Below are 170,247 nucleotides of genomic sequence, written 5' to 3' on the forward strand. Positions count from 1 at the left end.
GTATCGTCCATGGTACAGGGCGAGGTGGCCGGTACGGTATAGGTATAGGTTCCCGCGCCAGCTAGGGCGGGGGACCATGTCCCGCCGGCATCATGGGCGCCCAGCTGTGCAAAAAGTTGTCCCTCCGTTACGGTTGTTCCCGCGCAAATGGTGAGTGTTCCATCGCTACCTGCATTGGGTGCCGCTTGTTCGGTCACTACCACTTCCGCCGTATCGTCCACGGTACAGGGCGAGGTGGCCGGTACGGTATAGGTGTAGGTTCCGGCACCAGCAAGGGCAGGGGACCATGTCCCCCCTGGATTCGCACTACCGCCGAGCTGGGCAAAAAGCTGTCCCTCGGTCACGGTTGTTCCCGCGCAAATGGTGAGTGTTCCATCGCTACCTGCATTGGGTGCCGCTTGATCGGTCACTACCACTTCCGCCGTATCGTCCAGGGTACAGGGCGAGGTGGCCGGTACGGTATAGGTGTAGGTTCCGGCACCTGCTAGGGCGGGGGACCATGTCCCCCCTGGATTCGGACTGCCGCCGAGCTGGGCAAAAAGTTGGCCCTCGGTCACGGTTGTTCCCGCGCAAATGGTGAGTGTTCCATCGCTTCCCGCATTGGGTGGTGCCTGATTGGTTACTACCACTTCCGCGGTATCGTCCACGGTACAGGGCGAGGTGGCCGGTACGGTATAGGTGTAGGTTCCCGCGCCTGCTAGGGCAGGGGACCATGTCCCTCCTAAATCCGGACTACCATCGAGCTGGGCGAATAGCTGAGCCTCCGTTACGGTGCTTCCCGCGCAAATGGTGAGAGTGCCATCGGCTCCCGCGTTGGGAGCTTTCTGCTCCGTAATCGTCACGGTGGCATGTTGGGCATATCCTTTGCTATCACTTATACCATAAACAAAACTATCCGAACCGGTGTAACCGGTAGACGAGGTATAGGTTATATAATCATCCGTCGGGTTAGCAGGGCTACCGTTGTCATTTACGACAGCTGTTCCCCCGCTAGCAGGGCTAATAATAAAGATGCTTCCGGATGAAGGCCCATTTCCCCCAAAATCATCGTTTGAGAGTACATCAATATCGATGCTACCTTCTTCACAGACCGAAGCGGTATCATCTGTGGTGGTGGGAAAATAACTTATCGTAGGGTCATCTTCCGTATTTCCATTACTATCGATACCATCATCCGACAGATCGCTTACATCATTGGTTCCGTAAGGGCTGTCGGCCAAAACGCTAATTTGGTTTACAACGCCTCCCACTTGCAATACCGGATCGGTAAGGGAAAAGCTCGCGGAATAGGTTGCCGTTTCACCGGCTTCGAGGCTGCCTTCGGCAGAGCCCCCGGAGGCACTGACGAACGTAGGTCCGCTTGTTAGGGTTAAAGGGTTTGTGTCTATATCGGAAAAAGTGTCCGTTAGACTTATATTGTCAAGGGTAGTATTTCCTGTGTTCTCTATCGTAATGGTATAATCTACGGTATCTCCGGTACTGACGGGGTCGCTAAAGTTTTCGACCACCGTTTTGGTGGCTTCGATTTTAGGGTCGGCAATGATCAGGTCGGTAAGAACAAACTCTACTTCATCGATGGCTGGAACCAACCCCAGGAGACTCAACAAACCTCCGGTCACGTCAACCTCCATTTCAAGGGAGTTGATAACCTTATCCACCCGTAAGCTGCCTCCGCCTGTTCCGTTATTTATTCCATCTTCGCATTCCCCTCCGATACTGGCCAAAAGGGCATCATCGTCGATATTAAAGCGGGTTGGGGTAGATTGAAAGATAGGCCCGTTGGATTCTAGTTCCGTCCAAGTGCCGTTGGTAATATTAAAATTTCCTGTGGCAGACCCTCCGCCAAGAATGGGAAGAACGGAATAGGTTCCTACTTTATCTACATGTAGGATGGGATTTACAATATAGACCGGGTCACCGGTACTCGCATCGAAGAAGTGGAAACTAATATTTCCAGTAGCAGATGAGCTAGCGGATATTTCCAACGATGGACTACCGAATACATTGGGGTCGCTATAGGTAGCGGCACTGGTACAGCCCATGGTTTCAAGACCGTCAATGGAAGCACCACCCGAAACCCGGGCTTCGACACGTACCCAACCATCATCGGTGACCGACTCCCAAACGGAAGATGATACCGGTGCCCAACCTGTTGTCTGCTGCGCTCTTGCCACTTGGACAAGCATTAATAGTAGTAATGCCCCGAAATGTGTTTTTAGACGATTTGCCAAATGATGACTTATTTTACGAAGCCTTTAAGGGTTAGGCCAACCACTGTAAATAAAGACTTACAACGTTCTGAGGTAAATTTAACAGGGGAGATAGGCTTGGCCAAAAATTATGTTGTATAGGTGGTCAAAGTAGATGTAAATATGCGTTAACATGTGGATTGGTCGATAAAAAATGTCATTTTAACCGAACCTTGGTAGTTGGGGTGCGTGAAAGAAAATAGAAGTCATTGGCCCCATCACCGGAATATCGAGGCGTTCGGGGGTACCTGTCCGGCCACCCCCTTTTAGAAGAAGCGAGGTTCGGACCTTCGTTGGTACCGGGTCAAAAATTCATACCGGAGCATAACTTCAAAAGAACCATCATTGAACCTCGTGCCCCCTAGTTCGGAAACCTCACGGTCGTAGGCAAGACCGATCATCAATTGCTCGTTCAGTTGAAATCCAATCAGGGCGCTTACCGCGGCATCCCAACGATATGCAAGCCCCATGGTAAACTTGTCGTTGTACAAAAAGTTCGCCGATAAATCGATTTGCAAAGGCGCCCCACCCACGGTCTTGACCAGTGCGGCGGGTTTGAATTTCCAAAGCGGATGTATGGGGTAGACATACCCGGCCATAAGGTAAATGTTCATGCGCTTTTCGGCCAAAAACGATGTGCTTGACGAAGCATCGTCAAAATGCTTGGTCTTTAAAAAGTTGGGAACCGAAAGTCCGATATAATAATCCTCGGAATAATAATAGACACCGGCACCGAAATTAGGGGAGAACTTATGGTCGATATTGTTGAGTCCGATATCGGCAGCTTCATTGTTGTAGTTGGCCAGCTTGTTGAAATCAAGGTTGAGTACATGGGCACTTGCCTTGACGCCGAAGGCCAGTCTGGCGGTTCGCGATACGGGAACGGTATAGGAGAAAACGCCATCGAAATAGGTTTCTTGGCTGGTACCGTTTCCTATTTCATCGTTTACAATCGAGAGACCTAAGCCTACCCGGTCCGAAACCGGGGTGTGAAAATTCAGGGTCTGGGTCTTGGGGGCGCCTTCCAACCCTACCCATTGCGAACGGTGAAGACCCGCGATACTGACCACACCCCTTGATCCGGCATAGGCCGGGTTCACCGCCATCGTATTGTACATGTATTGGGTGTATTGCGCATCTTGTTGGGCCATTATGCCCGAGAATATGGCAAGGGTAAAAACAAGGGTTATTACGCGTTTCTTCATTGTCGTTTTTTTACTGTAAGCAAACCGTATTGGGTTGTAACAAATGCTGTAAAGGTATCTATTTTTAACTTTGGGCCTATTATTTTTAAGTTGTGCGACCCGATTAAACCGATGTTTACATCGCCAGGTAGAATGCTTTTCGATTTTACGACGGTTTAATGTACCCGTTTAGTAGTCCTCCCATTGTTTTATTGGTCCACTTGTCTTTGTCGTTGAAAACCGAATTCCTTAAAACGATTTGATAGTATTGGTTTTGAAGATATAATCGCTGTTTTTTTGCGCTGTATTTTTTTAGGGTAGACCGAAATTCGCTAATCTCTTTTTTTTATAAATTTGAGTGTCAGTTGGTTTGCTTTATAATCTATTTATAAACTATAAATCAAAAAAATGAAGAACAATTCAGATTATTCACGTTCATCACCTAAGCGGCAACGCTATTTTTTGCCTCTTTCCAAAAAGGCGATTCCGGTACGGCCCCTGTTGTAGCTTCAGGGTATATCGATGGTAACTGGAATTGGGCTTAGGTTTCTACCCATAAAAAAGACCAACGACCTTCTACAGGCATTCTTGGGTGGGGTCGGTTCTTCTTTTTATGGATTTTTCTAAATACCGATATCGTGCTTGTAAATGGCAAATGGGGTGGGCCCTAGTTTTACCGGTTCGATTATGAAAGAGAAAATGCAGCTTATTCCTGGCGGTTCGATAGTTTTAGTTCTAAAAATATACCTTGAGGTTAAGGGTGTTGACGGTGGCCCATTAGGGGGGAGTTGAATATACCTCCATAAGGGGAAGTCAATTTTGCTTTCTCATTCTACTTGTAAGATTTTATCCGGCAGGTCTTCGGCCGAACTGGATATCGATAAGCACAAGGCTGTATGTGGGTTGTATGGACTCAAAGTATTACGAAGATCACTTAAGTTTAAAATATAACATATCGAATAATGGATTTGAAAAAAATAGGACTATTCCTGTTTGTCTTTGCCCTATGCTTGTTTAACTGTAGTAAAAGGGACGGCAATGATAATTCGGATATGGCGGCGGATTCCCTTACGGTATTTCCCCTTCGTTATTCCGATTTGAAGGGATTGGTGCCTTTGGGAAACCTAAATCCACCCGGGCATACCTTGCCAACGGGACACACCTATCTCTATTTTAAAGACCCTACTATCAAAGTTCCTTTGCTCTCCCCGGGCAATATTCAATTAATTGAGGTAGAGATAAATTTGCGTGAGGTGGGCGACTCCGTTGTCGGACAGGATTATTCCCTGAAATTTGATTTGGGGAAATATTATTTGAATTTTGGGCACGTTACCGACCTGGCCGATGACATTAAAGCTGCTATGGAATCGGCGAGCACTTCGGGAAACAAACGTTGTAAGGAGCCTTATGATCTCAACGGCACCACTTTTACGGACTGTGTGGTCAAAATAGACCATTTTAAGGTAACTGCCGGCCAAGAGATAGGTAAGGGAGGGGGGCAACCCGGGCAGTATGGTCTGGATATGGGTGCCCAAATCAAAGGAGAGGAGCCTCCATTTAACGCCGTGTGCCCCTTTATTTATTATAAAAGGACGGTTTATGAGGATATACGTCAAAAGTTTAGCAATTATGACGGAAGTATTCCCCGGACAACGGAACCTTTATGTGGTGAATATAATTATGAAATACCCAATACGGCAAGCGGTATTTGGAAAAAACAAGGCTTACCGCTTTATCCAGAGGATATGCAGGTAGCGCTGGTAAAGGATAATATTCAACCCGAGTTCCCCGTCTTCTCCATTAGCAATTCCCTTACGGGCTTGTCGAGTGGTGTATACTATTTTGATGTTCAAAATACGGGAGTCGTCAACCGGAAGTTTGAAGACGTTAAGTCGGACGGCAATACCTATTGTTATGACCTAAAATACAAAAATACGTCTACTATTTTGGGCTCTATGATTCTTAAAATGTCCGATGACACTACATTGGATTTAGAGTATCGGCCAGATTACGATTGCAGCGTTAATACGGATTATACCTTTAGCAACAAAAAAGTGAGGTATGTAAAACCGCAGGAAGTACTCGACTGGTTGAAACAATGATACCTTTTAAAGCGGAATTATGGTAAACGGGTTTTTATGCCAATAAAATCTGCACATACATAACTTCTGGTATTATCGTGTTCTTTGGGGGCCGTTGTAAGTTGCCAAAAAAACGGTTGCGGCACATCTTTCCTGCAACCGGCCCTTTACAGACCCTTCTATCTCCCACAAGAATCGTAAAGCGGGTACAATTTTACCTCGCGATAGCGGTATTTCCGGGATGGCCCCCGGACCACTATGGTTTACAGGTTTTTGCCGGTTTAGCGGCATGTATGGGTTGGCGGTATACACCGGATCCGCCCCTCGGGGCATCAAAGAAATAAAGATCAGCTTTGCTGAAGCCTTGGTGCTGGCGGCTATTTCTAATGAGGGGCTTTCGAAAACGTACGGGTCGCTATAAGTGGCAGCGCCGGTACGGCCCATTGTCTCTTTGCAACTTCCCTTTGTTGTTAAAAAAGGAACCCTTTAACAAAAATGGGTTCATATGGATTTTGACAAAATAACGCCGATTTTTTGCTACTGGATAAGGGCAAAGTTATTGGGTGGACTCATCGATGGAGCTTGCACTTTTTTTTTGGAAATCGGAGGGCCATTGGAGCCCGGTTGCCATCACCCTTGGTTGTGCGAGGCGATTGAATTGGCTTTCTAGGGACAGTTTTGAAGGGTAGTAAAAGAGTTCAAGAAAAGGCGAGGCTTTTGATCGGCAATTAGGCCTTGTTGAGTCCTAGTTCCTTCGCCTTTTCCAGCATGAATTTTTGGGCGGCCTCGTATTCGTTGGGTATTTCGCCTTCGAGGATGGCCTCTTTGATCGCGTCCTTTATGATGCCGATTTCCCTGGAAGGTCTTAGGTTAAAGGTCTTCATAATTTCCTCACCGCTGATGGGGGGCTGGAAATTCCGGATATGGTCGCGCTCCTCTACCTCCTTGATCTTTTGGCGCACCAGTTTGAAGTTATTCTTGTATTTTTTCTGTTTTTTGGCATTTTTGGTGGTAATGTCGGCCTCGCAAAGGGTCATAAGGTCGTCGACATGGTCGCCCGCCTCGTATACCAGACGGCGAACGGCCGAATCGGTAACGAAGTCTTCGGAAAGTATTTGGGGCCTTGAGCTCATCAATACCATTTTTTGAACGTATTTCATTTTATCGTTCAAAGGCATCCTGAGGCGTTTGAAAAGTTTGTATACCATTTTCGAGCCTACGAATTCATGACCGTGAAACGTCCATCCGATCCGCTTATGGAATTTTTTGGTCGGGGCCTTTCCGATATCGTGGAGCAAGGCGGCCCAGCGTAACCAAAGGTTATCGGTAGTCTGCGCTATGTTGTCGACTACCTCCAAGGTATGCCAAAAATTGTCCTTGTGGCGCTGCCCCTCGATTTCCTCGATGCCCTGCAGGGCGGTCAGCTCGGGGAGGATGTAGGACAACAGTTCCGTTTTATGGAGAAGGGCCAGGCCTTTTGAGGGTTGGGGACTGGCCAATATCTTATTAAGCTCGTCGACGATGCGTTCTTTTGATATGATCTTGATCCGGTCTTTGTTGGCCGTAATCGCCTGCAGCGATTTGAGTTCAATGGTAAAGTTCAGTTGCGTGGCGAAGCGTATGGCCCGCATCATTCTCAGGGGATCATCGGAATAGGTAATTCCGGGCTCCAAGGGAGTCCTGATTATTTTCCTTTCCAGATCGGAAATCCCGTCGAAGGGATCGAGAAGGTCGCCAAAACCATCCTTGTTCAGCGAAAGGGCCAGGGCGTTGATGGTAAAGTCCCTTCGGTTTTGGTCGTCCTGCAAGGTACCGTCCTCGACAATGGGTTTTCTGCTGTCCCTGTGGTAGCTTTCCTTTCGTGCGCCTACGAATTCGAGCTCGATGCCCTCGTTTTTTACCATGGCCGTACCATAATTCTTGAAAACGGATACCTGGGGTTTTCCGTCGAGCATTGAGGCCACCTTGTTCGCCAGTTCGATACCGCTTCCAACGGCCACGATATCGATATCCTTGGGTGTGTCACGTTTTAGGAGGTAATCCCTAACAAAGCCGCCAATCACATAACAGGAAACACCCAAGGTCTCAGCGGCATCGGAAACGAGTTTGAAAATCGGGTCTTTTAGGGCTTCTTTATAGTTCAAGAGATCGGATTTTGGTTTTGCTGCAATGTGCCATATGCTGAATTTGCATATGGTTTGGATGCGCTGTTGATATTGCTTATGAGTTTTACTCCCGAATGACTTTTACCGTGCCGTCATTGCCCAGTTTGATTATGGCCGAGGGCACTGGGTTTACATGTTCGGGCTGCAAATTTACCACATAGTCGACACCTTTTAAAATGCGATCGGAAATTTCGGCAAAAGTTTTGGGCGTCGGGTGGCCCGATATGTTGGCCGATGTCGAGACAATGGGCTTTTTGAATTTGTTGATCAAATACCTGCAGAATTTGTCGGAGGCCACCCTAATGGCAAGGGTATTGTCGGGGGCTATCAGGTTTTTGGCCACCCCTACGGGCGCGTCGTAAACGATGGTTGTGGGTTTGGTAGAGAGGTCTATAAGGTCAAAGGCCAGTTCGGGTACGTGTTCAACGTGTTTTTCGAGCATGGCATCGTTGGCTACCAAACATATCAGGGCCTTGCTGTCTTCCCTGTTTTTAAGGGCGAAGACCTTGCGAACCGCCGCTTCGTCGGTGGCGTCGCAGCCAATGCCCCAAACCGTATCGGTGGGGTAGAGAATAAGACCGCCTTGCTGTAAGGTTGTACAGGCCTCATTTATTTCTTTTACCATTTTCAATATATAAGCCTATATCATCAATCCGGTTTACGACCGGGATGGATGTGTAGTTTCCGCAAAAATAGCGAATTGTGGGTTAGGAAAAGGCTTGGGTTATAAATCGGTTTTCCGATGGAATTTTGGGAAGGCGGATCAACTTTCCCATATGCTCGTCAAATTCTGGCGGGGTAAAGGGTTGGCGCCCATCCCCGGGGTAAAAGGTCATTTCCCCAAAAATGGTCTTTCCTTCCACATTGTAGAGGTCGACCCGTACAAAGGGAAACCCGACCGATAGCTTGGTCGCAATTTCAATCATGGTGTTAAAATTGGCAGGTTTAGGGCAGATATCCTTCCACTTGTGAAAACATCCCTTGTTAAAAGGCTGTAGCTCCCAATCCATATTATAAAAACTTCGTAGATGTTCCTGTCCTCTGTCCATATCGACCTGAACGTAGGTAGGTGTACCGTTAAAACAATAGAATTTATAGTCGTTTAGTGAGCATTGGTTTTTTTGCTCTATGAACCTTTCGACAATCAATCTGGGTTGGATGTCTTTGTAGGCCCATTCAAGACCCCCGCGGTAGTACTGGTTTCTCGATAGCCATTTTTTGAACAGTAACTTGGCCTTTAGTACATTCAATGTCCGTTTATCGGTTACCACCAAATTTGAATTGCATCCATGGGTCGCCTTTACGACAAATTGATCGGGGAGTTTGTCGAAATCGATTTGGTCCGAACTTGAGGCCAAAGCCAACAGCTCGTTCAAGTATTCTTGCCCGACTTTTTCAGAGACGTAGGACCTAACCTCAAATTTGTCGACCAGCTGGTTTAAGATTTTGGGGCGGTAAAAAACCTTGAGCCATTGTATTTTTTCATTGAAGGTTATCGGGTTATGTAAATCCAATTTCTTGTTAAAGTAATATTCGTAATATATTTTTACATAGAGCTCTGGATCAATAAATTTCATCCTTTTTAAAATTCCAAGATATGCTTTTCTTATCATAGGTTATACTTAATGTAACAATATAGAAATATCTAACCAAACATTGTTATTTTTGCCGCATGAAAGTCAAATCAACTGAATCTCCCAGTATATCGGTAATAATTAGTACCTATAACTCCGAAGAGTGGCTCGAAAAAGTGCTTTATGGGTTCAATTGCCAAATTTTCAAGGATTTTGAAGTGATAATCGCCGATGATGGATCTGGGCCAAAGACCAAGAAGTTGATTGAAGATATCTCCGAGGTCGTGTTCTATAAGATCATACATGTCTGGCAGGAAGATGAGGGTTTTCAGAAATCACGGATTCTCAACAAATCGCTGTTGGCCTGCAGTGCCGAATACATAATAATGACCGATGGCGACTGTATACCGCGGGAAGATTTCGTCCAAGTACATTATATCAACAAAGAACCGGGTTACTTTATATCGGGAGGGTATTACATGCTGCCCATGAATATCTCCAAGGCCATTACCCGGGCGGATATCGAAAATCAGAATTGTTTCGATATCAATTGGCTAAAGGAAAAGGGCATACCAAAGACCTTTAAGAACAACAAGCTTACGGCAAGGGGCTTTGTATCTACCTTGTTCAATACGTTTACGCCGACCAACGCAAGTTGGAACGGGCATAATTCATCAGGTTGGAAAAAGGATATTCTGAACGTCAACGGATTTGATGAAAGAATGCAATATGGGGGACAGGACAGGGAACTCGGCGAACGGCTTTTCAATTACGGCATAAAATCAAAACAATTACGCTACAGTGCCGTATGTGTTCACCTCGACCATAAGCGGGGGTACAAGACACCGGAATCAATTGCCAAAAATGCGGCCATACGAAAGGAGACAAGAAAGAACAAGCATGTATGGACCTATTATGGCATTACCAAATAATAGGCCAATTCGTTTTTCTTTTCGAGTTTTTTGAGCTCACGGTACCTTTCAAAATCGCTTAAGGCATTTAGGTAACAGATGATTATTCCTTTTTTCCCGTCTAAAATACCCAGCCGAATCAAATAGTGGTTTACGAATTTCCAAAGCGGTTTGAATATTTGCGAAAGCACGTTGTACCGATTCTCCCTATAAAAGTCCTCCTTGGCTTTTAACCTGCCATACTTGAGCATTTTAGCCTTGTAGTCGTCGTAGTTCTTGTAGCAATAGTGGATCAGTTTTTCGTTAAGTATCCCTGAGGAGCCATCAACGACCAAGGTCTCGTGTACTATTTTCTTATCGGAGAACCGGGCCTTACTTTTTCTGAACAACCTATAGTTCTTATCGGTCTGCCAGCCACTAAAGTGAAGGGGGCGATCGGTAAACATAAACTTTCGGTAGAACCAAAATGCGGCCAAATCGGTATCGCTGTTCACCGTGTCGATAATTTCCTTCTTCAGTTGTTCGGGAACAACCTCGTCCGCATCCAAAAATAAAACCCAATCGTTCGACGCCTGTTTTAAGGTGAAAGACTTTTGATGGGTGAAGTTTGAGAACGGATGCTGGATCACCTTTACCTTAGGATGGTTTTCGAGGTATTCGTAGGTGCCATCGGTGCTGTACGAGTCGACCACGATTATCTCGTCCGCAAATTCAACGGACTCAATGCATCTTTCAATGTATCCCATTTCATTGTAGGTAATGATCAGGGCCGATAATTTTTGTCTTTCTTTTGGCATTATAATTATTTTGGATTGGTTCGGTCTTTTACTCTGTAGATTAAAAAGTCCAAAAAAGGTTGCGTTTCCGTTCCCAATTAAGATACTACCCTCTTAATAACAATTAAAAAACAAAAAAATTATACTAAACCAAAAAAAATTCCTACAAATTAGACAGCCACATCATATTCCCGTAGGGCATCGTTCAAAGATGTTTTCTTGTTGGTACTCTCTTTTCGGGTACCGATGATCAATGCACAGGGTACTTGAAATTCACCGGCCGCAAACTTTTTCGTGTAACTACCGGGTATAACAACTGAACGTGCCGGAACCCTACCTTTGATTTCTATCGGGCTATCACCGGTTACGTCAATAATTTTAGTAGATGCCGTTAATACGACGTTGGCGCCAAGAACGGCCTCCTTTTCGACCCGTACGCCCTCGACGACGATACAGCGCGAACCGATAAAGGCGTTGTCTTCGATGATAACTGGCGAAGCCTGCAAGGGCTCCAATACCCCGCCGATTCCCACACCCCCACTGAGGTGCACGTTCTTGCCGATCTGGGCACAACTGCCAACCGTTGCCCAAGTATCGACCATGGTGCCCTCATCGACGTAGGCTCCGATGTTCACATAACTTGGCATTAAAATGGTGCCCGATGAAATATAGGCTCCGTGTCTGGCCACGGCATGGGGCACGACGCGGATACCCTTTTCCTTATACCCTTTTTTCAATGGGATTTTATCGTGGTATTCAAAAATACCGGCCTCGAGCGTTTCCATTTTTTGAATGGGAAAGTAGAGAACAACACCTTTTTTGACCCACTCGTTGATCTGCCAGCCGTTCTCCGTGGGTTCGGCACAACGAAGCTCGCCGAGATCCAAAAGGTTGATTACTTGTCGAATGGCATCTTGGGTATCCTTTTCCTTTAACAGCTCCCTGTTGTCCCAGGCGTTTTCAATGGTCTTTCTTAACTCGGTCATAGTACACGTATTTTTTTGAAGTTATTATATTCCGGCCGTGTTGCTGCAATGGCACATTCGTGGTCTTCCGCAAGAGCCGTAAGGTATATCTGAATTTTTGTTCGCTTTTTTAGCTTTGCAAATATAATTGGTCATTTATGATTTTGGGCGGCAATTTTACTCTTATAACAATTTATGGGTTATTTTTGTCAAAAAATTTGAAGGAGTGGGAAGGTTGTTGGCATTGGATTTCGGACAGAAAAGAACGGGAATAGCCGTGACCGACGAATTGCAATTGATCGCTTCCGGGCTGACCACGGTGCCTACCTCCGAACTCTTCGATTTTCTTAAAAACTATATCGAGGCCGAAGATGTCGAGCGGTTTATCGTGGGAGAGCCCAAACAAATGGACAACACGCCCTCGCAATCGGAAGCTTTGATCGCGCCCTTCTTGGTGCAACTGCAAAAACGCTATCCGCAGATACCCATTGAACGCCAAGACGAAAGGTTTACTTCCAAAATGGCGGTGCAGAGCATGGTTGCAGGCGGACTAAAAAAGAAGAAGCGCAGAAATAAGGGTCTGGTCGACGAAATTAGCGCCACCATTATTTTGCAGGACTATTTAAACAAGATTAAATGATTTTACCTATTGTAGCCTACGGAGACCCTGTGCTTCGTAAAATGTGTAAAGACATACCACAGGATTACCCGAAACTGAAGGAACTGTTGAACAACATGTGGGAGACCATGTACAATGCCAGCGGCGTTGGTTTGGCCGCTCCGCAGGTGGGGCTGCCCATACGCATATTTGTTGTCGATACAACCCCTTTTGCCAATGATGAAGACCTGTCAGCAGAGGAAAAAGAGCGTTTGAACGGGTTTAAAAAGGTGTTTATCAATGCACATGTACAGGAAGAAACCGGTGATGAGTGGCCCTTTAACGAAGGATGTTTGAGCATCCCCGACATCAGGGAGGACGTAAAGCGCAAAGAGACCCTTACCCTCACGTATTTTGACGAGGATTTTAAGGAACACACCGAAACCTACGATGGCCTGTTGGCCCGTGTGATTCAGCACGAATACGACCATATCGAGGGCATTTTGTTTACCGATAAGCTTTCGGCGCTTAAGAAACGCATGCTCAAGGGTAGGTTGAACAACATTTCCAAAGGAAAGGTCAGTGTGGAGTACCGCATGCGTTTTCCCCTTATGAAAAAAGCGCGTTAATTTTTATCGTAATCCATCGAAAAGTATAATATTTGCCCTCCTAAAACGTAAATTTCCATATGAGTTTAGACAAAGTTTTATCTATAGGCGGCAAACCTGGCCTTTACAAATTGGTCACACAGACCCGCACAGGTTTTGTAGCCGAATCTTTATTGGACAAAAAACGCATCACGGTCGGTATGCGAAGCAACGTAAGCGTACTGTCGGAGATTGCCATTTATACCCTGGAGGAAGAACTGCCCCTGCGTGAAGTGTTCCAAAGGATCCAGGTCAAGGAAAAAGGGGGCAAGACATCCATTGGCCATAAAGAGGAAAAAATTAAACTGGAAGAGTATTTTTTTGAAGTACTGCCCAATTACGATGAAGACCGGGTGTACGCCAGCGATATCAAGAAGGTAATTCAGTGGTACAATATTCTGCACGATAACGGAATAACGGATTTTTCCGCCAAGGATGACGGAGCTTCCGAAGAAGAGTAAGATATAAGGCCCTCGATAAGAGGGCCTTCTTTTTTAGTTCACCTAATCGGTGACGGGCCCTTGTCCTTTTTCGACATGTGTTTCGGGTTGGCCGGTGGCCTCGAACCTGAATATATCGTTGCGTGCGTAATGCCCGACGACGTCAAAGTCGAGCTTGTTTCGGGCAATTTCGTCGAGATCCAGTTCTGCAATAAGCACACCGGAACGGTCGAATAGGGGGCCGGCCAGCACCTCGCCCCTTGGCGAAACGATTACGCTGCCCCCGCGACAGAGGTTCTCGGGTACTTCACCGAGCCATTTTCCGTACTTTTCGGGGTACATCCCCTTGGTGAAATATTGATTGCATCCCAGTACGAAACAACGTCCTTCGAGGGCGATGTGCCGCATGGTAGCCGTCCACCCGTCGCGGGAATCGGCGGTTGGGGCCAAATAAATTTCGACGCCCTTTTGGTACATGGCCGTTCTGGCCAAGGGCATATAGTTTTCCCAGCATATGAGTCCGCCCAACCTACCGATCTCGGTTTGAAAGGTGACCAGCGATTCCCCGTCGGCTTCGGCCCAAATAACGCGTTCGGCACCCGTAGGCTTAATTTTTCTATGGACGCCCAAAAGGCCTTCTACGGGCGAAATGTAGAGCATGGAGCAGTAAAGGCTGCCATGGTTGTCTTGTTTTTCGGTGATACCCACCACGAGGTAGATGTTCTTTTCGCGCGCCAGTTCTTCCAATCGTTTGACCTCAGGGCCCTTTAGGTCGATGCTGTTGTTGCGGTAATCGGAGTAAAGTTGACGCCCTTGGTCGGTCCTGCTTCCTACCCTTGTGCCGAACGAAAAGCCCCTGGGGTAGCCGGGGATAAACGATTCGGGAAACATGAGCAACCGGCAGCCTTCGTCGGCGTATCGGCGCACAAGAACCTCCATTTTTTCCAAGGTCTTTTCCTTGTCGAAAAATACGGGACTCTCTTGCACCAGGCCAACTTTCAGTTTCATGTAATTAATCTTTTTTGATCTCTTTGTAGGTGTATTTGCTTTTCTTCCAATCGATCAAAGGGGAAGGGTAGTACTTGACATCCATTCGGTCCAGGAACGGGGCTTGGTTGGCCAATCGTACTTTGTAACTTTCCCAATCTCGGTTCTCGGGAGTCGACCAACTCAGTTCGGAATAGCCGATGGCACGGGGAAAGGCGAGATACTCGACTTCATCGATATTGCTCACGGTCTCCGACCACAAAGGGGCCTCTATGCCCAAAATGTTTTCGACAGGGATACCTTCATATTCCTCGGGGGTCCAGATATAGGCCGAATCGGTGGGGATGTAGGCCGCCCAGTGCAAGCCGTGTTTTGATAGCGAATCGTACTGCATATCCAGGTAGGCTTTTTTAGCCGGCGACATTATTATTTTCATTCCCTTCTTAACGGCCAGGTCGGCGTTTTCCTTGCTGGCCCAAAATTGGGCTATCGATTCTGAATCGACATCGGCGGTAACGATCTCGTCCCACCCGATCATACGCTTGCCGTATTTCTTTACTATTTTCTCGACCCGTTCCACAAAATAGATGTAGTCTTCCTTCTTGGTTACATGGCTTTCGTCTCCACCGATATGAAAATAGGGCCCGGGAGTAATGGCCGAAATTTCCCTTACCACATCGTCGATAAAGGCGTAAACGCTATCTTTTCGGGTGTCGAAGGTGCTAAAGCCTACCTGGGTGCCCTCATATAGTTCGACCTTCTTTCCGTTTCCGTTCAAAAAGGGGTAAGAGACCGAGGCGGCATTGGTGTGGCCGGGCATATCGACCTCGGGAATAATGGTTATGTAGCGCTCCGCCGCATAATTGACTATATCGGTGTATTCTTCTTGGGTGAAAAACCCGCCCGATTCGCCGCCCACTTCGGTGCTTCCACCTATTTCGGTGAGTTTTGGCCACGATTTTATTTCTATGCGCCAACCTTGGTCGTCGGTCAAGTGCAAATGAAGCACGTTGTACTTGTAGTAGGCGAGCAGGTCTATATATTTTTTTACGTCCTCTACACTAAAAAAGTGGCGGGCAACATCGAGCATGCTCCCGCGATATTCAAAAACGGGGTTGTCGATGATCTTGCCCGTTGGTATGGGCCAAACCTTATATTCCGCTACGGTGTCAAGGCTTGTTTCGGGAATGATCTGCCTTAAGGTCTGTACCCCTCTAAAGGCACCTTCGGCCGTGTTCGAATTGAGAATGACGGAGTCCGGTGTTACGTACAACTGATAGGCTTCCGGGGCCTTAAGTTCTAAACTGTCCGATTGGCCGATGTAAATAACGCCTTCCATGTTGGGTACTTCGTCTACGTTTACCGGTATGTCCAAACCGGTTTTTCCTTTTAGCTTCTTGGCGAGAAACTGTCCTATTTCCTGAAAACCGTCGGCATTTTCAGAGGTGTAAATGGCCGTAAATTGGTCTAGGGCAAAAGCATTTTCGGTAGCGACTACCTTTTTGGGCATGGGAATCATATTCTCCATGGCCAGATTTGATTTTGGCAGGTTGAGGACGCGTTTCTTTTTTTCGGCTTCGCAAGACAAAAAGGCCACAAGGCCGAGGCAGATGAGAAGGCTTTTGAAAAGGTTTGATTTCATTTGGTCTTTGAATTAGATTTATATTGGGGTGTTGGATACATACGGGGGGCAGACCTTAGTTTTCAACAAACGCCTGCATTACCTTGAACCAGATATCGTAGCCTTTGGTGTTCATATGCAGGCCGTCCTCTATAAAGATATCGCGTTTTAATTTACGCCCGTCCAACATGGGTGTCCAAACATCGGCGTAGTCGAGCAAGCTGTCTTTTTTTGACAAGCGCTTGAATTTTCTATTGAGTCTTTTGTATTTGCCCTTCAATTTCCAACGGGCGATACTGGGCTTGGCCGAAATCAGGACGATTTGGGTCGAGGGATTTTGTGCCCTGACCAAGGCAATGATCTCTTGGGTCGTATCTATGATCTCGTTCGGTCTTTTCTTGGCCGAAATATCATTGTCGCCCTCATAGATAAAAACTTTTTTGGGCCCGTACCGTAAAACTAGGTTTTCTAAAAAATACAATAGGTCCGATGCCTGCGAACCTCCAAAACCCGAGTTGATGATCTGGTGGTTCGGAAAGCGCTCTTGCACGTCCTTCCACATGCGAATACTGGAACTTCCGGTAAATACGATGGTTTCCTTCGATGGGTCCCATAGGGCATCGTACTTCTTTTCAATGGCATCCACTTGTTCCTTAAACCGCAGTGGGTCTTGTGCCGTGCCTAAAAGGGAAACAAAAAAAAGAAGGAAGGGCAGAATGTATTTCATAGGGTATTTTTAAGTGACACAAGTTAGTTTTTATTTATCTGTGTTCAAAGTATTCTTAGGGTAGGGGCCTTGACTTACGTAATAAACTTACCAGTGCTTGATCGCTATGGATGGTAAGCCCAACGGTATATTTTCAACAAACCTAAACCACTTTATATGAAACTGCATTCTAAATTGGCGGTGCTTCTCGCTTTTATGCTGGGCTTTGCACTTGCTGCCACCGCACAACAGATTACCAAGGAAGAACTGATCTTTTTGACGCCCGAATGGAAGGGGGAACGCTTTGGGGACGGTCGCCCCAAGGTACCCGGTTCCATTTTGGAGCGAATGAAGGGCGTTACCCTCGAAGAGGCCTGGGCCGTACTCAAGGGAGAAAATTTCAAGTACCAATATGCCGAAAATTGGCAGACGATCAATCCGGACAGCGTACTGGTCGGTCGGGCGGTAACGGCCGTTTTTGTTCCGGGCAGGCCCGACATCCATCGCGTAATCGACGAAAGGGGGCACAAGGAAGACGGGCGCGTCAAATCGCAAAACGCATGGACGATAGATTTGTTGCAGAAGGGCGATGTGTACGTGGTCGATCAGTTCGGGGCCCATGTAGACGGACCCACTATCGGCGACAACCTTGGCAATTCGATCTACGCCAAGACCGGTAACGGAATAGTTTACGACGGTGCGATCAGGGATATTGACGGCCTTAAGGAAATAGGTGGTTTTACCTCCTTCTTCCGCAGCTATCACCCCTCGCACCACTTGAACGATCCGAATGGCGCGCTCAATACCACCTTGGTGGGGATAAATACACCCACAAGGATAGGAATGGCCACGGTTATGCCGGGCGATGTCGTCTTGGGCCGAGATGGGGGCGTTATCTTCATTCCCCCGCATTTGGCCGAAAAGGTGGTCAAGACCTCCGAAATTGTAAGGCTTCGCGATATGTTCGGGCATCAAAGGCTTCGCGAGCAAAAATATACGCCCGGCCAGATCGATTCGCGGTGGTCGGACGAAATAGAAAAAGACTTTTCAGAGTGGCTGAATGCCCATATCGATGCGTTGCCTGTACCCAAGGAACAAATTAAGGAACTGCTGAAAACCAGAACATGGTAGGTTTTTGGTTTTGATTTCTTAAAAAACAATCGTGTTTTTTAGGGTTATGTCATTTTTACTACGTAGTAAATGTGAACCATCCAAATAAACGTGTCGATTATGAAAAATTCAAGAAGAGCCTTTTTGTCCAAGGCGATGGCCACATCGGCCCTGACCGCCCTGCCTTTTGCCAACTATGGAAAAGCCTATGCCCATGCCATCGAACGGACCCCGAAAATGTCGGCCCCGTCCGATTTGAGGATAACCGACATCAAGTGCGGTTTTATCCGCGGCGGGCACAGTCTCTTTGTAAAAATCTACAGCAATCAAGATATTGTTGGCCACGGCGAAGGGGTAGATGCCACCCCAGGCACGTATCACTTGGTAAAAAAATTCGGGGAGCGGTTGAAGGGTAAAAACCCCCTTAATGTACATCGCCTTTTTGAGGATATCCGACGGAGCGGTTTCTTTGAAGGCGCCCAAGCGGGAATGTTCGTCGCGGTTTTGACGGCGGTCGAAACCGCTTTGTGGGATTTGGCCGGAAAGGCTTTAAACCTCCCCGTTTACCAGCTTTTGGGAGGGAAATTTAGGGATAGGATCAGGGTCTATATGGATACCGCCCTGTATCAAAACAAATTGCCCCAACCGGAAGATTTTGCCGCCAGTGCGAAGGAGGCCGTGGATATGGGGTTTACCGCCGTCAAGTTCGATCTCGACCAAGCCAACGACCCCAATAAGTACGATGCCTATAACTGGACGGCCAACCCAGCCGAGATCCAACGGATGTACGATCAGATGGCCGCTACAAGGGAGGCCATTGGCCCTAATATCGACATCTGTGCGGATATGCACGGTAAGTACGACGCCCCTACCGGGGAAAAGGTGGCAAAGATGCTCGAACCCTTGAATATGATGTGGCTCGAAGAACCCATCCCCGCTGAAAATGTGGACGCCTATAAAAAAATTACCGAGTCGACCAGTACACCGATATGTGCTGGGGAGAACCATTATTTGGCCCATGGCTTTAGGCCTTTGTTGGAAAACGGTGCCGTTGATATTATTATGCCCGATTTACAGAAAGCCGGTGGCCTGGGCGAGGCCCAGCGCATCGCCAACTTGGCCAATTTGTACTACGTGCCCTTTGCGCCCCATATGGTAGCCTCTTATTTAGGGGCGATGGCCTCGTGCCACGTATGTGCCTCGGTACCCAATTTTATGATACTGGAGTGGCAGATCTATTTCCACAAAAACCCCATGTACAAGGAAATCATAAGCTTCGATGGGGAAATGGTGGAAAACGGTTTTATCAAACTCTCCGAGAAACCGGGCATAGGGGTCGAGATCAACGAGGAGGGAATGAAAAAATACGCCGACAAAGACGTGCCTTTCTTCAAGTGACCTGGCTATGCCTTGACGAGAAGCCGGACTGTGCCCTAGTTGTTTACGGAAACGATTTTTTCGGTAAGGGCCCACTCATAAAACCTTTGGATCCAATTGTCTGAAGGTAGGCCTTGTGGCTTCATTCCGAATCCGTGTCCACCCTTCGAATACATGTGCAGTTCCGGTAGGTAACCTTTGCCAAGCCACGAATTGTAAAGTTCGATACTGCCCTTGGCGAGGCCCAAGGGGTCGTCACTGGCACAGATTACCAGCATTTTGGGTGCGTTGGTCGGGGCCTCCTGTACCGGTAATGCGGAAGTCCACGGGTAAACGGGCACTATAAAGTCGGGCTTATCGATGTTTTTTGCATAATAGGCCACGCCCATGGTCACGGCGCCGCCCGCTGAGAATCCCATAAAACCGATTTTGGAAGCATCTATTCCATACTTATCGGCGTTTTCCCTTACATAGGCAACGGCCGATAGTCCATCGGCGATGGATAAGGGTAAGACGGGTTTGATGCGCTGTCCTATTTTTGCCGGGTTGTTGGCGCCTTCGTCCGTTATTTCCTTTACGGCATCCTTTCCGGTAGGCACGAGGCGGTATTTTAGAACAAAGGCCGTAATGCCTCTTTGGGCTAGCCATTTGGCCACTAGGTTGCCTTCGCTTTCAATGCTCAGGGCATATAAGCCTCCCCCGGGTGCGATAATAAGGGCCGTACCATTGGGGGTTTTGGGCCTGAAGACTTCCATGGTCGGTGTTGCTACATTGGTTACCACCTCGGTATCCCAAATTTCGGAATGGTATTGCCGTTCGTCGGTTTCCCAGGTTAGGGTTTCCGCTTTCTTATAGGGAACCTCTACGATTTCTTGTGATAGGGCTGGCAGGATTGCGGCCATGGATATCAGTAATGTGGTTAAATATTTCATTTGCTCTATGGTTAAATTCCGATCAAAAGATAAGTGATCGCCGCCAAAAAACCTCCAAGAAAGGGGCCTATTATGGGTATCCAGGCATAGGACCAGTCGCTGCCACCCTTTCCTTTGAGCGGCAAGAGGGCATGCATTAACCTTGGGCCGAAATCACGGGCGGGGTTAATGGCATATCCGGTAGGGCCTCCAAGTCCGAAACCTATCCCCATTACCAACAAGGCCACGGGCAAGGCATCTATCGACCCCAGTGATATGGGTTGGTCGGAGACGGTTCCCCCGGCGATATAGAAAACTGCGAATACCAAGGTGAAAGTACCGATAACTTCGGTTGCCAGGTTCCAGAACGGACTTCGAATGGCGGGCGAGGTGCTAAAGGTGGCAAGGATGGCTGCCTGGTCTTGCGTGGCATCGTAGTGCTTTTTATAGTTAAGCCAAACTAAAAGGTTGCCCATCATAGCGCCCAGTATTTGGGCAACAATATAGCCGGGAACCAAATGCCATGCGAATTTTCCTGCGGTTGCCAAACCTACGGTCACGGCAGGGTTTAAATGGGCGCCGCTAATATCGGCACTAACGAAGACGCCGACAAAAACGGCTATGCCCCAGGCCAACGAAATGCCCACCCAGCCGGTACTGGATCCCTTGGTGTCTTTGAGAACAAGATTGGCGACAACGCCATTGCCCAAAAGGATCAGTAGGCAGGTTCCGATAAATTCAAAGATATAAACGGTCATAGTCGGGTTGGTTTAATTGATTAGTAATGATTATTGCCATTATGTTCGCTACAGGGTTCAAGAAGGTATGAACTCGGGTTTTACTGCGAAAGATACAATTTTAATGGACTTTTTTTGTGAATTGTTTAATATGATGGAATTGGGTGGTGATTGGATCATTTCTGATCGGCTAGGGAAAAATTAAGTGTCCAAGGCAGGGTTTAAGCTAAAGGATACTGCACGGCGGACGGTTGTGGTGGTCGGGAAAGCCCAGCGATTCCGAGGGCTAGGAAGCAAGGGAACATAAACGACCTAATCGATGAAGTCGAAAGCGGAACCGACCGGACAACGCTATGGCCCTAGCTACCAAACTGGCGTAAATGGTGGTCGAGATGCTTGTAAAAAAGAACGTTCCATTCGGAGGTCGTAAGGGGGCCGAAAGCGTGCGATTCTTTATTGTGAAAGTGTGTGGCCCCTAATTTTTGGGTTTTGTCGATATATTGGATCAGCCGTTGTTTTTCAGTTTCAAAGCTTCTTTCATCAGTGATTAAAAACAAGGGGGATGTGCGCATGTTTTTCTTGTATGGTTTTGGGCCGGTAACTACCTTCTTGGCCAATAGTTTTATCATAAATTTTTTAAAACCCTTGGGCTTGGGGTATTTATCGGTATATACCAGGTCGTAGGTCACGTTGCAATGGGCCAACATTTGGCCGACGTTCATCCGGCCCCATTGGTTGGAAGTGTCCGGGGTAAGGGAGTTTATCCGCGAAATGAGTTCTTTGGATACCTCGGGGTCAAATACATTTTTCATAGCCGGTCGGTTATAAACTGTTTACGATCAATAATTATTAATTCCTCTTAAAAATAGTGATAATACCTTGAATTGTATGCTTTTTCAAAGTAATCCAGTTTATGTTGACCGTGGCTCTCCCTTGATATTTGGCCTAAAGGAGGCTCTTTTGCAAAATGGGGCGGTCGGGTCGCTACAAGTGGCTGTAATCGAAGGGAGTAGTGTTATCGATAACACTGCAATTTTACTTAATGTTAACATTTGTTAGTAAGAAAAAGGTGTATTTTAGTTTAGGTATTCTATTATTTTAGTGTTTTGCCCCTCCATAAATAATAGGATTCCAACGTGTTTTTACCAGCCCAAAACTTTATGTGGAAAAAGTATTTCAACAACTTTTTATTGCTTTATATTCCTTTATTGCTCATTTCCCTATTAATGTTAATTGGGCAGCGAAGGGAGAGAATTGCCGATTTTGTAGCTAAGGAGGCCCTTGTTTCAATGCAGAAGACCACTTTTTTGAGCGATGTCTGCCATTATCTGATACATAACATCAACTATTGGTCGGGCATAGTTTATCCCGTGGGTTTCGAAACCAATGAAGGACATGCGGATTTTATTCATCCTTATATAGAGGTAATCAAAAATATCGGCTTTTACGATCAATTTCGGATCATAGACCTGAGTGGAGAAGAACGATTGAGGTATCAGAGCAATTTTGGGCGGAAGATGGAACTTTCTTCCTTGCAGAACAAGGTTGATAGTGATTATGTCCTCCGGGGCTTGAACCTTAAAAAAGGAGAGGTTTACCTGTCGCGCATCAACTTAAATCGCGAGAACAATGAAATAGAGAGACCGTTTAAACCTGTACTTCGCGCGGTGGCCCCTATTTACGATTCCTTGGATACCAAGGTGGGTTTGGTGGTCATCAATTTTAGGGTAAAGGATATACTTGACTATCTGACGAAGTTTCCGCAGTATGGTAAGACCTATTTGGTCGATTCTGAGTTAAACGTCGTTGCCTCGAGCATGGGCGGTGATTTACCGCCTTATGAGGTTAGGGACAACACGGAAGCCCTGCAAAACCTCTCGGATGTCGGGGTGGTCGGGATTCAAAATAGAAGGGATACCACTTTCTATGAAAACGGTAGTGTGTGGAGCTATTCGAATGTTCGAATGAACAACGGATACCTGATACAAAGCGGCCTGTATTCGAAGCCCGATCGTATTGTCAACGAAACCCAATGGGCCATTGTCAGGGAGTTGCCGGCAAATCAGATCCAGATGGGCCTATGGCCTTTGTATCAGAATTTTATCGTGCTTCAATTAATTTCCATTCTTACCCTGGCAGGCATCTCGTATGGCTATGTTAAGTATCAGACCCAGAAAAAAGACCTGTACGGGCAGTTAAAGGAAAAAAACAAGGCCCTGTTGCACAACCAAAAAAGTCTTAAAACCATAAATGAGCTCGTCAGGCGGACCAACCGGCGCCTAAATATCAGAAACGAGCAACTCGAACAATTTAGTTATCTCATCTCCCATAATCTTCGATCACCGGTAACCAGTATGTCGCTTATCGTAGATATCATAAAAAAGGAAAAAGATCCCGAAAACGTAAAAAGCCTCCTTCCCAAACTGCATAAACTCTCCGATAGCATTAGTTGCCTTACGGAAGACATTAAGGAATACATTGCCGTGGTAGACCAAAAAGAGCCCCATCTTCAAGAGGTGAACATCTATGCCCTGCTGCAAGGAATGAAAAACGAATTTCCGGAAATTATGTCGGGCAAGGAAAATTTTGAGATAGTTTACGAGCTGGAGGAATGGAAGACCATCACTTCATCGAGATATTGCCTGCAAAGTATTTTTCACAATTTGATTTCCAATGCCATACGTTTTAGAAGACCCGATGTGGCCTCCTACCTTATTTTTCGAAGCGGCTTCGAAAATGGCCGCAAGGTATTGTTTGTCGAGGACAATGGTTTGGGGATAGATATGGACCGTTATGGGGAAGATGTATTCAAGTTATATAAACGGTTTCATAGAAGTATTTCAGGAAAAGGGATGGGACTTTTTTTGGTAAAAACCCAGCTAGAAGCCATAAATGCTACCATTAGTATTAAAAGTATTGTAGGAAAAGGATCAATATTCCAGATTAATTTTTAACTTAATACTTAATATGTATTGTTTTCTGCTGGGCTAACGATCTGTTTTTTAAGTTATAGGATTATAATCAGCAATTAAAACCAATTAAATAATGAAAAAAGCTAGTATTCTACTTGTAGACGACGATGAGATATATCTCTACTTGACAGAACGTCTAATCGATGGGATATCGGATAATTTGACCGTTAAATCGTTTACCGATGGGGAGCAGGCTCTCAACTATATCGGTGAGTGTATCAAAGAACAGGTGGAAATGCCCGGGGTTATTCTTTTGGACGTAAACATGCCATTCTTGGACGGTTGGGGTTTTTTAAAGGAATTCAGGAAACTGAAGGGCAAGATAACCGACAAGGTGCATATTTACCTGGTTACCTCGTCGGAGCGGGAAAGGGACAAGGAGCGCGCCAAGGAATTTGAAGAACTGACCGGATATGTCGTCAAGCCGGTTTCCGAAGATAAATTGGTCGAAATACTCACGGCCGTCTATGAAAGTCACTGGTAATATGCGCGGAATTTTTACTTGAATACCCTTTTCTGTTTTAAAAGGCCTCGTCGACCTTTCGTGCCAAAATCCACCCAAGGAACGGAAATACCTTCTTGGGCAGGGCTTCTGAGGCCTGAAAAGGCACTGGTCGTACGGTTTTACCAACGGAGGGCTAGGCCCTATTTTCACTTCAGGGCATACGCTTGGTCGTTACCACCGTACTCCGTGCACGGCCATTTCCAAAGTATAGACCGAGTCCATGGCCGTAATGAACAAGATGTTCTGGTCGGGCCCCCCAAAGGTTACGTTGGCCGTCCATTTTTCGGGCACCGGGATATGTTTGACCTTTTCTCCTTTCGGGTTAAAGACGGTTACCCCGTCACCGGTAAGGTAGACATTGCCTAGGTGGTCCAGGGTCATACCGTCGCTTCCCATATCGGCAAATAGTTTTTTATTGCTGAGGTTGCCGTCTTTTTCTATGGTATAGACATAGACCTTTTTTTTGCCGTTATCGGATACGTAGAGGGTCTTGCCATCGGGCGATCCGATAATGCCGTTGGGTTGGTCGTAGTTGTCGTCGATTACAATTCTGGGGGTCGAACTGTTCGGGGCCAAATAGTATACCCGCCTTGCCGGTTGCTGTGGCTCGGTGTGTTCCCACCAAGGACGTTTGTAAAAGGGGTCGGTAAAATAGATTCCGCCCTTGCCGTCGACCCAAAGGTCGTTGGGCCCGTTCAGTTTTTTTTCTTCGAAGTTATCGAGTACCACGGTAACCGTTTTGTCGGGGGCAATGCGCCAAAGTTCATTTTTCTCGTCCGCAGCGGCCAATAGGTTGCCCTGGTGGTCGAAATAAAGTCCGTTAGATCGCCCCGAAGGTTTCATATAGTCGGAAACGGTATTGGTTTTGGCATCCCATTTGACGATTCGGTCGTTGGGCTGGTCGGTGAAATAAACGTCCCCGTTTTTATCGACGGCTGGGCCTTCGGTAAATTTATAGGTATCGGCCACCAAGGTAAGTTCGGCACCTTGGGCAACGATGTCGTCGGGCAATTGCTGGGCCTTGCATAAGGGGTTCGACAAGAGGCCGATGGCAAGTACCCCGGCCCATGTTTTTAAATTGTTTCTCATAGTTTAAGCTTTTCAGAAAATGGGTTATCGCCCTTCTCAAATTCCTTTGAGAAAGCGCATATTGTGTTGCATACTCTCGAGTGGTGTATTGGCATATTCCTCCTGCTCGATAAAAATATGCTCGACCCCCGATTCTTTGCGGTGGGCCAACATGTTTTTGATATCGAGCCCTCCCTTACCGAATTCGGTACTTTCTTTTTCGTGCATGTCCATATCCTTTAAATGCCAAAGCGGAAAGCGCCCGGGATACTTTTCGAAATAATCCAAGGGGTCCTTACCCGCCACGACGACCCAACCGAGGTCGAGCTCCATATGAACAAGTTCGGGGTCGGTTTCATCCATCAACACATCGTAAAGAACCTGCCCGTTTTGCGATTCGAACTCATATCCGTGATTGTGATATCCGAATTTGAGACCCAATTCCTTACAGGCCTTACCCGCTTTGTTAAAGGCTTCGGCCACTTTTTTATAGTTGTCTACGGTTTGGCCCTTACTGGGCAGGGACGAGCAGATAAGGTAGGGTTGCCCCGACGCCAAGGCCTGTTCCATGGTGGTTTCGAAGTCGTCGTCCAAGGCTACATGGCCACTGGTCAATTTCATGCCCAGGTCTTCGCATACCTTCTTCATTTCCTTTGGGGCAAGACCGTAGTAAAGTCCTTTTTTACTGCGTGCCGATTCTATCTTTTTAATGCCCAGGTCGGCGATTTGTTTCAAGGTGGTTCTGGCATCCTTTAGCATGGCGTCCCTAAAGGTGTACAGTTGCACCCCGTACTCGGGGCGGTCCACTTCCTTAAATGAAAAAGAAGGGAGCAGAAGGGTGCCGGTAAGGGCCATGGAACTTTGCCGAACAAATTGTCTTCGTGTGGTCATCCAGAATTCTTTTATGGGATTAAGATAGTGAAATTGAACGAATACCCTTAAGCTCATGGTTAAAGTCTGGTGCCAGTGGAACGGAAGCTCTGCTTTGTTGGTGCCCTTTTGCACGGCCCTCGATTATTTTATGGGGATCTGGTTAGAATAGCCTAGGGGAGATGCTTACTTTTGCACCAAAATTTAGGTAATGAATTCTAGGGAAAAGCAACTTCGGGCCTTCGATCGTCTACTGACCATAATGGACGAACTTCGAGAGCAATGTCCGTGGGATAAAAAACAGACCATGCAGACCTTGCGGCATTTGACCATAGAGGAAACCTATGAACTGGGCGACGCTATATTGGACAACGACCTCGAAGAGGTAAAAAAGGAATTGGGGGATGTGCTGTTACATATCGTTTTCTATTCGAAGATAGGGTCTGAGACCGAAGATTTCGACATTGCCGACGTCTGCAATTCCGTTTGCGAAAAGCTCATTAACCGTCACCCCCACATTTACGGCGATGTTAAGGTCGAAAATGAGGAGGATGTAAAAAGAAATTGGGAGAATATAAAGCTCAAGGAAGGCAAGAAGAGTGTTTTGGAAGGTGTGCCCAAGGGGCTGCCGTCGCTTGTCAAGGCCAACCGAATTCAAGACAAGGTGGCCGGGGTTGGTTTTGATTGGGAAAGGCCCGAGCAGGTTTGGGATAAGGTTCAGGAAGAACTGGCCGAGTTTAGGGATGAGGTAGCTGCGGGGGATAAGCCCAGAATGGAGGAGGAGTTTGGCGACGTGCTATTCGCCATGGTCAATTATGCCCGTTTTTTAAAGATCGACCCTGAAAATGCCTTGGAGCGTACCAATAAAAAATTCATGGCAAGGTTCGGTTACCTTGAAGGGAAAGCCAAGGAGATGGGCAAAAGCTTAAAGGAAATGACATTGGCCGAAATGGACGTGTTTTGGGAGGAGGCCAAAAAGGGACAAGCAAATATCTAGTGTGACCACCTGAAGAATTACTTACGATTTTAAACGACCAACCTTTAAACTTCCTTTTGCAGCCTTGTTAAAAAAATACACCAAAGAGTTCAAGTACAATATAAAACTTTCGGTTCCCGTAATCATGGGTATGCTGGGCCATACCTTTGTGCAGTTGGCCGATAATATCATGGTAGGCCAGTTGGGCACGGCGGAACTGGCCGCCGTATCATTGGGTAACAGTTTTGTCTTTATCGCCATGTCGATAGGTATCGGTTTTTCTACGGCCATCACGCCTTTGGTAGCGGAGGCCGATGGCGCCGGGAACAAAGCCGACGGAAAGAAGGCCCTAAAGCACGGATTGGCCTTGTGTACCGTATTGGGCCTATCGCTTTTCGGGGTCATTCTTTTGGCCAAGCCCTTGATGTATAAAATGGAACAGCCTATCGAAGTGGTGGAGCTGGCCATGCCTTACCTCGATCTGGTCGCCTTCTCCTTGGTGCCCTTGATTGTTTTTCAGGCCTTCAAACAATTTTCGGAAGGACTTTCCCAGACCAGGTATCCCATGTATGCCACGGTAATTGCCAATGTGGTCAACATTTCGTTGAACTACGTCTTTATTTTTGGGGCCTTGGGCTTTCCCAAAATGGGTGTTGTCGGTGCCGCCATCGGTACCTTGGTATCGCGCTTTGTCATGGTCGGCTACCTTTGGTTCCTGTTAAGGAGCAAGAAGAAGTTTCACGATTATGTTACCGGTTTCGATTTTGGCAACTTGGAGCGAAAGGTGGTTAAAAAGATCATAAACCTAGGGTTTCCGTCAGCGTTACAAATGCTCTTCGAAGTGGCTATCTTTACAGCGGCGGTCTGGCTTAGTGGCGTATTGGGAAAAAATGCCCAGGCCGCCAATCAAATTGCGCTCAACCTGAGCAGTATGACCTTTATGTTCGGTATGGGCCTGGGGGTCGCCGCCATGATCCGTGTCGGCAACCAAAAAGGGCTTCGTAATTTTACGGAACTTAGACGCATCGGCCAATCGATATTTTTATTGACCTTCTTGCTCGAAATCGTTTTTGCCCTCCTTTTTTTGGTGGGACGCCATTGGTTTCCGACCCTCTATCTCGATGTTGACGATGCGGCCCATATGGCCGATAACATGCAGGTGGTAGCCTTGGCGGCCCAGTTACTGCTGGTCGCCGCTTTTTTTCAAATATCCGACGGTCTTCAGGTGGTAGTGTTGGGGGCCTTGCGGGGCATGCAAGACGTGAAGATGCCGACCTTGATTACCTTTGTCGCCTATTGGGCTATCGGTTTTCCGATCTCTTTCTATCTGGGTTTGTATACCCGATTGGGAAGTACGGGCATATGGGTGGGTCTGTTGGTGGGGCTGACCGCATCGGGTATTATGTTGTATCTTCGGTTTAATTATCTGACAAAAAAATTGATTGATGGGGCATCGAAACAAACCATGCCCCGAGTACCCTAATTTTTATCAAAGACAAAATGGAGTTTCCAAAATTTTTATTAGGCGACAATACGGATTACCCAACCGCGATATTCATCATCCATACCGAATATCCCAGGTTTATCATTAACCTTGAAAACGATGAGGTAGAGTGGCTGGAAGACTTTTCCAAAGAGGATGAAAAAGAGTTGGAGGTCGAGGCCGAAAACCTTATTGAGCAGGCCAATGCCTTCTATGATAGGGAAATCGCAAGGTACGAAGAGTAAGGTATGTGGGAAGGCTTGATAGAATACGATAAGGAACTTTTTCTTTACCTGAACAACCTGGGTACGCCCGCATGGGACGATTTTTGGATGTTCGTAACGAACAAATTTACCGCCATACCCATCTACCTGACGCTTTTGGTATTGACGTACAGGTACTGGGGCTTTAAAAAGACCTTGCTCGTGGTGGTTACGGTAGCCCTTATGATTTTGGTTACCGACCAATTGTCAAACTTTTTTAAGTATGGGGTTCAGCGCCTCAGACCTTGTTACGATCCGGAGCTGGATGGCCTCGTAAGACTGGTCAAAAATTCGTGCGGAGGTAAATTCGGATATTTTTCGGCCCATGCGGCCAATAATTTTGCCGTAACCCTTTTCTTTACTTTTTTGTTGAAGCCAAAACTGCGTCATATAGGAATTTTCTTGGTATTTTGGGCGTTTTTGGTCTCATATAGCCGCATTTATATCGGCGTCCATTTTCCTCTGGACGTCGTTTCGGGGGCCTTAATTGGATTGGTTTTTAGCTGGTTATTTACAAAGTTGGCTATATTTGCAGTTGACAAAATACCTTTATGATATCTAACTCTAGATATTGGTCTTTAGTTTTTCTGGTTGTTCTGGTGTACCTCGCCGGTATGTTCGTGACCCTTTTTGAAAATGATTCCGCGCAGTTTGCCGTAATGGCCATGCGTATGGTTCAGGAAAATGATTTTTTGAATCTTTTTAAGGGTACCGAAGAATACCTGGATAAGCCACACCTCCACTATTGGTTGGCCGCATTTTCGTACCTGATTTTCGGAATCCAAGACTGGGCATACCGTATACCGGGTATCTTGGCCATCCTACTAGGGGCCTTCAGTACCTACGGCTTGGGGCAGTTGCTGTACAACAAAAATGTAGGCCGGATCGCCGCCCTGATTTTTATGACGGCCCAAACCATTGTTCTCGCGGCAATAGACGTCAGGACCGATGCCGTACTGACGGGCTTTGTCATCCTATCGATTTGGCAACTGGCCACCTATGCGAACACGGGTTCGTTAAAGGCCTTGCTATTGGGGTCCATGGGAGCGGGACTGGCTTTTTCGACCAAGGGACAATTGGCAATTTTGATTATCGGCCTGGCCCTGTTGAGCCATTTGGCCTATCAAAGACGATGGAGGGTATTGTTCAATTGGAAAGTGGTTTGGGGCCTGTTGGTTTTTGCCCTTACCATCGCACCCATGCTTTATGCCTATTACCACCAATTTGATCTTCATCCCGAAAAGGTCATACGGGGCAAGAGCGATAGAAGCGGTATATTCTTTATTTTCTGGGAACAAAGTTTCGAAAGGTTGAGCGGAGAGGGAATGGGCAGTAATAGCAGCGACTACTTTTTCTTTTTCCATACCTATTTATGGGTTTTCCTGCCGTGGACCTTTCTGGGGATAGGGGCCTATGCAAAGCATATCAAGGCCCTTTTCAAATCAAGGTTCAAGTACCAAAGGGGGTACGAGTTTTTAACCTTGGGGGGTATTACCTTCTTTTTTTTGATAGCCAGTTTCTCCCAGTTTAAATTGCCGCATTACTTAAATAGTATAATTCCGCTTTTTGCGGTGTTGACGGCCTCTTATATCTATAAGGTCAATCAAGATAAAACGGTAAAAATACTACTGGGAATCCAGTATTTTGTGTTGAGCGTCATTTTCATTGCTACCGTGCTCATTTGTTTTCTCGTTTTCGAGTTTAGGAACATTTATGGTCTTTTGGTGCTGTTACTCTTTCTATTGGTAATTGTTTATTACTGTTTAAAAAGAGAGGCTTATCAAAGAAAATTAATAACCATTTCGGTGTATAGTTCCCTTCTTTTGAACGGTATGCTCAATCTTCATTTTTATCCTAATCTCCTTACGTATCAGGCGGGATCGAGTATAGCCCAGGTAGTCGACGAAATGGGGATACCGGTAGACAAAATTTATAAATTGGGTGATTACCATACCTGGGCACTCGATTTCTATAACCGAAGGCCGGTGCAGATTACCTCTTACGAGGCCATAAAGAACAAGAGGGATATTTGGGTCTATGCTACCGATGACCAGATTCGCGAACTTCAAAACCGCGATTTTGATTGGGACATCCAGTATACCCGCGCGCAATTTCGAATAACACGTTTGAGCCTTAAGTTTTTAAACCCCACTACACGAAAAAAAACCTTGGGTAAAATGCATTTAGTGCATATCTATTAGGAGTTCTTTTTCAAATCAGGTTTTTTAAAGTGGTAGATGATTCCGCCCAAGGAGGTGAAGGCAGTTATCAAGAAAAAGACCATGCTTATGGTGATGGATATATCTTGTTCGAGTCCGAGCCAAAGTGAAAAGTAATAAAAGGTGACCTCCCTACTTCCGATACCACCTACCGTTAGGGGCAATATCGCTACGATGGAGGAAATCAAAAAAACAAAGAGGTAGGAGGCCCATTGGCCGGGTACGTCCAAGGCCATAAGTATGGACCAAGCACTGATCAATTGGGCCAGTTGTACACCGGCCGAGTACCCGACCGATGACCAGAACACCGGAAAAACAAATCCGAAAAACCGCTTGTTTATCAACCAAAAAACGAGAATGCCAAGCAAGACCAAAGGGGCGATCAACGCCTTGTAGGCATTGAAAACCGGTTGATCTAAGAAAAAGGCCAAAATACAGGCATAAACAAATAGGAGCAGCAATCCGCTCAATCGATCTAATAACAAGACCGATACTATTTTTTTGGTCTTTACTTCAAATTTTTTTTTGATGAGATAGCCCTTATAGGCATCACCCCCAATGCCCCCGGGCAGGAAAAGGTTGTAGAACATTCCCAAAAGGTACAGTCTTAGGTTGCTTCGGTGGCTGAGGAAAATGCCCAACTCATGAAAATAGAGATTCAGGCGATAGGCCGAAAGTATCTTGGAAACGACAAAGAACAGTAGGGCGCACAAAAGAAACAAGGGGTCGATGCCTTTTAAAATGCCCCACACTTCCTTAAAGTCTACCTTGGTGAAGACCAAGTAGACCAAAAGCGCACTAAAGGCGAATTTTAGTGCGGTGGTCCCCTGTTTACGCCGATTTGCCACCTACGGATACTTTTTTTATTCGATAGGGCCTTTTTTGCTGGGACTCATAATAGGTGCGGATTAGAAGCTCCATCACAATGCCGATCGTAAACAATTGTATGCCGGCAAGAATGAACATCAAACCGAAGATCAACAAAGGCCTTGTACCGATATCTTCACCGAACCCGAATTTGACGACTACCAGGTACATGTTGATCAATAGGCCCAAAAGAATCAACAATACCCCAAAAATACCGAACAGGTGAATGGGCCGTTGAAAATATTTCCTGATAAAAAGCAACAGCATCATATCGGCGATTACCTTAAAGACACGCTCCAACCCATACTTCGATACCCCGGCATGGCGGGCATGGTGCTTGACCGGAACCTGTTTGATCTGGGCGCCTTCCAAATAGGCAAGCAAGGTGATAAAGCGGTGCATTTCACCATAGAGGTTAAGGTCTTTGGCAATTTCCTTCGAGAAGACCTTAAGGGCGCATCCGTTGTCCTTTATATCGAGCTTGGTAACCCGTCTGACCAGAAAGTTCGCAATTTTCGAGGGAATCTTTTTTACCAGGGAATCCTTCCTCTTTTGGCGTATACCGGTGACCAGGTCATACTCACCACCAACGGCATATTCCAACATTTTCGGAATATCGCTAGGGTCGTTCTGTAGGTCTCCGTCCATCGTAATAATAAACTCCCCTTCGGCATAGTCGATGCCTGCCGCCAAGGCAAGGCTTTGTCCGTAATTTTTTTTGAGCGAAATCAAATGTACCTTGTCATCGGCCAATCGGTTGACGATTTGACGCGTGCCATCGGTAGAGAAATCGTCCACATAGATGATCTGATAGTTGTAGCCCACCAAGCTTTCATGGATTTTTTGTGTGAGCAATGCAACATTGTCCGCTTCATTGTAAAGGGGCACTACGATAGAGAGCAAGGAGTCGGTAACGGGATTCATGTATTCGTGATGATTTTGCGCAAATTTAGGGTTTTATTGCATAGTGGGGGATTTAAAGCGTAAAGAACGAACTATTGTGCATATCAATACGGTACATCGGAAAGGACCAAATCGGGCGGAGGGTATCGCTTCAGGTATTCTTTGACAGGGCGATAAGTTTTTCAGCGGCCCGATAGGGGGTGATTTCTTGGTTAATCACTTTCTCCGTGTAAAAATCCATCTTTTCAACTACCTTTTGATTATTGAAAAAAGCCGTTTTTAATAGTCCTTCAATACTCTCATAGAGCCAGTTTTTGTTTTGCTCCTTTCTTTTTTGGCTAAAATAGGATGTACGTCTTGCTTCTCCGATATAACTTTCAATGGTCTTCCAAACGCTAAGAACACTGTTGTCGTCAAAAGCGGAACAGATGAGCACCTTGGGTTTCCAGTCATTTTCCTTCGGCGGGTACAAGGCCAAGGCCCTTTTAAATTCGGTGGCCGCCGCTTTGGCGTTTTCCAGGTTGTTCCCATCCGCCTTGTTGATTGCAATGGCATCGGCCATTTCTATAATCCCCCGCTTTATGCCCTGTAGCTCGTCACCGGCTCCGGGTATCTTCAACAAAAGAAAGAAATCGACCATACCGTGTACGGCAACCTCGCTTTGGCCTACGCCCACAGTTTCGACCAGTATTACGTTGTATCCGGCCGCTTCGCAAAGTATGATGCTCTCCCGCGTTTTACGGGCGACCCCGCCCAAAGATTTGCTTGAGGGAGAGGGGCGAACAAAGGCGTTCGCCTCTTTGACAAGTCCCTGCATACGGGTCTTGTCCCCTAAAATACTTCCTTTGTTTCTGCTGCTTGTCGGGTCTATGGCCAAGACGGCCACCTTGTTCCCTTTTTGGGCAAGGAGTTTTCCCAGGGTTTCGATAAAGGTACTCTTTCCGACACCTGGCACCCCGGTAATTCCGATCCGCATGCTGTCGGTCTTTCGTTGCAGGCATTCTTCCAAAACGATGTTCGCTTTTTCAAAATCATCCTTCCGCGTACTTTCTATAAGGGTAATGGCCTTGGCGAGCATGGTCTTGTCGCCGTTGAAAATCCCTTTGAGCAGATCGTCTATACTGTGTTCGGTTTTTCTTCCTCTTCTGATTTTTGAGATGTTGGCGGGGTCGGTATGCTTCTCGATATCCACTTTTTTAATAGGTTGATGGAGGGTTTAACCTTAGCTTTTTTTCCAGGCGAAACATCGTTCCCATTTAAAATATCACCTTGATGCATGTCTTAAAATGTGTTCGACCAAAGGGTTTCGCCCCTTCCATCGAAAATACGAATAAAATTTGGGCCAATTGGGTTTCGAGGAGAGTGAAAAAACGGTGTAAGGCCGGTCGCATAATAGGGTTTGGACAAGAATATCGATGGATCCTCCGCGTTTTTCACACTAATTTAATACTTCGTTTTATGTAATTGAAAATTGCTGGTGTATCTTAATGGTATAATCATAAAAATAAGGAACATGAAGACTATTTTTCAAACCGCTGCCACCAATACCGGGGGTAGAAACGGGCATGTAAAAAGTGAGGACGGGACCATTGATCTCGATATTAAAATGCCGGATGCCGAAGGAAATACCGATGGCAAATCGACCAACCCCGAGCAATTGTTCGCGGCCGCTTATGCTACTTGTTTTGCTGGAGCGCTTCAGGCTGTGGCCCCGGAACACGGGGTAAAAGACCTGGGCGATTTCAACGTAACGGCCGTGGTGGGCTTCAATAAGGATGAAGATGGCTTTTTTATCGATGCCACTTTAGATTGTTGGTTGCCCACTGTCGACAAGCAGATGGGTGAAAAACTCATCAATTCGGCACACGAAATTTGCCCTTATAGCAAGGCTACCAGGGATAATATTACGGTGGAGCTTAATTTGATGATAGAGGCTTAGAGGCCTTCTTCGGTTTAAAGGCTGGTCAAGAGGTTCTGCAACAGAACCTCTTTTTAGTTTTGGCTGAACCGAAATTCGGATATGTTCCGGTATTTTTCCCTTGGCCTTAAGACACTGCTGGGAAAGTGTTCGTGGTTAGGGGCATCCGGTACGTTTTGGGTCTCGAAGCAAATGGCCGGGAAGTCCTTGGGCGTATAAACGACCATGGAAGGTTGGTTCGTGGCCACCTGGATCGAAATGCCCGAATTTGGCGAGTGGCATTCGGCGGCTACCGTAGAAGCAGGGTCGATAACAAATGGGGTATCCAAGCGTACACCGTTAATGGGCTTGACCGTAGTAAAATCGAAAGGCGAGCCTTTGGTCGCCAAGACCCTTCCGGTGGGCAAGAGGTTGGCTTTGGTCTCTAGGTAACGGGGGCAGTTGAGTTTGAGGCGATAGTTCTTTATCGAGTCTTCCGCATCCAATCGAAAATAAGAATGGTTGGTCAGGTTTACGACGGTGGTACGGTCGGTAACTGCTTCGTGTATGATTCTTAATGCCTTGCCCTTTAGCACATAGGTGACCGTTGTCTTAAGGTTACCGGGATAGCCCTCCTCTAAATGCGGGCTTTCGTATGAAAGTCTTACATAAGGGTTTTCACCGTGGTTCACCTCCTCAAATTTCCAATATTTCTTTCCGAAACCCTCTTTGCCACCATGAAGATGAACCCCATTTTCGTTATATAGCGGATAGGTTTCACGGTCTAGTGAAAAACCTTTTGAAATCCGACCGGCATATCGCCCGATACAGGCCCCAAGGGAATAGGTGTCATTTAGATATTGACTGGGGTAATCATAGCCTACTACGACATTGGTATAGCTGCCATCCTCGTTTTTGAGCATTAACTTTTGAATAATGGCACCATAATCCAGTACCATTAAAATAATGTTCCCGTTCTGAATCGTAATCTGTTTCAAGAGTGTTCTATTAAAAATTTGTTCAAAATTACTTGTTTTTTACAACATCTTACTATTTGATAGGGAATTGGAATGGGGAAGATTATCGTTAGGGAATAAAGCCGAAGACAAACGCGCCAAGGAGTCGAATCGATGTCATCGACAATGGGGACTTACAGTAGAAAACCTGTTGGCGACTTGGTAATCGGGCCGTTCAAGATGGTGCCCTTTCAGGTTTATTTTAAGGAAGAGCAATCCCTTGTTGATTGTTTTATGGAGTGGTTTATTTAAGAATCAATGCCTTGCGTCGTCTTTAAGGTAGTCCTTGAAGTTCTCCTTAAACCGGTTCAAACGTGGAATCGATACGGCCTTGATGTAAGGATTGTTCGGGTTTTTTCGTTCGAAATCCTGATGGTACTCCTCGGCTTTATAGAACGAAGCGAATTTTGTCACCTGGGTTGTAATGGTACGACCATTGAAAACATCGTGGTCTTCAAGGGCCTTGATGTAACTTTCAATTATTTTCTTTTCTTCCTCGGTCTTATAGAACGCGATAGACCGATATTGAGGGCCGTGATCGGGACCTTGGCGATTAAGGGTGGTCGGGTCGTGCGAGCCAAAAAATACCTGTACCAAAGCCGTAAAGGAAATTACCGAGGGGTCGTAATACACCTGAACCGTTTCCGCATGCTTGGTTTTTCCTGCGGCCACTTGTTCGTATTTTGGGTTTTTTTGGGTTCCACCGGAATATCCCGAAACCACTTCCTTGACTCCCTTTACACTTTCGAATATGGCCTCTACACACCAAAAACACCCACTGGCAAAATAGGCCGTTTCGTATTTTTGGAGCTCTTGCTCTTCCGGTTTGACAATTTCCTCTTTGTCCGGGGAGTTTCGGGCAGCACGCTCGTTTTTGGTATTCGATTGGCATGAGGTACCCAATAAAAGAGAAAGGATTATGAGAACGGTTTGATGCATAATAGATTTGATTTTCTTCGAATTAGTATGGCTTTTATGCCTTTCCTTACGCCAAAAAGAAAAAAGGCCTTCAGAGCATGCGCTTTGAAGGCCTAAAGTTAAGGGTTTACTAGTTTTATTCGGTAGGATCAATGGTCCCGTTTCCTAAAACCTCTATGGCAGAGACTTTGGGCTTGTTAACCGTGGCTTCGAAGGTAATGGTCAATTCACCATCGGTAACTTCGATATCGTACATACGGGTGCCGGCTTTTCCGGCTCCGAGTTCTTTGTAAAGGTCGTATCCTGTGAAAATTTGGGTGTCCTCCATGGAAACGTTAAAGATTCTGCTTCCTTCTCCACCTTCCAAGCCTTCAGGGTTGTCAACCCCCCAATAGATTTCGGCAAAGTGCAGTTTCACGGTGTAAGTACCGTTGGTAACAGGGATTTTGTACGAAAAAGGTCCTTTAACCTTGGTGTTGTCCGAAATTCTTTCGGTCAAATAGATTACACCAACGTCGGTATCATCTTCGGTAAAAAGAGGATTGGAATAGGATTCGGTAGGTCCATCAAAATATTGATCTTGCAAAAATGTAACCCCGTCAAATTCCACTTCACCACCACCGCAATTGATTCGAAGTAGGGTAGGGCCCACGGGCTCGGTCGATTGCTCGACCTCTTGGGCAGGGTTTGATTCATCCGGGTTAAAGGTAATATCGACAGTGCTGGTGATGGCCTCACCGTTCAAGGTGCCCGAAACCGTTACCGTTTCCTCTACCTCTCCGGTGACGGTCGCGGTATAGGTGCCGTCGCCGTTGTCCGTAACTTCGGAAATTTCAGCCGATCCGTTAACTTCCAAGACCACGGTTCCACCACTCGTACTTAACAAATTGCCATCGGCATCGGCCAATTGAACGGTTACCGTCGAAGTACTTACCCCTTCGGAGTGGGCGGCGGCGGTGGCACTTATGGTCGTGTTCTCATTGGTAGGGTCGGCGACGGGCGCTTCCTCTTCCTCTTCTTCCTCTTCTTGTTCCTCTTCCTGTTCGGTTTCAGGGGTGTCGCCACCATCATCGCTGCTGCACGCTACGGGCACCATAACAAACGATGCCAGAAGAAATGCAAGCAAAGCAAACTTTGTAATCCAATTGCGTTTCATAATTCAGAAGTTTTAAAATTAATTCATTTTCCTGTTCAAAGAATTTGTGCAAATTATTCAAAACGTACCCATAGTACAATAATTTCTTAGTTTTATCGATAAAATGCCCAAGTAATCGTTAGGTTTTATTTTATTAAAATAAAGTGTCGACACCATAGCGATCAAAGTGGGGCCCTTAAGGGAAGATCTCTTTTTGTAGTACGATATCGCTTGCAACCCTTTATCGACTTTCAAACATACGGCATAAGCCTATTTTCCTATTGGAAAGGGATATATAAGTATCCACTTATTGACTTTGTGATGTAAAATATCGATAAAGGGAAGCATTTCTACGACCAACTGTTCTTACAAAATGGGTTGTAGGACTACAAATAGGGTCATTTTGTCGAAGTATTTGTATTTCGTCGTGAATTAGGGGTGTTTTGACGATTTTTACTTCCTACAAGGACGCTTGCCAAGGTTTAATAGGGTGTAAATCTTGTGTGATGAAACTTATAGCCTTAGTGATCTTTCTTTTTTTTAATATTAATGTACAGGCAGGTACAGGTCTATCCGACTCCATTACTATAAAGGGGGAGCAAGGAATGGACCATGTCGATAAGGAGATAGTCCACGGGCCAACTGCCAAGGTCTATAAATTTAAGCGAAACAAGATAAAGGCAGCCTTGCGTTTCACGACAAAGGAAAAAACACCGAAGTACGCTTGATTATTGATCCAATTTAGGCGCCACGAGATGCTCTTCCAGAACCTGCCAAACGTTTTCCATAACAATTTTATGCCCCTCCGCGGTAGGATGTATGCCATCTTCTATGTTCAATTCGGCCCTACCGGCGACATTTTCCAAAAGGAAGGGAATTAAATCGACATTGTTGGCCTCTGCCAGTTCGGGAAACAATCTTCCGAACTCAATGGCATAGGCTTGCCCCATGTTGGGCGGTATTTGCATGCCCGCCAAGATTATTTTGATATCGGGACTTTTCGCCCTGACCAAGTCTATCATCGATTGAAGGTTTTTTTTGGTCTCGACCAAGGAGACTCCCCTGAGACCATCATTGGCTCCCAACTCCAAGACAAAAATGTCAACTTGTTGGTCGAGCACCCATTTTAGTCGGTTAAGGCCACTTGAAGTCGTCTCGCCACTTAATCCTGAATTGATCGCCTTATAATTTAGTCCCAATGAATCTAATCTGGCCTGTATCAGGGCAGGGAAAGCCTCTTCCATATCTATCCCATATCCGGCGGTAAGACTGTTGCCGAAAAATAAAATGACCTTGGCATTGTCCTTAACCTCGGTTTTTGGGTCGCGTGGGGCTTCTTCGGAGGCCTTTGACGCTTCCTTTTTTGAACCCTCACCGCATGAAACCAAGAGGATAACCCATAAAAAATAACTAAACTTTAAGATGTTTCGCATAGTCGAGAAGTCAAAAAATAGAAATCAATTGCTTATTTTTCCATTCGTTCCCTACTTCGATAGGGAATCCTATGAAAAGGAAAAATCCAATTAATGACAAAGATATTAAACGTTCGTCACCTAGGGAAAAGTTACCGTAGTGGAGCCAATAGGTTGAATATTCTGGATGATATATCATTTCAAGTAGACCAAGGCGATACCTTTGCGATCGTGGGCCCCTCGGGAAGTGGAAAAACGACGCTTTTGGGATTGGCAGCCGGTCTTGATTATCCCGATTCGGGTACAATAGAACTATGTGGGATGGACCTGAATACGCTCAATGAAGATCGGCGGGCCTTATTGCGCAACAGTGAAGTGGGCTTTATCTTTCAAAATTTTCAACTCTTGCCTACTTTAACGGCCCTTGAAAACGTAATTGTACCCCTCGAGCTGCAAGGAAGCCCAAATGCCCTTGAAATAGGCAAAGAACTGTTGCGAAAGGTAGGACTTTCGGATCGTATGGGGCATTACCCCTCACAGCTTTCGGGTGGGGAGCAACAACGTGTGGCCTTGGCCCGTGCTTTTTCGAACAAGCCCTCGATATTGTTTGCCGATGAGCCAACGGGAAATTTGGATGAGGAAACCGGGGAAAAGGTGATTCGGTTGTTATTCGATTTAAACAGGGAGGCAGGTACAACCTTGGTGATTGTAACCCATGATCTGGATTTGGCCAAAAAATGCAATCGGGTGTTGCGTTTAAAAGGAGGAAGGGTCATTGCCGATATACCTACTGAACAGTTACGGGTATGAACAAGGGAACTACCTCAAAAACGGGATTCGGTTGGTTGTTGAAAATGGCATGGCGAGATGGCAAGGCCAGTGGAAAAAGACTTCTTTTGTTTATGGCGTCCATTGTTTTGGGCATTGCCGCCGTAGTTGCCATACAGTCTTTCGGCGAAAACCTGAAAGACAATATCGGGCAACAGTCCAAAGCCTTAATGGGAGCCGACTTTATTATCGACAGCAACCGTCCGCCCAATGAACGGGTGGAGCGGATAATAGATTCTTTGGGCGGTGCCGATGCCAAGTCGATAAGTTTTCCCTCCATGGCCACACTGGGAAAAACAGGGGCCACCAAGCTGGTCAGTGTCAAAGGTGTTGAAGGACCCTTCCCTTTTTATGGCGAGTTGGAAACCGACCCCGCCAGGGCGGCCAAAACCTATCAGGCGGATGGGGGAACCTTGGTCGATGCTACCTTGATGCTTCAATACGGATTGGTCTTGGGCGATTCCATTTCCATAGGTAAACTAAGGTTGCCCATCGTCGGTTCATTGATTTCCGCTCCCGGTAACAACGGTCTTACGGCCTCAGTGGCGCCGGCCGTGCTCATGCCCTACAATTTGATCGAATCGACGGGACTGGTTCAGGTGGGCAGTAGAATTGACTATGACTATTATTTCGTGGCCCAACCGGGCCAAGACCTGGAGGATCTTGATGAAATTCTCGATCCCCAACTCGATGCGGAAAATGCCGATCTGGATACGCACCTATCCACAGGTAGGCAATTGGGAAGGCGTTATGACAATTTTGGGAAATTCCTGAACATTGTCGCCTTTATTGCCCTTCTTTTGGGATGTGTGGGGGTTGCCAGTTCGGTACATATATACATCAAGGAGAAGCTACGGTCGGTTGCCGTATTAAAATGTATCGGAGCGACCCGCAGACAGACTTTTTCTATCTTTTTGGTCCAGATCCTTGCCATGGGACTTTTCGGCGGATTGGTCGGTTCCTTGCTGGGGGTGCTGCTGCAACAAGTTTTTCCATTGATGTTAAAGGGCTTCCTCCCCTTTGAAATCGAAATTACCTTTTCTTTTGAACCGATAATTATGGGGCTTTTGCTCGGCGTTTTTATGTCGGGACTGTTTGCCTTATCGCCCCTGTTGACCACTTGGTACGTGTCGCCCTTGCAGGCCTTGCGTATCGGCGACAACGGTGGTAAAAAATCCAGGGGTACCGATCTTTTTGTCGTATTGGCCCTATTGGGCTTCATCTTTGTATTTGCCCAGTTTCTTTTGGATGATTGGAAATACGCCTTGTCGTTCGTTACCGGGGTTCTGGTCGTGTTTGCCATACTCTCGGGGATGGCCCTTTTGGTCATGAACATCGTCAAAAAAAAGTTCCCCCACGCTTGGGGCTTTACCGCCAGGCAAAGCTTGTTGAATCTTTTTAGGCCGAACAACCAGACCTTGGTGCTGGTACTGGCCATTGGTGTAGGCACGTTCTTGGTCAGTACCCTATATTTTACAAAAGATATATTACTGGACAAAACCCATTTGGAAAACAATGAAAAAGCGCCGAATCTTATATTGATGGATGTTCAGACGGACCAAAGGCAAGTAGTAGCCGAAAATATCGAGCAAATGGGACTTCCTGTCTTGAACAATATTCCTATTGTTACCATGCGCGTTCAAAAAATAAAGGACCGTGCCGTAAGTGAAATTCGAAAGGATTCGACATCGACGATCAATACGTGGGTCTTGAACCATGAGTTTCGGGTTACCTATCGCGATTCTCTGATCGCTTCCGAGACCTTGGGTTCGGGATCGTGGCCGGCGCAAGCCTCGGAGGAAGGAGTGGTGCCGATTTCCCTTTCCGATAACGTGGCGCGCGATGCTCAGGTCGATCTTGGGGATAGGCTTGTTTTCAACGTTCAGGGTGTTCCCATGGAAACGGAGGTCGTAGGTATAAGGACGGTAGACTGGGGGCGGATGCAACTGAATTTCAATATCCTTTTTCCTACCGGGGTATTGGAGAATGCGCCCCAATTTCATGTGCTGACGGCCCATGCACCGAACGAAGGGAAGTCGGCAGAGGTACAGCGCGCCTTGGTCTCCGAGTTTCCTACCATATCGATTATCGATTTACGGCAGGTATTGACCGTCGTTGAAGGTATTTTGGACAAAATTTCGTGGGTCATAAACTTTATGGCCTTTTTCAGTATCCTTACGGGCATTATCGTTTTAATAGGTGCGGTTCGCACCAGTAAGTATCAACGTATCAAGGAGAGTGTGCTCTTGCGTACCCTGGGGGCAAAGGGCAAGCAGATTACCCAAATAGCCGTATTTGAATATTTGTATTTGGGGCTCATTGGTACTTTGTCGGGCGTATTCTTGGCATTGTTGGGCAGTGGTTTATTGGCACTGTTCGTGTTTAAGGCCACCTTTGTGCCGTCGGTCGTGCCCTTTGTAATTATTTTGCCGTTTATAACGTTGCTGGTTATGGGCGTCGGGGTATTCAATAATCGAAGTGTCTTGAGCAATGCCCCTTTAAAAGTTCTTAGAAAGGAAGTTTCCTAGGCCGATTCGTCCGTACCTTGACCGATAAGCTTCCAATTATCTTTTACCACTTTTCTGTCGAAGCCCTAAATTGTCCTGTAGCCGAAAAAGGCAAAAGCCTACAATGGTAGGTGTATCGGGTCCGACCCTTTGGCACAAATAGGATTAAGGTGTTTATCCAGCCCCAATACCCAATACCCAATACCCAATATCCAATAAGGTGGCGAGGGATCCGTCAATGAAAAAGGAAATAGCGGGCGATTTATACGGAGGACTGTTTTTTGGGGACGTCCTTTCCGATAAAACCAAGTTGAAATGCACTTAATTTCGATAAGGTGTTTCTAGGCCCTTTTACGGTTATCGATGGTTTTTTACACTTCATCCCAATTTTTGCAACTTATCGAGTATTTAAATGGGTTGAACGAAGCGAAACCCCGTATAATGGGGGCTGTGGAGTTTTATATATATAAAGCTTACAGTCATGAAAACTATCGCAACCCTAATTTTTGTTCTTTTTATCGGAGTTACCGCCCAAGCCCAGAATGCTTCTGAAGAGGTAAAGGTAGAAACCGTTACTATGGCCATAGTGGTAAAAACCGATGTTGAAAAAACAAGTACTGAAAACAAGGTTGAAATTGCCCGTTTGTACAAACGTCCAAATGCACGGGTAAAGAAGGCCCTTACTTTTACGACAAAACGAAACCGACCCAAAATGGCATAAGGTAGCGAAAGTGTATTTCAAGTCCCATATTTAACCAGGCCTCCTTTTTCCAAAAAGGAGGTTTTTTTGTGCGTGTCGATTTTTCGGGCCGGGATAATCGCCAGTCCGTTAAACCGGCTCGAGATAATTTCCATCAAATTCTTTCAAAGCGATATTATGGGCATAATTTGATACGATAAAACGCATATAGTTTCGATATGTTGATTTTGTGGCAAAAACCGTTGTCGATTTTTTCTGCCTTTTAATCGCAACTTTTTACTTCCACCGAAAAATCAAGTCGTTTCGACGAGCAATTACTTCACAAATGCTGGCCTTGAAGTTATTTAGTAGTACCCAAATGTTACCTATGAAAGCTATTGTTACCTTAGTATTCGTCATTTTTTTCGGAGTTGTGGCCCAGGCAAACGACCAGGTCGAGACCAAAGTGGACACCATTGAAATGGAAGTTGTTCCGGTTATCGATTCTGCCTTTTCCGGTAGCACCGTTGAAGTGGTTGCGGTAGGTCCTTCGAAAAGTATCGTACGCTTATATAGGTCAAAGTACTCACGGGTAAAGAAGGCCTTGTCGTTTTCAACCAAATATAGCCGATCTAAACTGGCCTAGGCGATTGCCCTCTACCGGGCTGCTAAAGCAAGTCTCATCTAATCCCAAGAAATTATGCTAACCGTTATGATCCTTACCGTTTTGGCCGTGTGTGTGGCCCATGTACTTATTTTTCCAAAAACTATGGGGGTATTGCGCCCGTTGAAAATTACAGCGAAAAAGTGATTTGCGGGCAGGCGGTTATTTCTAAGATGGACCGCGGCCTGGTAACCGTTGATACTAGCGGGGAACCGGGGCTATTTGATTGCTGATGTTCTTGAATTTTACGATATAATGGGTTCCTTTCTTCGAGAAATCGCGTGTGATCGTACCCTGCAGTTGCCTGACGAGGTTATGAATAAGTTTTAGTCCCAGCGATTGTGTGGTCTTGTAGCTTACCGTTTCAGGAAAGCCCACCCCGTTATCGCCTATATTCAGTAGGTATTCATTGTCCTTATCCTTGGTGAGCTTAATGCGGATCTCACCCTTGTTTTCGTCTACAATGCCATATTTGAGCGCATTTGTGACCGCTTCGTTGATCAACAGGCCCAATGGGATGGCCGTATCGATATTAAGCTTAAGGTCGGGGATGTCGATATCCAAGGTAATATTGCTGCTGGTCCCCTTGATCGATCGAATGAGATATTCGGCCAGTTCCTGCACGTAGGAACGGTACTCGATTTTCGAAAGGTCTTCGCGAAGGTATAGCATTTCGTGGACCATGGCCATCGAAATAACCCTGTTCTGACTGCTTTTTAAAAGGTTCTTGACCTCTTTGTCCGCAATGTTCCTCGATTGAAGGCTCAACAGACTGGAAACGGTCTGCAGATTGTTTTTTACACGGTGGTGTACTTCTTTGATAAGGGTCTCTTTTTCATTGATTTTCTCCTCAAGGGCCGTCTTGGTCTTATATAGGTTGTGATGGGCGTGCAAGAGGTTTTTACCAAAGACACCACCCAGTAGATAGACCGAAAACAATACGCTTAGCAGGGCAAATATATTACGCGATTCTTCGGGCACCACATTGGATACAAAGCTGAAATCGGCAATACTCTGTGAATAGATCAGTACGATAATCAAGAGATTAAGGTTCAGGTAAAGCGTTCCGTACGACTTTGTGGTCACGTAACCGGCCACCACGATCAAAGCCAAGATAAAGATAAAAGGGCTGTTGATACCACCACTGTATAAAGTAATGACACTTGCTCCCGCAAGTGTCATTATCGATACGGTATTATAGGTGAGTAGAAGGTTTTTATGGTATCTATAAAGAAAGGTGTTGATCAGGTTGAGGATGCCGAAGGCCAAAAAGACATAAGGAATGACAATTTTGATGTCCAGAACATAAAGACAGGTGAAGAAGAACAACAATGAAAAGATCGAGGTAAAGTAATTGATCTTGACAATCAATTTAGCCTTGTCTTTAAACCGTTGTTCTTGGGGCCTTTTTGTTTGACGGTTCATAAGGGGAATTTTAATTTAATTAATATTAGGAAAATACCCACAATTTCAATTGAAATTACTTATGTTTTCTTGCAAAATCAATATTTTGCCCAACTATTCTTCATACTAAAAGTTAAATTTTTGCTGTTTTAGCTTCTTTCGATTTTTGGCTTAAGGTCGGTCAAATCCGCAATTTTGATCGGTTTTCCCGTTTCGATGCTTCTTCGGGCACCGATACCTATTAAAATTGACATGGCCCCGTCGCGTACACCTGCGGTTCTCCCATATGGGTCTTTGGTTTCGGGGCTTTTGAATATTTTATCGTGCAAACGTTTATCACCCCCTCCGTGGCCGCTTTTTTCCATCGCTACCTGTATGGTTTCATGTTTATTCCAGAGTTTGTGTAAAATTACAGGTTCGTAGGCGATTTCGTCCTTGCCGGTCTGGGCCATTTCCTTGGCGTGTTTTTCGGCCTCGTCAATCGTGTCGTTTTTAAAATAAGGGATGTCTTGCCAGGCTTCTATCCGCCCTTCGGTACCGTTGATTCCAACGCGCCATCCTTCGTACGGCGAATACGTGGTAAGGGAATAATTAAGAACGGTGTTGTTCGCATATTTTACCTGGGCCGACATTTTATCGTAGATATCGATATCCTCCCTAAAAAGACAGTTGTCCCGTATATAGCCGTCGTGGTGCTCGTGGTTGGCGTACAGGTTCATCATGCGCTCGTCTTTGGTGATGTCCCAATGGAACTTACACTCGTTCTTATGCGTGCAGGTTCTGCATTTGTCCCCCCTAAACGGTCCGTTTTTTCCATAAAACTCCAAATCGCCATAGGCAAAGACCTCGCTTGGTTCAGAGTCTATCCACCAGTTGAGCAGGTCAAAATGATGGGTTGACTTATGTACCCAAAGTGAGCCCCCACTTTCCATTTCACCATGCCAGCGTCTAAAGTACGAGGCACCGTGATAGGTGTTGAGGTACCAGTGAAAGTCAACCGAAACCAATTTGCCGATGGCATTGTTCATTAGCAGCTCCTTGACCTTGGTGGCATAGGGGCTCCAGCGATAGTTGAAACCTACGATCAGTTTTTTGTCCGATTTTCTTTCGGCATCCAAAATGGCTTGGCATTTGTCCTCATCGGTGGTCAATGGTTTTTCGGTAAGTACGTCGCACCCCATTTCCAATCCCTTTATGATAAATTCGTGGTGGGTGGAATCTTTGGTGGTAACGATTACCAGTTCCGGTTTGGTTTTCTTCACCATTTTTTCGAAATCGGTGAAAGTGGGACACGAGGTGCCAATGTACTTTTTCCCGTATTCCAAGCGTCCCGGGTTGATGTCGCAGAGCCCTACGAACTCCAAAATGTCCGAGTACTGGTCGACGAGACGTTTTCCCCAAAACGAAGTTCCCCTGACACCCGTTCCTACGAGAACCACTTTTAGCTTTTTCGTTTTTCCAAAGTCGAAAGCGTGTATGGGCATGGCCGTGGATGCAGCTAACATACTGATTGAAGAAATGAATTTACGTCTTGAGTTTGTCATTGTTTTTTAAAATTTGGTGAGTTATGACTTAAAGATATTGATTTTTTAATAATTGCATTTTACCTCCGAGGGTGTTTGTGATAAAAAGGGTAGGTAGCCACTTTGCACAAAGGCGACATTAGCGGTGTTTTATAGAAGTGAAGCACCGTAGTCCGGTGCCTATCGATGGGCATGATATGAACGGGGCCGGGGTTCGACGTTTTCCGCAAAGGGGCTGGGTAATAGGTTCTTGTTCTTGCCAAGGGGAGGGGGCAAGGGCTGCGCTTGTCCTGACCAATGCCCTATACCTATGTACGGGGTTGAGGAATGTGCTTCAATTTTTTCTCAATATCCTTAAAGGTAATCGAATAGCATGTACCTTTGGCGGCCTTTATCCTTCTTACCGAACCGTGAAGCTGCCTTGCCAAGTTGTGGATGAGTTTTAGGCCCAGGGACTTGGTATTCCTGTAATCGGTATGTTCGGGAAAACCCGCTCCATCATCGCTGACCAATAAGGTATAGGTGTCGTTAGCTTCGTTCCTTTTCAATGAAATGGTAATGCATCCCTTACGGCTTTCGACAAAACCGTACTTTAAGGAATTGGTTACCGTTTCATTTATCAATAGTCCAAGGGGTATGGCCGTGTCTATGCCCAATTGAACGTCAGGTATGTCGAGAACCAGGTCGATATCGTGTTGTTGGTCGTTCAGCGATTTGATCAGGTATTCGGTGAGTTCCTGTACGTATATTTTAAACTCGATTTTAGACAGGTTTTGCCTCAAATAGAGCATCTCATGGATCATTGCCATCGAAAGCACCCGGTTTTGGCTGCCCTTGATCAGCTCCTTTATCTGTTGGTTGTCGCTGTTTTTGGCCTGTAGGTTCAATAGGCTCGATACGGTCTGCAGGTTGTTTTTTACCCTATGGTGTACTTCGCGAAGCAGCATTTCCTGTTCGTCTATGCGTTTTTCGATTTCGCTCTTGGAACGGTAAAGGTTGTGGTGGGTTTCGAGTAGGTTCTTTCCGAAGATCCATCCCAGTAAATAAACCGAGAAGAGTATACTGGCCAAGCTGAAAAGGTCTTGGGCACCACTGGAGACCTCATCGGGAAAGATATTCAGGTCTAGCCAATCAATAAGGTAAATGATAACGATACTGGTAATTACGATGTACATATAGATCTTGCCGAGTAACTGGGTAGATACATAGCCTGCCAGTACGATGATGGCGAGGATGAATATAAAGGAGCTGTTGATGCCACCGCTACAAAGACTGATCACCATTGTGCTGGCCCAGGATAGAATGGAGGTGTATATGGCCATTGCGGTAAGACTACCGTGGTATTTAAAGGCGACCGAATTAAGAAGGTTCAAGGAGGCATAGAGGAAGAAAACGAAGGGAATCGTGCCTTTGACATCGATGATGAAAATGCAAAACAACCCAAACACTATGCTCAGGCCCGAGGAAGTATAATTGAATTTGAGCAGTAACTTGGTCTTATTGCCAAGTCGATCGCTATCTATCTGGGATTTTTTCATATAGGTGCTACGGTCGCATATGGCCTTGATAGGGGTTATGTAGCTTAAATCTTGTTAAAAGATAAGAAATAATCTGAAATTCAACCGCATATAATCGGTTATTGGCAAAAAAGAACGGCAACCTTTGGTTTTAGGTTGCCGTTATCAAGAACTATTTGCTCCTTAATGTCAAAAATATCATTCGTCGGTAAGCACCCATTCGCCTTTTTCGATCAAAGGTTCCGCTTGCTTGTACTTGACGGTCTTGCTTTCGCCGCTCATTACATTTTTTATGGTCACCCGGTCGTTACGGCCTATTTTGGGACGTTCCCTTACAATTGTTTCGGTAACTTGGGGCCTTTGCCCTTGGGTAGCCCCTGCCGCCCTGTTGCGGGCCGCCATTTCGTCGCTGTTGGGGATTTCCTCCTTGGAGGTCTGAAGGTTTTCCTTGGGCCGGCGAACATTTCTGGCCTCCTGTATCTCGTTCGGGTTGCCAGTGGGGAGTTCCCCTTTGAACAAAAACGACACTACTTCTTTGTTGACCTTGTCGATCATGGCCTTGAACAGTTCAAAGGCCTCGAACTTGTATATCAAAAGGGGGTCCTTTTGTTCGTGAACGGCAAGTTGTACCGATTGTTTCAACTCGTCCATCTTGCGCAAATGGGTTTTCCACGAATCGTCTATAATGGCCAGGGTTATATTCTTTTCAAAGTCGTTTACCAACCGCTTGCCTTGGGTTTCGTAGGCCTCTTGTAGGTCGGTTACCACGTTAAGGGTTTTGATGCCGTCGGTAAAGGGGACTACGATACGTTCAAATTTATTGCTGTTGTCTTCGTACACTTTTTTGATTACCGGAAACGCCGTCGCGGCATTGCGCTCCATCTTTTCCTGGTAATGCTTGTAAACATGGTCGTAGACTTTCAGGGTTATGTCCTGCACGCCCATCCTCGAAAAATCGTTTTCCGTAATAGGGGAGGTGAACGAGAAGTATTTGATCAGTTCGAACTCAAAATTCTTATAGTCGTTTGCCGCTTTATTGGTATCTACAATCACCTCGCAGGTGTCGTACACCATATTGGCGATGTCGACCTTCAGGCGCTCGCCCTGTAGTGCGTGTCTTCTTCTTTTATAGACCACCTCGCGCTGGGCGTTCATTACATCGTCGTATTCCAACAATCGCTTACGCACCCCAAAGTTGTTCTCCTCTACTTTTTTCTGGGCCCTTTCGATAGATTTGGTCATCATTGAGTGTTGGATGACCTCTCCTTCTTCCAAGCCCATTTTGTCCATCATCTTGGCCACCCGGTCCGAACCGAAGAGCCGCATGAGGTTGTCTTCCAAAGAAACGTAGAACTGTGAACTACCGGGGTCTCCCTGACGGCCCGAGCGACCTCTCAACTGCCGGTCGACCCGACGCGAATCGTGCCTTTCGGTACCAATAATGGCCAGACCACCCGCTTTTTTGACCTCTTCGGTCAGTTTGATATCGGTACCACGGCCCGCCATGTTGGTGGCAATGGTAACGACCCCGGGTTTGCCCGCCTCGGCCACTACATCGGCCTCTTTTTTATGAAGCTTGGCGTTCAATACGTTGTGCGGAACCTTTCTGATGTGCAACATACGGGAAAGAAGTTCCGATATTTCCACCGATGTCGTACCGATCAAAACGGGACGGCCCGCCTTGGAAAGTTTTGTTACTTCCTCGATGATGGCATTGTATTTTTCGCGTTTGGTCTTGTAGATCAAATCGTTTCTGTCGTCACGGGCTATAGGGCGGTTGGTCGGTATTTCCATCACGTCCAACTTATAGATCTCCCAGAATTCGCCTGCTTCGGTAACCGCCGTACCCGTCATACCCGCCAACTTTTTGTACATTCTGAAGTAATTCTGGAGGGTAACCGTGGCAAAGGTTTGGGTCAGGGCCTCGATCTTGACGTTTTCCTTGGCCTCGATCGCTTGGTGGAGTCCATCGGAATAACGGCGACCGTCCATAATACGGCCGGTCTGTTCGTCAACGATCATTACTTTGTTGTCCATCACCACATATTCCACGTCTTTTTCGAAAAGGGTATAGGCCTTCAACAACTGGGTCATGGTGTGGATGCGTTCACTTTTTACCCCAAATTCCTTAAAGAGTTCTTCCTTGAGTTCGGCTTCTTTTTCGACATCGAGGTTCTGGCTTTCTATTTTTGCGATTTCGGCCCCTATATCGGGCATTACAAAGAAATCGCGGTCCTGTTCTCCCGAAATGTAGTCGACACCTTTATCGGTGAGCTCGATCTGGTTGTTTTTTTCGTCGATCACGAACAATAGGTCTTCATCTACCTTGGGCATTTCCCTATTGTTGTCCTGCATGTAATAGCTTTCGGTCTTTTGGAGCAACTGTTTGATGCCCTCTTCGCTCAAGAACTTGATCAAGGCCTTGTTCTTTGGGAGTCCGCGGTGTACCCTCAACAGTAAAAAACCGCCTTCCTTGGTGTTGCCTTCGGCAATTAACTTTTTGGCTTCGGCCAAGACACCGGTAAGGTGATGGCGTTGTTTGTTGACCAAATCGCTTACCTTGGGCTTGAGTTCGTTGAACTCGTGCCGGTCGCCTTCGGGAACCGGCCCTGAAATGATCAAGGGGGTACGGGCGTCGTCGATCAAAACCGAATCGACCTCATCGACTATGGCGTAGTGGTGTGGGCGTTGAACAAGGTCTTTGGGCGTATGTGCCATATTGTCCCTCAAATAGTCAAAGCCGAATTCGTTATTCGTCCCGTAGGTGATATCGGCATTGTAGGCGGCCCTTCGCCCTTCCGAATTGGGCCTGTGGTGATCGATACAATCGACCGAAAGGCCGTGAAATTCAAATATGGGGGCCATCCAGGCACTGTCCCTTTTGGCCAAATAGTCGTTTACGGTCACCAAATGGGCTCCGTGGCCCGCCAAGGCGTTCAGATAAAGGGGCAGGGTGGCGACCAAGGTCTTTCCTTCACCCGTTTGCATCTCGGCGATCTTGCCCTGGTGCAGTGCAATACCCCCGATGATTTGAACATCGTAGTGAACCATGTCCCAGGTAACTTCTTTTCCGGCCGCGTCCCATGAGTTGCTCCAAATGGCCTTTTCGCCATCCAAAACGACGTAACTTTTGGTGCCCGACAGGTGCCTGTCATACTCAGAGGCGGATACGGTAATGGTTTTGTTGTTGGCGAAACGCTTGGCCGTTTCTTTGACCACGGCAAAGGCCTCGGGAAGTATGTCGTTCAAGGTCTTTTCGGTAATGCCGTAGGCTTCTTCCCTTAACTTGTCTATTTCGGCGTAGATTTCCTCGTTCTTGTCGATGTCGTCGGAAGCCTTTACCTCTTCTTCCAAGGCCTTTATTTTCGCCGTGATATCACTGATGTCTTCGGCAATCCTTTGTTTGAAAGCCCGGGTTTTCGCCCGAAGTTCGTCATGGCTGAGACCTTCCAACTGTTTTTCAAAGGATTTTACCTGTTCTAAAATGGGCTGAAGTGCCTTGACGTCTTTTTCCGATTTGTCGCCAACGAATATCTTTAATACCGAATTTAAAAAACTCATGCTGTTTCTTTAGAATTGAAGCACCACTTGGTGGTGTTATTTTTTCTTTTACTGTTTTGGGCCTTCAAAAGGTGTTCCACTACTACTTTTTGGCCTGAAACGGTTTTCTGACTGCCAAAATTACAGGGAACTTGACCAAGTCGGTCCTTTTACATGGCGAATTTAGCAATTTGTGGGCTAAGAATATCTATTTTTCTTGGGTAATAAAATAGATGGCCAATCTCTTGAAAGCGAACAAAAAAAGCCCCAAGTGGGGCTTTTTTTGCTTTTTTGGGACTTGTATCAATATTCGTCCTCGTTCCAGAGGTAGTCTTCTTCCGTTGGATAATCAGGCCAGATTTCTTCGATAGATTCGTAAATCTCCCCGCCTTCCTCTTCCATGGACTGCAAGTTTTCGACGACCTCTAAAGGCGCACCCGTACGAATGGAATAATCGATCAATTCGTCTTTGGTGGCCGGCCATGGCGCATCACTTAGGTAAGATGCTAGTTCTAATGTCCAATACATTTTTGTAAATCGGTTTTAATTTTTGCAAAAATAATTTTTCTGTTTATATAGCCAAGTAAAATTGGTTAATTTGTCAGCATTATTTTTGTTTTAATAGTTTGATAACGAAGAAATAATCAAATTATTAGAGAATTGCAAATTATTGCTCCCTTTTTATGGCTCAATAACTTCTTGGCGGCACAATCCGACGCTTTTTAGGGCATCCATTTAACCTCTTCGGCCCCTAAATCGTCCGACAATTTTCGTGCCAGTACGAACAGATAGTCGGAAAGTCGATTTAAAAATGTCAAAATCAAGGGGTCAAAAGGTTCTTTTTCGTGAAGCAGGGTACACACTCGTTCGGCCCTTCGGCATACGGTGCGTGCAATATGACAGTATGACACCGCGGTGTGGCCTCCGGGAAGAATGAAATGGGTCATAGGCGAAAGACTGTCGTTCATGGCATCGATTTCACCCTCAAGCAATAGAATGTGCGTATCGGCAAAGTCGGGTATGTCCAATCTTTTCTTGCCCTTTTTTAAAAATGCTTTTTCGGGGTCGGTGGCCAATATGGCCCCTATGACAAATAGTTCCCGTTGTATTTGGGTCAAAAACGTTTGGTGGTGTTGGTCGATGTCTTGATCGCGTACCAGGCCCAGCCAAGAGTTCAGTTCGTCTATCGTGCCGTAGCTTTCGATACGGATATGGTGCTTTTTTACACGGGTGCCCCCGATTAAGGCCGTTGATCCCTTGTCGCCGGTCTTGGTATAGATCTTCATGTGTTTTGCTTATGGCATTGATATTACTTGCTAAGGACCAAATGGAAATCGACTAGGCACGGCTAGTTCGAACCGTCTTCCTTTTCCGGTTTTTTCCTTCTTTGGTAGCCTTCGAGAAATTTTCTGGACTTTCTGTCCTTGGCGCGTCTTCGGTTGGCCATCGAAATAAATAGGTAGATGACTACGACCACGCCCAAAACAATGTAGATGGTGTTTTTGCCCATAACTTTCAAATAAGGTTAAAATTAGGGGTTTAAATTCGAATCTTAAAATGTTCCTTGGCCTGTTCTTTTCTAAAGAAGACGGCCCCACAGTAAAACATATCAATGGTTACGGTAACCCTCCCGTTTTTTTTTAAAGCGTTCCAAAGACTGTTTTTTTCCTTGTCTGCATGAATATTGTCGATCAGGAGCAGGCAATCGTTGCCGATACTGTTTTTCTTGTCGAGAATGGCGTCTATGGTTGTTTTTTTAAAGATATCCATATAAATGATATCCGCCGCTTCATTGACCGTTGCTGTACTGGGGAAATGCTTGGCTATAAGTTCTCGTTCCGGCCCCTTTTCGGGCAATTGGATACGCTTGGCATTGAAATAGCGAATACTTTTTAGGAGTACGTCCATGGTTTTTCGGCCATGGAGTCGGGGCTTGGTATAGAGGCATTGGGTCAAATAGGCAAAGACAAAAGGGGAGTGCACCCCGTGCTGATTGGTTGAGCCTGCCAGAAATCTTAAATATTGCAGAAGCCTGTACAATTGTCTATTGGTTTTGGTCTATTCTTCCAAAAGGGCCGATAGTTCGAACCATCTTTCGGTCTTTGTTTCAATGGTATCTATGGTCTCTTGTAGTTTTATGGATAGGCGGTCTATTTCTTCGCCCGATAAGCTCGTGTCGGCAAATCGTTGTTGTATCTCTATCTTTTGTTTTTCGAGTTTTTCGATTTCCTTCTCCAGGTTGCGATATTCCTTTTGTTCCAAATAAGAGAGTTTCGCTTTTTGGCTTTTTGGGGCTTCGTCTTTCTTTTTGAGTTCTTTTTCGGCCGCTTTCCCTCCGCGCTCCTCAAGGGTCTTACTGTCTTCGTAGGCCCTGAAATCGGAATAGTTGCCCGGAAAATCCTCAATGACCGCATTGCCCCTAAAGACAAAGAGGTGGTCGACGATTTTGTCCATAAAGTACCGGTCGTGCGAAACGACGATCAAACACCCGGGAAAGTCCAACAAAAAACTTTCAAGCACGTTGAGGGTAACGATGTCGAGATCGTTCGTAGGTTCATCGAGAATCAGAAAGTTGGGGTTCTGTATCAAGACCGTACATAGGTACAGCCGTTTGCGTTCGCCGCCACTTAGTTTGTCGACAAAGTCGTACTGTTTTTTACGGTCGAAGAGAAACCGCTCCAAAAGTTGTTGGGCCGAAATTTGCCTGCCTTTTTTTAGGGGGATGAAATCCCCGAAGTCCCTGATAACGTCAATGACCTTCTGGCCTTCCTTGATATCGATGCCTCTTTGGGTGTAATACCCGAACTTGATCGTGTCTCCTACAACGACCTTGCCCCCGTCGGGCTGGTCGTTACCGGATAGGATGTTGAGGAAGGTCGATTTTCCCGTGCCGTTCTTGCCGATAATGCCGACGCGCTCCCCCTTCTTGAAATTGTAATCGAACTTGTCGAGAATGGGCTTTTCGGGGTAGGATTTTGAAATTTTGTGAAGCTCAAGGATTTTGCTGCCCATCCGCTCCATGTTTATTTCGAGTTGTACCTCGTGTTCTTTGCGGCGTTGGCTGGCCTTTTCCTTTATGGCGCTAAAATCGTCGATACGCGATTTTGACTTGGTGGTTCGCGCCTTGGGCTGCCGGCGCATCCATTCGAGCTCCTTTTTGAACAGCCGTTGCGATTTGTGGTGTTCGACCGCCTGTTGCTCCAGCCTGGCCTCCTTTTTTTCCAGGTAATACGAATAACTGCCCTTGTAGGGGTAGAGCCGGCCCTCGTCCAATTCCAAGATCTCATTACATACCCTTTCCAAAAAGTACCGGTCGTGGGTGACCATGAAGAGGGTCATGTTTTCCTTGGTAAAGTAGGCTTCGAGCCACTCGATCATTTCGAGGTCCAAATGGTTCGTTGGTTCGTCCAGCACCAAGAGGTCGGGCTTGTTGATCAGGGCATTGGCCAGGGCCAATCGTTTCTTTTGTCCGCCCGAGAGCATGCCCACCTTGGCGTTTAGGTTGTCGAGCTTGAGTTTGAAGAGGATCTGTTTGTACAGCGTTTCAAAGTCCCAGGCATTGAAGCGCTCCATGGCCTCGAAGGCCTTTTGGTATGCATCGGTATCGTCGGGGTTTTCCAAGGCCTTTTCGTAGGCGTGTATAACGGAGAGGATTTCGTTGTCGGATGCGAAAATGGTCTCTTCTACGGTAAGGCCGGGGTTCAGGTCGGGTTCTTGGTCGAGAAAAGACACCCGAATGCCCTTTCGGTAATTGACTTGGCCCGAATCGGGGGCGTCCTTGCCCGACATGATGTTCAAAATCGAGGTCTTTCCCGTACCGTTCTTGGCGATCAAGGCAATCTTTTGGCCCTTGTTGATGCCAAAGGAAAGGTCTTCGAAAAGCACGCGCTCGCCATATGATTTTGATATGTTTTCTACGGTCAGCAAGTTCATGGGTTAGGCTATTTTTGGTTTTTGGTACGACCAGAATAAAAAGAAGTAGCGTGCGACCAAGGTCAGCCAAACTACGGGAATCAAAGGTGAAAATATTTGAACCCTGATCATCCACATAAGGGCACATACCGTTATCAAGGCTATGGAGAACAGGGCGTAACGGGCGACCCAGTTCGGCCCGCGCTTTCGTGCCACGATAAAGGCCACGAAAAAATGTAGGGGAAAGGCCCAGATCAGGTTAAGGTTTCCGGCTGTTTCGGTATGGTCGGTCAAAAGCCATAAAAACAGGATCATCAAGCCTATCGACCCGGGAACAAGAAACAGGATAAAATCCAACCACCGCCTTCTCGTATTGTTCTTAAAATCGATATAGGTCAGCGCCAGAACGGCCAAAAACACCAAGGCCAGCCAAAAGGCGGGTGTTGATACAAAGCGGTCCGATGGCCTTGTGGGCCTGGGCTCAAAAAGGCTATCGGGCAGGGAGGCAAGGGGCTGGTCGCCCAAGGTAGCCAAATCGAGTTGCCGCATGGTGTATATGGGTAAAAACATGTGCTCCTTCGGGGTGGCCGGGTCGTCTATGACCGATCCCAGGGCGAGGTCGATCCCGAAACCGAGCCAACTGTTGATGGCGACGTTCTGCCTGATTAGTTCGCGATGGGTGTAGTACTCGTCCAAATAGTCTTCTGAAAAATGCAGGTTTTCGCCATAAGTGTCCTTTAGTACGTCCCAGATCTTGGTGGCGCAGTTGTTGTAGAAGAAGTCGTATTTGTAGTCGCGGTTCTCGGGCAGGTAATTGTTTTCGAGGTAATCGAAAAGTTGCTGTTTTTGGTGCAGGTTCAAATTTAACACCTGCTCCTTGACCCAACGGTTTTCCTCTTCGTAGTTTAAGAGAAAATACCGAAAACCCTGTCTGGCCAAGGTATAATCAAGTTTTCCCCTGGCAAATTTCAATGTAAAGTTAGGCGTGGTAAAATCGAAGGTGCCGTAATTGTAGACCACGTCTATGCCCTGGGTACGGTCGTCGACCCGAAAGGCGCTATGTCCGAAGGTGGAATAGATTTGGTCTCCGGGGCCGCAGGTGATAACGCTTATTTTCGATTGCGGGGTCAGCTTTACCTTTTGCGAAAAAGCCAGAAGGCAATTCGCCGCAAATAGAATAAATAGTACCTTTTTCAATAGCCTTGTCAATTGTTACGAGAATTAGCTGCACAAATATCCGAATAAATTATGGTCTGGCATGATTGAAGCCAAATTGTATTATTTTTACTGAAATCTATATGGTCCCATGAGGAAATTCATACCCAATCTGATTACCTTGTTAAATGTTTTTTGTGGATGTATAGCCACGGTATTTGCCGTGTCCAACCAGCTCGAACTTGCCGCAGTGTTTGTTTTCCTAGGTATTTTTTTCGATTTTTTTGATGGCTTGGCCGCCCGTTTGCTCGGGGTGCAGAGCGAGTTGGGCGTGCAATTGGATTCCTTGGCCGACATGATTACCAGCGGCCTGGTGCCCGGTATCGTCATGTTCCAGTTGCTGGGAATGTCGATGACCGGAGGTTGGAACGCAGACAGTCTTACGCAGTCGATTCCATCGGCATGGGGCTTTTCGGGAAGTTTTGGCGCCTTGCCGTTTTTTGGGTTCTTGATCACTTTGGCCTCGGCCTATAGGTTGGCGAAGTTCAATATCGACGAAAACCAGGTTTCGTCCTTTATCGGTTTGCCTACCCCGGCCAATACCTTGTTGATCCTATCCTTGCCCTTGATCTTATTCAATCAGAACAACGACGTGTTGAACGCCATCATTCTCAATCAATGGTTTTTGATCGGACTGACCCTATTGAGCGCCTATCTGCTGAACGCCAAGATAGCGCTGTTCGCTTTGAAATTCAAGAATTGGGGGTTTAAGGACAATGCGGTGCGCTATGTGTTCATTATTGTAAGCCTTGTGCTCTTGACTACCTTGGGCTATCTGGCCGTGCCCTTTATCATCGCCTTTTATGTCTTGCTTTCGTTGGGGGTGAACCTCACTGCCAAGCAGGGTTGATCAAAAATCGAGCTTCTTCTTGCGCAGTTCGAAGTTCTGGCCCAAATACACCTTTCTGACCATTTCATCGGCCGCAAGGTCTTCGGGTATGCCCGATTTTAGGATGCCTCCCTCGAACATCAGGTACGAACGCTCGGTTATGGCCAGGGTCTCCTGTACGTTGTGGTCGGTGATCAAAATACCGATGTTCTTGTTCTTTAATTGGGCCACGATGCGCTGGATGTCTTCTACCGCTACGGGGTCGACTCCGGCAAAGGGTTCGTCCAACAAAATGAACTTGGGGTCGGTGGCCAGGGCACGGGCTATCTCGGTACGACGGCGCTCGCCTCCCGAAAGCAGGTCTCCCCGGTTCTTTCGTATGTGGCCAAGGCCAAACTCTTCGATAAGCGACTCCATCTTCATCAATTGCTCCTTTTTGCTGAGCTTGGTGAGCTGGAGTACGCTCAAGATGTTTTTTTCGATACTGAGCTTTCTAAATACCGAGGCTTCCTGGGCCAAATACCCGATACCGTTTTGCGCCCTTTTGTACATAGGGTAATTGGTGATATCGGTGTCGTCGAGGTAGATTTTGCCGCCATTTGGCTTTACCAGGCCCACGATCATGTAGAAGGAGGTTGTCTTCCCCGCGCCGTTCGGGCCCAAGAGACCGATGATCTCTCCTTGGTTGACCTCGAGCGATATGCCCTTGACCACTTTGCGGCCGCGGTACGATTTCATTATGTTTTCAGCGCGTAACTTCATAGGTTCGGCTCCTTTTGTTGAGCGGACGATTGTATTTTATGATATACCAAAGAAACGGGAAACTTTTGGTATCACCTTAGGTTTGCGTTTTCTTTAACCCTTTTTCCTTTGCTTTTTTCTCTTTTTTGGCTTCCTTTTTAAGTACATATCCCGATATCGAAATACTTATTTGGTACAGGACAAGCACGGGTACGGCCACGATGATCTGGCTGGCCACGTCGGGAGGCGTAATAACCGCGGAAAGTATCAGAACCACCACCAAGGCTATCTTTCGGTACTTCTTCATGATTTCGGGCGTAACCAACCCCACCTTGGTCAGAAAGAATATGATTATGGGCAGCTCAAAAAGAATACCACAGGCGATGACCGCCGATCTTACCGTGCCAATGTACGAGTCGATGTCGAATTCGTTCAAGATATCCGGACTCACCTGGTAGGTGCCCAAGAAATTGATCGAAAGGGGGGCCACTACATAATAGCCGAACAATACCCCCGTAAAAAAAAGAAAGGACGCGATCAAGATGAAACCGCGCGAATGCTTGCGCTCCTTTTCATAGAGTCCGGGACTGATAAATTTCCACAGCTCGTAAAGAATATAGGGAAAGCCTACGATAAAGCCCGCCCAAATGGAGGTCCAGATGTGCATCGAAAACTGGGCCGACATCTGCCTACTCTGAATGGTAAAGGGCAGTTTGTCGGCACAAAAAGCCGAATCGAAACCGAGGTAGGTGGCAATATCGCAAAATAGGCGATAGGTGGGGAAACTCATCTTCGAAGGCCCGAATATGACCGTGTCAAAGACAAACCCCTTCATCAAAAAGGCCACGCTGCCGATTATTACCACGGCAAAGGTTGATCGTATGAGGTGCCACCTGAGTTCCTCGAGGTGGTCAAGAAACGACATTTCGTCGGGAGATTTCTTATTTTTCTTCGCCATTATAGTATGCCTTCGTTTATCAAATTGTGCAAATGTACAACACCGACGTATTTATTTCCATCAACTCCCAACAATTGTGAAATCCCGTTGTTCTGCATCAGTTCCAGGGCTTCTATGGCCAGAACATCCACGGCAATGGTTTTGGGGTTCGACGTCATGATGTCGCGGGCGATGAGTCCGCTGATGTTGTCGTATTTGTTAAGCATCCTTCTGATGTCGCCATCCGTAATAATGCCTACCAACCGGCCCTTATCGGTTACGGCGGTTACACCCAGCATTTTTTGTGAAATTTCAACGATGGCCTCTTTGACCCCGGTATTTACATCTACCACAGGTTTTAGGTTGTTCCGAACAATATCGGAGACGGTTAGGTACAGGCGTTTGCCCAAGGCCCCACCGGGGTGGTATTTTGCAAAATCCTTGCTGGTGAACCCTTTGATCTCGAGGAGCGAAATGGCCAGGGCGTCGCCGATGACCATTTGGGCCGTGGTACTCGTGGTAGGGGCCAGGTTGTTGGGGCAGGCCTCTTTGGCAACGAAGGTGTTGAGCACGAAGTCGGCCTCTGAGGCAAGAAAGGATTCGAGGTTGCCCGTCATGGCTATTAATTTGTTGTCGCCCCTTTTTATGAGGGGCACCAACATTTTGATCTCGGGCGTGTTCCCACTGTTGGAGATACATATGACCACGTCGTTTTCTTGGACGGTCCCCAAATCGCCGTGAATGGCGTCGGCGGCATGCATGAATATGGCCGGGGTACCTGTAGAGTTCAGCGTGGCCACGATCTTGGAGGCAATGATGGCACTCTTTCCCACGCCGCTTACGATTACCCTGCCCTTTGTGGAGGCAATACAGTTAACGGCCTGTGAAAATTCGTCGGTAAGCAAATCTGCGAGATTTGATATTGCGGCACTTTCCGTCTCTATCGTTTTTTTAGCAATGGCAAGAATAACTTTTGTATCGCTCAAATTGTTCTGAATATTAGTAAGGTTATTAACTTTGTGCGCAAAAAGTGCAAAAAGGGATACTTTTCCTAAAACTATCCCAAAACAAGGGAGTTTAGAAAAGATTGTTTTATATTTAAGATTACAAAATTACAAAACTTAATAAAGGGTGATCGATAACACTTTAAAATTTATTTTTTATTAGAATTAGTTCCCCATACCAAGAAAAATGAATTCTCTTAAATTGTTTTTCAACTTTCAACATGTTACGGCGTATTATGGCAAACGATAAAACCGTCATAGATAATACGGAATTGCATGCGGCGCTAAAAAAATATTTTGGCTTCGCCGAGTTCAAGGGTTTGCAGCAGGATGTAGTTGCAAGTATTCTTCAAGGTAAAAACACATTTGCCATAATGCCGACCGGGGGTGGTAAGTCTTTGTGCTACCAACTGCCGGCATTGATGCAAGAAGGCACGGCGATCGTGGTTTCACCGCTTATCGCATTGATGAAGAACCAGGTAGACGCAATTCGCGGTATTTCAGACCAAAACGGCATAGCCCACGTGCTTAATTCATCGCTGACCAAGACCGAGGTCAGGCAGGTAAAGCAAGACATTGTGGACGGCGTTACAAAACTTTTGTACGTTGCCCCCGAATCATTGACCAAGGAAGATTATGTGGAATTCCTGCAGAGCGTGAAGCTGTCCTTTATTGCCGTCGATGAGGCCCACTGTATCTCGGAATGGGGACACGATTTTAGGCCGGAATACAGGAACCTTCGTGCCATTGTCAATAGATTGGACGACGGCATCCCGGTAATAGCCCTTACGGCCACGGCGACGCCTAAGGTCCAAGAAGATATCATCAAGAACTTGGGCATTACGGGGGCCAATACCTTCAAGGCCTCCTTTAACCGACCCAATCTGTTTTATGAGGTAAGGCCCAAAACCGCCAATGTAGACTCCGACATCATTCGTTTTGTAAAGAAAAATGCCGGTAAATCGGGTATTATATATTGTTTGAGCAGAAAAAGGGTCGAGGAATTGGCCCAGGTACTACAGGTCAACGGGGTGAGTGCCGTGCCCTACCACGCCGGCTTCGACGCCAAGACCCGGTCGAAGTACCAAGATATGTTCTTGATGGAAGACGTAGATGTGGTGGTGGCGACCATTGCCTTTGGTATGGGTATCGACAAGCCCGATGTGCGCTTTGTCATCCACCACGATATCCCGAAAAGTATCGAAAGCTATTACCAAGAGACCGGAAGGGCCGGAAGGGACGACGGGGAAGGCCATTGCTTGGCGTTTTATTCCTATAAGGATATAGAAAAACTCGAAAAATTCATGTCCAATAAACCCGTTGCCGAGCAGGAAATAGGCAATGCGCTTTTACAGGAAGTAGTGGCCTATGCCGAAACTTCCATGTCGCGCCGCAAGTTTATGCTCCATTACTTCGGCGAGGAATTTGACGAGGTCAACGGTGACGGTGCCGATATGGACGATAATGCCCGCAACCCGAAGGAAAAGGTAGAGGCCAAGGATGACGTGGTGAAGGTCTTGCAGGTGGTTCAGGGAACCAACGAGAAGTTCAAGTCCAAAGAGGTGGTCAGAACGCTGATCGGAAAGATAAATGCGCTGATATCTTCGCACAAGGCGGACGAGAAGCCGGTTTTCGGTATTGGTTCCGATAAGGACAAGGGGCATTGGATGGCCCTTATCCGCCAAATGCTGGTGGCAGGCCTGATAAAAAAGGAAATAGAGCAGTACGGCATTCTTCATGTGACCGACAAGGGACGTGAATTTTTGGCATCCCCCCAATCGTTTATGATGACCAAAGACCACACCTATACCGATGGGGACGGTGACACCATTGTCAAGGCCGGAAAGACGGGCGTTGCCGACGACAAATTGCTCAAACAGCTCAAGGATCTTAGAAAATCACAGGCGAAGAAATTGGGGGTTCCGCCCTTCGTAGTGTTCCAAGATCCTTCGTTGGAAGACATGGCCATGAAATATCCCATTTCGATAAAGGAACTTACCAACATCAACGGGGTAGGGGAAGGAAAGGCCAAGAAGTACGGCAAGCCCTTTGTTGATTTTATCTCCGCCTATGTTGAAGAGAACGACGTCGTAAGGCCCGATGACCTTGTGGTAAAAAGTACGGGAGCCAATTCGGGGCTGAAACTTTATATTATCCAGAACGTTGATCGAAAGCTTCCCCTAAGCGATATTGCGGATGCGAAAGGGCTTGAGATTCCCGATTTGATCAAGGAGATGGAACAAATCGTCTACAGCGGTACCAAATTGAATTTGGACTATTGGATCGACGAGATTTTGGACGAAGACCAGCAAGAGGAGATCCACGATTATTTCCTCGAGGCGGAAAGCGATAACCTCGATGAGGCCATGAAGGAGTTCGATGGCGATTACGAAGACGAGGAACTGCGTTTGTACCGACTAAAATTTATCAGCGAGGTGGCCAATTAATATGTTTAAGGGTGACGCGCATTGTGGTCCACCACCAAGGGCCTAGCGAACTGCTTTTTCCAAAAGTTCAAGGCTGATGGTACGGGCGTCGAGTTTTGCCTCTATCCCTATGGGAAAGGTAAAATTGTTCTCAATATGGCCAAAGCTCATGCCGTGTACCGCAGGTATGCCCAAGGGCCTTATACGGTCTAAAACAACTTCCTTCAACGAGAACGAAAGCGGGTTGGACGATTCGTTACAACCGGCACATACACCAAATACAATGCCCGCGGCCTTTGTAAAGGTCTTGCCCTCGATCAATTGGGTCAGCATACGGTCGATGCGGTAGGGGGCCTCCTCCACGTCCTCGATACAAACGATGGCATCGGTAAAGTCTATTTCGTGGGGCGTACCGATCAAGGCGTTGATCAGGGTCAGGCTTCCGCCGACCAATTTACCTTGTGCCGTGCCCGGAGTAATCGTATAGCGTTCATATATGGGGTCCGATTTTTTTTCGGCACCCAGTTCAACATTGGGGATGGCGTACTTTTTTTTGGGTCGCATCACCACATTTTGCAGTTGCTCGATGCTGTACGGGTCGTTTATGGTACTGCCGACGGGACCGTGAAAGGTTACCAGTCCGGTTTCTTTATAAATGCCGTTCAAAAGGGCCGTTACATCGCTGAAACCTATGAGGGGCTTGGGATTTTTGCTGATGTTGCCGTAGTCGATTTTGGTCATGATACGGGTGCATCCGTAGCCTCCACGGGCACATAGGATCCCGTCTATTTCCGAATTGGCGAACATTTCGTTCAGGTCTTTGGCGCGCTCCTCATCGGTATTGCTAAAATAACCGTGGTTGCCAATGATGCGTTCCGTATGATAGGTTTTAAACCCCAGGGAGTGCAGTGTGCCTATGGCTTCCTCCAAGATGTCACGTCGAATGGCATATCCCGGGGCGATCAGTCCGATAGTATCTCCTTTTTTCAGTCTCTTGGGGCGTATAACAGGGCGGTCGGTCCTATTGTTTACGGCTTGGGAAAAACCTGTTTGGGACATAAAAAGGGCACCGGTGGCACCCATCGCGCCGGTAATGAATTTTCTTCTACTGTTCATCGAAACGTAATTTGGAGGTGAAATTAAGAAGAAATAAAAAAATCGGCCCGTTGAGGCCGATTTAATGATTTTAAATGGTTATCGGATCTAGGGAATGGATGTTCCCCCGCTCGAATTGGCCCTGCGCAACTGTCGCTGTATTTTTTTGATGGCCGATTCGATCGACTTCTCGGGTTCGATAATGTTGTATTCGCCCCAAAAGTCGGGGTCGGCAAAACCAATGGCCTCATCGCTCAAAATAATGGACGATTTGATCCTGTCGCGCGATTTTGGATAGTCGGTGGCCATATTCTTTTTCCAATCGGTAACGGCCATTTCACAGGTCATCGTATAGACCGAATTGAACAAGCGTCGATCCCAGTCGATCTTAAATTCCAAGAGCACGTTGCTATAGCCGTAATACCACTTGCCGTTCTTTTCGCGATAGTCTACCCGATAGGCCACTTCGTTGGGCCAGACCTTGGCATTTCGGGGCTTTCTGCGAACGAATAGCTTGGAAGCCAGTTCTTTGTCGGTAATATTGAGGCTATAGATGGCGCTGGTAAGAATTTTGTTCTCGGCATCGATGTAGAGTTTGCCTTGGTAAAGGGGATCGCTTATGGTCTCCTTTTGAGAAAAGTTGACCACATAGATCAATCGGTCGTTGACCCGCGTCGAACGGTCGAACTTGAAATTGTAATGGCCGATCGACGTTTCTGAAAAAATGTACTCCGGATACTTCATAATATCGACGAAGAGGGCATTGAAGGGGCCGCCCTGAAGTTTTAGGGCCACCGTATCCAATTTACTGTAATCGGTACTCTTTCGGGCCTTGTACAATTTGACCCCATCCTGTTTGGGCGAGGTGTAGGGGGTTTTGTAGATGTTGACCACGGCTTCGGACAGGGATACGTTTTTCCTTCTCTTTTTAATGGTTTCCCGGTAAAAGGCCGTCATTAGGGTCGGGTCGTCAAAGTAGTTTTGGCCCTTTTTCTTGAGGGTTTCCCGTACCAATGATTCGGCATCCTTCGGAATGCTTATGTTGATTTCGGGGAGTTCCGTAACGGAGACATCCATTAAAATACGGTTCTTGTTGTTTTTTAATTGGTCCAATGAAATGGTTTGGGTCTTGTATCCCAAAAAAGATACCACTATATCGGCGTCCGTTATATCTTCGGGCATCTTTAACGAAAATTCCCCTTCGGTATTGGTAATGGTGCTGATGTTCGATTTCTCGACCATAAGAGAGGCGAAGACCAAGGGTTTCTTGCTTTCCGAATCAATAACCTTTCCCTTGTAGAGGTTGAAATTCTGTTCCGTTTGTCCTTCTTCCTGGAAAAAGGCGTCGGCCCGTTCGGTGCCCAGTACCCAAGTAAACAGCACCATTAAAAGTACCGGTACCAAGGATTTTTTCATGTGTGTTCTGTGTTCCTGTATCATCTTAAGATGCTTGTTTGTAGTTGAGTTATACTTTCTAAGTTAATGATTTTTAACGAGGTAGCATGTTAAAATAAACACATTATTCAGTAAAGTGGGGGGTGGTGGCCAAGGCTTGAAAAAGTAGGTCGGGACCTTAGGGACAGGGCGGGGAGGGAGCAATGGCCATACTCCCTGGGGCTAATGGGTTTTCGATGAGTCTTCGACCAATCGGTTGATCTCGCCCAATTCTTCGGGTGACAGGTTGCGCCATTTACCGGTGGGCACGTCGAGCCTCACGTTCATAATTCGGACCCTCTTGAGCTTTTTTACCCGATACCCGAGGTGTTCGCACATTCGCCGTATCTGCCGGTTAAGGCCTTGGGTCAGAACGATCCTAAATTCGAACCGGTCAGTCTGCTCCACCTTGCATTTGCGCGTAATGGTGTCCAAAATCGGGACGCCGTTTCGCATACGCTGTAAAAAGTCTTCGCTTATGGGCTTGTCGACGGTAACGATATATTCCTTTTCGTGGTGGTTGCGGGCGCGGAGGATTTTGTTTACGATATCGCCGTCATTGGTCAAAAAAATTAGTCCCTCACTGGGTTTGTCAAGGCGGCCGATGGGAAAGATGCGCGTCGGGTAATTGATAAAGTCGACGATATTGTCCTTTTCGACCCTGGTGTCGGTGGTGCACACAATGCCCACGGGTTTGTTAAAGGCGAGATACACCGGTTTTTCTTGGGGAGGCCCGAGCAATTGCCCATCGACCCGAACCTCGTCGCCCTCCGAAATTTTCGTGCCCATTTCGGGTACTTGGCCGTTAATGGTGACACGGCCCTGTTCGATAAGCTTATCGGCCGCCCTACGGGAGCAGTAGCCTACTTCGCTCAGGTATTTGTTTATTCGGGTTTGTTTCGGTTCTTGCACGCCTCTGGGTTTATACGTGCAAATTTAGGGGTTTCTTTTGTATTCGGTGCGCGGGGGAGATGGCAGGCCGTCTTGTAACCTTATTCCCTGTGCAGCATCTTTAGGGTAAACCATCCCAGCATGAGCACCATAAGGCCCGTAACGCCCCATAGCCACCATGGACTCTGGAACAATGGCCCGTCTGAAGGGGGACTTTGCCTGGATATGGTTTCGACCGCACCCAATTGCAATTCGGTCAAATTTTCGGGGATAATGGTAGCGGCCTGTACAATATCGTAATAGGGCTTTTTGGCCTTGTCGTTGCCATAGGTCAAATAGTATTTCGCGGGGGTAACAAAGCGGATCGCCAAGGAATGGACGTAGCCCTTTGCCTCGGCGCTTTCTATTTGTAAAGGCCGGTTGTCGTGATTCGTTATGCTTACCCGGAGCTTTTGGGCCAAGACGGTGTCAAAGTGAAACCCGTCTTGTTCCAATGAGGTCAACGTACCCGAATACAGATTGCCGTATTGGTAGCGCCAGCCCTTATCGGTCTTGACGCTGTCGGAAACGTATTGTACCCGCACGGGGCGGTAGTAGTCTATTTGGTCGCTAACGTGGAGCTTTAGGTAGCTCAGGGGCAGGCGTTTGGTCAGGTCGATGTCGATGACGGTGTTCTTTCCTTTTTTTCCAATGTTCATAAACGTGACCGGAAAATCCATGTAATGGGCATCCATATGGTCGTCAAGCCTGAGTTCGGCGGACAAAATTTCAGGCTTGGTATCGCTTTTGACCAGCAAACGGTAGTATCGGAATTTGGAGACGGGAAAATGCAGATCGGTAAAGGAGTACTCCGATTGTTCGTTCGAAACGGAGAGAATGCGGTAGTCTTCCAAAATGGTAAACCATTCCTTTTGGTCTTGGCTTCCTTCCAGGTCGACCTTCCTGTCAAAATTGGTTTCCTTGAACGCCAGATGTATTAGGTCGATCGATTCTTCGGTGGGGACCTCATAGGTAAAATAATAGCCTTTCGAGTTGGCGACGGCGTTCAATTTGGTAAACGTAATGGCCTTCTGTGTTTGTTTTTCCGCGGCAATCTGTAAAATGTACGGTGCCTCTATGGTGTCGTTGTCGACGAGGCCATAAATTCTTATATCGGATAGGTCCGATCGTAGGTGGTCGAATACGGAACTGGGCAGGGTGATGCCGTGCCATTGTTCGGTAATGCCGTTGAGTTCCTGTTTGTAGGTGTAGTCCGATAATTGGGAAAACAACATCGAGGCGTACAGCAAGGCCGTAATCAGGAGGGTCGTGTTTCTATATCTTGAAATCCTTTTCATTTCTCGATTGCATTTTTTACTGAGGGGTTGAATCTGTTTTTTCATCCGATATAAGGTTCTTGTACTTGTTGTACAAGAAGGAAATGATGAGCAGCAAAACGCCCAATGAAACGAATACGATCGTCTTCGATAGGGTGCTCAGCGAAGCGATGTCGTAGAAGAAGAGCTTTAACAGGGTAAGGCCAAAGAGCCCTATCGCCCCAAAGCGCAGGTATTTTCTTTGCTTCCATATACCGACTACGATCAAGGCCAGGGAGTAGACACCCCACAAAATGCTAAGGCCCAATTTATACATTTGGTTCGATCCCATTATGTCCATCCAATTTAAAAGCTCACTGCTCAATATCCACAAAATGGAAACTTGCATCGCCAGTTCGAAGGGGATTTTAAGATCCATCTTCATAAATGGCTGTTGGACCAGTTTTCTGATCGCGACCAAGAACCCTATAAAGAAGGCAATGGCCACATACCTGATACCCAGGTTGGCAAAGCCTATGTCGTAGTATTCGGCAAGCGAGCGGCTTAAATAACCTTCCCTCAGCTCGCTCAGCGTATAGAGCCCCAGGGACAGAAAAAGCAAACTGGTCAAGAGGCCGGGCAACAAGGTGAAAATGGCAAGGGTCCTATCTTTTATTTTTAAGATGTTGACAAAGGCCAAGGCCATGAGAAAGGCCAGGGCATAATTGAGGGTCCAAATGATACCATGATCCTTTAGGTCGTAGTTGTATACGGTCTTCTCCCCAAGTCCGTCGTCGTTCAAGACAATGGCCGACCCGATAAAGGATTGCCTCCAATAATGCTCTATCTCTAAGTGAAAGGAAAGGTAAAGTACGACCAAGAACATGCCCGGCAGGCCATAGCGGGCCATTTTGGTAAAGTTGGACGGCATCCCTTCGATATTTTTGCGATGCACCCGGTTAATAAGGCCCAGGGCCGTTATAAAGATCAGGGAGGTGAAGAAGTAAATGTTGGCCACGAACCTTGTGGTGGACGGGCTGTCGTATCCGTTAAGGGAATAGCCCTGTGACCAATCATGCACAAGACTGACAAAGGCCAAGAGTATGAGTGGGTAGGCGAGGTATTCGTAAAACCCGATCTTTTGGGTGCGGCCGATCCAAAACAGCAGCACCGCCGTCGTTATCCATAAAAGGGTCACCCAATTTCCGTCAAGTTGAACGGGAATCGCGATCGTGATAAAGACCAGGACCATACCGGCTATGAGATGAAAAAGGTCTCGGTCGGCCAATTTTTTTCGGTATAGCACGAGGCATACGATAAAATGGACCATGGCATTGCCGATCGTGAACAGACCGAGAAACCTTTCGCCGGTTGTGTGGCTGTTCAGCAAACCGTAGCCAATTCCATAAAAAATAAAGGAATTCAAAAGCAGGAGAACCACATCGGATTTTAAGAAGGTTTCCTTGTTTGCCAGCTTGTTCAATAAGAAGGTCAGGTAAAAAACGATATGGAACAAGGCCGAAAAACCTAGGGCGGTACCAAAATGAAGTTCCGGTTCGTAGGAAAACAGGCACCAAGAAACAAAAATAAGCCAGGTAAATACAAAGGCCGAGTAGAACAGGGGTTTCCAGTACCGTTTGATCGAAATGGCCAGGATACCTATGTTGATAATGGCCATATAGCCAAAGAGCACGGAAACTTGGCCCGAACCGTCACTAAGGAGGAAGGGCACGGCATAGGCGCCTACCAGTCCGATATGGGCAATGACCTGTTTGTCGTAATGTAGGGATGCCACGACCCCGAAGACGGTAAACAGGACCATCAGCCCAAAAGAGGTCAGTTGCCCGTAGAGTCCGTAAAAATTATAGGCCGCAAAGGTGATGAAATACAGAATGGCCAAGGCCCCACTGGTAAGTACGGCGCTGTAGTTTTTATAGTTTTTCTTGAGTTTGATGGCGAAGCCAAGGAGGCCCAATCCAAACAAATATCCCAAAATTATGCGGGTCAGTGGACTTATCAAATCGTTGTCGATGGAGTATTTCGCACCGATGGCGACACCTATTACCGTAATGGCGATGCCGATTTTGTTGATGAGGTTCTCGCCAATGAATTTTTCGAGACCCGATTTTCCAAGTGATCTTTTGGGCCTTGTCGGTTCAGGTTTTGGAATCGTTCCCTTGGCCCGGTTTCTTTCTTCCCCTGTGTTCAGTACATCGCTGGTTTGCTGAACGCTTGCGGCAGCGGTTTCGGGTGTTGCTTTCAAAGGGGGTACTTCCGCTTTCGGATTACCGGTGCCCGCCTTTGAACCCTGTTTTTTGAGGTCTTCTATCTCTTTGTACAAGACCATGAGTTCTTCGGCAAAACGTTCTTGCTTGCTTAAAAGCCGTTCTAACTTTTTCTCGAGCTCGGTTATTCGGTTTTGCTGGTCGGGCATAGGGTTCTTTTAAGTGTTCGTCCCTGTTGTTTAAAAGGGACGGGCTATTTATTACAACGAAATTTGAGGGTATTTATTGGTAGGGAGCTGTTTTTTGGAAAGCTGCAACGACGTGGTGGCGTTTGGCTTTCCTGGCCAGGGCGGCGAAGGGTCTTGGGCTGGCGTACGACCATTCCCCGAAGATCGGGCAAGTTGGATGTTTTTACCTGCCTATGGGGTACGACCGACCTCGTAATGGTACAGCTGTCTTCCCAATTCGGCCAAAAACGGAATACCTACTTGCTCATATTCATAGGTATTGTCGTTGAAGATGCCGTTTTTGTTTACCAGTATGGTCGCGGTGATCATAAACTCGACCTTATTTTCCGTATCGACGATATAGGCGCAATCGGTAAGTGTTCCGTAGGCGAAGCCTACCTTGTTGTAAATTTTGACGGTAGGGGGAATGTTTTCCTTTGTATCGCCGTACATAAAGAACTTGACATAGCTGTCGTGGTAGATGGCCGGATCGTAACCGGCCGTTCTAGGTACGGCCTGCATGGCGTTCAACAGGTAGTCGCGTTGATCGGCGGAGAGGTCGAACCGTTCTTCCGGGGCGAACTTTTCAGGAAAAAGGATGCGTTTCAACACTTGGTGCTGGGTGGCTATCGGGTAGTAGTTTTTTAAGCTAAAATCGAAGGCTTCGTCGATGAGCTCCCCATCCTCATAATAGCCCTTTCCCTTTTTTATTCCCTTTAGGTCAAGGGGTTTGGGTGCGGTATTGATGCTTCCTTCAAAAATCGAGGTCGTACTGTCGTTTTCGTAAACGATCAAAGGTTTGGTGGCCAGGTCGTCCGATGGGTCGCCCAGACGGTGGGCGATACGCACCCGACCGACCCCTTTTCGGGCCAGGCCCGAATTGATTCGGTCTTGCCCCAAAAACTCGAAAAGCCGGTTATTGGCCAAGTTGTCACTGACTGCAAAAACCTCGGAAACGGCCTCGGCAAAGGTGGTTTCGACCGAGTCGCCCTCCACATAAAAACGGGTGTTCATGTCTAGGGAGTCGATATGGTTCAGTTTTTCCAAGGCCAAGGCGGCTATGGGAAGCTTTACCGTACTGGCAGGATAAAAGTACTTGCTTTCGTCCGTTTGAAAATCGTAATCGGTAAAGAACACCCCCTCTTCGGTCCGGTCGATCTGCGTGAAGCGTATCTGGACTTCGTGCGCTTCGATATGGTCGGTTACCCTTTTGATATTGGGGTGGGGCGATCGAAGTACGTGCTCCAAGGGATCGGAAACCGATGGGCCGGGGGCGCGGCAATGGAACAGAACGAGAAGGCATAGGCCTAGATAGCTTCGGGTCATGGGGCTTCGTACAGTTCACCGCGATGCGGTTTTAGGGCATCGCGCAATTTTATCATTTCTCTTTCGGTCACGACCATAAAGGCCGAGCTGAGCATGTCGTTTACGTGTTGGCAGCCGGTAATGTTCAGATCCGTTTTTTCCAGTTGTATGTATTCCTTTAAATGTTTTTCGTGGTGCTCGGCCGTTTTTGACGCCGCCGGCCCGCGAAAATCCCAGATCAGCTTAATTTTTTTTTCCATGGTTCCAGTTGTTGGGTCAGCGCTTTTGTGTTTTGCCATCATCCGCCACCGAAGTCCCTTTTTCGGCAAAGGCCTTGAAATCCTGCATGTACTGTAGCGATTGTTTTTTAAAGGCTGCCGGCATTAAAAGGCCCATGGCCTTCATCATAAATCCGGAAAACTGAAATTCGGTTTCCGAAATCCATTCCGTGCTGTGGCCATCGATATCCTCGAAATAATTTTTCTGGATGTTATGCACGTTTTTGGCGTCGTAGCTGGCGTGAAACTCGTGTGGAAAATTGCGTTTGATCACGGTTTCGATCAAGACCATTTCGCGCTTGCCCATTTTATAGTGCAGTTCCATCTTGGATCCTTCCAGGCCGGGCTTCCCCGAAAGAAAGGCAAAGGACTTTAGCCCCCTTTGCCAATGCTTCATGTTCTCGGGGTCGTCCATTTTTTCGATAAACTCTTCCCGCGGAACATTGACCGTTACTTTTGTTGTGTACTTCATATTTTACTGTGTTCTCTGGTTTCTTCGTAATACCTGCCCTTGATTTTCCTTCGAAAAATCCCCGGTTAAAAATTTACCCGACAAAAAGGTAGGTAATCGCTTCGTTAAAGTAACGAATTATCGAAGTGAGCTCCAAAAATCTGTTAAGTAATAGCCTATACCTTTGTGCGCCACTGCGGTTTTGCTATTTTTGCAGGATGAAATTTTTAAAACTCTCGGGACAATACGGCTTAGGTGGGGCGGCAATGCTCCTGTTGTTCGTATGGCTGTCGGGCTGTGGTGATATCTTTAAAAAAGAAGAGCCGCGGTTTTTGGCACGTGTCGGGGAAAACTATCTCTACCGCGAAGATGTGGCCCGCCTGTTGGCCAAGGGCATGTCAAAAGAAGACAGCGCCTCTTTCGTTACCAATTATATCAACAACTGGGCCTCAAAACAGTTGTTGCTCGAAAAGGCAAAGATCAACCTTCCCGAAGAGAAGCTCAAGGAATATGACGCCTTGGTGTCGGACTACAGGGCCGACCTGTACACTAGGGCCTATAAGGAGGCCTTGGTACGCCAGGGGAGCGATACCATCGTAACGGCTTCGCAATTGGAACAGTTCTACGAGGCTGAAAAAGAGAACTTTAAATTGAGGGAAAAAGTGGTTCAGTTGCGATTTGTCGAGCTTCCGAAACAATTTTTGAACAAAAAGGAAGTTACTGAAAGGTTGAAGCGCTTTAAGGACGACGATAAGGTTTACCTCGATTCGATAGGCGTTCAGTTCAGAAAGTTGAATTTTAACGATTCCCTTTGGGTGAGTGCCTCGAGGGTTATCGAAGAGATACCGCCCCTGAGTTTTGAAAATGCCGATAAACACCTAAAAAAATCACAATTTTTTGAATTGGAGGATGCAAACGGGGTATATTTGGCCAAGATAGTGGATGTTAAGGACGAGAACGAAATAGCTCCACTTTCATATATAGAGCCTCGCATCAAACAAGTGCTTCTGAACCGAAGAAAGCTCGATTTTCTACGAAAACTGGAAACCGAGGTCCTCGATGAGGCCATCAAAAAGAAAGAATTCGAAATTTATGCTGAAAATGAATAAAGTACTTAGGTTGTTTTTGTTCGTTTGTTGTCTGGCGACCGTCCATGCACAAGAGGGCGAAGCTAGGCAGGAAACGCAGACAGGGGACGATGTGGCCGATAACATGGTGGCCGAGGTCCCAAAGGATACCGTAAGAAACTTCAAAAGAATCAAGTTGGACGGCATAGCCGCCGTGGTCGGTGACTATGTAATACTGGATTCCGATATCGACAAAACCCTTATCGACCTTAAGAGCCAAGGGGTCTCTACGGCCGATATTACGCGTTGCGGACTTTTGGGCAAGTTGATGGAAGACCGTCTCTACGCCCATCAGGCGGTGCAGGACAGTTTGCTCGTTTCCGACGATGAGGTGGCCGCCACCACCGATAGGCAGATCCAAGGATTCGTGCAGCAGATCGGTTCCATGGAAAAATTGTTGAAGTTCTACAAAAAGGAGGACGAGGCCAGCCTAAGGGAGGATATCAATAAGATCAACAAGCTGCGAATGCTCTCCGAAAAGATGCAGAGCAGTATTATCGAAGAGATAGAGATTACCCCTGAGGAAGTAAGGCAGTTCTTCAATAAGATTCCGGAAGACGAACGTCCCGTATTCGGGGCGGAAATGGAGATCGCCCAAATTACAAAAGAGCCCAAGCCGACCGAGGAGGAAAAACAAAAGGTCATCGATAAATTGAACGCCATAAAGGCCGATGTTGAGGACAACGATGCCAGTTTCAGCGTTAAGGCGATCTTGTATTCCCAGGATCCGGGCTCGAAATCAAAGGGTGGTTTTTACAGTATTACCAAGGATACCGGTTTTGACAAGACCTTTAAGGATGTCGCCTTCAGCTTAAGGGAAGGTGAAATATCGGAACCTTTTGAGACCCCATTCGGGTTTCATATCATTTACATCGAGAAGATCAGGGGCCAGGAGTTGGATCTGCGCCATATTTTGATGCAGCCCGAAATTTCCCAAGAAGCCCTGGATGCCGCAAAGGCGGAATTGGACACGATCCGAAAGCACATCCTCGACGGCAAGTATACCTTTGCCCAAGCGGCTCTTAATTTTTCCGATGAAAAGGAAACGAAGTTCGACGGGGGACTGTTGAGAAACCCGACCACATTCGACTCGCGCTTTGAGTTGACGAAAATGGACCCGACCCTATACAATCAGGTCCGAAACCTGAAGGACGGTGAAATCTCCCATCCCATTTTGGAACAGGACCCAAGGGGAGGTGGCCCCAAATACAAAATTCTGATGGTTACCAACAGGTACGACGAGCACGTGGCCGACTTCGCCAAAGACTACTTGAAAATACAGCAATTGGCCAAGACCGACAAACAGTACAAGGCCATTAAAAAGTGGATGGACGAACATATCGAAGAGACGTACATCAGCGTTAACGAGGCCAACCACGATTGCGATTTTGCGAACAACTGGATCAAAAAGTAGATGCATGTCAGATGTAGCGGCCATTGATAACCTCGTAGAAAAGCACAAAGCACTAAAGCAAGAAATAGCGAAGACCATTGTAGGCCAGAACGAGGTCATCGACCAAATTTTGTTGAGCATATACGCAGGGGGGCACTCGTTGCTGATCGGGGTGCCGGGCCTGGCTAAAACCCTGATGGTAAATACCATTGCCCAGACCTTAGGACTCGATTTTAAGCGAATTCAATTTACCCCCGACCTGATGCCCAGCGATATCTTGGGCAGTGAGGTATTGGACCAAAACCGCAACTTTAAGTTTATCAAGGGGCCGATATTTGCCAATATCATCCTGGCCGATGAAATTAACCGTACACCTCCCAAGACCCAAGCGGCCCTGCTGGAGGCCATGCAGGAGCGGGCGGTGACCATAGCGGGGAAACAGCACAAATTGGGATTGCCCTATTTTGTCCTGGCCACCCAAAACCCGATTGAACAAGAAGGTACCTACCCGCTTCCCGAAGCCCAATTGGATCGGTTTATGTTCGCCATTGAGCTGAAATACCCTTCCGTGGCCGAAGAAATACAAGTGGTGAAGGCGACCACGACCGATGAACACGTTTCGGTCGAACCCCAGTTCAACGCAGGGGAAATCGTTGCGGTCCAACAATTGGTCCGAAGGATACCGGTACCCGACAACGTGATCGCCTATGCGGTCAATTTGGTCAATTCGACAAGGCCCAACCTGGGGACGGCCAGCGACTACGTAAAGCAGTACATCGACTGGGGAGCCGGACCGAGGGCCTCACAGAACCTGATCTTGGGAGCCAAGGCCCATGCCGCCATCAATGGCAAATACTCGCCCGATAGCGAAGACGTGCAGGCCGTGGCAACGGGTATTTTAAGACACAGGATCATTAAAAACTACAAGGCCGAGGCCGAGGGCATATCCGAGGAGGAAATTATTTCAAAACTACTTTGACCCCTAGGGGCTGCGGCCCAGGGTACTTTGGCCGATCTATCCGCGGGTTTCCTGCATCTTTTTTGTGTTAGGGCCATTTGGCGGGCCTAGGCCATAGGCCGTGCGACAATACACCTTTCTGGGCTTTCAAAAATCGTTGCGGCAATATGTAATCTTGTCGATGACAAGCTGGGTTGGGAGTAAAAATCCTCACAGAAAAGACAATAAATTTGAATTTCGCTAAAATCATCGTAATCGTGCCCCAAAAATTTTATTTGCCCCTTGTATTTTATTAATTTTACGGGATTACAATAACTTAAAACATAATAAATAATGGCATTCGATATCGATATGATTAAAGGGGTGTACGCCAATATGGCCGAGCGTGTTGACAAGGCCCGTGAGATAGTTGGCAAACCACTTACCCTTTCGGAGAAAATATTATACTCCCACTTATGGGACGGTAACCCGACCACGGCATTTAAGAGAGGAAAAGACTATGTTGACTTTGCTCCGGATCGTATCGCTTGTCAAGATGCCACGGCGCAAATGGCCCTTTTGCAGTTTATGCAGGCCGGAAAAAAGAAGGTTGCGGTACCTACAACCGTGCACTGCGATCACTTGATCCAGGCCAAAAGCGGGGCTGTCAAGGATTTGAAGGCCGCTAATAGCACCAGTGCCGAGGTTTTTGACTTCTTGGAGTCCGTTTCCAATAAATATGGTATCGGCTTCTGGAAACCGGGTGCGGGTATCATTCACCAAGTGGTCTTGGAAAATTATGCCTTCCCTGGCGGGATGATGATCGGAACGGATTCGCACACGGTAAACGCCGGGGGTCTTGGAATGGTCGCTATCGGTGTTGGTGGGGCCGACGCCGTTGATGTGATGGCCGGTATGGCCTGGGAACTGAAATTCCCCAAACTGATCGGTGTTAAGTTGACCGGAAATATTTCGGGGTGGACATCGGCCAAGGACGTCATCTTGAAAGTTGCGGGGATTCTTACCGTTAAAGGAGGTACCGGTGCAATTATAGAGTACTTCGGCGAAGGGGCCAAAAACCTTTCTTGTACAGGAAAAGGAACCATTTGCAATATGGGTGCCGAAGTAGGGGCAACGACCTCTACCTTTGGGTACGACGATTCGATGGAGCGCTATTTGAGGGCTACCGATAGAAACGAGGTTGCCGATGAGGCCAACAAAATAAGGGAGTACCTCACCGCAGACGACGAGGTATACGCCAATCCCGAACAGTATTTCGACCAGGTGATCGAAATTAATCTGGATGAATTGAAACCCCACTTGAACGGTCCGTTCACTCCCGATTTGGCGACCCCTGTCGGTGAACTGGGTGTCAAGGCCAGGGAAAACGGTTGGCCGATCAATGTCGATTGGGGCTTGATAGGTTCTTGTACCAACTCTTCCTATGAAGATCTGACCCGCGCCGCCTCCATCGCCAAGCAGGCCATTACCAAAAAAATTAAACCGAAGTCCGATTTCGGGATCAACCCGGGCTCGGAGCAGATCCGATATACGGCCGAAAGGGACGGATTGCTACAGATCTTTGAAGATTTGGGCGCGACGGTATTTACCAATGCCTGTGGGCCATGTATCGGCCAATGGGACCGTAGCGATTTGAAAGGCGACGAGAAAAATACGATCGTACACTCCTTTAACCGCAACTTCTCCAAGCGGGCCGATGGTAACCCCAATACGCATGCCTTTGTCGGTTCTCCCGAAATGGTAGCTGCCATCGCTATCTCGGGTAAATTGGATTTCGACCCGATGAACGATACCCTGATCAACGAAGACGGGGAAGAGGTGAAATTGGACGAGCCCATGGGTATCGAATTGCCTATCAAAGGTTTTGAGGTCGAGGATGCGGGATATCTGGAGCCGATAGAGGACGGTTCTGGAGTTGAGGTAAAAGTTTCTCCCGAATCGGAACGGTTGCAGCTGTTGACGCCGTTCGAGCCCATACAGCCGGAGGAGATGCAAGGGGTCAAACTCCTTATCAAGGCATTCGGAAAATGTACTACGGACCATATCTCCATGGCCGGCCCATGGTTGCGTTTCCGCGGACACTTGGACAATATCGCCAACAATACCCTGATCGGTGCGGTAAATGCCTTTAACAAGAAAACGAACTTTATCAAAAACCAGCTTACCGGTGAGTATGGTGGGGTACCCGACGTACAAAGGGAGTACAAGGCCAAAGGTATAAAGACCATCGTTGTGGGCGACCACAATTACGGTGAAGGTTCCTCTAGGGAGCATGCGGCCATGCAGCCCAGACATTTGGGCGTTGCCGCGGTTTTGGTCAAATCCTTTGCGCGTATCCATGAAACCAACCTTAAGAAGCAAGGTATGTTGGCATTGACCTTTGCCAACGAAAGCGATTACGACCTGATCCAGGAGGACGATACCTTCAACTTTGTCGATATCGCCAATTTTGCGCCCGATGTGCCATTGACCATTGAAGTGGTACATGCCGACGGTAGTAAGGATACCATCAAGGCAAACCATACCTACAACGATGCCCAGATCGGCTGGTTCAAGGAAGGTTCTGCCCTAAATGTTATCAAAAGGGAAAACGCGGCATAAGAATGCCGATCGAATTATACCATAAAAACTCTCGCTACTCGGCGAGAGTTTTTTAGTTTTGTCCATACCCATTGATCTATATGAAAAGGAAAACTGTCTATACCCTTGTTCTCATTGCCTTTGTCCTTTCTTTTTTTGTGACCCCCGTAGGATACTGGTCGAAAGTTGCGTTGACCCGCATGTTCGCCCCGGCACCCGAAGTGGTCGACAGTGCGGACCGACAGCAAATCACCGATTACGATTGGCGGTTAAAGGATGCCAATTGGAACTATTTCAATTTTGATAGGTCGCGGGGCAAAGTGGTTTTGGTCCACTTTTGGGCTTCCTGGCACCTGCCCAGTTCGGCGGAGTTAAAGGATATCCAGGAGCTCTACGACGAATATGGACAAGAGGTGGATTTTTATATCGTTACCAACGAGGAAAGGGCGCCGGTAGAGGAGTTCTTGGAAAAAAACAAGTACTCTATGCCCATTACCTACAGAATCGTCGGAGCGCCTTCGCCCCTTGAGATCCCCGACCCATCGGGCACGTATATCATAGATAAATCGGGTCATGTTGTGGTGAAATCCCTAAAGACCAAAGACTGGTACAACGATAAGGTGACCGCCTTGTTCGATAGCTTGCTTCGGGAATAAAAGACCTTAGCTTCTTTTAAAATACTTGAAGGGTACCAAGAGCATTCCGAAACATTCCCCATCTTTTTTGCCCAGATGCTTATGGTGCATTTTGTGTGCCCGTCGTACGCCCCGGGCGTACCAGTTATTGGCGTTCCTCAATAGTTTGAAACGTTGGTGTATAAAGATGTCGTGGACCAAAAAGTAAGCGATACCATAGGCTAGGATGCCAAATCCAAGGGGCCAACCGTACCAAAAGGACGTCTCGGCACCGAGGTAGAACAGCGACATGCTTACCACTGCATAAAAAACGAAAAAGGCATCGTTGCGCTCGAACCAAGAGTCGTGGTCCTTATGGTGGTGGTCTTTGTGCAAGCTCCATAAAAAACCGTGCATAATGTATTTATGGGTAAACCAGGCCATAAACTCCATGAAGCAAAAAGTAGCCAAAAAAAGCAATATCCACAGGGCCGTTTCCATACTACACCAAATTCAATTTATAGTTGAGGTACGATTCGGCGAGCAAGCCGAATTTTTCGTAGTCGGGTACGCGAATGCGTACCTTTCTTATTTCGAGCGAGGGCGTGTTCTGTAATTTTTTCAACAGCCTATAGTAATACCGATATGCCGTATAGACGCCGAATTTGGCCTCGGGCGGCAATCTGACGATACCCGAGTAACCCAATGAAAAATCGGCCTTGATCTCGTTTACGATGTTGGTCTTGGTGCTTTCGTCGAGTTCGGTAAAGTCCGTATTCGGAAAATAGCTTCGGTCGAGTTCCTCGAGATCCATTCGTAGGTCCCTTAAAAAGTTGACTTTTTGAAATGCCGACCCCAAGGCCATGGCGGACACCTTCAGGTCGTTGTACTTTCTTTCGTCGCCCTTTACGAATACTTTTAGGCACATAAGGCCTACGACATCGGCCGAACCGTAAATGTATTCCTTGAACTCTTCGTGCGTGAGGTAATTGGTCTTGTGCAGGTCCATTCGCATACTCTTCATAAACGAGGCCACCAAGTCGTACGGAATACCGTATTTGTGATAGGTGTGCTGAAAGGCATTAAGGATCGGGTTCAGGCTTATTCTTTCGTCCAAGGCCCGTTTTAGATCGATTTCGAAGCGGTCGAGTAGGACTTCCTTGTCATAGTCGTGGAAGGAATCCACAATTTCATCGGCAAAACGCACAAAGCCGTAAATATTGTAAATATCCGAGCGAATGGCCGGGGAAAGCATTTTGGTGGCCAAGGAAAAGGATGTGCTGTACGTTTGTGTGACCGCCTTACTGCACTGATGGGAAACGATGTCGAATAGGGCCTTCATAGTTTTGTATTAACGATTGTTCATAATAAGGTCGGAGACGAGTTTTCCTGAAATCAGTGCCGGGGGTACTCCGGGACCGGGCACGGTCAGTTGTCCTGTAAAATACAGGTTCCTTACTTTTGCACTTTTAAGTTTGGGCCGTAAAAAGGCCGTTTGTGCAAGGGTGTTGGCCAATCCATAGGCATTCCCTTTGTACGAATTGTATTTTTCGGTGAAATCGTCCACACAGAACGATTCCTTAAATTTAATATATTTTCTAACACGCTGGTTCGTAAGTTGTTCGAAGCGGCTTATAATAATATTGAAATATTTGGCCCTTAGCTCGGGCGTATCTTCGAGGCCCGGGGCAATCGGTATGAGAAAAAAACCGGTCTCGCCCCCCTCAGGGGCCATGGAACTATCGGTTACCGAAGGAAAATTGGCATAGAACAAAGGGGCCTTGGGCCATTGTGGGCGGTCGTAAATGGCTTCGGCATGGTCTTTAAAGTCAACATCGAAAAACAGGTTGTGGTGCTCAACGTTGTCCAGTTTTTTTTCGAATCCTATATAAAACAACAGCGACGAGGGGGCAAAGACCTTTTTGTTCCAATATTTTTCGGAGTATTGCCTGAACCGGGGTTTTAAAAGTCTTTCGGAGTGGTGGTAATCGGCACCGCTGATGACGATATCGGCCTTTAGCGTTTTGGTCCTCGTAATTACGCCCGACACAGACTTGTTTTCGACCAGTATGTTGTCGATGGGGCTGTTGGTCACGATCTTGACGCCCAGCTCCTCGGCCAAACTTTTCATGGCGATGATAATCTGGTACATGCCTCCCCTCGGGTGCCAGGTGCCCAGTCCGAAATCGGCAAAATTCATGAAATTGTAGAACAAAGGGGTCTTGTCGGGTTTGGCGCCCAAGAAGAGTACGGGAAACTCCAAGATGGCCACTAACTTCGGGTTGTCGAACTTTTTGCGCACCTCGCCGCTGATGGATTTAAAAAACTGGTCGATCCTTACGATCGTTTCGGGCGTTACCAATTCGAAAGGGGAAAGACCGGGTTTCAAAACCACCTTGTTTATGGCGATATCGTAATTTTTTTCGGCCTTGGAAATGAATTTCCTCAAATGCGGGGCGCTTCCCGGCTCTATACGCTCGAATTCCTGGCAAATTTTGTCAAGGGTATCCGATATGCTTACCGTTTCGTCTTGGAAGAAAACCTTGTAGGCAGGGTTCAATCGGTCAAGTTGATAGTAGTCGGTGGTCGATTTTCCGAAATAATTGAAAAATTTCTCGAAAATATCGGGCATCCAATACCAACTCGGACCCATATCGAAGGTATACCCACTTCTCACCAACTGGCCGGCCCTGCCACCTATCGTCTTGTTTTTTTCGTAAACGGTCACCTTGTACCCGTTTTTGGCCAAGTAGCAAGAAGCCGATAACGACGAAAACCCAGATCCTATTACAATTACGTTTTTGGCCATGTGCGCGCTTTCTTATAGACATGTCGTTACCTCTTCTATAGAAGTAAAGGTTTTGACCATTTTGGGTCGATGGGTTTTATCGATATGCTCCGTCTGCCGTCCCAATAGCCATAATTCGGTTTCGGGGTAGGGTCGGGCCATTTCCTCAAAATCGGCAATATAGTTGTTGATATAATCCTTAGATGGTACTACGGTAAAATAAGAGATAAATCGAATGTTGTCGAAGTAGTTCAGCAATTCGGTCAGGTTTTCCAAGGGTACGGTCTGACCCAGATAAATCGATCGGTATCCCTTTTTGACTATTTCGTAGTTGAGGTAAAGGAGCCCTATTTCATGAATTTCGTTGTCGGGGAGAAAGGGCACGAAGACCCGGTCGGTCTTTGTGGGGGCCTCGCCTTGCAGCTTTTCGGTATTGATGACTATTTTTTGTTTGATGAGGTTGGTGATGAAGTGCTCGTGGGGCGGACTGATCGTATCGGTTTGCCACAAAAGCCCCAATTCGGTCAACAAGGGAATGAGAACCTCCTTGAAAATCTCATCAAACGATTTTTCGAGCCTAAGCTTGTCATAGGTTTTTATGAACAGGGACTGGTCGAAATTCATCATGGCCAGTTTAAATGAATTGATGCTGTGGTGGTCGACCCGGTCTTGGGTTACGATTTTCTGGACCAGCGAGGGAATGTTCTGTTCGGGGATTTTTGCGATCTTGGATATTTTATGGCCGCTTTTGTAGAGCAGGGTAATGTTTAACAGCTTTTGCAGGCTGCTAAGGGAGTAGGTCCTGATATTGGTACTGGTCCGTTCGGGGGTCAACAAGTTGTATCTTTTTTCCCAAATCCTAATGGTATGTGCCTTAATGCCCGAAAGGTTTTCCAAATCCCTGATGCTAAAGCGTTTTTTTATATTGTTCATTTTTTTTATAAAAATGTTAAACAAATTTACGAATAAAATTGAAAGCTACTTCATGTTCCGTTTCCAGGTTTCTAAAAAGGTAGTCAAAAAAAGAGCGCTATAGAAGTAAATGTTGATGCTGAAGCAAAAAAAAGCCACCGTTGTTCAACAACGGTGGCTTTGGTGCGCACGAGAAGACTCGAACTTCCACGGCCTAATGGCCACCAGCCCCTCAAGCTGGCGCGTCTACCAATTCCGCCACGTGCGCATCATGTGGCCAGTACCTCTTGGCCTATGCCCAACAGGTTATTTTTGGCCCGTAATTTTCATTACGGGCTGCAAATATCTATAAAATAGATTTTCTATGAAAGAATAAAGTTTGAAATATCGGGGTAGGGAAGCCAAACGGGTCAAAAGAATGGGTGGTAGTGGTTGGCGTTATTGTAAACGAAGCCACTTTGATGGTCCGTGTTTATCGATAGTTGTACGCGATTTGCGCCAACTGTCCCACGATCTTGACGGAATCTTTCATCGAGAGCTTGGAGCCGTCGGCATGGATCCAGCGTTTCAGGGGCTGTTCGCAAATCAGGCGTTTGGCTTCTTCCTTGCCATAGAACTTGCGCATGCGCATAAATATCTCGACATCGAACAACCACTTGGTTATAAATTTTTTGGAGAACATGTTCCCAACAATTTCCCGATCCATGATCTTGGCACCGCATTGGGTATCCTTAAAGGGCATGCCCAGTATTTTCTGTATGATCATGTTAATGGTAATACTGATTATCCTACGGGCCGATTCCTTGGTAATATGGGCCCCCATTCTACTGATTCGCGAACCGCTCACTATTTTAAAGTCCGAGTTTTCGAGGGTCTTTACCAAATCGTCAAAATCGCGGAAATCGGTCGATAGGTCGGCGTCCAAGTAACCTATATAATCGTACTGTTCGTCTTGTACCATGTGCAATACCCCCAGTCTAACGGCTTCGGCCTTGCCTCCGTTTTTTTCACAGTTGTAAATACTGATGTTGCCTTCGTTTTCTTTTCGGAGTTCTTCAAGTACACCTAGGGTATTATCGGTACTTCCGTCGTTTACAAAACAAAGGTGATAGCCGAGATTTTGATGTGCGAACTGTTTGAACGCTTCACTCGAAAGACGTTCTTCCTCATTGTAACAGGGAATCACAACCCCCACACAATGTTGCTGCAGCATTTGTGTACTCGATGACATGACCTTGGAGTCTACCGATTCGGGAGCACCTACTATGCGCTTTATGCGAGCGGCCATTTCGTCGAGACTTACGGGTTTCTTCATATAGTCGTTGATGCCCAGGTCAAAGCCGTCGACAATCACTTTTTCGTCGGTATTGCCCGACATGACGATGATGGGAGTTTTCATACCCACATCCTGCCTTATGTGTTGAACAACGTTCAGGCCCGACATTTTGGGCATGTTGATGTCTACAAGAACAAGGTCGGGTTCAAATGAATCAAAGAGTTCGATGCCTTGCCCGCCCGAATTGGCGGTAGCTACCTCGTAGCCCAGTTCGGATAGTCGCTTCTGGACTGACATGAGTATGAGCTGTTGGTCATCAATGGCTAAAATTTTCATAAATCCGGGTTTAGTGGTGTTTTAAGTGTCTATTTTTTTCTTACTCTGTTGAAAATCATACCACTGGGGCTCAGAAAATTTATGGTAAGTAGCTGATTTTACTACTACATAACAATAAAAGTAAAAAATTATTGTTGTTATTTCTTACATTCTTTGTATGATTAAAGAAACTAATGTATTGTTGGTGACGGCCCTGTTCATAGGCTTGGCTTTCCATGGGTCCAGTATCTTTTTTACCTTGGAATCTACCTACGATGCATTGATCCATCTTTTTTTTGCCGAGCATTATGCCACGAGCTGGTTTGAACCCTGGGATTACCGCTGGTACACGGGGTTCACGGTACAGGGCTATCCTCCCTTGGTGCATCAGTTGATCGGTCTTCTCTCTTTTGTCGGCGGCCTCAAGTTTGGTTTGTTCAGTGCCGGTCTTTTGGCGATCTTGCTTTTTGTGACGGGGGCGTACCGCTTTGGTCTCTTAATGACGGGAGATAAAAAAGTGGCCGGCTATACGGCCATTCTGGCCGTTTTTTCATCGACCTTTATCGAAACCCTGCATATTTTTGGACAATTGCCCAGCATCTTGGCCCTTTCGGTGTTAATGCACAGTCTCACCGAAATCTACCTGTGGCTGAAATTGGGTAGGCGCCGCTACCTCTTTACCAGCCTTTCGCTGATTGCGGTCATGGTTACCTCGCATCATGTGACCCCCATATTCGGTATGGTGTTCTTTATATTTCCCCTGATCGGTATGGCGGTTATGGATGTTTCGAGGGACAAGGTAGATTCATACCGCGATTTGCACTTTAAGGTATTTTGGATGTCGTTCAGGCAATTGTTCTGGCGTATTGTAAGTTTTGGGCTTCTATCCTTGGTACTGATCGTTACCTGTATTTTGCCTTATTGGATAAATTCAAAAAAAAATCCGATTACCCAGGTTCCCATTCCCCATGGTTCGCGCGACAACTTTCTTGAAGTAACCTCTTCAGGGCTGGTCTTTTTCATGATTCCATGGGGTATTTTGCTCTTTGTCATCCCCTATATCTTTTATCGCTTTTATAGTAAACGGTATTTGTTTTTCGGTTTGTCGATGACCATGCTCACCGTTTTGGGAACCGGGGGGACGACCCCAATACCCCTTATGCTTTTGGGGGAAACGGCATTTAATATTCTGACCTTGGATCGGTTTACGCTTTGGGCGACCATTATGGCCCTGCCTATTTTTGGCGAATTTGCCTATAGGATGGTAGAGGGCGATATAAAACAGGGGATCCAAAGAAGGATAGGCTCGGTCTACCATAGGCTTTTGGGCGGTTTTTTGGCGGGGGGCATCCTCTTTATGGTCGTTTTTACCATGAGTTTGGGGTATTTTCGACCCTCGCAGCCCCAAAAGATCAATATGCTGCCCATCGTGAATTTCTTGAACCAAGACCAGCACGACCATTGGCGCTACCTCCCATTGGGTTTTGGCGACCAGATGGCCTGGTTGTCGGCCCAGACCAAGGCCATGACCGTTGATGGCAACTACCATTCGGCCAGAAGGTTGCCCGAGTTGACGACCCGGGCCATCGAACGGCTCGAAAATTCCAAGTTTCGGGGCGTAGAGGGAATCGGTTCGCTACAACAGTTTTTGACCATACCGGAGAAGTACAACCTTAAGTACATTTTCAGCAACGATAAGTTTTACGACCCCCTGCTGTACTTCTGTGGGTGGCAGCGATTGCAGCAGCTGGAGAACGGTATTATGGTATGGGAAAAATTGAACGTACCGCCCCTGCCCGCCATCCTTCCAAAGGACGATGTGCCGAAGTGGTCGAAGATCATGTGGGGCGTAATTCCTATCACGACCGTTTTGATTGCCTTTTTTATCAACATACAATTGTTGTGGTTCAGGGTCTTGAGACCGAGAAAAATGCCCTTGGCCGAGTATTTCAGGTATAAGGTGCCCTATGCGAAATTTCCCGGTTCGGTAATCGTGGTCAGTCACATTTGGGCCCTGGTCGTCTTGCTTTGCCTTGGCTTCGGTTTGTATACCTTTTACCTGAACAACGCAAGTCGGCGCTCACCTGAAAATGTGATCACGGCCTATTACAATGCATTGGATTTTAAGGAGTTTGAAACCGCACATTCCTTTCTTGACAAGGAAAATGAAGTGCCGATAGCCCAATACATGTTGGAGGTATCGGTTACCGATGGCATATTGAGTTCCTATGCCAAATTGGATGCCCTGTCCATCGAGATCACCGACCGAACCCCGACCGGGGCCAAAGCGGTAGTGCAAACCCATTGGATCACCCCCCTCGAAAGAATCGACCGGACCTACCTGCACGATTTGGTAAAACGGGAGGGCGATTGGTTTATTATGCCTTCCTACCTCGATACCGATATACCTCCCGACCAGCTTTTCAGCGATACTGCCACCCGGTTTTACAACCACGGCCGAAGAAGGATAACCACCCAACAGACCCATCACGAAGATGTATTGAAACAACCGTTGCTGGAAGTGCTCTCGGCCAAACTCGTCCGATACAAGGGGCAGTATGCGGTAATAGGCGAATTGCAGAATGTCGACAACCTGCCTGCCGACGTGGTGATCAAGGCAACCCTGTACAACGACGATAACAAAGAGTTGGCCAATTACGATGCCAAGTACCACATGAAGCACAAGCTTATGCCCATGGAAACCACGTCATTTAAGATCAACTTTGAGGGGATAGCCTGGTCGAAAACCAAAGACACCATTCCGCCCACCTTCGACCCCGACGAATTTACACCCATAGAACTCGAGGAACAACCGACCAGGTTTAATCTGCAATGTGCGGGTAATATAGCCAATACCGATCTGTACAAGGGCTTGGGCCTTCAGTCTTTGACCATTGAAGGAGACCATGTGTCGGGCGAGCTTTACAATTCGGGAATCCAGGAGGTGACCATACCCCTGTTGCTCGTGTCTTATTACGATGAAGATCGGCAGCTGGTTTGGGTAGACCATACGTTTGTCCAAGAGGGGGTAAGGGTGCAACGAAAACAAGATTTCGAATATGCTTTTTTAAAGGTGTCGGGTCTCGAACTGATCGATAACAGTCTCAAGAATTGTTTTGTAAACGGGCTTCCCAATAGTTCGATAGCCGGCAAGGTGGTCCCGAATAGAATAACGGATCATGTGGGTGAGCAACTTCAACCTATCGAAGGCGATGGTTTTGGCTTTATAAAATTCGAATTGAACAGCTATGTCGGTAATCCGAGGTAATATGGGGCGATACCTACAGCTACTGGTCTTGTTTTTTCTTTTCTCCTGTGGAAAGGAAGGACGGAAGGTGGCCGAGGCGCAAGAAAAAATTGCATTCCGTGGTATCGACATTCCCCACAAAATGGTGGCGGGCGATAGCTTGGCCCTAAAGTTTGAAGTGGATGGTGGATCGGACCTGGTCCTTCTTTTGGAAAAAAGTTTTGGTCCCTCGTTGATCAAGCCAACATTCGTCGGCGATCTGGCCGTATTTTCACTGCCCCCTGAAATGCTTGCCCAGTCGGGCATGTACCACTGGCAGTTGCGAGCCTCGTCACAATTGCTATTGCGGGGGCATTTTGAGGTTTTGCCCAATATCGAAACGACCGCGTCCATAGAAACCTATTTTGGCCCCAGGGGCATCAGGGCCGGGGGCGGCGATTTTTCGATGCTCTTCATGGTTCCGCTCGATGCGTACGACAACCCCCTTCCCGATGGTACCTTGCTTAGGGTCCACCAGCTTATGGACAAGGGGCTTAAAACGATTTCGGTGACGACCAAAAACGGCTATGCCTTCCAAAACCTGTACAGTTCCGATAAGGCGGGTAGGATGTTGGTGAATGCGGCAGTCCACAACGTCCGTTCCAAGGAACTGACCAGTGTGGTCTCGCCCTCCAATTCCGTCGATTTTTCGATTGCCTACCAACGGGTACACGATTTTGCCGATGGCAATCAGGTCGTACTTTTTAAAACATCCCCCCTTCGGGACAGGTATGGTAACCAGGTTGCTGACGGAACTTTGGTGAATTTTTCAATCGTAGACCAAAGGGGAGCCCGGTTGAAAACGCAGGGAACGACCCTGGCCGGGGTGGCAACGGGGCGGATTTTGCATCCTACGGAGGCCAGTGAATGGAAAGTGACCGCTTACGTCACCGGCGAATCGAAAAGCAATACCATGGATCTGGACTTTAAAACCGCCGTGGGTGATTTTAAGGTCGCGTTCTCACAGGGTCACCGTCGTGCCGAGATAGGGCCCATACTCGGCTTTATGGGGCAATTGGTGCCCGATGGTTTGTTGATTACCCTCCATATAAGGGATGCCAATGGCAAGTTGATCGATACCAAAACCACCCATACCTACAAGGGCAAAGCTTCTTTTGACCTTCCGAAACGGTTTTATCCTGGGGCGAATTACCAATTAATCTTTGATACGGCCGACATTAAAAAAGAATTTCAAGTAGCTTTAACCGACAATGGACTGGAATAGACTTTTGATACGTGCGGTACTTATCGCTTCCTTCTTGGGGATGAATGCATTGATCGTGTTCGGCATCAGCTCGGTTTGGTCTTACCTGAATACCGGTGCGGACCGTTCGACCCGCCTTCACTTGAATTTGGAAGAGGTAACGGCCTACCTGCCCAAGGTCGAGTGGGATACTTCCAAAGTAGAAGGGCGGCCCATGGAAGCCCAGACCTTGGCCCAAATAGAGCGCGATTATCTCCACGGGTGGTATGTGAGAAACACCGCCCTGTTCGACAATAACCGCTACGGTATCGCCGATTATTTTACGGAGGGTGCCCGGGCAAAGATATTCGGCTTGCTCGATTTTAACCGAAAGCAAAACGCCTCGTTCAAACAAACCACGCTGAGCCATCGTCCCGAACTGGCCTTTTACAGTGCCGATGGAACACAGGTTTATTTTACCGATCGCAAGGTTGAACTTTACCAAAGGGCATATGAAAACGGCTCCCCCCTTTTTGAGAGCGTGGAGACTACGGGCTATAAGGTAATAATGTTACTGGAAGACGGCTTTTGGCGCACAAGACATTTTACCAAAATACCAAGCTCCGATAAGGTGGTCGGGGCCCCGGTGCGTTTGTCCAATGGCACCCTTGGGGCTATAAGGAACATAAAGGGCGTGAATTACTACCCGCAAGACACCCCGTGGGACGTTTTTGGCAAAAAGTACGACGAAGCCATTATCGCCAAAGATTTCGAACTGATCAGGCATATGGGGTGGAATACGATCCGTATTTTTATTCCTTATGAAGATTTCGGGGCGGTACACGTCGATGGGCAAAAGCTCGCAAAAGTTAGGTCTTTGTTGGATAGGGCCGACCAGAACGGATTAAAGGTAATGGTTACCCTCTTCGATTTTTACGGCAATTACGACGTGCTCGATTGGACCCTGACCCATAGGCATGCCGAGCAGGTGGTCAAGGCCCTTAAAGACCATCCCGCCTTATTGGCGTGGGACCTGAAAAATGAACCGGATCTCGATTTCGGTTCGAGGGGGGAGCAGACGGTCTTGGCCTGGTTAAGGGAAATGAACCGGCAAGTTAGAAACTGGGACCAAGAGAATGCCATTACCGTAGGATGGGCTAGTCCGGAGGCGGCGGTACACCTGAACGACGAACTCGATTTTGTTTCCTTCCACTATTACAGGGAGGTCTCGGAATTCAAAGAAGCCTATAACACCCTCAAGGCATCGGTGGCCGAGGTAGGAAAACCCATTGTACTGCAAGAATACGGTATATCATCGTACGGTGGCATCTGGAATGCCTTTGGCGCTTCCGAAGAAAAACAGGCCGACTACTATAAGGAAATGCAGGGCATACTGAAGGAGGAAGGCCTTCCCTTTTTGTTCTGGACCCTCTACGATTTCAACCAAGTACCGAATTCCGTTGTAGGGTGGAGGCCATGGCGTAAACAGCCCCAGCGTTATTACGGCTGTTTCGACAAAAAGGGGGAGCCCAAGGCCGCTTTGGACTACCTCAGGCAGACCGAATAAAAAAACGGAACGACCTTGGGCCATCCCGTTTTTTCTATGGATAGTTGGAAAATCTTTAATGCGCTACCCGGCTGGGGCCCAGTTGCATGGCGTTTACGTCGATTACCTGTCCTTTTGACTTCTGCACCTGTATGGCCTTGAAATAATCGATGTACATCTTTGTAATTGCCCCCATGGGCAGGGAGCAGGCCGCCTTGTAATTGGCTTCGGCCAATTCGGTACGGTAGGCATCGTCCATAAGGATCATTTGAATGGCATCGGCCAGGGATTCCTTATCTTCGGGAAGGAAGAATTCGCCCCTGTAGCCCTCTTCCTGTACCAATATGCTTAAGTCTCCCAAATCGGGAAGGGCCACTGCCTTGCCGTAGCTTCCGGCCTGGTGCAAGACCCCTGAACTCCCTGTGGTTGAGGTATAGGGGAAAACGACAACGGTACTTTCGCCGAAGATCACGGGTACATCCTCTTCCGCAACATAACCCGTGAACCTTATCTGTTCGACATGGCTGTACCTATCCTTCATTTCATCAAGATAGCCCGGCGTATTGGGGCTGTCGGTACCCGCAATTACGATTTCGATGTTTTCTTGGGTACGCGACCTGATCACTTCCACCGCTTCGATAAGTACCTCTACCTTTTTGTAAGTGCCGAATTTGCCGAAGGCCATTACTTGCTTCGGTCCATCGGGCAACTTAAAATCGGGTCGGGGAGGGGTCTCGAAGGATCCGTGGGGTATCAGGGCTATGTTTTTGGCCCCGTATTTCTTTTCGAGGGTAGAAACGTACTTGCTGATGGTAACGGCCACAATATCCGATGCGAGGATAAAGCGGGTCAGGTTGGTGCCGATAAAATTATAGGCATATTGTAGGAGCTTGTTGTCGGTGAAGCCCGCATTTTCCAAATCGACCTTCTCCAAAATGTTGTGCAACAAGGAGATGGTTGGGATGCCTTTACGCTTGGTCAGGTAGGGCAGCAACAGGCCAAGGGCCGCAGGTATTTTTTTGTCGCCGAATTTTAAAAATTGAAGGTTGAAGAGCACGGCATCGGGCTTGTGCTTTCCGATGGCCTTGTTGACGTCTAGAATGTTCCCATAGCTATTAAAATCCCAACACTCCTCGACGGTGATCGTACATCCCTTTTCGTTGAATGACAGGTCTTTTGGGGCTTCCGTACGGTCGGTCATAAGCACTATTTCGCTTATTTCTTCCTGAAGCCTAAAATGCTTGACAAGGTAATAACCGTATTCGGTTAGGGTGACTTTACTCGGCGGATAGGCCGTTACGATTGCTAATTTCATAGGTTTTTGATTAAGGTAGGCGGGTCTCTTGTACGGTGAGATGCCCATTCTACGGGTTTAAGGGGGCGGTATGGCTCCCCCGGTTAAACTTTTGTCTCGTTCCTTGATTAGGAAATAAAAGACCTGGACTGCGAGCAACAAGGTCATCGCAATGATCTGCATATGCACTACGGTGGCCAAATCGTCGTGGAACACGGCCACCAATACTATTTGCGAAAGCCCCAAGACCCCCGATATAATGACGGGAACGTAGTGATCCAACGACAGAAAATAATAGGCGAATATGTTGGAAACGGCGAATAATGAGGTCGCGAGGGCATACTGCCACAGGAGGCCCGACATGGCCAAGTACGATTTGCCGAACATCAAAGAGATGATCAATTCGGGAAATAGGTAACAGGCCAGTACTATGGCAAGCGACAATAGGGCGATATAGGTAACGTATTTGAACAATACGGGGGCCGTGGGCTCTCCGTCCCTATGTTTTTGGACGACTGCCGGCAACAGCAGCATGACGAACATCCAAGCCACGAAATAGACAACGCGGCCTATCAGGGCCAACGAGGCGTAGAGCCCGGCGTCGAAGGCGTTGAAATAGTGCTTTACCATCAATATATCGCTATTGTTTATAATTATCTGTGTGAGTTCGTAGCACGCCGTAAGTAACAGGAAGCGCGACACTTTCTTGGAGTTATCGGGATGCAGCCTTTCCTTCGGGGCAAGCGACAGGCCCTTTACCTCGGTCGGGAACAAACCGAACAAAAAGGAAAGGAGAATACCAAGGGAGACCACCATACCGGGCAAGGTATCCACAAAGTAGAGCAAGGCCATGGTCAGGAGCAACCGGCTCCACATTTCGGTCTGATAGGTAAGCGATAGCTTGCCGAATTCCTGTTTGCCCTGAAAGGTTCCACGGTTTACGCTCATAAAGAAATAAACGGGTACCCCCAGGCCAAAAACGACGAACATCCAGTGGCTTTGGGCATTGAAGAGCAATTGGAGGTTTTTGGAAAACACGATGATCAAAAAGCCGATCAGGAGGCCTGCTAGGGCCGACTGTTTGTACATATTGCCCCTAAAACGCTCTAATTGACCGCCTGTAAAAAGAACGGAAAACTTGGCGACCGCAAGTTGGAACGTCATTCCCAGAAACGATAGGACCAAGAGCAAGGTGATCAATAGGGCCGCCTCCGAAAAGGCTTCGGGGCCCAGGAGCCTTCCGAGTAAGAGATTGTACAAATAGTTGCCGCCGTTTACCACGAGAACACTCAGCATGAATATCTGCTCTTGGGAAATTTTTTGGATCATGAGTCGAATGGCGGTCATAGGATACTTGCCTTATAGCATCGGCCAGGGATGGGGTTATTTGAAAAAGCGCGGGTATCTGTCCGCGCGTTATTTGCTTCACACATAGTATAGTAACGTTGTTTTTTATAAAAATTGTAAGATTTGTCTGATATAGTTCTGTAAAAAGGGAGCAACGATGGCTCTTTTTTGCCCACAAATCGCGAAATAGCGGTTAAATACTTCGGGGTGAATGTTCAAACAATTGTCTTGCAGGGTTTTATATTCCTTTTATTCAAACGTTATAGTTGAGTTTTACACTTGTTTTTGCCCCTTTTTTTGCAAGCTCCAACATATTTATGCAATTCATCCGTTATATTTTTGTAAATAAAAACTTACATAGGCATGCGTCGACTGATTGGTATCCTGTTTTTGCTCGTTTCATGGAATTCGTTGCTAGGTCAATCGGACATGACCCCGGGTTTCGACCTGTTGGAAAAAGGGGATTTTGAGGCAGCCGAACAGTTTTTTGAAACTTATCTGAACACAGACCCCGATAACAAAACGGCAAAGATCTGCTACGGGAGGGCCGTAGGCCTTAACGGCGATCCCGAACGTGCGACTTTACTTTTTGGAGCACTAAAAGACCGTTTTCCCAACGACTACGAAATTACGGTCAACTATAACGAGTCTTTTTTATGGGGCAAGCAGTACCAGACCGCCAAGCCCTTGTACAAGGATTTGGTGGCCCGATACCCCGACAAGTTCGGGGCCCTTTTGGGTTATGCCAATACCCTATCGAACTTGAAGGAATACGAGGAGGCCCTTTTATGGGTAGACAAGGCCCTGCTTCTTCAGCCTGAAAACCAAAGTGCCAAGGTGTCTAAAAAATATATGCGGTTGGGCTATGCCAACCAGTTTGCCAATGCCCAGGAGTACGCCAAGGCGGAAGCCTTGCTGTTGCCCATCTTCGAAGATTTTCCTGAAGACGATGACGTATTGCTCAATTTGGCGAACCTTTATTTGCTTACAAAATCGACCGAAAAGGCCAAGGCGGTCTATTGGAGGTACGCCACTACGGGCAAGGATTCCATTGCGGCCATGAACGGGATCGCGCTGGCCGAACACATTGCCATGAACGACAAGCAGGCCTTAAAGGTTGCTTCGGTTGCCAAGTCGAACGTAGGCCGGTTCAACGACACCTTGCTTCTCGGGCGCACCTACGAACGGTATGTACAGGCCCTGGTATGGAACCGTAAATATGCATCGGCCAGACAAGAAATAGCCCTTTTGGAGCCTGAATATCACGACCGGAACTGGTTGAGGTCGCTAAAAGCCACGCTGGGCATGTATACGGCCAATTTTAAGATGAGTTTGGAGAATTATGGTGCCATTCTTGAAAAGGACGAAAACTCCTTCGATGGAAATTTGGGCAGGGCAAATGCCCTGTTCGCATCCGACCGTATCGTGCCCGCTTATCGGGCGGCCTTTCAAACCTTGCGCATATTCAAGGACCAGAAGGACGCCCTTGGTTTCATAGAAAAATTGAACGCTGCCTATACCCCGGTGGTAAAAGACCATGCGGCCTACACCTTCGACAATGGCAACAATGTGGCCTTTTCGAACACCTTGGGTGCCGATATTCCGTTTTCTACCCGTTTCAAAACCTCGGTCAGCTATCAATTTCGGACCAGTGAAAACACCGTTACCCTAAACAAGGCCGATTCGCATGTACTTTCCGTAGGGGCCGATTATAAGATAGTGCCCAATGTAGACCTGAAGGGCGTATTCGGAATTAACAACAGTCGGTTCGAAACCTCGTACACCCAACCGGTCATCGACCTGAAATTGGTAACCAAGCCCCTCAGGCTGCAGAATTTGGAAATCGGCTATAAGCGCGAGGTCCAGAATTTCAATGCCGACTTGATCGAACGCGAAATTGTGATGAACCACTACGGACTCAATTACAATTTGGGAACCAACTTTAATCTCGGGTGGTATACCCAGGCCATGCATACCCGACAAACCGATGACAATACCCGTAACCTATTGTTTACCTCCTTGTATTACAGCCTGATGCGCAAACCGGCCTTAAAGGTCGGCCTTAACTATCAATACATTTCGTTTGCCGATCAGTTGCCCACCGTATATTTTAGTCCGGAGGAGTACCAGGCGGTCGAGCTATTTGCCGATATGCGGGGTGAATTTTCTGCCCATACCACATATATGGCCAGTGCGGCGACGGGGTTACAGCAGGTAGAGCAGGATCCCCAAACCGTCATTTTCAGGGCCGAAGCCGGCCTGACCCATCAATTCGGCAAAAGGCTTGTCGCGAACCTGTACGGAAAATACAGCAATATAGCCTCGGCAACCGCAGCGGGCTTCGAGTTTACCGAAGTGGGAATCAAACTAAAATGGATGTTGGCCGAAAAGCCCTTGTTCTACGCTACACTCGATACAAAATGAGTCGTGGTGGCCGTTCGGGCCGAGGCTGCTATCTTCCACGTACGGCAGTAAACCGGCCCTAGAGTTTGGTAATGTAGTCGCCGACCAGGTTCAAGATTTCCTTAAACTCTGTTTCCTTATCGGTGTTTTCAAGTTTGAGGTCCGCTTCGTACTGTTGGGCAAAATGATACGATTCTTCGAGCCCGAGTATATTGAATTTGTGATTTATCTTATGCACGATAAGGGCGGTCTCCTTATAGCGGTCATTTTCTACATGGTCTAGGTATTCTTGATGCTCTATGGGAAATTCATCTTTAAGAATACTTATGAACTGTTGTTCAAATTCAAGATCGTCACCAGCGAGTTGCTTGATATAGTCTATGTTGGGAAGTACTTGCATTATGAAACTTTTTTTAGGGTGAAGTAAAACGTTGTGCCTTGATCAACTGTCGATTCGAGGTCAATGTCACCTTCGTAAAGGTTGATGATTTTCTTTATCAGCGAAAGCCCGATTCCCGTTGCGTTGCTGTCGTTGTCGAGCCTGTTGAACATATCGAATATTTTTGATTGATATTGTTCGGGAATGCCCTTGCCGTTATCGCTTATGCTAAACCGGTAATATTCGGGACAGGGCTTATAGGAAATTTCAATAAGGCCTTTTTTACGATGTTCGGTTGCGGTAATGGCATTGGTTATCAGGTTGGTGAAGAGTTGCTCCAAGTTGTATTTCTGACCAAAGATCACAGGTAAGTTGTCGGAATAATCTATGCGTATGTGGTCGGGTATGAATATCGTGTCCTCTATTTCCTTTAAAAGGTCGTAAATGGATATGTTGGCCTTTTCCTCTTCCAGTGATGATACGGTGGCATGCTTGAGTATACCGTCGATCAAGCGGTCCATTTTTTCCAAATTTTGTCCGATGAGGTGGCCGTGGGCCTTACTTTCTTCGGAGAATTTTTCGTTTTCCGCTTCCAAGATCCAGGTCATTAAGGTGCTGATATTGCGAATGGGCGACTTGAGGTCGTGGGATACGATATGGGCGTAGTTCTTGAGCGATTCGTTCCGGGTTTCCAGTTCTTGCATCAACTTGTTCTGCTCGGAAGTCATTTGGGACAATTGTTCGGCCTGCTCGCCAATCCGTTTCGCCAGTTTTTCTACATCGAGGGTACCATCGGTAGGGCCGTTATCGGTGTTCAGGTTTTCGTTGAGGCTTTCGAGGGCCTTTTCGAGGGAATCGATGATCTTTTTTTGGCGCCGTGCCTCCGACTCCAGTTCCTTGTTCGCCTCATAGAGCTCTTTTGAGCTAATGGCCGTTGCCCGTTGGATCATGGCCACCTTGTCGTCAAAATCACGGTACGATTCTTCAACGGCGCCGAAAAAGGCTTTAAGTTCAGGATGCTCCTTGAAGGATGCCGGAAGGTGTTTTCTTATCTGTCGTGCTAAAAGGGAATGCATTATTCGCTCAAAAGGGTTAAGGTCATTGTCTGGTTGTGTAGTTTGCACTTACCTTGGCCGGCAAATGGCGCCATTTCGCCATAAGAATAAAACCCGGTCACCGCGGCCTGTTTTCCGATGACGTCGATAACTTCTTCCACTTCGTCTTCGGTGCGTTGGTCCATGACCAATTTTCTGCCCACGCAACTGACCAAGAGGGCCAGTTCGGTTTTGGTTTTTCGCAACGATACGGCAAGTTGGGCCGCTTGTCGCGCACCTTCGGCAATATCGTCTACCGTAGACATCATTAGTTGTACCGAGGATCCCTCGGGGACGTTTCCGGCCAGGGTCATCGAGTTTTCCTTTTCGTCGATCGTTAGGATGGTCCTAACCAGGGGTTCGGAACCGTCGTGTACATCTACGTTCAAGGGATAGAACAGGGCCGATTTGGGCAAATCCTTGGCCTTGTCCCCCAAGTATTGCTTGTACAGGTCCAAGGCGGGTTTACCGTCCAGTTCGTAAAGTACGTTCCCCTTTGATCGGGTGGTGGTCCGCAAGGGGCCAAAAACCGACCAACCGCCGAAATTGGCACTTGTAATCTCTAAACTTTCACCGTATAGGCCTATGGCGATTATTTCGCCCTCCTTGGGGTTGGTGTTGTATGAGCATAAAGTTCTTTCGAAGCGCGAGTCGTCGCCGCATAGCCCCCCCGACAAACCAATGCCGTCGTGCTTTGACTTTTCAAGACCGGTGATCAAGGTACTGCCGTTGACCGAGCTTCCTTCGGAAACGATAAAGACATGTTTGAGCTTCTCGGTGGCGAATTCGGCCATAAGCTCTTGGCCCAACAAGGTATCGTCTCCGTTGTAATCGGTGAGGTTTTTGCTTTTGACAATGAACGTACTTCGCTCAAACTCGATGGCGGTAAGTACGGCCGAGTTTTCATAGACGTTCTTTTTGAGGATCTCGCCACTGGTCGATCCAAATACGATATGTCCGTCAGGAAAGAGCTGTAATACTTCTTCGTAGCAGTTTTCGGCTTCCAATTGGTATCGGTCTCCGAACACCAGGACCAAGGGTTTGACCAATTCCGTTTTTGGGGTGGTAAAGTTCCAATCCGAGCCTTTGTGCTTTATCGCCTGTACTATTTTCATATTTGTGTCTTTGCCTGTCCGGTCAGAACCGATTTTTTTAAGGTAAAATGAAATTCGGTTCCTAATCCCATCTCACTTTCTACCCAAACTTCACCCTCGTAACGATCGACGATCTTTTTGACGATCGAAAGGCCGATACCTGTTGACCGCTCTTTGTTGCCGATGGACTGAAAAATCTGAAAAATCTTTTTGTGGTACTCTTCGGGTATGCCCACGCCGTTGTCTTTGATAATAAAGTGATGGTGTTCCTTTTTATCCTTAAAAAGAACTTCGACCAGGCCGACCTCCCTTTCGATATGGGCAACGGCATTGCCGATAATGTTTTGAAAGAGTTGCTGCATTTTGGTCCGATCGGCCTGTATGCAGGGCAGAACCTCGGGAACCTTGACGGATACGTGGTCGGGAATAAATATGGTTTCCTTGATGGTCTCGACAATTTCGTTCAGATCGACCTCACTGCTCTTTAGCTGCGAGCTATTGGCCGTCGAATACTCGAGAATGCCTTGTATCAGCTTGTCCATGGCCGCCACTTTTTCCTGCATTAGGGAAAGCTGCTGTTGACCCGCCTCATCGAGTTTGTCGTGATAATCCTCAATGATCCACGAGGCCAGGGCACTAATGCTCCTAAGGGGCGATTTCAGGTCGTGGGAAACGATATGGGCGTATTCCTGTAGGTTTTTGTTGCTCGATTCCAGTTCGGAAAGTAATTCTTCTTTTTGGTGTTCCAGCTCCTTTTCCTTGGTAATGTCCTCGATCACGATTACCTGTGATTCAATTTGTCCGTTTTCGTCCCTGACCGCACTGATATTCGTCTTGGCCAAAAAGGTGTCCCCGTTCTTTTTAATATATTCCTTGGTCACCGAAACGGTATCTTCCCCTTGGTCGAGCTGGCGCATGAGTTCGTCACATTCCTCTTTGGCATAACAGGTCGAAACATCCTCTATGGAGAACTTTCTAAGCTCATTTTCGGTATAGCCCAATAAATTGACAAAACTCGGGTTGGCCTTGGTGATCTTGCCATCGACGGCAAGGGCAATTCCTAGAGGGGAATTGTCAAAGATGACGTGCAGCTGCTTTTTCTGTTCGCTGAGCAAGTGTTTGATTTCGGTCTCTTGACTGATATCGCGCATAATGCCATGCGAGCCTATCGGCTTTCCTTCGGTGTCGTAGATCAGGCTGCAATTGATCTGTATGTATTTGTGACGATTGCCCTTGACAACGATTTTAGCCCGGTAATTCTTTAAGGTTCCGACATCCTTCAACGATTGAAAGGCCTGTAGGGTGTAGGGGATATAGTCTTTATGGACCAATTTGCCCACGTTCAACCGTTCTTTCCTATGGTCGTAGCCCAGAAAATCGATGGCCGAATTGTTCATGGTAATTACGTTGTAATCCATGTCCATTATAACATAGGGATCGACAATATCCATAAACGAGTCGCCCAAGCTGGAGTGCTCTTTGTTCAGGAGGCCCTCCAATTTGCTGTTGGCCGACTTTAAATGCCTTGCAGTGTCATACAGTTCCTTCGACTTGCTTTCGAGGATCTTTTCGGCCTGTATACGGGCCAATTTTTGTCTTTCCAGGGCTTTTTTGAGTAGTATGACCTCTTTACTATCCATTTTGAACAATGTCGAATTGAACTTCTGTTCCATCTTCTTTTAGTAATTGATAGGTTACTTGGGCCGAGCTGTTGTAATGCTCAAAACATTTTTCTATCAAGCCGTGGGCCAACCTGTACAAACCCCGCGAAGAGGCGTAGACCATGGAAAGCGAGTTGTCGGTCTTCTCGAGAATCTTGAAGGTGGGTAGTTCGGCCTCGGGATAAATTTTTTGAACATGGACGTGGATGTGGTCTTCGATGGAATATAGGAGCCCCAAGGGATTCTTATAATTTTGGATCACTTCGGGATGTGCCTTGCCGAGACTTGTAAAAAGGTAATGCCCAAAGGTATAGATCAGTGTGTCGGCATCGATTTTGACGGTACTGCTCAAATGGGTAATGAGGCTGACCATCTCGTTGAATTCGTAGGTGCCAATAGAGGTATAGATTCCGCTGGAAGGTAGGTTGGCATCCTCTATAATCGAATCGACGACCTCGAGACCAAATTTCTCCTCTACCATTTCGAGAAATTCGGTAAAAACAATTCCCTTCATTTTACAAGTACATTTTAGAGTTGGGTAGTTAGCAAGACACCCAAAAAGATTTCGTATAAATGTAGGAAAAAGACTTCCTGTGTCTAATAAAATGTTGTGAACTGTAAGAAAATTGTTATGCCTTGACCAGCTCACTCACCTCCCAGTACTGGATGACCTTGGTAAGTTTTTCTTCGTAATCCTCGTATTTTAGGGGCTTCAGGATGTATCCCGCAATGCCGATCCTGTAACATTCCAATAAATCGGCCCGATTTTCAGATGTTGTGAGCATTATGGTGGGCAAATACTTAAAACGCTCATCGGCTTTTAAAATTTTTAGAAATTCGATACCGCTCATTCGGGGCATGTTCAGGTCTAGCAGAATAATATCGGGCAATTGGTCGTCAGAGCCCAAAACCTGTAATGCTTCTTCACCATTTTTCGCTTCGGTTATCTTGTGTTGGGTCTGAAGTTTGCCGATCGTACGCTTGAACTTCATCGTCTCTATGAGATCGTCTTCGATAAAAAGTATATTCATGGTGAAAAAGTACTGGTTGCTATAGGGTAAATATACTTAAAAGTTAGGTTCGAAGCATGTTGAACCATGAATATAGGCTGTATTTTTGTAGGGTTTGGACTATTTTATGTCGGGAAATTTTCGAAAGCATCCATCGAAAACTCCCTGCGATGTGTTAGAGGTCGATGGCCTTTCCGGTTTCGGCCGACCTGTAGGCCGCGTCTATTATCCGCATAACGGTCAGACCTTCGTCAATTCCCGGGACTGGCTGGCTGCGGGAAAGGATACAATCGATAAAATACCTCATTTGGGAGGTATAGATCCGTTGGTCGCAGTGCTCGTCCTTTTGTACGGCCTCGGGCCTGATCTCTTCCGATGTTTCGCCTTTTTTAAGCTTTAGGAAGGTGGGAAAAAGGTTGGCATAGCCCTTGGTCCCAAAAAGGGAAGTACTTGCCTCAGGCCCGTCCATATGGGGGTGCCACCATCCACTCTCTATGATGCTTTCCGCTCCGTTGTCCCAAGTAACGACCAAAATACCCGTATCGTCAACCTCATAATCGCCAAAGTGGGTGGCGATGCGTGCGTATACCTTCAGGGGCTTGGGGTCTCCGAGAAGGTAGCGGACCGTATCTATGGCATGTACGCCCATATCGGCCAAGGCGCCTCCCCCGGCAAGTTCCTTTTGGGTAAACCAACCTTCGGGCCCCCAGTTTTCGTGTATTCCGTATCCCTTCGTCTTGATTACCTTGCCCAATTTTTGTGACCGGACACAGGCTTCTATGTATTGGGTCTCCGTGTCAAAACGCCACATATGCCCGATCATGACCAAGCTGTTGTGCTCGCGGGCCACCTGGGCTATCTCCCGGCCCTCCTCGGTATTCATGGCCATGGGTTTTTCGATAAAGACATCTATCCCCTTCCTTAGAAATTCGAGGGCCTGGGGGGCGTGCAGAAAATTGGGGGTGCTTATGACCACGGCATCTATGGAAGGGTCGTTGACCACGGGAGAAATGGAGGTAAAAGCATTTGGTATACCGTATTTTTCTGAAAAATTCCGTGCGCTTTCAGGGGTTTTGGCAACAACGGCGGCCATTTCGACATGGGCGAGCTCCTTAAGTCCCCTGGCATGGTAATCAGCTATGTATCCGGCGCCTATAAGGGCTATTCTAGTTTTTTTCATGGGGTCGTTCTCTTTAATTTTCGGGCATTTTTCGGCCTACCCGGTTTATTTTCGGTTTTTGCCCTTATCGTGGTCAAAGGCCTTTATCAGTCGGTAAAGATTGTCGGTCAGTACAAAATCGATTCCCTTATCAAAAAGCAGCCGCATTTCTTCGGGGGTTTCGGCGGCAACGTAATTGATAAGAACACCATGCTCCTTGAGTCTTTTTATGTCCGAGGGCGAGGCCTGGTCGTCCCTCGATTTTTTGAGTTGGATGAAGGCGTACCTTCTTTTCAGCGTTTCTTCGATGTAGGACGACCTTTTCGGGGTACGCTCCATATTGCATATTTTTAGCGACGGATCAACCTTTTGCACCCCTAATGCCGCCTTTTTTTCACAGGCCAAAACAGCTTGGTGCCCCCGGTTTCCCAAAAGGATGAGCTGGGCCGTTATTTTCCCCAGTTTTTTACCTCCCTTCAAGTGGATGTTAAGCCAAATGTCTTTCGGCATGATCGCCAGTACTTCCTGTAAGGTGGGGATTTTTTCGTCGGAGAATTCAGGTGATTTCCACGAGCCGGCATCCAGTGTCTTGAGTTCGGCCAGGGTCAATGATTTTACGGCCCCGCTTCCGTTGGTGGTCCTGTCGACCGATGGATCGTGAATGACGACGGGGTGCCCATCTTTACTCAGCCTCACATCGAATTCGATCATTTGCGCCCCGAGTCTGATGGCTTCCCTAAAGGCCGCCATCGTATTTTCAGGGTGCTTTTCGTGGGCGCCCCTGTGGGCACAGATACCCTGTTGGGGCAAGGTATTCTCAGGGGCCGATTGGGCGCTAAGACCATGGCTGATCGAAACCGCCAAGACGAGTATAAGGAAGCGTGTTCGTTTCACTGGTCAAGAAGTTCTTCGGCGTTGTCGTAAATCTTTTGGATGGCGGCTGCCATCATATCCATATCCGCTTGGCTGCCCATCAGTACCTTATGGTGCAGGCATACCGATTCATCCGCAAAAAGCCTTTCGCATACGGGCAGGGAGAATCGTTTGGGGTCGATGGCGTCCCAATAGGCCTCGCTCAGTTTGTGCCGGGCCGGCTTGGTATGGGGTACGTATAGCGAACAATTGTTCAAGGGTTCGTAACAGGCGTCCACCACGATGCCCAGTTCGGCTTCGAGGGCACTTCTGAACCTTGAAACGGGCAAATCTTTAAACTGGTCTCTATCGTATCGAAAGGCAAAGTTAAAATAGGCCTTTTGGGTTTCCCTGGGATCTCTTCTTAGGGGTGTGATGCCCGGAATTTCCTTGATCAACCCGTTCAAATAGGCGCCGTTGGCATCCCTTAGGGCATTTTGTTGGGGTAGCCTTTTTAATCCCTCGACCAAGATGGCTGCCTGAAATTCGGTTATCCTTAGGTTGCCCGATTGAATAAAGTTGCCATCGTCGCCATAATCGCCAATGCCCTTATCGCCACTTTGGGCCATCGTACTTTCGGGCCTACGGCCACAGTTTCTGAGGGCGTCAAGCCTTTCCGCCAAAATGGGGTCGTCGGTGGTTACGGCGCCTCCTTCCCCGGCGGTTAGGTGCTTTGACAATTGGAAACTAAAGCTTCCGATATGGCCGATACTTCCGGCCTTTTTGCCCTTCCACTCGCCACCATGCTTATGCGCACAGTCTTCGATCACATATAAATTATGCGCTTTGGCAATTTCCATAATGGCATCCATATCGGCAAAGCCCCCATATAAATGTACGGGTATAATGGCCTTGGTATTTGGGGTGATGGCCCGTTTGATGGCCTCGGGGTCGATACACCAGGTATCATCGAGAACATCTACCAGGATGGGGGTGGCATTGACGTCGATAACCGTTGCTGCCGTGGCCTGCCAGGTTAGGCCTGGGATAATGACCTCGTCACCGATGCCTATTCCCAAGGCCTCTAGGGCGATTTGAAGGGTCACCGTGCCGTTGACGGTACAGATGGAATAGGCCGTTCCGGTAAATTTGGCGAATTCCTTGTTGAATTCGGTTTCCTTGGGTCCGTTATAAGACCATACCCCACTGTTCAAGACATCGATCAGGGCCTTTTCCTCCCCTTTGCCCCAAACGGGCCACTGCGGCCACGGGTTTGTTTTTACATTGCGGATGGGCCTGCCCCCTTGTATCGCTAATTTTTTCATATTGTCGGTTTTCAGATATTGGGAAACCACCTTGTTCATCATAATGGGGTTTCATCGCTAGGTTGTCGTGTTCGAGTCTTTGTATGTTACCGGGGCCACGTTCCATCCCTCCACTTTTAACTCGACGGGGCCGCCTTGATGGAGCGAAGTGCGAACCCTTCGCTTTTCACCGGGAAGGAGGCTGATAAAGTTGTCTTCCCAAAAAACGGGTACGAAGGGTTCTCCCGTCTCTTTATCGAGGAGTTTCAAATTGATCAAAAAGGCAATACGGTCGTTATCGTTGTGGAGGATCGCCTCGGCATGCCTTTGTCCGTTTTCCGTTAGGGTACGAAAGCCTACGCTAAGGTCTACCGTTCGCAGGCTCCCCAATTCCTTTAGGTTCGCATATTGTTTGCTCGGGGTGTGAAATGCGAATTCGCCCAGGTCGGCATCGTAATCGAGAACCTCTTCCTGGGTCGACAGCCAATAGAAATTGTCGCTTACCGAGGTGCCTTTATCGTCGTAAAGGCGTAGGTCTAGAAAATAGCTCGACGAAATAGCATCCGGTACCTTTACCTCTAGCAAGGGAGTGGACGAATCGGGCGGCGCGTGAAACTCACGGTGCTCAGAAAACAGCAGGTCGGAGTTGATATCGAAGACCTTGATGTGGGCGTGCAAATTATCGATCGACCGCAGATGGTCGTTTACGGCATAGACCTTATGGTCGCCGTAATTGTAGATCAATTGCAGGGGGGCACAGGCTTTTCTCGTGGCGTAAAAGGCTCCCGTGGGCAATAGGTAATAGTCGTACAACTGCCAATACATTTTGGGCCATGCGGCGTTGAGCATCCATTGTACGACCCCCGTGGCCTTGCTTTTGTTGACTTGAAAGGCCTCGAACATGGGACGCATGAGCTCGTAGTTCATGGCTTGGGCCTTTTTGTCAAAGTCTTCGATCGAGGAGGGCGTACCGTAGCGTTCGTTAATGGCCGTTACAAAGCGGCCTAGGTCTGAAAACTCATACCTGCCGCAATGGTAGTTCCATACATCGCCGATCGGCCAGAGCTCGTCGTCCGGAATAAACCTTTTCAAACTGTCCAATTGGGGTACCTGGGCCCCGGGTCCGGTTTCGGTGTTAAAGCCATAGGCGCCTCCGAAGCGGGTATCGGTAAACCAATACACGGGCGCGGTGTAGGCGTACGGACCGAGCATCTTTACGCCCGAGGAACCGCTGATTTCACTGATTACGTCCTCGCTTCCGATGACGTGCTGATCGCTTCCGACACCCCCGGTAGAGTTTAGGTAGGGGCGGGTAGGGTCGTATTTGGCAAAGGTTTCGATGTATTTTCGTTCGAGTTCGGTGATGGGAACCTTGTCACTGGCCACTGTCCAAACAAAGATACTGGGGTGGTTGCGCAGCCATAGTACCTGGTCTTCCCAGGCCTGGGCCACCAAGGCGATGTCATCGGGTTTGTATACCCCTCCAAAACGTTCGTCGACGGGCACGCCCATGTGTATTTCGTGTTCCCAGTGGCAGCTCCACCCGGCCATTAGTAAAATTCCCTGTTCATCACATAGGTCGTAAAGCTTTTGGTCGGTACCCCAAAAGCCTTCCAAGCGGATGCAGTTGAGGTTCATGTGCCTTACATAGTTGACCTGGGCCTCGATCTTGTCATGGGTGTCCATTAACAATAGGTCGTCCGTCCAACCGGCACCCTTGATCAAAACGTTTTGGCCATTGATCCTAAAGCCACGGTGGATTTCGTTCAACCAGTAATCGGTAACCTCGCGGATGCCGAACCTGGTTTCGGCGCAACTCCACACCTCTTGTCGGGCGGCGAAGGTCAGTTTAAGAGGGTACAAATGGGGTTCGCCCATACCCACGGGCCACCAAAGCCTAGGGTTTCGTATGCGTAGTTCCGGATGGTCATCGGGACCGATTTCGATGGTCGACTTTGCCTTGGATGGAAGGTTTAAGGGAACCTCGAAACGAATATCCCCAATTTCAACGAGCAAGTCCCCGGCAATCGGACGGTCGTGAAAATTGGTCAGTTCCGCTGAAATGAATAGGTCGGCCTCCGGTTCGGGCTCGTGGCGTATGTGTGATCTAACAAATGGGTTTTTGACCAAAACACCACCGTGAAGCTCTAGGGTAACCGGCCTAAAAACACCCATGTTGCCGTCGGGCGGGGCGGGGTTCCAATCGACGAAGCCTATGCTGAAATCACCGGGTTTGGGCGGAATCACCTCAATGGCCAAGATGTTTTCGCCCTCCTTGGTATACGTGCTAATATCGAAGGCGGTACGTCTATAGGCCCCATTGATGGTGTTGCTATCGGCAACCTGGTGACCGTTGAGCCAAACATTGGCCTTATAGTTGATCCCGTCAAAATTCAAATGGGCAAAGAGCGGGGCCTGTACCTCTGTCAGTTCAAAGGTGGTGAGGTACCACCAAGGGACCTTAAAGGGGTCGGTGGGTATATTTTTTAGATTGTCGGCGTAGTAGGGTCGGTCGTAAACACCGTTGTTGACCAAGGCGGCCAATACGGTAGTGGGCACTTGGGCCGGTAACCCATCATCGAGAATCGAGGCGCGGGTCGAAACCAGGTCGCCTGTCTCCCCGACCTCGGAGGCGGATTTAAGCTTCCATCCCTGGGTGAGGACCCTGCTTGCGTATTTGGTTGTGTATGGCTTACTGTTCATTTTCTGACTCCATTTTTTTAATGGACCTTCTCGATACCCAAATCATGCCACCGCCGATGGAGACGAGTACCAGTCCGGCCACCATATCGGTCAGCAATTGCACCGAGGTTTCGGTATAGGCCATGGCGGCCAATACAATAAGGCCGAAAAGGGCGATAAAGACACCTAAGGCATTATTGATTTTTGCGGTTTTTCTTTTGTTTATAATATCGATTTTGTCCATTGTCGGCGGGTTAGGTTAGAAGAAGTAATAAACCGATGCCAAAATGCCCAGCACCGTCCATGACCAGATTTTTAAATTCTTGTACCAAAAACGTTCGTTTTTGGGGATCCCCTCAAAAATATAGTCCTTGGGCAATAGGGCTACCAAGAGGGCAATAAAAAGGTACAGTCCGAAAAATATCATTTTGGCCGTTTCTTGGGTAATATCCGAGGCCCAATCAAAATTCAACATAGCTAAAGGGATTTGTTTTTTGTTAATATTTTTGAACTGAAGACCAAACCTTTTAAATCGTCTTCCGAATGTTTTTTTGTCATTAAACTGACCACTACATTAATGACAAAGCCTACCAAGAAAGACCACCACGAAATGTACAGGAAGGGATCTTCTATATGAAAGAAATGTTCTTTGAAAACATTCAGGAAAACGGCGAAGGCGATACCGATCACCAAAGCCGAAAGTCCGCCCCACTGCGTGGTTCTTTTCCAAAAGATACCGAGTAGGAGTATGGCGAACAAGGGACCTTGAAAATAGGACATAAAAGTTTGTATGGCCACGTATATACCGGGAAAATCGCTGCTGATGGGCGATGTTGCCACACCGAAAATAAGAAGGACCAAAGTCGTTATTTGTCCCACTTTGAGATAATGTTTGTCGTCTGCGTCCTTTTTGATGAAGGGCTGGTAAATATCCTTGGTAAACAATGTGGCCGTCGAGTTGAGCAGGGAGTCGACGCTCGACATCAGACCTGCAAAAAAGGCGGCGAACATGAGGCCCACCAAACCGGGCGGGAGTATACTCTTTATCATCATGGGCAAGGCCTGGTCGCCGTCGGCCAGGTCGGGGTGCACCACTACGGCCATCAAGCCCGGAAACAGTACCAGTATCGGAATGAACATTTTGAGGGCCGATCCAAAAATCATGCTGGCCTTGGCGTGCCATTCGTTTTTGGCGGTAAGGCAACGCTGTACAATCGATTGGTTCCCTATCATATAGGCATTGGCCATGACAAAGGTAAGGCCGAACAAAATGCCCGTCCACGGGAAGGGGGATTTGGTGTCCGAAGGTTGGATAATATCGAAATGGCTTTGGTACTCGGGCCCCATGGTACTGATTTTTTCAACCATGTTTTCCCATCCCCCAACAGCATGGAGGCCTAGAAAAACGAGGGCAAATCCCCCGATGAACATAATGATCATTTGCACCACATCGGTCATTATTACGGCTGTGATCCCTCCGAAATAGGTATATAGGCCGACCACGCCCGCCGTGGATAAGATCGAGATCCATATCGGCCATCCCATCAATACGTTCAGGAGCACGGCACTGGCCCAGAACAAAACCCCCAGGTCGAGGGCGAAGAACAAGATCCACGTGACCGATGCGATGGTACGCACCGATTTGTTGTACCTGCGCCCTAAGTATTCGGGAATGGTATACATACCGCCCCGCCAGAAATAGGGAATAAAAATAAAGGCGGCCAACAGCATCGCCGGAACGGATCCGACCCAGTCAAAATTGCCTACCGATACCCCATAACGGTAGGCCTGGCCCGAAACCCCGACAAAATCGAGGGCGCCGATATCGGAGACCACGATCGACATTCCTATGGCCCAAAAAGGCAGGCTCTTGCCCCCGAGAAAATAGTCTTCCGATGAATTGACGAATTTTTTAAAGTAAAGGCCAAGTAAGAGCATTCCAATTATGTATGCTATTACTATAAAATAATCGATTCCGGAAAGCATAAAAATCTAATTTGGTGAGCTACAAATTAAATTTAATCCGAAGCAAAACGATTGTTATATCTTGTTTGATTTACATAATAATTTAACCTAATGGTTATTTTATTGTTGAATTGACCGTCTGTAGAGTCAATATATGTATAGTTTTTAGGCGTTGGGTAAAAACATAAGAAATCTTTCAATGACCTGACCGGTCCGCCGGAGGTATAGGTTCCAATGCAAAATCGGCATGGACCTCCCCTTGATTTTCGGAAATTGAAGGTGTGTCCCATTTCAAAAAAGGAGGCCGTCGTGAAGCGGTAGGGGCGATGGTTTTACTTCCGAAATCCTTTGGCAAATTTTTCATCACTTCAAGTTTTTCGCTAAAATTTGATGATATTTTAACCTTTATTTCTTTCTATCTTAAAATAGCAAAAATTGTTGCTAAAAAACCATAGATATTGAACAATATACTATGTGTTTTTAAGAAAGTTTTAAGATAGCTTTGTTGAGACTAATACCAAAAACTGCAAAAAAATCAATCTTAATTAACGACTGTATCAAAAATGAAAAAACAAAAAATTAAACTATTGCTTCTATTGTTTTTGGGTTTGTTTGTTACCGACATGGCAGCCCAGAAACTTGTTGAAGGAACGGTTAGTAGCACGGACGGGGAACTTTTACCAGGGGTTTCGGTAGTCTTAAAAGGAACCATTACCGGTGTAAGTACCGATTTTGATGGTAATTACAGTATCGAGGTGCCCGGCAACGATGCCGTCTTGGTCTTTTCGTATCTAGGGATGGAGACCAAAGAGGTAACGGTCGGCGACCAAACTACCTTAAATGTGCTATTGGAAATGTCTTCCGAGGCATTGGACGAGGTGGTCGTAACGGCCTTGGGAATTTCAAGGGAAAAGAAATCGCTCGGATACTCGGTGGCCGAGGTGGATGGCGATGATGTGACCACGGTAACCCAAGAGAACGCGTTAAACGCCTTGAACGGTAGGGTTGCCGGGGTTCAGATCAATTCGACGGGAGGTACCGGATCGACCGTCAGCGTTGTGCTTCGCGGGGCCTCTTCGTTGACGACCGACAACCAGCCCCTATATGTTATCGATGGGGTGCCGCTTACGAGCGGTCTTACCAATATCGGTACCATGGGTAGCGGTATCGCCGTTGATTATGGGGGCGGTATCGGGGACATCAACCCCGATGACATTGCCAATGTCTCCGTCTTAAAAGGACCTAGCGCCGCGGCACTTTACGGTTCGAGAGGTGCCAATGGGGTAATTATGATCACTACAAAATCGGGCAGTAAGAGCAAAGGCCTGGGTATTACGTTCACTTCCAGCAACGTGTATGAAACACCCTATAAATTTTTGGAGAAGAGTACACGCTTTGCCAACGGTAGTCGCCCCGACCCCAATACTACCCAAATCGATGAAACCTCGTCCGGATGGGTGGGACCCGAACTTGATAAAGGTTTAAGTGCGATACAATGGCCATATACGGATGAGGAAATAGCAAGCGGGGTCGGTATTGCCACCCCCCTAATTTCAAGAGGGGCGAACAATGCCAAAAACTTCTTTGAATCGGCATACACCCTGACCAATACCATTGCGATAGAGAACAATACCGACCGAATGAACTACCGGTTGTCGTATACCAACATGAAGCACGAGGGGTTTATTCCCAATTCCGACTTGCACCGAAATAACTTTGGGATCAATAGCACCTTTGATGTCAACGACAAGTTGAGAATAACATCGAGTTTAAAGTACACGATCTCAGGTGCCGATAACCGGCCATCGACTACAGAAAGAAATGCCAACCCTTTACAGGCATTGTACGATATTAACCCCCACATCGATATACGCGATTTAAGGGATTATTGGTTGGTCGAGGGCCAGACCCAGAATGCCCCTTATAATTTTGGCGACGACCCATCCGACTTTGAATACAATAACCCGTATTTCATGGCCTATGAAATAAACAATGGTTTTGAGAGAAAGCGGTTAATGGGCAACATTCAGGCCGATTATAAGTTTACGGATAAGCTTTCCCTAATGGTGCGCTATGCCTATAACGACTCCCATGAGGAAAGGGAAACCAAGATATCGAGCGGTTTTAGCCGGGAAATGAACGGCGCGTATGGACTGCAGCACCTGAACGGGGTCGAAAGCAACGCCGATTTTTTACTGTCTTATACGGATAGGCTCAGTGATAGCTTTGATTTTGGCTTGTCCGGTGGCGGTAACATAAGAAACGTGTCCAACAGTTTTGTATCTACCCAAACAAAGAACGGGGGGGCTGGTTTGATCATCCCCAACTTATTCTTGCTATCCAATATTGCCTCGGACAACATCGATTATACCGAAACACGCTCGAAAGAACGTGTCAACAGTCTGTATGCCTTGGGTAACATCGGTTATAAGGATATGGTATATGTCGATGCCACGCTTAGAAACGATTGGTCGAGTACCTTGCCCGAGGCCGAAAATAGCTTTCTATATCCCTCTGTATCGACCAGTATCTTGGTAAACAATATGTTCGATATGGGAAATAACGTGTCCTTGTTCAAGCTGCGTGTCGGTTGGGCGCAGGCAGGTAACGATACGAGTCCGCACAACTTATATGCTATCTTGAGCAATTCGGGCGATTGGGGGGCAGCTTCCCAACTGACCGTAAGCGAAGCCTTGAAAAACGACAAGATCAAGGCGGAACTCAATACCTCGACCGAGTACGGGGTCGATCTATCCCTCTTTAAGAACCGCTTGAACATGGATTTCACCTACTATGAGTCCAATAACGAAAACCAAATATTCCAAAAATCGCTTCCCATATCTTCGGGGGCGACCAGTAAACTGTTCAATGCAGGTAATTTGAACAGTAAGGGCTTCGAGGCCAGTTTAGGGGGCGTATTGATCGATGGTCCGGACTTGCGATGGAACATGAACCTGACCTACACCACCAACAAAACCATTATTACCGAGTTGGCCGAAGGAACCGACTACGTCAATTTTTGGAGCCAGGCAAAAGGAGGGGCGTATACCTGGGTAGGGGAAGAAGTAGGCCAAATCGTCGACAGGGCCTTTGTCCGGGTCGAAGACGTCAATTCACCCTATTACGGATGGCCCTTGTTGGATGACGAGGGTTGGGAAAACAGTGACAGCACCTTGTCCGACGAAGACGGCAACAGGGTGGCGCCCGTAATCGGCAATTATAACCCCGATTTTAAAATGGGGCTGCAAACATCCATCCAGTACAAAAATTGGAACCTGTCCATGAATTTTGATTGGAGGAAAGGCGGTCAATTTGTTTCGCAAACCTATAGGTATATGGAATCGGATTTGCAATCCACCAGGTGGCTTGATAAAGTTTACGACTTGAGCGACGTGGGCGATATACCGACCTATATCAAGGAAAATGCCGATGTGTTTTTATCGCCCGACGGGGATTTTTATCCACTCGTCGGAGGCCCAACGGCCGAAGATGGCGGTTTTCCGGTCGACGATTTGAACGATGGGGTGTTTTTACCCGGTGTAATTGGCTATTATGACGAAAATGGAAACTTTATAGCCGAACAAGAGAACATTGGGGGGCCGGGAACGCAGTACCATACCTATGGGGATAATTACGCATGGGACTTTACACGGGCCTCTACCTTCGATGCCGATTACGTGAAGCTTAGGCAGATCTCAATTGGTTACACCTTCCCGGGCAAAGTGTCCGAAAAGTTGGGAATGCGCAACCTATCGCTATCCTTGTTCAGCCGTAATATCATCTTGTGGACAAAGGCCAAAATCAACATTGATCCAGAATCTGCTTTTCAATATTCCAACGGCAATCTCTCCCAAGGGGTAGAACGATATAACATTCAGCCTTGGGCAATACCCGTGGGGATCAAACTAAACGCAAGTTTCTAAAAAATAAAAAATAAGATTATGAAATCGGTTAAAAACATAGTAATACTATTTCTATTAGTCCCATTGGTAATTATTGTTTCTTGTGACGATGGGCTTGTCGAAGTAAACGAAAACCCCAATGGGGTAGAGGCGAGTGTGGTCGATCCCAACCTATTGATCAGCTCGGTAATGACGGGCTTGGCGACAAGTACCACAAGTAGGGGGTATTCCGGCGATACCGGTGCCGCCTCACAATACATTCAAAAAGATTCTTGGTCGAGCAATCGCTACGACTGGGAAACGGGAACGATTTGGAGCTCCAATTACGCACTGTTGAGAACCAACAAGGTGGCTTACGATAGGGCGGTAGAACTAGGCTTGCCTTTTCACGAAGGGGTTACCTTGATCTTAAAATCGATGTTGTTCGGCAATCTGACCGATTACTACGGCGATATTCCTTACTCCGAGGCCTTACAAGCGGGCGATCTGGAAGGGGAACGACCCGCATACGACACCCAAGAGACCGTTTATAAAGGTATTATCGCCGATTTGGAAACCGCTTCAAGCCTTTTGGGGGGCTCCAATTATGAGGGAGTCGTAGCAAAGCAAGATGTATTTTATGGCGGGGATGCCTCAAAGTGGCAGAAATTGGCCAATTCCCTGGCCCTGCGCTACTACATGCGCCTATCGGAGAAATTACCGGCGTTCGCCGAAGCCGGGGTTACCAGTACCCTTGCGAAACCCTTGATCAGTGACATCGAAGACGAACTGGTCTTAAGTTATGTGGGCGGTATTGAAAGCCAATCCTGGCCCAGTAGTGGCCAATTTGGTTCGGCATCCGATTTTTATAGGGTAAAGCCCTGTACAACCTTGACGGATAAGTTAAAGGAACTGGACGATCCGAGAATTTCAGTCTGGTTTGCGCCGGTTGCCGTGCCCACAAAGGTGGTACCTGCCGCAGAAGTACCGGGCGGTGGCGATATGGCCGAAGAGGACGGTATTCGCTATATCAGCGAAGAATCCTTGGATGCCAACGATTATGCGATATACTCGCAGGCAACCTACGCCGCTGACTTGCAGGCAGGTAAAAAATTGATCGATACCAGTAGTGTTTATGTCGGTTTGCCCGTGGCCGTAAGCGCTGTGGATCCTTATGAATACAATTTGAATGCAGAAGGGTCAAGGGGCGGTACCAATGATTATGTATCGCGGATGAACGAGGTTTTTAACCAGAAAGAGGATGGCGGCAACCTGTTAAAGGCAAGGTTGTTTTCTTATGCGGAATTGTCCTTCTTAAAGGCAGAGGCGGCCATAAGGGGCTGGGGCTCCGATGCCGAAGGCAACTATTTGGAAGGAATCAAGGCCTCGCTCGAAGTATGGGGCGTTGGCGATACCTTTTCCGATTATATTACGAATGAAGGCGTCGCTTTCGACGGTACCCTAGAGCAAGTTATGGAGCAAAAGTGGATCGCCAATATGTTCAATGGCGATGAAGCCTATCTGGACTGGAGAAGGACCGGATTGCCCGACCTAAAAGCCGGTCCCTTTGCAAGGGAGGATGTTATGCCGTTAAGGTTCATCTATCCGGAAGACGAAATCAATACGAACACTACCAATTATATCGAGGCGGCATCCTCATTGGAAGAGACCCCTTACAGTACAACAGATCCCAACGACAGCCCCTACGCCAGGCCATGGATCGTACAAGGAGTGCCCACGCCTTGGTAATACCGTTGGAAAATTGGAAGATATTGCCATTTGTTGTTTGAGTTAATTAGCTGAAATTACCTGGGGGAATCCTCAGGTAATTTTTCACGTTTACGAAAGACAGGGCTTGTTGTTGTTTGCAATTTCAGGCCTAGGCCCTATGCCGTAAACCGGCCTATAATCATTGCGTATGAACCATAAATTGAAATATCGTCTCGCTGTTCCGATGGCCCTTTTTGCCCTCTTGCAGCTCCAGTCGCAAAAGGTAAATGAATTTCCAAGCAAATCGGATCCACTTTATAAGAAGGTCGATATGTACGATAAGCTGATGTTGGGCAATCACTGGAACGAAGGGGCCATCATGCAGCACGTGATATTTCCGCCGGCAGGCCTGGACAGGCCGATTATAGGTTCGCAGGCGGATTGTTTGGACCCTACCTCTGAAATGTTGGCGGCCTATTCGCACAAATACGCCATTACAAAAAATGAGGAGGATAGAAAGATAGCGAATCGCATATTCGAGGCCGTTCTGAAACTTGAAAGGGTGACCGGGGTAAGCGGCCTGGTGGCCCGTAGTTTTAATAAAACCGACAAACCCTTGTGGCACGAAAAGGTGATGTGGTACGACGAGTGGCACGAATCATCGTCCATGCCCGGTTACCGTTGGTTGGGCGATTTGAGTGCAGATAAGTTCACTTCTATATTTTACGGGGTCGGTACCTTTTGGGAACTCTGCGCCGATGAAAAGTATAAAAAGAAGGCGGCCGGACTCCTAGACCGGTTTATCGGGCGGGTAGTCGACAACAATTTCAAGCTTACCGACCTGGATGACAAAATGACCTTGTGGGGCAATTTTTGTCCCGACCTTCCCCATCAATCCCTTAATTCGCTGGAAATGCTGGCCGCGCTTAAGGTTACCTACAAGATTACGGGCAAGGAACGCTTTAATGCTGCCTACCATATGTTGATCGATCGCTATCATTACGACGACGACCAGATCAATTCCAAAATTTTATTTCCAGAAGAATGGCGCAATGTAGGCGACGACTACCATGCGGCGCGATCGCTTTACATGCTGATGCGGTTTGAAGACGACCCCGACCTGTTGAACAAATACCGTATGAACTTGAATAGGCACTGGTACGACTGGAAGAATATTGAATTTACCTGGGAAAGCACCATCTGGTTTATTATGGTGTATTACGTCCTTACCGGCGAAGATGTATTTACCGAAGAAAGAATACAGGCTATCAAGGATATGTGGGGATTTGAACGGCGCACAAGGGAGTTTAAGATTCCCCAAGATGACGGAAGCTTCGAACTTGTTAAATCCGAAGAGGAAGGTACGGCGGCAGCGATGATCCGTAACTATTGGTTCGGCCGATATTATGGCATTATTGATGAAAAATGGTAATTTATGCTTATGAATAGGTATATCGGAACAATGTTGGTGCTTTTTGGCACGACCTATATTTTTGCCCAAAACCGACCCCAGCCGCCCGAAGGCATGGTCTATGTGGAAGCCGGTAGCTTTATTATGGGGAGTACGTATGGAGACCCCGACGAACGGCCGCGGCATATCGCCTATACAAAGGCCTTCTTTATCGACAAGTATGAAGTGAGCAATGCCGAGTTTGCCGAATTTGACCCGACCTTTGAATTCCCTACTTCCAAAAAGGACAATGCGGCCATCGTAACCTGGTCGCAGGCCAATGCTTATGCCCAATGGGCCGGAAAGCGGCTTCCTACCGAAAAGGAATGGGAAAAGGCTGCGAGGGGCGTGGATGGACGGATTTTCCCCTGGGGAAATACCTACGACAATACCTATGTGGTATGGGATCAAAAAAGTACAAGGGGAACCTCGATAGCCAAACCTACCAGCCCCTATGGTTGCTATGATATGGCAGGCGGGGTATGGGAATGGACCGCGGATTGGTATAAACCCTACCCGGGTAACGATGTGCCGATGGAACAATATGGCGAAACCTATAAGGTGATGCGGGGCGGTTCCAACTTTAACAACCATTCCTTTATACGCACTTCACATAGGTATTACCTGTTGCCCGAAGATTTAAGGGCCTATCCCGTGGGATTTAGATGTGTTTTAGATGTTAAAAAATGAAACGGAACCCTATTGATATATCGCTTATGTCCAGATTTTTTCTGGTGCTCTTCGCCCTAGGGGCAATGGTGGCATGTACGGGCCCTTCCAACGATAACTTGGATTTGGCCGATGCCCGTTTTATCGTTTCGCCCACCCTTGAAATTCCCTTTAGGGAAACGGTGGCCGAGGTTTTGACCGAAGAAGTTGAAAAACGGACCTCCCTAAAAATGGGGAAATCCCAAAATTGGGAGGGGGCCACATTGATCGTATTGGCCCTACAGGACGACCCCGAGGTATACGGTGTTCCATTGCCCGTGGCGGAAAAAAGGCTAAAGAATGAAGGGTATCGCATTCTTCATGGGAAGCATCAAGGGGGCGATGTACTGTGGGTCATAGGTGCCGACCCGCGCGGACTGCTCTACGGTATCGGTAAACTGCTGCGTTTGGCCCATATGGAGGAAGGAAGACTGCGGGTGCCAAAAGATTTGGATATATCCTCGTCGCCCGAATACGCGCTGCGCGGACATCAATTTGGGTATAGAAATACGGCCAATTCGTGGGATGCTTGGTCCGTTGAACAGTTCGACCAGCATTTTAGGGAGCAGGTATTGTTCGGGGCCAACAGCTTTGAGAATATCCCTTTTCAAGATCCAGAATCGAGCGTGCACTTTAAAATCGACCCTCGCGAGATGGAGGTGCGCATGAGCGAAATTTGTGCCAAATACGATGTAGATTATTGGGTCTGGACCCCCGCACCCGAAGATTTGAGCGAGGATGGGGCGCATGAAGAGGGATTGCGACAACAGGAAGCGTTCTATGCCCGATGCCCCAAACTTAACGGGGTTTTTGTGCCCGGCGGTGATCCAGGGGAAAATCATCCTTCCCGATTGATACCCTACCTCAAGGATTTGTCCGAAGTTCTAAAAAAATACCACCCCGATGCCGGAATATGGGTTTCCTTGCAGGGCTTTGACGAAGAAAAAACGGACTATTTTTTCGATTACTTAAAGACTACTGAGCCCGATTGGCTAAAGGGGCTGGTCAATGGCCCCAGTAGTCCGCCCTTGGAAATTGAACGGCAGCGGCTGCCCAAAAAATATCAATATCGGTTTTACCCCGATATAACACATACCGTTCGCTGCCATTATCCCGTAGAAAGGTGGGACCAGGCCTTTGCCCTGACCCTCGGCCGCGAGCCCTGTAATCCGCAACCCGAACAATACGCCAAGTATTTTCGTAGGGATGTAGGGTATACCGATGGTTTTATTACCTACTCCGATGGGTCGCACGACGATGTCAACAAAGTAATCTGGAGTCAGTTGGGATGGGATTCGGCACAAGATTTACGTCAAATTGTTCTTGAGTATTGCCGGTTCTTCTTCGGTCGGGAGGTGGCCCAAGAGGCTACGGAAGCGATTTTCGCCTTGGAAGATAATTGGGACGGCCCCATTTTGGAGAACGGTGGAATTGCCGAAACCCTGGCGCTTTGGCAAAAACTGGAGGAACAATATCCCGCCCTGTCCGACAATTGGAGGTGGCAACAGCTGGTCATGCGTGCTTACTACGATGCCTACATTAAAGAAAGGCTGGCCTATGAAAAAGGTCTTGAAACGAAAGCCAACGCCGTGCTTGCCCGCGCAAGGGAAATTGGGGCCGAACAGGCCATGGAGGAAGCCCTTGAACACCTCGAAAAAGCACAGACCGAGTTGGTGGCCCAAGATTTAAAACAAAAGGTTTTTGAATATGCCGAAGCCCTTTTCCGGTCCATTGGTGCGCAGACCAGCGTGCCAAAATATAAGGCCCGCAGTGCCGAACGTGGGGCTGTTCTAGACTTTATCGATCATCCCCTGAACAATCGATGGTGGCTCGAAGACGAATTTGAAAAGATCAAAAAGCTCGCTTCCGAAGAGGAAAAATTGGCCAGGCTCGAATTTATTCGAACCTATGAATTTCCGGGGGAAGGGAGTTTTTACGATAACGTTTCGAGTGCCGATGCCCAACATGTAATTTCCGAAACCGATGATGCCATTGATTATCTTTGGGAAAATGAAGGGCTCAGTAGAAAACGCCTGTCTACCCAGCTGTTCCAGTTCTCACCGGTTTTGGTATATGATGGACTCGATGCCGGTTCGGATTACCTGATACGGGTATCGGGCTATGGCGAGGCCCTGCTGAGGGCCAACGGGCAACGGTTGAAACCCACCAAATACGAAAAAGGGTTCGAGCAATTCAAAGAATTTCCCCTTCCGAAAGACCTGATCAAGGAAGGAAAATTAAAAATTACCTTTGATCAACCCGATGAAGCGCATTTAAATTGGAGAAAACAATCCAGGGTAACCGACGTATGGCTTTTAAAACAATAACCATTGGGTTCGCTACCTTTCGGAACGTATCGATCGAGGTTATAAAAACGGAAATAGATGATAGACCAACCCCGCTCTAAAGAACCTTCGGATTTTTATATCGGCCTCGATATCGGGGGCACCAAATGTGCCGTAGTCTTGGGCGACCGTAATTTCAAGATCTACGAAAAAGTGTTTTTCGAAACAAAGGTATCGCGGGGCCCGGCCCTTATCATCGACGAGTTTAAAGGGCATGTCCATAAGCTTGTCGATAAATACGGGCGTGAAAAATTGGTGAAAATCGGAATAAGCTGTGGCGGTCCGCTCGATTCTAAAAAGGGATTGATCAAATCGCCCCCAAACTTACCGGGCTGGGACGCCATTCCCATAGTCGATATCCTCGAGAAAGAGTTTCGGGTAGATGTGGCCATTCAAAACGACGCCAATGCCTGTGCCTTGGCCGAATGGATGATGGGGGCGGGTGTAGGAACCGAGAACATGGTATTCCTGACCTTTGGAACGGGGATGGGGGCGGGACTCATCCTGAACGGCAAAATATACTCGGGAACCAATGACCTTGGGGGCGAGGTAGGCCATCTGCGTTTGGCCGATGACGGCCCTGTAGGCTTTGGAAAGGCGGGCTCCTTTGAAGGGTTTTGCAGTGGAGGGGGGATTGCGAAGTTGGCCAAAACAACCGTTGAACATAAACTTAAAAACGAGATAGCTGTTGGCTTTTGTCCAACAGTGGAGGGTATCGATGCCCTAACGGCCAAATCGGTTTTTACGGCCGCCCATAAGGGAGATGCCACGGCGCTGGAAATCGTAAGGATTTCGGCCTACTACCTCGGTAGGGCATTGGCCATACTGATCGATACCCTAAATCCCGAATGCATCGTTATCGGTAGCATTTACGCCAGAAACGAGGCTTTGTTAAGACCCCTGGTTTACGAAGTGCTCGAAAAAGAGGCCATTCCCGAAGCCCTTGGGGTATGTCGCATCCTACCGGCCAAATTGGGCGATAAAATTGGAGATTACGCCGCCTTGGGCGTGGCCATGCAGTAAATGGTCGAATTCGAAAAAACTGATGATCAATATGAGCATAGAAAAAACCATAGAAAATGTAGTGCAGCGCTATCCAGAGCTTAAGAGCTGTAGTGGGGCAATAAAAAATGCCGGAGAGGCCCTGATTGAATGTTATCGCAACAGGGGCAAGTTATTGGTCTGTGGTAACGGGGGAAGCGCTTCCGATTCAGACCATATCGTGGGCGAGTTGATGAAGAGCTTTTCCAAAAAACGTCCTGTTGGCGATGCGGTCAAGGGAAAGTTGCAAGAGACTTCGGGCGAAAGGGGAGCGGTATTGGCATCACAACTCGAAAGAGGATTGCCGGCCATCTCTTTGAATGCCCATGGCGGATTGATTTCGGCAATTGCCAACGATATTGGGGGCGATTTTGTCTTTGCACAGCAAGTGTTGGGCTACGGCCAAAAAAACGACGTTCTTTTGGCCATCAGTACCTCCGGGAATTCCGTAAATGTTTTGGATGCCTGCATTACGGCCAAGGCCCTGGGGATAAAGGTCATTGGCCTACTTGGTGAAACGGGGGGCAAGATCAAGGGCTTTTGTGATGTGCCGGTATGTGTGCCCGCTACTAATACGGCCGAGGTACAAGAGTTCCATTTGCCCGTATACCATGCCTTGTGCATTATGGTGGAAGAGACTTTCTTTTAATTTAAAAGGATGTATATCCCCCAGGTTCTATGGAACTTAGTAAATAAAAACAGTATAGACGTAAATGTGTACATCGAAAATTTCCGCTTCCTCGTTGATTATCTTATTTTGCCTCCTGATGGCCTGCAAAGAACGTATGGAAACCAAAAGCAAAACAATGGTTGAAAAACAGATTACCTTCAACGCAAAGACCCATGCATTGGACAACAACGACAATTTTTCCCCCGACGGGCGTTTTTTGTGCTACGATACGCGCTATATGGTATTCAATACCAACTTGGCCAATTGCAAATCCATTGAAAAAGTGAACATCGCCACCGGTGAGGAAACCGTGTTGTGGCAGCCGGAATCGGTTTCTGGGGAAAATGGGGCACCCGGAGTGGCCGCGGTTTCATATCACCCTACCGAAAATAAGGTAATCTTTATTCATGGCCCCCGATTGGACGAGGTTGGGGAAAGGGGCTACTACGGCATACGGAACAGAAACGGTGCCATTGTGAGTGCGGATGGAAGCGGAGTGTTTTCATTGGCCGACTTTAGGGATGTGGCCACCGATAGACCCACCACCCCGGGAGCGCACCGTGGGGGTACGCACCGGCACGAATATTCGAGGAACGGTAAACGTATCGGCTTTACCTACGACGATTATTTGCAACAGGAATACGATCGTACCATAGGCTATATGGAAGTAAACAAAAAGGCCCCGGAAGGTTTTGACCATTATTTTGCGGTATTGTTGAAACCGGTCAAAAAAGGCGAATCAAAACCGGGGGAAATCGAAAAGGCCTATGGCGATTCATGGGTCGATTCCTTGGGAACGAAAAGGGCCTTTATCGGTAAGGTACGGGCCGAAAACGGCGTTGATTACCAAACTTCCCTCTTTGTGGCCGAAATACCCGATTCGGTCGATATTACAACGGCCTATTCGGGTGATGCCGATAATTATCCTGAACCTCCAAAAGGCATCAAAATAAAAAGATTGACCCATAGTACCCGTGATGAGGGTATTGTGAGGGGCTCCTACTCGGGCCGACGTATCGCCTACCTATCGGAAGATGAAAGAGGCATATTGCAGGTCTTTGTTATTCCGGTCGATGGTTCCGATCTTCCCGACGATTCAAAAAAAAGACCGGTGCAGGTGAGCCATTATACCGAGGATGCAGGCTATATTAGATGGCATCCTTCCGATCAGTGGTTGTTTTCCATTAGTGGCGGAAAGGTCTATGCCAGTTATGTGGGGGGCAGGGAGGCTTTCGGAAAAACGATTTTATTGACTCCCGATGACCTACAGCGGGAAGCCCTTGTGGTTTCCCCTGACGGAAAAATGCTGGCCTATAACGTCGATATGCCAAATACCAGCGTTTCACGCATTATCGACGGTAAACCGAACAACCTATACAAGCAGATCTTCGTTTTGGGCCTGCAGGATGCCCTGACCTATTAAGCCCATATCGGGCATAGGCCAAAATACAATAACCTAAACCTAGAGAATTGAAAAACCAGACTTCGACCAACCGCTACAGAGGTGCCTTTGCCCTTATGACCACCCTTTTTTTTATCTGGGGGGCCATTGTCTCATTGAATGATATTTTGATTCCCCATTTCAAGGGGCTGTTCAACATGAACTATACGGAGACCATGTTGATCCAGTTCTGTTTTTTCGGCGCCTATTTTTTAATGGCGGTTCCGGCAAGCCTGCTAATTGAGCGTATCGGATATAAAAAGGGAATTTCCGCCGGATTGCTGACCATTGGTTTGGGGGCACTGTTGTTCCTGCCTGCCTCATGGACGGTTTCGTATCCCTTGTTTTTATTCGGACTGTTTACCATGGCTACGGGAAGTGTAATTCTTCAAGTGGTGGCCAATCCCTATGTGATTATCCTAGGTAAACCCGAAACCGCCTCGAGTCGCCTGAATTTGGCCCAGGGCATTAATTCTTTGGCGACTACGCTTGCCCCATTGGCCGGCGGTTTTTTGATATTGGGGCATTACAATACCTCTAAGGAAGCGGCCGCCGCCGTTGAAGGTCCCTATCTGGGCCTTGCTATTTTCGCTTTCTTGATCGCAGTTGTTTTCTTTTTTCTAAAGCTGCCCAAGGTATTGGAAACCGATGGCGTTAAGGTAAGGGGAAACGTGTTGAAATTTAGGCAACTGCGATTGGGTGCCATCGCCTTGATGTTGTACGTGGGGGCCGAGGTGGCCATTGGTAGTTTTATCGTAAACTTTTTGGGGGAGCCGAACATTGCCGGTCTTGCCGAGAAAGAGGCCGCTACCTATATTCCGCTCTATTGGGGCGGGTTGATGATTGGCCGTTTTTTGGGGTCGGCCATCCTGCAAAAGGCCAGTGCGCAAAAGGTATTGTGTGTGTCGGCCCTGGCCTCTGTGTTGCTGCTTGCCGTAACCATACTTACCAACGGTTATGTGGCCATGTGGGCCATGCTGGTCGTGGGCCTGTTCAACTCGATCATGTGGTCCAATATTTTTACATTGGCCGTAAACGGTCTTGGGAAATACACCAATAAGGCCTCGGGTATTTTGGTGATGGCTCCGGTCGGAGGGGCCCTATTGCCGTTATTGCAAGGTGTTCTGGCCGATATGCCGGCCATTGGGCTCCACCTATCCTACATCCTACCGCTTTCGTGCTATGCATTTATCATTTACTATGCGGTAAACGGCCATAAGCCCGGTGCCAATGAATTGGCACAAGTAGAGGCGGGACATTAAGCCGGTAGGGAGAAAGACAAAAAGGGGGCTGCCCTGTCCCTACTCGGCCATAGGTTCGCTTATCACCCCCAAATACCGGCCCATCCAATAGGGGAGAAGCCATATATCGCCTGCGGAGTATTCTGCCGTACCTTCGGGGCCCAGTTTGTCCAACCGGAACATATTGGCGTTATGGCGTTGAACAGGGCGTTCATCGGGGGGCAGCACTTCTTTTATGGTTTGCTTTCGAAAGTTGGGTTCGATAAATTCAATATCCTTTCGATGGCTGTTTTTGATGTTCCAGGTAATCAGGTCCATAGGATGCTCCCTAAGATACCAGGCTGCGTGGTCCAGGTCAAACTCGGGGGTTCCGGTAAGTGCGGTAATAATGTTCCAAGCCCCGTCCCTTTCCGGTCTTTCCGCTTCCCAATGGTCTAAGATCGCTTCTTTGTACTTGGTTTTCAAGGTATCGTTAAAGGCATAACGGTAAAGGCCCCAATAGCCGAGAAAATACATTTCGTCATCGCTGTGGTTCCACGATTCCGATAACATTTTGCTCCATTCGTCGGCATCTTCGGGGGCGCGGCCGATTTCCTTCATGGGGCGCATCAGGTTTTCAAGGTATCCGTGGTTTTCCATGAGGTCGAATGCCTTTTCCTTGTATTTTTCCTTTCCCGTAAAATGATATGCGGTCTGCAGCATGGCGATGATGTTGGAGGAATTGATTTTGCGGTCTCCCACCATTACCGGCCTTGCGTTTACATACTCGGGGTTCCATTTGCCCCAGGTAGTGGGTTTTCCGTCGAAGTCCACCAAATACAGGTCGTTGTCTACGATATGGCCCATTAAGGTATCGATTAGGGTAATGGCCCTTTGCTTGAGGTCGTTCTCCATCAGTTCGGCCATGACCCCATAGGCAAATATATGGCCTATGGCCTCGTCGCTGCTGGTGGTTGACTTCCAGTCCCATTCCGGGTCTTGGGTATGCTGCCACCTATCAGGGTCGTGCAGCTGTTCTATATACCCGCTCCGTTCAAAGGACCGGGATGGAAAACCGGGAACGTCGTTGATATTGAATAAGCGTTCCATGGCATCCATCGATTCGATACAGTTCTGTAAGGCCTCGTCGGACCGGGTCGTGGCATAACGGAAAACTTCCGCTGCGAGGTACATCGAGGTCCATAACCCATCGTTATCTGAATCTGAAAGCCTGCCCGTATCTACATTGCCGTTCTCCATGTCGTCCAAGGAGGCATTGAAGCCGAGGCGTATATGTCTTTTTCTTACCTGTTCTTCGTAGTATTGCGCCTTTTGGTACAGGGTCATTGGCCTAAAAACGATCTGGGCCAGCCCACCATCGGTTGAGATAAGTATTGAATTGTCTTTCCCTTTTGAGATGTGGGTCACATAATTACCGGGCAACCACCTTTTTCCGTAGTAATAGTCGAACTTTCCGTCGTCACGTTTCTTAAAGGCTCCCAGGGGAGAGCCGAACCATACATTGTCGCCTATGGTCTCTACCCAGGTGATTTCCGTTACGGGAAGCTTGTCTTGAATGGCTCCCGGTTGGGCGTCGATATCGGCGTCCATCATAAAATATCCCTTCGGTGTCCCTATGACCAATCGGTCGCCTTGCAGGTCAAAAGCGGTCATGCGCTCCTTCTTTTTCGCCGTTCGAAAGGTGTTCGTGGTAGCATCAAAAGTAGAAATACTGTTCTGTCCCAGTATCCAAAACTTGTTTGTCTCTTTCTGATAACGTATTTGTACGACGGAGTCGGTTTCCAATTCCGCTTTCCAAGGAGCTTTGTCCCTCGACAAAAACTGGAGGGTTTTGCCATCACTGATCAGAAAATCGAAATCCGTTCCGGCCTGGATCAGGTCGGCATGTGGAAGGTCGTGCCCCAGATAAAGGCTTCCGGCCCACGCGTTGCTTAGAACGGCCAGGTCGTCCAAGTATATGAATTGCTCCCTGTACAGGGTCATGGCGGCAATGTTCTTGTCGCCAAGGGGCCTGTAGGAACGGTCGGGGATCAATTGGCCATGATGAAGAAAATAGCCTCCGTTTGGGCGCAAAATACCGTCTTTTGACAACACTTGCACCACCCCGTTCCTGTCTGTAAATGCCATTGTCACGGCCGGACTCCCGAGCTCGTATTTTATACTGTAATCTTGTAGGTACAGGGAGTCTTTGTATACGGGCATCACCGCCGTAAGGTTTTTGTTTTCGACTGGGCCGGAGCAAGAGCCAAGGGCGATGGAAACCAGGGTGAAAAGGAGTATTCTTAGATAGTGCATGGGAGTAAGGTCGATTTGGTTAAAAGTTATTCGTTCAACAATGGCGCCTTGTGACAAGACGTAGGATAGCGATAACAAATAAACTAAATTCGATCACCCGAAGCCTATCATATTTTATGCCCTTTGCATGGAATATTTTCCCTTGGGGGCGATAACCCTATAAACATGGGGTTATGGGGTCATTGAGGGTGGGACACTTGCCGTGCCCCATTTTTTATTGGGGGTTGGTCCCATCTTGAATTCCAAGACGGCGCCTTTTGTAATTTCTTCGTGGGTGATCCAGGTTCTATTAAAAGGCTTTCCATTGAGTCGGGCCGATTGAATGTACACGTTTTCCCTTGAATTGTTCGATGTCCGTACCGTAAAGGTTTTGTTGTTGGGCAACTGCAGGCTCAACTCCTCAAAGAGAGGGCTGCCAATGGTATAGACCGTATTGCCGGGTGCCATAGGGTAAATGCCCATGGCGCTCAGGACGTACCATGAAGACAGGGATCCCATATCGTCGTTGCCGGGTAGGCCGCCGGGACCGATCCTGTAAAACTTGTCCATGACTTGCCTGGCCCTGTATTGCGTTTTCCAGGGTTGGCCGGCGTAGTTGTAGAGGTAGGCTACGTGATGGGAGGGCTGGTTGCCATGTACGTATTGTCCGATGGTTCCTACCACGCCAACATATTTTGGAGGGCTTATGATGGGCGACATTTCAAAGAAGGTATCGAGCTTTTGGACAAACTTTTGTTTGCTCCCGAACAGGTTTATCAAGCCTTTTACATCGTGTTGTACGGACCACAAATACTGCCATGCGTTCGATTCGGTGTAATGCCTATTGGGGCGTCTTCCGACCAACAAAGGGTCGAAGTACTTATAGTAACTGTGTTCCCCTTCCCTTACTATTTCCTGTGTGTTGTTGTCGATAGGAGGTAACCAAGACCCGTCATATTTTCTCGGTCTCATAAATTCGGTCTTGTTGTCCCAAACGTTTTTGTAGTTGTAGGCCCTTTTTTTGAACATTTCATAGTCTTTGTTCTTTCCCAAGGCTTTGGCCAATTGGGCAATACACCAATCGTCGTAGGCCAGTTCGAGGGTATTGGGTACGGCTTCGGTAACCTTGTCTATCGGCGCAAAGCCTTTTTCGAGGTAGTAGGTCAGCCCAGATCGCCCCGCTTCTTTTGGAACTGGTGGCTTGGGCAGCTCCAAGGCTTTTTTTCGCATAGCCTTGTAGAGAAGCTCAATATCAAAATCGCGAAATCCCTTCATATAGGCATCGACAATAATCGGTATCAGGTGATCACCGACCATAGATTCGCCATATACATTTAAAAAGTGTTGTGCCGGTAGCCAGCCGTAATTCTTTACTTTTTCTTCTATGGATTTTATGTAATCGTCTACGTGCTCGGGGGCAATGAGTGTAAGTAGGGGGTGTTGTGTGCGGTAGGTGTCCCAACAGGAAAAGGAGCCGTAAAAGTCAAAGCCTTCGGCTTTATGTATCTTTCCGTCGGAACCAAAATAACGGCCATCGACATCCTGTGAAATATATTGCGAGAGTAGCGAACGGTAAAGGGCCGTGGTAAAAACCTGCTTTTGTTCCTCGGTACCGCCATCTATGGTTATCTTGGAAAGTTCGCGGTTCCATATTTCACTTGCGCTTTGTTTGACCTTATCGAATTCCCAATCGGGTATTTCGGTCTCGAGGTTTTTTCTAGCGCCTTCGATACTGGTGTACGACAAGGCTACCTTAACCAAAATCTGTTCGTTTTCCTCGGTGTGGTACTGTACAAAGGCCCCTATTTTATCGCCTTTTTCGGCATCTTTATACGGAAATATGCTTCCGTCCGATTCAGGGGTCTTGTAACTGGCATCGAAGGTACCGTAGTAGAGAAAGGGCTTGCTGAACTCGGCCACAAAATAAACTTTTCCCAGTCCGGCCGCCTTGGCGCCTTCAATACGGTTGTCGCCCACAATTTTGAGTTCAGAAAGTTTTCCTTGGCTCATGTTCCCTATCTGGTGGCCCACATCGAGGATTATTCGAGAGGTTTTTGATTTGGGAAAAGTGTAGCGATGGAATCCAACCCTTTGGGTAGCCGTCAGTTCGACATTTACGTCGTAGTCTTTCAGTTTTACCGCGTAATAACCGGGGGTGGCCGATTCTTCCGAATGGTCGAAACGGGAACGGTAGCCCGCGTCGGGGTCTTCCAAGGTTCCGGGTACCACTTGCAGCTTTTGGTTGGTGGTCGGCATCAGTAGCACTTCCCCTCCGTTAACCATTCCCACACCGCTCCAGTGGGTGTGGCTGAACCCCATTATGGAACTTTCCGAATAGACGTAGCCTGCGCAATAGGTCCACCCTTCGGTATGTACATCGGGGCTAAGGTGTACCATGGCGTTGGGCAGGGCCGCCCCGGGATAGGTGTGTCCAAAAAAATCCGTCCCGATAAAAGGGTCAACATAGTCCACCGGGTTTTTGGTCTGCGATATTGCTCCTTGCCCGCATGTGAAAAACAGGATTACAAGGAGGCAATTCCAGAAAGTGGGTAGTTTTCCGGTCGTCTTCATGGCCAGGATCGTGAAAGTTTTAGTCGGCATCCAAATAAAGTTATTGAGTTGATTGACAAATATAACGGACACCCTTTTATCGGAGTGTTAAGATATCACGTGAATGAGATAAAATAGCAGAATTGGAAGGTATTTCTTAAGTCTTATATTTGTTTGATAGTGGTGTCAAATAAATTTAATACTCATTTTAGAAGTAATGTATGAATATAGTTGTACTTGATGGATATACCCTTAACCCGGGCGATTTGAGTTGGCGGAAACTTGAAGACTTGGGCACCTTGAAGGTATACGATAGAACCCCGATCGACACGAGCAGTGTCGTTGCTGCGATAGGGGATGCCGAAATTGTTTTTACCAACAAAACCCCCTTGCCGAGGGAAGTGTTGCAGCAGGTGGGGCATGTACGGTATATTGGGGTACTTGCAACGGGTTTTAACGTGGTCGACACCCAGGCGGCCAAGGCAATGGGCATGGTGGTTACCAATGTGCCCACATACGGTACGCAGACCGTGGCCCAGATGACCCTGGCCCTCTTGCTCGAAATGTGCCACCATGTCGGGGAGCACAACAGGGCCGTACATGCGGGGGATTGGATAAAAAGCGAGGATTTTTGTTTTTGGAACTATCCCTTGGTCGAATTGGAAGGAAAGACCATGGGTCTGGTGGGGTTTGGTCAAATAGGACGGGCCACTGCCCGATTGGCCCGCACCTTTGGTATGCGCATCATCACCACAGGGAGCCGCAGCCTACCCGAACCCGAAGGATGTGCCTACGTTTCCTTGGATGAATTGTTGGCCCAGTCCGATGTAATTAGTATGCACTGTCCGCTTACCGATCAGACCGAGGGTATAATCAATAAAAACAGCATAGCAAAAATGAAGGACGGGGTCATGTTCATAAACACTTCCAGGGGGGGCTTGGTGGTAGAGGAAGACCTCAAGGAAGCCCTTCTGGACCAAAAGATCTCGTTCGCTGCCGTGGATGTGGTCTCACAAGAGCCCATGAAAAGCGATAATCCCTTGCTGGGGGTAGAAAATTGCATCATTACGCCCCATATCGCTTGGGCATCCAAGGCGGCACGATCCAGGTTGTTACAAACAGCACTAGACAACCTGAATGCCTTCTTGAAAGGTAATCCGGTCAACGTAGTAAAAGCTTAGCGGTATGATATAAGTTAACCTCATTTAATCGATTTATCATGAAAAAGGACACCACGAACCAGGGAAGAAGATCATTTTTGTTGAAAACCGGACTGGCTGCTGCGGGAGCCTCCCTGATGCCCGTTCCGTCAACGGCTTCCTCCCGGCCCGGACCAAAAAGCAAGAATGCCTTTGAGTTCGTCTTCATGACCGACATCCACATAAAACCGGAAATGAACGCGCCCAAAGGTTTTCAAATGGCCATCGACAAGGCCAATGAAATGAATCCTGATTTTGTAATTACGGGAGGCGATTTGGTATATGATGTGATGCGGGGCAACTTCGAGAAAAGCGATTCGCTTTTTAAACTCTATGCCGACATGGCCAAGGGCTTTAAAATGCCCGTCTACAACTGTATTGGCAATCACGACCTGTTCGGTATTTACGAGGAGAGCCCGGAAGACGAGAGTCACCCCGACTACAAGTATGGTATGTGGGAGCGTTATTTCGGCGATACCTATTACGCCTTTGATCATAAGGGCTGGCATTTTATAACGCTTAATTCCTTGGATGTTACCGACAACAAGCGGTACAAAGGACATTTTCACCAAGAGCAGTTAAAATGGCTTCGCAACCACCTTAAAAATGTAGATCCCAAGACCCCCATTGTGGTAACCACCCATATACCCATGCTCTGTACTTTTTCGCAACTCAACGGTAAAGAGGGAACGCGAACGGTTAAAAATGCCGCCGAGGTCTTTGAAATATTCGAGGGACACAATTTAAAGTTGGTGCTGCAGGGGCATATCCACTGGAAGGAATATGGCTTTGTCAACGATCGGGTCCATTTTCTTACCGGGGGATCTATCGCCGGCAACGGTTGGAAAGGAAGGCGTCATAACACCAAGGAGGGTTTTGTGAGAATCAAAGTGGATGGCGATGAATTTTCATGGGATTATATCGACCACGGATGGGAAAGGGAAAGGTTGAAAATGGGGGTCGGGTCAGCCGACGATTAAGCTGTAGTACACTATTGTTCCAATGGCTACCTGAGGTTTTTCAGCATAAACCTTTTAACGTTTCCGCCCATGATCGCCCTTATTTCGTCTTCGGCAAACCCACGGTTTAAAAGTTCCTCGACCAACAAGGGTAGGCCCGTAACATCGAAGGGCATCGTAGCGCTACCGTCAAAATCGGAACCCAGGGCTATGCAATCGATACCTGCAATGGCCTTAACGTGCTCCATGGCATCCACTATCCCCTTTATTTCCGGGGCGGTAACCGCGCCCTTAAAATAGGCGATGCCTATCAAGCCCCCATGGGCCGCTATCCTGCGAATATGGGTGTCGGAAAGGTTGCGGGGGTTGTTTAAGGTGCCGCGAACCCCGGTGTGCGACGATAGTACGGGGCCGGTGCTTTGTGCTAAAATATCATCGATCATGGCGGGTGCCGCATGGGCCAAGTCGATAATCATGCCCAATTCGTTCATTCTTTCGATAACCTTGTGGCCAAAATCGGTCAATCCTCCTTTCGATACGCCATGGGCCGATCCCCCGAGTTCATTGTCAAAGAAATGTGTTGGGCCCAACATGCGTACGCCTGCGTCGTACAACCGGTCCAAGTTTTCAATTTGGCCCTCTAGGCAATGTGCGCCCTCGATACCGAGAAAGCCTCCGATTGCCTTGCGGTTCGATTTTCTTAGGGATATTAGGTTTTTGAAATCCGCCTTGCTTTTAACCACGATAAAATCGCCTTCAAAGGCATCGGCCATTTCATGAAGCTTTTGGCTTTGGTATTTGGCCCTTTCAAACAAACTGAACCAGTGCGAAGGGGGGCGGCCCTGTACAAAACTCAGCAGGCTTATGTTGTCGAAAGCGTCTCCGGTATTTTTAGAAAAGTTTTGGCCGGCCGGGGATTTGGTAACGATGGTAAAGGCTTGGAGGGCCATGTTGGCTTCTTGCATCCTGGGGAAATCTACGTGGCCTACTTCGTTTTTAACGGTTAGGTCGCGGTTCCAGAGCAGGGCATCGCAATGAAGATCGGAAATAAAGTCCAAGGAGTTATAGAGGGCCATGGCTTGGTCGGATACCGTATATGGAGGGGATTTCCTGACCTTGTTGTGCTTTTTGTCCAATAGGGGCGGTACGATGAGCACTGTGCCTATGTAGAGGACGGCAAGCACCGACAAGGCTTTTAGCGCAATTTTGAACGTTTTCATTACCTGCGATTTTTGTTTTTAAACTATACGCCCCGTTGCCACTAGGGCTTCATCATATTCTCCAACAGAATAACGGACGGACTTTCGCCCAACCATCTTTTGCTTAGGCCCGTGGTATCGCCCTTGGCCAAAAAATAAACAAAGGAACCGAGGGCGAGGTCCGTATCGCCATCCCCATCAATATCACCGGCATCCATTACGATCCATCGCCCTTTGGTCGATTCGGGGAAGGAATAGGCCTCGAAGTTGAATTGGCCCTTGTTCTCCAGATAAACAAAACTCTCTTCAGGACTGTTCCGGTAATCTGGAAAAAATGAAATGGAGGCGATGTCGATATCGCCATCGCCGTCAAAATCTTCGGGTATGGCATGGTAGGCCCCGTTGAGGTGAAAAAAATAGGCCTGCTCAAAGTTCATTTGGCCGTCACCGATAAAGATATAGATGCCGTGGTATTTTTTGAGGATGGGGGTCTTGTCGGCATTGTCGCCGCAGACATAGAGTACATCGTCAAGGCCATCTCCGTTAAAATCCAATATTTGAAAATATTGGCTCCCGAACAGGGGCGAAAAGCTCAGAAGGCGCTTTTCGGCAAAACTCCCGTTCCCTTGGTTTTCAAAGTAAAACAGGCCTTCGTCGCCTTGGGCCATAAGGGCCACTATATCGTTGCGACCGTCCTTGTTGAGGTCCTTGACCACCGCCCTAATGGCCCCTGGGGCATTTTTTAAGACCAAGGAGGCGTAGCCTTTGCCTTCTTTCTTTGTATACAGGCTTAGCTTGCCCGTTTGATCGCCGTATTCGCAAACGACCAGGTCTTCAAGTCCGTCGCCCGAAACATCGCCATAGGCCACGTGCACCGGCCGTTGTAGCCTCGAAAGTATCGGGACGGTTTTTAGTTGCCCGTCGCTATTATTGGGTATTTGTAAATTTTCCACCGAACCGTCCAAAAAATCGTTTGGAAAAATATTCTTGCCGACTGCGGTCAAATAGACGGCATCCTTTCTTTCCTCGAATTGAACGGGCGAGCCCAGGGCAAGCATGTTTTTCTGTACATCCAAATGCCGGTCGAGAAAACTGATTACACTGCTATTGGGTTTGCCATCGCTGAAAACGAGCCCCCGATTGTTCTTACGTATTTTGACCATCGTGGTCATCGGAGGGCGATGGGCGAAAGCTACCTCGCGGTATTTGAATTGCTTAAGACTTGGATTTATTTTGGTCGTTCTTCGGGGTTCGGGCAGGCTATCGGGTGCGTTTTGCAGGTAATAGGCTACGATTTTTGACCAGTCTGAACGGGCAAGTAACGGACGGTCGGGGTAAATGTTCGCTTTTTTCAATATCTCGGCGTTCCGGGGAGAACCAAAGATGCTGTCGGGTGGCGCCTTGCCTTCGAAGATGCCCAGGCGGTGGCCCATGGCGGGGAGTACATCGTGCTCCCAAATCGGTTTTGACAGTTCTTCGGGAGGAACATAGCTGTGACAAGCGGCACAATGGATTTTCGCCAATTCCTGGCCGGCCATTCCGGTTGCCCCGGGTTCGGGTATGACAGGGGCCGGGGAGGATTCGTTCTTGCACGAAACAAAGAAGAGGCAGCACAAGCCATAAACAATCAAATATTTCATAGGCGGTAGGGCTTGTGTTCCATTTTATTCAATTTTAACGTTGTCGATTTCTTTCGTCAAGCGATCGGTCTCGGTAAGGGCAACGATGATTTTCTGGTAGTGAAGAATATCCTCGAAGGCCAATGTTTTGCCCCTACGGTCTTTGAGCCATTGTTGGGCTGGTTGGTATTTGCCAATATAAAATTCCCAGGCCGTAAGGGGTACGTTCCCGAAATACTGCCCATCGTTGATCCAAACCCTGCCATGGGTATCATTTATGGCCTCATAAGGGATATCGGTCTTGGTAAGCTTTCGCGTAATGATATGGCTACCATCCTTGGGGTAGCTCGTGATGTACTTCTCTACTTTGGGCGATTGCAAGCAATGAATTTGGCGGAGCTCCCGGCCCAGTTGTACCAATCTCCAAAAGGCTTCGGGGGCTTTGGGGTAGGGCATCTGGCGAAAATCGATCTTTACATCCTCCTTCTGTTGTTTGCGAAAGGACATGGCATAGCCATAATCCAAGAGGTCTATGGCCGTAAAAGCGGTCTTGTAGTCGTCACGGAGTTCCGGACTGTTTACAAAGCAAACATTGCCTTCGGTTTCCCTTTCCGATATGAATGTTAGGCCCATACCTTTTGCGATTTTATCAATAATAGCGGGAGCAAGGTCCGGGATTTTATGATTTCTTTCCTTATTGCCCTGTTGCCCTTGGCCTAAAATATATCGTTGCGCTATGTTGTTGATATATTGCTCTAATATCATTCTCGAATTGCCCTTTTCAAAACATGATTAAAAATAGTTCGAATTAAATAGAAGAGGGGGCAAAATAGTATGGATTTTACACAAAATAGCTTAATAAAATACCCTTAAAGTAACTTAGATTTGACCAAGGGACCGGATTATCGCTGGTCAAAAAATGCCATAACCTATGATTTCGACCGTTATTTTTGATATGAACGGGGTGATTACCGACGATGAGGATTGCCATGAATTGGCCACCCAAAAGGCGTTTGGTGAAGCCGGTTTGCAAATGTCGCCCGAAATGTATAGAACGTACTGCCTGGGAAGAACCGATGCCTCGGCATTTAAGGAGCTAATGGCGGCCTATGCCATCGAAAATACGGAAATAGGCGAATTGATTGCCCGGAAAAAAGCGTATTATTTAGAGTTGGTTCAGGACAACCTTAAGATATTCGATGGGGTTATGGACCTGATCGAAAGGTTAAACCGAAGCTATACCCTGGCCCTGACTACCAGTTCTACCTTCGAGGAGGCCAGTGTTGTTATCGACTTATTGCAACTTCAGGAAGTCTTTAAGGTAAGGGTCACCTCCGAAGACGTAATAAAGGGTAAACCCGATCCCGAACCCTATCTGCTCACGGCAAAAAAGCTCGGTGTTCGGGCCCATGAATGCATGGTGATCGAAGATTCTGAAAATGGGGTAAAATCGGCCAAGGCGGCCGGTATGGCCTGTGTGGCCATAACGAACAGCGAGAAACCGGGGCAATTGATGCTTGCCGACCGGATCGTTTCGTCGTATACGAAAATTACGGATGGTCTTATAGCCTCCCTGTCCCCATAGAAGGGGCCTACTCCAAATCGTTGATAACTTCCAACAGGGCATTGTATATGATGGGCCCGGTTTCCGGCCCTAGGGAATTCTCCTCGCCATAGGTATCGCGTTCATCGAGATAGAGATAGGGTTCCTTGGTGTCCCACTCGCTTTTGGGTATTATATACCCTATTTCATCGTTTGAAAGGCCCAGGTAGAATTTGTACTTGTCCTTTATAAATTCCTGAACGGGTGGGGTTTCCACGGGAGGTATGTCGTATTCGCGTCCTTCGGGTGCCTCGACTCCCCCGTAAATGATCTCGGGATAGATTTCCCCAGGGATACTCAAGAACAGGGCGGGCCCCACCCGTATGGCCCCAACCTCGGTACGGGTCTTGAAATACTCGGGCATTCCCATTTTTATCAAACCGATACCGCTTGCTATCTTAAAGGTAATATTGTCCAAGGGGGGCATTATGGTCTTGGCCCGTAATGCTATAGAGGAATTGGTCAGGGTGTCTCCTCTTTTGCGCAAAGCCTCCAATGAATATAGCGCCAGTTGATTGCCAAGAGCCTTGGCCTTTTCAAAAGAAGGCGTGGCGTAAGGCTCGCCCGTATATGGGTCTTTGATGGAAATGGAGGGGTGGGGGGCCATTAATCCCCCTATGGCTCCCGAAAAATAAAGGGCCACACCGCCCAGGCCTTTTTCCTTCAGCTCGTTTTGGCTGTAAATCCCCTTTTCGATCGCTTCCCGAACGTAATGGGGGAAATCGGAACTGATCAAGAGGTTCTGGCTCCATAGCGTTTCGGGGTGGTTCGCCCAGTTGATAAGGGTGCCCAGGGTTTCGTCGGTATCGGCATCAAGTACTTGCATAAGATGGATGCCGGTAGCCTTGACTATGGGTTTTCGGGTGTCTTTTATCAATACGGAGTCTTTTTCCGACAGGTCTTCGGCAAAGACCAATTTGGCGGGACGCATATTTTTTACCGCATCGGAAATGGCGGCGACCGTTTGTGTCTTTACATATTCCATCATTTTCGGGTCTACTCCCGAGTTCAATGGGTTTTTGCCCCAAATGCCGATCAGGTCGTTGCTCTCATGGGTGTGGGTGGATGCGATCAAGGTATAGTCGATGCCCAACTCCTTGGGGATTCTTTTTCTGATATCGACGACATCGCCATGTAAAAAACCAATGGCGTCCAAAGAGACCATGGCTATACGGCTTTTGCCGTCGTCGAGTACCATTACCCGCGACCATACATCGTCGTGAACCCCTTGGGCGGGCTTGGCATTGCTCATTCCGGCAATCCAAAAGGCATCGAATTTACCATTGTTGTTATTGTCGTTATAGGTATCGCCGTCATCTTCATTGTATTTGTTGTCGCCATTGGCATCGTTCCAGGTATCGATGATTGTTGGGGTGATGGGGCGTTTTGCAAAACCGGCCCTTAGGGGTCCGGGCATTGGGTTTTTAATGGTCAGGTCGATACGGTAATTCGGGTGGCGATCCCGCCAGTTGTAGATAAAGATCCCGCCAATGGTCAGGACGGTCAAAAGGATTAAAAGGCCGAGTATTTTTAAAAATTTCTTCATGCTTGTATGGTTATAGTCGTGAGTTGGTGAGGGTGCCTGCGATCCTATAGTTCAGTTCCATTAGGTAATCGCCCATTGAAGGGCCGTACCATCCCATCAGACGGGGTTCGTAGTTATTGTAATAATAATATTTCTGGGGGACTATGTAACCGAGGTATTGGCCATTAAAACTGGTCAGTGCCGAGTTGTAGCCTTCCAGTTTTAGGGCGTTTTTAAGGTCCAATCCGTATTCGCCGCTCAGTTCGTAGGGCATGGCCAACCAAATAAAGTCGTTGAGCCTAAGGCCCTGTAGGTAAATCGATTTTAGTTCGGGCATCAAAAATCGGTTTATCACAGGCGATAACCTTCGGTTGTCCGACACGTAAAAGGCCTGTAGTTTTGGTGTTTGCAATTGCGGGGCGACAAGGGCCAGGTCCATCACCGAGTCGTGCACTATCCTGTTCAATACCCTTGCTGCCGAGTCGGCCAGGGTGTTGCCGATGTATTCGATTTTTTTGAACTTTTTACCCTTTCCCTTGTTCGAATGGCTTCCTACGGCACCGGCAAAGAACAGGGCATGGTCGATTCCCTTTGCCTCGAGTGACCGTTGAAAGTAACCCGGGTAGTCGGCGCTGAACCTATCGCTCCAAGGGCCGACGGTGGTGGCATGGGCCGAAAAAACGCCTACTGCCGCCTTTTTGCCATTGTCCTGAACGATCGATAACAGGGTGAGTTTGGAATTAAGCCGACCGGTTTCGCCAATGATCCGATTGCGTATCAAATGGGGCATGTCTATGGCCCCCGATCCAAATTGGGAAGGGTGTTTGCTCTCCAAGGACCTTAGAATGAGGGAGGTGAATTTATCGCTGAGCCATTTCACCACCTTGGGGTCATATTCGCCCGCGAAAAGCTCCCCGACAAAACTGGGCATGCAATTGCCTATGCTGGCATGGGTGTGGGTAGCGCCAAAGAAGAGCTGTTTTCGCGATATCCTGTTCTTTAAATTTTGGGCAACCTGGAGAACGACCGGCTCGGGTACCAATACCATATCGGCACTGATCAGTACAATTTCTTGGTTGCCTACCTGAAGTGATATGGCCTTCGCATACAAAGAGTCGTGTACCCCTTTTGCGTATTTTCCGTCGCCGTAGCCGGCCATTTTGACCGAATTGAATTCCCCTTTGGCCGCATCGGCGTTGCCACTGACGATCTTAGGTGTGATGTTGGTCTTAGAAAACCCGGAATAGAGCAGGCCTTCGGCCTTACTCATTTTTTCTACCTCCGCATCTATGTTTTTGATGGTAGTGCGGTAGTATTCGGTTTCGAAATAGGGGGTGGTATCGATGGCCTCGGTCGCAAAGATGAAGAGCAATAGAAGGGCGGCCAGCAGGCCTATAAAAACCCTGATCAGCCGCCTATGCCACCTTTTTGTTTTCATTTATTCGAGTTTTGTGGGGTCTAGTACTACATATTTGACGGTTTTTCGGTTCCATGTGTAGACGATGTGTATTTGGCCATTCCGCGATTGAATGACGGTAGGGTAGGAGTACTCTTCCCTTTCTTTGTCGGTGTTTTCACGTAAGGGCTCCAGGTCCAATACACGCGTCCATTTTTTACCGTCCGTTGAAAGGGCCACGCTTAGGGGAACGCGATCGCCCCAATTTTTGCCGGTGGGATTATAGACCAGCAGATGCCGACCATCTTTGAGGCTCACCCCGTCTATTCCCGAATTCGGATTGGGTAGGTCCGTAGCCTGCATGGCACTCCAGGTTTTGCCATAGTCGTCGGACCAATTCTCGGAAATGACCTCGTTTTCGGTTCTGTTGAGCAATTGAAGCTTTCCGTTTCCGTGGTTGAGTATGACAGGTTGAATGGCCCCGAATTTTTTCGGATCGTTGAGCGGCCCGGTCGTAGTCCATGTTTTTAGGCTATCCGTACTGGTTTCGACATGAACCGTCCACTCGCCCGACAAGGTCTCCATGCTCGAGGGCGAAAGTACGGTTCCGTCTTCGAGTTGTATGGGCTGGTTTTTGATCGGCCCCAAGATGCCCTTGGGCAGTTTGACGGGGTCGGACCAGGTTTTGCCGTCGTCCTCCGAAACCATATACAGGCCCCACCATTCTTGCGGACTCGGGCCCACCTTGTAGAACAGGTAGAGGGGGGCGTTCTCGGGTTTGAACAGTACGGGGTTCCAACAGGCGTATCGGGTAACTCCGTCTTCCTGGACTCCGTTGGCCACTTCCACCGGGGTCGACCATTTGCCGTTTGCCTTTCTGGAAACCCAAATGCCCACGTCGTCATTTTTTTCCTTGGTACCACCAAACCAAGAAGCGACCACTACTCCGTTGCTTTTTTCTACGGTCGATGCATGGGCCTCAAGGGTAGGGGCGTTCTCGATTTCGTAAATAAACTCTTCGGTAATCACGGCAGCATGTTCTATGGGCAGGTTTTTAGGAAGTTCAAACGGTTTCTCTTTACAACATACGATTAAAGATACGGCCATAAATAAGGAAAAATACTTCATCGGTCTAGTGTTAGTGCTTTTTAGTAATAATTGTACGTTAAATCGCCTGTTTAAAAGAACCTCAAACCGAGGTTAGCGGTCTTTATGCCGTTGCATAATTTCCTTCCAGTTGGTAAAGATGATTCCCTCATCCTCAAAAAACTGCTTAAGGTCGGGATCGGAGAACATTTCGGCCTCCCATACGCGCTGTTGCCATGAATTGGTTATGCCCTTAAGGTTCTCCGTTAATACGGATGGATGAAAGATAATCTCGGTCAGTCCCGGTTTTAAGGAAGCTATCAATTCTTTGAAATTGGAAACCTTCTCTTCATAGGTCTTGCCTTTTGGGGCACTGCTGAAATAGTCGAGCTTTGGCATTTTGTAATCGGCCACCATTTGAACAACGGCATCGTTCAAGGGATAGCCCTGGCGGCGGAATTCGCTGACCACTTCTTCGTCGGACAGGTCGATAATGTTCGCCTGAATGCCGTATTCTTCCGCTACTTTTATATACACTTCTACATAGCTTGGATCGGCATATAGGGTTCCCATGTGCGTGTCGATGTGGTCTGGGCGATGCCCCCAGGCCAGCGATTGCTCGATTTGGGCCCTGATTTCCTTTTCTACTTCCTGGGCCGAGGCGTGTTGCACCACTTGCACCACCTTGTGCCACATCATCTGTGTTTCGTCCAGAAGTCCGGGTACCTCCTTGGCATCGGTTACAGTACCCCAGCGATGGGTTTTCCATTCACTGGTCAATGTGAGGTGCAGTCCCACGTCCATTTTCGGGTTTTTCTTGGCCCAGGCGATAAATTCCTCGGCATTGGGACAGGGAACCATAACCGCCGCCGACTGAATGTCGCCATTGACCAGTTGTTTTTCGGCTGCGATATTGGCCTCGGGGCACATACCGATATCGTCGGCATGGAGTATGACGACCTTTTTGCCGGCTGGCCAGCCGAGTTTTTCGGCCCAGGTTTGCGGGGCAGCCTCCTTTTGGTTGGAGGCTATTGCGGTAGCGGCGTCCTTTTTTGCCTCTTTACAGCCCCCAAGCAGGCCCGTTGCCAAAAAACATATGAAGAGCCCCTTGCCCCATATATTTTTTTTGAAAAACTGTGTAAAGGCGTTCGTGTTTATATGCATGTCTTTCTTCTTTTGGGTTGGGTTTTAAAGAACTTCGTCGTCGTCGGCCAGGTACATGCGTGTACTCTTGGTATAGGTGCCTCCGTTGGCGTCCTTATATTCCATATCGATATAAAAAGCTTTGTAACCGGCGTCGGGAAACCTGATTTTTTGGGTGACGGTACCGTCGTCCGATGGTTTTAAAGGGATCGACTTCCATTCTTCGTCCCTAAAATCCCTATCGGTGCTGTTGGTCGACCATAGAAAGGCCGATACCAGGTTATCGGTTTTGGATCCCACCGACAAGGTAGCGGTACTATCGTCGAATTGAAGGTTATAGGTGAGGTCGTCATATGGTTTTTTGGCCAAGGTTTGGCCCCAGAAACCGCTGAGAGCCTTTAGGGCTCTTTCCCCACCATCTAAATTGTGTCCGGCGTTGGGCGTATAGTGAATGTAATTTTCACCGGGGATATCGTCGATGTAATTCTTTATGGCGTCGACGGGCCAGTACTCGTCGTTGGTACCAATAAAAATAATTTTTGGCATGGTGAGGTCGGCCCGGTACGAATAAGGGTCGATCATTTGTGTCAATGCCTGGCCATCTTCGGAATTGACCGTTTGCGGAATTTCCAGTTTGATATAGTCGTTGATCTGTACACTGTATTCGTTCCATGCCTCAATGTGGTAATCGAGGCTTACGGGCATGTTCAGTACGTCGATGACCATGGGGGCAATGGCCTCTACCCGTTGGTCACTGGCACCCGTCAACCAAGTGGTCCAACCTCTTTTGGATGCCCCGGTAACGGTAAAGCGATTGACTTCCTTGTCGATGCCCTTTGAAAATTCCTGTACGGCATCCATGGCCCTTACGGCACTTTTTACCATAGGGAATAGCAGGGGCCATGTATAGTCCTTGTCCTTCTTGAAGTTGTGCAGGGTAAAGGAGATCAATTGGTCTTCGACCAGGTCGCCCTCGTACAGCGGTTGCATGGGCACTTGGCGAATGATGGCCGCAATGGCCTTGTTTTTGGCGGCCATCAAGGCCATGGGCGCTACCTTGTCGTCCTTGTCCAAGGACTTCCATTTCGGTTCCCCGTCCTTGACGCTACCGCCGGTAATAAAGAGTAGGGCGCCGTCGTACGAAACGTTATCGGGCACCAATATGGTAAGTTGGTGTTTCCAGGTATGTTCCCTCCATTTTTGGGAGGTCAACAATAGGTCGTAAGCCATGGTTCCGTCCAGGTCAAAAGAATCCTTTACGGTCCACTCGTAAGCCCCATCTTCGGTATCGAGATAATTTTCGAGGGCCGTTTCGGGGGTAACCTCGGGTACGTTCTCCGATTTAAGGCCCATCGTATCTTTCTTGGCCTGTTTACAGGAAAATAAGCTAGCCCCGACCACTACCAGGCAGAGGAGCAATTTGTTCAATGTAAGGGTTGTTTTCATTTGTTGATTTATTTCTTATTTCTGAGGTTTAGGACTTTTTTCAATCAGGTCTAGGGCTTCCTTGATGAATATTTCCCCGGTCATTTCGCCCAAACTGGTCCTCGACACATACTTGTATCTATCAAAGCTATCAAAGTCTTCCTTGGTAAGTATGTAGCCGAAGGCATCGTTGGTCAGGCCAAAGAGAAAAGGGTGTGGGGTCGGCATGTTTCTTTTCAGGTAGTACCCGATATTGGGTAGGGCCTCGCCCGGTATGGTCAGTATCTGTGCAGTGCCCAGGTTGACGAGGTTGACGGTGGCAACGACCGATTTCCCGTCTTCGGAACCCATGCCCAGGGGGGAATGCTGAAGTATAAAGCGCATCATTTCCGATTCAATGGGAAATTCGACCTCTTTATGCGTACAGTAGAGGCCGGCATTTTTTTGAATGGGGGCATCGGCCACGATCCTTAGGGCCTCGTCGGCCAAAAGATAGCCGATTCTCTGGCATTCCCTCCAATCGTTGGCCTCCTTTCCGTTTTCCAGACGATTGTCCGCAGTGACCATACCGCCTTGGGCGCCGTTCATAAAGAGGGCCATACCTCCGGTTCTGTTTTCTATCCTTTCGTTTAGGGGACCGACGAGGTCGGGACTCAGTATACCCCGTTTGTTGCCGATTACTTCGGGGTGGATCGCGTAGTTGACCAAGGTCGCAATGACCTTGCCCTTCGCTTCACCGGCAGTCCCTATGGCCTGTATAACCCCGCATCTGGGGTCATAAAGTTCGGGAGCGTAGTAATTGTAGGCGATCTTGCCCTTCGCTTCGCCAATGGCGATTTTCAGGTGGGCCGGCTGAAGCTTGGATTGCGCCTCGTTTACGGCTTGGGCTATTTGCCCGGCACACCACTCCAAATATTCGAGGTCGGCGGCGTTCTTGCCCTCCGCATCGGGAAAGGCATAGGCATCCGGGGCACTGTGGGTATGGGTAGCGCCAATGAGGATGTTTTTGGCGGGTATGTCTTTTATCAATTTTCTTGATTTGTCCCCCAAGGCCGCAGGCCAGCCCAAATTGTCAACGGATACGATGGCTACCTTTTCTCCTCCCTTGACGAGGACAAGGACCCTGGCAAACAGGTCCCCTTGTCGGGTGTCGGCGGGTTTAGGCGCTCCCACACCCCCCGATACCGGTAGCAATGGATCGGGTGTGAGCAGGCGTTTGGCCGATCCTGCAAGTAGTTCTTGCGCCCCAAGGTTCAACGAGATCATTAATACCGTCAGAAGGGACAGGATGGTCCGTTCATTTAAACTTAATCGTAGCTTAACCTTCATTTAAATGTTAAAATAATAATGGTTTTGTTAATTTTTGGTATATGAGGCTCACGGGTCATTTTGTAAAAATATGTTTAAAAAAATAAACTGTTGGATAAGATATTATCATTAATTAATAAAATAATTGAAATTTCTTTAATGGCAAAAATATAGATTTGGATGGTGGTTATAGGAATAATTAACAGTTGTTGGTCTGTTGCCCACCTTTTGCGAACTCCCCCCTTGCAATAACTAGTTGGACAGTTTGGTCCTGGATACAATCTAAAATTGACTCGACATGAGATACACGTACCAAAAATCAATTTTAACGGCCTTGTTCTTGGCGCTTTTTCTTTTTGTTTCATGTGATTCGGATGACGATTCCGGCCAAGGGGTTTTTCCCTTATCGGCCGATATTTTCAACTCGGTCAATGGAAAAAGGGTAGCTTTTCAGGGGTTGACCCACAGTGCGGTTTCATGGTTATGGGATTTTGGCGATGGAACCACGAGCACGGAACAAAATCCGGTTCACGTTTACCCCGAGTCCGGGTATTATACGGCTACCCTAACGGCCACCGATGCCAATGGGGCGACGGTGACCAAAGAGGTGAACCTTGCGCTCGACATTACCCCCTACGTGCTACTGACCGGGGGAGCCACGGCCGAGGGAGGAAAGACTTGGCGGCTTTCCAGTGGCCATTCCGATAACGATTACTTTGCCAATGCCGATGCCGATCTTAGCCCTTTCGATGGGGCGCCGAACCCGCTTCCCTCGGGTATCTTCGGTGCGGGTCTGGGCATGGCCGAGGTGTACGAAGACGAATTTACCTTTCATTATGACGGAAGCTATGAAATGGATCTGAAAGGCGATGGGGCCGCTTTTAGCGGGTTGCTGTACCAATTCGTTGCCAACGGAGGAGCGGATATCGTCAATGACGGCGGGGCCGATTTCGGACTTTGTACGGCCTCCTTTACGCCCGGGGCGGAGGCAAGTTTTGTCTATGCGGAAAACGAGGACCTTGAAATCGCATCGGTCTATGGACCCGGTGGGGCATTGACCTTCGAAGGGGTCAGTACCCTGTCCTTCTCCGACAATGCCTTTGTGGGATTGCTGGATTTTGAAAATCGGGTGATCATTCAGGATATCACGGACAGTTCAATGCGTTTGGTCATGTTCTTGGCAGCATCGCAAGATTATATAGGTGTAAACACAAACGCCGTTGTGGTGACCTTCGAGGTCGTACGGTAGTTACGTTTTGCCAATTCCAACATAAAAACCAGACTATAATATCTAATTCTTATGAAAAAGCATACTAAGATAAAAGGGCTTCTTTCACAACTTTTGTTCGCCCAACTATGGATGGTCCTCTTGTTGGGGCCCCAAATGTCCATGGCCCAGGGCAATTCGCTCGTGGTTACCGGTACGGTCAGCTCCGCTGATGACGGTATGCCCCTGCCCGGCGTAAGTATCGTCGTAAAAAATACAACCAAGGGGGTAACGACCGACTTTGATGGGAACTACCGTTTGGAAGTCGATGATGCCAATGCCGTTCTGGTATTTTCCTATTTGGGTTTCGAGACCTATGAGGAAGCGGTCAATGGGCGAACAAGGATCGACGTGTCACTGAATACGAGCACCGAGAACCTCGATGAGGTCGTGGTAACGGCCTTGGGTATAAAAAGGGAAGATAAGTCCCTTGGTTATTCGGTTGAGAACGTGGCGGGTGAAGAATTGACCCGGGTCGCCCAAGAAAACGTACTTAATTCCCTTTCGGGAAAGGTGGCCGGGGTAACCTTGAACAATACCGGTGGGACCGGTTCGTCGGTAAGCATGGTGATCAGGGGTGCCATATCGCTGAGTTCCGATAACCAGCCCCTATTCGTTATCGATGGGGTACCGGTGGCCAATACCTTGAACAATATCGGGGGCTTTGGCGATCGAAACCCGGTGGATTACGGTAATGCCATTTCGGACCTCGATCCCAACAGCATCGAGGACGTAACCATTTTGAAAGGGCCCAGTGCGGCAGCGCTATATGGTTCGCGGGCCGGGAACGGCGTGGTATTGATTACCACCAAGAAAGCCGAGAAAGGACAGCGCATGAAGGTGAACTTTACCTCGAATACGGTCTTTGACATCCCCTACCGCTATATCGATACCCAATCCCGTTTTGGTTCGGGCTACTTTTCGTACTCACCGGCTTCAGAGGGAGGGAGTATGATCATGCCCGATGTTCTCAATACGGGAGGTAACGGTGGCCCCGAACTTGATAAGGGCTATTTTGCCGTGCAATGGAACTCGCCCTTGGATGCAAATGGAAATCCCATCCCCATCGAACTGAAATCGTATCCGAACAACATCAAGGAATTCGTGAGAAACGGTATTACCACGACGAACAGTATGACGGTTTCGAGCAGCAATGAAATTGTGAATTATCGCCTAGGGGTTACGGCCATGGACAATTCGGGGGTTATACCCAATTCCGACCTACAGCGGAACAGTTTTTCCCTTTCGGCCTCGTCCAATATGAGCGACAAATTAACGGTCAGTACCAATATCAACGTGGTTCATAGCTATGCCGATAACCGGCCAGCATCGAACAGGGGTACCAATCCCTTACAGGCGGCCTATAGCATTCCGGCGAATGTTAACATCCTTGATATCAAAGACTATAAACTGCCGGGTACCGATATCTATAATTTTTCGAGCGACTACGAGAATCCGTGGTTCTTGGCCAACGAGGTCAACAACAGTTTTTCGCGGTTTAGGGTTTACGGTAATCTGGCCCTCGACTGGAATGCCTTTCCCGGTTTCAACCTTCGTACCAGCTACAACCTGAACAGTTACAGCCAAACGCAGGAAACCAAGATGGCGCCGGGCTACACCCGCGAATCGAACAACGGGACCTACGGGATAGCCGAAACCGACGGACTGGAGACCAATGTCGATCTTTTGGCGAGCTATAACAAGGCTTGGGGCAAATTTGATATGACCGTTTCGGCCGGGGGAAATCTGATGTACCAAAGGGATAATGGCCTGATCAACTCGGCGGCGACGGGGGCCGGCCTTATAGTGCCCAATCTCTTTACCGTCGATAATATTGCACCGGCAGTACTTCAGTATTCAAGTTATACCACGGAAAGGGCGATAAACAGTGTCTATGCCATGGCCAATTTTGGCATGTGGGATATGCTGTACCTCGATCTTACGGCGAGGAACGACTGGTCGAGTACCCTCCCCGTCGATAACCGCTCTTATTTCTATCCCTCGGCCTCCCTAAGTTTTTTGCTTAGCGAACTCGTAAATATACCCAAGGTCGATCTGTTGAAATTCCGCGGCGGCTGGGCCCAAGTAGGTAACGATACCGATCCCTATCAATTGGGGGCCTATTATAACAACGCGGGCCAATGGGACAACGCTGTTCTTTACACGGCGCAAAGCGGACTCAATACACCAGGTTTGGAGCCGGAAAAGGCCACCTCGCATGAATTTGGAGTGGACCTGACGATGTTCGGCAATAGGTTGCGTTTTGAAGGAACCTATTACACGGTAGAGAACAAAAACCAGATCGTACCGAATATTCCCATTCCCGGTTCTTCGGGGTATAACAGCGTGAGTATCAATGCCGGGGTCTTGGAAAGCAAGGGTTACGAGCTGTCATTGGGCCTAACCCCGATCAGCAGCGAGAACTGGAACTGGGACCTAAACCTCAATTTCACCACCAACGAATCAAAAATATTGGCCTTGGCCGATGGGGTAGACTATATTGAGTTTTGGAGCGACAACAAAAGCGTGTCCCGCGGATATGTCGCCAATCCCGCAACAGGGGAAGACGGTCTCGTAGGCAATATCTATTCGCCACAAATAAAAAGGGTCACCGATGTCAATTCGCCCTATTACAACTACCCTTTACTGGGGCAAGGTGAAGATGCCGAATGGTTGCCCACCGAGGAAAGGGTAAAAGTGGGCAATTATAACCCCGACTTTATTATGGGGCTGCAGTCGAGCCTGTCGTATAAGAACTTTACCCTGAACCTGACCTTCGACTGGCGATCGGGAGGGCAATATATGTCACAGACCTCAAGGTATCTGGTAGAAGATGGGTATGGCCAACAGATTCTCGACAATTTGGTCAATCCGGGAATATCGGAACCGGGTCCGGAACTGAAACAATGGGTGCTTGACAATGCCGATAGGCTGATTTACGGCGAAAATTTCCTTTCCATTGGAGGTCCTCCGGGCGATGGTGGTTTTGCGGAAAGCCTTGGGGGCAGAACCGTCTACGATGGTATTTTCAATGCCGGCGTGGTAGGTACGCACGACGAGGACGGCAATTTTATTCTTGACTATGAGAACCTCGGTGAAGTAGGTACCAATTTTATACCCTTTTCAGTGGCCAACCCATGGGAATTCGGAACCCCCCATATGTTCGATGCCGATTTTATAAAGCTAAGGGAAGTGTCCATTGGCTACGACCTACCGGCCAAGTCTTTGGAGCGTATAGGTATTCAGGGCCTCAATTTCTCGATCTACAGCAGGAATATTATGTTATGGACCAAAGATTCGCAATTTGGTGTAGACCCTGAAAGGGCCTTTCAGGCGGAAACCAGCTCGGGCAACCGGGGAACCCAGTTTAAGCAAGGTATTGAACGCTATAATGTCGAGCCTTGGCTGGTTCCCATAGGAATCAAAATAGGTGTTACTTTTTAATGGAATATAAACCGCAATCATGATGAAAAGGTTAAGAAATAAAATAGCTGTACTGGTATTGGGTCTGTCCCTTATAATCTCGTGCCACGGATTGGAAGAGCTTAATGAGAACCCCAACCAAATAGGTTCGGAGAATGTAGACCCCAATCTATTGGTGCCCACTGTTATCAATGGCGTGGGCAAAACCGTTGTGAGCCTGGGTTTTGGCGATTTGGCCGGGGTTATGCAACACACCCAAAAAGACGGTTGGTCGAGTGGGCATAACGCTTACGATTGGAGTAACGATTCCCATAGTTGGAACGGTTACTACCGCCTATTGACGAACAACAAGACCTTGATCGAAAAGGCGGAAAATGAAAACCTCGATTTTCATCAAGGGGTTGGTTTGGTCATGAAAGCATACATATTCGGGCTCATAGCCGATTTATGGGGCGATGCACCGTATACCCAGGCCTTGAGGGGCGATGAAGGCGCCGAATTCTTCGATGCCCCCTTTGATTCGCAACAGACCATATATGAAGGCATACAGGCCGATTTAAAGGCGGCCAACATTCTGTTGTCAAAGGATCAAGACAGCTATTTCAGCATTCAGGACAACCAAGATATACTGTACGCCGGTGAAGCGGCGAAGTGGCGAAAATTTGCGAATTCGCTATCGCTGCGGTATTATATGCGCTTATCGGAAAAGGAGCCCGAGGTGGCACGACAGGGCATTCGAACCATAGTGTCCGACCCCCAGACCTATCCTTTGATCTTACAGGAATCGGATGATGCCAATATGCCCTATATCGGCAATACCACCAGCGACTCATGGCCAACGAATACCAAATTCGATACCGATTCGCAAGGCGCGTATTTCAGGATAAAGATGGCAAAGACCTTGGTCGATATGCTCCAGGAATTGGAAGACCCCAGGCTGGGGGTATGGGCGAATAAGGTCGATGTTCCCTTGGTATTGGATCCCGGTGCCCCCGATGGTACCGATTATGTAGATGAAAATGACGGTAAGCGCCATGTTTCACAAGATATTGTCGATGCCTACGAAAATACGGTAGGTTTTCCCGTAGATTACGATAGCCTTTATGTGGGCTTGCCCACGGCAATGACCTTTGGGGCCGCCTATAATTTAAGCGAGGATGTTAACCAAGGCACGCTGAACCTTCATGTATCACAACTCAACGATATTTATAAGGAGGTAAGCGGTCCGTTGCTCCAGGCTCGCCTGATGTCGGCTGCGGAGGTTAATTTTATCTTGGCCGAGGCGGCTGCAAAAGGATGGATCACAGGCTCGGCCGAAGCCTATTATAACGAAGGTATCAGGCAATCGTTTAATGCCTGGCAAGTAGAGGGGGCCTACGATGACTATATAAGCGGGCCGGCCGCCTATAGCGCGCCCGAAGATATAATTATCCAAAAATGGATTTCAAGCTGGTCGGCCGCGGCCGAGGCCTGGTTCGATTATAGAAGGACCGGATTACCGGCCCTCGAGACCGGCCAAGCTTCCAAAAGAGCGGCTTTGCCCCTGCGTTTTTACTACCACATCGATGAGATAGATAACAACAGTAATGCTGCCGAGGCAATTGACCGGTTGGAGCCTACCGAATTTAAGGGAGGGGATGCTAGCAATAATAGTGCGTGGTCGAAAACCTGGTTGTTGCAAGGAACCAATAAACCGTATTGAATATCCCCTTATACGGAACTATTTGGTTAAAATATGACAGGTTTCCTACAAAATTGTAGTGGTACATGAACCCACTTTGGTGTTACTTTGAGGGAACCCTAATCCAAAGACTATGACATTGCCACTAAGAGGGGTAATACCTCCTATGATTACTCCGCTGTTGGAAAACCTTGAGTTGGATACCGTCGGACTGGAGCGCTTGATCGAACACCTGATAAAAGGAGGGGTTCACGGTATTTTTCTTTTGGGCACCAATGGGGAAGGGCCCAGTTTGGACTATAGGATACGAAAGCAATTGGTGGCCGAAACCTGTAAGATCGTGGCCCATAGGGTTCCTGTATTGGTAGGGATTACCGATACCTCACTGGCCTGTAGTTTGGAAATGGCCAACTATTCGAAACAAGTGGGAGCCGATATGTTGGTTTTGGCACCGCCATATTATTTCCCCATTTCCCAAGCAGAAATGGTTCGCTATCTAGAGATTATCGTACCCCAACTTGAATTGCCTTTTTTGTTGTACGACATTCCCAGTTGTACCAACCTCCATTTAAACCTATCGACCATTAAAAGGGCCGCCCAGCTCGGGGCCATCGGGGTTAAGGACAGTTCAGGGGATTTAGGGGCCCTGTATTCCATCATTGAAGCGTTCAAGGACGACGGCAATTTTTCGGTAATCGCGGGAGCGGAACTTTTTTTATCGGACGTGGTGATGCATGGTGGACACGGGGTCGTGGCAGGTGGGGCCAACATTTTTCCCAGGTTGTTCGTAGACCTGTACGAGGCTTCGGTACGCAAAGACTTGGGGCAGGTTGCCCGCCTGAGGCAAAAGATTCTACAAATACATGCAACCCTGTACAACCTGGGCGATTCGTCTACGAGAAGTATAATGGCCATAAAGGGTTCACTGTCCCTATTGGGCATTTGTTCCGACTATATGGCTCCTCCCTTACATGCTTTTGAAGCTAAGGACAGGCAAAGGATTTCGGACTACTTGGCAGGGTTTGAATGGGTCGAGGGCGGTATAAGACACTAGTTTGTCCAAATCGGCCAAAACCCCAGAAGGGTCAGAACCCGACGACCAAGTTAAAAATTAAAAACCCATAACAAGCATTGTTTTTCGTATAAGCACAACGAGATGAAAACAGGAAAGAAAAATCAGCAATTAAGTGTATTGTTCGTTGCCCTGGCATTGGCGACCGCTTGGGCGATTAGGGGGCAATTTGGCCATGAACAGGGAGCCGCATGGGCGGGTGCCATTGGCGGACTAGCCTTGGTCTTGGCCTCGGGTAGAAAGGACTGGTACAACAAAGCCGTGATGGTGGCCCTGGCTTCGGCCGTAGGTTGGGGAGCGGGAGGCATGATCAGTTACGGGCAAGTGGTAGGTTACGGTCGTTCCGTAGAGTTTTTTAATGCCTATTACGGTTTCGCGATGTTGTTCGTAATCGGTGCCTTGTTCGGATTGTTGGGAGGCGGTCTGGTAGGCCTGGTGCTCGGATCGACCGAGACGAAAAAAGTGAAATGGGGCGCGCTTCTTTCCGAGATGACGGCCGGTGGTATCTTGTCGTATTACTTTTTGATCGAGCAAATCGGATTCAAGATGACGCCCCCAAGATCAGAAGCCTGGGCCGTGGTGCTCGGATCCGGCTTGGCCATGTTGTGGCATATGGCCAGGGAAGACCGGAATTCGGAGATTCGCGTGGCCATTTATTCGGCCTTGGGCGGCGGTTTCGGATTTTCTTTTGGAAACTTTTTGCACATCGTGGGCGATGTTCTCGATATACCCTTCAATACATGGAACATTATGGAATATTCCATCGGTTTTTTTGGCGGTTTGGGAATGGCCTATGGGGTATTTAGCTCCAAGTGGCCTGTCGAAAGCCTGAAACCCAAGAGATGGATGGGCAGGTCGGGCCTCTTTTTGATCCTGGTGGTCATACCCTTGATCGTTTACCGGGAGTCTTTGGCCTATGGGCATTTGATGAAACGCCTGGGTGATACGCCCAACCTCGAAGCGACCGCTTTTTATAGCACTGTTTTGGCCGCTGTGGCCATGTTGGGCGTGGCCGTTTTCCTTTTTTTCAGACTGAGGGAAAATGAATATACGGCCCGTACCGTGGCCTTGTTCCTGTTCACCTACCTTTCTTCCTATACCCTTATGAGCTATATCGTTAAGGGACTGTTGGGGGGGCGTACCATTTTGAACCATCATCTATATGTTGTCAATATCCTGGTTCTTTATCTACTGTACAAAAAAATTAAGTTTACCACCTTTCAAAAAGTGGTGGAGGGGCTTGAAACCAAAAAGTGGTGGGTTCTGCTTGTTGTAGTGCTGTTGTTCATGGCTTTTTACACTTTTATTGCGATCAACAGCCACGGCGAAATGTCCGGGGCCCACAATCGGTTTTAAAGAAGGAACCGGTTGCCCCTACGGACTAGGCACAAGGATAGGAGGGGAATTGAATGGCTATCTAAAATTTTTACGATAGTCCGATGGGGTCTTGCCCATGCTCGATTTAAAATAATGGTTAAAATTGGCCAGGTTGTTATAACCGCTTTCAAAACATATTTGGGTAATCTGTTTGTCGGTTTCGGCCAGTAGTTTTGCTGCGATACCTACCCTTACATTTTTAACGTATTCCATAAAAGTAAGTCCCGTCTTCTTTTTAAAGAAGCGGCAAAACGAGCTTGGTGCCATATTTAAAACGGCCGAGGCGTCTTCCAATTTAATACCTTCCTGAATATTCTGAAAGACGTACTCGTATACCTTGTTGATCTTTTCGATATTCTTCGAGAATACCGAAGAGTGGTTCATCGGCTTGGCCAGAACCTCACGTTCCTCGATTTTCAGTAAATAGCTAAAAACCTTTAGAAGTCCGATAAAATAATCGAGTCCTGAACTTTCCGATAGTTCTTTCAGGGCCTTGTAAATTTCCTCATCGTTTTCCGTTTTGAACCGAATGCCCCTACTGGCGATTTTTAGAAGATCCACCACCTTTTCCATTTCCGGAATTTTAAAAAAGTTGGAATCGGCCACATTTTCCGAAAAATGGGTGACGATACAAGTGGCAGGTTTCTCGCTTTCGATGTCCAACAATTCCCAGCAATGGGGCAGCTCGGGGCCCAGCAAGACCAAGTCTCCCTTTTCGAAACCCGAAATGTTGTCACCGACGATTCTTCTTCCTTCTCCCGAGGTAATGTAATTAAGCTCAAAGTTTTTGTGGGAGTGTATCCGGGCATTGGAAGATAAGGGGAGTTCCCTGGATATAAAGGAATGATTGTTCGGAACGTAAATTTTTTCGAAAACAAATTCCATATATAAACATATTTAACTCTTCCTTTCAATATTACACAATTATTTTAATATAAAGGGTTAATATTTTATGTAATTTATGTAAAATAATTGTGGTAAGGCAATTCTCTATCGGTTTCCTTTGTAGGATTGAAACTTAATGTATGAAATTAAACTTAAGGGGTATTATTCCACCAATGGTCACCCCCTTGACTGAAAATGGCGAAATCGACGACAAGGGATTGAAGCGTCTGATCGAGCATTTGATAGATGGTGGTGTTCATGGGATTTTTCTATTGGGGACGAACGGTGAGGGACCCAGCCTTTCCTATGAGCTTAGAAGGGAACTGGTTTATAAGGCCTGTGAAATAATCGATAAACGGGTACCGGTGTTGGTCAGTATTACCGATACCGTCTTTGACGAGTCGGTAAAGATGTGCAGGCATTCAAAGCAAGCGGGTGCCGACGCCGTGGTGATAGCGCCCCCGTACTATTTTCCCATCTCAGAGGACGAAATGAAGGACTACCTTCAACATATGGTCGGCGAACTATCATTGCCCTTTGTGCTCTATAATATGCCCAGTTGCACGAAATTGCATTTGTCGATAGATTTTGTAAAGTTCGCCAAAGACTTGGGCGCCCTGGGAATTAAGGACAGCTCGGGGGATTTGGGCTATCTTCACGACCTGATTTTTACCTTTAAGGATTCGTCCGACTTTTCGGTAATCGCCGGTACGGAATCCTTTTTGTCAAGTACTATTTTACATGGAGGTCAGGGAGCAATAGCGGGAGGTGCCAATTTTTTTCCCAAATTATTTGTCGATCTTTACAATGCTTCCCTAAACGGCGATCTTTTGGAAATAGAACAACTGAACGAAAAGGTGGATCATATTTACGAGACCATATACAATGTCGGGCGGCACAGTTCGCGAATTACCAAAGGAACCAAATGCGCCCTGTCCGTTTTGAACATTTGTGACGATTACATGGCTTTGCCCCTGCGAAGGTTCGATATGCGGGAAAGGAATAAAATTGAGGAATACATCCGTCAGTTTCAAAGCTCTTTAACTTGTTAATTATGGACAAATGAATTATCAGCTAGGTACGGTAGACACGGTTATACTCATTATTTATGGCCTGGTAATGGTCGGTATGGGCATATACTTTTTGCGCAAGACAAAAACGTCGCAGGAGTTTATGGTGGCCGGTATGGGCATTCCGTCATGGGCGGCGGGCATTGCGGTAATGAGTGCCTATACGAGCAGTATATCGTACATAGCCGTTCCGGGCAAGGCCTTTGACGACAATTGGCACCCCTTGATTTTCGCCCTCACGGCCCTTCCCGTGGCCTGGTTCGTAACCAAATATGTAATTCCCCATTACCGCAAGCATAAGATCATATCGGTCTACAAATATCTTGAAGAAAAAATAGGCGATTGGGGAAGGGTGTACGCCTCCTTCTCCTTTGTGCTTTTTATGGTGGGGAGAACGGCCGTGATTTTATACCTGTCCTCCCTTCTTTTGACGTCGTTCATAGATGTGGATATAAAGACATTGATCCTTATTATCGGGGTGTTGACCATAGTCTATACCCTTATGGGCGGTATGGAAGCGGTAATCTGGACGGATGTGCTGCAGTCCGTCATCATGATCGGAGGGTTGATTTTCAGTGCCTATATTCTAACTACCGAAGTTTTCTCGAAACCGGATTTCTTGATTCAAAAGGCGATCGATGCCAACAAATTCAGTTTGGGCGATACTTCTCTGTCTTTCAGTAGCCGAACCGTGTGGGTCATGATCATTTATGGGATAACCGAAAATATCAGAAACCTGATGGCCGATCAAAACTACACGCAAAAATACAGTGCGGTGGCTACCGAGAAAAAGGCCAAAAAGTCGGTCTGGGTCGCTATGTTGATCTATCTGCCCCTAACGGCCATGTTCCTGTATATCGGTACGGCCATGTTCGCCTTTTATTCGGGCAGTGGACATGCGTTGGACCCGTCCATTGTTAAAGGAGATGAGGTGTTCCCTTATTTTATAGCGACCGAACTTCCGGTAGGCCTAAAAGGCCTGATTATCGCGGCTATCCTGGCGGCCTCTATGAGTACCGTCGATTCTGCCCTGAATTCATCGGCAACGGTACTTTATTTGGACTATTACAAAAGGTATTTCAATCCCAATGCCTCCGAAAAGAGCAGTATTGGGTTTCTTCGTTGGGTAACCATCGTTTGGGGGGTTCTGGGTATACTCTTCAGCCTCCTGTTGATCAATGCCGAAAGTGCCCTCGATATCTGGTGGCAGATTTCGGGTATTTTCGGTGGCGGTATCCTGGGCTTGTTCCTATTGGCCATCTTTAATGTCGAAATTAAGCGCTGGCAAGGTATTGTCTCCGTTATTTTCAGCGTATTGATCATAGTTTGGGGCACCTTCTTTAGGGATCTGCCCGAAAGTTATAAGTGGTTGGCCTGCACCATGGACCCTATCATTGTGGGGGCGGTGTCTACCGCAGGACTGATTTTGTTGGCCCTGTTGTTCGTTGCCTTCAACAAGAAAAAAGAATAATACTCCGGCTTATGGGCAAAAAAATACGTTGGGGCATATTGGGTACGGCTACGATTGCCATGCAAGAGGTCATACCCGCCTTGGTCAAAAGCCGATTTGGCCAAGTTCTGGCGATTGCATCAAGGGATGGGGAAAAGGCCCAACGGGCGGCCGCCCAATTTGGAATCAAAAAACATTACGGGTCTTATCAGACCTTACTGGACGACAGGGAGGTTGATGCCGTTTACATTCCCCTGCCCAATCACTTGCACGTAAAATGGGCCGTATCGGCCCTTCGGGCAGGGAAACACGTGCTCGTGGAAAAGCCCATTGCCCTAAATGCCCAAGAGGCGCGATCATTAAAGGAAGAGGCTGACAAACATCCCCACCTTAAGGTAATGGAGGCTTTTATGTACAGGTTTCATCCAAGGTGGCAAAAGGTAAGGCAACTCATAGAAGAAGGGGCAATAGGGGACCTGAAAATGGTGCAATCCTCTTTTTCATTTTTTGATGATGACCACAGGAGCATTGTATATAACAGAAAATTTGGAGGGGGCAGTTTAATGGATGTGGGATGCTATCCGGTATCCGTGGCCCGATTCTTATTCGGTGCCGAACCTGTAAAGATCGAAGCCGACCTCGATAATCATCCGGAACATAAAGTGGATATCACTGCGGCCGGTATTATGGAATTCGAAAAGGGAAGGAGTATCTTTTTTTCATCCATACAACTATTTGAGAACCAAGAGGCCAAATGCTTTGGTACCCAAGGGATCATCGAACTTGAACTCCCCTTTAACCCCCATGAAGATGCTTCGAGTAAGATCGTTGTAATCAAGGAAAACGGCAGGGAGGAAATTTTAATAGAGCCGTGTAACCAATACCTGTGCCAAGTAGATGCCTTTTCAAGGGCAATTCTTCAACAAACACCGCTACCGGTCGATTTGTCCGATTCCATCTTAAACATGCAGGCGCTCGATGCCATAAAGGAAAGCGATCGTTTGGGCAAAGCGGTAAGGCTCTAGATGTCGGGAACCACCGATAAAGGGGATCGATCTTAAAGCTTTAAACTTGTACGCCATGAAAAGAATACTATTCTATATAAGCCTGGCCTTGATTTTTTCATGTAAAAAGGAAGGAGGGGAAGACAGGAACCTTTTAGCGACCAAGGGCGAACCTTATGTCGACCGACCCTTTGCCCAAGAATACCATGAAGGTTTCGTAGTCGATCGGTTCGATGACCAAGCCAATGAAGTAAGGGCCATACAGCCCGATCTGGACGGAAATATATGGATCGCCACCAAAAAGGGCATTTTAAGAAAGGAAGCGGGTTCACGGGAATGGCGCCCTATGCTTCCGGCATCCGGCCAAGGACCGGCCTATGATGTCACAATCGATGGCCATACCCTATGGGCCGCTACCTGGAACGGGGTGTATGCACTTGGTTCTGAAAAACTGCAAATAGTTGAAGGCCCCGAACCGCCCATTGCCAAAATCGTTGTAGCCAAAGAGGGGGTATATGCACTGGGCCCAAAAGGCATTTGGCTCTACAGTGGGGGGGAATGGATCCGAAAGGAGTACAAAACGGCCAGAAGTGTCCGTGCCGCCTTGTCCGATGGGGAGGGCGGACTTTGGGTGGGTACCGATGTGGGCCTTTACCATTGTACTGATGAAAAGTCAAGGGTCTATCAAAAAAACGGGGAGTTGATAAGTGCCTATGTGAGGGGAATGGATTTTGACCCGAATGGCCACTTGTGGGTAGGCGGCCTGGGTGGGGTAACCATAAGGGACCAGGTTCGTAGGATCGGGGAAAAACGACCTGAAGATGGAATAACCAATGCCCATGTGAACGTGGTCAAAACCTCGCCCGATGGTAAGGTTTGGGTGGGTACGGATTACGGAATTACAAGATTTGATCCCTTGGCAACGGAATATTCGGTGCGCCTGAGCAAACGTTGGCTGCTCTCTGATGAGGTAAGGGACATCGCCTTTGATAGGCAAGGAAACGCCTGGGTGGCAACGACGAAAGGGGTGAGTGCTATAAAAAGAATGGAGATGACCCTTTCTGAAAAAGCAGCCTATTTTTATCGGCAATTGATCGGACGCCATGTACGGAGTCCGTGGATCGTGGCGCGATCAAAATTGACCGTTCCCGGCGATACCACTTCCATAGCGCCTGATGACGATGACAATGATGGCGAGTTTACGGCCAATTATTTGGCGATGGAATCGTTCAGGTATGCCGTAACCAAAAATCCGGAAGCAAAGGAACGGGCGAAAAAGGCCTTTGATTTTTTATATTATTTGCGGGAGGTTACGGAAAGTGATGGCTTCTTTGCAAGAACGGTCGTACCCGCTTCGTGGCAGCGAACACATGATATGAACCGTAGCTATAGCCCGCAAGAGGTGGCTGAGGAACTGATCAAAAATCCCAGGCAGAAACCGGTCGAGGTTCGTTGGCATCCTTCAAAGGATGGACAGTGGAAATGGAAAGGCGATACGAGCAGCGATGAACTTTGTGGCCATTTGTTCGGTTATTACTGGTACTACAACCTCGTGGCCGACGAAAAGGAAAAACTAAGGGTTGCCGACCATTTTGGCAAGATTATGGATCATTTGATCCGAAACGATTTTAATCTTGTCGATGTTGATGGAACACCGACCAAATGGGGCATTTGGTCTCCCAAAATACTCAACCACGACCCCGAATGGGCACCGGAACGGGCGCTTAACTCGTTAGAGTTACTGGCATTTTTAAAGTTCGCCTACCACACTACCAAGATTGAAAAGTACCAAGAAGAGTACCTAAGGCTGATCAGGGAGGAAGGTTATCTTGAAAATGCGAAAACGATGCACGATACCGATCCGGCGTGGGAAACCTATTTCGATATTTATTTGGCGCTCTACCTCTATCCCGTTTTGATCAATCACGAGGATGATCCCCAATTAAAGGAAGCCTACCAAAACCATATGGAAAAATGGTTCAAGAAGCACAAGGGCGCCAAGAGTCCGTTTATCAATTTTACGTACAACCTACTTTCGGGAGGGACGGACGAACTGGACAGCTCCATCGCTTTTCTAAAGGATACGCCCTTGGACCTGGTCGATTGGTATATCGATAACGGGAAACGGGAAGACCTGACGGTGGTGCGCCGACCCATTCTTGAAGAGTTGCAGGTTCAGTTACGGCCACCTAGCGAGTACCGTACAATTCGTTGGGACCAGAATCCGTATCTGGCAGCCAGTGGAAACCCCGCAGAGGAAAAAGAGCCGGTATTTTGGCTCTTGCCCTATTGGATGGGCCGTTATCTAAACCTTATAGTGGAACAATAATCCGTTTTTGGCAAAGCCGAAAAATGCCAAGACAGACCAAGTCTACGAGGGAAGGAACGGGCTTAATCGTTTTTCCAATAATAGAGATATCCGTCCTCGGCCCCCAAAAGTAAATCGGGTTTTTGGGTTTTGTTCCAGTGCACCAATGTGGGGTCTGTCGAATGTCCGGCAAGTTTCGTGTCCGATAGGTTACCGTTAAATTTTAGTTTTACCTGGTTCGGGGTCTGGCCGACATTTTCCCACAGGGCCGCATTGATCCCATTGACCAGAATATCAATATCCCCGTCACCGTCCCAATCCCCGAAGGCGAGTTTTCTTCTACCGCTGCTACCGTATTTTTTTTCATTGAGCCGCAGCGGACCGTTGCTGCTGTTTACAAAGTTGTTCTTTCGGTCGTAGGTGCCGTTTACCGTATGGAATATGCGTTTTCCGGGTTTAAGTAAAAGCCTTTGGTTTTCCCGGTAGCGCTCATAAAAGCTTAGATAGCCTTCTTGGTCGAGCATCACCAAATCCATTAGGCCGTCTTGGTTCCAGTCGATGGCGGTGGGGGTTGTTCGCCATTGTGTGGCCAAGGTGTTGGGTTCGGGCGTCCACCAATACCATTCGGGTTTTGGGGTCTCCCCGTTCCATTGGACAACGATAGGTTGGGGTTGGCCCAATCGGGGTTCGCCCTTCTTTCCGATATTTTTATACCAAATTACCTTTCCCCATATAGAATTGACGATCAGGTCTTTTAACCCGTCGTTGTCCCAGTCTTCGACAGAGAGGGTGGTGTAGCCCCATTTGGCCTCACAGGGGCCTTGGATCGAACCGTTTTCACCGGCTTGGATGCGTATGGTCTCCCCATTGCTTTTCAGCAGTTGCGGGGCAGCCCATTTTGGGGTGGTGCCACCATCCAAATTTTCTATCAGGGCAATGTATCCGGCCGAGTTGCCACAAATGAGGTCTTCATCGCCGTCATCGTCCCAATCGGTACTGAAAGGCGATACTAGGGCACCGAACTTTACGTGTTCGGCCTTTTGCTTAAAGTATCTCGGGGTGTTGAAAACGGGCATGTGGTCTTCCGTTCTTCCGGTGTTTTCCACCCAGGCCACCCGACCGTCCTCATCGCCCACGATCAGGTCGATGTCGCCGTCCTTGTCCCAATCCACCGAAACGGGTAGGATCATCTCCAGGTCCATTTTTATAATTCCCTTTGAATTTTTCAGGAACCTGCCCTTGGCATACTTGGGCCGTTCGCGGGTACCGATGTTTTCAAACCAGGTAAACCTATCGAGAAACTCGCCGCAGACAATGTCGAGGTCGCCGTCGTTATCGAAGTCCCCAAAATTGGGGGAGGGGGCTCCGTATACGTCGATAGGTGCCCCGCCGGCCTCGATCTTATCGCGAAGTCGGTAGGTGCCGTTTACGTTCTCGATTAGATAGACATAGCCGTGTAGGGGGCCGTTGGTCCATTCTCCCTTGTCGTTAAAGGCATTGTCCCACCCGTAATCTTCCCCGTCCTGTATGCCGACTACGATATCGAGGTCGCCATCGTTTTCATAATCCACGTATTTCCATTGGTTGAACCGTATCTTGTTGTGTAGTTTGTCGAAGGCCTTGCTATCAAAAAGGGAGTCGGGCCGTTGGGTAAATTCTTTCTTAAAATCAAGGAATTCCTTTCCCGGTTCGAGAAACCGGGGTTCTCCATCGACATAGGAAACCTGGATATGCCTAATGGGGTCGCTGACCCGCACTGGAGGCTCAAAAACGGGAAAGGGGCCACCGCCCGTATTTTCAAAGAAAAAAAGTCCGTTGAAAGGCACGTCGTTGCAAGAGACCAGAAGGTCCATGTCACCGTCCCCATCATAGTCCATGGGCAATGGTGACGCCCAAAGTCCAACCCCCAGGTCCACTTGTAGCCCGGGATTGTTATAGGGTAGGCGTTCAAACCTAGGTGTTTTCTGCACCGCCGATCCGCCAGATCGCGTTTTTGCTATGTACAAAAGTACCAAACAAGTTGATAAAAGGGCCAAGGGTCGAGATATGTTAATCATACGGAAGGTTTATTAGGCAGCTAGTAAATATAGTAAAAGGGGGTGCTGGCTTCCTACATATTATTGATTTATTTCAATGGAATATTGATCTCTTTTGAATGTTGTGCCCTTCACTGTTCCGAATGGGGATTCTGATCCTGAATAGATTACCGGCCACTATCGTAAAGTATATGGGGATGCAGTACCGGTTTACGTGGTTTTTCCTCGATTGGGGCCAATGTTAAGATATCATCTGTTTTAATCAATAATGATGAAACAAGCGATATCTTATCGAGCTAATTTTAAGCCAAACAAAAAGTCTTTCAAATATGCGGGAATTTACATTGATGTTAACGTTGTTATTGGGGTTCTATTCGGCGGCCCAGCAGTATGGGGATACCCCGTATCTTCAGGATTATGCCGTAAAATATGAACTCGATAACGCTCTGAAGGACCATGCGCTTATTGGTGTTGGGGCCGATAGGAACCAATTGGTGCAGGTGCTCTCCCATGCCGGTCTGTTGAGCCCGCAGGAAAAGGGATTGTTGCCCAATTTGTTCTATAGGCCGGTAACGGATATGAAGGTAGTGTCGATGAAGGTCTATAACGACCAGTTTTATTATTTGACCGATAAGGAGGTTTTTAGCAACTCGGCCGGGGCCAAGGATGTATTCGATCACCAGATGTCATCGGTGGGGCTTTTCGACATCGGAAGCGACTTCTCGGTGCTGATAGTGGCCGCTGACCGAATTGGCTTGTTTAAGGACCGAAAGCCTGTTTGGGAGTCGAACCTTTCCGGGGTTAGTCCCAAAGCCTTGAAATTTGACAAAGGTGCCCAAAGGTTCTTGTTGCTGGCGGAAGACGGAATTTACGAAGTGCCCCTGGCCGCCCCAAAAATCGCAAAATTGTATTCGGGCACCGGTTTGACTTCGATGGATTTCGATGGCGATACACTGGTCGTGGGCACAAACAAGGGAATACTCCGGTTGTCGGGAACTTCCTTGAAGTCCGGCGGCCTAGACGATAAGTTGCCTAGCCCCGATATTAAGGTGGTAAGGAATATTTCAGGTAGTTTATGGTTCGGAACGGACAAAGGGGCCTTTAAGCTTCGCAGCGATGGCAAATACGATTATTATGCCTCAAAGCGCTGGTTGGTAGACGACGAGGTAATCGATATTGCGCCCGGACCGGAGCGTAGCGTATTGGTTTTGACCTCGAAAGGCCTTTCCCAGATCAATTTTAGGGAGATGACCTTGGCCGAGAAGGCGGACTACTTTCAGAAAATACAAAGGCAGCGGCACATCAGATATGGTTTTACCGCCGATCTAACCCTAAAGGAACCCGGAAATTTGGCTTCGGGCTATTACAAGGATACGGATAACGACGGACTATGGACCTCTATGTATTTGGCTTCGGAACTGTTTCGCTATGCCGTAACCAAAAGCGAGGATGCCAAGCAAAACGCCTACGAGGCCTTTGAGGCCATGGAACGTTTGACCGATATAACGCCCATGCACGGCTTTCCGGCCAGGTCGTACGAAAGGGATGGCTACGAAATGGGACTTCACGCCAACGGTTTTTCGGAAGAATGGTATAAAAAGCACGTAGAGGAGAACGGTAGGATATGGCGGTTGACCGATGATGAAAAATGGCGTTGGAAATCGACCACCAGCAGCGACGAATCGTGCGGACATTTCTTTGTATATGCCTTGTTTGCCGAACTGGCACCGGACAAGGAATGGAGAGATCGGGCCATTCACCAGATCAAGATCCAGATGGACCATATAGTGGACAATAATTGGTATTTGGTCGATTGGAACGGGGAGCCCACGGCATGGGGCCGGTGGAACCCCAAATACGTGAACAGCTTTCCCATAAATGTGGGGGATCGTCGTTTGAACTCTACCCTAATACTTTCTTTCTTGCAGACGGCCTATCACTTTACCCAGGATGAAAAATATAAGAAGGCGGCCAAGAAGTTGATCAAAAGACACGGATACGACGAGAACGCCAATAGGCCCGCAACGGTAATTGGTTATGTAGAGGGGCAGGAGCTAAGCGACGGATGGAACCACTCCGATGACGAGATGTATTTTTTGACCGCACCGGGCTTTGTCAATTATTCATTTTCCGAAGACCAGCGTTCAAAACACTTCGAAGCCGTTAAAAGTCACTGGCAAATCGAACGATCGGAAAAGAACCCGCTCTGGAACTATCTTTACGCCCTTTGTGGGGGCACCCAAATCGATGTAGAGGATTCGGCTTGGTGGCTACGGGAATTTCCGATGGATCTCATCGATTGGAAAGTCGATAACAGCCACCGAAACGATTTGGTCAAGATCGAACCGAATTTCCGGGGACAAACCTATGCCGAGGTGCTACCGCCCGACGAAAGACCCTTGCACAACCATAACGGGGCCTACAGAAACAACGGGGGCAGTGGGGGTAAAAAGGAATATGCGCCGTATTTGTACCTATTGCCCTATTGGGCGGGTAGGTACGTCGATGCCATATCGCCCCCGAAGACTATTGTTCAAAAAACCATAAGATGAAAATGACAAGCGATGGCCTTACCCAGGGGCCACGGGTATTCGGAAAACTATTATTCGTTGCCTTTTTACTGTTCGTAACGGGATGTAAAACGACATCCGCTACCACGGCCTTGCCCAAAATATTGAAGGAATTTCACGATTCCGACGCTAAAACCGTATTGGTGGCCGCACATCGGGGCGCCCACAACGGTAATTTTGAGAATTCCATAGCGTCAACCCTGAGAAGTATCGAATTAGGCGTGGATATTATAGAGGTGGATGTTAGGACCACCAAGGACGGAAAGGTAATTCTCATGCACGATTCGAGCATTGATCGTACCACGACGGGCAAGGGCAAGGTAGAGGACCTGACCTTCGAACAAATTAGAAAATACAGGTTAAAGGCTCCCGATGGTAGGATAAGCGAGGAAAAGGTTCCGACATTTGAAGAATTCCTGGAGGTGGCCAAGGGAAAGATCATGATAGATATCGATATGAAGACCGACAATGTCGAGGGGATATTCGAGGCCCTCAAGAAGACCGGTGCCACCAAGGAGGTTTTTTATTTCGATAACGACTACGAACAATTGGATAGGGTGGCCAAAATTCACAAGGGGGCAAAGATAATGCCCAGGGCCTACAACTTTCAAATGGCCGATTCGGCAATTACCAGGTTTTCACCCGAGGTGGTCCATATCGATTCTAAGTTTTATACCCCGGAGCTTACCAAAATGTTGAGGGCCAACAAAGCCCGTATTTGGATCAATACCTTGGGCGATTTGGATGACGAGATCCGCAAGGGAAACGGGCGAAAAGCCCTTAGGGAAGCGACAAAACACGGGGCCAATATCATCCAGACCGACGAACCCGAAACGGTATTGCGCCTTTTAAGGGAAATGGGTCTGAGGGACTAGTCCCAATTCATTCTTTGGAGGCGTACGGCATTTAAGATGGCGAGCAATGCGACGCCGACATCGGCGAAAACGGCTTCCCACATGGTAGCCAGGCCTCCGGCCCCTAAAATAAGTACAAGTGCTTTTACACCAAAGGCGAGGCCAATATTCTGCCATACCACACGTCTGGTCGAGCGGCCAATTCTTATGGCCCTCGAAATCCTGCTGGGTTGGTCGGTCTGTATGACCACGTCGGCCGTTTCAATGGCCACATCGCTTCCGAGACCCCCCATGGCCATACCCACGTCGCTTAAGGCAAGAACGGGTGCGTCGTTTATTCCATCCCCTATATAGGCCACTACGGTATTGGGGCGTGACTTTAATCGTTCCACTTCATCGAGTTTGTCTTCGGGCAATAGCCCTCCCTTGGCCCAATCAATGCCCAACTCGTCGGCGGTTTTTTGGGTAATCGAATCCTTGTCGCCCGAAAGCATACCGATTTGGGAGATACCGGCTTGCCTGATCTGTTGGATGGCTTGGTGGGCATCCGCTTTCAATTCATCGGCAATAACCACGTAGCCCGCAAACTCTTGGTCTATGGCGACCATAACCATAGTTTCCACGATGCCATCGGTTTCCGGCGGCACTTCGATGCCGTTATCGGCCATTAGGCCCTTGTTTCCTACGAGAATGCCTTTGTTGTCGACCTTTCCCTTTAGCCCTTTTCCCGCTATTTCCACGACTTCGGTGGCCTTGAACCGATCATTTTCCTTCTTGTATTCGAGAATGGCTTGGGCGATGGGGTGCGTTGATTGTTCTTCCATGGCAATCAGATACCGCATAAAGTCCGTTTCGGACAAGTTCTTTTGGGCCACGACTATTTTCTTGATTTTAAAGATGCCCTTCGTTACGGTTCCCGTTTTGTCCATGACCACCGTGTTTACCTTGGTTATGGTATCTAAAAAGGAGGCACCCTTGAACAATATGCCGTTGCGCGATGCCGCACCCAATCCGCCAAAATACCCCAAGGGAATGGAAATGACCAGGGCACAGGGACAGGAGATGACCAAAAAGATCAAGGCCCTATAGAGCCAATCGCGAAAGACGTAATCATCGACAAAAAAATAGGGGAGTAGGGTGAGGGCCAAGGCCAAATAGACTACGATCGGCGTATAGACCCGGGCAAACTTCCGAATGAAGAGTTCCGTTTTCGATTTTCGTGCCGTGGCATTCTGTACCATGTCCAAGATCCGGGCAATGGAACTGTCTTTGAAGGCTTTGGTAGCCCTCATTTCGATTACCCCGTCGAGGTTGATGCTCCCGGCGTATAGTTGGTCGCCCCTGTATACGGCATCGGGCCGGCTTTCACCCGTAATGGCCGCGGTATTGAGCGAGGCTTTCTCGGATAGCAATACCCCGTCCAAGGGAATTTTCTCCCCTGTGCGCACTTGTATCCGTTCGCCGATTCGAACCGTTTCCGAAGGGACGTTTACAAAGTTGTCGTTCCTGAACACGAGGGCTTCCCTCGGTCTGGCATCGAGCAAGGCCTGTATGTTTGTCCTGGCTTTTTTTACGGCATCGTGTTGAAAAAGTTCGCCAATCGAGTAAAACACCATAACGGCTACTCCTTCGGGGTATTCCCCAAGGACAAAGGCACCTAAGGTGGCTATCGACATTAGGAGGAACTCGGTAAAAAAATCACCTTTGGCAATTCGCTCCCACGCCTCCCTGAGTACGGGAAGTCCGACCGGAAAATAGGCCAGCAAGAACCAAACAAGCCTTATCCATCCCTTAAAGAAGCCCATTTCGAACCCGTCGAAGAATAGGCCCATGACGAGCATAGCAAAGCTGATGATCGCGGGCAGGTATATTCTTAAGCTTGATTTTGGTCGTGGTTGTGGTTTTTGGGTGCTACAACAGCTGTCCGATGTGTCGTGGATGTGGTCGTCTTCCTTCTTCATGCCTGCAAGTAAGTACAAAATGTACTGCAACGGAAGTGCATTTATGCTCCACTGCATTTATCGCAGGTTCCGGCTACGACCAAATTGGCATCTTCGGCCACAAAACCTGTAGGTAGGCTGATGTGTGGAATTTTGTGTTCGGTCAGGCACATGGTTTCATTGCAGTTTTTACAGTGAAAATGAAGGTGGAGGTCTTGCTCAAGGTCGCAATTGCACCCCGGTTCGCAGAGTGCGTATTTCGATACGCCCGTTCCGTCGTCGATGTGATGGACAACTCCTTTTTCTTCAAAGGTCTTAAGCGTGCGATAGAGGGTAGTGCGGTCGGCTCCGCTGCCCGATGGCCGGGAAGGAAAGGCATGCTCGATATCGGTCAGGGCGACCGCGGTTTCCTTTTGGGCCATATACTTATATACCAAGATTCGCATTGCCGTGGGACGAACTCCTTTGCTCTCCAATGTTTTTTCTATTTCCACCATATTCGGTTCGCCTTTTTGGGTTCCGTAGTCTTGTAATAGACCTTGTCAGGTAGGCGGTCTAGTACAGCCATGGGCTTGCCCGTTTCCCTTGTTCCGTCCCTCTATAATTTCTATAGAAGTATTTGTTTATGTTTTATAACTGTAAAGATAAATCACTTCGCCCAATTTCTTATCCGGTATAAATAAGAATGGCGTCCATTTAACTATTGTTTGAACGCCATTCCTTAAAAATAGGGGTTTATTAAAGCCTTTTTTAGTTTTCGACCACGATAAACTCGGATCGCCTGTTCATCTGGTGCTGCTCTTTGGTACAGGGTACCCCGTTGCTGCAATTGTTCGTCAGTTGTGTTTCCCCGAAGCCTTCAAAGGATATCCGGTTCTTGTCGATGCCCTGGGCGATCAAATAATCGGCCGTTGCCTTGGCCCTATTGGCCGACAACTGCATGTTGTAGGCATCGTTGGCACGCGAATCGGTATGGGAGCGTACCTCTACCTTTACCTCGGGGAACTCCCTCAAATAGGCCAGGACCCTTTCGATGCTTATCTTGGCATCTTCCCTGATAAAGTACTTGTCGAAATCGAAGTAGATCGGTTCGATGTTTAGGTACGTGACCAGATCGGTTCCGATGGGGGCCGATTTTACGGTCTTCGCCAATACCACCTCTATGCCCGTGGCATCTTTTGCGTTTACGGTCGCAAAGGCCTTTTCGCCATCGTCGTAATCGCTCTTTGAGGCCACTACCTTGTAATTTCCCTCCTTGCAGTCGCCTTCCATGGCAAAGGCCCCGTTGGCATCGGTCTCCGATGTGGAAACCACATTGCTTTTGTTGTCATATACCTTAACAGCGGCATGGGCCAACAGTTCACCTGTCTCCCCATCCTTCACCGTTCCGGCGATAAGGGTATGGCATTTAAGGTCCAGGGGCCTGGTCTCCGTAAAGCCGTAAATGTCATCACCGCCTTGTCCCCCGGCCCTGTTCGAGGCAAAGAAGCCCTTTTGGGTTGCTTCGTCCACGATATACGTGAAGTCGTCTTCCTCACTGTTTACGGGCCGGCCCACGTTCACGACCCTGCCCAACCCATTTTCCTTCAGGTCGAAGGCGAATATGTCAAGACCGCCGAGACCGGGATGTCCGTCAGAGGAGAAATACAGAATGCCCGAATCGGTCGCGAAGGGAAAGGTTTCCCGGGCCTCGGTATTAATTTTGGGCCCTAGGTTCCGGGGCGTTCCAAAACTGCCGTCGGCATGGATGTCTACGACAAAAAGATCCGACTCCCCAATGGTTCCTGGCATATCGGAGGCGAAATACAGCTGCCTCTCGTCCGGGCTCAGGGCAGGATGTGCCACCGAGTAGCTATCGTCGTTAAAGGGAAGTTCCTCGATGTTTTCCCATTCGCCGTCCACGAGCGTGGCCCTGTATATCTTCAATCTGCTGACGCCTTCCCCGTCCCTTAAGAACTTGCCGTTGTTGGAGTTGTTCCGGGTAAAGTACATGGTCGTGCCATCCTTGGTAAAGGCCGTGGAGGACTCATGTGTTTTCTTGTTCAACTTTCGGGAAAGTTTATCTACGGTGATGAAATTTCCCTGCCCGTCCTGTGTGGCCTTGTACAGGTTCAAAAAGGAAGCGTTGTTCCATTTATGGATGTTCTTCGATATGAGTCCACTGTCCCTTGCCGTTGAAAAGATCAGGTCCCTTCCGTGGAAGGAGGGGGCAAAATCGGATACCTTGGAATTGAGTCCTAAATTCCGGATCTCGTAGCGCCCCGAATTGGCCTCTATCCGCTCCAAATAATCTGAATTCTTGCTGAACTGTACGGCACGTTGATCATTTGCCTTGGCCTCTTTAAACCTATGCATCCATCTATCGGAGGCATCGTACTTTTCAAGCGATTTAAGGGTCTGGGCATAGCGGTACATGTATTCCGGGTCGATATCCGCCTCGTTCAGTTCGAACAGTCTACCGTACCATTTCGATGCTTCAACGTATTTGGCGTTGTAGTAGTTGGCATTGCCCAGGTTTTTGAATATTTGTTCTTGGGTATAGCCATCCGCTACCAAGTCTTCATAAGACTGTATGGCCGGCGCATAGGCAAAGTCGGAGAACTTTGTTTCGGCCTTTTTGAGTTTTCTTTCCTGAGCCTGGGCCATACAGCCCAATAGGGCCAAACCGCAGAACATATATTTTGCTTTTTTCATGTCTTATGTTTTAAAAGAATCTAGGGGTGATTACCCGTTTGTAGCGGGTCAAGAACTCATACCTGAGAAAGATCTCGAAGGAGCCGTCGTTGAACCTGGCCGCCCCAAGCTCGGTGACCTCCCTGTCATAGGCCAGGCCGAGCATGAGCTGGTCGTTCAATTGGAAGCCGAAAAGACCGCTTAACGCCGCGTCCCAGCGGTAGGCCGCTCCCAAGGAAAACTTCTCGTTGAACAAAAAGCTCGCGCTCAGGTCCACTTGCAAGGGCGCTCCCTTTACGGCCTTTACCAAGGCCGCCGGTTTGAACTTCGTCCGGTAATTCAAGTCGAACACATAGCCGGTGATGAAGTAATAATTCATGCGCTCCTTGGCCACAAAGGAGGAACTGTCGGTATCGGAACCGTCGAAATGTTCGGTCTGCAAAAAGTTCGGAACGGACAGTCCGGCATAGAAACGGTCGGTATGGTAATAGATTCCCGCACCGAAATTGGGGGCAAACTTGTTGTCGATATTGGGCAGGTTGCTCTCCGCACCGTAATTTCTCAATTTTGAGAAATCGATGTTCAAGAGGTGGCCGCCCGCCTTGAGGCCGAAGGAGAGCTTACCTTCGTCGGAGGTATGTACCGTATAGGAAAAAGCGGCATCGATATACGTGTCCTGATTGGTACCGTTTCCTATCTCGTCGTTGACAACCGATAACCCGAGACCTACTGAATTCGATACAGGGGTATGAAAGTTCAGGGTCTGGCTGGTTGGTGCCCCCTCTAGTCCCACCCACTGCGAGCGGTGCAGGGCCGCAATGCTGAACACCCCACGGGAACCGGCATAGGCCGGGTTTACCGATATGGTATTGTACATATATTGTGTATACTGGGCATCTTGCTGGGCCCGGACCGTCACAAGGCCGGCAAAGATGAACAAGACTGCTATAACTCGTTTTTTCATGTTTATTCGTTGTTTTTGAAAGAAAATTACCTGTTGATGTACAAGTAACCTGCTTTGTTCATTCGCTCTCCGTTGTTTTCATATTTGATTATATAGAAGTATACACCAACAGGCAATTTGGAATCCGCTTGAACGGTCGCCCTTGCACTAGATTCTCCCCTAAAGGAATTGGGCCCATTGTCATATCCCGACATCTCGTACACCTGAACGCCCCAGCGGTTGTATATCTGCACCTTGTTATTGGGATAGGATTCGATATTGTCGATTTCGAAGTAATCGTTTACCCCGTCATTGTCGGGTGTGATGATCTCGTTGGTTATCGAAATATCCATATCATCAACGTCTTCATTACAATCGGATTCCGGAGTGGGAACTCCATTTATGGAGTCGCAAGAATCAAGAGGGTCCGTGCCGTCGTCCACTTCCTGGGCGTCGGGGATGGTGTCCCCATCGGTATCGGCTTCATCGGGATCGGTGCCAATGGCCTCTTCCTGTGAAGTGGTCAGGCCGTCTTCGTCACAATCGCTATCGGGTAATGAAGTAGCCCCTACATGGTCGCAATCGTCCAAGGGATTCGTGCCATCCAAGATCTCTTGGCCATCGGGTATACCGTCACCGTCCGTATCGGGGTTGTTCGGGTCGGTGCCCATAATAGCTTCTTCCTCGTTGGTCAATCCGTCATGGTCGCAATCACCCGAAGCCAAGGGGGATCCGCCTACCGAATCGCAAGAATTCAGTGGATCGGTTGCATCGGATACTTCCTGTCCGTCAGGGATACCGTCGCCGTCCGTATCAGGGTTGTTGGGGTCCGTACCCAAAGTCGCCTCGTCACCATTGGAGATTCCGTCGCCATCGCAGTCGCTGGTACTCAAAGGAGTTCCGCCTACGGAATCACAATCGTCTAAAGGATTAGTTCCGTCGGATACTTCCTGTCCGTCAGGGATACCGTCACCGTCCGTATCGGGATCATTGGGGTCGGTGCCCAAGGCAGCTTCATCGCCATTACTGATTCCGTCGCCATCGCAGTCGCTTGCAGCTAGGGGAGTACCGCCTACGGAATCACAATCGTCCAAAGGATCGGTACCGTCGGATACTTCCTGTCCGTCGGGGATACCGTCACCGTCCGTATCGGGATCGTTGGGGTCGGTTCCCAAGGTAGCTTCATCACCATTGCTGATTCCGTCGCCATCGCAGTCGCTTGTAGCTAG

The 170,247-nt window shown here is 47.8% G+C and carries 136 protein-coding genes and 1 tRNA gene; 55 read left to right on the top strand and 82 right to left on the bottom strand.

Annotation, left to right across the window (positions count from 1 at the left end):
- Together BUB37_RS11020 and BUB37_RS11025 are read right to left on the bottom strand one after the other, a co-directional pair.
- The coding region (locus BUB37_RS11020; protein WP_170863154.1) for a DUF7507 domain-containing protein at positions 1 to 2,174 on the bottom strand (2,174 nt) is incomplete at its 3' end.
- 341 nt (positions 2,175 to 2,515) lie between these two features.
- Positions 2,516 to 3,454, bottom strand: a complete 939-nt coding sequence (locus BUB37_RS11025) for a PorP/SprF family type IX secretion system membrane protein (protein WP_072993445.1) — start codon at positions 3,452 to 3,454, stop codon at positions 2,516 to 2,518.
- Positions 3,455 to 4,395: 941 nt separating this feature from the next.
- On the opposite strand from BUB37_RS11025, the gene BUB37_RS11030 reads away from it, so the two are divergent.
- On the top strand, positions 4,396 to 5,535 hold the full coding sequence (locus BUB37_RS11030; protein ID WP_072993448.1) for a hypothetical protein: 1,140 nt from the start codon (positions 4,396 to 4,398) through the stop codon (positions 5,533 to 5,535).
- 707 nt (positions 5,536 to 6,242) lie between these two features.
- Here the strand turns inward: BUB37_RS11030 and BUB37_RS11040 are convergent.
- The 3 genes from BUB37_RS11040 to BUB37_RS11050 form a co-directional block, all read right to left on the bottom strand.
- Complete coding sequence (locus BUB37_RS11040; protein WP_072993453.1) at positions 6,243 to 7,658, bottom strand: CCA tRNA nucleotidyltransferase; 1,416 nt, start codon at positions 7,656 to 7,658, stop codon at positions 6,243 to 6,245.
- Positions 7,659 to 7,743: 85 nt separating this feature from the next.
- Positions 7,744 to 8,304 carry an L-threonylcarbamoyladenylate synthase gene (locus BUB37_RS11045; RefSeq protein ID WP_072993456.1) on the bottom strand — a complete coding sequence of 187 codons (561 nt, stop codon included), beginning with the start codon at positions 8,302 to 8,304 and terminating at the stop codon, positions 7,744 to 7,746.
- Positions 8,305 to 8,386: 82 nt separating this feature from the next.
- Entirely contained in the window at positions 8,387 to 9,256 is an 870-nt protein-coding gene (locus BUB37_RS11050; RefSeq protein WP_094766691.1) for an ATP-grasp fold amidoligase family protein, read from the bottom strand.
- Between the two features lie 95 nt (positions 9,257 to 9,351).
- On the opposite strand from BUB37_RS11050, the gene BUB37_RS11055 reads away from it, so the two are divergent.
- Positions 9,352 to 10,185 carry a glycosyltransferase family 2 protein gene (locus BUB37_RS11055; protein WP_072993462.1) on the top strand — a complete coding sequence of 278 codons (834 nt, stop codon included), beginning with the start codon at positions 9,352 to 9,354 and terminating at the stop codon, positions 10,183 to 10,185.
- On the opposite strand, the gene BUB37_RS11060 is transcribed toward BUB37_RS11055, so the two are convergent.
- The gene (locus BUB37_RS11060) at positions 10,167 to 10,961 is read right to left on the bottom strand and encodes a glycosyltransferase family 2 protein (RefSeq protein WP_072993464.1); all 795 of its coding nucleotides are present in this window, start codon (positions 10,959 to 10,961) and stop codon (positions 10,167 to 10,169) included. The genes BUB37_RS11055 and BUB37_RS11060 overlap by 19 nt on opposite strands.
- A 149-nt stretch (positions 10,962 to 11,110) precedes the next feature.
- Positions 11,111 to 11,926 (bottom strand): 2,3,4,5-tetrahydropyridine-2,6-dicarboxylate N-succinyltransferase, encoded by an 816-nt coding sequence (locus tag BUB37_RS11065; protein WP_072993467.1) that lies wholly within the window; start codon positions 11,924 to 11,926, stop codon positions 11,111 to 11,113.
- 205 nt (positions 11,927 to 12,131) lie between these two features.
- Here BUB37_RS11065 and ruvX point away from each other — a divergent pair, with 205 nt between their 5' ends.
- Genes ruvX through BUB37_RS11080 form a run of 3 tightly spaced genes read left to right on the top strand, consistent with a single transcriptional unit; the run spans position 12,132 to position 13,611 of the window.
- On the top strand, positions 12,132 to 12,545 hold the full coding sequence (gene ruvX / locus BUB37_RS11070; protein ID WP_072994010.1) for a Holliday junction resolvase RuvX: 414 nt from the start codon (positions 12,132 to 12,134) through the stop codon (positions 12,543 to 12,545).
- On the top strand, positions 12,542 to 13,132 hold the full coding sequence (gene def / locus BUB37_RS11075; RefSeq protein WP_072993470.1) for a peptide deformylase: 591 nt from the start codon (positions 12,542 to 12,544) through the stop codon (positions 13,130 to 13,132). Before ruvX ends, def begins: the two co-directional genes overlap by 4 nt.
- A gap of 59 nt (positions 13,133 to 13,191) precedes the next feature.
- Positions 13,192 to 13,611, top strand: a complete 420-nt coding sequence (locus BUB37_RS11080) for a DUF5606 family protein (protein WP_072993473.1) — start codon at positions 13,192 to 13,194, stop codon at positions 13,609 to 13,611.
- Positions 13,612 to 13,653: 42 nt separating this feature from the next.
- On the opposite strand, the gene BUB37_RS11085 is transcribed toward BUB37_RS11080, so the two are convergent.
- The 3 genes from BUB37_RS11085 to BUB37_RS11095 are packed head-to-tail and all read right to left on the bottom strand — an operon-like array spanning position 13,654 to position 16,925.
- Positions 13,654 to 14,598: a carbon-nitrogen hydrolase family protein gene (locus BUB37_RS11085; RefSeq protein WP_072993476.1), complete on the bottom strand. Its 945-nt coding sequence runs from the start codon at positions 14,596 to 14,598 to the stop codon at positions 13,654 to 13,656.
- A gap of 4 nt (positions 14,599 to 14,602) precedes the next feature.
- Complete coding sequence (locus tag BUB37_RS11090) at positions 14,603 to 16,219, bottom strand: family 20 glycosylhydrolase (protein WP_072993479.1); 1,617 nt, start codon at positions 16,217 to 16,219, stop codon at positions 14,603 to 14,605.
- A 55-nt stretch (positions 16,220 to 16,274) separates the two neighbouring features.
- Positions 16,275 to 16,925, bottom strand: a complete 651-nt coding sequence (locus tag BUB37_RS11095; RefSeq protein ID WP_072993482.1) for an SGNH/GDSL hydrolase family protein — start codon at positions 16,923 to 16,925, stop codon at positions 16,275 to 16,277.
- 156 nt (positions 16,926 to 17,081) lie between these two features.
- On the opposite strand from BUB37_RS11095, the gene BUB37_RS11100 reads away from it, so the two are divergent.
- Positions 17,082 to 18,035, top strand: coding sequence for an RraA family protein (locus tag BUB37_RS11100; protein ID WP_072993485.1), 954 nt, complete (start codon positions 17,082 to 17,084; stop codon positions 18,033 to 18,035).
- Positions 18,036 to 18,134: 99 nt separating this feature from the next.
- Positions 18,135 to 19,412 (top strand): mandelate racemase/muconate lactonizing enzyme family protein, encoded by a 1,278-nt coding sequence (locus BUB37_RS11105; RefSeq protein ID WP_072994012.1) that lies wholly within the window; start codon positions 18,135 to 18,137, stop codon positions 19,410 to 19,412.
- Positions 19,413 to 19,447: 35 nt separating this feature from the next.
- Here the strand turns inward: BUB37_RS11105 and BUB37_RS11110 are convergent, their stop codons facing one another.
- The 3 genes from BUB37_RS11110 to BUB37_RS11120 all read right to left on the bottom strand — a co-directional run bounded on the left by BUB37_RS11110 (position 19,448) and on the right by BUB37_RS11120 (position 21,851).
- The gene (locus BUB37_RS11110; RefSeq protein WP_072993488.1) at positions 19,448 to 20,323 is read right to left on the bottom strand and encodes an alpha/beta hydrolase; all 876 of its coding nucleotides are present in this window, start codon (positions 20,321 to 20,323) and stop codon (positions 19,448 to 19,450) included.
- A gap of 11 nt (positions 20,324 to 20,334) precedes the next feature.
- Complete coding sequence (locus BUB37_RS11115; RefSeq protein ID WP_072993491.1) at positions 20,335 to 21,060, bottom strand: MIP/aquaporin family protein; 726 nt, start codon at positions 21,058 to 21,060, stop codon at positions 20,335 to 20,337.
- A 338-nt stretch (positions 21,061 to 21,398) separates the two neighbouring features.
- Positions 21,399 to 21,851 (bottom strand): DUF1569 domain-containing protein, encoded by a 453-nt coding sequence (locus BUB37_RS11120; protein WP_072993494.1) that lies wholly within the window; start codon positions 21,849 to 21,851, stop codon positions 21,399 to 21,401.
- A gap of 348 nt (positions 21,852 to 22,199) precedes the next feature.
- On the opposite strand from BUB37_RS11120, the gene BUB37_RS11125 reads away from it, so the two are divergent.
- Positions 22,200 to 23,993 carry a sensor histidine kinase gene (locus tag BUB37_RS11125; protein ID WP_072993497.1) on the top strand — a complete coding sequence of 598 codons (1,794 nt, stop codon included), beginning with the start codon at positions 22,200 to 22,202 and terminating at the stop codon, positions 23,991 to 23,993.
- A gap of 91 nt (positions 23,994 to 24,084) precedes the next feature.
- Positions 24,085 to 24,495, top strand: coding sequence for a response regulator (locus BUB37_RS11130; RefSeq protein WP_072993500.1), 411 nt, complete (start codon positions 24,085 to 24,087; stop codon positions 24,493 to 24,495).
- Between the two features lie 192 nt (positions 24,496 to 24,687).
- Here BUB37_RS11130 and BUB37_RS11135 read toward each other — a convergent pair whose 3' ends face one another.
- Both BUB37_RS11135 and BUB37_RS11140 read right to left on the bottom strand, forming a co-directional pair.
- Positions 24,688 to 25,605: an SMP-30/gluconolactonase/LRE family protein gene (locus BUB37_RS11135; RefSeq protein ID WP_072993503.1), complete on the bottom strand. Its 918-nt coding sequence runs from the start codon at positions 25,603 to 25,605 to the stop codon at positions 24,688 to 24,690.
- Between the two features lie 36 nt (positions 25,606 to 25,641).
- A complete protein-coding gene (locus tag BUB37_RS11140) occupies positions 25,642 to 26,475 on the bottom strand; it encodes a sugar phosphate isomerase/epimerase family protein (protein ID WP_072994014.1) in 834 nt (277 codons plus the stop codon).
- A gap of 190 nt (positions 26,476 to 26,665) precedes the next feature.
- On the opposite strand from BUB37_RS11140, the gene mazG reads away from it, so the two are divergent.
- The 5 genes from mazG to BUB37_RS11165 all read left to right on the top strand — a co-directional run bounded on the left by mazG (position 26,666) and on the right by BUB37_RS11165 (position 31,377).
- The gene (gene mazG / locus BUB37_RS11145; RefSeq protein ID WP_072993506.1) at positions 26,666 to 27,451 is read left to right on the top strand and encodes a nucleoside triphosphate pyrophosphohydrolase; all 786 of its coding nucleotides are present in this window, start codon (positions 26,666 to 26,668) and stop codon (positions 27,449 to 27,451) included.
- Positions 27,452 to 27,515: 64 nt separating this feature from the next.
- Complete coding sequence (locus BUB37_RS11150; RefSeq protein ID WP_072993508.1) at positions 27,516 to 28,913, top strand: MATE family efflux transporter; 1,398 nt, start codon at positions 27,516 to 27,518, stop codon at positions 28,911 to 28,913.
- A gap of 17 nt (positions 28,914 to 28,930) precedes the next feature.
- Positions 28,931 to 29,158, top strand: coding sequence for a hypothetical protein (locus BUB37_RS11155; protein ID WP_072993511.1), 228 nt, complete (start codon positions 28,931 to 28,933; stop codon positions 29,156 to 29,158).
- 3 nt (positions 29,159 to 29,161) lie between these two features.
- Entirely contained in the window at positions 29,162 to 29,731 is a 570-nt protein-coding gene (locus tag BUB37_RS11160) for a phosphatase PAP2 family protein (RefSeq protein WP_072993514.1), read from the top strand.
- A complete protein-coding gene (locus BUB37_RS11165) occupies positions 29,728 to 31,377 on the top strand; it encodes an ArnT family glycosyltransferase (protein WP_072993517.1) in 1,650 nt (549 codons plus the stop codon). The genes BUB37_RS11160 and BUB37_RS11165 overlap by 4 nt, the downstream gene beginning before the upstream one ends.
- Here BUB37_RS11165 and BUB37_RS11170 read toward each other — a convergent pair.
- From BUB37_RS11170 to meaB, 3 genes are all read right to left on the bottom strand, one after another.
- A complete protein-coding gene (locus BUB37_RS11170) occupies positions 31,374 to 32,243 on the bottom strand; it encodes a lysylphosphatidylglycerol synthase transmembrane domain-containing protein (RefSeq protein ID WP_072993520.1) in 870 nt (289 codons plus the stop codon). The two genes, BUB37_RS11165 and BUB37_RS11170, sit on opposite strands and share 4 nt — an antisense overlap.
- Positions 32,227 to 33,186 carry a glycosyltransferase family 2 protein gene (locus tag BUB37_RS11175; protein ID WP_072993523.1) on the bottom strand — a complete coding sequence of 320 codons (960 nt, stop codon included), beginning with the start codon at positions 33,184 to 33,186 and terminating at the stop codon, positions 32,227 to 32,229. Before BUB37_RS11175 ends, BUB37_RS11170 begins: the two co-directional genes overlap by 17 nt.
- Before the next feature lie 130 nt (positions 33,187 to 33,316).
- Complete coding sequence (gene meaB, locus BUB37_RS11180) at positions 33,317 to 34,357, bottom strand: methylmalonyl Co-A mutase-associated GTPase MeaB (RefSeq protein WP_094766692.1); 1,041 nt, start codon at positions 34,355 to 34,357, stop codon at positions 33,317 to 33,319.
- A gap of 321 nt (positions 34,358 to 34,678) precedes the next feature.
- On the opposite strand from meaB, the gene BUB37_RS11185 reads away from it, so the two are divergent.
- A complete protein-coding gene (locus BUB37_RS11185) occupies positions 34,679 to 35,104 on the top strand; it encodes an organic hydroperoxide resistance protein (RefSeq protein ID WP_072994016.1) in 426 nt (141 codons plus the stop codon).
- A gap of 53 nt (positions 35,105 to 35,157) precedes the next feature.
- Here BUB37_RS11185 and BUB37_RS11190 read toward each other — a convergent pair whose 3' ends face one another.
- From BUB37_RS11190 to BUB37_RS11200, 3 genes are all read right to left on the bottom strand, one after another.
- Positions 35,158 to 36,060, bottom strand: coding sequence for an aldose epimerase family protein (locus tag BUB37_RS11190; protein ID WP_072993529.1), 903 nt, complete (start codon positions 36,058 to 36,060; stop codon positions 35,158 to 35,160).
- Between the two features lie 273 nt (positions 36,061 to 36,333).
- Complete coding sequence (gene msrA, locus BUB37_RS11195) at positions 36,334 to 37,017, bottom strand: peptide-methionine (S)-S-oxide reductase MsrA (RefSeq protein WP_072993533.1); 684 nt, start codon at positions 37,015 to 37,017, stop codon at positions 36,334 to 36,336.
- A gap of 115 nt (positions 37,018 to 37,132) precedes the next feature.
- The gene (locus tag BUB37_RS11200) at positions 37,133 to 38,152 is read right to left on the bottom strand and encodes a malectin domain-containing carbohydrate-binding protein (RefSeq protein ID WP_072993535.1); all 1,020 of its coding nucleotides are present in this window, start codon (positions 38,150 to 38,152) and stop codon (positions 37,133 to 37,135) included.
- Between the two features lie 485 nt (positions 38,153 to 38,637).
- On the opposite strand from BUB37_RS11200, the gene BUB37_RS11205 reads away from it, so the two are divergent.
- Positions 38,638 to 38,859: a hypothetical protein gene (locus tag BUB37_RS11205; RefSeq protein WP_072993538.1), complete on the top strand. Its 222-nt coding sequence runs from the start codon at positions 38,638 to 38,640 to the stop codon at positions 38,857 to 38,859.
- On the opposite strand, the gene BUB37_RS11210 is transcribed toward BUB37_RS11205, so the two are convergent.
- Positions 38,860 to 39,564 carry an arylesterase gene (locus BUB37_RS11210; protein WP_072993541.1) on the bottom strand — a complete coding sequence of 235 codons (705 nt, stop codon included), beginning with the start codon at positions 39,562 to 39,564 and terminating at the stop codon, positions 38,860 to 38,862.
- A gap of 93 nt (positions 39,565 to 39,657) precedes the next feature.
- Here BUB37_RS11210 and BUB37_RS11215 point away from each other — a divergent pair, with 93 nt between their 5' ends.
- The 4 genes from BUB37_RS11215 to BUB37_RS11230 all read left to right on the top strand — a co-directional run bounded on the left by BUB37_RS11215 (position 39,658) and on the right by BUB37_RS11230 (position 44,203).
- A complete protein-coding gene (locus BUB37_RS11215; protein ID WP_072993550.1) occupies positions 39,658 to 40,353 on the top strand; it encodes an ABC transporter ATP-binding protein in 696 nt (231 codons plus the stop codon).
- Positions 40,350 to 42,899 (top strand): ABC transporter permease, encoded by a 2,550-nt coding sequence (locus BUB37_RS11220; RefSeq protein WP_244526807.1) that lies wholly within the window; start codon positions 40,350 to 40,352, stop codon positions 42,897 to 42,899. The genes BUB37_RS11215 and BUB37_RS11220 overlap by 4 nt, the downstream gene beginning before the upstream one ends.
- Before the next feature lie 460 nt (positions 42,900 to 43,359).
- Positions 43,360 to 43,599 carry a hypothetical protein gene (locus BUB37_RS11225; protein ID WP_072993553.1) on the top strand — a complete coding sequence of 80 codons (240 nt, stop codon included), beginning with the start codon at positions 43,360 to 43,362 and terminating at the stop codon, positions 43,597 to 43,599.
- Between the two features lie 346 nt (positions 43,600 to 43,945).
- Positions 43,946 to 44,203, top strand: a complete 258-nt coding sequence (locus BUB37_RS11230; RefSeq protein ID WP_072993556.1) for a hypothetical protein — start codon at positions 43,946 to 43,948, stop codon at positions 44,201 to 44,203.
- A 219-nt stretch (positions 44,204 to 44,422) separates the two neighbouring features.
- Here BUB37_RS11230 and BUB37_RS11235 read toward each other — a convergent pair whose 3' ends face one another.
- The 10 genes from BUB37_RS11235 to BUB37_RS11275 all read right to left on the bottom strand — a co-directional run bounded on the left by BUB37_RS11235 (position 44,423) and on the right by BUB37_RS11275 (position 57,314).
- Positions 44,423 to 45,646 (bottom strand): sensor histidine kinase, encoded by a 1,224-nt coding sequence (locus tag BUB37_RS11235; protein WP_072993558.1) that lies wholly within the window; start codon positions 45,644 to 45,646, stop codon positions 44,423 to 44,425.
- Positions 45,647 to 45,774: 128 nt separating this feature from the next.
- Positions 45,775 to 47,169 carry a Gfo/Idh/MocA family oxidoreductase gene (locus BUB37_RS11240; protein WP_072993561.1) on the bottom strand — a complete coding sequence of 465 codons (1,395 nt, stop codon included), beginning with the start codon at positions 47,167 to 47,169 and terminating at the stop codon, positions 45,775 to 45,777.
- Between the two features lie 287 nt (positions 47,170 to 47,456).
- Positions 47,457 to 48,686 carry a sensor histidine kinase gene (locus BUB37_RS11245; protein WP_072993564.1) on the bottom strand — a complete coding sequence of 410 codons (1,230 nt, stop codon included), beginning with the start codon at positions 48,684 to 48,686 and terminating at the stop codon, positions 47,457 to 47,459.
- A gap of 177 nt (positions 48,687 to 48,863) precedes the next feature.
- On the bottom strand, positions 48,864 to 52,226 hold the full coding sequence (gene secA / locus BUB37_RS11250; RefSeq protein ID WP_072993567.1) for a preprotein translocase subunit SecA: 3,363 nt from the start codon (positions 52,224 to 52,226) through the stop codon (positions 48,864 to 48,866).
- 282 nt (positions 52,227 to 52,508) lie between these two features.
- Positions 52,509 to 52,733: a DUF2795 domain-containing protein gene (locus BUB37_RS11255; RefSeq protein WP_013994285.1), complete on the bottom strand. Its 225-nt coding sequence runs from the start codon at positions 52,731 to 52,733 to the stop codon at positions 52,509 to 52,511.
- A 194-nt stretch (positions 52,734 to 52,927) separates the two neighbouring features.
- Complete coding sequence (locus tag BUB37_RS11260; protein ID WP_072993570.1) at positions 52,928 to 53,491, bottom strand: cob(I)yrinic acid a,c-diamide adenosyltransferase; 564 nt, start codon at positions 53,489 to 53,491, stop codon at positions 52,928 to 52,930.
- Between the two features lie 62 nt (positions 53,492 to 53,553).
- On the bottom strand, positions 53,554 to 53,715 hold the full coding sequence (locus BUB37_RS21625; protein ID WP_170863155.1) for a hypothetical protein: 162 nt from the start codon (positions 53,713 to 53,715) through the stop codon (positions 53,554 to 53,556).
- A gap of 29 nt (positions 53,716 to 53,744) precedes the next feature.
- Complete coding sequence (locus tag BUB37_RS11265; RefSeq protein ID WP_072993573.1) at positions 53,745 to 54,245, bottom strand: hypothetical protein; 501 nt, start codon at positions 54,243 to 54,245, stop codon at positions 53,745 to 53,747.
- Positions 54,246 to 54,263: 18 nt separating this feature from the next.
- Positions 54,264 to 56,138: an ABC-F family ATP-binding cassette domain-containing protein gene (locus BUB37_RS11270; RefSeq protein ID WP_072993576.1), complete on the bottom strand. Its 1,875-nt coding sequence runs from the start codon at positions 56,136 to 56,138 to the stop codon at positions 54,264 to 54,266.
- A gap of 3 nt (positions 56,139 to 56,141) precedes the next feature.
- The gene (locus BUB37_RS11275) at positions 56,142 to 57,314 is read right to left on the bottom strand and encodes an Lnb N-terminal periplasmic domain-containing protein (protein WP_244526808.1); all 1,173 of its coding nucleotides are present in this window, start codon (positions 57,312 to 57,314) and stop codon (positions 56,142 to 56,144) included.
- A gap of 109 nt (positions 57,315 to 57,423) precedes the next feature.
- On the opposite strand from BUB37_RS11275, the gene BUB37_RS11280 reads away from it, so the two are divergent.
- The gene (locus tag BUB37_RS11280) at positions 57,424 to 58,182 is read left to right on the top strand and encodes a CDP-alcohol phosphatidyltransferase family protein (protein ID WP_072993579.1); all 759 of its coding nucleotides are present in this window, start codon (positions 57,424 to 57,426) and stop codon (positions 58,180 to 58,182) included.
- Here the strand turns inward: BUB37_RS11280 and lptB are convergent, their stop codons facing one another.
- The 3 genes from lptB to BUB37_RS11295 all read right to left on the bottom strand — a co-directional run bounded on the left by lptB (position 58,183) and on the right by BUB37_RS11295 (position 60,825).
- Positions 58,183 to 58,923 (bottom strand): LPS export ABC transporter ATP-binding protein, encoded by a 741-nt coding sequence (gene lptB / locus BUB37_RS11285; RefSeq protein WP_072993582.1) that lies wholly within the window; start codon positions 58,921 to 58,923, stop codon positions 58,183 to 58,185.
- 76 nt (positions 58,924 to 58,999) lie between these two features.
- Positions 59,000 to 59,860, bottom strand: a complete 861-nt coding sequence (gene tatC / locus BUB37_RS11290; RefSeq protein WP_072993585.1) for a twin-arginine translocase subunit TatC — start codon at positions 59,858 to 59,860, stop codon at positions 59,000 to 59,002.
- A complete protein-coding gene (locus BUB37_RS11295) occupies positions 59,860 to 60,825 on the bottom strand; it encodes a KpsF/GutQ family sugar-phosphate isomerase (RefSeq protein WP_072993588.1) in 966 nt (321 codons plus the stop codon). The genes tatC and BUB37_RS11295 overlap by 1 nt, the downstream gene beginning before the upstream one ends.
- A 254-nt stretch (positions 60,826 to 61,079) precedes the next feature.
- Here BUB37_RS11295 and recQ point away from each other — a divergent pair, with 254 nt between their 5' ends.
- On the top strand, positions 61,080 to 63,290 hold the full coding sequence (gene recQ, locus BUB37_RS11300; protein WP_094766694.1) for a DNA helicase RecQ: 2,211 nt from the start codon (positions 61,080 to 61,082) through the stop codon (positions 63,288 to 63,290).
- Positions 63,291 to 63,332: 42 nt separating this feature from the next.
- On the opposite strand, the gene BUB37_RS11305 is transcribed toward recQ, so the two are convergent.
- The 8 genes from BUB37_RS11305 to BUB37_RS11340 form a co-directional block, all read right to left on the bottom strand.
- Positions 63,333 to 64,385 (bottom strand): S66 peptidase family protein, encoded by a 1,053-nt coding sequence (locus BUB37_RS11305; protein ID WP_072993591.1) that lies wholly within the window; start codon positions 64,383 to 64,385, stop codon positions 63,333 to 63,335.
- Positions 64,386 to 64,472: 87 nt separating this feature from the next.
- Complete coding sequence (locus BUB37_RS11310) at positions 64,473 to 65,780, bottom strand: carboxypeptidase-like regulatory domain-containing protein (protein ID WP_072993593.1); 1,308 nt, start codon at positions 65,778 to 65,780, stop codon at positions 64,473 to 64,475.
- A 201-nt stretch (positions 65,781 to 65,981) separates the two neighbouring features.
- A complete protein-coding gene (rluF, locus tag BUB37_RS11315; RefSeq protein ID WP_072993596.1) occupies positions 65,982 to 66,710 on the bottom strand; it encodes a 23S rRNA pseudouridine(2604) synthase RluF in 729 nt (242 codons plus the stop codon).
- Between the two features lie 80 nt (positions 66,711 to 66,790).
- The gene (locus BUB37_RS11320; RefSeq protein ID WP_170863156.1) at positions 66,791 to 68,026 is read right to left on the bottom strand and encodes a DUF3999 family protein; all 1,236 of its coding nucleotides are present in this window, start codon (positions 68,024 to 68,026) and stop codon (positions 66,791 to 66,793) included.
- Positions 68,027 to 68,042: 16 nt separating this feature from the next.
- The gene (locus BUB37_RS11325) at positions 68,043 to 70,418 is read right to left on the bottom strand and encodes a DUF2339 domain-containing protein (RefSeq protein WP_072993599.1); all 2,376 of its coding nucleotides are present in this window, start codon (positions 70,416 to 70,418) and stop codon (positions 68,043 to 68,045) included.
- A gap of 210 nt (positions 70,419 to 70,628) precedes the next feature.
- Positions 70,629 to 71,762, bottom strand: a complete 1,134-nt coding sequence (locus BUB37_RS11330) for a serine hydrolase (RefSeq protein ID WP_072993602.1) — start codon at positions 71,760 to 71,762, stop codon at positions 70,629 to 70,631.
- Positions 71,759 to 72,001: a hypothetical protein gene (locus BUB37_RS11335; RefSeq protein ID WP_072994026.1), complete on the bottom strand. Its 243-nt coding sequence runs from the start codon at positions 71,999 to 72,001 to the stop codon at positions 71,759 to 71,761. The genes BUB37_RS11330 and BUB37_RS11335 overlap by 4 nt, the downstream gene beginning before the upstream one ends.
- A 16-nt stretch (positions 72,002 to 72,017) precedes the next feature.
- Positions 72,018 to 72,491, bottom strand: a complete 474-nt coding sequence (locus tag BUB37_RS11340) for an SRPBCC family protein (RefSeq protein WP_072993603.1) — start codon at positions 72,489 to 72,491, stop codon at positions 72,018 to 72,020.
- A 197-nt stretch (positions 72,492 to 72,688) separates the two neighbouring features.
- On the opposite strand from BUB37_RS11340, the gene BUB37_RS11345 reads away from it, so the two are divergent.
- The 5 genes from BUB37_RS11345 (at position 72,689) to BUB37_RS11365 (ending at position 79,184) form a co-directional block, all read left to right on the top strand.
- Entirely contained in the window at positions 72,689 to 73,579 is an 891-nt protein-coding gene (locus tag BUB37_RS11345; RefSeq protein ID WP_072993606.1) for a peptidylprolyl isomerase, read from the top strand.
- Complete coding sequence (locus BUB37_RS11350; RefSeq protein ID WP_094766696.1) at positions 73,572 to 75,011, top strand: peptidylprolyl isomerase; 1,440 nt, start codon at positions 73,572 to 73,574, stop codon at positions 75,009 to 75,011. The genes BUB37_RS11345 and BUB37_RS11350 overlap by 8 nt, the downstream gene beginning before the upstream one ends.
- A gap of 4 nt (positions 75,012 to 75,015) precedes the next feature.
- On the top strand, positions 75,016 to 75,969 hold the full coding sequence (locus BUB37_RS11355; RefSeq protein ID WP_072993608.1) for an AAA family ATPase: 954 nt from the start codon (positions 75,016 to 75,018) through the stop codon (positions 75,967 to 75,969).
- Between the two features lie 312 nt (positions 75,970 to 76,281).
- Positions 76,282 to 78,549, top strand: a complete 2,268-nt coding sequence (locus BUB37_RS11360) for an aconitate hydratase (RefSeq protein WP_072993610.1) — start codon at positions 76,282 to 76,284, stop codon at positions 78,547 to 78,549.
- 80 nt (positions 78,550 to 78,629) lie between these two features.
- Entirely contained in the window at positions 78,630 to 79,184 is a 555-nt protein-coding gene (locus tag BUB37_RS11365) for a TlpA family protein disulfide reductase (protein WP_072993613.1), read from the top strand.
- Positions 79,185 to 79,190: 6 nt separating this feature from the next.
- Here the strand turns inward: BUB37_RS11365 and BUB37_RS11370 are convergent, their stop codons facing one another.
- The 6 genes from BUB37_RS11370 to BUB37_RS11395 form a co-directional block, all read right to left on the bottom strand.
- Positions 79,191 to 79,643 (bottom strand): sterol desaturase family protein, encoded by a 453-nt coding sequence (locus BUB37_RS11370; protein WP_072993616.1) that lies wholly within the window; start codon positions 79,641 to 79,643, stop codon positions 79,191 to 79,193.
- 1 nt (position 79,644) lies between these two features.
- On the bottom strand, positions 79,645 to 80,484 hold the full coding sequence (locus BUB37_RS11375; RefSeq protein WP_072993619.1) for a phytoene/squalene synthase family protein: 840 nt from the start codon (positions 80,482 to 80,484) through the stop codon (positions 79,645 to 79,647).
- Between the two features lie 9 nt (positions 80,485 to 80,493).
- Entirely contained in the window at positions 80,494 to 81,951 is a 1,458-nt protein-coding gene (locus BUB37_RS11380) for a phytoene desaturase family protein (protein WP_072993622.1), read from the bottom strand.
- A 12-nt stretch (positions 81,952 to 81,963) separates the two neighbouring features.
- Positions 81,964 to 82,863: a MerR family transcriptional regulator gene (locus BUB37_RS11385; protein ID WP_072994029.1), complete on the bottom strand. Its 900-nt coding sequence runs from the start codon at positions 82,861 to 82,863 to the stop codon at positions 81,964 to 81,966.
- A 160-nt stretch (positions 82,864 to 83,023) separates the two neighbouring features.
- Positions 83,024 to 83,110: transfer RNA gene (locus BUB37_RS11390), tRNA-Leu, on the bottom strand.
- A 204-nt stretch (positions 83,111 to 83,314) separates the two neighbouring features.
- The gene (locus tag BUB37_RS11395) at positions 83,315 to 84,454 is read right to left on the bottom strand and encodes a response regulator (RefSeq protein ID WP_072993624.1); all 1,140 of its coding nucleotides are present in this window, start codon (positions 84,452 to 84,454) and stop codon (positions 83,315 to 83,317) included.
- A 157-nt stretch (positions 84,455 to 84,611) separates the two neighbouring features.
- On the opposite strand from BUB37_RS11395, the gene BUB37_RS11400 reads away from it, so the two are divergent.
- From BUB37_RS11400 to BUB37_RS11410, 3 genes are read left to right on the top strand one after another with little or no spacing between them, the layout of a single operon-like run.
- Positions 84,612 to 87,701 carry a hypothetical protein gene (locus tag BUB37_RS11400; protein ID WP_072993627.1) on the top strand — a complete coding sequence of 1,030 codons (3,090 nt, stop codon included), beginning with the start codon at positions 84,612 to 84,614 and terminating at the stop codon, positions 87,699 to 87,701.
- A 1-nt stretch (position 87,702) separates the two neighbouring features.
- Positions 87,703 to 88,944: a hypothetical protein gene (locus BUB37_RS11405; RefSeq protein WP_072993629.1), complete on the top strand. Its 1,242-nt coding sequence runs from the start codon at positions 87,703 to 87,705 to the stop codon at positions 88,942 to 88,944.
- Positions 88,931 to 90,469 (top strand): cellulase family glycosylhydrolase, encoded by a 1,539-nt coding sequence (locus BUB37_RS11410; RefSeq protein WP_072993632.1) that lies wholly within the window; start codon positions 88,931 to 88,933, stop codon positions 90,467 to 90,469. Before BUB37_RS11405 ends, BUB37_RS11410 begins: the two co-directional genes overlap by 14 nt.
- Positions 90,470 to 90,524: 55 nt before the next feature.
- Here BUB37_RS11410 and BUB37_RS11415 read toward each other — a convergent pair whose 3' ends face one another.
- Positions 90,525 to 91,763 carry a glycosyltransferase gene (locus BUB37_RS11415; protein ID WP_072993635.1) on the bottom strand — a complete coding sequence of 413 codons (1,239 nt, stop codon included), beginning with the start codon at positions 91,761 to 91,763 and terminating at the stop codon, positions 90,525 to 90,527.
- Between the two features lie 57 nt (positions 91,764 to 91,820).
- On the bottom strand, positions 91,821 to 93,089 hold the full coding sequence (locus tag BUB37_RS11420) for an MATE family efflux transporter (protein WP_072993638.1): 1,269 nt from the start codon (positions 93,087 to 93,089) through the stop codon (positions 91,821 to 91,823).
- A 363-nt stretch (positions 93,090 to 93,452) separates the two neighbouring features.
- Here BUB37_RS11420 and BUB37_RS11425 point away from each other — a divergent pair, with 363 nt between their 5' ends.
- The gene (locus BUB37_RS11425; RefSeq protein WP_072993641.1) at positions 93,453 to 95,513 is read left to right on the top strand and encodes a tetratricopeptide repeat protein; all 2,061 of its coding nucleotides are present in this window, start codon (positions 93,453 to 93,455) and stop codon (positions 95,511 to 95,513) included.
- 58 nt (positions 95,514 to 95,571) lie between these two features.
- On the opposite strand, the gene BUB37_RS11430 is transcribed toward BUB37_RS11425, so the two are convergent.
- The 13 genes from BUB37_RS11430 to BUB37_RS11490 all read right to left on the bottom strand — a co-directional run bounded on the left by BUB37_RS11430 (position 95,572) and on the right by BUB37_RS11490 (position 108,713).
- Entirely contained in the window at positions 95,572 to 95,892 is a 321-nt protein-coding gene (locus BUB37_RS11430; RefSeq protein WP_072993644.1) for a hypothetical protein, read from the bottom strand.
- The gene (locus BUB37_RS11435; protein WP_072993648.1) at positions 95,892 to 96,947 is read right to left on the bottom strand and encodes a sensor histidine kinase; all 1,056 of its coding nucleotides are present in this window, start codon (positions 96,945 to 96,947) and stop codon (positions 95,892 to 95,894) included. Before BUB37_RS11435 ends, BUB37_RS11430 begins: the two co-directional genes overlap by 1 nt.
- The gene (locus tag BUB37_RS11440; protein ID WP_072993651.1) at positions 96,947 to 98,080 is read right to left on the bottom strand and encodes an FIST signal transduction protein; all 1,134 of its coding nucleotides are present in this window, start codon (positions 98,078 to 98,080) and stop codon (positions 96,947 to 96,949) included. Before BUB37_RS11440 ends, BUB37_RS11435 begins: the two co-directional genes overlap by 1 nt.
- Entirely contained in the window at positions 98,077 to 99,732 is a 1,656-nt protein-coding gene (locus BUB37_RS11445; RefSeq protein WP_244526809.1) for a PAS domain-containing sensor histidine kinase, read from the bottom strand. Before BUB37_RS11445 ends, BUB37_RS11440 begins: the two co-directional genes overlap by 4 nt.
- Positions 99,692 to 100,234 carry a heme NO-binding domain-containing protein gene (locus tag BUB37_RS11450; RefSeq protein WP_072993656.1) on the bottom strand — a complete coding sequence of 181 codons (543 nt, stop codon included), beginning with the start codon at positions 100,232 to 100,234 and terminating at the stop codon, positions 99,692 to 99,694. Before BUB37_RS11450 ends, BUB37_RS11445 begins: the two co-directional genes overlap by 41 nt.
- A 115-nt stretch (positions 100,235 to 100,349) precedes the next feature.
- Positions 100,350 to 100,751 carry a response regulator gene (locus tag BUB37_RS11455; protein WP_072993659.1) on the bottom strand — a complete coding sequence of 134 codons (402 nt, stop codon included), beginning with the start codon at positions 100,749 to 100,751 and terminating at the stop codon, positions 100,350 to 100,352.
- A 154-nt stretch (positions 100,752 to 100,905) separates the two neighbouring features.
- Positions 100,906 to 101,910 (bottom strand): Gfo/Idh/MocA family protein, encoded by a 1,005-nt coding sequence (locus BUB37_RS11460; protein WP_072993662.1) that lies wholly within the window; start codon positions 101,908 to 101,910, stop codon positions 100,906 to 100,908.
- A 45-nt stretch (positions 101,911 to 101,955) separates the two neighbouring features.
- Positions 101,956 to 102,783 carry a glycerophosphodiester phosphodiesterase gene (locus BUB37_RS11465; RefSeq protein ID WP_072993665.1) on the bottom strand — a complete coding sequence of 276 codons (828 nt, stop codon included), beginning with the start codon at positions 102,781 to 102,783 and terminating at the stop codon, positions 101,956 to 101,958.
- Positions 102,780 to 104,066 (bottom strand): DegT/DnrJ/EryC1/StrS family aminotransferase, encoded by a 1,287-nt coding sequence (locus BUB37_RS11470; RefSeq protein WP_072994031.1) that lies wholly within the window; start codon positions 104,064 to 104,066, stop codon positions 102,780 to 102,782. The genes BUB37_RS11465 and BUB37_RS11470 overlap by 4 nt, the downstream gene beginning before the upstream one ends.
- 57 nt (positions 104,067 to 104,123) lie before the next feature.
- Positions 104,124 to 106,748 carry a glycoside hydrolase family 2 gene (locus BUB37_RS11475; RefSeq protein WP_072993668.1) on the bottom strand — a complete coding sequence of 875 codons (2,625 nt, stop codon included), beginning with the start codon at positions 106,746 to 106,748 and terminating at the stop codon, positions 104,124 to 104,126.
- The gene (locus BUB37_RS11480; RefSeq protein WP_072993670.1) at positions 106,738 to 106,971 is read right to left on the bottom strand and encodes a hypothetical protein; all 234 of its coding nucleotides are present in this window, start codon (positions 106,969 to 106,971) and stop codon (positions 106,738 to 106,740) included. Before BUB37_RS11480 ends, BUB37_RS11475 begins: the two co-directional genes overlap by 11 nt.
- 15 nt (positions 106,972 to 106,986) lie before the next feature.
- A complete protein-coding gene (locus BUB37_RS11485; RefSeq protein ID WP_072993673.1) occupies positions 106,987 to 107,202 on the bottom strand; it encodes a hypothetical protein in 216 nt (71 codons plus the stop codon).
- A 2-nt stretch (positions 107,203 to 107,204) separates the two neighbouring features.
- Positions 107,205 to 108,713: a sodium:solute symporter family protein gene (locus BUB37_RS11490; protein WP_072993676.1), complete on the bottom strand. Its 1,509-nt coding sequence runs from the start codon at positions 108,711 to 108,713 to the stop codon at positions 107,205 to 107,207.
- A gap of 260 nt (positions 108,714 to 108,973) precedes the next feature.
- Between BUB37_RS11490 and BUB37_RS21630 the strand changes: the two genes are divergently transcribed.
- From BUB37_RS21630 to BUB37_RS11535, 10 genes are all read left to right on the top strand, one after another.
- A complete protein-coding gene (locus BUB37_RS21630) occupies positions 108,974 to 109,147 on the top strand; it encodes a hypothetical protein (RefSeq protein WP_170863157.1) in 174 nt (57 codons plus the stop codon).
- A 108-nt stretch (positions 109,148 to 109,255) separates the two neighbouring features.
- Positions 109,256 to 112,615, top strand: coding sequence for a SusC/RagA family TonB-linked outer membrane protein (locus BUB37_RS11495; RefSeq protein WP_072993679.1), 3,360 nt, complete (start codon positions 109,256 to 109,258; stop codon positions 112,613 to 112,615).
- A gap of 18 nt (positions 112,616 to 112,633) precedes the next feature.
- Complete coding sequence (locus BUB37_RS11500) at positions 112,634 to 114,322, top strand: SusD/RagB family nutrient-binding outer membrane lipoprotein (RefSeq protein WP_072993682.1); 1,689 nt, start codon at positions 112,634 to 112,636, stop codon at positions 114,320 to 114,322.
- A 169-nt stretch (positions 114,323 to 114,491) separates the two neighbouring features.
- Positions 114,492 to 115,715, top strand: a complete 1,224-nt coding sequence (locus tag BUB37_RS11505; RefSeq protein WP_139278101.1) for a hypothetical protein — start codon at positions 114,492 to 114,494, stop codon at positions 115,713 to 115,715.
- A 9-nt stretch (positions 115,716 to 115,724) separates the two neighbouring features.
- Positions 115,725 to 116,423 (top strand): formylglycine-generating enzyme family protein, encoded by a 699-nt coding sequence (locus tag BUB37_RS11510; RefSeq protein ID WP_170863158.1) that lies wholly within the window; start codon positions 115,725 to 115,727, stop codon positions 116,421 to 116,423.
- A gap of 26 nt (positions 116,424 to 116,449) precedes the next feature.
- Positions 116,450 to 118,768: a hypothetical protein gene (locus tag BUB37_RS11515; RefSeq protein ID WP_072994033.1), complete on the top strand. Its 2,319-nt coding sequence runs from the start codon at positions 116,450 to 116,452 to the stop codon at positions 118,766 to 118,768.
- A gap of 57 nt (positions 118,769 to 118,825) precedes the next feature.
- On the top strand, positions 118,826 to 119,809 hold the full coding sequence (locus BUB37_RS11520; protein WP_072993691.1) for an ROK family protein: 984 nt from the start codon (positions 118,826 to 118,828) through the stop codon (positions 119,807 to 119,809).
- 31 nt (positions 119,810 to 119,840) lie between these two features.
- Positions 119,841 to 120,476 carry a D-sedoheptulose-7-phosphate isomerase gene (locus BUB37_RS11525; RefSeq protein WP_072994035.1) on the top strand — a complete coding sequence of 212 codons (636 nt, stop codon included), beginning with the start codon at positions 119,841 to 119,843 and terminating at the stop codon, positions 120,474 to 120,476.
- Positions 120,477 to 120,633: 157 nt separating this feature from the next.
- The gene (locus BUB37_RS11530; RefSeq protein WP_170863159.1) at positions 120,634 to 121,920 is read left to right on the top strand and encodes a DUF3748 domain-containing protein; all 1,287 of its coding nucleotides are present in this window, start codon (positions 120,634 to 120,636) and stop codon (positions 121,918 to 121,920) included.
- A 47-nt stretch (positions 121,921 to 121,967) separates the two neighbouring features.
- Positions 121,968 to 123,200 carry a sugar MFS transporter gene (locus BUB37_RS11535; RefSeq protein WP_072993698.1) on the top strand — a complete coding sequence of 411 codons (1,233 nt, stop codon included), beginning with the start codon at positions 121,968 to 121,970 and terminating at the stop codon, positions 123,198 to 123,200.
- A 39-nt stretch (positions 123,201 to 123,239) separates the two neighbouring features.
- Here the strand turns inward: BUB37_RS11535 and BUB37_RS11540 are convergent, their stop codons facing one another.
- Both BUB37_RS11540 and BUB37_RS11545 read right to left on the bottom strand, forming a co-directional pair.
- Complete coding sequence (locus BUB37_RS11540) at positions 123,240 to 125,474, bottom strand: ligand-binding sensor domain-containing protein (protein WP_072993702.1); 2,235 nt, start codon at positions 125,472 to 125,474, stop codon at positions 123,240 to 123,242.
- A 171-nt stretch (positions 125,475 to 125,645) separates the two neighbouring features.
- Positions 125,646 to 128,054, bottom strand: a complete 2,409-nt coding sequence (locus BUB37_RS11545; protein WP_094766700.1) for a GH92 family glycosyl hydrolase — start codon at positions 128,052 to 128,054, stop codon at positions 125,646 to 125,648.
- A gap of 170 nt (positions 128,055 to 128,224) precedes the next feature.
- Between BUB37_RS11545 and BUB37_RS11550 the strand changes: the two genes are divergently transcribed.
- Both BUB37_RS11550 and BUB37_RS11555 read left to right on the top strand, forming a co-directional pair.
- On the top strand, positions 128,225 to 129,184 hold the full coding sequence (locus tag BUB37_RS11550) for a D-2-hydroxyacid dehydrogenase (protein ID WP_072993724.1): 960 nt from the start codon (positions 128,225 to 128,227) through the stop codon (positions 129,182 to 129,184).
- A 38-nt stretch (positions 129,185 to 129,222) separates the two neighbouring features.
- A complete protein-coding gene (locus BUB37_RS11555) occupies positions 129,223 to 130,182 on the top strand; it encodes a metallophosphoesterase family protein (protein ID WP_072993727.1) in 960 nt (319 codons plus the stop codon).
- A 26-nt stretch (positions 130,183 to 130,208) separates the two neighbouring features.
- On the opposite strand, the gene BUB37_RS11560 is transcribed toward BUB37_RS11555, so the two are convergent.
- The 3 genes from BUB37_RS11560 to BUB37_RS11570 are packed head-to-tail and all read right to left on the bottom strand — an operon-like array spanning position 130,209 to position 133,744.
- Positions 130,209 to 131,381 carry a dipeptidase gene (locus BUB37_RS11560; protein ID WP_072993730.1) on the bottom strand — a complete coding sequence of 391 codons (1,173 nt, stop codon included), beginning with the start codon at positions 131,379 to 131,381 and terminating at the stop codon, positions 130,209 to 130,211.
- A gap of 41 nt (positions 131,382 to 131,422) precedes the next feature.
- Positions 131,423 to 133,000 carry an FG-GAP repeat domain-containing protein gene (locus BUB37_RS11565; protein WP_072993733.1) on the bottom strand — a complete coding sequence of 526 codons (1,578 nt, stop codon included), beginning with the start codon at positions 132,998 to 133,000 and terminating at the stop codon, positions 131,423 to 131,425.
- Positions 133,001 to 133,024: 24 nt separating this feature from the next.
- Positions 133,025 to 133,744, bottom strand: a complete 720-nt coding sequence (locus BUB37_RS11570; protein WP_072993736.1) for a type ISP restriction/modification enzyme — start codon at positions 133,742 to 133,744, stop codon at positions 133,025 to 133,027.
- A gap of 166 nt (positions 133,745 to 133,910) precedes the next feature.
- Here BUB37_RS11570 and BUB37_RS11575 point away from each other — a divergent pair, with 166 nt between their 5' ends.
- The gene (locus BUB37_RS11575) at positions 133,911 to 134,564 is read left to right on the top strand and encodes an HAD family hydrolase (RefSeq protein ID WP_072993739.1); all 654 of its coding nucleotides are present in this window, start codon (positions 133,911 to 133,913) and stop codon (positions 134,562 to 134,564) included.
- Positions 134,565 to 134,571: 7 nt separating this feature from the next.
- Here the strand turns inward: BUB37_RS11575 and BUB37_RS11580 are convergent, their stop codons facing one another.
- From BUB37_RS11580 to BUB37_RS11605, 6 genes are all read right to left on the bottom strand, one after another.
- Positions 134,572 to 136,128: a hypothetical protein gene (locus BUB37_RS11580; protein ID WP_072993742.1), complete on the bottom strand. Its 1,557-nt coding sequence runs from the start codon at positions 136,126 to 136,128 to the stop codon at positions 134,572 to 134,574.
- A 10-nt stretch (positions 136,129 to 136,138) separates the two neighbouring features.
- Entirely contained in the window at positions 136,139 to 137,545 is a 1,407-nt protein-coding gene (locus BUB37_RS11585; protein ID WP_072993746.1) for a neutral/alkaline non-lysosomal ceramidase N-terminal domain-containing protein, read from the bottom strand.
- Positions 137,546 to 138,631 carry a sialidase family protein gene (locus BUB37_RS11590; RefSeq protein ID WP_212635286.1) on the bottom strand — a complete coding sequence of 362 codons (1,086 nt, stop codon included), beginning with the start codon at positions 138,629 to 138,631 and terminating at the stop codon, positions 137,546 to 137,548.
- A 72-nt stretch (positions 138,632 to 138,703) separates the two neighbouring features.
- Positions 138,704 to 139,753 (bottom strand): polysaccharide deacetylase family protein, encoded by a 1,050-nt coding sequence (locus BUB37_RS11595; RefSeq protein WP_094766701.1) that lies wholly within the window; start codon positions 139,751 to 139,753, stop codon positions 138,704 to 138,706.
- Between the two features lie 24 nt (positions 139,754 to 139,777).
- Positions 139,778 to 141,178 (bottom strand): PhoPQ-activated pathogenicity-related family protein, encoded by a 1,401-nt coding sequence (locus BUB37_RS11600; protein WP_072993749.1) that lies wholly within the window; start codon positions 141,176 to 141,178, stop codon positions 139,778 to 139,780.
- A gap of 15 nt (positions 141,179 to 141,193) precedes the next feature.
- Complete coding sequence (locus BUB37_RS11605; protein ID WP_212635287.1) at positions 141,194 to 142,486, bottom strand: hypothetical protein; 1,293 nt, start codon at positions 142,484 to 142,486, stop codon at positions 141,194 to 141,196.
- Between the two features lie 277 nt (positions 142,487 to 142,763).
- Here BUB37_RS11605 and BUB37_RS21955 point away from each other — a divergent pair, with 277 nt between their 5' ends.
- From BUB37_RS21955 to BUB37_RS11630, 5 genes are all read left to right on the top strand, one after another.
- Complete coding sequence (locus tag BUB37_RS21955; RefSeq protein WP_072993752.1) at positions 142,764 to 143,714, top strand: PKD domain-containing protein; 951 nt, start codon at positions 142,764 to 142,766, stop codon at positions 143,712 to 143,714.
- A gap of 51 nt (positions 143,715 to 143,765) precedes the next feature.
- Entirely contained in the window at positions 143,766 to 147,176 is a 3,411-nt protein-coding gene (locus BUB37_RS11615) for a SusC/RagA family TonB-linked outer membrane protein (RefSeq protein WP_212635288.1), read from the top strand.
- Between the two features lie 19 nt (positions 147,177 to 147,195).
- On the top strand, positions 147,196 to 148,857 hold the full coding sequence (locus BUB37_RS11620) for a SusD/RagB family nutrient-binding outer membrane lipoprotein (RefSeq protein WP_212635289.1): 1,662 nt from the start codon (positions 147,196 to 147,198) through the stop codon (positions 148,855 to 148,857).
- Between the two features lie 112 nt (positions 148,858 to 148,969).
- Positions 148,970 to 149,890: a dihydrodipicolinate synthase family protein gene (locus BUB37_RS11625; protein ID WP_072993761.1), complete on the top strand. Its 921-nt coding sequence runs from the start codon at positions 148,970 to 148,972 to the stop codon at positions 149,888 to 149,890.
- A 102-nt stretch (positions 149,891 to 149,992) separates the two neighbouring features.
- Positions 149,993 to 151,264, top strand: a complete 1,272-nt coding sequence (locus BUB37_RS11630; RefSeq protein WP_072993765.1) for a hypothetical protein — start codon at positions 149,993 to 149,995, stop codon at positions 151,262 to 151,264.
- A gap of 57 nt (positions 151,265 to 151,321) precedes the next feature.
- Here the strand turns inward: BUB37_RS11630 and BUB37_RS11635 are convergent, their stop codons facing one another.
- Positions 151,322 to 152,170 carry an AraC family transcriptional regulator gene (locus tag BUB37_RS11635; RefSeq protein WP_072993768.1) on the bottom strand — a complete coding sequence of 283 codons (849 nt, stop codon included), beginning with the start codon at positions 152,168 to 152,170 and terminating at the stop codon, positions 151,322 to 151,324.
- 140 nt (positions 152,171 to 152,310) lie between these two features.
- Between BUB37_RS11635 and BUB37_RS11640 the strand changes: the two genes are divergently transcribed.
- Genes BUB37_RS11640 through BUB37_RS11655 form a run of 4 tightly spaced genes read left to right on the top strand, consistent with a single transcriptional unit; the run spans position 152,311 to position 158,023 of the window.
- Positions 152,311 to 153,222, top strand: a complete 912-nt coding sequence (locus tag BUB37_RS11640; protein ID WP_072993773.1) for a dihydrodipicolinate synthase family protein — start codon at positions 152,311 to 152,313, stop codon at positions 153,220 to 153,222.
- Between the two features lie 10 nt (positions 153,223 to 153,232).
- Complete coding sequence (locus tag BUB37_RS11645) at positions 153,233 to 154,711, top strand: sodium:solute symporter family transporter (protein WP_072993776.1); 1,479 nt, start codon at positions 153,233 to 153,235, stop codon at positions 154,709 to 154,711.
- An 11-nt stretch (positions 154,712 to 154,722) separates the two neighbouring features.
- Positions 154,723 to 155,715 (top strand): Gfo/Idh/MocA family protein, encoded by a 993-nt coding sequence (locus tag BUB37_RS11650; protein WP_072993779.1) that lies wholly within the window; start codon positions 154,723 to 154,725, stop codon positions 155,713 to 155,715.
- Positions 155,716 to 155,770: 55 nt separating this feature from the next.
- Positions 155,771 to 158,023, top strand: coding sequence for a ligand-binding sensor domain-containing protein (locus BUB37_RS11655; protein WP_072993782.1), 2,253 nt, complete (start codon positions 155,771 to 155,773; stop codon positions 158,021 to 158,023).
- Positions 158,024 to 158,085: 62 nt separating this feature from the next.
- Here the strand turns inward: BUB37_RS11655 and BUB37_RS11660 are convergent, their stop codons facing one another.
- A complete protein-coding gene (locus BUB37_RS11660; RefSeq protein WP_072993785.1) occupies positions 158,086 to 160,059 on the bottom strand; it encodes an FG-GAP repeat domain-containing protein in 1,974 nt (657 codons plus the stop codon).
- A gap of 308 nt (positions 160,060 to 160,367) precedes the next feature.
- Here BUB37_RS11660 and BUB37_RS11665 point away from each other — a divergent pair, with 308 nt between their 5' ends.
- Together BUB37_RS11665 and BUB37_RS11670 are read left to right on the top strand one after the other, a co-directional pair.
- The gene (locus BUB37_RS11665; RefSeq protein WP_072993788.1) at positions 160,368 to 162,590 is read left to right on the top strand and encodes a hypothetical protein; all 2,223 of its coding nucleotides are present in this window, start codon (positions 160,368 to 160,370) and stop codon (positions 162,588 to 162,590) included.
- Positions 162,587 to 163,483: a glycerophosphodiester phosphodiesterase family protein gene (locus BUB37_RS11670; protein ID WP_212635290.1), complete on the top strand. Its 897-nt coding sequence runs from the start codon at positions 162,587 to 162,589 to the stop codon at positions 163,481 to 163,483. Before BUB37_RS11665 ends, BUB37_RS11670 begins: the two co-directional genes overlap by 4 nt.
- On the opposite strand, the gene BUB37_RS11675 is transcribed toward BUB37_RS11670, so the two are convergent.
- From BUB37_RS11675 to BUB37_RS11695, 5 genes are all read right to left on the bottom strand, one after another.
- The gene (locus BUB37_RS11675; protein ID WP_072993791.1) at positions 163,480 to 165,423 is read right to left on the bottom strand and encodes a heavy metal translocating P-type ATPase; all 1,944 of its coding nucleotides are present in this window, start codon (positions 165,421 to 165,423) and stop codon (positions 163,480 to 163,482) included. The two genes, BUB37_RS11670 and BUB37_RS11675, sit on opposite strands and share 4 nt — an antisense overlap.
- 41 nt (positions 165,424 to 165,464) lie before the next feature.
- Entirely contained in the window at positions 165,465 to 165,899 is a 435-nt protein-coding gene (locus BUB37_RS11680; RefSeq protein WP_072993795.1) for a Fur family transcriptional regulator, read from the bottom strand.
- A gap of 253 nt (positions 165,900 to 166,152) precedes the next feature.
- The gene (locus tag BUB37_RS11685; protein WP_072993798.1) at positions 166,153 to 168,096 is read right to left on the bottom strand and encodes an OmpA family protein; all 1,944 of its coding nucleotides are present in this window, start codon (positions 168,094 to 168,096) and stop codon (positions 166,153 to 166,155) included.
- Positions 168,097 to 168,106: 10 nt separating this feature from the next.
- Positions 168,107 to 169,039, bottom strand: coding sequence for a PorP/SprF family type IX secretion system membrane protein (locus BUB37_RS11690; RefSeq protein WP_072993801.1), 933 nt, complete (start codon positions 169,037 to 169,039; stop codon positions 168,107 to 168,109).
- 26 nt (positions 169,040 to 169,065) lie between these two features.
- On the bottom strand, positions 169,066 to 170,247 hold a 1,182-nt coding region (locus BUB37_RS11695), incomplete at its 5' end, for a T9SS type B sorting domain-containing protein (RefSeq protein WP_170863160.1).

Source organism: Pseudozobellia thermophila (assembly GCF_900141855.1).
Taxonomy (GTDB): Bacteria; Bacteroidota; Bacteroidia; order Flavobacteriales; family Flavobacteriaceae; genus Pseudozobellia; species Pseudozobellia thermophila.

What these genes read in the sequence shown, in the direction of transcription:
- BUB37_RS11025 (WP_072993445.1), bottom strand. Translation starts at nt 3,454, where the DNA reads ATGAAGAAACGCGTAATAACCCTTGTTTTTACCCTTGCCATATTCTCG.
- BUB37_RS11030 (WP_072993448.1), top strand. Translation starts at nt 4,396, where the DNA reads ATGGATTTGAAAAAAATAGGACTATTCCTGTTTGTCTTTGCCCTATGC.
- BUB37_RS11045 (WP_072993456.1), bottom strand. Translation starts at nt 8,304, where the DNA reads ATGGTAAAAGAAATAAATGAGGCCTGTACAACCTTACAGCAAGGCGGT.
- BUB37_RS11050 (WP_094766691.1), bottom strand. Translation starts at nt 9,256, where the DNA reads ATGAAATTTATTGATCCAGAGCTCTATGTAAAAATATATTACGAATAT.
- BUB37_RS11055 (WP_072993462.1), top strand. Translation starts at nt 9,352, where the DNA reads ATGAAAGTCAAATCAACTGAATCTCCCAGTATATCGGTAATAATTAGT.
- BUB37_RS11060 (WP_072993464.1), bottom strand. Translation starts at nt 10,961, where the DNA reads ATGCCAAAAGAAAGACAAAAATTATCGGCCCTGATCATTACCTACAAT.
- BUB37_RS11065 (WP_072993467.1), bottom strand. Translation starts at nt 11,926, where the DNA reads ATGACCGAGTTAAGAAAGACCATTGAAAACGCCTGGGACAACAGGGAG.
- def (WP_072993470.1), top strand. Translation starts at nt 12,542, where the DNA reads ATGATTTTACCTATTGTAGCCTACGGAGACCCTGTGCTTCGTAAAATG.
- BUB37_RS11080 (WP_072993473.1), top strand. Translation starts at nt 13,192, where the DNA reads ATGAGTTTAGACAAAGTTTTATCTATAGGCGGCAAACCTGGCCTTTAC.
- BUB37_RS11085 (WP_072993476.1), bottom strand. Translation starts at nt 14,598, where the DNA reads ATGAAACTGAAAGTTGGCCTGGTGCAAGAGAGTCCCGTATTTTTCGAC.
- BUB37_RS11090 (WP_072993479.1), bottom strand. Translation starts at nt 16,219, where the DNA reads ATGAAATCAAACCTTTTCAAAAGCCTTCTCATCTGCCTCGGCCTTGTG.
- BUB37_RS11095 (WP_072993482.1), bottom strand. Translation starts at nt 16,925, where the DNA reads ATGAAATACATTCTGCCCTTCCTTCTTTTTTTTGTTTCCCTTTTAGGC.
- BUB37_RS11100 (WP_072993485.1), top strand. Translation starts at nt 17,082, where the DNA reads ATGAAACTGCATTCTAAATTGGCGGTGCTTCTCGCTTTTATGCTGGGC.
- BUB37_RS11105 (WP_072994012.1), top strand. Translation starts at nt 18,135, where the DNA reads ATGAAAAATTCAAGAAGAGCCTTTTTGTCCAAGGCGATGGCCACATCG.
- BUB37_RS11110 (WP_072993488.1), bottom strand. Translation starts at nt 20,323, where the DNA reads ATGAAATATTTAACCACATTACTGATATCCATGGCCGCAATCCTGCCA.
- BUB37_RS11115 (WP_072993491.1), bottom strand. Translation starts at nt 21,060, where the DNA reads ATGACCGTTTATATCTTTGAATTTATCGGAACCTGCCTACTGATCCTT.
- BUB37_RS11120 (WP_072993494.1), bottom strand. Translation starts at nt 21,851, where the DNA reads ATGAAAAATGTATTTGACCCCGAGGTATCCAAAGAACTCATTTCGCGG.
- BUB37_RS11125 (WP_072993497.1), top strand. Translation starts at nt 22,200, where the DNA reads ATGTGGAAAAAGTATTTCAACAACTTTTTATTGCTTTATATTCCTTTA.
- BUB37_RS11130 (WP_072993500.1), top strand. Translation starts at nt 24,085, where the DNA reads ATGAAAAAAGCTAGTATTCTACTTGTAGACGACGATGAGATATATCTC.
- BUB37_RS11135 (WP_072993503.1), bottom strand. Translation starts at nt 25,605, where the DNA reads ATGAGAAACAATTTAAAAACATGGGCCGGGGTACTTGCCATCGGCCTC.
- BUB37_RS11140 (WP_072994014.1), bottom strand. Translation starts at nt 26,475, where the DNA reads ATGACCACACGAAGACAATTTGTTCGGCAAAGTTCCATGGCCCTTACC.
- mazG (WP_072993506.1), top strand. Translation starts at nt 26,666, where the DNA reads ATGAATTCTAGGGAAAAGCAACTTCGGGCCTTCGATCGTCTACTGACC.
- BUB37_RS11155 (WP_072993511.1), top strand. Translation starts at nt 28,931, where the DNA reads ATGGAGTTTCCAAAATTTTTATTAGGCGACAATACGGATTACCCAACC.
- BUB37_RS11160 (WP_072993514.1), top strand. Translation starts at nt 29,162, where the DNA reads ATGTGGGAAGGCTTGATAGAATACGATAAGGAACTTTTTCTTTACCTG.
- BUB37_RS11165 (WP_072993517.1), top strand. Translation starts at nt 29,728, where the DNA reads ATGATATCTAACTCTAGATATTGGTCTTTAGTTTTTCTGGTTGTTCTG.
- BUB37_RS11175 (WP_072993523.1), bottom strand. Translation starts at nt 33,186, where the DNA reads ATGAATCCCGTTACCGACTCCTTGCTCTCTATCGTAGTGCCCCTTTAC.
- BUB37_RS11185 (WP_072994016.1), top strand. Translation starts at nt 34,679, where the DNA reads ATGAAGACTATTTTTCAAACCGCTGCCACCAATACCGGGGGTAGAAAC.
- msrA (WP_072993533.1), bottom strand. Translation starts at nt 37,017, where the DNA reads ATGCATCAAACCGTTCTCATAATCCTTTCTCTTTTATTGGGTACCTCA.
- BUB37_RS11200 (WP_072993535.1), bottom strand. Translation starts at nt 38,152, where the DNA reads ATGAAACGCAATTGGATTACAAAGTTTGCTTTGCTTGCATTTCTTCTG.
- BUB37_RS11205 (WP_072993538.1), top strand. Translation starts at nt 38,638, where the DNA reads ATGAAACTTATAGCCTTAGTGATCTTTCTTTTTTTTAATATTAATGTA.
- BUB37_RS11210 (WP_072993541.1), bottom strand. Translation starts at nt 39,564, where the DNA reads ATGCGAAACATCTTAAAGTTTAGTTATTTTTTATGGGTTATCCTCTTG.
- BUB37_RS11215 (WP_072993550.1), top strand. Translation starts at nt 39,658, where the DNA reads ATGACAAAGATATTAAACGTTCGTCACCTAGGGAAAAGTTACCGTAGT.
- BUB37_RS11220 (WP_244526807.1), top strand. Translation starts at nt 40,350, where the DNA reads ATGAACAAGGGAACTACCTCAAAAACGGGATTCGGTTGGTTGTTGAAA.
- BUB37_RS11225 (WP_072993553.1), top strand. Translation starts at nt 43,360, where the DNA reads ATGAAAACTATCGCAACCCTAATTTTTGTTCTTTTTATCGGAGTTACC.
- BUB37_RS11230 (WP_072993556.1), top strand. Translation starts at nt 43,946, where the DNA reads ATGAAAGCTATTGTTACCTTAGTATTCGTCATTTTTTTCGGAGTTGTG.
- BUB37_RS11235 (WP_072993558.1), bottom strand. Translation starts at nt 45,646, where the DNA reads ATGAACCGTCAAACAAAAAGGCCCCAAGAACAACGGTTTAAAGACAAG.
- BUB37_RS11240 (WP_072993561.1), bottom strand. Translation starts at nt 47,169, where the DNA reads ATGACAAACTCAAGACGTAAATTCATTTCTTCAATCAGTATGTTAGCT.
- BUB37_RS11245 (WP_072993564.1), bottom strand. Translation starts at nt 48,686, where the DNA reads ATGAAAAAATCCCAGATAGATAGCGATCGACTTGGCAATAAGACCAAG.
- secA (WP_072993567.1), bottom strand. Translation starts at nt 52,226, where the DNA reads ATGAGTTTTTTAAATTCGGTATTAAAGATATTCGTTGGCGACAAATCG.
- BUB37_RS11255 (WP_013994285.1), bottom strand. Translation starts at nt 52,733, where the DNA reads ATGTATTGGACATTAGAACTAGCATCTTACCTAAGTGATGCGCCATGG.
- BUB37_RS11260 (WP_072993570.1), bottom strand. Translation starts at nt 53,491, where the DNA reads ATGAAGATCTATACCAAGACCGGCGACAAGGGATCAACGGCCTTAATC.
- BUB37_RS21625 (WP_170863155.1), bottom strand. Translation starts at nt 53,715, where the DNA reads ATGGGCAAAAACACCATCTACATTGTTTTGGGCGTGGTCGTAGTCATC.
- BUB37_RS11270 (WP_072993576.1), bottom strand. Translation starts at nt 56,138, where the DNA reads ATGAACTTGCTGACCGTAGAAAACATATCAAAATCATATGGCGAGCGC.
- BUB37_RS11280 (WP_072993579.1), top strand. Translation starts at nt 57,424, where the DNA reads ATGAGGAAATTCATACCCAATCTGATTACCTTGTTAAATGTTTTTTGT.
- lptB (WP_072993582.1), bottom strand. Translation starts at nt 58,923, where the DNA reads ATGAAGTTACGCGCTGAAAACATAATGAAATCGTACCGCGGCCGCAAA.
- tatC (WP_072993585.1), bottom strand. Translation starts at nt 59,860, where the DNA reads ATGGCGAAGAAAAATAAGAAATCTCCCGACGAAATGTCGTTTCTTGAC.
- recQ (WP_094766694.1), top strand. Translation starts at nt 61,080, where the DNA reads ATGGCAAACGATAAAACCGTCATAGATAATACGGAATTGCATGCGGCG.
- BUB37_RS11305 (WP_072993591.1), bottom strand. Translation starts at nt 64,385, where the DNA reads ATGAACAGTAGAAGAAAATTCATTACCGGCGCGATGGGTGCCACCGGT.
- BUB37_RS11310 (WP_072993593.1), bottom strand. Translation starts at nt 65,780, where the DNA reads ATGAAAAAATCCTTGGTACCGGTACTTTTAATGGTGCTGTTTACTTGG.
- BUB37_RS11320 (WP_170863156.1), bottom strand. Translation starts at nt 68,026, where the DNA reads ATGAAAAGGATTTCAAGATATAGAAACACGACCCTCCTGATTACGGCC.
- BUB37_RS11325 (WP_072993599.1), bottom strand. Translation starts at nt 70,418, where the DNA reads ATGCCCGACCAGCAAAACCGAATAACCGAGCTCGAGAAAAAGTTAGAA.
- BUB37_RS11330 (WP_072993602.1), bottom strand. Translation starts at nt 71,762, where the DNA reads ATGACCCGAAGCTATCTAGGCCTATGCCTTCTCGTTCTGTTCCATTGC.
- BUB37_RS11335 (WP_072994026.1), bottom strand. Translation starts at nt 72,001, where the DNA reads ATGGAAAAAAAAATTAAGCTGATCTGGGATTTTCGCGGGCCGGCGGCG.
- BUB37_RS11340 (WP_072993603.1), bottom strand. Translation starts at nt 72,491, where the DNA reads ATGAAGTACACAACAAAAGTAACGGTCAATGTTCCGCGGGAAGAGTTT.
- BUB37_RS11345 (WP_072993606.1), top strand. Translation starts at nt 72,689, where the DNA reads ATGAAATTTTTAAAACTCTCGGGACAATACGGCTTAGGTGGGGCGGCA.
- BUB37_RS11350 (WP_094766696.1), top strand. Translation starts at nt 73,572, where the DNA reads ATGAATAAAGTACTTAGGTTGTTTTTGTTCGTTTGTTGTCTGGCGACC.
- BUB37_RS11355 (WP_072993608.1), top strand. Translation starts at nt 75,016, where the DNA reads ATGTCAGATGTAGCGGCCATTGATAACCTCGTAGAAAAGCACAAAGCA.
- BUB37_RS11360 (WP_072993610.1), top strand. Translation starts at nt 76,282, where the DNA reads ATGGCATTCGATATCGATATGATTAAAGGGGTGTACGCCAATATGGCC.
- BUB37_RS11365 (WP_072993613.1), top strand. Translation starts at nt 78,630, where the DNA reads ATGAAAAGGAAAACTGTCTATACCCTTGTTCTCATTGCCTTTGTCCTT.
- BUB37_RS11370 (WP_072993616.1), bottom strand. Translation starts at nt 79,643, where the DNA reads ATGGAAACGGCCCTGTGGATATTGCTTTTTTTGGCTACTTTTTGCTTC.
- BUB37_RS11375 (WP_072993619.1), bottom strand. Translation starts at nt 80,484, where the DNA reads ATGAAGGCCCTATTCGACATCGTTTCCCATCAGTGCAGTAAGGCGGTC.
- BUB37_RS11380 (WP_072993622.1), bottom strand. Translation starts at nt 81,951, where the DNA reads ATGGCCAAAAACGTAATTGTAATAGGATCTGGGTTTTCGTCGTTATCG.
- BUB37_RS11385 (WP_072994029.1), bottom strand. Translation starts at nt 82,863, where the DNA reads ATGAACAATATAAAAAAACGCTTTAGCATCAGGGATTTGGAAAACCTT.
- BUB37_RS11395 (WP_072993624.1), bottom strand. Translation starts at nt 84,454, where the DNA reads ATGAAAATTTTAGCCATTGATGACCAACAGCTCATACTCATGTCAGTC.
- BUB37_RS11400 (WP_072993627.1), top strand. Translation starts at nt 84,612, where the DNA reads ATGATTAAAGAAACTAATGTATTGTTGGTGACGGCCCTGTTCATAGGC.
- BUB37_RS11405 (WP_072993629.1), top strand. Translation starts at nt 87,703, where the DNA reads ATGGGGCGATACCTACAGCTACTGGTCTTGTTTTTTCTTTTCTCCTGT.
- BUB37_RS11410 (WP_072993632.1), top strand. Translation starts at nt 88,931, where the DNA reads ATGGACTGGAATAGACTTTTGATACGTGCGGTACTTATCGCTTCCTTC.
- BUB37_RS11415 (WP_072993635.1), bottom strand. Translation starts at nt 91,763, where the DNA reads ATGAAATTAGCAATCGTAACGGCCTATCCGCCGAGTAAAGTCACCCTA.
- BUB37_RS11420 (WP_072993638.1), bottom strand. Translation starts at nt 93,089, where the DNA reads ATGACCGCCATTCGACTCATGATCCAAAAAATTTCCCAAGAGCAGATA.
- BUB37_RS11425 (WP_072993641.1), top strand. Translation starts at nt 93,453, where the DNA reads ATGCGTCGACTGATTGGTATCCTGTTTTTGCTCGTTTCATGGAATTCG.
- BUB37_RS11430 (WP_072993644.1), bottom strand. Translation starts at nt 95,892, where the DNA reads ATGCAAGTACTTCCCAACATAGACTATATCAAGCAACTCGCTGGTGAC.
- BUB37_RS11435 (WP_072993648.1), bottom strand. Translation starts at nt 96,947, where the DNA reads ATGCATTCCCTTTTAGCACGACAGATAAGAAAACACCTTCCGGCATCC.
- BUB37_RS11440 (WP_072993651.1), bottom strand. Translation starts at nt 98,080, where the DNA reads ATGAAAATAGTACAGGCGATAAAGCACAAAGGCTCGGATTGGAACTTT.
- BUB37_RS11445 (WP_244526809.1), bottom strand. Translation starts at nt 99,732, where the DNA reads ATGGAACAGAAGTTCAATTCGACATTGTTCAAAATGGATAGTAAAGAG.
- BUB37_RS11450 (WP_072993656.1), bottom strand. Translation starts at nt 100,234, where the DNA reads ATGAAGGGAATTGTTTTTACCGAATTTCTCGAAATGGTAGAGGAGAAA.
- BUB37_RS11455 (WP_072993659.1), bottom strand. Translation starts at nt 100,751, where the DNA reads ATGAATATACTTTTTATCGAAGACGATCTCATAGAGACGATGAAGTTC.
- BUB37_RS11460 (WP_072993662.1), bottom strand. Translation starts at nt 101,910, where the DNA reads ATGAAAAAAACTAGAATAGCCCTTATAGGCGCCGGATACATAGCTGAT.
- BUB37_RS11470 (WP_072994031.1), bottom strand. Translation starts at nt 104,066, where the DNA reads ATGAAAAAATTAGCGATACAAGGGGGCAGGCCCATCCGCAATGTAAAA.
- BUB37_RS11475 (WP_072993668.1), bottom strand. Translation starts at nt 106,748, where the DNA reads ATGAACAGTAAGCCATACACAACCAAATACGCAAGCAGGGTCCTCACC.
- BUB37_RS11480 (WP_072993670.1), bottom strand. Translation starts at nt 106,971, where the DNA reads ATGGACAAAATCGATATTATAAACAAAAGAAAAACCGCAAAAATCAAT.
- BUB37_RS11485 (WP_072993673.1), bottom strand. Translation starts at nt 107,202, where the DNA reads ATGTTGAATTTTGATTGGGCCTCGGATATTACCCAAGAAACGGCCAAA.
- BUB37_RS11490 (WP_072993676.1), bottom strand. Translation starts at nt 108,713, where the DNA reads ATGCTTTCCGGAATCGATTATTTTATAGTAATAGCATACATAATTGGA.
- BUB37_RS11495 (WP_072993679.1), top strand. Translation starts at nt 109,256, where the DNA reads ATGAAAAAACAAAAAATTAAACTATTGCTTCTATTGTTTTTGGGTTTG.
- BUB37_RS11500 (WP_072993682.1), top strand. Translation starts at nt 112,634, where the DNA reads ATGAAATCGGTTAAAAACATAGTAATACTATTTCTATTAGTCCCATTG.
- BUB37_RS11505 (WP_139278101.1), top strand. Translation starts at nt 114,492, where the DNA reads ATGAACCATAAATTGAAATATCGTCTCGCTGTTCCGATGGCCCTTTTT.
- BUB37_RS11510 (WP_170863158.1), top strand. Translation starts at nt 115,725, where the DNA reads ATGAATAGGTATATCGGAACAATGTTGGTGCTTTTTGGCACGACCTAT.
- BUB37_RS11515 (WP_072994033.1), top strand. Translation starts at nt 116,450, where the DNA reads ATGTCCAGATTTTTTCTGGTGCTCTTCGCCCTAGGGGCAATGGTGGCA.
- BUB37_RS11520 (WP_072993691.1), top strand. Translation starts at nt 118,826, where the DNA reads ATGATAGACCAACCCCGCTCTAAAGAACCTTCGGATTTTTATATCGGC.
- BUB37_RS11525 (WP_072994035.1), top strand. Translation starts at nt 119,841, where the DNA reads ATGAGCATAGAAAAAACCATAGAAAATGTAGTGCAGCGCTATCCAGAG.
- BUB37_RS11530 (WP_170863159.1), top strand. Translation starts at nt 120,634, where the DNA reads ATGGTTGAAAAACAGATTACCTTCAACGCAAAGACCCATGCATTGGAC.
- BUB37_RS11540 (WP_072993702.1), bottom strand. Translation starts at nt 125,474, where the DNA reads ATGCACTATCTAAGAATACTCCTTTTCACCCTGGTTTCCATCGCCCTT.
- BUB37_RS11545 (WP_094766700.1), bottom strand. Translation starts at nt 128,054, where the DNA reads ATGCCGACTAAAACTTTCACGATCCTGGCCATGAAGACGACCGGAAAA.
- BUB37_RS11550 (WP_072993724.1), top strand. Translation starts at nt 128,225, where the DNA reads ATGAATATAGTTGTACTTGATGGATATACCCTTAACCCGGGCGATTTG.
- BUB37_RS11555 (WP_072993727.1), top strand. Translation starts at nt 129,223, where the DNA reads ATGAAAAAGGACACCACGAACCAGGGAAGAAGATCATTTTTGTTGAAA.
- BUB37_RS11560 (WP_072993730.1), bottom strand. Translation starts at nt 131,381, where the DNA reads ATGAAAACGTTCAAAATTGCGCTAAAAGCCTTGTCGGTGCTTGCCGTC.
- BUB37_RS11565 (WP_072993733.1), bottom strand. Translation starts at nt 133,000, where the DNA reads ATGAAATATTTGATTGTTTATGGCTTGTGCTGCCTCTTCTTTGTTTCG.
- BUB37_RS11570 (WP_072993736.1), bottom strand. Translation starts at nt 133,744, where the DNA reads ATGATATTAGAGCAATATATCAACAACATAGCGCAACGATATATTTTA.
- BUB37_RS11575 (WP_072993739.1), top strand. Translation starts at nt 133,911, where the DNA reads ATGATTTCGACCGTTATTTTTGATATGAACGGGGTGATTACCGACGAT.
- BUB37_RS11580 (WP_072993742.1), bottom strand. Translation starts at nt 136,128, where the DNA reads ATGAAGAAATTTTTAAAAATACTCGGCCTTTTAATCCTTTTGACCGTC.
- BUB37_RS11585 (WP_072993746.1), bottom strand. Translation starts at nt 137,545, where the DNA reads ATGAAAACAAAAAGGTGGCATAGGCGGCTGATCAGGGTTTTTATAGGC.
- BUB37_RS11590 (WP_212635286.1), bottom strand. Translation starts at nt 138,631, where the DNA reads ATGAAGTATTTTTCCTTATTTATGGCCGTATCTTTAATCGTATGTTGT.
- BUB37_RS11595 (WP_094766701.1), bottom strand. Translation starts at nt 139,753, where the DNA reads ATGCATATAAACACGAACGCCTTTACACAGTTTTTCAAAAAAAATATA.
- BUB37_RS11600 (WP_072993749.1), bottom strand. Translation starts at nt 141,178, where the DNA reads ATGAAAACAACCCTTACATTGAACAAATTGCTCCTCTGCCTGGTAGTG.
- BUB37_RS11605 (WP_212635287.1), bottom strand. Translation starts at nt 142,486, where the DNA reads ATGAAGGTTAAGCTACGATTAAGTTTAAATGAACGGACCATCCTGTCC.
- BUB37_RS21955 (WP_072993752.1), top strand. Translation starts at nt 142,764, where the DNA reads ATGAGATACACGTACCAAAAATCAATTTTAACGGCCTTGTTCTTGGCG.
- BUB37_RS11615 (WP_212635288.1), top strand. Translation starts at nt 143,766, where the DNA reads ATGAAAAAGCATACTAAGATAAAAGGGCTTCTTTCACAACTTTTGTTC.
- BUB37_RS11620 (WP_212635289.1), top strand. Translation starts at nt 147,196, where the DNA reads ATGATGAAAAGGTTAAGAAATAAAATAGCTGTACTGGTATTGGGTCTG.
- BUB37_RS11625 (WP_072993761.1), top strand. Translation starts at nt 148,970, where the DNA reads ATGACATTGCCACTAAGAGGGGTAATACCTCCTATGATTACTCCGCTG.
- BUB37_RS11630 (WP_072993765.1), top strand. Translation starts at nt 149,993, where the DNA reads ATGAAAACAGGAAAGAAAAATCAGCAATTAAGTGTATTGTTCGTTGCC.
- BUB37_RS11635 (WP_072993768.1), bottom strand. Translation starts at nt 152,170, where the DNA reads ATGGAATTTGTTTTCGAAAAAATTTACGTTCCGAACAATCATTCCTTT.
- BUB37_RS11640 (WP_072993773.1), top strand. Translation starts at nt 152,311, where the DNA reads ATGAAATTAAACTTAAGGGGTATTATTCCACCAATGGTCACCCCCTTG.
- BUB37_RS11645 (WP_072993776.1), top strand. Translation starts at nt 153,233, where the DNA reads ATGAATTATCAGCTAGGTACGGTAGACACGGTTATACTCATTATTTAT.
- BUB37_RS11650 (WP_072993779.1), top strand. Translation starts at nt 154,723, where the DNA reads ATGGGCAAAAAAATACGTTGGGGCATATTGGGTACGGCTACGATTGCC.
- BUB37_RS11655 (WP_072993782.1), top strand. Translation starts at nt 155,771, where the DNA reads ATGAAAAGAATACTATTCTATATAAGCCTGGCCTTGATTTTTTCATGT.
- BUB37_RS11660 (WP_072993785.1), bottom strand. Translation starts at nt 160,059, where the DNA reads ATGATTAACATATCTCGACCCTTGGCCCTTTTATCAACTTGTTTGGTA.
- BUB37_RS11665 (WP_072993788.1), top strand. Translation starts at nt 160,368, where the DNA reads ATGCGGGAATTTACATTGATGTTAACGTTGTTATTGGGGTTCTATTCG.
- BUB37_RS11670 (WP_212635290.1), top strand. Translation starts at nt 162,587, where the DNA reads ATGAAAATGACAAGCGATGGCCTTACCCAGGGGCCACGGGTATTCGGA.
- BUB37_RS11675 (WP_072993791.1), bottom strand. Translation starts at nt 165,423, where the DNA reads ATGAAGAAGGAAGACGACCACATCCACGACACATCGGACAGCTGTTGT.
- BUB37_RS11680 (WP_072993795.1), bottom strand. Translation starts at nt 165,899, where the DNA reads ATGGTGGAAATAGAAAAAACATTGGAGAGCAAAGGAGTTCGTCCCACG.
- BUB37_RS11685 (WP_072993798.1), bottom strand. Translation starts at nt 168,096, where the DNA reads ATGAAAAAAGCAAAATATATGTTCTGCGGTTTGGCCCTATTGGGCTGT.
- BUB37_RS11690 (WP_072993801.1), bottom strand. Translation starts at nt 169,039, where the DNA reads ATGAAAAAACGAGTTATAGCAGTCTTGTTCATCTTTGCCGGCCTTGTG.